Here is a 230686-nt window from a genome sequence, read left to right as displayed (position 1 = left end):
ACAGCGCGCCGTCAGCCCGTCCTTTTCGAAACGGTCGGAACAGTCGCGTGCAGCCAGGCGCAGAAAGGCGTAGGGCGTGCGTGGCTGACCGCCAAAGTCTGTCCATCCGACGGGCCGGGAATGATCGCCACGCGAGGCCGCGGGCGGCTCGTGCGGGGTTTCGGGAATGAGGACGTCATAGCTGTCCTTCACCGCCTTTTGCAGCTTGGCCGCCGCCTCGCCCTGGCGCGCGCGATAGGCGCTGGCTCGTCGCGACGTGACCAGAAAATGCTCGGTGACAACCGGGCTGACCAGGCTCAGCCGGTATGTGCCGGGCCGAAAATTTCCGTTGGCCGCTTGTGCTGCGGTCATGACATCTCCCCTCGAAATGGCGCTGCGAACCGCCATTGCACCCGATATGGGCCGCGGTTTGAACCCCTGGTAGGCGATTTGGGCCGATTTGGTGTGCCGGTGAGGACGTCAAGCTTGTCGAAGGGCACAAGCTCGGGGGCGTGTTCCCGAAGGCACGCCCCTTGTCTTCAGAGTTTTAGACCGTCCCGGCCCCGCGCCGGCGCGGATGCCGGGACCTACCGGAGTCGCAGGAAGCACCTAGCAGTTAAAGCTCTTACACGAGCGTCACCCGCGCCAAACCTGTCACCAACCGGCCGGCCCCGGAACGGGGTCCGGGGCGGATGGAAATGCCATCTGACGTGCCCCGGTCTGGCGGAGCCAGGACCGGGGTCCAGCCCCGGCAATCTGGATCCCGGACATCGGCTGACGCCGATTTCGGGAGGCGTCGAAACTGTGGTGACAGAGTGGAGAGTCCGGGTTTTTCCGGCGAAAGCAGGGATCCAGGCTGGCCGCGCTCTGAAAGTTGTCATCCCGGACGGCGAAGCCGATCCGGGACCTGAAACCGGGAGCCACATGTTCAGGGTCCCGGCTCCGGCCGCCAGGCGGCCCGGCCGGGATGACAACGTCTTCAGCCCATGAAGTCACCCGCTCCATCTTGTTACTGACTGACTGGTCAGTTAGTATGGAATCATGAGCCGCACCCCCGCCAAACGCCGCCGTCCCGAAGCCCGGCCCGAGGAAATCCTCGACGCTGCGCTCGCCGTCTTCACCGAGAACGGTTTTGCCGCCGCGCGGGTAGAGGACATCGCGGCACGCGCGGGCCTCTCCAAGGGGGCCATCTATCTCTATTTTTCATCCAAGGACGCGATGCTGAACGCGCTGGTCGAGCGCTCAGCCGGTGCGTTGGCGAGCGCCAGTGAACGCCTTGTCGCTTCCGGTGGCGCGGCTGACCCCGAAGCGGCGTACCGCGCCGTACTGACGATGATCCTCACCACCATGACGGACCAGAACGTGTCGGCGGCCCCGCGCCTCGTCCTGGCTGAAGCCCAGCGCTTCCCCGAGCTGGCCGCACACTACCGCGCCCATGTCATCGATACCGGGCGGCGCACCATGCGGGCCCTGCTCGAAGCCGGTGTGGCAAAAGGCGTATTCCGTCCTGTCGAGGCCGAGGCGGCGATGCGCGCCTTCGCCGGTCCGGTCATCGCCCACATGCTGCTGACCACGGTCTTTCAGGCCGAGGACGACCCGGACACCGATCCCGCCGACATGGCCGGAGCGATCGCCGACATTGTTTTAAACGGCCTCAAGCCCCGGGAGGGACAGGAAATATGAAACGGTTGCTGGTCTTTTTCGCCTGTCTCGCACTCGCCGCGTGCAGCGACGCCCCCGATGATACGCTCTATGGCTATGCCGAGGGCGACTACCGCCTGCTCGCGCCTGAAACGCCCGGAACGATCACCGAAGTGCTCGCCGGCGAAGGCCATACCGTCGCGGCCGGCACGCTGCTCTTCCGGGTCAATGATACAGCGGAAACACTTGCGGTCAGCGCCGCTGAGGCCCGCCTCGCTGCCGCTGAAGCGCAATTCGACGATGCCGCCGCCGGCGGGCGCGAACCGGAAATCGCCGCCGCACGCGACCAGCTCGCTCAAGCCCGCGCCACACAGACGCAGGCCGGTGAAGACCTCGCTCGCGCCCGTGAGCTCTTCGGACGCGGCATCATTCCGCGCGCCCGGCTCGACGATGCCGAGGCCGCCGCCGCCAGCGCCAATGCGCGCGTTGGCGAGCTGCGCGAACGTCTGACGCTGGCCCAGCTGCCCGCCCGCGAGAACCAGTTGCGCGCACTCGCCGCCAACATCGCCGCCGCCGAGGCCGAACTGGACCGCGCACGAGATCAGCTCGCCCGGCGTCAGGTTGCCGCTCCGTCGGACGGGCGCATCGAACGCCAGCTGCGCTATGAAGGCGAACTCGCCGGACCGTCCGCGCCGGTGCTGCGTTTCCTCGCCGAGGGCGCGGTCCACGGCCTCATCTTCCTGCCCGAGGAAGGCCTCGGGCAATTGCGGGTCGGATCGTCCCTGACCCTTTCCTGTGACGGCTGTCCGGAGTCGATGGACGGCGAGATCGTCTTCATCGCCGGTGAGCCGGAATTTACCGCGCCCATCCTCTATTCCGACAATGAGCGCCACCGACTGCTCTACCGCGCCGAAGTGCGTTTTGCCGGCGATCCGCCGCCGCCCGGAACGCCGCTGCGGGCTCGCGCCACGCCATGACAGACGCCGTTATCGATGTTCACGGCCTGACCAAGCGCTTCGGCGACAAGACCGTCGTCGACGGGTTTTCGATGCAGGTCCCGAAGGGCTCGATCTACGGCTTTCTGGGCCCGAACGGGTCAGGCAAGACCACGACGATCCGGATGATGTGCGGCCTGTTAAAAGCCGACGCGGGCGGCGGTACGGCGCTCGGATACGACATCATGCGCGAGGCTCGCGAGATCAAGGCGCGGGTCGGCTATATGACCCAGCGTTTCTCGCTCTATGAAGACCTGACCGTCCGGGAAAATCTCGACTTCATGGCCCGGCTTCACGCCCTCCCCAATCGCAAGGCCAAGGTCGATGCGGTGCTGGAGGAATACGATCTGGCCCCGCGCGCGAAACAGCTTGCTGGCCAGCTTTCCGGCGGCTGGAAACAGCGCCTCGCGCTCGCGGCGGCCTCGATCCATTCCCCGGGCCTGCTTCTGCTTGATGAACCGACCGCAGGCGTCGACCCCAAAGCCCGCCGCGATTTCTGGGACCGCATCCGCCGCCTTGCCCGCGAGGGCGTCACGGTGCTGGTCTCGACCCACTACATGGACGAGGCGGTGCAGTGCGACTTCATCGCTTTCATCGCCTATGGGCGGAAACTGATCGACGCGCCCGCCGCCGACATCCCCAAAGAGGTCGGTCTCACCACCTGGCGGATCGAGGGCAAGGGGCTGACCCCGGTCTATGACGCGCTTGCCGCTGCGCCCGGCGTCGACCAGATCGCCCGCTTCGGCTCGGCGCTCCATGTCAGTGGCCGCGACAGGCCAGCGCTGGAGCGCGCCATCGGGCCCTGGCGGGACGACCCCGATTTCGACGTCAGCGAAGCCAAGACGGGCCTGGAAGAAGCCTTCATCTGGCTGATGACCGGCGCGAAGGACAATTTCTGACATGGGCGTGTCGGCCACTTTCTCCCGCATTGGCGCGATCCTCTCGAAGGAATTCGTGCAGATGCGGCGCGACCGGCTGACCTTCGCGATGATGGTCGGCATCCCGCTCGTCCAGCTGTTGTTGTTCGGCTACGCGATCAACACCGATCCGCGTCATTTGCCGACGCTGATCGAGGCGGGCGACAGCGGGCCAGCGACCCGCGCCATCGTCCAGGCGATGGAGGCTTCGGACTATTTCGAAATTGTCGGCCAGGTCGACAGCCAGGCGGGAACCGACCGCGCGCTGACCAATAGCGAGGTGATCTTCACCGTCGTCATCCCGGCCAATTTCGAACGTGATCTGGCGCGCGGTGACCGGCCGCAGGTCCTCCTGGATGTGGATGCGTCCGACCCCGTCGCCGCCGGGGCCGGCACCGGGGCGTTCCCGCAAATCGTGCTCAGAGCGGTCGAAACCGTGACCGGCGAAGCCCGCGCGCCACCGGTCGAGACCGTCATCCACCGCCGCTACAACCCCGCAGGCCGCACGGCGATGAATATCGTTCCGGGCCTTCTGGGGGTGATCCTGACCATGACGATGGCGATGATGACCTCGATGGCCCTGACCAAGGAGGCCGAACGCGGAACGCTGGAAACCCTGCTCGCCACGCCGACCCGCCCGCTGGAGGTGATGGCCGGCAAGATCGCACCCTATGTGCTGGTCGGCTTCATCCAGGTCGTCTTGATGCTGGCCGCGGCGCGCTTCCTGTTCGGCGTGCCCTTTCTGGGCAACCCGCTCGCCTTTCTCCTGGCGGTCAGCCTCTTCATCCTCGTGAACCTGTCGCTCGGCTTCCTGTTTTCGACACTGGCGCGGACCCAGATGCAGGCGATGCAGATGACGTTTTTCGTCTTCCTGCCGTCCATCCTCCTGTCCGGTTTCATGTTCCCTTTCGACGGCATGCCGACCTGGGCCCGCACGATCGGCGAGGCGATCCCGACAACGCATTTCATCCGCGCGGTGCGTGAAATCATGCTGAAAGGCGCAGGGCTGTCCGATGTCTGGAATGATCTCTGGCCGCTGGCGGTGATCTTTGGCGTTATCGCCACGCTTGCGCTGACCCGCTATCGCCGCACGCTGGATTAAATATTCGCCCAAAGAAAAAGGGAGGCGGTTTCCCGCCTCCCTGTCTCGTTCCGCGAAGGTGCCCATTGCCTATTTGTTCGGCTGGGGCGTCGTGCGCAGATAGGGTTTGATCTTCTTGTAGCCCTTCGGGAAGAGCTTGTCGGCCTCTTCATCCGAAAGCGTCGGCACCACGATCACGTCATCGCCGTCTTCCCAGTTCACCGGGGTGGCGACCTTGTAGCCATCGGTCAGCTGCAGCGAATCGAGCAGGCGCAGGACTTCATTGAAGTTCCGGCCAGCGCTCGGCGGATAGACGATCATGGCGCGGATCTTCTTGTCCGGGTCGATCACGAAGACCGAGCGCACCGTGACCTTGGCGTTCGCATTGGGGTGGATCATCGAATAGAGGTCGGAGACCTTCTGGTCGACGTCGGCGATGATCGGGAAATTCATCGCGACGCCCTGCGTCTCCTCGATGTCCTTGATCCAGCCCTTGTGGTCCTCAACGCTGTCGACGGAGAGCGCGATGGCTTTCGCGCCCCGCTTGGCGAATTCGTCCTTCAGCTTGGCGGTGAAGCCCAGCTCGGTCGTGCACACCGGCGTGTAGTCGGCCGGGTGGGAGAAGAAGATCACCCAGTCCTTTCCAATCCAGTCGTGGAAGCTGATCGGACCTTCATTGGTCTCAGCCTGAAAGTCGGGGGCGGTATCGCCGAGAAGCAGACCCATCATTCTCTCCTTTGAAGCGGGGGGCATAAGATGCTAGCGCGGTAGACAGGTGGCGGTAAGAGGCACCGTGTTCAACCCTCCAGCGTTACGATTTTCCGCTTTTTAATCCGAGATCCGCCCATGGCCCACCTCATTCTCGTCCGCCACGCCAAGGCCATCGACCGGATGGACGCGGACGACGACTTCGAACGGGGCCTGACTCCGCGCGGGCTCGAGGATGCGCGCCAGGCTGGCGAAGCCGTTGCCACCAGCGGGATCGCCATTGGCCTGGCGCTGGTCTCTCCGTCAGCGCGGACGCTGCAAACCTTTCAGGCAATGAGCCCGCTGATCGGGGATCCGCCGCGTCACAGTCCAATGGCGCTATACCACGCCTCACCTGACTTCCTGCGCCGAGCCGCCGCCGAAGCCCTCGCTGAAACCGACTGCGTCCTGCTCGTGGGCCACAATCCGGGAATCGGCACGCTCGCCCTGGACCTGGCCTTCGATGCTGGTGCGGGCCATCGCATGCCCGATGGCTACCCCACGTCGGCCGTCACGGTATTTACCGTCGACGGTCCCGGACTGGGCCGGGCCGGCCTGGTCGCAATCCACAATCCCAAAGGCTGACCCTTCGCGCCACGGGTTCTGATTCGCTTTTTACAACCTCTGCCGGTATTGTCCCCGGCCACTGGTGAATGGGGAGGCGGCGTTCCGGCATGGACGACGGTGGACGGAGTTTTGCTGCCGGTTCGCAAGGCCTTGCGCTCCGCGCGCACTGGGCAGACGATGCGGCCAACGGACTGTTGCGGCGGCAGCCTGACGCGTCGGCAGCGACCGGCTTTCCCCTGAGGCAACGGATTGCGCTCGCGTCTCCATTGATCTGGTGTGGCCTTGTTGCGGCCGGGTCCCCGCTCGCCCTACAGGGGCTTGCCACGCTCGGCCTGGTCCTGCTGGCCTGCCTGGTCGCCCTGCGCGGAACCGCAGCAATTCTGCCACCCCAATGGGCCCCGCGCCGCGAGCTGGCCGACCGCGACTTGCCCGTCATCACGATACTCGCACCGGTCTATCGCGAGGCCCGGGTCCTGCCCCAGCTCCTGCGAAGCCTGTCACGGATCGATTACCCGGCCCTCAAGCTCGACATCAAGATCGTGGTCGAAGCCGATGACTCCGAAACGCTGGCCGCGGCGCGAAGCCTGCAGCTGCGTCACCGGTTCGAGACGGTTTGCGTGCCGCCGGGCCATCCGCGCACCAAGCCGCGCGCGCTCAACTATGCGCTGCGCTTTGCGCTCGGCCGTATCGTGACCGTCTATGATGCCGAGGACAGCCCTGCGCCCGGCCAGTTGCGCGCGGCCGCGGAAGCCTTTGCCGCCGCCGGCCCCCGTCTCGCCTGCCTGCAGGCTCCGCTGAACTGGTACAATGCGCCTCGCAACTGGCTGACCCGCCAGTTTGCCCTCGAATACGCCGCGCAATTTCACGCCATCCTGCCCTTGCTTGTGCGGCTCGGCCTGCCCTTGCCCCTGGGAGGGACCAGCAATCACTTCGACCGCGCGGCGCTGGAAACCGTCGGGGGCTGGGACCCGCACAATGTCACCGAGGACGCGGACCTGGGCTTCCGGCTCGCCGCGCACGGCTATCGCAGTGACGTCATCGCCCCGATGACGATGGAGGAGGCCCCCGAACGCCTCCGGCCCTGGCTGCAACAGCGTACGCGCTGGCTGAAAGGACACGCCCAGACCTGGGCCGTGCATATGCGCGACCCGCGCAGGCTGGCGTCTGCGGCGGGGCTGCGTGCGGTCGCGGGTCTGAACCTGACGTTGGGAGCCACCGTCCTGTCGGCCCTGCTGCACGGTCCGGCCGCCGTCTATTGCCTCGTGATGATTGCCTATGGGCTCGCCGCCGGCCACCTGCCCGTCACAGGCCTGGCCCTGCTGGCCACCGGGTATGGTGCCGCGATGGCGTGCGCCGCGAGTGGCGCGTTGCGCGCGGGCATACCGGTCCGGCTTGTCGACCTCGCGCGCATGCCGCTCTACTGGCCCCTGCAGACCATCGCCGCGTTTTGCGCCTTGCGGGAGTTACGGGTGAAGCCCTATTTCTGGGCCAAGACCGAACACGGATTTTCAGCGGCCCCGGACCTGCCATGTCCCTCGAACTCACGATTGCGCTCATGGCGGCGGGCACGTTGGTCTTCGCCTTCGCGGCCTGGCGTACGAAAGCCGCTCCCGATCCGGCAAAGGGTCCGCGCCTCATACCCTGGACGATCATCGCCCTGACCGCCGGTGTATTCGTGATTCTACTCGCGGCCCATGTCGTCAATCTCTTCGGGATCGAAACCGGGCGCGGCGTGGCGCGGTTCTAGCTGCCGGTGTCAGTGAAATTCCGGTTCGGGAGCCTGTCGCCGGGCTCCCGCCTTGAGAAAAGCGTTGATTGCAGGAAAATTGTTTTCCCCGAAGGCCTCGACGAGATGCCGGACAGGGCGGGCACTGTCGGACTCCGACCGCAGGAAAGAAAACTCGTGCTCGAGCAGGGCTTCATTGGCCGTTCCTTGCCACCAGTAAACCAGTACGGTCTCCAGTGTGTTGAGATAATCAATCATCAGCCAACGCAGCTGAATGATGTGCTTAGGATTGAGGCCGGTGATCAAGCCGTCATTTTCACCCAATCCGCCAACGGCATCGCGATCATAGAATTCGACGCAGCCGCGCACATCGTCGAGCAAGGCCACGGGTAGCTGTGGCACATGGAATTTCTCGATGTCCTGAATGATACGGCTGTTGATGTGGCAGGCATTGTTCACGAATTGCAGCATCAGATCGGTCTCTGGCCGCTTGTTGTCGATGTAGATTTTCGCGGCATCGATCGCGGCCTGCTTTTTCAGCCGCTTGTTTTCAGTGACCCAGTTTTCCCGGCTGATGCGAAGCTGAATTGCAGCAATCACGACCGACAGAGCCATGACAACGCTGGCAACCGCCGTCACGATCTCACTGAAATTCCCGATATTCATGCAGTCCCCCCAGGTCCACCATACTCACCTTAACGCGATGACCGGGAAAGCCTAATGCTTTTCGGTTCTTGCCGGCCCGGGGACGACCGGTCGCCTGTTTGACAACAATCGGTTAGGCTATCTCCCATCGCCAGAAAACAACGGACTTTCACCATGCCCACACGCCGCCACGTCCTTGCAACACTGGCAGCCCTCGGCGTTGCACCCTCTGCCTTTGCCCAGCTCGATAGCGCCTCGGGTATCCGCCAGATGCTGACTGCCGCAACACGGGCGGCGACTGACCGGCTCGGGCGGCACAACGGTTTTTTCGCAGACTCGATTGTCCGGATACCGCTGCCCGGCATCCTGGGGACGACCCAGCGCCGCCTTCAGCCGCTCGGTCTCGCCGGACCGCTTGACGACCTCGAATTGCGCATGAACCGGGCGGCGGAAAGCGTCATGCCGGCGGCTCGCGATCTGGTGACCGGCGCTATCGGCAATCTCAGCCTCTCGGACGGGATCGGCATTTTGCGCGGCGGCGATACGGCGGCAACCGATTATCTCGAGCGGGAAACGGCCGCCCCGCTGGGACGCCTGTTGCGTCCGCCCATGGAAACCACGCTGGCGCAGTCTGGGGCCTATGCGGCGCTCGACAGCGCGGCTTCGCTGGTCTCGGATAACCGGTCAGGTATTGGCCGCCTGTTCGGGCGCTCGCGCGGAAATTCGCTCGCCACCGGCCTGCGGGGCGAGGTGACCGACTTCGCCGTGACACGGGCACTCGACGGCGTCTTTCACTATGTCGGCGAAGAGGAACGCGGCTTCCGGCGCAATCCGCTCGGCCGGTCCGAAGACATCCTGCGCGGCCTGTTCGGACGGCGTCCCTGAGCACGGCGGATTGGAGCGGGTGAAGGGAATCGAACCCTCGTCTTAAGCTTGGGAAGCTCCTGCTCTACCATTGAGCTACACCCGCCTGCGCAGGCGCAGATCATACGCGAACCGCAGGCCGCGCCAAGCGCGAACGGCGGCTATTTTTACCATCCTGCCCGCTCTCAGTCCGCCGGGTTATAGGTTTCCAGCCAGCGCAGCAGGTTGGAATACATCAGCCGCTTCTGCTCGGTTGTCATCCGGTAGGAATGGTGCACCCCGCCCTCGATCGTGATCAACTCGTGGGGGATGCCGCCGGCTTCCAGCGCGGCGGCCATGGTCTCGGCCTGGGCATAATTGACGATCAGCTCGTCATTGCCGTGGATGATAAGCGTCGGGACGGTGCGTTCATCGACGTGACGGGCCGGCGAAATGGCGTAAAGCCCCTCGCGATTGGTTCGGTAGTCCGCACCCAGCACCATCGTCCAGTACGGCAGGGACGAGCCGCGGAACTGTTCTTCCTCCTCCTGCATCATCTGGTAGAGATCGCCGATCCCCGCCCCCGCGATGGCGCAACGATAGACGTCCGGCGTGAACACGGCACCGGCCAGCGTCGCATACCCGCCATAGCTCCAGCCGAAAATGCAGACCCGGTCGTCATCGACGACCCCGGTGTTCGCCAGGTGCCGGACCGCGTCGGTCAGGTCATCCTGCATCGCCCGGCCCCATTGCCCGTGCCCGGCGACAATGAAGTTGTAGCCGAACCCTTCCGAGCCGCGGAATTGCGGCTGTACGACCGCATACCCTTCTCCGGCCAGCATCTGTGCCCAGTCGTCAAACCCGTAATAGTCCCGGGCTTCCGGTCCGCCATGGGGCAGTACGACCAGCGGTAGATTCCGGTGCGGCCGGTCATGCGGCAGGGTGAGATAGGCCATGATGTCCAGGCCGTCGCGAGACCGGTAGGTGATCACCTCGACCGGATTGACCTCGGAATCGGGCAACAGCGGCCGGGTTCGGGAAATCAGGCGCAAGGTTCCCGCACCACGGTCGAGCAGATAATAGGCCCCGGACGATCCCCCCGCCTCGCGGTGAATGACGATGCGGTTGAAAGCACCGTCATAATTGACGATGTCGATCTCGCTGTCGGGGAAGGCAGACTGGACCTGATTGTAGACCTGCCCGAATTCGGGATCGATCCACTCATAGACCTCGCGGCCCTCATTCCAGGCAATGCCGACGATGGCATTCGTGCGGCGGTCCCGGACCGACGAACGGACGTCGGCGATGGGTGAGGCATAGACCGGGCCGACGACTTCGCGCGTCTCCATGTCAAAGCGCGACACTTCCCGGCGGCCGCTGGCGCCACGGTAGTGAAAATAGAGGTAGCGGCCGGTCGGATCGATCCCCATCGGCGAGGGCATCGTCCCGAGATATTCCCAGCTGTCGCGCCCCCGGAAAACCCGTTCCAGCCGCTCCTGATAGACGAAGCGCCACTGCGTCTGCCCGGTCGGGCGGTGACGGATCCGGATTTGCTGGTCTTCGCGGTCGAACCGGACCTGCACCGTCGCGCGGCTGTCCGGGCCGAGGAAATAGTCACTGACATCGGGCGTCCCGCGCTGAACGAGGTGCGTGTTTCCGGTCGCGATATCGAGCTGGAAAATGCCCATCGCTCCGCCGACCGCATTACGCCGGTTTGCGAATCCGATACCGCTCTCCACACTGTCCGAGACGTGCCAGCCGAGCATGTAAACATGCTCCGGGTCGTCGAACGCCTGGGATTCAATACCGAACATGTACTGGCTCAACTCGTATCGGTGGGCCCCGTCAAACCGCACACCCAGGAGCCGGCCGACATCAGCCCGGTCCCCGCCGGAATTCACGTGGCGGCGTTGCGCGAAGATAATCAGGAAGTAGTCGTCATTGAGCCAGTCGATCGAATAGAAGGGCTCGCCATTCAGACTGATGGCATTGGACTGGCTGCCGTCGAGCGTCGTGACGATAACAACGCCATCCTCAACACCGCCTGTGACCATCAGCAGCCGCGTACCGCTGGGAGAAATGCGGACATTGCTGACGCCGGGCGGCGTGGCGTAGGCTTCGACGACCTCCAGGTTTTGCGCCGCCGCGGATGGCAATGCCAGACCTGTCAGGACCAGTGCAGCCAGAAGTGTTGCCAGCGTTTTCATCGTCACCTCCCCAGGTCTGATGAAAAACGCCCGCCGGTCGATCCGGCGGGCGCTTCCGTTTACTCAATCGGCCGGGTTATGCCGGTCCAGGAAATCGAGGAGCCGTGTATAGAACGCCTGTTTTTGTTCCGGCGTCATCAGGACCGACACGTGGGGTCCATCCTCCACCGGCAGGTATTCATAGGTCTTGCCGGCCCGCTCAAGCGCTTCGGCCATCAGCTCGGCCTGCTCGATCGGGACAATCGTGTCCTCGGTCCCATGAACCAGGAAGATCGGAGCCCGGACATTTTCGACCTGATCGGTCGGCGAAATGGCGATCATCCGTTCGCGCTCACGCCGCCAGTCGCCAACATATTCGGTCCAGTAATCAACCGTCCCGCTGCCATTGGTGTCTTCCGCCCACTCCATCATCGCGGTCACGTCGGCCACCGGGGCCCCCGCGACCACACAGCGGTAGAGTTCCGGGGTCAGGGTTGCGCCGGCCAGGGCCGCGTAACCGCCATAACTCCAACCGAAGATACAGACACGGTCCGGATCGACGATGCCCTGCCCCGCCAGATAGCCGATGGCATCAGACAGGTCGTTCTGCATCGCCCGGCCCCATTCGCCGTGGCCGCGGAAAATGAAGTCACGGCCAAAGCCTTCCGACCCGCGGAATTGCGGCTGGATCACCACATAGCCGCGCGAAGCCAGCAGCTGCGCCCACTCGTCGAAATCGTAGTAGTCCCGCGACTGCGGCCCGCCATGCGGCATGACAACAAGCGGCAGATCCGCCAGGTCGCGGTTCGGCGGCAGGGTCACATAGGCCGGAATCGTCAGGCCGTCGCGGGCCTGATACTCGACCGGAATGACATCGCCGACCCAGTTGTCGGGAATACCCGGACGCATACGCCCGATCAGGCTGACGCTTCCGGCAGACCGATTGAACAGGTAATAGGCCCCCGACGATCCGCCCAGGCGGCGCGAGACGATGATGTTGTTTCCGGACTGGTCCCAGCTGACCATGGCCACGCGGCTGCCCGGGAAAGCCCCTTCCAGCTGTGCCTGCAGGCTGGCCCAGGGTTCGTCGAAATAATGATAGGTGCGCACGTCGGCGTCCCAGACCGCGCCAATCACCCGGCCATTGCGCCAGTCGGTCAGATAGCCGCCGAAATCGGCGCCGCCGGTATCAATCCCCAGCGGTGTCCGTTCACCGGTGACCGGATTGAATTGATAGCCAACCGTCATGTTGCGGTCCGCATCATAACCGGACGTGTAGTAGGCCGGACCCTCGCCTACGAGACCAGACGGCGTCCCGGCCGGCGTAAATATCCGGCGGTTGCGGCCGCCGCGGCCGTAGCGTTCTTCTTCATAGTCTTCGCGGTACACCGATTGCCAGCCGCCATCCTGGATGAAAATCTCGATACGGCGGGCACGGGTGTCGAGGTCATACCTGATGACCGGATCATAGTCGTCATCGACCAGGATCGATGCCGTGGTGGATTCACCAACGGCCAGCCGGTTTCGGCTGTTGCGGGCCAGGTTATGCCGGAACAGGCCCAGCGCCAGCGAGACACCATCGGCCGCACCGCGGCGGGCCATGATGGAATCACGGTCATCGCGGACCACCGGCAGCAGCATCAGCACATGCTCGGGGTCTTCGGGCATGTACCGTACCACCTGCGACGACGCCGGAATTTCATAGCTGTTTCCGCCATCCGCACGCATGATGTAGCGGCGCGGGATATTCCGGATCGGGCCACCGCCCGGGGGACGGCGGCGCTGCGCGAAATCGACTATCAGATAGTCGTCGCTCAACCAGTTCAGGCCGGTCGGCGCGATCCCGACTTCATCGGATAGCGAGAGGACCGTCGCACCCGAGCCATCGAGTCCGGTCACGATCGCACGCCGCTCGCCGCCCTCGACCGAAGCCAGCATCGCCAGGCGCTGGCCGTTCGGTGAAATGTCTACCGACGAGATGGCGGTGTTGGCCGCATAGGCGTCCACCGGCGGCGGCGATTGGGATAGCGCGGGACTGGCAAAAAGCAGGCAGGCGGCGGCTATGGCCGACAGGAAAGTCGCGATACGCATCATTGGCCCCTCATGAATAAAGCGTTACCGGCATCTTGCCGGTAGCTATCCGCCTTTATCAAGAAGGGTTCGCAGAAATATGCTCTATTTCCGCGTTAGCGGAAATGTTTTGCAAGCTTGAGCTTCTGCGCCTGATAGTGGGATCCGGCCGCTCCGTAGGGCCGTGACGGCTGGTCCGTCATGGGTTCGAAGACCAGCCGGGCGACAGGCTGGCCATGCTCGATCAGGAAGGGCACATCCCGGCCACGCACCTCGAGGACCGCTCGCCCGCCTGTCCCCCCGGCTTCCGCCAGTCCGAAACCGGGGTCGAAAAAACCGGCATAATGGGCACGGAACTCGCCAATCTCGGGGGCGATCGGCGCCATTTCCGCCGCCTCGGTCATCGGGATTTCCACCGCCTCGCGGGAGGCGAGTATGTAGAATTCGCCCGGATCCAGCACCAGCCGTCCACCCGGCGCATGGATCGGCTCCCAGTAATTGGCCGGGTCATGCGCGCCGACACCGGCAAGGTCCACGACGCCGGAAAAACGGCGCGCACGGTAGCCGACCGGGCCATCGGCCGTTTGCAGGTCGACACTGACGGTCAAGTCCCGCGTCGGAGCGCGTTCGCCAGACCGGAAACGGACCTGGACAAGGCGGTCACCGGGACGCACGAGAATAGAGAACGTCCGCGGACAGATCTCGACATACAGCGGCCCCTCATAGCCCGCCGGAGCCTGGTCGAAAGCCGCCGACCGGTCGCAGATCACACGCGTGAACACGTCGAGCCGGCCGGTTGAACTTTTCGGGTTCATCGCCGCGCTGATGTCACCGGGCAGCGCGAGCGCCTCCTGCAGGGGGACGAGATAGACGCAGCCCGTTTCCAGTACCGCACCTTCGCTGAGGTCGAGCGTGTGCATGACCAGATCGCTGCCCTCGAGACAATCCGCCACCGTCCTCTCCGGTCCCGGCAGGAAGCTCGCCCGCAAACGGTAGGCGCGAAGACCCAGCCGCAAGTCCGCACTGGCGGGCTGGATCTGGTCCCGGACCGGCACGATGGCGGCGGAGATCGCGCCCTCGTCCCACAGGGTCTGGATCTGGTGATCGGGGAGAATTCCCGTCTGGGGCATGCAGGCTCCGGGGTGAATCGGCTCGACTCGAATGGCCACCAAACTCGCCTGTTGCCACGCTCCCTGTCCAGCCATGGCCTGTTGCCCAGCCGCAAAAAGGCTTGAGCCAAAGCGCCGGGTGCCGGATGATTGCGCCAACACCCCGCGTACGGGCAGGAGCGGTGCGATGTATGAGTGCGAAACCAATGGCGTTCTGATCCGCGTCGAGCCGGACTATCTCGAAGACGAGTCCGATCCGGAAACCTCACGCTTTGTCTGGGCTTACACCGTCGAGATCGAGAATCGCGGCGAGGATACGCTGCAGCTGATTTCCCGCAGCTGGTCGATCATGGATTCCTCGGGAAAGACCGAAGTCGTGCGCGGACCCGGCGTGGTCGGCGAACAACCGATTCTCCGTCCCGGTGAGCGTTTCCGCTATACCTCGGGTGCTCCGCTCGCCACCCCGTCCGGATTCATGTCCGGCGTTTACGAGATGCGGCGCGATGGCGGAGGCTGTTTCGACGCGGCCATTCCCGCCTTCTCGCTCGACAGCCCCTATGATCGCGGATCGATCCATTAAACACGCACGCGCACGCGCCTCATGATCCGGTCGGCCCGCCCGGTTTTTCTCGTGCTCGGCATCATGATCGCGGCCCTGTCGGTCGCGATGCTCGTCCCGTTCTGGCTGGACGCGGCTGATGGCAATGTCGACAGCGCGCGCGCCTTCCTGATCTGTGCCCTGACCGGGACGGCCCTCGGTGGAGCCCTGTCGCTGGCGACGCGCGGCGAAGCCACGAACCTCTCCGCGCGGGCTGGGTTTGTCCTCACCGGCGGGTCCTGGGCCGTTCTGGCCGTGGTCGCCGCCATCCCGCTGCGCTTTGCCGGTCTCGAGCTGGACTGGACCAACGCCTTTTTCGAAGCCATGTCCGGCCTGACCACGACCGGTGCGACCGTGCTGACCGGGCTCGACGACATGCCGCGCGGCGTCCTGATGTGGCGCGCCATCCTGCAATGGATTGGGGGGATTGGCATCATCGTGACCGCGATGGCGGTCTGGCCGCTGCTCGGTGTCGGCGGGATGCAGCTTTTCCGCCTCGAATCCTCGGACAATTCGGAAAAAATCCTGCCACGGGCCGCCGAGATCGCCGCAGCCCTGTCTGTCATCTATCTCGTTCTGACGCTCGCCTGCGCCATCTGCTACGGCATTGTCGGGCTGAACACGTTTGACGCCATCGCCCACGCCATGACGACGGTTGCCACGGGCGGGTATTCGACCCGCGACGCCTCGCTCGGAGCCTTCCTGAACGAAGGGGCAGATCTGGTGGCGCTGGTCTTCATGCTGCTCTCCGCCCTGCCCTTCGTACTTTACCTGCTGGCAGCACGCGGCAAGCCGGGGCCGCTCTTTGCCGACCCGCAAGTACGCGGTTTCTTTGCCCTGGTGATCGCCGCCGTCGCGATCCTGACAATTGTCCTCATGGTCACCGGCGTGCACGGCCCGGAGGCGGCCTGGCGGTTCGCCGCATTCAACGCCGTGTCGATCATCACCGGCACGGGCTACGCCTCGACCGATTTCGCCGTCTGGGGGCCGGCGACACAGGCCGCCTTCTTCGTGCTGATGTTCGCAGGCGGCTGTGCCGGCTCGACAACCTGTTCGATCAAGATTTTCCGCTACCAGATCGCCCTGCTCGCCATACGGCGCTACATCCTGACGCTGGTTCACCCCCACGCCATCGCGCCCATGAACTATGGCGGCAAGGCCGTCCCCGATGCGACCGTCTATTCGGTGCTGGGCTTCCTGTTTGCGTTTATCGCCGTCTTTATCATCAGCGCCGCCATCCTGGGCGCGATGGGTCTCGACACCGTCACGGCGCTGTCCGGTGCGGCAGCAACGCTGGGCAATGTCGGCCCGGGTCTCGGGCACATCATCGGTCCGGCAGGCACGTTCGCGCCCCTGCCGGATGCCGCCAAATGGGTGATGACCGCCAACATGCTGATCGGGCGGCTGGAAGTGCTAACCGTCCTGGTCTTCCTCACGCCCCGCTTCTGGCGCAGCTGACCGGACCGCGTCGATGTCCGCTTTGGAAAATTCGAATGGCCGGTTGCAATATTCGCAGGTGATGACGGCCATGTCGGCGTCGTCCGGACCATCATCTTCGAAGCTGGCGAGCACGCCGAGCAATCGCTGACGCGTACACGGACACCGCCGCTCCACACCTGTCGCAGGGTGCAGCCGCACCCCTTCCTCGTGGAACAGGCGATAGAGTAGATCGGCACTGGAGATGTCGGGGTCAGCCAGTTCGATATCGGTCAGCGTGTCGAAGAGGGCACGGGCATGATCCCAGTCATCTTCGGCGGATCCGCGCGCCTCGTCGCCCGCGATCTGCTGGATCAGCGCCCCGCCGCCGCGCCAGTGATGGGGCGCGCCGGGCGTCACGATCTCGCCAACCGCAATCCGCAAGCGGGTCGGTGTCTGTTCGGACTGGGCGAAATAGCCTTCGGCACATTCGGCCAGAGTGCGGCCTTCCAGCGCGACCACGCCCTGATAGCGGTCCATGTCGCCGCCAGGATCAATGGTCATCGCAAACGCGCCCTGCCCCAGCATCGCGGCGACATCCGCATCGTCGGCGATTACGGCGTCAGGATCGAGCTGTGCAAACCCGCGTACGCCCTCGCCGGCCACCCATTCGGCGACCACAAAGCGCACCGGGCCGTCGCCATTGGCCTGAATGATCAGGCGACCGTCGAACTTCAGCGAATCCCCGACCAGTACCGCGATCATCACCGCCTCACCCAGAAGGCGGGCCACGGGTAGCGGATAGTCATGCGCGGAAAGGATCAGGTCGAGCGTGTGGCCCAGACGCGTGACCCGGCCGCGCACGGCGCGGTTTTCAAGCTGGAAGGCCGCGACGGCGTTGTCCGCACCGTCCGGCCCGCCTGTCGGCAGATCCGTCATCGGCGTCAGCCCTTGGCGGCTTCCGTCAGCGCGTCGTCCAGCTTCTCGATCGCTTCATGGGCATGTTCGCGCGTGATGATGAGCGGCGGAGCCATGCGCGCGACATTGTCGCCCGCCGCGCCGATCAGGAGGCCCCGGTCGCGGGCCAGCCCGGCGACCTGCTTGTTGACGACGCTGTCATTCAGCTTCAGCCCGAGAAGGAGGCCGCGGCCGCGGACTTCCTCGACGATGCCGGAATGCCGGTCGGCGAGGCCTTGCAACTGCTGGCCAAGATAATTCCCGGTCTCGACGACCTGGTCCATGAAGCCCGGCGCGGACAGCTCGTCAAAGACGACATTACCGACGGCCATGGCGAGCGGATTGCCGCCAAAAGTCGATCCGTGCGTACCAACGACCATGTGATTGCCAGCCTCTTCGGTCGCCAGGCACGCGCCCATGGGGAAGCCGCCGCCAATACCCTTGGCCACGGCCATGATGTCGGGCTGGGCGCTGCCAGCCCATTCGTGGGCAAAAAGCTTGCCTGTACGGCCGGCCCCGCACTGCACCTCGTCATAGATCAGCAGAAGACCGTGTTCGTCACACAGCGACCGCAGCTGGCGCAAGTCGGCGTCCGCCACGGCGCGCACGCCGCCCTCGCCCTGAACCGGTTCGATCAGGATGGCCGCGGTTTCTTCGGTGATCGCGGCCTTGACCGCGTCCATGTCCCCGAACGGCACCTGGTCGAAACCTTCCATCGCCGGGCCGAAACCTTCGAGATATTTCGGATTGCCGCCGGCATTGATCGCGCCATAAGTGCGGCCGTGGAAGGCCCCGGCAAAGGTGATAATCCGGTAGCGGTGCGGCTCGCCCTTGTTGAAGAAATAGTGGCGCGCCGTTTTCAGCGCGCATTCCACCGCCTCGGCACCGGAATTGGTGAAGAAGACCCGGTCAGCGAAAGTCGCGCCGGTCAGCTTGTCGGCCAGCACTTTCTGTCCCGGCACCTGGAACATGTTCGACAGGTGCCAGATCTTGTCCGCCTGCGCTTTCAGCGCAGCGACCGCCTTGGGATGCGCATGACCCAGCGCGTTGACCGCGATACCCGAGATGAAGTCGAGATAACGGTCGCCCGCGGCGGTGTAGAGATAGACGCCCTCCCCCTTTTCAAAAACGAGATCAGGCGGGGAATAAGTGTCCATCAGCGGGGCGGGCATGGGTCTCTCCAGTCGGGTGTGGCGGGTTGGGGCCGGTCTAGGCGCACGGGCCTAGCTCTTCAAGCGCCAACCCGATTTCAGGATCAGATAGCAGATCGTCATCAGCACGGCATTGATCGCGAGCGTCGAAACAACCCCGATCATCACATTGCCGTCGGCCTCGCCGGTGAAGCCGTAGCGGAAGCCGTCAATCATGTAGAAGAAGGGATTGAAGTGGCTCAGCGTCTCGAAAGGCTCGGGCAGAACGCTGACCGAATAGAAGGTTCCTGACAGGAAGGTCAGCGGCGTGATGAAAAAGGTCACGACCGCGATATGGTCAAACTTCTCCGCCCAGATGCCTCCAATCACGCCCAGCATTCCGAGCATCAGCGAGGCGCTGACCCCGAAATAGATGATGGCCCACAAATGGGCCGGCATCAGATCGATGAACCAGACCAGCACGGCCGCCGTCGCGATGCCGACTCCAAATCCGCGCGTTGCCGCGCCGAGGATGAAGCCGGCGGCCAGTTCGGCCGCCGACAGCGGCGGCATCAGGAAATCAACGGCATTGCCCTGCACCTTCGACACCAGGATCGATGACGAGGAATTGGCGAAGGCGTTGTTCAGAACGCCCATCAGGATCAGGCCGGGTGCCAGGAATTCAATATAGGGCACGCCCTGCACATCGCCGCGGCGCGATGCGAACACGACCGCGAACAACAGCATGTAGAGCAGCGACATCGACACCGGGACGGCGACGGTCTGGAACGTTACCTTCAGGAAGCGCCGGACTTCCTTCTTGTAAAGTGTCCAGAAGCCCAGCCAGTTGACGGAGCCGATCTGGCGCGGGGCGGGCGGTTCAGCGGAGGTCTGGAACGTCGTCATGAGCGCCGGGCTAGCACGAACCGGCACGCCGCGCGAGACCCTGTCGCGCAGTCCCTGCTGCAATCCGAATCAGCTTTCCACAGGCGAATCAGTGCGCGCATCTTGTGGTCCGGCGCTCGCTGAGTACTGTATCTAGCAACAGACACCATATATAGCGGTTGGGCCATACAGGCACACCAAGGCTGGTATGGATCAGGGGCAAACCCGGTAGGGAGAGACGACATGGCCTGGACTGACGAACGCGTCGAGGAATTGAAGAAACTCTGGGCAGAGGGCCAGTCGGCCAGCCAGATCGCCAAGCAGCTCGGCGGTGTCACCCGCAATGCGGTGATCGGCAAGGTCCACCGCCTCGGCCTCTCGGGGCGCGCCGCGCCCTCGCGCCCGGCACGCCGCCCTGCCGCGACCCCGGCCCGGACCCGTGCCCCGTCACAGCCGGCCAAGCCGCGCGTGACCGCCCGGACCGAGCCCGCACCGGCCCCGAAAACAAAGTCGCTCGAGCCGGCCCCGCTGCCCAATGGCGAATTCGCGACGGTCCTGACCCTGAAGGACTCGATGTGCAAATGGCCGATCGGTGATCCGGCAACCGGCGATTTCCGCTTCTGCGGCCGCCGCTCCGATCCCGGAGCCGCCTATTGCGAGGCCCACGCCCAGCTGGCCTATCAGCCGCAACAGAAGCGCCGCCGCCGCACCTCGGACGCCAATGCCGCGCTCGATGCCATCGCCGCGACGCGCCGGGTGAATTTCTAGGCTTTACAAGACTTTACGAGCTTGACACCTGAACGGGCGGTTCCTTCACGGAGCCGCCCGTCTTTTTGTCTGATGACAGGTGACGGTCAGGCGGACGCGGTTTCCACGTCGAGGGCATAGCCCGCCGAGCGGACGGTGCGGATCGGATCACCGGACGCACTTTCATTGAGCGCCTTGCGCAGCCGGCCGATATGCACGTCGACGGTTCGCGCCTCGACATAGACGTCCGAGCCCCAGACCGCGTCGAGCAGCTGTTCGCGCGAGAAGACGCGTCCCGGGTGCTGCATAAGATAATCGAGCAGGCGGAATTCGGTCGGGCCGAGATGAATTTCCGTATCGCCGCGCTTCACCCGGTGGGCGACACGGTCGATGACGATGTCGCCGCAGCGAACCTTGTCGTCGGCGAGGCCCGGACGGATACGCCGCATCACCGCGCGAATGCGGGCGAAGAGTTCCACCATCGAGAACGGCTTGACGATATAGTCGTCTGCGCCGGTATCGAGACCGCGCACCCGGTCACCCTCCTCGCCGCGCGCCGTCAGCATGATGATCGGCACATTGCGCGATTCATGGCGGCCGCGCAGACGGCGGCAAACCTCGATCCCGGAGACTTTCGGCAGCATCCAGTCGACCAGGACGATGTCGGGCATCGCCTCATCGACCAGCATCATGGCCTCTTCGCCATCACCGGCGACGGAGACCTTGAAGCCTTCCTTTTCAAGGTTGTACTGCAACAGGGTGGACAGGGCGTCCTCGTCTTCAACGACCAGAATATGAGGTTGCATACCGGTCTTCCTCTAGGCTGGGTCCGAAAGATCGGACTTGGGGACGGGCGGCGCACGGTGCAGCTCTTCCCCGGTGACAAGGTAGTGAACCATTTCAGCGATGTTGGTGCAGTGGTCGCCAATGCGCTCGAGATTTTTCGCCACGAACAGCATCTGCGTGCTCGACGAGATCATGCGCGGGTCTTCCATCATGTAGGTCAGAAGCTCGCGGAACAGGCTGTTGTAATGCTCGTCGACTTCCTCGTCGGCGCGCCAGGCCGTCACGGCCTCGTCTACTGCGCCCGACGAATAGGCATTGAGCGTATCGTGAAGGTGGCCCACGACCAGCTTGCCCATCCGCTCCACCCCGCGCGTCAGCACGACGGGCTCGGATTCATTGAGGACATGGGTCCGCCGGGCGATGTTCTTGGCGAGGTCACCAATGCGTTCGAGATCATGGCTGATCCGGTAAGCCGCGATGGTCGCGCGCAGATCGGTCGCCATGGGCTGGCGCAGCGCGATGATGCGGATGACCCGCTTTTCGATCTCGCGCTCCATTACGTCGACCTGCTTGTCGCGGTCGATGATCGAGGCGGCCAGGTCGCCATCACGCCGGACCACGGCTTGGATGCAATCGGCCACGAGCGCCTCGGCGAGCCCGCCCATGCGCGCGACATCACTCGACAGCTGGTTCAGCTCCTCGCCGAAAGCCTTGACGGTATGCGGTTGCACATTCATGCGATCGAGCCCTCCAGAAGGCCCCGGGTTGGTGGCCGCTAGCCGAAGCGGCCGGTGATGTAGTCTTGCGTCCGCTGGTCGTGCGGATTGGTGAAAATCTCTTCGGTGCCGCCGTATTCGACGAGATCACCGAGGTGGAAGAAGGCGGTGTGCTGTGACACCCGGGCGGCCTGGGCCATCGAGTGCGTGACGATGATGATGCAGTAATTCTCGCGCAGCTCGTCGATCAGCTCCTCGATCTTGGCCGTCGCGATCGGGTCCAGCGCCGAGCAGGGCTCGTCCATCAGGATGACTTCCGGCGAAACCGCAATGGCCCGTGCTATGACGAGGCGTTGCTGCTGACCGCCGGACAGGCCGGTGCCGGGCTGGTCGAGCCGGTCCGAGACCTCGTTCCAGAGCCCGGCCTTTTTCAGGCTGGTCTCGACAATGTCGTCGAGCTCGGACTTGGACGATGCGAGGCCGTGGATGCGCGGCCCGTAGGCAATGTTGTCATAGATGGATTTCGGAAACGGGTTCGGCTTCTGGAACACCATGCCGACCCGGGCGCGCAGGATGACCGGGTCGACATCCTTGGCGTTGACTTCTTCGCCGTCGATCTTCACCGAGCCGGTGACACGGGCGATGTCGATCGTGTCGTTCATCCGGTTGATTGTGCGAAGCACGGTCGACTTGCCACAGCCCGACGGGCCGATGAACGCCGTCACCGAACGGTCCGGAATGCCCATCGTCACGCCGAATACGGCCTGTTTCGGGCCGTAGAACACATCGACCCCGTCAAGCGCCACTTTCGGATTGGCGGGCTGGTTCGCGTGATAGACGGTCTGAATTTTCTCGGTCACGTCTTTCATCCTACCATCGTTTCTCGAAGCGCCGCCGCAGGAAGACGGCCAGCGCATTGAAGGCAATCATCAGCGCGAGCAGGACGATGATCGCCGCCGCGGTGCGGGCCTCGAAGGCGCGCTCGGCCCCATCGGACCACAGATAGATCTGGACCGGCATCACCGTCGCCGGCTCGGTCAGCCCGCCCGGCGCAAGGCTGGGCGCGTCAGCGATGAAGGCGACCATGCCGATCATCAACAGCGGCGCGGTTTCCCCCAGCGCCTGGGCGAGGCCGATGATCGACCCGGTCAGGATACCCGGCAAGGCCAGTGGCAGCACGTGGTGAAACACGGTCTGGGTCCGTGACGCACCGACACCGAGCGCCGCCTCCCGGATCGAGGGCGGAACGGCCTTCAGCGCCGCGCGTGAGGAAATGATCACCGTCGGCAGCGTCATCAGCGCCAGCACCATGCCGCCGACCAGCGGGGCCGAACGCGGCAGGCCGAAAAAGTTGATGAAGACCGCCAGGCCCAGCAGACCAAAGACAATGGAGGGTACCGCGGCGAGATTGTTTATGTTGACCTCGATCAGATCGGTCAGCTTGTTCTTCGGCGCAAACTCTTCGAGGTAAATCGCGGTGAACACCCCGATGGGAACCGCCAGCAGCATCGTCACGAACATGGTCAGGATCGACCCGATCAACGCGCCCTGCACCCCGGCAAGCTCCGGTTCGCGCGAGTCGGCATTGGTGAAGAGATAGGTGTTGAAACGCTCGGTCACGAGACCGGCGTCGGCCAATGCGTCGGTCCACACGATTTGCGCGTCAGAGAAGCGGCGTTCGGTTTCCGGCACCTCGATCGTCCGGATCGTCCAGCTGTTCGCAGCATCGGCCGAGACGAGTGGCAACAGCGCCCGGCCGGTGGCGACACGGCCGCCTTGGGAAATGGTCTCGACCTTGACCACACCGCCATTGATCTCGACCAGCCGGCTTTGCAGATCACTCGACAACGAGGTCTCTTCCAGCGCGGAAGCTGCGCTGGCGCGGAGCACTTCAGCTTGTGCCTCGGCGGTAGCGGCATCGGAGATCAGGCGTTCAGCGGCACTGCCCGCATCCATGCCTTCCGCGCGATTGCGGTAACGGCTCGCACGCCGCTCCAGCGCCTCGGCGCGCTCAGTAAGGTCATTCTGGGCGGCCGCCATCAGGCTGGCGAAGGCCGGCTCATCAGTCCGGATGGACACCTCTCCTGACACTCCGGACGGACTGGCGGCGACACTCTGTTCGGCGCGTACGGAGTCCGTGATCCGGCCTTGCAGATAAAGATCGGCATGGTCGGAAATCGGCATGTCGAAATAGATCGTCTGGCCCACCAGCCCCGGATTCTCGGCCACCTCGTTGAGCAGGCGAGCGGCATTGAGCGGCGTGTAGAGCGCGAACAGTTCCCGCAACTGGGCCCGCTCCGTGACGGAGGGGAATTGTTCGCGCAGCGCGTCCTGGAGAATCCCGTTGTAGGAGCCCGCACGCAGCGATTCCGGACTGCCATCGCCGCGCGGATCGACGCGTTCGCGCTCCAGCGTCACCGGCAGGGACAATTCGTTCACCGTGAAGGCCGAGATCGACTGGTAGCCGATCGAACCCAGCAGGAGCAGAAGCACAGCAATCGCAAAACAGATTGCCGCGATCCCGAACGACCGGAATCGGGCCTCGGCGCGATAGCGCTTGGCCAGGCGGCGTTCCACCGCTTCGCGGATACTGGTCGCGTCAGTCATACTTTTCCCGGTATTTCTGCACGACCCGGAGGGCGATGACGTTCAGCGCAAGGGTGAAAGCGAACAGCACCAGGCCCAGCGCGAACGCGGAGAGGGTCTTGGGGCTGTCGAATTCCTGGTCGCCGGTCAGCAGCATCACGATCTGCACCGTGATCGTGGTCACCGATTCGAACGGGTTGGCTGTCAGATTGGCCCCCTGCCCGGCGGCCATGACGACGATCATCGTCTCCCCGACCGCGCGGCTGACGGCCAGCAACAGCGCACCGACAATGCCGGGCAGCGCGGCGGGCAGGATGACCTGGCGCACGGTTTCCGACTTGGTCGCGCCCATCGCATAGGCCCCGTCGCGCAATGATTGCGGGACGGCGTTGATGACATCGTCGGACAGGGACGACACGAAGGGGATGATCATCACGCCCATAACCAGACCGGCCGACAGCGCGCTTTGCGTCACGGCCCCATCGACACCGATGAAAGTCGCGGCGGCCCGGATCGCCGGTCCAACCGTCAGCAGGGCGAAAAAGCCGTAAACCACGGTCGGAATACCCGCGAGGATTTCCAGGATCGGCTTGACGGTCCGGCGCGTGGCGGGTCCGGCGTATTCGGACAGGTAGATGGCCGCGAACAGGCCGACCGGCGCGGCGATCAGCATCGCGATCACGGTGATCATCGCCGTCCCGGCGAAAAGCGGCACGGCTCCGAACGCCCCGGTCTGACCGACCTGGTCCTCGCGGATGGCGATTTGCGGGCTCCATTGCAGCCCGAACAGGAAATCCTGGATCTGCCAGTTGATGGCTTCAAAGAAGCGCAGGCTTTCAAACAGGAGCGACAGGACGATGCCCACCGTGGTCAGGATCGCGATCACGGAGCTCAAGAGCAGGATCAGGCCGATAAAGCGTTCGACGTGATTGCGGGCACGGAATCGCTGCGCGATTCGTCCGCGGGCAATCTGCAGCCCCGCCAGACCGGCAATCAGGGCCGCCACCGGCGGACCCGCCAGTAGCAGGATATTCGCCGCCGGCAAGGCGGATACAGCCGACTGGATCGAACCAGAGAAAACCGCGCACAGGCCCAGGACCAGGAGAGCGGGAACAGCGGTCCAAATCGCCAGGAAATAGCCATGGTAATTCGGCAGCGAATGCAGCGAAGCCGGTTTTCCCGAAGCCGACGCAACGGCACGGGTCCGGCCCAGATAGAATCCGGCCGATACAAGAACCAGCAATGTCAGGGCCGTAATGGCACTTACCGACATGAGATGTTGCGACCCCCGGCCCGCGTGAAACTGTGCCGGAAACGACTCGCGCCCCGGTATCCGGGCCTGCGTCTACACGGCCACCTGCCGCGGCTTTATGACAGTCAAACGACAGTTTGATGACAGCGGCAGAAGCAATTCTGTGACGCGGTTGTCGCTAGCCGCGTGTGGCGCTCTCCTGAGCGGCCAGCATGGGCAGGACCAGAGTAAAGACAGTGCCTTTCCCCGGCTCGCTTTCGACCAGGAAACCACCCCGGTGACGGGTGACGATATGCTTCACGATTGCCAGCCCAAGGCCCGTGCCTTCCTTGGGTCCGCTCTTCTGCCCGTCGACACGGTAGAACCGCTCTGACAGCCGGGGCAGATGACGCCGTTCGATTCCGGTACCTTCGTCCCGCACGCGCAGCACCGAATAACGACGGCCCGTTCTTCCCGGCGGGGATGCGATGGCAAGCCGCCCGGATCGTTCGCTCGAGTCCATCACCGGTTTCTCACACGCGTCCCGGGTCAGGTCACTGCGAACCTCGATCACGATCCGTCCTTCACGCGGCGTGTACTTGATCGCGTTCTCCAGGAGATTCTGGGCGACTTCGACGATCTGGTCGCGCTCTCCGATGGCCAACGCCGGATGGGGGGCATCCACCTCCAGCCGGATGGCTTTTTCTTTCAGCAGGGGCGCGAGCGCATCTGCCGTGTCGCCGGCAATGGACGCCAGGTCGACCTGCCCGCTGGGCGCGACATGTTCATCCATTTCGACCCGGCTGAGCGACAGCAGGTCGTTAATCAGGCGGCGCATCCGCTCGGTCTGGTCACCCATGATGGCCAGAAACTTGTCGCGCGCCGCGATATCCTCCCGCGCATGACCGCGAAGCGTCTCGATAAAGCCCGCGAGCGAAGCCAGCGGCGTCCGCAATTCGTGGCTGGCATTGGCCAGGAAGTCGGCGCGCATGCGTTCGGCGCGCTTGATCGAGGTCTCGTCGGCCAGCACCAGGAGCGCCCGCCAGGGAAATGGTCCGTCCTCGTCGATTTTCAAGGCGATGACATGGGCCCGGACATGGCTCTCGATGGGGGCAAAAGTTGAGTACTCCACCGCCGGGCCGCTCTCGCCGCGTAGCGCCGCGCTGACCGATTCCAGCACTTTCGGCTGCCGCAGGGCGGCGGACAAAAGCCCCCCTTCACTGCCCAGGCCCAGGAAATCCCGTGCGGCCGGATTGGCTTCCTCTATTCGGCCACCCGGACCGATCAGCGTCACCGGGAAGGGCAGCCGGTTGAGCGTCGCCCGCGCCAGTTCACCGGCCCGGCGGACAGCTTCGGCTTCCGCCAGCGCGGCCCGGTCGACCTGGGCCTCCGAGACCGGCACGCTGACCAGGAGATAATAGATGCCGCCCAGGGCAGCGAAGGCCGCCATGCCCGCGACGGCTTCCCAGAAATGCAGGGGCCCCAGCGTCGCCAGGACCAGCAGAACGACGGCCGCGAGCGCCGAAAAAGCGATTACGTCGCGTCTGCGCAATCGGGCCATCTGGCCCTCGGGATCATGATTGTTGCTCAAAGTTCACTCGCCGGAAAGCAGCCCATAGCGTATGGCGCGCCCTTATGACACGGGGATGCGCCGGACGCGAAGCCATCCCTTCGGTGCCGGTTTGTGGAGATTGACGCCAATCCATCTCGAAAATCGCGAAGCTTTTCACGGCATTCGCTATGGATTTAGCGTTTTTCGATAAAAATTTGTTGACATTCAGAAAACCGAAAATAGGGTGCATCCGAATTGAGGGACCGCGGCATCAAGGACGAGGTATGCCGAAACATCTAGTACTCCTGGCCACTACGGCCCTGTTGACGACGTCGTGCGCAAGCGCGCCGCTGTATCAAGCCCGTGACGCTGGCCTTTCAGCCGCTCCGGTATGGGCGGCCGCACCTGCGCTGCCCGCCGACCGGCTCGACGACTGGGTCGTGACATTCAACGATCCGGTCCTTGAAAGCCTGGTCGCCGAAGCGGACGCTGCGAACTATTCGATTGCCGCTGCCGTCGCCCGTTATGAAGGAGCCCGTGCCAGTGCACGCAGCGCCAATGCGGGCCGGATGCCGTCGATCTCGGCGGATGGCGGCGTGACGCAGCGCGAAGCCAATGCGGGCAGTTCCACGACCTATTCGCTCGGAGCCAGCGTCTCCTGGGAAGCGGATGTCTGGGGGCGTCTGACCGATCGCGCGCTGGCCGGTGTCGCCGATGCCGAAGCGTCACAGGCCGACCTTGAAGGGGCGCGCCTGTCGGTCGCCGGTTCGGTCGCCAAGGCCTGGTTCTTCCTGATCGAGGCGCGGCTGCAGAGTGAACTGGCCGCCTTCGATGTCGAGACCAAGGAACAATCCCTGTCGCTCGTCGATCGCCGCTTTCAGCGCGGTGTGTCGCGATCGTCCGATGTCCGCACCGCACGCAGCGCCCTGGCGTCCAGCCGGGCCGCGCTCGCCTCGCGCCTGCGCACCGAAGCGGCGGCCGCGCGCAGCCTCGAAATCCTGCTCGGGCGTTATCCCGATGCCAGCCTGCCCCACGACAGCGACCTGCCGGAACTTCCGGCGCTGGCGGGTGTCGGCGCACCGGGGGATCTTCTCGCCCGCCGTCCGGACGTGCAGGCAGCGGAAGCCCGCCTGGCATCAGCCGGGCTCCGCGCTTCCGAGGCGCGCCGCGCCCTGCTGCCGCGCCTGACCCTGACGGGCTCGCTTGATGCGTCCGCTCCGGATCTGGGAGACCTCATCGACTCCGATGCCGTGATCGGCTCGCTAATTGGCGGGCTGACGGCTCCGATCTTTTCCGGCGGTGCCCTGCGCGCCGAACGTGACCGGGCCGAAGCCGCCGCCCGGACCCAGTTGGCCGTATACGCCAGCACGGTGCTGACCGCTTGGCGCGAGGCCGAGGACGCCATTCACGCCGATGCTGCCCTCGCCGACCGGGTCGAAGCGCTTACAGCGGCCGCTGAAGAAGCCGCCGAAGCCGAAGCCCTTGTCCTGCGCCAGTACACTTCGGGCGTGGCCACCATTTTCGAACTGCTCGACGCGCAGAGCCGGCGTATCAGCGCGGAAAGCTTCCTGATCAGCGCCCGGCGCGAACGCGCCACGAACCGCGTCGATCTGTATCTCGCCATTGCCGGCAATTACCGCACGACGCCGACCGTCGCGACGGAAGGTTAGGAGACCGTCATGAATAAATCCCTTGGACGCGGCCTGCTGTTCGGGCTTCCCCTGCTCCTCATCGCGGGGTTTGCCGCAGCGATTTTTGTGCTGGTCGCCAGCGCGCCCCAGCCGGAACGGGCCAATCCCCAGCCCCGGCCCGTGGCGGTTTTTGCCGCGCCGGTTGAACGGACCGATGTCCAACTCACCGTGGCGACGCAAGGCGAGGTCAGCCCGCGCACCCAGATCGATCTGGTGCCGCAGGTTTCCGGCCGCATCGTCTACGTCAATCCGAACTTCATCGAGGGCGGCTTCTTCGAGGCCGGTGAAACCCTCATCCAGATCGACGATGCCGACTACCGGCTGGCCGTGACCCGGGCCCAGTCCCAGGTCGCCCAGGCCCGTCAGCTTCTCGTCCGTGAAGAAGCCGAAGCCGAACTCGCCGCCGATGAATGGGCGGAGCTTGGCGAAGGGGAGGCCTCTGCCCTCACCCTTCGCGAACCGCAGCTGGCCCAGGCCCGCGCTGGTCTGGCGGCCGCCAACGCCCAGCTCCAGGAAGCCAATCTGAACCTGGCCCGGACCCGTGTATCTGCACCCTTTGACGGACGTGTCCGCACCAAGGGCGCCGATCTCGGCCAGTATGTGACGCCCGGTACGCGCCTCGGTCAGGTTTTCTCGACCGATGTTGTCCAGGTTCGCCTGCCGCTGACCGATGACCAGCTGTCCATGCTGAACATTCCGGTAGCCTACCAGGCCGCCGACCCGGCTCAGGCCCCGGAAGTGACGCTTTCGGCCGTGCTCGCTGGTCAGCTGCGCGAATGGACCGGCCACCTGGTTCGCACCGACAGCGCCATCGACCCGCAAACCCGCGTGCTCTACGGCATCGTCCAGATCAACGACCCCTATGGTGCCGCGGCCGAGGAAAACGGGTCGCCCCTGCCGGTGGGCCTGTTCGTGGATGCCGCGATCACGGGCCGTACCGTCAGCGATGCCTACGTCCTGCCGCGCTCGGCCCTACGGGGATCCGACGAGGTCTATGTGGCCCAAGAGGGCGGCACGCTGGCTGTGCGACACGTCAATGTGATCACGTCGAACCCCCAGCAACTGATAGTCTCTGGTGGTGTCGATGAGACCGACATGGTGATCACCTCGCCCATCCGGGCGGCCAGCGACGGCATGCGGATCCGCACGTTCGACCAGTCTGGTGAAGTGATCGACGCGCTCTCGGCCGTCATCGAAACCGGCGCGAACGACAACGAAGAAGATGAAGGTGAAGACGGCGAAGACGCCGACACGGCTGCGGAAGGCGACGAAGCCTCGACCGTAGCCAGCGCCGACTAGTCAGACTGACGACCATCGAAGGAGGTGGCGATGACCGATCCGAACGAAGTGCACCAGGAAAAGGAATTCAAGGGCATCGTCGCCTGGTGGGCCCAGAATTCTGTCGCCGCCAACTTGTTGATGCTCGTCGCCATCCTCGGCGGCATCATGGGCTACCTCTCGATGAACCGGGAGGTCTTCCCGACCGCCGCCTTCTCCGGCGCAACGGTTTCGGTCGCCTGGCCGGGTGCCTCGCCCCAGGAGATGGAAGAGCAGATCGTCGTCCGCATCGAGGAAGCGGTGTCCTCGATTGACGGGATCGAGACGATCACCTCGACCGCCCGCGAGGGTAACGCCTTTATCAATATCGAAGGCACGCGCAGCGTCGACATGCAGACCTTCATCAACCAGATCGAGCAGCAGGTGAACTCGGTCAATAACCTGCCGCCCTCGGCGTTCCGGCCGATCGTCAGCCAGTGGCGCAATCAGGACCAGGTCGTGGGATTTGCGGTTCACGGCAATATCCCGCGGCGCGACCTGCAACGCATTGCGCGGGAAATCCGCGACGAAGTGGCTGCCCAGGTCCCCGGGGCGTCGCTGGTCAATGTCTGGGCGACACTCGGCGAAGAAGTCTCGATCGAAATCGATGAGACGGCCCTGCGCCGCTACAATCTGACCTTCGACCAGGTCGCGCGCGCGCTGCGCAACTCCTCGCTCAACGCGTCAGCCGGCCAGGTCCGGACCGATATCGGCGATGTCTCGCTGACCGCACGTCAGCTGGCTGACAACGAGGACGACTTCAACAACATCATCGTCCGCCAGACGGCGGAAGGCGGCACGATCCGCGTCAGCGATATCGCCAATGTCGTCGACGGCTTCGTCGACGCCAATCTCGTCGGCACGTTCAACGGTGAACCGATGGCGCTCGTCGTCGTCGAGACCAGCGAGAACATGGACGTCGTCACGACCGCGAACGGTGTGCATGACTATCTCGAGCGCAAGCGCGCCGACCTGCCCCAGGGCGTCTCGCTGTCGTCCTGGTGGGACAATTCGGAAGCCTATGAGGCGCGGATGAACACGATTGCGGGCTCCGCCCTTTGGGGATCGCTCTTCGTGCTGATCGCCCTGGTCCTGTTCCTGCGCCCCATCGTGGCCTTCTGGGTCACTGTCGGGATCATCGTCGCCTTCCTCGGCTCGCTTCTCCTGCTGCCGATGTTCGGTGTGACCCTGAACATGCTGTCGCTGTTCGCCTTCCTGATCGTGATCGGGATCGTGGTCGATGACGCCATCATTGTCGGGGAGAACATACACAACAGGGTGGAGCGCGGCGAAACCGGCCTGACGGCAGCTGTTGTCGGCACGCAGATGGTCGTCAAACCCGTCGTCTTCGCGGTCATCACCACCATCCTGATGTTCGCGCCCTGGATGATGCTGTCCGGCCCGGAAGTGCAGTTCACCCGCCAGATCTCGCTCGTCGTGATCGCGGCGCTCAGCTTCTCGCTGATCGAATCCCTGCTCATCCTTCCGGCCCACCTCAACCACATGAAGCCGGAACGCATGGACGGTTTCTTCGGGCCGCTTCTGAAGCTGCAGAAGGCCATCGCGGACTCGATGATCTGGTTCGCGCGGAATGTGTACCGCCACGCCGCCGTATTCGCGGTTCAGCGGCGCTATTCCACGCTGATCTTCTTCATCGGCATCTTCGCGGTCGCAATCATGCTGCAGGCGACCAACCGGGTCGGGTCGGTCTTCATGCCCGAGATCGAAAACGAGACCATCCAGGTCAACATCCAGCTCGCCGAAGGCACGCCCTGGCAGCGCACCGAGCAGGTCCGTGTCCAGCTTGAAGAAGCCGAGCACGAGGCCCAGGAATACTATCGCGAGCAATTCCCCGGCGAAGTCGACATGATCGAAAGCCGCTCGACGCTGGCCACTGACGGCCGTGTCCGCGCCTGGATCACGCTGGCCGAGCCGGAAGACCGCCCCGGTGGTCTTGCGACCCGCGACGTGGCCCAGACCATTCGCGAATTCCTGGGACCGATCCCGGATGCCGAGGAAGTGCGCCTGGACACGACCATCAATGATGGCGGTGGCGGCATGCGCTTTGCCATCTCCGGTCCGAACCTCGACGAGCTGCGTCTGGCCGCCGACGAGCTGAAGACCCAGCTGCGCTCCTACGACACGCTCTATGACGTCGTGGACAATCTTCAGTCCTCCGCAGAAGAGCTGCAATTCTCGTTGCGTCCCGACGCACAGGCTCTGGGCATCACGCTTGCGGATGTCACCCGCCAGGTCCGTCAGGCCTTCTATGGCGAGGAAGTCATGCGCCTGCCGCGCAACGGCCAGGACGTGCGCGTCATGGTGCGCTTCCCGACCGATGACCGGCGTTCGCTCGACACGCTGCGCAATTTCCGCATCCGCACCGCGGACGGGCGGGAAGTGCCCCTCTCCGCCGTGGCCGATGTGGAATTCGCGCCGGGTCTGAACCGGATCAACCGCCGCGACCGCATGCGCACCATCTCGGTCAGTGCCGAACTGACCGATCCGGCGGCCCGCGGTGAAGTGTCGTCCAGCCTGGAAGCGGACTTCTGGCCGGACTGGGAGCAACGTCACCCCAATGTCAGCCGGGTCGAAACGGGCCAGGCCGAGGGTGAGGCCCAGTTCATGGCCGAGCTGGTCCGCCTGGTCCTGCTGGTGCTGGTCGGCATCTACATCCTGCTGGCTGTCGCCTTCAAATCCTACGCCCAGCCTTTGTTGATCATGATCGCCATCCCCTTCGCCCTTGCCGGTGCGATCTTCGGGCACCTGTTCTTCGGAATGCCTTTCGCGCTCTTCTCCTACTTCGGGGTCGGTGCGGCGGCAGGCGTCGTTATCAACGACAACCTGGTGCTTGTGGACTTCGTGAACCGGCTGCGGGCCAACGGTGTCGGGGCCTTCCAGGCGCTGATCGATGCGGGCGTGCAACGCTTCCGCCCGATCATCCTGACCTCGGTGACGACCTTCCTCGGCATCCTGCCGATGATGGCGGAAACCTCGACCCAGGCGCAATTCCTGAAACCCATGGTCGTCGCGCTCGGCTTTGCCGTCGTGTTCGCCCTGTTCCTGACACTTCTGCTGGTCCCGGCGATGTATGCCATCGGCGTGGATATCAAGCGGGGCGTGGTTGGGCTCTATACGGGCAAGCGCCAGCCGGGCATCGGCTCGACCTATCACGAGACCGACGATGGCCGTCCGGAAGTGGATGTCGGCACGATCCAGCCGGCGGAATAGGCGGAAGGCAACACGCCGGTAATTCAACACGCTGGGGGGAGGTGCGATGACCGCACCTCCCCCCAAACTTTTGTGAGATTTGAATTATTCCGCGTTGTAGCCTTCCGCAATCGCAGCCGCGAACGCCCGCTTCAGACGGACGGCGCGGCATCATGCCAAGGGAGGAATCAAGGATGAAATACTGGCTGATGGGCGGGGTGTCCGCCCTCATTCTGGCGGGCTGTTCGCCAACGGAAACCGATAACGCCGATACCGCCGTCGGTACCGACACCAACGTTGAAACCGCCGACATCGGATCTGCGGGCACCGGCCAGCAGGACATGGCCGTTGCCGCCCCGGAAATTGGCGAGTGGGGATTTGACCTGACCGGGATGGACCGCAGTGTCGATCCCGGTGACGACTTTTACCGCTACGCCAATGGCGGCTGGCTCGACCGGACCGCGATTCCCTCCGATCGGTCCAACTACGGCATGTTCCACGTCCTCATTGACCGGGGCGAGGAACAAATCCTCCAGATCATCACCGACGTGTCGGAAATGGATGCGCCCGAGGGCAGTGTCGAGCAACAGGTCGGCGATCTCTACGCCAGCTGGATGGATGCCGACGCCATCGAGGCGCGCGGCCTGGAACCGATCCAGCCCTGGCTCGCCGATCTCGCTGCCATCGAAACCCACGCCGACGTGATCGAGGCGTTCGCGACGCTGCAATACGACACGCCTATCGCGGTCTTCGTTGGTACCGACGTCAACAGCCCGCGCACGCGCATTCCCTATGTCGTGCAGAGCGGGCTGAGCCTGCCGGACCGGGACTATTATCTCGACACCGAGTCCGAGCAGATGGCAGAGGTCCGGACCGCCTTCCTCGGCTATATCGAGACACTCTTCACACTCGCCGGGATCGAGAACGGTTCCAGCCGGGCGCAGGACATTCTCGACCTCGAAACCCGTATCGCCGAAGCCCACTACACGCGTGAGCAGAACCGGGACCCGGTAGCGCTCAACAACGAGCTGACCATCGAGGAGATTGAAGCTCTCGCGCCCGATTTCGACTGGCGCGGCTTGTTCGAGGCCCGCGGCGTCGGCATCCGCGACGGCTATCAATTCCGTCAGGAAGGTGCGCTGGTTGAGCTCGCGGCCCTGGTCGGTGACGTTCCGGTCGAGACCTGGCGGGACTATCTGACTTTCCACTTCCTCAGCGACTATGCCGGGCGGCTGACGGCGGACTTCGATGCCGCCCAGTTCGATTTCTATTCGCGCACACTCAATGGAATCGAGGAACAGCGCCCGCGTCACCTGCGCGGCGTCAATGTCGTCAATGGCAATCTCGGCGAGGCGGTTGGCCAGATATATGTCGAACGCCACTTCCCGCAATCGAGCAAGGACCAGATGGACGACCTCGTCCAGAACCTGATCGACGCCTTTGCGATCCGGCTGGAAAACCTCGACTGGATGGACGACGAAACCCGCGCCCAGGCGCTGGTCAAACTCGAAGGCTTCCTGCCCCGGATCGGCTATCCGGAGGAATGGGAGGACTACTCCTCCATCGAGATCCGCGCCGACGACTATTTCGGCAACATGATGCGGATCGACCAGTGGCAGTGGGATGAAAACCTCGCCGATCTCGACCGACCGGTCGAGCGCGGCGAGTGGAGCTATCCGCCCCAGACCGTCAATGCCTCCTACCGGCCGACGGAAAACCTGATCTTCTTCCCGGCGGGGATCCTCCAGGCTCCCTTCTTCGACCCGAACGCCGATGCGGCGATCAATTACGGGGCCATTGGCGGCGTGATTGGCCACGAGATCGGTCACGGCTTCGATGACAGCGGCCGCAATTACGATGCCGTCGGGGCCCAGATGAGCTGGTGGACGGAAGACTCCGACACCCGCTTTCGGGAACTGACCGATGAACTGGTGGCCCAGTTCGACGGTTTCTCACCTCTGGAGGGCGTCAATGTGAATGGGCGCTTCACACTGGGTGAGAATATCGGCGATCTCGGCGGTCTGCAGATGGCCTATGACGCCTATCACCGCCATCTCGATGCCTGCTGCGACGGGGAAGCCCCCGTGCTCAATGGTCTGACCGGCGACCAGCGCTTCTTCCTGGCCTGGGCCCAGGTCTGGCGCCGGCACTACCGCGAGAACAATCTGCGCCAGCGCATCGTCTCCGATCCGCACAGCCCGTCCGAATATCGGACCAACGGAATCGTGCGCAATCTGGACGCCTGGTACGCGGCGTTTGACGTGACCGAGGACGACCAGCTCTACCTGCCCCCCGAAGACCGGGTGAAGGTCTGGTAGACCAGCGATCCTCCCACTGACCGCTGAAGAAGGGTCCGGCACACGCCGGGCCCTTTTTTCATGCGGGATTCCGCGCGGACTTGTCCCGGGCTGCGACTGGTCATGTGAATTGAATTTTCTCACCCTTCCGATAGGTTAATGTCAGGAAATTTTCCAGATGCGGGCGGCGGGGAGGACTGCCGTTCCGCGAAATCACAAACGGAGTTCAAGTCGATGAAAAAGTGGCTATTGGGCGGTGCCTGCCTGGCGCTTCTTGCCGGGTGCGGTGAACCCGCCGGCGACGATACGGCGATGACCGATGATGCCGTCCAGCAGGACAGCATGACCGATGATGGCAACCAGGAGGTTGCCGCTGCCGAACTCGGAGCTTGGGGTTTTGATACCGCCGGCATGGATGCGTCGGTTGACCCCGGTGACGACTTCTTCCGCTACGCCAACGGTGCCTGGCTCGACTCCACGGAAATCCCTGGCGATCTGTCGAATTACGGCATGTTCACCGAGCTTGCGCTTGAGGCCGAGCAGCATGTTCAGGACATCATCGTCGATCTCGCCTCTGCCAGCCCGGCGCAAGGCACGGTCGAGCAGAAGGTCGGCGATCTCTATGCCAGCTGGATGGATACCGACACGATCGAGGCGCGCGGCCTGGAGCCGATCCAGCCCTGGCTGGACGAGATCGCGGCGGCCGAGACCCATGACGACGTCGCGGCCCTGTTCGCCACCCTGCATCACCAGTCGCCTTTTGGCGCGGGCATCATTCCCGATCCGGCAGACACGACCCGCTACACGGTCTTTGTCGGCCAGGGCGGGCTGGGTCTTCCGGACCGTGATTTCTACCTGAACGAAGAAGAGCGCTTCGAGGAATACCGGGACGCCTACCGTGCCTATATCGCAGAGATATTTGATCTGGCCGGCATCGATGGCGGCGAGGAAAAAGCCAACGCGATCATGGACCTGGAAGTGCGCATCGCCGAAGTCCACTGGACCCAGGAACGCAGCCGCAACATCCAGGAAATCTACAATCCGATGCCGCTCGACCAGCTGTCTGCGCTGGCCCCGTCGCTGAACCTGACCGAAGGCCTGACCTCGCTGGGTCTGGGCAGCGTCGAGTCCTATCTCGTTGCGCAACCCAGCGCGATCGAGGGTGCCGGCCAGATCTTCGCCGACACGCCGGTCGATGTGTGGCAGGATTACATGACCTTCCACATCCTCAACAACAACACCAATGCCCTGCCGGCCGCCTTCGACCAGGCCAGCTTCAACCTCTATGGCCGCACGCTGAACGGCACCGAGGAGCAGCGCCCGCGTGACCGCCGCGGCGTCAATCTCGTCGGCGGATCACTCGGTGAGGCAGTCGGTCAGGTCTATGTCGAGCGTCACTTCCCGGCCTCGTCGAAAGACCAGATGGAAGACCTCGTCGCCAACCTGATCGCAGCTTTCGAGGAACGCCTGCAAAATCTCGAATGGATGGATGAGGAGACGCGCGAGCAAGCCCTCCTCAAACTCTCCACCTTCGAGCCGCGGATCGGATATCCGGACGAGTGGACGGATTATTCGGACCTCGAAATCCAGGCCGATGACCTGTTCGGCAATCTGGTGCGGATCAACGAGTTCAACTGGAACGACCAGCTTGAAGACCTGCAGGGCCCGGTCGATCGTGGCCAGTGGCCCTATCCGCCGCAAACGGTCAACGCGTCCTACAACCCGTTGATGAACCAGATCACCTTCCCGGCCGGCATCCTTCAGCCGCCCTTCTTCGATCCGAATGCCGATGCGGCCATCAATTACGGCGCGATCGGCGCGGTGATCGGTCACGAAATCGGCCATGGCTTCGATGACCAGGGCCGCCAGTTCGATGAGGCGGGCCGTATTCGCAACTGGTGGTCGGTTGAGACCAACGAGGCTTTTGAACAGCGCTCCGGCGCGCTCGGCGCACAGTACGACACCTACTCCCCGATCGAGGGCATGTTTGTGAATGGTACCTTCACCATGGGCGAGAATATTGGCGATCTCGGCGGACTGCAGATGGCCTACTCGGCCTATCACCGCCATCTCGATGCCTGCTGTGATGGTGTTGCACCCGAGCTTGACGGCATGACCGGCGACCAGCGCTTCTTCCTGGCCTGGGCACAGGTCTGGCGCCGCCTCTACCGTGAGGACAATCTGCGTCAGCGCCTGGTCACCGACCCGCACAGCCCGTCGCAATACCGGACCAATGGCGTCGTGCGGAATCTCGACCCCTGGTACGAAGCTTTCGGCGTGACCGAGGACGACCAGCTCTACCTGCCGCCGGAAGAGCGCGTCGGCATCTGGTAGGCATTGTCCCGCCAGTCAGAACAGGAGACGGCCCGGTGTGCATCGCCGGGCCGTTTTCCATTCGGCACCACCACGCCCCATTTGAATATTTCTGCCGTTTAACCCGGCGATCATCTTGCCTGAAGCCGCGCCCGGCGATCCTTGCCCCGACACCAATCCTATGGGGCTACATCATGAAACGCATTCTAAAATCCGGTGCCGCCGGGCTCGTCCTGGCAGCGGCGCTTGCGGGCTATTCCGCCGCCCAGGACGCCACGCTTGGCGCGTGGGGCATCGAGACCCAGCACATCTCGTCCACGGTCGATCCGGGCGACGATTTCTTCCGTTATGTCAATGAAGGCTGGCTGGAATCCGCCGGCATGCCCGCCGGTTTCCCGGCCAACGGGGCTTTCCTGGAACTCTACCTGCTCTCGGAATCCCGCGTGGCGGACATCATCGCGGACATGAGCAGCGTCGCAAACGCCGCACAAGGCTCGCCCGAACAACAGGTTCGCGACCTGTATGCCAGCTACATGGATACCGCGGCCATTGAAGCCGCCGGCCTCGATCCGATCCGGGCCGATGTCGATGCCTTCCTCGCGCTGGACGACCGGGATGCCATTGCGGCAGCGTTTGCGGGCTCATTCGCGCCGTCTTTTGTGAGCTTCTACATCAATCTCGATCCCAACAATCCTGACGCCTACCGGCTGAACCTGACCCAGAGCGGTCTGGGTCTGCCGGGCCGCGACTACTATTTGCGCGACGACGAGGAATTCCAGGGCTACCAGGACGCCTACCGCGCCTATATCGCGCAGATTTTCGAGCTGGCCGGATATGATGATGGCGCGGCGCGCGCGGACCGCATCTACGCGCTGGAAGCGGCAATGGCTGAAGTCCACTGGGAACCAGCAGACGCCCAGGACTCGGTCCTGACCAACAACCCAATGGATCGGGCCGGTCTGGAAGCCCTGGCTCCGGGTTTCAACTGGGATGCCTTCTTCGAAGCCTCGGGTGTGGGCCATATCGAAGACCTCAATGTCGACGAGACGACGGCGATTACGGCGATGGCCGCGCTGTTCGCCGAAACGCCGGTCGAAACCTGGACTGACTATCTCGCCTTCCACTACATCGACAACCACACGACTTATCTGCCGGCTGCGTTCGACGAGGCCAGTTTCGCCTTCTACAGCCAGACCCTGAACGGCGTGCCGGAACAGCGCGCCCGGGATTTGCGGGCCATCCAGCAGGTCAACAACAATCTCGGCGAACAGGTCGGCCGCATCTATGTCGAGCGGCACTTCCCCGAATCCGACAAGGCCCAGATGGAAGAACTGGTGAATTACCTGCGCCGGGCCCTCGCCGAGCGGATCGAGACGCTGGATTGGATGGACGCGGAAACCCGGGAACAGGCCCAGCGCAAGCTCGCGTCCTTCAACGTCAAGATCGGCTATCCGGACGTGTGGCGCGACTTCTCCGATCTCGAGGTCCGTCCCGACGATCTCATCGGCAACATGCACCGTATCCAGGACTGGTACTGGAATGACTCCCGCTCCCGGCTGGGTGGTCCGGTTCGCGACTGGGAATGGGGCATGAGCCCGCAAACGGTGAATGCCTATTATTCCTCCACCCGCAACGAGATCGTTTTCCCGGCGGCCATTCTGCAGGCCCCCTTCTTTGATCCGGAGGCTGACGCCGCGGTCAATTTTGGCGCCATCGGCGGCGTGATCGGTCACGAAATCGGCCATGGCTTCGACGATGATGGTTCGCGTTTTGATGCCGACGGCTATCTGCGCAACTGGTGGACCGACACCTCCCGTGCCGGATTTGAGGAACGCACCAGCGCACTGGTCAGCCAGTATGACGGCTTCTCGCCGCTGGAAGGCATCAATGTGAATGGCGAGCTGACACTCGGCGAGAATATCGGCGATCTGGGCGGCCTCTCGATGGCGCTCCATGCCTATCGCCTCTATGCCGCGGACAATGGCGAGACTGGCCGGGTCATCGACGGCTTCACGCCTGAACAGCGTTTCTTCCTGTCCTGGGGCCAGGTCTGGCGGACGCTGATGACCGACGGCTACATGCGCAACCTCGTCCTGACAGACGAGCACAGCCCGGCGCAGTACCGCGTCAACGGGATTGTGAGAAACATGGACGATTGGTACGAGGCCTTCGACGTCGACGAAACCGACGACCTCTACCTGCCGCCAGAAGATCGCATCGACATCTGGTAGTCCGGGTATTTGAAGACAGACGGATGACGGCCCGGCGGGAATGCCGGGCCGTTTTCATGGACGCCGGATTGCACCAATTAACATATTGTTCAGTTGTCAGTACGGGACAGACCGCTACCTTGCCTCCCAAATTGAATTAATCGACCTTCTGGGAGGGACTTCCATGAAACGCTTCTGGCTGAGTGTGGCGGCGGCCGCACTGATTGCAGGCTGCGGCCCGCAAACCGAATCTCCGGCTACGGAAGACAATACCGAGACCGGCGGCGGTGACGCCGCGATGACGGACGAAACCACGTCGCCCACCGAGACCGCTGAAGCCACACTCGGCGAGTGGGGCGTTGAGACCCAGCACGTCTCCCAGTCAGTGGATCCGGGCGACGACTTCTTCCGCTATGTCAACGAAGGCTGGATCAACACGGCGGAATATCCGCCGGGCTTTTCGAGCCTGAACGGGTTTACCGAGCTCTTCCTGCAGACCGAGGAACGCGTCGAAGGCATCATTCAGCGGGCAGCGGCAACCGATCCCGCGCCGGGCACGGCCGAATACCAGATCGGCACGCTCTATAACGATTTCCTCAATACCGACCGGATCGAGGAATTGGGCCTGACCCCGATCCAGGACCAGATAGACGGCGTCATGGCCGCCGAGACGCACGAGGACGTCGCCCGCTGGTTCGGGCGTCCGTCGCACATTTCGATGTTTGGCCTCGGCGTGTCGATCGACCCGGGTGATCCGACCCGCTACGTCATCTCGACCGGCCAGGCGGGCCTGGGGCTGCCGAACCGCGATTTCTACCTGCGCGACGACGAGCCCTTCCCGGGCCATCGCGAAGCCTATGTGGCCTATATCGCCGGTGTGTTTGACCGGGCCGGAATCGACAATGGCCGCCAACGCGCCGAGGACATCCTCGCGCTCGAAACGGCCATCGCGGAAATCCACTGGACGCGCGCCCAGGCTCGCGACCGGATCGCCAACTACAATCTGATGACGGTCGAGGAACTCACCGAGTTCGCGCCCGGCTTCAACTGGATGGCTTTCCTCGAGGAAGACGGCACCGAAGGCCAGGAAGAAATCATCGTCAACAATGACACCGCGGTGCAAAGTCTCGCCACGCTCTTCTCGGAGACGCCGGTCGAGACCTTCCGCTCCTATCTGGCCTTCCATTACATCGACAACCACACCGCGATGCTGCCGTCCGCCTATGACGATGCCAGCTTTGAATTCTATGGCCGCCGCCTGAATGGCACCGAGGAACAGCGTCCGCGCGAATTGCGGGCCGTGCAGTATGTGAACGGCCAGCTCGGCGAGCTGATCGGTCAGGTCTATGTCGACGAATACTTCCCGCCCGAATACCGCGACCAGATGACCGAACTGGTGGAGTATCTCCGCCGCGCCTTCGCTGACCGTCTGGAAACCCTGGAATGGATGGATGACGAGACCCGGGCCGAGGCCTTTGCCAAGCTCGAGGCCTTCATTCCGAAGATCGGTTATCCGACGCAATGGCGGGACTATTCGACCATTGACGTGGAGCCGGGCCAGCTGATCGCCAACTCGCACGCGGTCCGCGACTGGAACCATGCCGACTCGCGGTCTCGCCTCGGCGGTCCGATCCGCCAGTGGGAATGGTTCATGAGCCCGCAGACGGTCAACGCCTACTACTCGTCCCAGCGCAACGAGATCGTCTTCCCGGCGGCAATCCTCCAGCCGCCCTTCTTCGATCCGAATGCCGACATGGCCGTGAATTTCGGAGCCATCGGCGGCGTGATCGGTCACGAAATGGGTCACGGTTTTGACGACCAGGGCAGCCGTTCCGATGGCACCGGCCTGCAGCGAAACTGGTGGACGGAATTTGCCCGCGGACAGTTCGAGGAGCGGACATCCGTCCTGCAGGAGCAATACAGCGGCTTCTGCCCGGTCGAAGGCGACTGTGTCCGCGGTGACCAGACGATGGGCGAAAACATTGGTGACCTGGGCGGCCTGTCCATCGCCCTGCACGCCTATCGCATGTATCTGGAAGACAATGGCGGTGGCGAGGACATCAACGGCTACACGCCTGAGCAGCGCTTCTTCATGGCCTGGGCCCAAGTCTGGCGCGGCATCCGCACCGAGGACTCGATGCGCAACCGCCTGATTACCGGCGTCCACAGCCCGAACCAGTACCGCGTCAACGGCGTGGTCCGGAACATGAACGACTGGTATGAGGCCTTCAACGTCACCGAGGACGATGACCTCTACCTGCCGCCCGACCAGCGCGTGAGCATCTGGTAGGAACCGGAAAACGGCATTGAAAGTGAATGGCCCGGTTGAACAAGCCGGGCCATTTGCTTTTGCGGCTTGCAATCAGTGTCGGGCTCTGCTTGTCCCTGTCGGGACTGATATTTGTTTCGGGGGCGCAGCATGCGCGCAATGGTTACAGGCGGGGCGGGCTTTATCGGCTCGGCCCTGGTCCGGCGGCTTGTGGCCGAGGGTCACACTGTTCTCAATTTCGACCTGCTGACCTATGCAGGCGATTTGCGCGCCGTCGAGCCCGTTTCCGGTTCTGATACCTACCAGTTCCAACGTGGTGATGTCGCCGATGCCGATGCCGTGACCGCTTCGGTGTCCGCTTTCCGACCGGACGTGATTTTCCACCTTGCGGCGGAAAGCCATGTCGACCGCTCTATTGACGGCCCCGACGCCTTCATCCGGACCAATCTCAACGGCACCGGCGTGATGCTGCAGGCGGCGCGGGCCTGGCATGACCGGATGGACGCGGACGGCAGGGCCGCCTTCCGCTTCATCCATGTCTCGACCGACGAGGTCTATGGTTCGCTTGGCTTCGATGATCCGGCCTTCACAGAGGACACGCCCTACGCGCCCAACAGCCCCTATGCCGCCTCCAAGGCCGGGGCCGACCATCTCGCCCGGGCCTGGCACGAGACCTTCGGCCTGCCCGTCGTCATCACCAATTGCTCGAACAATTACGGTCCGTTCCAGCATCCCGAGAAGCTGATCCCGACCGTCATCCGCAAGGCGCTGGGCGGTGAACCCATTCCCGTTTACGGCAAGGGCGAGAATGTCCGCGACTGGTTGTTTGTGGACGATCATGTCTCCGGCCTGATCGCGGCGGCCACGACCGGCAAGCCGGGCGGAAAGTACAATTTCGGCGGCAATGCCGAGCGCCGGAACATCGACCTCGTTCACAGCCTGTGTGCCCGTCTGGACGAGGCCCGCCCCCGCGCCGACGGCCAGTCCTATGCCAGCCAGATTTCCTTCGTTACTGACCGCCCCGGGCACGATCTGCGTTACGCGGTCGATGCCTCCCGCGCCCGGTCGGCCCTCGGCTGGACACCGGCGACATCCTTTGAAGAGGGGATGGCGCGAACCGTGCATTGGTATCTGTCCCATGGAGACTGGCTGACGCGCAATCCGTCCGAGCTTGCGCGCCTCGGTCTCGGTCAAACCGCAACGGGAGAGGCATCGTGACGGCAGCACCCTGGAAAGGCCTGATCCTGGCCGGCGGCACGGGCAGCCGCCTGTATCCGCTGACCCACGCGGTCAACAAGCACCTGCTGCCGGTTTTCGACAAGCCGATGATCTACTATCCGCTCACCACGCTGATGCTGGGCGGGCTGAAGGATTTCGTCGTCGTCTCGACACCGGACTCCATCCCCCAGATCAAGGCGCTGCTGAACTCGGGCTCCAACTGGGGCATCAATTTTACCTATGTGGCGCAGGACAAGCCCGGCGGTATCGCCGAAGGATTCCGGGTCGCTGCGAACGAGCTTCAGGGCCACCGCGTCGCGCTGATCCTGGGCGACAACATCTTTTACGGCGACGGCCTGTCGAAACGTATCGAGGAAGCCACCAAGCAGACCTCCGGCGCGACGATCTTCGGCTATGAAGTTGCCGACCCCACGGCCTTCGGCGTCGTTGAACTCGGCAAGGACGGCAAGGCCGTCTCGTTGGAAGAGAAGCCGAAGCATCCCAAATCGAATTTCGCCGTGCCGGGCATCTATTTCTACGATCCTGACGTGCTCGACATTGCCTGGTCGCTCAAACCATCGGGCCGGGGCGAGCTGGAAATCACCGACGTCAACCGCGCCTATCTCGAGCGCGGCGATCTGAACGTGATCACGATCGGACGCGGCGTGGCCTGGCTCGACGGTGGCACCCATGCCGACCTGTTCGAGGCGGGACAATTCATCAAGGTAGTCGAGGAACGCACCGGTCTGAAAGTCGCCTGCCCCGAAGAAATCGCCTTCCGCAAGGGCTTCATCGACCGCGACCAGTTCGCCAAGCTGGTCGATTCCAAGCCAACGACGGAATACCAGCGCTATCTCAGCCGCATGCTCTCCGAGATCAAATAGGTTTCCAAGCCTTGCCATTCCCGTCACGAGCAGGAAGTCTGCCGCCGCCATGATCCATGGCGGCTGCGGGGAATAGAACATGGACGCTCTGGGGTTTGGGCCGATCACGAATGACGCTGTCGTCTTCGGCATACTCGCCATCCTGCTGGGACTTGTCTTCTGGACTTCCTCCTTTGAGCGCGGTTTCTTCAAAGGCTTCTACCGGATCTTCCCGCCCCTACTGCTCTGCTATTTCCTGCCATCCCTGTTCACGACTTTCGGTCTGTTCGACCCGGACCAGTCCGACCTCTATTTTGTCGCCTCGCGCTATCTCCTGCCCGCCGCTCTGGTCCTTCTGACGGCATCGGCGGACCTGCCCGCCACTTTCCGCCTGGGACCGAAGGCACTGATCATGTTCTTCACCGGCACGGTGGGTGTGATGATTGGCGGACCGCTGGCTCTCTTCGTCGCCTCGATGGTCGACCCCGGCATCGTTGCTGGTGCCGACAGTCCCGAAGCGGTTTGGCGCGGCATGGCGACCGTGGCCGGCAGCTGGATCGGCGGGGGCGCAAACCAGACCGCGATCTACGAAATTTTCAATGTGGATTCCGACGTGTTTTCCGCCTGGATCGCGGTCGACATCATCGTGGCCAATGTCTGGATGGCGATCCTGCTGTTCATCGCCGCCAATCCGGGTCCCATCGACCGCCGTCTGAAATCGGACGTCTCGGCCATCGCCACCTTGCGGGAGAAAGCCGAAGCCTATGAACGCGATCACGCCCGTGCGGCCACGTTGAGCGATTACATGTATATGGGCGCCATTGCTTTCGGCATGACAGCGCTTGGCCACATAGCCGCCGATACGATTGGTCCCTGGATCGCCGAGAACGCGCCAGGTCTGGCGCGCTACAGCCTGACCAGCGGCTTTTTCTGGCTGATCGTCGTAGCGACCGTGGCCGGGGTCATTCTATCCTTCACGCCGGTCCGCAAGATGCAGGCCGCCGGCGCGATGAAGGTCGGCCGGGTTTTCATCTACATCCTGGTCGCGACCATCGGCATGCGCATGGACATCACGGCGATCTTCTCCAACCCGGAGTACTTCCTCATTGGCCTGTTCTGGGTGCTGATCCACGCCGGCCTGCTGATTGGCATGGCGATCCTGATCCGCGCACCGATGTTCTTCATGGCGGTGGGCAGCCAGGCCAATATCGGCGGTGCGGCCTCGGCCCCGGTCGTGGCCTCGGCCTTCCACCCTTCGCTGGCCCCGGTTGGTGTCCTGCTTGCTGTGCTGGGTTATATCGTCGGGACCTACGGGGCCTACATCACCGGTCTGATCATGCAGGCCATTTCCGCAGGCAGCTAGACGCCCTCGATCGTTTCAGCACCGCGCAGGGGGATCCGCAGCCGGCGCGCCCCGTCCAGGTCTGCCGGCGGCAGATGACCCGCGCGGATATTGGTCTGGATGGAGGGCAAAAGCAGGACTGGCGCGGCCAGTGTCGCGTCACGTCCCTGGCGCATCGCCACGAAGTCCGCCTCACTGACCCCGCCCCCGACATGGATGTTGCGGGCCTTCTCCTCGGCGACGGTCGTTTCCCAGGCGTAGCTGTCGCGGCCCTCGGGCAGATAGTCGTGGCACATGAAGAGCCGTGTCTCGTCCGGCAAGGCCAGGAGTTTGTGGATCGACCGGTAGAGTGTCGCTGCATCGCCGCCGGGGAAGTCCGCGCGGGCCGTGCCGTAGTCGGGCATGAACAGCGTATCACCGACGAAGACCGCGTCACCGATATGATAGCTGACACAGGCCGGCGTGTGGCCGGGCGTGTGGATCACCTCGATCGTCAGGCCCGCCGCCTCGAATCTTTCGCCATCGGCGAACAGGCGATCGAATTCGGCACCTGTGCCGGACACATCGTCCGCGCCGAACACGGGTCGAAAAATCCCCTGCACGTCACGGATATGCTCTCCGATCCCGACCGGAGCGCCGGTGCGCGCTTTCACAACGGGCGCGCCCGACAAATGGTCGGCGTGCGCGTGAGTTTCCAGAATCTGGACGATGGTGAGGCCGCGCGCCTTCGCGGCCGCCATCACGGCGTCGACTGATTGGGTCCCCAGCCGCCCGGAGCGGTGGTCGTAGTCCAAGACCGGGTCGATCAGGATGGCGTCGCGCCCGCCCGGCGCGTGCACCAGATATGTCACCGTGTTGGTAGCGTCGTGGAAGAAGGCATGGACTTGCGGGTTGTTGATCGTCGTCATGGGTCAATCTCCGTGTCTGCCGGAAATCTGCATCCGGCCTCTTGACCAATCATTTAGTGGTTACTAATTTAGTGTCAACTAATTTACTGACGACGGACTGACGCACCATGACCACGCTGATTGATCCCGGCATCGCGAAACTCCAGGCCCAGGCCGGTGAGGCCGCACGCCTGCTCGCCATGATCGGCAATGAGAAGCGCCTGCTCATCCTCTGCCGCCTCGCCGGGGGTGAAACGCCGGTCGGAGAGCTCGCCGAGGTGACGGGCCTGTCGCAATCGGCCCTCTCCCAGCATCTCGCCCGCCTGCGCGAGGACGGCCTGGCCGCCCCCCGCAAGGACGGGCTGCGCGTCTACTACCGCCTCACCGACCCGAGGGCGGCGAAACTGCTCGAAACCCTGAAAGACATTTTCTGCCCTGAAGACCGGGGCTGACGAACGGAGACCTCCCCCATGACCACGATCCAGACCATCACCCCGCAAAAGGCCGCCGAACTGATGAAGGACGGTGGCGTCCTCATCGACATCCGCGCCGGTGACGAACACGCCCGCGAGCGCATCCCGGGCGCGTCCCACCGTCCGCTTGATGGCGGAAGCGAACCCCTGCCCGCCAACGCGCGCTATGCGATCTTCCATTGCCGGTCCGGCATGCGCACGGCGGCCAATGCCGGCAAGCTCGCCGAGGGCGCGCCCTGCGAAGCCTTTATCCTGGAAGGCGGGATCGACGCCTGGAAGAAGGCCGGCCTGCCGGTGGAAAAGGACGCGAAACAGCCGCTCGAACTGATGCGACAGGTCCAGATCACGGCCGGTGCGCTGGTCCTTATCGGCGTCGGCCTCGGCTTTGCGGTCCACCCGGGCTTCTTCGGCCTTTCAGCCTTCGTCGGCGCGGGTCTGGCCTTCGCCGGAATCAGCGGATGGTGCGGCATGGCCCACCTCCTGCGCGTCATGCCCTGGAACCGCGCGCTGACCGCTTAAAATCTGAGCTCCGGCGAGGACACGCCCATGCAGGACATACTCTCTGTCGCTTCCGGCGGCCTCGTCGGCTTTACGCTCGGCCTCGTCGGCGGTGGGGGCTCCATCCTCGCCGTCCCTCTGCTCGTCTATGTGGTCCGGGTCGGCTCGCCCCACCTCGCCATCGGCACCAGCGCCGTGGCCGTGGCGGCGAGCGCCTTTCTCAACCTCATCAACCATGCCCGCGCCGGAAACGTGAAATGGGCCTGTGCGTCCGTTTTCGCCGCCGCCGGGATCGCCGGCGCGGCGGGCGGGGCGGCACTCGGCAAGATCGTCGATGGCGAGGCTCTCATCGGCCTTTTCGGCCTCCTGATGATCGGGGTTGGCCTCTCGATGCTCCGCCGCAAGGAAGGCGGGGAAGGCGATGTCCGCCTCACACCCGTCACGGCGGCGAAACTCTCCGCGTCGGGACTCGCTGTCGGCGGACTTTCCGGCTTCTTCGGGATTGGCGGCGGCTTCCTCGTCGTGCCGGGCCTCATCGCGGCGACCGGCATGACGCTGATGAACGCCATCGGTTCCTCACTCCTGTCGATCACCGCTTTCGGCTCGACCACCGCGACCAGCTACGCCCTTTCCGGCCTCGTCGACTGGCGCATCGCCGGCTTCTTCATCCTGGGCGGTGCGATCGGCGGCCTCTTCGGCAGCTGGGCCGGCCGCAAGCTCTCGGAACGCCGCAAACTCCTCAACACGATCTTCGCTGGCCTCGTTATCGTGACGGGGTTGGCTGTGGCTGTGGAGAGCGGGATGGGGTTCTTTACCGCAGTTTAGAGGGAATGGCGCACCGGGGAAAAGAACAGCGTCATCGCCCGTTGCTTCCCACTGCCTCGAGGCGGCTGCCCCACCGGTCATTGGCGATGGTCAGCGTGTCGTGGCCCGCAGCAGTGCCGGCAGCGCTGAGCGCCGCCCGATAATCGCCCGCTTGCGCGCAGTCGCGCAGCGTGACCGAGCCGGTGCCGGTCCGCATCGAAACCTGACCGGTGAAGGCACAGCCACCATGACTACCGGACAGGCCACCACCCGTGGTCAGGACGACGTTGTCGCCGAACCGGCCCGGCTGAATCGTCCCGCCAAGACCGGTCTCGCGTATCCCCCAGAACGCGCCGGGCTGATCGGCCAACGGATCGCCAAGGCGGATATTGCCATCAGCCCTTGCCGTGCCGATTCCGTTACCGATCCGGAAGCTGACCGCTTCATTGTCGTTCGCCGCACCCGACGCTGCCAAGGTCAGCGTCCGCGGCGTACGCCCGTCATCCAGGATCGCCGTACCGTCCTCGAAGACATGAAGCGACCCGCGTCGCAGGCTCGGCCATTCGCCGCTTGGCTGGCGCACCAGCACGCTCCAGCGCCCGGTCAGGCTCGCCGCATCGGCCGGGGCGTTCGCCGGGGCCGGGGCGGAAATCGCCGCACTGGTCACTGACCGGATCGCGCCACTGGCATCGGCAAAGCGCAGGAAGACCCGCGCACTGGCCGGATTGAACGGCACGGTTTCCTCGCCATTGGCCCGGACGAAGACCGCGAAGAACTTTGCCGCATTCTGCGCAAAGACGCTTGTGACCTCGGTCTCGCCGCGCGGGGTGATGCACCCGCCCGTGGGCGCGGTCTCACACACTTCCAGCGTGACCGGCAGGCTCGCTGCCCCGGTATCGACCGAAGCCGTCACGGTTGCCTCGTTGGCTCCGGCTGAGCCGTCACCCACACCGATATTGACCGCCGCCGCCGACAGGAAGTTGATCCGGTTGCCGGTCTCCGGAATGCGAACAACGCCATCGGCCGATGGTGTTGCGCCAATCGACAGAATATCGGGAACGGGCGCGGCCCCGATCGACACCAGCACCGAGTTCACGCCTTCAATGGGCGCAAGATCGGCATTCTCGCAGGCGATCTGAGGCTGGAAGAGATAGCCCGCAGCCGGTGTCGCCTGGCTTGGTGTCAGCGCAAGGACGAAATTGATCCCGCCGCCATTGGCCAGGTCGAAGAGCGGATTGGCGTCGCCAACCGCCTCGTTCTGGGCGTTGATCTGCCGGTAGGTCAGCGTGAAGGGCGCATCATTCGGCGCGGTGACGCGGCAGGCCTGTGCGGGCGTCGTCGCCCGGCTGACGACCGACATGAAGACGGTGATGTCAGTACCGCCGACGAAGCCGGAGCGGGCCCCGGGAAGGGTCGCCGCAACGATGCGACCTTCCGGAACGGTCGTCAGCGAGAAGCGGGCGGAGACAGACCGGTTCCCGGTCATGCGCACGACGCAAAGCGGCTGGTTCGGGTCGAGGCAATCGCCGCTCCACCCATCAAATGTAGTGCCCGGTGCGACAAGGGCCGACAGTGCGACATCGGTGTTCTGTGTGAACAAGGCCGTACACCCGCCCCCGCCCCCGCAATTGATGCCGAGCGGCAGGCTGGTCACCGTCCCGGCTCCCAGGCCCGACGTGGATACGGTCAGCGCATAACCGTTGAACCCGTTGATCGTCACCGTGGCGGTGGCCGTCGCCGTCGCGCCATGCGGGTCGCTGATCGTGTAGTCGAACCGGTCGTTGGCGGACTGCCCCTGGGCGAGCGCATTGAACGCGCCATTGGGGTCATAGGTGACCACGCCATCGGCCAGGGTTACGCGGCCCAATGTCAGCGTCGTGTCGACCGCCGTGACGGCCAGCTGCGCCGTTTCGCCATTGTCGGGATCACTATCACCATCGAGCAATGTCGCCGTGACATCGCGGCCGGCCTCTTCCTCCCCGAAAGTCAGGGCATCGGCATCCGCAATCGGCGGATCATTCTCGCCCTGGACGGTGACTGTTGCGGTCGCTGACGCGGTCAGCCCGCCCGGGTCGCTGACGGTATAGCCAAAGCTGTCACTGGCCGTCTGACCCGCGGCCAGGGCCTCGAACGCGCCATTGGGCGTGTAGGTCACCACCCCGGCATTGATGGCGGCTAGGCCCTGTGTACCACCGGTATCAATGGCCGAGACGACCAGCTGCGCCGTTTCTCCCGTGTCTGGATCTGTATCGCCGTCCAGCAGGGCCGCCGTCACGTCGGTGGGCGCGTCGTCCTCGTCAGCGGTCAGGGCATCCGCATCAGCGCTCGGTGCATCATTCACGCCGGTCAGCGTCACCGTCACATTGGCCGTGTCGGTCGCGGCCCCGTCGCTGATCGTGTAAGTGAAAGTGTCGTCGCCGGTCACGCCATCGGGCAAGGCAATCGCAAAGCCCGCGGCGGTTGGATCGTAGTCGAGCACGCCGTCGCCCAGTGACACCACCGAACCGGATGGCAAGGTCACGGGACCCGTCGCCGGCGCAGCGAGCGGCACGCGCCACTCGGCCGGGAGGCTAGCCGCCGAGATCGGTGTGCCATTGACGGACGTGATCGTCAGCGGGTCGTTGTCGACGTCGGTGTCGTTGGCGAGGACGGGGAGCGGATACATCTGATTTGGCCAAAAGGGTTGGCGCTGTGTCACGGATCCAAAAACACTTCGTTGCGAATTTCCCTGCTGAAACGCATGGAAGACGCTTACCAACCGACCGTCAGACAGCGCGGAGGATTCCGCAAAATATTCTAGAACCAATGAATCACTGATTCCCGCTCGGATTAACAATGGGCTCAATGCATAGGGGCCGGTCAAGAAAGTGCCATACAAACTATTTGCACTATCGCTAAATGTTTGCAGGATTATTAGTATATTTCCACCAACTAATTCTACCTGCGCTCTTGCTGCATCTTGAGTCAGAGACCTGGCGAGTGACCCTGAATCCCCGATTTCCTGCGACTCTGTAGTCCCCTCGAAGTCTATGGGGACATCTACGTAGGTAAGAAAAATCCCGCCCGCAGGGCCGCCACGATTTAGAATAAATATTCTTTCATTGTTTATAATCTCAATATCCACCGGCCTTGAAGCGAGACTTGCTTCATAATTGATGTCATTGCCAATCACAGACCCTGTGGCGTCATATCGGCGAACAACAGATCCAAACATAGAGCCGGAGATAGTGTATGCTGCGACAAATGAGTTCGCGGGGAGCTCATGCAGCACCAATCCGCGATCGTCGACATCAGCGGCAATTTCAAAGTCCGCTGTTAGCGGATTTCCAAGCCCGTCGAAGACGCGTGCCTTCGCTCTGGAATCGTTATTCACTTGAGTGTCGTTATTAGGTTCAAGCCAACCAACGACGAATCCCCCGCCGCTCAATGCCGCGAGCGTTGGCGCGAATTGAATCCCTGAACCGACCGATGATGTCGGAAATTGGGGTCCAATCAACTCGCCTGAATCACTGACACGCTGGGCCTGAATATCGCCAACGATCTGGCCGCGCGCGCCCTCTGCTGCAGCATTGCTAAGCCAACTGACAATAAAATCTCCCGAAACGGTCGCACGAACTGCAACGCTGTTCTCTGAACGAGTTGCTCCAGAACCGATCACAATTTCATCAGAAACTGCTGCGTTGGCGGCGTTAAAAACTCTTGCCCTAACCTCTTGGCCATCGTCCAGTGTTGTTATCCAAGCGACGATGTATCTCCCAGAGGCGTTCGCAGACACATGGGGAAATTCTGAATAGGGTGAGCCTTGCGGTAGTTCGCGGGTACTTGAGACGTAGTTACTCAATCGAACAAAAACATCATCCACCGCGTCCGGCGGCGTATTGCCGGTGACGGTCACGGTCACGGTCGCGCTGGACGTCGCACCCGGGCCGTCGGCAATCGTATAGGTGAAATTGTCCTGCGCCGTCGCGCCGGGGGCGAGGGCAAAGGCCCCGTTCGGGTCGTAGGCAACGGTGCCGTTGCTATTCACCGTCAGGAGAGCGCCCGAGGCGAGCGTGATCTCGCTGCCGACATCGCCCGGCACACCATTGACGGCGGTAACGGTGAAGCTGTCGCCGTTATCGACATCGCTGTCGGCCCCGGATCCGTTATCGGCGAAGAGATTGCCGTCGAGACTGACCGTGCTGGTCGTTGCCAGGGCATCGTTGGCCGCGACCGGGGCGTCATTCGTGCCGGTCACGGTGACGCTCACCGTGGCCGCGTCGCTTGCCCCGCTGGGGTCGGAGACCGTGTAATCGAAACTGTCCGCAGCCGTCGCACCGGCGGGCAGGCTGGCAAACTGGCCATTCGGGGAATAGCTGACCGCGCCGGCATTCAGCGTCACGTTGCCGGTCGTGCCGGTGTCATCGATGGCGGAAATCGCCAGCAAAGCCGTCTCGCCGGTGTCCGGGTCGCTGTCGCCAGCCAGCAGTGTGGCCGTCACGTCTGCTGCGCCATCGTCCTGGAGCACATTCAGCGTGTCGTCGTCGGCCGTCGGCGCGTCATTCACGCCGGTTACGGTGACGGTCACGTTGGCCGTATCAGTGAGCGCACCATCGCTGATCGTGTAGGTGAAGGTGTCGTCCGCGGTCGCACCGGCGGGCAGAGCCGCCGCGAAGCCGGCCGTTGTCGGGTCATAGAGGATCCCACCCTCAGCCAGCGCCGCACCTGCTCCGGACGGCAGCGTGACCGCATTCGACGTGGTCCCGGACAGGCCGGCACCCGCCGCAGCGGTCACCGCCTCGCCATTGATCGCCGTGATCGTCAGCGGGTCGTCGTCGGCGTCGGTGTCATTGGCGAGGACGGGGAGAAGAGCGCTGCTTCCGGCGGAAATCTGTGGGGCGACAAACGACCTATGAAATGTTGATGACCTCGCTCCGTTGGGCTCCCATATCCACGTGACTGCAAACCCATTTCCAGCCAAGCCGGTAATCTCTGATTGGTAGGCTGCGTATTCACCAGAATCCGAAACTTGAAACTCATTGCCGAGTGGTTCGCCCGAATCGGAAAACCGGCGCGCGAAAATTTCCCAGTGAACGGCGGACTCCTCGGTCCAAGAAACGATAAATCCCCCATTGCTGAGCCGAGCGACGTCCGGCTCGTACTGAAAGCCAGGTATCGTTTGATTGACAACAAATTCGTCGCCTATGGGCACCAGGTTCGCTGACATGAGTTGGCAGCGAACCGACCAACGGTCATCAACGCTGACTGAACCACTCTTATCGGTCCAGACGAAAACAAGCTGACCACCCGAAAGGGCTGCCAACCGCGGCTCATATTGGTCATCGTCTGTAGTTGAGTTGATGATGACCTCGCCGGTCAGCGGCAGAAGGTCAGAATCAAAAACTCTTGCCCTTATCGCAGTACCGGACAAATCAGTTCCGGAAGCACTTCCATCAGTCCAGGTTACAGAAATCGTACCACTATCATTTACAACAACTGCGGCGTCGGTCTGGTCTCCCGAGGTTGTCGTATTGACGCTTACAGGCGAGCCAAGAGGCCCATCAGTCTGGTCGTAAATCTGAGCCCAGATATCGCCGTCATGCCAAACCACGACGACCGATTCGTCGGTCAAGGCAGCGATAGACGGCGCACTTGCCCCGCCAGCCGGTGTCACGACATGTTCGTTGCCTGGTGTAAGATCGTTGTCGAAAAACTGAACGCGAAGCTGTCCGGGTGACGAAACCCAGGCCGCTGCGACGCCACCGCCTGGCAGTGCTACGAGATCGGGATGTTTGGCGTTTTCACCGCTTAAGCGGATCGGCGACTCTAGAACGCCACCATCGCGTGAAACAATTGTAAGCGCTGCCCATTCCGTAACTCGGTCAGTATACGCAACAACATCCGCGGTGCCATCCGACAGAGTTGTTATCGCCGGATCATCTAGGAATTCACTGGCACCGGACGTTGCTATCGATGAACCCGATAGCGGCTCTACAGCTGTACGCGAGAACTCGTCATCCACCGCATCCGGGGCATCATTCACATTGTCGATGGTGACCGCGATCGTGCCGTTGTCGGTCCCGGCGTCGCTGTCCGTGATTGTGATGGAAATCGAGCCGGCACCAGATGCGTTTGGCGATGGTGAATAGGTCAGACCCGCCAGCGCAGTATTCACGGCGGCCAGCGTGCCCGAGAATGTCATCGTGGCATCGTCGGTGCCGTCGCCTTCTGTGAAGACGAGCCCTGTGGTCGTGCCGAACGAAACGGTTGAGCTCGCCGTGATGGACACCGTCAGCGTATCGCCTGTGTCAGGGTCCGCGATTGAAATGCCGGCGACAGGATTGTCCGACGTGTCTTCCTCAATCGTCATCGAAGCGGGAGCAGTCAGAACCGGCGCATCGTTCACACCGGTCACGGTAACTGTGACACTGGCCGTGTCGGTCAGCGCGCCATCGCTGATGGTGTAAGTGAATGTGTCATCGGCGGTGACCCCAGCAGGCAGGGCCGCCGCGAATCCGGCCGTAGTCGGATCATAGAGGACACCACCGTCCGCCAATGAAACACCTGCTCCGGACGGCAGCGTCACCGCATTCGACGAAATTCCGGACAGTCCGGCACCCGCCGCAGCAGTCACCGCCTCGCCATTGATCGCCGTGATCGTCAGAGGGTCGTTGTCGGCGTCAGTGTCGTTGGCGAGTATGGGAATTACCGTCGTAGAATTCGCTTGAGCCAGATCAATATCGATCAGATCGAAATGGGTTGAAAAGTCACTGGTATGCCCGAGAACAACCCCTCCGTTCCGGGCAGCCAGAGCAGGCGGGTCCGGCCATGCTTCAAGATATTGATAGGTGTCCGATGCGTCCTGATCGATCGAAATGACTGGCCCGAGCGGCACGCCTTCCAGATCAAATACTTGAAAATAAATGCCCGGTACGACGGTACAGTCCTCCACGCCATCCATTGATCGCCAGGAAACAACAAACCCCAATTCCCCGACGGCTGCGACGCGTGGATGCAATGCCGCACCACAGGCGTTGTTCACCACAGTAACAATGGGCCCGATCATTTCCTCTATGGCGTTGAAACGCTGAAAGCTGATCGACACTTCATTTAGGTCGGTCTCGGATCCAGCAGAACTTTGCCAGACGACAACCGAGCCGGAGGCGGTTTCGGAGACATCCGGGAACAATTCAACAAATGAATTTCCACTGAAAACAGAGACTTGATTGGTTACGGGGTCGTGATCAAATCCGATGAAGCGAACAATTCCCGTGCGGCTTATCAGGTCGGCACCGCTAAACAGCGACTGCTCCCAGGCCACGGCATAATTTCCTGTAGTCAGGGCTTCAAGGTGAGGATTCGTCTGCTCCGCGCTGCCTGAAGCAAAGTCGCTATTATCGAATATCGCTCCGCTCGACGGTTGACGCGGCACCTCTGTTTGGTTCCAGCCGTCCCGGTTTCGCGCCTCGATAAAGATCAGCCCGTTTTCCCGGCTGTGGGCCACGACAATATGGCCATTGGTAAGCCCCGTAATCGTAGGGGATTGGCCGGCATGGTTGAGCATGATCGGCCAGGTTCCGAAATCTTCACCGCCGAGTTTGAAGACCGTTGTATCGCCGCTACCGGCGTTCCGCCCTACGATCAGGTTTTGCGATATGCCTAGGTCTCGCCCTAACGAGAGATCGTGTGCGAGATGTTCGACGAGTGACCGGGGCCCCTCTGTGACGGCTCCTCCGCTGTCAAATTGCCCATGGAAGTAAGAATGATCGGACGGGTCATTTGAGCCAGCCCCAGTATCAGCCCAGACCGCAACGAACCCGCCCTCAACCTCCTCTGTAATGTAGAGGAAATCCTGAGTGTCACCCGTACTTTCCCGGGTAATTCGATTTTGCGAATTAATGCCGATCCTGGACGTGTCATCCACCGCATCCGGCGCAGAATTACCCTGAGCAGCGGCCGCACCGGTGAACGCAAACATGCCCCATGCCGCCGCAAGTACTGGCACAGCCATCGACCTGGCCAAACGACCACACACGCGCATCCTGAAGCCCCTCCCCACTCGCCGAATGTAAATCCAGTTAACTAAACCCTAACAGGTAGTGCGCCGGTCTTCGAGTCGGTTTTGGGAAGGGGCGGACATCCGAGAAAAACTCGCGTCGTGACACAGAGAGACGGCAAGGACGGTGGGGCCTTCGGCTTCAAGCTTCCGCCGGTGGAAATCGGCCGCGATCCCCGCGGCTGCTCGCTCTTTCGAACCGGCCCGCCGGTTGCCTGAAACCGGATTTCAGGCTTCAAGGATAGGATGGAGATACTCGACAATATCAGCTCGCTCTTTGGCGACGATCTGCAATCGGAGCTTGAAGGCAAGCAGACGGTCAAAGTCTCGGCAGCATCATTCTCCATTCACGCGTTCGCGGCGCTTGAGCAGCAATTGCAAAACCTGGAGAGCTTCGAGTTTATCTTTACGGGACCGTCGTTTGTGACGGATCGCGAAGCCAGCAAAAACCAGCATCGCGAGTTCATCATTCCGCCGGTGATGAACCGCCGGGACCTTGCCGGAACTCCCTTCGAAATAAGACTTCGCAACAAGATGACGACGCGCGCGCTGGCGCGTCAGTGTGCTGACTGGATACGGGCGAAAGGCAAGTTCAAGGCGAATCCGAAAGATCCAATTCCCTCGTTCCTATGCGCAAACGGCGCGTCTTCGAGCACGGTCTACACGAGCCTTCATGGCTTCACGACTGCCGACCTGGGATATCAGCCGGGCAATCTGACCATGATCAACAAGACCACGGACGACGCGGCTGTCGCCCGATACGGCGGTCTGTTTGATCAACTCTGGAGCGACCCAGAACGGCTTGAGGACGTGACGGACGCGCTCTGCCGGCAACTCGAACAGGTCTACGCTGAAAATTCGCCTGCCCGCATTTACCATTTGATGCTCTCGGTCATCTTCCGGACGTTTCTGGAAGACATCAATGAAGACCTGCTGCCGAATGATCGAACGGGCTTCCGTGAGACGAAAGTCTGGAACACGCTTTACAGATTTCAGCAGGATGCCGCGCTTGGCCTGATCAACAAGCTCGAGACGTTCAATGGATGCATTCTGGCGGACAGCGTCGGCCTGGGTAAGACGTTCACGGCGCTCGCGGTCATCAAATACTACGAGCTTCGCAACAAGTCGGTCCTTGTCCTCTGCCCCAAGAAACTCGCCGACAACTGGCACACCTACAACAAGAACCTGACCACCAATATCCTGGCCGAGGACCGGCTGAACTACGATGTGCTCGCGCACACCGACCTGCTGCGAACCAGCGGCTACTCGATGGGCATGCCGCTCGATCAGGTGAATTGGGGCAATTACGACCTCATCGTCATCGACGAATCCCACAACTTCCGGAACGACGACGCCACCTTGGCGCAGGGCGAGGCCGAGACGCGATACCGGGCGCTGCTGAACCGAGTCATTCGCGCGGGGGTGAAGACCAAGGTGCTGATGCTGTCGGCCACGCCCGTGAACAACCGGTTTGCCGACCTTAAAAACCAGCTTGCTCTGGCCTATGAGGGGGACAGCAAGGCGTTTGCAGAAAAACTCGGCGCGAACCAGACGATCGAGGAAATTTTCCGGCAAGCGCAGCGCGCCTTCAATGAGTGGGAAGAGCTGCCGCTTCATGAGCGAACGCCCCAGGCCATTCTCGACCGGTTGGACTTTGCCTTTTTCGACCTCCTCGACAGTGTGACGATCGCCCGGTCGCGGCGGCATATCACGACCTATTACGACACCGAGGAAATCGGCGGCTTCCCCGAACGGCTCAAACCCGTCTCGTTCCGGCCAGCACTCACCGACAGGCCAGGCGTTCCAACTTTCGACGACATCTACAACGACCTGAGCAAGCTCGAGCTCGCGGTCTATGCACCGCTGACCTACGTGCAGCCGAGCCGCAAGGACAAGTATTCGCAATACGATACCGCAACCGAAACGAACGTCCTTAAAGGCACCGACCGCGAAAGCTCGATCCGGGCGCTGATGCGGGCAAACCTGCTCAAACGGCTGGAAAGTTCGGTTCAGGCCTTCCGGCTGACCCTGTCCCGCCTGGCCGACACACACCGGGCGACGCTGAAGGCGATTGAACAATTCGAGCGCGGCGGCGGCGCGGCCTTCGCCTACGAAGTCGAACGGCCCGATGATGAAGATGACGTCCCCACCGAGCTGGAGCGCGGGCATGTCCGGGTCGCGTTCGAAGACATGGACCTCGTCTCCTACCGCCGGGACCTCGAAGGCGATCTCGCGCTGATCGACGGGCTGCTCACCGGAATGGAGCGTGTCGGCCCTGAACACGACAAGAAGCTTCAGCACCTGATCGACTTTGTCCTGCGCAAGCGCGAGCAGCCGATAAACGAAGGCAATGGCAAGCTGCTGATATTCACCGCCTTCGCCGACACCGCCGAGTATCTTTACGACCAGATCGCCGCGCTCGTGGCCGAAAAGGACGGGCGGCATTCGGCACTGGTCACCGGTTCGGGCGGGCCGAAGTCCACGCTTGGCCAGGGCCTCGATTTCAATGCCGTGCTCACCCTCTTCTCGCCGGTCGCGAAAAAGAAGGCGCAGATCGAGCGGCTGAAGACGGAAACGCGCGAGATCGACATCGTCATCGCCACCGACTGTATTTCCGAGGGCCAGAACCTTCAGGACTGCGACATGGTGGTGAATTACGACATCCACTGGAACCCGGTCCGGATCATCCAGCGTTTCGGCCGCGTCGACCGTATCGGCAGCAAGAATGCCCGCATCCAGCTCGTCAGCTACTGGCCCGATATCGAGCTCGACGACTACATCAATCTCAAGGATCGCGTCGAAGGCCGCATGATTATCGCCGACGTCACCGCGACCGGCGATGACAACCCGCTGACCGCGCGCGAGAACGATGTCATATACCGCCGCGAGCAGCTTCGCCGGATGCAGGAGGAGGTCGTCGACCTCGAAGACCTTCGCCAGGGCGTCGGCATTACCGACCTCGGCCTCAACGACTTCCGCATGGATCTGGTCAGCTGGGTGCGCGAAAACGGCAGTCTCGATGATGCGCCGCTCGGAATGCATGCTATCGTCCCGGCCGGGCCCAAACTGCCGCCCGGTGTCATCTTCTGCCTGCGCAATCTCGATGCCGAGGCCGAGCTGAAACAGCACAATAGGCTGCATCCCTTTTACCTCGTCTATGTGAAGGCAAACGGCGAGGCGGTCGTGCGCCACACCGACCCCAAGCACGCGCTCGACATGCTCCGGGCTGCCGCACGGGGCCGCACCGAGCCAGACCCCGCGCTTTATGAACCCTTCAACCGGGAGACCGAGGACGGGCGGCGGATGGAGACCTATTCCGACCTGCTGAACGCGGCGATCCGCTCAATGATCGAGGAGAAGGAAGGGCGCGACATCGACAGCCTGTTTGCAAGCGGGCCGACCACGGCGCTGATTGGCGAGGTCGCCGGGATCGACGATTTCGAACTGATCGCCTTCCTGGTCGTCCGTGACACAGAGGCATGAGCACGCTCTTCGCCTGGCCCCAAGCGGCGACGGTCGAGAGCCGCATCGCGCGCGACCGGCTGTTCCGGCAGGCCGGCGGCGGCAAAGCAATCCGCGCGCTCTATGACGCGCAGGTCCAGCGGATTGACTGGGCGTTCAAACTGTTCGTGCGCAGCGTGAACCTGCCGCCATCGGGTGGCGTCGACGAAATCGAGGTGTTCCGCCTGCACCTGCGCGGCGACCGGCTCGACGACCGTGTGCTGGCCCATATCGACAAGGCCATTCCGCACCCGATCCTGTTCGAACTGGTGCGCCATGCGCCCGATGGGGATGAGGTGATGCTGGCGGCGGCCTACAAGCGGCGCAGCGAGGCGGACAAGTCTCAGGCGGTGACGCTCGAGCATTGGCGCGGGGCATGGGTTGCGGATTTGGAACCTCGCGCGCCATTGCCGCAGGCGGCTAGCCTGAAGGGGCTCTATGCCGGGCTCCTCCGCTCGCTCTGGCCGCATGGTGCCCGCGCAGGAGAATCCTTGCGCGCGCAGGCGGAACGCTTGAGCCAGATCGCCACACAGGGCAAAGCTGTCGAGCGGCTGCAACTGATATTGCGCCGGACGGGGGACTTTGCCCGCAAGACCGAGATCAACCGCGAATTACGCGCCGCCCAGGCCGCGTTGAAAGCGCTGACCGCCAAGGACTGAAGAAGACATCATGACCATCGAGAAACTCGACGCCTCCACCCCCGACCTGACAAGGCAGAATATCGAGCGCCTGCTCGAACTGTTCCCCGAATGCCGCACGGAAGGCTCGCGCGAGGATGCGCCGATGGTCGATTTCGACCTGTTGCGTCAGGCGCTGTCGGATTATCTGGTCGAAGGCCCGGCGGAACGCTACCGGCTCGATTGGCCGGGCAAGCGCCAGGCGCTGCTCACTGCGAACACGCCGATCGACAAGACGCTGCGCCCGATGCGCGAGGAAAGCGTGGACTTCGACACCACGCGCAACCTCTTCATCGAAGGCGACAATCTCGACGCACTGAAGCTGTTGCAGGAGACCTATCTCGGCAAGGTGAAGATGATCTACATCGACCCGCCGTACAACACGGGTAGCGACTTCGTTTACGACGATGATTTTGCTGTCAGCGAAGCACAGTTTAGTGAAGGCAGCGAGCAGCGATCTAGTGAGCTGGGAAAGCTGGTCTCGAACCCTTCTTCGAATGGTCGTTTTCATTCCGATTGGATGACGATGATCTATTCCCGCCTTAGGTTGGCTAGAAACTTACTTTCCTCCGATGGGCTGATCTTTATCAGCATCGATGATAACGAACAGTCGAAGCTCCGGCAGATTGCGGATGAAATTTTTGGCGAAGAAAACTTCGTTGATCAAATGGTCTGGAAGAAGCGTTACGGCGGAGGAGCCAAAGAAAAGCACCTTATCACACTCCACGAGTATGTTCTTGTTTTTGCAAAAGATATCGAGACTCTAGATAACTTTCAAATCCCGCTTACTGAGGAAAGCATCAAACGTTACTACAAATCGAAAGATGATAACTTTTCTTCTCGTGGCCCGTACAGGACTCACCCCCTTGAGGCGACAAAGAGTATGGGGGCCCGGCCAAATCTTGTGTTCCCGATACCCGGCCCAGATGGCGAGTTGATCACGCCCAAACGACAATGGCTCTGGTCGAAAGAGCGTGTGGAAGATGCACTAAGGTATGGTGAATTGGAGTTTGTCAAAGATCGATCTGGCGGCTGGTCAGTCCATACAAAACAGTATTTACGAGATCGAGATGGCACTCAACGAACCGGCAAGCCGTTCTCGATCATTGACGACGTCTACACTCAACATGGCACCAATGAGGTCATCGATTTGTTTGGCGACGCTCGAATTTTTCCTTTCCCTAAGCCAACTGCCTTTCTAAAGAAACTGCTTGAGATTGCCTTGACAGGCGCGGATAGCGAGATCGTTGTCGACCTGTTTGCAGGGTCAGGGTCTTTGGCCCATGCAATTTCGGCTTACAATTACGAGCAAAGTACCCGACATCGATGCTTCACTATCCAGATAGATGAAATTGTATCAGACCGGCAAGAAGCGCGGGAGCATGGCTATGCAACAATTGCAGAAGTGACCCGAGAACGCATCCGCCGCGCGGGCAAGAAAATCATCAAAGAGACTCCTGAACTTGCCGGCAAACTAGACACCGGCTTCCGTGCTTTCCGGACCGATAGCGGCAATTTTGTCGACACCAGTGTCACGCCCAAGGAGGCCACGCAGGAAGCGCTCCTCGGCATGGTCAGTCATATCAAGGACGACCGCAGTGAAGAGGATTTGCTGTTCGGTGCACTGCTGCGCTGGGGCGTCGATATCACGCTGCCGATCGAGCAACGCGAGCTGGCCGGGCGCACAGTCTGGCTGGTCGATGCCCCCGAAGACGGCACCGGCAAAGGCGCGGCACTGATCGCTTGTTTTGCACAGCCCGGCGGCAGCGGACCAAATGGAAAGAGTGCCGGAATCGACACCGAACTGGCCGACGCCATGGCCGAGCTTACCCCCTTGCGCGTCCTCTTCCGCGACGATGGCTTTGCCAGCGATGCGGCCAAGGAAAATGTTCACAGCCGCCTGAAGCAGCGCGCGCCCGACACCCAGGTGCGGGTGCTCTGAGCGCATGACCCAGCAGATTTTCAAGCCGCTCGATTACCAGGCCAAGGCCACGCAGGCCGTGGTCGATTGCTTTGCCGGTCAGCCGCGTATCGAGGGCGTCCAATACCAGATCGATCCGGGCCAAATTAGTGGAATGGGCGATGCCGCGGCGCAAACGAGCCTGTTCGAGGAAGGGCTGCGCAATGCGCCGCTCAAACTTTCCGATGCAGACCTGCTCGAGAATATCCGCAAGGTGCAGATGGCGCAGCACCTGCCGCCCTCCGGCGAACTGGCGAAGAGCAAGGCCGCGCCGGTCAATCTCGATGTCGAGATGGAGACCGGTACCGGCAAGACCTATGTCTATATCGACACCATGTACCGGCTCTTCGCAGAGTATGGCTGGTCGAAATTCATCATCATCGTGCCGAGCATCGCGATCCGCGAAGGGGTGAAGAAGACGCTGGAGGATACCGAGGGCTGGTTCCATTCGCTCTACGGCCACAAGATCCGGCACTTCGTCTACAGCAGCAGCCAGCTCAACAAGCTTACCGCGTTCAGCGAGGATGGCGGGCTGCACTGCATGATCATCAACACACAGGCCTTCACCGCCGATGTGCGCGCCGCCGATACCGGGCGCGGAGCGGGGCGAATCATCTTTGACACGCCCGACAGCTTTCAGAGCCGCCGTCCAATCGATGTGATTGCTGGAAACCGCCCGATCCTGATCCTCGACGAACCTCAGCGGATGGAGGGGGCGAAGACGCAGGCCGCGATGACGCACTTCCAGTCGCCACTGGCACTGCGTTTTTCGGCGACACACAAGACGCGCTACAACCTCGTCCACCGGCTCGACGCGCTGGATGCCTATAACCGCAAGCTGGTGAAAAAAATCCAGGTCAAAGGCGTGACCACCAAGGGCTTGCCGGGGCTCGACGGTTATCTCTACCTTTCGGGCTTCCGCACCTTCACCGATGGCCGCAAGCCTGAAGCGCGGGTGATGATCGAGCATGGCCTCAAGGGCGGGCAGGTCAAACGCAAACCGGTGTGGCTGCGCGATGGTGACAGGCTGGAAGAGAAATCCGGCGGGCTGGCTGAATATGCGGGCTACACCGTTTCCAACATCGACGTGACACAGCGCACAGTCGAATTCACCAACGGCGAGCTGCTGGAAGAAGGCCGCGTCACCGGTGACACCAGCGAAAACGCCGTGCGCCGCGTGCAGATCCGCGAAACCATTCGCGCCCATTTCGATCGCGAGCGTCTGCTGCATGCGCGCGGGATCAAGGTGCTCTCGCTGTTCTTTATCGACGAGGTCGCGAAGTACCGCATCTACGGCGAGGACGGCGAGAAACAGAACGGCCTCTACGCGCAGATGTTCGAGGAAGAATATCAGCGCGCCCTCAATGAGCTGGCGGAACTCGACACGACTGATCAGGCCTGGCTCGCCTATGTGAAGCGCGACCGGCCCGAGCAGGTTCATGACGGCTATTTCTCGATCGACAAGAAGGGCCGCATGGTCGATCCGTCGGTCAACAAGACTGGCGACGAGAAAGGCGAGGCGAAGGACGAGTCCTCCTACGACCTGATCCTGAAGAACAAGGGCCGCCTGCTGTCTCTGGACGAGCCGGTGCGCTTCATCTTTTCGCACTCCGCCCTGCGCGAAGGCTGGGACAATCCGAATGTCTTCACGATCTGCACGCTCAAACAGTCCGACCATGAAATCGGCAAGCGGCAAGAGGTCGGGCGCGGACTGCGCATCAGCGTCGATGCAAACGGCCACCGGACCGATGACAAGAGCATTGTCCACCAGATCAATGTCCTGACCGTCATCGCCTCGGAAAGCTACGAAGACTTTGCCAAGGCCCTTCAGGACGAGATGGCCGACGCGCTCAAAGGCCGTCCGCGGGAAGCGACCGCCGCCTACTTCCAGACCCTGTCCATCACGACGCCAACCGGTGCGCACGACGTCACACAGGCTCAAGCGTCAGAACTCGAATACTGGTTGATCGGCGAACGCTATATCGATCCCGCCCGGCATATCACGGCAAAGTGGCACGAGGACCGCGACACCATTGCCGAGGCCATTGCCGCCGGAGCATCGGGCAAGCTCAGCGAAGCGTCGGAGGAGGCGCAGGCCATATGGGAAAACTTCCCCTATGCGCTGCAAGAGCATGCCGCCGAGTTTGTGGCCCTGGTTGATACCGTGTTCGACGAAACCGCGCTGCGCCGGATGACCGGCAATGCCCGCAAGATGGTCATGCCGGAGGTGCGCCGGAAAAATCTTGAGAAAGAAGCTTTTCTCGAGCTTTGGAACCAGATCAACAAGCAGGCGGTCTATTTCACCGATTTCGACACCGAGTCGCTGATCACGCGTGCAGTTGCCCGCCTGGACAAAGACCTTTCGGTTGATCGCCAGAGGATTATCGTGACCGGCGCGGAACTCGGCACGGGTATCGGCGTGGAAAACATTCGCAGCCGCTCCGCATTCCGCGAGGAACGGACCCGGTCCGAGACTTATGAGGATGCCGTCGACAGCACTGTTCGATTTGACCTGATCGGCCAACTGGCATCGCTGGCACGGCTGACACGGCAGACCACCGGGCGTATTCTGACGGGCATTAACGCAAACACGTTCGCGATGTTCGGGCAGAACCCGGAGATGTTCCTGCGCAAAGTCGCCGAGTTGATCCGCCGGGAGAAGGTCGCATTGGCGATTGAGTCGCTTCGATACGAAAAAACCGGGCAGACCTATGACGTCTCGATCTTCGAGACTGACCGGCAAGAGATTCCGCTTGAAGACGCTCTAGAGACCAGCAAGCACGTCTACAACTACGTCGCCGTCGACTCGAAGAATGAGCGCGATTTCTCCAGTGAACTCGAGGCCGCCGAAGAGGTCATCGTCTACGCCAAGCTTCCCAGGGGCTTCACGATCCCGACACCCGGTGGCCCCTACAACCCCGACTGGGCCATCGCCTTGGAATTCGCCGGCGAACGGCAAATCTATTTTGTCGCTGAAACCAAAGGCGACACGACCAAAGAGCAGTTAAGGCTGGCCGAGCTTCACAATACAGACAGCGCCGAACGATACTTCCGCGACATCGCGCCAGAGATTCAGTTCAAGAAGATCAAAGATTATGACGAACTTCTGAGAGCCATTGGCCAGGCGTCTTAGCGTTCCATCGCCGTCCGCCAGGGTCGCCAGCGCAGCGTTGGTTCCCCGCAGTCACGCAGGTCTCGCGCGCGCGTGGTGCCAAGCTGGTGCCAAAGCGCGATTTCGGCCCTGGGCGATTTCGTCTATCCCATTGAAAAGAATGGCGCACCGGGGAAGATTCGAACTCCCGACCCCCAGATTCGTAGTCTGGTGCTCTATCCAGCTGAGCTACCGGTGCCTGCCGTATCGGCCCGCCATTAAGGGCCAAGGCCCCGGCGGGAAGGCGCGGAACCTAGCCGCGTGATACCGGCTTGGCAAGAGCGCGTTACGCCGCCTTTTACACCTCGCTGCAGGCCGCCTCGTGGACGCCGCGCGCGATAGCGCGGGCGAGGCAGTCCGCAGCCAGTGAGCCCAGCCGAGTGAGGGTCAGCGGAGCCGGGTCGGCGAGCGGTTTCTTCCCTGTCGACATCGCGAAAACCGTGTCCCCGTCAAAGGGCGTGTGAACCGGCCGGATCGCGCGTACGAGGCCCGTCTGCGCCATGATCGCCAAGCGTTTGGCGTCTGCTGAGGTGAGGACCGCGTCGGTCGCCACCAGGGCCACGGTCGTGTTCTCGCCGGGGTTGGGATTGAGCTTGGCGTCGCCCCAGTCCTCGGCGTCGAATGCGCCGCCCTCCGGCCGGTAGCCACCGAACTCACCGCCAATTTCCAGCGCATGGGCCCAATAGGCCTCGCGGCCCGGAATACGCACCGATCCCACCGAATTGACCGCCACGATGGCCGCGACCGTATAACCGTCTGCCGTCACGATACTCGCCGACCCGATCCCGCCGGGAAGACTGCCCGCCAGCGCGCCATATCCGGCCCCGGCGCGGCCCAGCGACAGGGGTTCGCCACACGCGTCGAGCGCTTCGCGCCCCAGCCGTGCATAGGGCGGGGCCTCGCCCCAGTCCTTCGCCCCGCCATTGGTGAGATCATAGAGAATGGCCGACGGCACGACCGGCGAGACCGGCACGCCCGGCTTGTTCTGCATGGAAAACCCGCGCCCGCGCGCACCCAGCGCGGCGGCCACGGCGTCGGCCGCACCCAGCCCCCAGGACGAGCCGCCCGACAGCACGACCGCGTCGACCGCATCGACCAGCGTGTGGGGCTGGAGGGCGTCGGTCTCGCGCGTGCCCGGCCCGCCACCGCGCACATCGGCGCTACAGACGGCTCGGGTCTCGGGCAGGATCACCGTCACACCGGTGCGCACGGTCGCGTCATGGGCCTGACCGACTGCGATCCCGTCCACGTCGAGGAGTGAATTCGTCCGTCCGGGAGCCGCCATCTTCGCCCTCTTTTCCTTCGCGCGCGCCACGTTATGGTGACTGTCCCTTCCGTTACCAGCAAGCGTCAAGACATGCGGACTTTCCTTTCCCGGCTCGGCCTTCTTTTCCTTCTCGCCGGTGCCCCGGCCTGCGCGGTTCAGGAGGCCCTTGCGCCCACACCGACTGGCGCGGCGACCGAACACACAGCCATGGTCGCGGCGGCCAACCCGCACGCGGTCGAGGCCGGTCTCGATGCCCTGCGCAATGGCGGCAATGCGATGGACGCGGCCATCGCGGTCCAGACGGTCTTGAGCCTCGTCGAGCCGCAATCGAGTGGCCTCGGCGGCGGGGCCTTCATGCTCTACCGCGATGCGGCAACCGGCGAGATCACCGTCTATGACGGGCGCGAACGCGCGCCGATGGCCGCTGACGAGACGCTTTGGCTGGACGAAGAGGGCGAGCCCCTGCCCTTCCTCACTGCGTGGACCAGCGGGCGCGCGGTCGGTGTGCCGGGTGTCATCGCCATGCTCGCCATGGCCCATGAAGATCACGGCGCGCGCGACTGGGCCGAGAATTTCACCTTCGCGGAACGCTTGGCCGAGGACGGGTTCGCGATCAGCCCGCGCCTGCACTCGCTGATCCTGCGCGCGCAACAGATTGGCCCCATCGAGGACTTGCCGGCGAGCGGCGCCTATTTCTTTGACGAAAATGGCAATGCTTTCCCCGTCGGCCATGTCCTTGCCAATCCGGACTATGCAGAGAGCCTGCGCCTCATCGCGGCGGACTGGCGCAATTTCTATGAAGGCCCGCTGGCGGCCGAGATCGTGGCGGCCGTCGGGGCCGGTGATGTGCCCGGCGCGATGACGCTCGATGATCTTGCGGCCTACACGCCGGTCCGGCGCGCGGCGATCTGCCGGGACTATCGCGGCTATGACGTGTGCAGCGCCCCGCCCCCAGCCTCGGGCGGGATCGCCCTCAACCAGATCCTCGGGCTTCTCGAACCCTATGACATGGCGGCGACCGGACCGGAGACGGAAGAGGGCTGGCGGCGCTTCATCGAGGCAAGCCGCCTCGCCTATGCTGACCGCGACGCCTATGTCGCCGCACCCGAAGCGATGACCGTGACGCCCGGTGCCCTGCTCGACGAGGACTATATCGCCGCCCGCGCGGCCCTGATCGACCGCGACACGGCCATCCCCCATGTCCCGGCCGGCGAGCCGGACATACCCGGGACCAGCCATTTCGTTATCGTCGATGCGCACGGAAATGTCGTCTCAATGACGGCGACGGTCGAATTCCTCTTCGGGTCGAACCGGATGGCGGGCGGGTTTTTCCTCAATAACCAGATGACCGACTTCAACTTCGATCCGCGCGATGAGGACGGCAGGCTTCATCCCAACGCACCGGGTTCAGGCAAGGTGCCGCGCTCCTCGATGTCGCCCACGATCATTCTCGACGGCGAGGGCGAATTCTACATGGGTGTCGGCTCGCCGGGCGGATCATCCATCATCGCCTATGTTGCCAAGACGATTGTTGGCGTCATCGACTGGGGGCTGACGCCCCAGGCCGCGATCGAACTGCCGAACGTCGTCGCGCGCGGCGATGTCGTGCGGGTCGAGGAGACCTATCCGGCCGAACTACTCGAGGCGCTGGCGGACAAGGGCTTCCAGCTCGACGCCAACCGCTCCGAAAACTCCGGCCTCCATGCCATCCGCCGGCTGGACGACGGCACGCTTGACGGCGGAGCCGATCCGCGGCGCGAGGGTGTTGTTGGGCAGCTGGAGTAATTCGTGTCCCATCCTTCGAGGCCCGCTTTGCGGGCACCTAAGGATGAGGAAGATATACTCGTTATAGAAAACGCCATCCCCTCCTCTCCCTTGATGGGAGAGGTGTCCGCGAAGCGGGCGGAGAGGGTGGGATACGAAGACGTCAAGAGTGACCCACCCCTTCCGTCTGACGCTGCGCGTCAGCCACCCCCGATCCAGTCGAGGGCTGGCTTTCCCCATCAAGGGGAAGGAGGATGCTCCCATTAGCGTCATGCCCCGAATTATTCGGGGCATCTCGAAACAGGAGATCACTCGCACAAAGCGGGTGATGACGCGAAGCAATGTCTACCCCTCCAATCTGACGGCAAACACCGTCCCGCCGGGCCCGGTTGAGACCAGTTCGACATCACCGCCATGGGCGCGGGCGAGTTCGCGCGCGGTAGCAAGGCCCAGCCCTGTGCCGTCGCGCCGCGCCGAGCCGGAGAAGGGTTCAAACAGGTGTTCGCGAACCTTGTCGGGCACACCCGTGCCGGTATCGGCGACCTCGATCCGGACCGCTTCACCCTCGCGCCGGGCACCAACCGTCAGCCGGCCCGGCTCGCCCAGCCCGTCCATCGCCTGGAGCGCATTACGGAAGAGGTTGAGGAAGATGCGGTGGACCTGGTCGGGGTCAGCCTGAACCGTCAGATCAGCCTCGACCTCATTGACCCAGACCGCACTGCCTTCCGCCGCCATGGCATCGGCAGCGGCTTCCTCCAGCGAGAGGCGCAGTGACAGGGCGCGTTTCTCGGGCGGGCGTTCCTCGCTGCGTCCAAAGCGCAGCGTCTCCTCGCACAGGCGGATGCCCCGTCCGATGGCGCGGACCAGCCGTTCGCCCATCTTCCGCGTCGCGGGTTCATCGGATGCCGCCAGCCGGTCTGACACCAGCTGCGCACTGGCCAGCACATTCCGGAGGTCGTGATTGATTTTCGCCACAGCGGCCCCGAGCGAGGCCAGCCGCTCGCGCTGCTTCAGGGCCTGGCGCACATCGGTCTGAAGCTCGGCGAGCGCAATCTCGGCGGTGCCGATCTCGTCGCTCCGTCCCGAAGGACGGATGGTGCGAGCCGGGTTTTCCGGATCTTTCTGGAAGCGCGCCATCGCCCGCGTCAGCTTCCGCATCGGCCGGACGAAGAGATAGAAGAGCGTCACATAGATGAGCGCGCCGGTGACGACCGCGATGAAGGCCGACAACCAGAACAGGCCGGCAGAATAGGCCGCCAGTTCGCGCTTCAGCGGGGCTTCGGGGACGATCACGTCCATCACGTCGCCGGGTGCGCTGCGCGGCTCGGCGATGATCCGCAGATAGCGCCCGGACGGCGCGAAGAATGTCCCGGCGGTTTCGGCCACGTCCCCCGCCCAGTTCGCGCTGCGCCGGTCGAGGGTCACCAGCGGGCCGTCGACCGGCCCGCCATAGAGGACCAGCTCGTTGCGGCCCTCGGTAAACCGCGCCACGGCGACGGCATCTGCGCCGGTCAGAAGCTGGCGGACGACGGCATCACTGGGGGCCGCGCCGCCCGCCACGTCGGCCGACAGGGCGGCAATATGGGCGGCCTGTGCGCGTTCCGCGATCCAGTTGTTCCGGAAGGCCGTCGCTAGTGGCAGGAAAATGATCAGCTGGGCGATCATCGCGAACACGATGATGAACAGCAGCAACCGCCCGGGAAGGCTTTCCAGAAGCGCCCGCCGGGCCGCGCGCAGCGCCGCGGCCGCACCCGTTCCGGGACGTGGAGACGACTTTAATTCAGTCATGGTCCGTCACACCCGTCGCGCTTAGCTTGTCCGGGGTGTGGCGGCAAGGCGCATATCGGTCTTGACGCGGGGGCAGTGAAGCGCGTATGGACCGCGCCTCGCTTACGAATACGCCTGATGGAGCGCGCCCGTGAAACGTACATTCCAACCGTCCAACCTTGTCCGCGCTCGCCGGCACGGTTTCCGCGCGCGCATGGCCACCAAGGCTGGCCGTCAGGTTCTGTCCCGCCGCCGCGCCAAGGGCCGCAAGCGGCTGTCAGCCTGACACCCACGGAAAAACAGGGCATTCCCGTCGGCCGCCTAACGGTGCGCCGCGAATTCCTGCATGCCGCAAAAGGCAAAAAGGCGGTTCGTCCCGGCCTTGTTCTGCAGGCCCGTTCCGGCCTTGCGCCTGCTGACTCCTGCCGCGCGGGATTTACCGCCACGAAAAAGATCGGCGGCGCAGTCCAACGCAACCGCGCCAAGCGCCGCCTGCGCGAGGCGGCACGGCTGCTATTGCCCCTCTACGGACAGGCCGGTGTCGACTATGTATTCATCGCCCGCGCCACGACGGGCGCACGCGACTGGCCGCATCTGCTTGACGATGTGAAAAGCGCACTGTTAACCCTCGCGCGGCCCGCATCCGGCGGGCGCACCGACGAACCACAAGACACGAGGCCGGGCGCCCATGGGCGATAACAAGAATATGATCATTGCGATCGCCATCGCGATCGGCGTGATGTTCATCTATCAATTCCTGGTTCTGGAGCCGGCGGCCCGCCGCCAGCGCGCCGAACTGGAGGCCCAACAAGCCGAGATCGCCGCAACCGGTGGTGTTGACACGACAGTCAGCGAGGTCGCGGTCGATCGCGATACGGCGCTGGCCAGTGAAACCCGGATTGAAATCGATGCGCCATCCGTAGCCGGATCCTTTTCGCTGACCGGAACGCGGTTCGACGATCTGCGCCTGTTGCGCCACCGCACAACGATCGAGGACGATTCGCCCGTCGTCCTGCTCAATCCGCGTGGCAGCGAGCATGCCTATTTCGCCGATGATGGCTGGGCGGCCGGTGCCAACGGTCCGCGCGACGTTCCCGGCGCGACAACGACCTGGACGCTCGCGGAAGGCAATCGCCTGACCCCGGATACGCCGGTCGTTCTCGAATATGCCGGTTCGGACGGGCTAACCTTCCGCCGCCGCATCGAAATCGACGAGAATTACATGTTCACCGTAACCGACACGGTGACCAATACCGGTTCGGCCGCCGCGACCCTGTCGCGCTATGGCCGTGTGCGCCAGCTGGGCGAACCGCCGGACCTGTCGAATTTCTTCATCCTGCATGAAGGCCCGATCGCCATGGTCGGCGGCAGCCTGACTGACCGCAAGTACGACAATGTCGATGCCGACGATCCGGTCGAACGCGATGGCGTGGGCGGCTGGGTCGGCATTACCGGCAAATACTGGATGACCGCTGTCATCCCCGACCAGTCGGTCGAGTTCGAAGCCACCATCCAGCGCATTGAGCGCCAGGGCGATGACGTCTTCCAGACCAGCTACCAGACCCAGCCGCTCGAGCTGGCACCGGGCGAGACGACGACGTCGCAATCGCGTGTCTTTGCCGGGGCGAAACGGGCCGACGTGCTGCAGGCCTACGAGGAAGACCTCGGCATCCAGCGTTTCGACATGGCGATTGACTGGGGCATGTTCTGGTTCCTGACCCGGCCCTATTTCTGGCTTCTGCACACGCTCGCGGGCGTATTTGGCGGTGCCTACGGCTTCGGCTTCGCCATCTTGGCCGTGACAGTTCTGGTCAAGCTGCTCTTCTTCCCCATTGCCAACCGGGCCTATGTCTCGATGGCGAAGATGAAGAACCTGCAGCCGAAGATGACCGAGATCCGCGAGCGCCATGCCGACGACAAGCAGAAGCAGCAGCAGGAAATCATCGCGCTCTACCAGCGTGAAAAGGTCAATCCGCTCGCCGGTTGTCTGCCTATATTGTTGCAGATCCCGGTCTTCTACGCGCTCTACAAGACGATTTTTGTCACGCTGGAACTGCGTCACCAGCCCTTCCCGGGCTGGATCCAGGACCTGTCGGCCCCGGACCCCACGAATATGTGGAATCTCTTCGGAGCCCTGCCCTTCGACCCGTCCGGCTGGCCGGTCCTGGGCGGCTTCCTGGCCATTGGTGCCTGGCCGCTGATCATGGGCGTCACGATGTGGGCCCAGCAGGCGCTGAACCCGCCGCCGCCCGACAAGATGCAGGCGCGCATCTTCGCCTTCATGCCGATCATGTTCACCATCATCCTCGCACCGTTCGCGGCCGGCCTGGTGATCTACTGGGCGTGGAACAACTTCCTGTCGGTGCTGCAGCAATACATCATCATGCGCCGCCAGGGCGTGGAGACGCAGTTCGACAAGCTGGTCAAACGCCTGACCGGCGGGGCCAAGGAGTCCGAGAGCTGACCGGGGACGGTACCGACGCCCTTGCCGCCGGACGGCAGCTGTTTTCCCGCCCCGTCACCTTCCTGCGCGGGGCGGTGAAGCTGGATGACTTGCCGCCGACCGACCTGCCCGAAGTCGCTTTCGCGGGGCGGTCGAATGTCGGCAAGTCCAGCCTGATCAATGCACTCGCCCGCCAGAAACAGCTCGCCCGCGCCTCGGGTGAACCGGGCCGGACGCGCGAGCTCAACTTCTTTGACCTCGACGGCAAGATTCGACTCGTCGACCTTCCCGGCTATGGCTTTGCCAAGGCCCCGAAGAAGGAAGCCGAGCGCTGGACGCGGCTGACCCAGAATTTCCTCAAGGGCCGCCCGAATCTGAAGCGGGTCTATCTCCTGATTGATTCCCGGCACGGCTTCAAAGCCAATGACGATGCGGTGATGAAGGAATTCGACGTTGCCGCGGTCAGCTACCAGATAGTCCTGACCAAGACCGACAAGCTCAAGCCCGCCGAGATCGAGAAATGCCTCGCCGGTGTCGCGGCAAAGATATCCCGCCGCCCGGCGGCTTTCCCTGACATCATCGCCACCTCCTCGGCCAAGGGTGACGGGATTGCCGAGCTGCGCGGTGCAATTGCCGTGTTGACGCCTGAATTTGGCAGCTAGAATGGCAGGCATGATCCGCGTCATTGCCATCCTCGCCTTCTGGCTGCTTGCCCTGCCAGCCGCCCGTGCCGCGGAAATCTGCAACGAGACGAGCTATATCGTCGAAGCCGCGCTCGGCTGGCGCTCGAACGACGAGATCGCCGTGGAAGGCTGGACCCGCGTCCGCCCGGGAGAATGTGTCCGGGCAGGCCCGGACATCCCGGCCGAATCGGGTGAACCGCTCCTCCTCTATGCGCGCTCCAGCGCGGCCTATCTTGGCGGCGTGCGCGAATGGCGCGGCGACATCCCGCTCTGCGTCGGTCCATCGGATTTCTCTGCCGAGGGCGTCACCGATTGCGAGGCCCTGGGGCTCGAACAGCGCGGTTTTGCCATTCTCCGCGGCGAGCACCGCCAACGCACCGTCCTCGTCGAGCCGGCCGGGTTCGGCGATCGTGCCGAGGAGGCCGGTGTCCAGCGCCTGCTCCAGGCGACCGGGGCTGACATCCGTGCCATCGACGGTGTCGCGGGACGCCGGACGACGGCGGCCATTGCCGCCTTTGTGCGCAATGCCGGCCTGCCGCGTGTCCCGGAACGCCCCGAACTGATTGACGCGCTGGAGGCTGCCGCCCTGCGCCGCAACGCCACGACCGGGCTGACACTCTGCAATGAAACCGGCGAAGCCGCCGCGGCCGTCATCGCCCGCCAGCGCAATGACGCCTGGGAATCACGCGGCTGGTGGCGTCTCGAACCGGGGGCCTGCGCCCGGGTGGTTGCCGAGCGCCTGACCACGCGCGCCATCCATGTCTATGCCGAGCTGACCGAAGGCAATCGCCCCCTGTCGGGCGGTGTGGAAGTCTTTTGCGTTGCGCCCTCGCGTTTCCTCTCCGAAGGCCGGGACCAGTGCGCCGAGCGCGGATACGCCCAGGCGGCTTTCAGACAGATTCCCGAGCCGGTCGAGGGCAGCGCCACGCTGACCTTCGGACCGGAGGACTTCGACGCCGAGCCCGCCCCTATCCCCGAATTGCGCGATGGCGGGGACGAGGAATGAGCGCGCCAGAAACCGGCCCCGATCTCTCCCACGTCACGACCTGGGTGTTTGATCTCGACCACACGCTCTATCCGTCCGACGCGGCGATCATGAGCCAGGTCGATGCGCGAATGACCGACTATGTCGCGCGTACCTTACGACTGCCTCGCGACGAAGCCCGCATCGTCCAGAAGACGTATTGGCGCGAACACGGCACGACGCTCAACGGGCTGATGGCCAATAACCAGATCGGCGACGGGCGGGAGTTTCTCGATTTCGTCCACGATATCGACCTCGACGTGATCGACCCGGACCCGGTCCTCGCGGACCGCATCCGCGCCCTGCCCGGCAAGCGCTATGTCTATACCAACGGATCGATGAAACACGCCGAGAATGTCTGCGGGCGGTTGGGCCTATCCGACTGTTTTGATGATCTCTTTGACGTCGAGGCCGCTGGTTTCCAGCCCAAGCCACTGATGGCCGGGTTCGAGCGTTTCTCCAGCCGCTTCGCCATTCGCCCGGCAGAAGCCTCCTTCTTCGAAGACTCGGTGCGCAATCTGAAAACCGCGCACGAACTGGGCTGGACCACCATCCTCATCCGGGCCAAACCGGGCCCTCGCGACGAGGAAAGCGCCGGCCCCGGCGAACATCCCGACCATGTCCATTTCGCTGCCGACTGCCTGAAGACCTTTCTGGGCGAGGCGCGCACCGCTTCAGGAATCCGCCGATGACCACAGACCGTAACAGCCTGAAATCCATCATCGAAACGGCCTGGGACAATCGCGCCGAATTGTCCTCCAAGGACAGAGAAACCGCGCGTGCGGTCGATGCCGCCATTGCCCTGCTCGACAGCGGCGAGGCCCGGGTCGCCTCGCGCGGAGAGGATGGTGAGTGGACCGTCCATCAATGGCTCAAAAAAGCCGTCCTCCTCTCCTTCCGCCTCAACCCGATGGGCCTCATCCAAGGCGGACCGGGTCAGGGCGTGTGGTGGGACAAGGTGCCGTCGAAATTCGACGGCTGGACGGCAGAGAATTTCGAGGCCGCCGGTTTCCGCGCTGTCCCGCCCTGCGCTGTGCGCCGGGGTGCGCACATCTCGAAGGGCGCTGTGCTGATGCCCTCCTACGTCAATATCGGGGCCCATGTCGGCGAGGGCGCGATGATCGACACCTGGGCTTCCATCGGGTCGTGCGCGCAGATCGGCAAGGACGTCCATGTCTCGGCCGGGGCGGGGATTGGCGGCGTGCTCGAACCCTTGCAAGCCAACCCGACCATTATCGAGGACAACGCCTTCATCGGTGCGCGTTCCGAAGTCGTTGAGGGCGTGATCGTCCGCGAAGGCGCGGTGCTCGCCATGGGCGTCTTCATCTCGGCCTCGACCAAGATCGTCGACCGCGCCAGCGGCGAGATCCTCTATGGCGAAGTCCCGGCCTATGCGGTCGTCGTCCCCGGTTCGCTGCCCGATCCGAAGGGCGGCCCGTCGCTCGCCTGCGCCGTGATCGTCAAGCGGGTCGATGAAAAGACCCGCGCCAAGACCGCGATCAACGAGCTCCTGCGGACCTAGAACTCACTCCCGTCCTTGCGGGTCCAGCGCGCCGGAGCGGAATAGCGTCCCGGCCAGAATTTCATGTCGATGTCCGGGTATTCGCCGTGGTCGCGGTCATCACGGCTACCGACGACCAGCATCACCGCGTCGGCATCGGACCGGTTCTGCAGGCAGTGCCCGTCCTTCACGCCGGCCTTGAAGCCCGCGACATCGCCGGGGAGCATGACCTCCTCGCCCGCATCCGTGACCAGCACCGCCTCGCCTTCGAGCATGTAGATCAGCTCGTCCTCATGGCTGTGCCAGTGGCGCTGCGACGACCAGACACCGGGCTTCAGGCGCAACAGATTGACCCCGAACTGCGTGAGGCCAAACGGCGCGCCGAGCGCCTGCCACACCCGTGCCTGACACGGTTCGTCATGGGGCGACGGGTATCGCGACCCGGTCTGTTCGGGCAGGTCGGATGCAACCGCTTTCACCATCGCGTCATTCTCCTTGTCGCAAGGCCTCGCCAATGCCTTATGTATAGTCTGAAATCTGATCCCGTTTCAGCAAACTGATGAGCGACTCCACAGGAATGACAAACGCCGTCGACCTTGCCCGCGACCTCATTCGCGCCCCGTCCGTCACGCCCGATGACGGCACCGCGATGGATGTGCTCGCCGCGGCGCTGGAGAAGCTGGGCTTCGCCTGTACACGTTACCCGTTCGGCGAGGTCGACAATCTCTATGCAAGGCTGGGCACTGAAGGCCCGGTCCTCGCCTTTGCCGGGCACACCGATGTCGTCCCGACAGGCGACGAGGCCAGCTGGACGCGCGCGCCCTTTTCCGGCGACCTGAAGGACGGCATTCTGTGGGGGCGCGGCGCGGCGGACATGAAGGGCGCGATCGCAGCCTTTGCCGCGGCGGTCGGTCAGTACAAGGCCGAGCAGGGCGATCCGCCGGGCTCCATCGCCTTCCTCATCACCGGCGACGAGGAAGGCCCGGCGCTCGACGGCACGGTCAGGCTGATGGAGGCGGTTCACGCCGCCGGTGAGCGCTTCGACCAGGTCCTCGTCGGTGAACCGACCAATCCCAATCATCTGGGGGAAACCATCAAGATCGGGCGGCGCGGCAGCCTGAATGGTGTCATCACCGTGACCGGCCGCCAGGGCCATGTCGCCTATCCGGAGCTCGCTGCCAATCCGGTGCCCGTCCTCCTGCAGCTGCTAGACCGGTTGCTGACGCGCGAACTCGACACCGGCGCGCCGCATTTCCAGCCGAGCAATCTGGAAGTGACCTCCGTCGATGTCGGCAATACCGCCCACAATGTCATCCCGGGCAAGGCCACCGCGCAATTCAACATCCGGTTCAACACCGCCCACAAGGGCGACGATCTCAAACGCTGGATCGAGGACGAGGCCAAGGCCGTCGGGCTGGGCTATGCCGGAAAAATTGATCTCAACCTGGCCGTGACGGGCGAGGCTTTCCTGTCGAAACCGGGCGGCTTCGTCACCCTCTTACAAGATGCCGCTGAGGCCGAGACCGGCCGCCGTCCGGCGCTGACGACCGGGGGCGGCACGTCTGATGCGCGCTTTATCCGCAACTATGCCCCGGTCTGTGAATTCGGCTTGGTTGGCGCGACCATGCACCAGATCGACGAGCGCGTGCCGGCGGCCGATATCGACACGCTGACGCGCATCTATGCCCGTGTCATTGCCGGCTTTTTCGCCGGGACGGGGAAATGAACACGTTCATCCGCGACGCCGTTTATGCCTTTGCAGGTCTGAAACGGCTCTTTCTGTTTCAGGACGGATGGCGCGGCTGTTTCGATGTCAGTTATGAGGGCGTCGCGCGCAGCTTCCGGGCGGTGATCCCGACCCTGCCGCTCTATGCGCTCATCCAGATCGGTATCGTCTACATGATCCAGGATGCCGGTCAGGCGCACCCCGGCTTCCCGCCTGCCTATCTTGCGGCTGATTTCGCGCGTATCTGGCTGCTCTTTCCGGTCTCGGCAGCGCTCGCCGCAACCCTGTTTTCACGCAAGGGACCGTATGGCCTGTGGCTCGTCGTCCATAACTGGACGGTGTTCGCGCTCATCGCCTTCCAGGCCGCGCTGGTCATCATCTATCTCGCGGGGCTGATGCCGCCCGAGGCGCTGTGGTTCTTCCTCGCCATCCCGATGCGCTTCATCCTGCTGATCGTGCATTGGCGGGTGGCGACGGCCACGCTCGGCCTAAGCTGGGGCGCGGGTGCCGGGGCTGCGGCGCTCCACATCGTCATCGATCTGATCGCCGCAACGGCGATTGCCTACGCGCTCGCCGGATAGTCGACCCGGGTCAGGTAGAGCCCGTCGGGCGGTGCCACCGGGCCGCAGCGCGAACGGTCGGCGGCTTCGAGCACATCGCGGAAGTCCCGGGCCGACCACTTGCCCCATCCGACCTCGACCAGCGAACCGGTAAAAGACCGCACCTGCCGGTGCAGGAAGGACCGCGCCGAACAGGTCAGGTGAATCTCCTCCCCCACGCGCTCAACGGCAATCGCGTCGAGCGTCTTGACCGGCGAGTCCGACTGGCATTGCGCGTCGCGGAAGGTGGAAAAATCGTGCAGGCCGACAAGGCATTGCGCCGCGTCGTGCATGGCGGCGACATCGAGCGGTACTGGAATGCGCCAGACCTGGCCTTTCAGGAGCGTCAGCGGAGGACGCCGGTCGATCAGCCGGTAGAGATAATGCCGGGCCGTCGCCGAATAGCGGGCATGGAAATCCTCGCCGACACGCTCGGCATCCAGCACGGCCACCGGGTCGGCACGCAGATGATGGTTCAGCGCATCACGGACCGTGTCGGTCGGCAAATCCTTGACCAGATCAAGATGGGCGACCTGGCCCAGCGCGTGAACTCCGGCATCGGTGCGCCCCGCGCCCTGGACCGTCACCGGGGCTTCGTCGAGTCGTTCCGCCGCCGCCTCAATCGCGCCCTGCACCGAGGGCGCATCGGCCTGGCGTTGCCAGCCCGCGAAGGGCGATCCATCATATTCCAGCGTAAGCTTGTAGCGGGGCATGTCTACACCCTCCCCCACCGAGGGAGGGTTGGGGTGGGGGCAATCCAGCCTGTCTCACCCCACCCTGACCCTCCCCTCAAGGGGAGGGAAAGCGGCGAGCTGGATGTCATAACACGACGCCCTTGCTGACCGCATTTCCTCTGAGGAAATCGTCCGCGTCCATCGCCGCCTTGCCCTCGCGCTGCAGGCGGGTGAGGCGCACCGCGCCGCGCCCGCAGGCGACGAGGAGCCCGTCATCGAGGACTTCACCCGGCTCGCCGTCGCCGCGTTCCGGTTCAGCGAAAAGGACTTTGACGCGGACCTTGCCCTTCTCGGTGGCGAGCTCGAACCAGGCCCCCGGAAACGGTGACAGTCCGCGGATATGGTCGCTGACTTCGCCGGCCGGTTTCGACCAGTCGATGCGGGCTTCTTCCGATGTGATTTTCTTCGCGTAGGTCGCGCCGTCGTCAGACTGGGCCACCGCTTCCAGCGATCCGCGTTCGAGCGCGGCGAGCGCGCGCGGCCACATCTGCGCCCCGACCGCCATCAGCCGGTCGTGCAGCTTGCCGGCGGTGTCGTTCGGGTGGATCGCGACGGTTTCGGACAGCAGGATTGGCCCGGTATCGAGCCCCGCCTCCATCTGCATGATCTGCACGCCGGTGCGTTCATCACCCGCCATGATGGCGCGCTGGATCGGGGCCGCACCGCGCCAGCGCGGCAGGAGCGAGGCGTGGAGGTTGAGACACCCCAGGCGCGGTGCGTCAAGCGCTTCCTGTGTCAGAATCTGGCCATAGGCGACGACAATCGCCGCATCGAGATCAAGCGCCTGGAAATTCGCGATGACATCCGCGTCCCGGAAGCGCTCGGGCGTCTCGACGGGGATACCGAACTGTTCAGCCAGCACATGGACCGGTGTCTTTTGCTCGGCCTGTCCGCGTCCACGCCGGCGGGGCGGCTGGGTATAGACGCGCGCGACGTCATGGCCGGCGGCCGCGATCTCGGCGAGAGAGGCGGCGGCGAATTCGGGCGTACCCATGAAGGCAAGGCGCAAGGTCATGGCCGGGTTTGAGCGCGCGGCGCGTCAAAGATCAAGGGCGCAAATGACAGGCGTCATGCCCCGCTTCATGCGGGGCATCTCTGGAACCACTAGGATTCCCCGGACTAGCCGGGGAATGACGCGGCGTTTCGTAGTAACCGCTACCCCTCAGCGCCCCAGGGCGGCGGCGGGGTATCGACGGTCTCGGTCAGGTTGAAGACCGCCTCGAAATGCCGGTCGGGGCGGTCGAGCGCATAGGTCAGTGTTTCCTCGGTCAGGGTCAGAGACCAGACATTGTCCATGCTGACCGGAATGCCTTCACGCTCGAAGAGATCGCGGCTGAAGTCGTCGGCGGGAAACTCGGCACGCAGTCCCGTGACCGGACCTTCGGTGTCGCCGCCATACTGGGTCAGTACATCCTCGCTGCCGTCCTCGTGGCGATGGTCGTGTTTCAGGCGGAGGCCGTTTTCGGTCCGCGAGACGACCCAGGTGCGCGAATGATCCTCGCCGACATGAAGCGGGATGCGGATCGTGTCGTCCGAGCATTCGCGGAATTCAATGACAAGGCGCTGCGAGACCCAATCGGCGTCGCGCGGGTCATCACTCTCGACACGGCCTTCATAGGAGTTGCCGCAATGGGCCGAGAGCGCCTCGAAGAGGCCGGTTTCGGCGGTGTCGCCGGACGAGCAGGCCGGGAGCGCCAGAGCGCCGACGGCCAGAAGCGGAAGCCAGAGTTTCATGGCTGTCAGCTAAGCGATACGCGCGCCTGCCGGTCAAGCCGGAACTAGCCAAAATCGGCCCGGTCGAATTTCAGGACCAGGCAGTCGTCCTCGTCAAAGCGACGCGGGCCGACATCGCGAAAGCCGAGCCGCCGGTAGAAGCGGATCGCATCGGTATTACTCTCCAGTGGATCAATCAGAACCGCCTCGACCTCCGGCACGGCAAAGCAGCGCGCCAGGGCCTGGCGCATCATCGCCGTGCCGTGGCCCTGCCCCAGGAGGTCCGCTTCCCCGATCCAGATATCGATGGCCCGGTAGCCGGGGGCCATCTCGCCCCAGTATTGCGACGGATCGCGATTGGGATCGATGATCTGGAGTACGCCGATGGACCGGTCATCAAGCTCCGCGATCAGTACCTCACCGCACTGGGCATAAAAGGCAAGTTCGGCGTGCCAGTCGGCGGGGCCTTCCTCGGCTTCCTTGCCCATGCAGGCGAGGACGTGCGGCTCGCGGTCCCAGCGTTCAAGGTCGGGAATATCGGTCTCGGTTGCAGGCCGCAGGCGGACGCGTGACGGCGCGCTCATGCGGACGAGGTCGGTGAGGCCTCGCGGATCGTCTCGCAGCCCTGGAAGGTGGCGTTCCAGCGCCCGCCTTCACGTTCGCAGACGGCGGCGGGACGGTTGTGGAGCCAGAGAAAAATGACGAGGGCCTGGACCAGAAGGAGCGCCACAAGCGCGCCTCCGATCAGAAACCCTTTGCGGCCCACTACTCGGCCAGCTCTTTCTGCTTTTCGAGCTTCTTGACCTTCTGCACCGCGCGCTGGCGTTTCAGGCGCGAGAGATGGTCGATGAAAAGCACGCCTTCGAGATGGTCCATCTCGTGCTGGATGCAGACCGCATACATGCCTTCAGCGGTCTCCTCGACCTGTTTCCCGTTGTAATCGAGATAGCGCAGCTTCACGAAGGTCGGGCGTTCAACTTCGTCATAGACGGTCGGCACCGAGAGGCAGCCCTCCTCGTAGGGCGCGAGGTCGCCCGACGCGTCGAGGATTTCCGGATTGACGAAATAGCGCGGATTGCGCTCGCCCTTGCCCCAGTCGAGATCCATGACGATGACGCGCTTGGGTACGCCGATCTGGATCGCGGCGAGCCCGATCCCGTCGGCGGCGTACATGCTGTCGAGCATGTCATCCATCAGGTTCCGCAAATCCTCGTCCACCCGGTCGACGGGTTTGGAGACCTCTTTCAGGCGCGGGTCCGGGACAGTGATGATCTCGCGTACAGCCATGGTCTCTAAGTATGCCGGGCGCGGCGGAGGTTCAAGACGGGCTGTCTTCGTCCGGTCCCTCAATCAGCGGCGCGTCATCGTCATCATCGGCGGCATCGCGATAGCCATCGGGCAGCGCCTTCTTGGTTTTCGCGCCAAGCGCTTTAAGCATTTCGGTCTGGCGAATGACATTGCCGCGCCCGGTCACCAGGCGTTCCTTCGCGGTCGCCCAGGCCCCGTGCGCCTGATCGATGCGCTGGCCGACCTTGTCGAGTTCCTCCACGAATCCGACCAGCTTGTCGTAGAGCAGGCCGGCCCGTTCGGCGATCGCCTGGGCGTTCTGGTTCTGGCGCTCGATCGTCCAGAGATTCTGCACCGTGCGCATGGCCATGGTGAGGTTGGTCGGTGAGGCGATCATCACACCCCGGTCCAGCGCATAGGCGACAAGCTCGTGGTCATTTTGCAGGGCCAACACCGCCGCGCCTTCCAGCGGGATGAACATCAGGGTGAAGTCGACCCCGTCATAGAGCGCGGCATAGTCCTTCTCGCCCAGCGACTTTACATGCGTCCGCACCGAGGCGATGTGCTGCTTGAGGAAGGCCGCCCGCTGCTCTTCGGTCTCGGCATTTACGCACGCTTCGAAGGCGTTGAGGCTGACCTTGGAGTCGATCACCAGCCGGTGCCCGCCCGGCATGTTGACGACGATATCGGGCCGCAGCCGCCGCCCCTCCGCATCGGTCTCGTGGGACTGGGTCTCGAACTCCTCGCCTTCACGCAGCCCCGCCCGCGACAGGATGCGCTCCAGCACCAGTTCGCCCCAGTCGCCGCGCACCTTGGACGAGGACTTGAGCGCATTGGTGAGATTGGTCGCGTCCTGGGAGATCTGGACGGCATTCTTGTGCAGCGTATCGACGAGCTGGTGCAGCGCACTGGTCTGCCCCGTTCGTTCCTTGGCATCGTCGATGACGCGCTTCTGAAATTCGCCCAATTGTTCGCGCAACGGGTTGAGCAGGGTCTGCAGGTTTTTCGCGCTTTGCTCGTTCAGTTCCGCACCGCTGGCCTTGAGGACCTCGTTCGCCGTCAGCTTGAAACTCTCGGTGAGATCCTTGCGGGCCTTTTCCAGCTCAGCCAGCTTCTCGGCGTGGTGGCGCTCGGCCGCGTCCGAAGACGCTTTCAGCGCGGCGTGGTTCCGCTCGGCGCTTTCACGAGCCGTGTTGGCGGCTTTCAGCTCATCGCGCAGGCTGGCGATATCGCGTTCCGCCTGCTCGGCCAACGCACTCCGGCGTTCGGCCTCGCCCAGGCGGCGATGCAGGCGCGCGACATAGACCATCAGGCCGGCCAGGACCACGACCAGAACGACCGTCCCGGCCCCCATCAGCAGCATTTCCTGGCCCATGATTTCCCTGTCCCGTCCCGACTCGCGAAGGCACTAGATTACCGGAACGAAACCGAAACGCACACCCGCAACCGCACCGGAATTAACCCGCCGCTAACCCTGTTAACCAAACGGCCCGCGGCTTGCTGCGACAGGGCTGAATTTCGGGAGTTGCCTGACCATGCCTGTCACGAATGTTCCGATTCGGGAATTGACCGAGGCCGATGTCCAGCGCTGGAACGCCTGGGCTGCGCCGCAGGGTGAACTTGTCAGCCCCTATCTGCTGCACGACTTTGCAGCCGCAGTCGACGAGGTTCGCAATGACGTCAGCGTCGCGGTTATTCGCGACGGTGCCTCCATCGCCGGATATTTCGCGCATCATGCCCCGAAGGGCGGTGCGATCCGTCCCGTCGGTGCACCCATGTCGGATTATCAGGGGATTGTGTCTGCGCCGGGCGTGAAGCTCGACCCGGCCGAAATTCTCTACGACAGTGGCGCTTGCGCCCTCGTCTATGACAACTGGTACCGGCCGAGCGCCGGGCTGTCCGGCCTGTTCCGGGAACGCAATGGCTCAGCGATCTGTGATCTGTCGCTAGGAGCGGACGCCTACTTCGATGCCCAGCGCGCCCTCCACCGCGATCACTTCCGCAAGCTCGACCGCCGCCGCCGCAAGGCTGAACAGGCATTTGGTGCCATGCGCGTCGTCCTGGGCGATCCGGGCGGTCATCACTTCCACACGCTCGCAGCCTGGAAGAGCGCGCAATACCGCGCCACCGGAAAGCTCGACGTCCTGTCCGTGCCCTGGGCGCGGCAATTGCTGCGCAATCTCGGCCGCCGCGAGGGTTCGCCCTTTGGCACACTGACGGCCGCGCTCTATTTCGGTGATCACCTGGCCGCCGTGGAAACCGGCCTGAAGGCCGGAGATGTCTACCATTCCTGGTTCCCGGCCTACGATCCGGCCTTTGCCAAGTTTTCACCCGGCCTCCTCCTGATACATGCGATTGCCGAACACGCTGGCGAGCTGGGCATTGCGCGCATGGATCTCGGTCGCGATGGCGGGCATTACAAGAAATATTACGCGTCTTACGAAGTGCCCCTCGAGGCCGGGCGCGCGCTGGCACCGGGCCTCGCCGCCTTCGCGATCCGGGGCTGGGAAACCGCCGAGCAGTGCGCCCGTGTCCTGCCGCAGCCGATGGCAGACCTGCCCGCACGGTTGCGCCGGCGCTGGGCCCAGGTCAGCGCGTTCGAGCCGGAATTCGGTCCGCGCCTCGCTACGCTCGCGCGCTCATTGCGCACTGAACCCCACGCGGCCTGATCCGTCGAACTTTCCGTTGGCTTGGCCTAAAGTGGGTTACCGCCTGAGGAGACCCGCGCGTGCTGTCCCGACTGATCCCCATCTTCGCCTTCGCCCTGACCGCCTGCACGGCCCAGGCCGAAGACGGTGTCGACGCCGTCCCGGTAGCGACGGGCCTCGAACACCCGTGGAGCCTCGCCTTTCTGCCCGAGGGCGGCATGCTGGTGACCGAGCGCGCCGGGCGACTGCGCCTCGTTGATCCCGAAGGAGAACTGGCCGACACCCCGGTCGCGAATGTTCCAGAAGTCTTCGCCGGCGATCAGGCCGGCCTGTTTGACGTGGTCCTGCATCCGGACTTCGCCGATAACCGCCTTGTCTATCTCGGCCATGCCGCCGGGTCGCGCGGAGCCAACGCGACCGCGATCACGCGCGCCCGGCTGAGCGCAGACAATACGACGCTCGAAGACGTCGAGCGCATTTTCACTGTCGATCCGCTGAAGTCGGGGCGTCATCATTTTGGCGGGCGCATGGCGTTCACGCCGGATGGTTTCCTTTTGCTGACCGTCGGCGAGGGCTTTTCCCGCCGCGACGAGGCCCAGGACCCGGCCAGCCAGCTGGGGTCTGTCCTGCGTCTCGACGATGAGGGCAATCCGGCCCCCGGAAATCCCTTTGCCGAAACTGGCGATGCGGCCATCTGGACAATCGGCCACCGAAATCCACAGGGCCTCACCGTCCATCCTGAAACCGGCGAGATCTGGCTCAATGAACACGGCCCGGCGGGGGGCGACGAAGTCAACCGGCTGTCGCCAGGAGGCAACTATGGCTGGCCGGAACGGTCAAACGGCAATCGCTATTCGGGCGGGCAGATTCCTGACCATGAGGACGGCGACGGCTTTACCGGGCCGGACTGGTTCTGGACGCCCTCCATCGCGCCCTCCGGCATGGCGTTTCATTCCGGGCAGACCTTTCCGGACTGGGCCGGTGACCTGTTTGTTGGCGGACTGGCCAGTCAGGACTTGCGCCGGCTGGATCTGGAAGACGGACGCCTCGTCGGCGAAACCGTCCTCCTTGAAGACCTCGGCGCGCGCATCCGCGACGTGCGCGAAGGTCCGGATGGATATCTTTACATCCTCACAGACGAGGCCGAAGGCGGGCTCTATCGTCTTGAACCGGAAGCGGCGAACTAGCCGGTAAAGTCGAGCAATTTCCGGCGCGTCGCGATATTGCGCAGGAGATAGACGAGCGGCGTATCGAGGATGGCCGTCGCCGCCTTGAACAACACCTGCCCGATGATCAGGCTGGCAAGGCTGGCCAACGCCACCGCACCGCCGAACGCGACCAGGATGAAAACCATCGAGTTCACGATCTGCGCGATGATGGTGGAGACATTGTTACGGACCCAGAGCCGGTTCTTCCCCAAATCCCGCGTCTTGAAAAAGTGGTAGATCAACACGTCGGTGACCGCTGACACACCGAACGCCGCCATGCCGGCGATATTGGCACGGTTCACGCCTGACAGGACGAATTCAAAGGCGCGATCATTCTCATCGCTCCAGATCGACGCCTGGTTGACCCAGGGCACCCGGTCATCAACGGCCATGCCCATCACGAAGAGCAGCAAAACCAGAAAGCGAATGGCGAGACCAACAAAGACCAGGGTCAGTGCCGAACGCCGTCCCCAGACTTCACTGACCACGTCCGTGGCGGTGAAGGTCAGGGCAAAGGCAAACGTGCCGACCGGCACCAGCACGCTGGCTCCGAAGACCGAGACATCGATGGGTTTGACCGCCAGAACCGCACCGGCGATGAGGCAGGCGATGAACAGGCTGACCGAGAAGATAAACACGACACTGTGGTCCGGAGGGCGATAGACGCTCTCCGCCAGTTTTCCGTCGTTTTCCGGTCCCGAATTCAACGGCGCCATTTGCGGCAACGCATTGCCGCACCTTTCACAATTGCAATCCTAACATGAGATACTGGCCAGCCCAAGATGGTGATTGGCGCGCTAGGTCGGCCGGCGGCTTCGAAAGGCCGCCGCCAATGTGCCATCATCGAGATAGTCAAGCTCGCCTCCCACGGGAACGCCTCGTGCCAGTGAGGTAATCTGAACATCAATTCCGGCAAGGCGATCGGCCAGATAATGCGCTGTCGTCTGACCATCGACCGTGGCGTTCAGCGCCAGAACGATCTCGGTCACCTCCGGCGCTGAGGCGCGCTCGAACAGCCCGGCCATGTTGAGGTCTTCCGGACGAACACCGTCGAGTGCCGACAGCGTTCCGCCCAGAACGTGATACCGGCCGCGAAACGCATTCGCCCGTTCCAGCGCCCAGAGATCGCCGACGGTCTCGACCACACAGATCGAGGCCGGGTCGCGGCGCGGTGCGGCGCAGATCGCGCACGGATCGGTGACGTCGACATTGCCACAGGTCGAACAGGTGGAAATCTTCTCTGCTGCATCGGCGAGCGCCTCAGCCAGCGGGCCCATCAGCGCCTCGCGTTTCTTCAGGAGGTGCAGGACGGCCCGGCGCGCCGAGCGCGGCCCGAGGCCGGGCAGTTTCGACAGGAGCTGGATCAGCCGTTCGATTTCGGGGCCGGCAATGGACGCGTTCATTCTTCCGGCCCTCCCCGGCAGGCGAATCAGACCGGACCAGACTCCCGCATCAGCCGCCGAAAGGCGAGGGCATGCCCGGCGGCAATTGCAGGCCGCCCGCGGCCTCGGCCATGATTTTCTTCTGCACGTCTTCGGCGCGGCGGCGCGCATCATTGTGCGCGGCGATGATCAGGTCTTCCACGACCGTCACCTCGCTCGGCACCAGAATGCTGGGGTCGATCGACAGGCGGCGCATTTCGCCCTTGGCCGTCATCGTCACCGTGACGAGGCCAGCCCCGGATTCGCCGGTCACTTCCTCGGACTCCAGGCGGGCCTGCGCCTCGCCCATTTTTGACTGGAGTTCCTTGGCCTGCTTCATGATCTTCATGAAATCGGTCATCGGCGTTGCTCCGCTGTCTGGTCGGGGTTGGTCATGTCATCCTCGTCCGCCGCATTGCGTACTTCGACGACTTCCGCGCCGGGGAAAAGCGAGAGCGCTTCGGCCACACCGGGTTCGCGGGCGGCAGCTTCCAGCGTCTCGCGATGTTCACGGCGGCGTTTTTCGGCGATCGTCTCCCCGCCGCGTGAATCCGTTGTCGCCAGCGCGCCCCAGGTTGCGCCCGTCCATTCCAGCAGGCGTTTCGTCAGGCGCGGCGCGATGTCGCCGGGTGCGCCCTTGGCCGGTTCGAACACGATCCGCCCGGGCTTGAACGAGACCAGACGCACATAGCGCTCGACATCGGATTTGAGCGCAATATCCCGGCGTTCGGCGATCAGCGCGACCAGCGCCTCGAATGTCTCCGGACCCGGTGAAGGTTCGGCCTGGGACGGGCCTTCAGACGCGATATCCTCATCCGCGAAAGGGCGGCCATCCTCCTCCGCCTCCCGCATCTCGTTCGAAGATTGCGCCGACGGCGTTGGTTCCGGTGCGGGCTCGGGGGCCGGTTTCGCCGGTGCTGGGGGCGCGGAACTGCCCTGCCCGGCCAGCATCCGCGCGGCATCTTCCGGCGAAGGCAGATTGGCCGCCGAACCGAGGCGCAACAGCGTCATTTCCGCACCCGTCAGCGGGTCGGGCGACAGGCGGATGTCGTCGAGGCCCGTCAGCAGGATTTTCCACAGCCGGGTCAGCTGGGCGAGCGTGTAGCGTTCCGAGATCGCCTGCAGGCGTTCGACCACGTCCTTCGGTTCACCGAGATCGGCTTTGGGACCGGCGGCCTTCAGGCGCGTCGCGGCGTGGATGTAATCCAGGCAATCGCGGGCGATCACCGACGGGTCCGCCCCTGCATCGTAAAGCCCATCGAGTTCCTTGAGCGCAGTCTCATAATCTGCCCCCAGCGCGGCTTCGAGCAGGTCGAGCACGCGCGCCCGGTCGGCAAGGCCCAGCATGTCGCGGACCTGCAGCGCAGTGACCGCGCCGCCATCCTCGCCACCCTGGACGATGGCCTGATCGAGCAGGGAGAGGCCGTCGCGCACCGAGCCTTCGGCCGCGCGCGCAATAAGGGCGAGCCCTTCGGCCTCGACCTCGGCCTTTTCCTTTTTGGCAATCCGCCCGAGATGGGCAGCCAGCACGTCGCGGTCGATACGTTTCAGGTCAAACCGCTGGCAGCGCGAGAGCACCGTCACCGGCACTTTCCGGATTTCGGTCGTCGCGAAGATGAATTTCACATGCGCCGGCGGCTCTTCGAGCGTCTTCAACAGCGCATTGAACGCCGCCGTGGACAGCATGTGGACTTCGTCGATGATGTAGACCTTGAAGCGGGCCGACACAGGCGCATAGCGCACGCCTTCGAGGATTTCGCGGATATCGCCGACACCGGTGCGCGAGGCGGCGTCCATTTCCATCACGTCGACATGGGCCGAGCGGGCGATGGCATCGCAATGCACGCCGGACGGGTCGAGCGTGATCGACGGCGCGTCAGCGCTGTCCGTCTCGTAATTGAGGGCGCGGGCGATGAGGCGCGCGGTCGTCGTCTTGCCGATCCCGCGCACGCCGGTGAGCATGTAGGCATGGGCGATGCGCCCGGACTCGAACGCATTGGTCAGCGTGCGGACCATGGCCTCCTGACCGATCAGGTCCTCGAAACGGGCGGGGCGGTATTTGCGTGCCAGAACCTGATAGCCGGCATCGTCTTCAGGCAGATCCAGCCCCAGTCCGGGGCCATCCGCATCAACCGGCATATCGTTGGGAGAATCGTCCATGACCTCGCCAGTGTATCGCAGCGCCGGGAGCGTGAAAGTGGAAGACTGGACAGCGACCCGGAGCGAAACTCGTTACGGCTGCTTCCTTCCGGACCTGACCGGGTTGGCGAGGGCTCCGTCCGCGCCAGCCTTCCGGGGCTGAATATCGCGGCTCCGGCCCCGATGTGCAAGGCGGCGGAGTCAGTCGGTGCCAGATTCACTCCGCCGTGACGAACCGGTCCAGCTTGCCCAGCGTCTGGTGGCCAAGTTCGATCGCGCCGAAGCCCTTCGCCTCTTCGAATTCGGAAACGGTGGCGAACACCATGCCCAGCGTCACGCGCGTTGCGCCGTCGTCTTCCTCGAAACTGGCCCAGGCATCGGCATGTTTGGGTCCGTTCTCGCCTGCGTAGAGCGTGTAGCCGAGCCGGCTTTCCGGCCTGATGTCATGATAGCGGTGATGGTTCGGGAAGACCGTGCCATCGGGCCCGATCATGTCGAACAGCCACTCCCCGCCACTCTTCAGGTCGATCCGCGACGTCCGGCAGGAAAACCCGTCGGGGCCCCACCATTGCGGCAGGGTTTCCGGATTGACCCATGCGCCCCATACTGCCGAGCGCGGAGCGCGGATTGTCCGCTGCAGGATCATTGTCCGCTCGGCCACGCCGGCAAGATTGTCGAGCCCAGCATTGAAGCCCTCGCGGTAGCCGGCCTCCATGTCCGCCGCGAGCGACGAGAGCTGGACGGTCACGCTGAGGCGGCTGCGCGCGTCGTCGCCGGTGACGGTCGCCGTGACAAGGGACACTGACTGGGTTTTGCCTTCGCAGGAGATGACTTCGGCATTCACGCTGAGCTTTTGCGCCTCCAGCACCAGCCAGCTGATTTCACAGCGAATGTCGGGCTGACCTTCAACTTTGCAGAGTGAGATTTCCCGACCGCCAACCCGCGTGTCGGCTTCCAGAAACTCCACCGTCACGGACGGTGCGGGTGACGCCCAGATCGCCCGCGCGGCGGGAGCCGTCCACGCCGCCCAGACAGCGTCTGGCGGCGCGGCGATGTCCCGTTCAAAGGTCAGCGTGGCAATACGGTCGCTCATTTCTTCAGGCCCTTCGCATAGGCCTCCAGCTGGGTTGCGACCGTGCCCCAGCCATCATGGAAGCCCATGTCTTCATGTGACTTGCGGGTATCGGGGTTCCGGTGGCGCGCAATCGCCGTGTAGGTCGTCCCGCCCCCTGCCGCGTCCGCGAGCAACAGGATCGCCGTCATGAACGGCTCGGGCGCGGGCTTCCACCCTTCCGTATAGGCGTCGGTAAAGACCAGCTTTTCTTCTGCCACGACGTCCAGATAGACGCCCTTGTTGTCCATCTCGTTGCCGTCGACATTGAAAACGGTATTGAACCGTCCGCCGACGCGCAGATCGATGTCGACCGCCGTCACCGTGTGCGGCGCGGGGACGAAGAAGTGCGGGATGTGTTCGGGCCGGGTCCAGCACTCCCAGACCAGTGACCGCGGAACGGCCAGGGTGCGGGTGAAACTCAGATCGGTGTTCGGGTCGAGGTCAGGCATCATTTTTGACGGTCCTTCATCATTTTCATCACGTAGTCGTCCAGCCGGTCGAGCCGGCCTTCCCAGATCTCACGCTGATCATCGAGCCAGGTCCGGGCCGGCTCGAAGGCTTCGGGGACAATCGCGCAAATGCGGATTCGCCCCTGCTTGGTGGTCGCGATCAGACCGCTCTCCTCGAGGACAGCCAGATGGCGCATCACCGTCGGCAGCTTCAGCCCCGTCGGTTCGGCAAGGTCTGACACCGGGGCCGGCGTCTCGGCGAGCCGCGTCAGGATCGACCGCCGCGTCGGGTCAGCCAGCGCATGGAAGAGGCGCGAGAGGTCAGGATCATACTTAGCCATATTGCTAAGTTTCTACAGATCGACCGGCGGCGCAAGCAAAAACTTCGTCGATTGGCTAAGTTTTATCAGGAACCCTTGGTCCGGCTTGGCGTTTTGGCTTGGCCCGCCTAGCCTTGCGCCACGTCAGCCCCAGTTTCGACAGGACCCCGAACGCCCGTGACCGCTGTGATGCGCCTTCTCTTTCTCGCCGCCCTGCTGATCCTTGGCACGCCCGTCTTCGCTCAGGACACCGACCCCGAAGGGCTCGAGACGCGGGAGATCGAGGCCGAGCGCGATCCCGCCGCCGATGCCGGTATCGCGGAACGCATACGCGGCATTTTCTCCGAAATACCGGCCCTCTCCGGCGTCACGGTCGAGGTCCGCGAGGGCGTCGTCACGCTGTCCGGTGAGGTCGCCAATGATGCCGCCGCGGAGCGCGCCGTTCGGCTCGCGTCGCGCCTGACCGGTGTTGTCACGGTGGAGGAGTCCATCGAACGCGTCGTCACCGTGGAAAACAATGTCGGCCAGATTTTCGATGACCTCGAAGCCGGAACTGACCGCATCCTGCGCGCCTGGCCCGTCTATCTTGTGGCGCTCGGAACCTTCCTGTTTATCGCTGTTGGCGGCTGGCTGCTGGCCGGATGGTCGGGACTGTGGAACCGGCTCACACCCAACCCCTTCATCGCCGAACTGATATCCCAGATTGTTCGCGTCGCCGCCCTCTTCCTGGCCGTCATCATGGCGCTGAGTATCCTTGGGGCCACCGCGCTGCTGGGCACTTTCGCCGGCGGGGCGGGCCTTCTCGGACTTGCAATCGGTTTTGCGGTCCGCGACACGATCGAAAATTACATCGCCTCGATCATGCTCTCCCTGCGTCAGCCCTTCCGGGCCAATGAGCGGGTGAAAATCAACGATCATGAGGGTGTGGTGATCCGTCTGACCTCGCGCGCCACCGTCCTGATGACGCTCGACGGCAATCATCTCCGCATCCCGAATTCGGACGTCTTCAAAGGCGTGATCCTGAATTACACCCGCAATCCCGAACGGCGCTTCGAATTCAAGCTGGGCGTCGACGCCGAGGATGATCCGGTCGAGGCGATGAAAGTCGGGCTGGATGCCATCCGCGCCCTCGATTTCGTGCTTGCCGACCCCGAACCCGTCGCGATCATCGAGGAAGTCGGCGATTCCAACATCGTCCTGTGTTTCATGGCCTGGGTGAACCAGCGCGACACCGATTTCGCCAAGGCACGAAGCCTCGCCATCCGCGCTGCCAAAACGGTGATCGAAGAGCATGGCTTCACCCTGCCCGAGCCGATCTACCGCCTGCGCTTTGATCAGGCCCCGATTGCCGTGGGACAGGACGCCTCTCTTGAAGTCACCTCGTCCGGCTCGTCCAGCATGAAGACCGGGTCAGGACCTGTCAGACCGCTGAAAACCGATAGCGAGCCAGCCGGGCTCGACGCGGCCAATCTGGATGTCAGCCCGGACAATCACATCGAGAAGAAAGTCGCCGAGGAACGCGCCGAAACCGGCGAGCAGGACCTGCTCGATCCCGAACGCCCGGTCGAGTGATCAGCCGCCTTCGCTCGGACCTTCGCCGGGTCCCGCCAGGCTTTGACAGGGCGCATTTTCGCCCACACCCAGATCGGCAAAGGGAATCGCCCCGAGGGGCCCCGCCACGCCCGACAGAAGGGCGGCGACCCCGCCCTGCAACAGGCTCGCCGTCGCGTTGATATTGACCGCCGGGTCGCGCAGCGTCCCCCCGATCTGGACCCCGCCCAGGAGATTGCCCCAGGACACATCCTTGGCATCGGTTTCCACGCCGAGATCGATAATCTCGTCATGCAGCGAGATCGTCCCGTTCATCCGGATGAGACTGTCCGGCGTGTCGAGGAGGATCGGGTCTGCGCGGGCAATCCCCTCCTCCACGCTGATCCGCGCAACCGCGCAGTTGATCGGAATGAAATCGGGATCGTCCGCTTCTTCGGTGAAGATGAGCAACAGGACTTCGCCGAGATCGAGCGCGGACCCTTCCACCGCGAGATGGCGCAACTGGCTGTCCGCAGACGTCGTCAGGATGATCTCGCCATTCGACAGGCGGAAGGCGGCCCGCAGCGAGGAACTGCGGAGCCGGAGGTCAAAGCGGCTCGCCAGCCGCCCGCGCGCCAGCGCGCCGCCGGCAATGTCGCGCATGTCGAAATTCTCCAGCATGCCTTCGAGATGGCTTTCTACCGGGTCGCGTGTCGCATCGATCTGCAGGGTCGCGCGCAGCCGCCCGCCGAGTGGCGTCCGGAAAATGACCGGGTCGAGCGTGAGAACCGACCGGTCCAGTGTCAGGCTGAACGCGAGCTCATCCAGCGGCAACGGCCCGGCCTGCACGCTCTCGGCACGGAAGCGGACTTCCGCATCGGCAGCCCGAATCCGGTCAAAGTCGAGCTTGGCGTCCGGTATCAGGCGCGCACTGGCCGCATAGGCGGCATTGGCGTCTGCCTGACGGTCATTTTCCGTACCCGAGGCGACATCAGACGGCGCGCCGATGATGACGCCGAGATCATCGAAATCGAGGCTTTGCGAGACCAGGTCCGCGCGCAGCATCGGGCGCTCGGCGGAAAAATCGGCTTCCATCCAGCCGGCCAGGTCGGAGTCGCCGACCGTGCCGTCGAAGGGATCGAGCCGCCAGACCTCCCCGTCCCGCAAAAGCCGTCCGGTCAGCGCGTAGGGCGGCGTATCGGCCGCCGCCAACCCCATCAGATCGGCAAAATCAGCGAAGTTTTCACCTGCTAGTTCCAGCTCTCCGTCGAACCCGGCGAGCGACAAACCGTCTGCCTGGCCGGTCACGGTTATCCGCGCCTGGCCGCCGGTGGCCCAGAGCGTGAAGTCGCCGGACCGCAAATCACCCTCGGCCTGTTCGATCACCACGACCGAGGCGGGCCGGCTGGGGTGGATGACGTCGAGCCGGACCTGTGTGAGGTCCGCGCGGGCAACATGGGTGAGGATGGAGGGCACACCCCGGCCACCGGTGCCGCGCCGTATGGTCCAGGCGGCATTGGTGATGTGAACGGCTGGAACAATGCGCGACCCGAACATCCATCCAACCGGGTTGAGTTGCGCATCGAGCACCTCGGCCCGGCCGCGCTCCTCGAGTTCCAGATTGCGTAAATGCAGGACCGGCCGCCATCCCGGACTGATCCAGCCGGCCTCGAGCGTGACAGCACTTTCGGTTCGCTGGTCGATCTGAGCGCGAATAAACGGTGTCGCGCGCTCCGGATCGGACAGGTAAATCGCCACTGCGAACAGCGTGATCAGCGTCAGCACCGACACCCCGGCCAAAATGGCGGCCGCGATCAACAGGGGTTTGGCGGCGCGGCGCGTCATGGTGGCAGCGGTCTCCGGTTTGGCGGGTTCTGCCTGACAAACGTGACCCCGACCGGCGAAGTTCCGTTTCTGCAGCGACGGAATCGGGCAGGCCCGGCCGTTCAAGTCTGCAACGCGCCGCGACGGAGATGGTCATGCGCCTCATGTCTGCCCTGCTGCTTGTCCTCTTCGCAGGTGCCACAGCGCTGGCCCAGACCGGAGCTTCCAGCCGGGACGCGCCCGGGCCATTCGACATTGCGATTGAACAGGACATCTGGACCGACGCGGCTCGTGGTCGGGACGTGCCGGTCACGATCTACCGCCCGGCGGGCGACGGTCCCTTCCCGGTGATTGTCTTTTCCCACGGTCTGGGCGGTAGCCGCGATGCCGCGCCCTATCTGGGCCGTCATTGGGCAAGTTGGGGTTTTGTCGGCGTTTTCGTCCAGCACCCCGGAACCGATCAGTCCGTCTGGCAGGGTCTCCCCCGGACCGAAGTCATGACGGCGCTGAGGCGGGCCGCGCGAAGCCCCCGCGCGGCCCGCAACCGGTTCGAGGATATCCCCTTCGTACTCGACCGGATAGAGGCACTGGCGGAGTCCGGTGACCTGCCTGCGGACCCGGCCCGGATGGGCATCGCCGGTCATTCCTATGGAGCCCACACGGTGATGGCCGCTCTCGGGCGCGACTATGGCGCGATCGCGCGCCTCGAGCTCGATGATCCGCGTCTCATCGCCGGAGCGGCCCTCTCGCCTCCGCCCGGCAACCGGCGCACACGCGGCGGTGCCGTCTATGAGGGAATCGCCGAACCGGTCCTGCACCTGACCGGCACGGAGGATTCCAGTCCCATGGACGGTGACGCCACACCCGAAGACCGGCTGGAAGCCTTCGAATCGATGGGGCCGGCTCCGCAATACCTGCTGATCTTCGACGGCGGCGATCACTCGGTATTTGGCGGCCGGACTCGGCCCGGCCAGCCCACACCGGAAATTTATCCAGCCATCCAAGCCGACGTCGCAGCGGCGACCACGCTCTTCTTCGAAGCCTGGCTGAATGGAAATGCCGGGGCCCGCACGGCCCTGGACGGACCGGACTTCATCACGCGTTTTTCACCACGGGCCGAGGCGCGCCGGCGCAACCTGCCCTAGCTGTCGCTCCCGTCGAGCGGGCAGATCAGGACGTGGCCATCGAACACCGCGCCCACGATCAGCGTGTTGCCCGTCACGGCCGCGACGCTGGAGGCATTGATCCGGCCTTCCGTGTCCATCAGCACCGTCTCCACCTCACCGGTATCCGGGTCGACCCGGATCACGTGGGACGGCGCGGTTTGAGCAACGTCGTCGGCATGCGCGACAAAGTCGAACACGCGCGGATGACCGCCAATCCACAACGCACCGTCCTCGGCAATCTCGATATTGTCCGGCGCGGTCGGGACGGAGATATCGCGCAGCCGCTCGAGATCGCCCGTCGCCGGATCGCGCCGGTAAACCCGTACGCCCCGTCCCAGGATTTCCGCGACATAGACGGTCCGCCCGTCCGCCGACATATTGATGCCGTTGGCGTAGGCCAGCCGCTCTGCGGCGATACGCCCGGTCTCGCCGTCGTAATAGGAGACGCTAGCCAGCGGCAGGGCGAAATAGGCCTCCAGCGAGCCCATCAGCCCGTCCGTGTAGCGCCGGTCATTGGTTGCGTAGAACTGACGCGGGCCAACGGCCAGCACGTCATTGGGAGAGATCAGCGCCGAATGCCGTACAGTCTCGGCATGCGTGAGCCTGCCCTCATCGCCGACATCGAAAATCTCGATCGCGTGACGGCCATCCCCGGTATGATTCACAACGAACAGGCGTTGCGCGCCGGTCCGGCCCGTCCACAGGCTGATACCATGGGGATGAAATTCGTCCGGCATCGCGCCCGAAACTTCGCGCAGGATGGCCGGGTCTTCAGGATCGAAGGAGTAGATTGCTCCGCGCTCCCCCGTGCGCCGGTCGTCGGTGGAGACAAAGGCGAGACCGGATACCGGATCGATGGTCACATCCTCGGTTCCAGGGGCGATGTCGAGACGCTCGCATTGGTCTGTGAGGCGCGGTTCGAGATCCGCCATCATGCCCGATGCCGGAATGACCACCGCGCCGAACCGCCCTAGCACGAGAAGTACGAGGACCAGCAGTCCAATCAGCATGGCGCGCATCGTCCCCTCCCCCGGTCGATCCGGCATTGAAGAGGCAGTCTAGCGCTTCCGCGCCTGTCTGTCGCGCAACCTCAGACCCGGCCCATGACAGCGGCCTGCAGGAAGGCCGCATGTTCGTCGAGCGCGGCGATCAGCGAACCGTCCCCGCCACTCTCCACCAGCAGGTCGCGCCAGTATCCGACCACGCGCACTTGCGTTTCCAGCCAGTCCCGCGCGGCCAGATCAGCCGGACCTGTCTGGACGGACCGATCCTCGCAGCCTGTCATTGCCATGGACGCCAACATGTCTCGCTTGCTCCTCTCCCGAATGAGTCGGACACAATATGCGATTCATTCTCAATCGCAATGATCAGATGCGGGACAGATCGCCACACCGAACAGCGCCCGTCAGGGCAGGGCCGGGCAACCGATGCTTGTTTCGGGCTCGACAATCGCCGGTATGACACGGTCGTTCGCGGCATCCAGTGCAGCCAGGACGGCCGCATCACGCCCATAGAGATCCGGTACGAAGACGGCGCGGCCACCCTCTCCGGCAAATGCCGTGAGATAGAGAAAATGGACCCGGACCGGCGTTGCGATATCGATCCGGGTTTCCCGCCCGCTATCGATGGCGGCCCGCACGCCCGCCGCGTCCAGACCTCCTCCGACCTCGCTCGCCCATTGCGCCAGGGCAACGGGATCGCGGACCCGGACGCATCCCGACGAGAAGGCGCGTTCGGGCCGCTCGAACAGGGCGCGCGACGGCGTGTCGTGCAGATAGGTGTTGTGCGGATTGGGGAAGATCAGCTTGACCTGCCCCAGCGCATTCAAAGGGCCCGGAGCCTGACGCAGCCGGTAGGGAAAGTCGGATGCGCTGACCGCTGCCCAGTCGATGCCGCTCGCATCGACCACATCGCCAGTGGCCCGGTCGATGACCTGAAAGCCGAGGCGTTGAACCGCACCCGGATCGCGCCGGAACAGAGGGAGTTCGTCCCTCACCGCCAGCGAATGGGGCGTCTCCCACCACGGGTTGGCGATAATGTGGGTGAGCGTTGCAGTCAGGACCGGCGAGGCCCGCGAACGCCGCCCGACTATCACGTCATGGCTGCGCACCGCGACCCCGCCCTCGAACACCTGCAACCGGAAATCCGGCAGATTGACCCGGATATGACGCGCGCCGAGATCGTCCGGCAGCCAGCGCAGACGCTCGAGATTGACCCTTAACTGCGCAACGCGGACCGCGTCGGGCGTATCGAGCCACTCAATCGTGTCCTCGCCGGCGATTCCGTCGGCTTCCAGATGGGCGTCGCGCTGAACCGCCTGCACCGCTTCGGTCATGGCGTCGTCGAAGACGACCGCCGAGTGCGTGGCGTCAGCCGGCTCACCGAACTCCCGCGGTGCGAGATAGCCGAGAGTTTCCAGACGCCCGCGCAACGCATCCACGCGCTCCCCGGACATGCCGGCTTCCAGCGCCTCGCCCGGCCCGATCAGGACGGGAGTGCCCCCGGCACCATCGTGTACCAGGTTCAGCAGGGCGGTCTGCAAGACCCGGTAGTCCGGCATTTGCGGGGCCAGTGCGTCGAGACTGTCTGCGACCGTCCCGGTCTCCAGCGCCTCGATCAGCCAGGCATCCAGATCGCGTTGGCGCGGGGCAAACGGCCAGCGCACCGGATCATCCACGGCAACGCGGCCCTGCAGGAGATCGCGCGCAAGGGAGAGATAGGTATCGGTCGCCAGCCGGTCGGCATCGGGGTCGGAGTACCTTGGATCCAGCGCAATCAGGTCAAGCAGGGCATAGTCGAACGGGTTGAGCCCGTGGGCACCCGCGTCAGCCACGGCGCTGGTCAATTGATAGAGGGCGTCGCCCGCCTGCGGACCGGTCCAGGCCGGGGCTTCCGCTGTGCCCGTCTGGGCAAGGCCGGAGGTCGTCCCTCCGGTCAGGCACAGAAAAATCAGAGCCATCAGGCGCTTCATTGGTCTGCTCACCCCTGTTCCGCACCCGAGTGTGCGAAGTCGCGAGCCAGTCCGCAACCGCGCTTGGCAAGACCCCGTCGCGGGCCTATCCCCTGAACAGCCGTCATCGTCACGACGAGGAGCCCGGCCATGACACGGCAATTTCCCCCGCTCGCCTTCTCCGGATCCCCCCTCGACCGCGCCGAAGCCCTGCGCCGTGACGACGCCGAGATCGTCCGGCTGATGCAATCACCGGAGGCCCGGCGCATCGTCCTGAAGAATGGCGAGCCGCTGATTTCCCCGGACGGCCGCCTGGTCCGTCTGGACATGGCCGACCCTGCCTTCGAAATGCAGGGCGAGCCCGTATTTCTGGGCCTGCAGGATGAATTGCCCCTGTTCGCAGCCGATTGCGCGGCCGAGGGCGAGCCCTTTGACGACAACCGCTTTTCCGATCCGCGCGCAGCGGCAATGCGGCTGGAACTGGCGGAAACGGCGATCTTCGCGCAGGCGCGATCGCTCCTGCTGTGGCGGGCGCGGCATCGCTATTGTTCCGCGTGCGGGGAGGCAACCCGGCAGGCCGCAGGCGGGCAGAAGCGGATCTGCGACCCGTGCAATTCCGAGCATTTTCCCCGCACCGACCCGGTCGTGATCATGCTGGCCACTGATGGCGATCGCTGCCTGCTCGGACGGCAGGCGGCCTGGCCGCCGCGCATGTGGTCGGCGCTGGCCGGGTTCATGGAGATCGGTGAAACGATCGAGGAAGCGTGCGCCCGCGAACTGCACGAGGAAGCTGGTGTCCGCATCGATACCGGTGCCGTGCGCTATGTCGCGTCCCAGCCCTGGCCGTTTCCATCCTCGTTGATGATCGGGCTGATCGCACCGGCTATCCAGACCGAACTGACCATCGACGAGGCCGAGCTGGAAACCGCGCGCTGGTTCACCCGGGACGAAGCCCGCGCCATGCTGGCCGGTGAGCATCCGGACGTGGATGTGCCGCCGAAGATCGCGATCGCCCGGCGGCTCCTGGAAGTCTGGAGCCAGTCCGCATCCTGACGTCGCAAAAAGAAAAGACCCCGCCATGATGACGGGGCCTGATCCTTTGTGTGGCCGCCCCGGAAGGGCGGTCACATCCGTCCGGTGCGCTTAGCGCGCGCCGAAACGGTAGACGTAGGAGATGCCGAACGTGTCAGCAGCGTCCGCATTGTCGAAGTCGATGCGGGTGTAGTCGACGCGCACGCCATTGCGGCCGTCGAAGAACCACTCGCCGCCAACGCCATAGGCGAAGCCGTCGTCATCGTCCGAGAAGGTCACGCCGGCTGCCGACGCGTCGGCTTGCGCCGTCACGTAGCCAATGCGGCCGAACAGGTTGGCGTTCTCGGCAATCGGAGCACGGCCCACGACATAACCGCCGAAGGCGTAGTCGAGGCTGACGTCGACATTCGTCGCGCCAACGCGGACCGTTTCTTCGCCCAAGCCGATGTCGAGCTGACCTTCGACACCGATGAAGTCGGTGAAGTCATAGCCGCCGCGCAGCGAAACCGCGTCGAATTCGAGATCTTCGATATCGACATAGGTGTAGCCGCCGGAGAAGCGGAAATCGCCCGCGTCAGCGGCAGCGATACCCGTGAAAGCCGCCGCAGCGACCGAAGCAGTGAGGAGAGTACGAAGCATGACAATGCCCCTTTCCGTGTACAAGTTAATCAACCAGGCGAAGGGTTCTTCTGCCCTTCGTCGCGGGACAAGCTGGGCGTGTCCTGGGTCCGCAACAAGGGGGAACATTCACAGGTTCCTGCTTTTTCTGCCGGACGACTGTTGTTGATGCAGCCGCGCAACGCGTTTTGACCGCAACCGGGCGCAAATGAGGCCACGATGTGGCAAGCAGGGGCGCGACGGTTCGCCGCTGGACGCGCGCGCGCGATGCAGGCTATGTGAACCGTCAAACGGGCAGGCGCGCTACGCGGTTGCCTGCATGCTGTGTGCGTGCCAAATACACGCGCAATCGACTGACATCACCTGGGGACGGTAATGGGCGAACTCTTCTGGAATAAAGTTGCGGGTGCCGTGATCGGGCTGGTCCTGGCTGTATTGTTGATCGGCTGGGTGACCGAGATCCTGTTCCATACCGAAACCGATACGGAGAGCTTCTCCTATCCGGTCGACCTGGCCGCGATCCAGGGCGGCGAGAATGGCGGCGATATTGTTGAAGAGGTCTATGACCTGGGCCTTCTGCTCGCCAGCGCCGACGCGTCTGCCGGTGAGCGCGTTGCGCGCCGCTGCACGTCCTGCCACACGTTTGAAGCCGGGGGCGGCACCATGCAGGGCCCCAACCTTCACGGAATTGTCGGCCGCATGGCCGCTGCTGTTGCCGGGTTCAACTATTCGTCCGCCATGGCCGATTACGGTCAGGCCTGGACCTATGAAAACCTCGACCATTTCATCGCCAATCCGCGCGCCGAAGTGCCGGGAACCGCGATGTCCTTTGCCGGTATCCGCAATGACGAGGACCGCGCCAACCTCCTGGCCTATCTCGCCCAAATCACGCCCGGTGCGCCGGCCTTCCCCGAACCGCTTCCGGCTGAAGAGGACGCTGTGACCGAAGAGGGCGACGCGACGGAAGACACCGGCATGGACGACGCGACCGGCGAAGCCACGGCGACCGATGATGCCGTCCTTGACGCCGGCGATACGCCGGTCATCGAGAACAGCGAGGACGAACCGACCGCGGTCGACCCGACCGAAACGGAAACCACCGCCGCCCCCGAAGGCGACGGCGAGGAATAAGCGAAATCGAGACGGCTAGGGCAAGGTCCGGCGAACCAGGGTTCGCACCGGACCTTCGCCCGGCATGATGCGGGCCACCGCATCGTCGATCGGTTCGACCATCGTCTCCATGTATCCGGCATTGGCATGAAGCAGGCCCGTCTCATCAACCATGATGCCGACATGGCCCGGCCAGAAGACGAGATCACCGCGCTGTTTGCGTGACGCCGGATCGACCCTGTCCCAGCGTTCCGCGAAAAACGTTTCCTGGTCACCGGAATCGCGGGGCACCGGCATGCCGGCCGCAGCGAAGGCGGTTTGTACCAGCCCTGAGCAATCCAGCCCCCGGCTGTCCCGGCCGCCCCACAGATAGGGCGTGCCGGCAAAGCGCTCGGCCACGGCCACGAAATCCGGTTCGAAGGCATTCAGCGCCGCGAGATGGCGCTGATGCACCCAACCCCCGCCCTGGACCTGCAGATAGTTTCCGTCGCGTTCGCCGGCTTCGACGCGGGCATTCATCGAGATCAGGTGGACCGGTTCCGATTTCAGGTCGGGTCTGGAATAGACATAGGTGCGCAAGGCCCGGACGCGATGACTGGCGGGACTGACGTCCGGGGTCAGGTCGGTGTCTGCGACCCAGCCCTCATACCCGTCCATTTCGGCGCGGCCATGCAGCCACCCGCGGCGCGCCTCATCGACGACAAACGTCTCGCCGAACAGAAGCTGGGTATCGAGCGGGCCATCGGCACGCGGTTCGCGCCGCAGCGCCGCCACGCCGGTGATGACCTGATGCACACCCATGGCCTCAACCCTTGCCATAGAGGGATTTGAGGGCCGACCAGGCAGCGCGGGATCCCAGCATTTCGCCGCCCATCGGACGACCGGGCTTGTCCTTGGGATTCCAGGCGAAAATATCGAAATGCGCCCAGCGCTTGCCCTTCACGAAACGGCGCAGGAAGAGCGCGGCCGTCACCGACCCGGCGAAGGGACCGTCGCCCGTATTCTTCAGATCCGAGATCGTCCCGTCGAGCTGGGCGTCATACCCGTCCCACAGCGGCATGCGCCAGACCGGGTCGTGCGCCGCGACTGCCCCTTGGTTGATAGCCTCGGCCAGGGATTCGTCGTCGGTATAGAAGGGTGCGAGCTCCGGTCCCAGCGCGATCCGCGCCGCGCCGGTCAGTGTCGCAAAGTCGAGCACGAGATCGACGTCTTCCTCCGTGGCACGCGCGAGCGCATCACCCAGAACGAGGCGGCCTTCAGCGTCGGTATTGTCGATCTCCACCGTCAGGCCGGCGCGTGAATCGAGGATGTCGCCGGGGCGGAAGGCGTTGCCGGAAATCGCGTTCTCGACCGCCGAGATCAGCAGGTGCAGGCGCACGGGCAGTTTCGCGTCCATGATCAGCCGGGCCAGCGCCAGCGCATTGGCCGCACCGCCCATGTCCTTCTTCATCAGGCGCATCCCTGCGGCCGGCTTGATGTCGAGCCCGCCGCTGTCGAATGCCACGCCCTTGCCGATCAGCGCGACGCGCGGATGGGCCTCGTCGCCCCATTCCATCTCGATCAGGCGGGGCTCCTGTTCCGCGGCCCGCCCGACCGCGTGGATCATCGGGTAATTGTCCTTCAGAAGCTGGTCGCCCTTGGTCACGCGAACGGTCGCACCGAACTCGTCGGCCACGGCTTCGACGGTCGTCTGTATGCCGTCCGGCCCCATGTCCTCGGCCGGCGTGTTGACCATGTCGCGGGCCAGCCGGATCGATCGGGCGAGGCGTGCAGCCTCGGCAATGTCCGCACCTTCCGGTGCGGCCAGGCGTGCCGGTGCCCGCGGGGCCGCCTTGTAACGATCGAACTTGTACGCCCCCATTGCCCACGCGACCATGACCTGGGTCGGATCGAGCGTGGCGGGCAGGCCGGTAATCTGCCAGTCGCAGGCCTCGAGATAGTAGGGCGCAGAACCAAAGGCGAGCGGGTCTTCGCCCTTGCCCAAACCAATGATCGCGTCCACGCCACTTCCCTCGGGCAGGACCAGCATCTCCCCAGCCCCGCCCTTGAATCCGGTGCGCGAGACGAACGCCCGGGCCGCTTCGGTCAGAGACGACAGATCCGCATCGCGACTGTCTGCACGGACGGTGAGCAATGTGCGAGCGGATTGGGCGGACTCGGCAAAAGTCTGGGCCACGCGGCAACTCCCTGTTCATCGAGATGACTGGTTTGAACCAGTTGTTAAGGCATTCTTGACGGCCCGGCGAGAGGATCAAGCCGTGCGATGCGAATCGCGGAGGACTTTGTCATGCGCCGCAGCTATTCCAGAACCCTGCTTCTCGCCGCCCCGGCCCTGGCCCTGTTGGTGACCGGTTGTGCCACCTCGCGCACGGCGGCCGAGGAGGAAATGGCCGCCGACCTGACCGCGCGGGCCACCATCGTCCCGGCAACCCAGGCCGAACGCCAGGCCATCCGGACCCAGGACCTTCTGACCCAGGCCGCATTCTGGGCCGAGGCCCATGAACTCAACCCCGCCGACCGCGAGGCCGCGCTGGAACTGTCCACGGTGCTGCGCCGCCTCGGCAGTGCGCGCCAGGCTGCTGAAACCGCACGCCAGTCCATGGCGCTGTTCCCCGCCGATCCGGATATTCTCTACGCCTATGGTGCAGCGTTGACGGCCGATGGCCGCGGCACGGCCGCCATTGAGCCGCTGGTGCGCGCCGATGCGCTGCGCCCCAATGACTGGCGCATCCAGAACGCGCTCGGCGTCGCCTACGAGTCCGCGAACATGCGCGACCAGGCCCGCGCCCGCTTCCGCACCGCGATGACGCTGGCCCCGGGTGAAGCGTCCATCCTGTCCAACCTTGCCCTGTCACACGCCATGGCCGGCGAGCCGGAAGAGGCCGAACGCCTGTTGCGTGAAGCCATCGCCCGGCCCGGTGCTGACGCCACCGTGCGGCAAAACCTGGCACTGGTGATTGCCCTGCAGGGCCGGTTTGAGGAAGCCGAATCCATGGCGCGGGTCGACGTGTCGCCACGGGTTGCCGAAGCCAATCTCGCCTATGTCCGCTCGATGCTGACCAGCCAGCGGCGCTGGGACGCGATCCGAGGCGATGACGGCGCGCGCTAGTCGCTCACACTTGCCCTAGAGATCAATCGCATCGCCCGCGCCTTTCGGCTTGGGCGGTGCCGCGACCGGCTTGTCCTCGATCTTCTTGAGCGGAAACCGCTGCATCAGCGACGGCGTGATCATCGTACGGTCAAAGCGGAAATCCTCGACCTGGGCGCGCAGGGAGGCCGGCGCCTTGCCATCCTTTGTCGCCTCGCTTGCCCGGTAGAGACAGAACAAGCGCAGATAGCCCTTGTCGTCCCTGGAAAGGTCAGTCTGGTCGAGACGCTCGCATATCCGCTCCAGCCCCTGCACGCCGGCCTTGGTCTTGCCAGCCTTGAGATCAATCAGCGCCTGGGCAAGGGCCACTTTCCAGCCGACCTCGGCGAAATCGAGTTTCTTGGGTGCTGCCGTCAGCTCGTTCCGGGCCGCGTCGATATCGTCGCGCGCAAGAGCGGCCACCGCCTCATCGGCGGCACGGCCAGCCATTTCGGCTTGCTCGCGGCGGCGCTCATCGCGCTTGCGTCCCAACATCATCGCTTACCCGGTTTCTGCAGGTTTGACGGATATAATCCGTATCACATGCTTTGGTAACGCATGATCGCCGGACCGAGAATGACAACGAACAGTACCGGCAGGAAAAACACGATCATCGGCACGGTCAGTTTCGCCGGCAGGGCCGCAGCCTTCTTTTCAGCGTTGGCGAGGCGCATGTCGCGGTTTTCCTTTGCCATGACGCGCAAGGCCTGCCCCAGGGGGGTACCGTAGCGCTCGGCCTGGATCAGCGCAGTCGCGACAGCCTTCACACCGGGATGATTGGTCCGGCGCGCCAGATTCTCATAAGCCGTACGCCGGTCCTGGAGATAGGAGAGCTCGGCGGTCGTCAGGGACAATTCCTCGGCCAGCTCGATCGACTGCGACCCGATTTCAGTGGAGACTTTCTGGAAGGCCGCCTCTATCGACATCCCCGCTTCCACGCAGATCAGCATCAGGTCGAGCGCATCTGGAAAAGCCGTCATGATGGATTGCTGGCGCTTGGCCGCAGCGTTTTTCAGATACAGGTTCGGCGCGTAATAGCCGAGCATGCCCAGCCCCAGGGCCGCACAGGCCCGGGTGATTGTCGGCAGGCCGAAATCATTGACGTAGAACAGGTAGGCGCTCGCCCCGGCCAGCAGCAGGATCGGCGCAGCCAACCGGAAGAAGTAGAAGGTCGTCACCGGCCCGTTTCCCCGGAAACCGGCCTGGGTCAGCTTGTCCTTCAGCTCGGGATCTTCAAAGAGTTTCTGAAGGTTCAGGCTTTCGACCACCCCCTTCATTACGCCCTTCTTTTCCTTGGCGCGCAGTTTCGAGCCGTGCGCCTGCTCCATCGCTTCCCGCGATTTCCGGCGCAATTCCTCGCGCCGGTTGCGGACGGACTGGATACGCTTGTCGAGCTTGTTCGCCCCCATGGACGGTGCGGTCAGCGTCACGATGGTCGCGAACACGGCCAGCGCCGCGACGGCGGCCCACAGGAATTGCGGGTTGATGATCAGTTCGGCGATGCTGTCCATGGTGCGCGCACCGCCTCCCTAGTGTTTGAAGTTGATCATGCCGCGCATCATCAGGATGCCGATGCCCATCCACATGGCACCGCCGAGCAGCATCAGCTGACCCTTGGGCTCGACGAACATCGCGGTCATGTAGGACGGGGTCGTGAAATAGACGATGGCCAGAACGCCCGGTGGCAGCGCGCCAATGATCATGGCCGACGCCTTGGCTTCGGACGACAGCGCGCTGATTTTCTCGCGCATCATCTTGCGGGCCCGCAGGACGGCGGAGAGATTGGCCAGCGCTTCGGCGAGGTTGCCACCGGTCTTCTGCTGGATGGTCAAGACGGTAGCGAAGAAGTTGAGTTCGGGCAGCGGCATGCGCTCGCACATCTTCTTGATGCCGTCTTCCAGCGACACGCCGACCGATTGGGCTTCCACCAGCTTGGCAAATTCTGACCCCACAGGGTCGGGAGTCTCGCGCGCGATGACTTTCAGGCATTCATTCAGCGGCAGGCCGGACTTTACGCCGCGCACGATGATGTCGAGCGCATTGGCAAATTCGGCGGTGAATTTCTTCTGCCGGCCGCTGACCTTCATGCCCAGGAACCAGCGCGGCACGCCCAGACCGGCCGCAATCGTGATCCCGGCCGAAACCAGCAGGCTTTGACCCGTGATCATCGCGACGGCAAAGGCGACAACCGCGAGGACGCCCGACCCGATCCAGAACGCGGTCGGCTTGAAACTGAAGCCGGCCTGCTCGATCCGGCTTTTCAGTGTGACCGCCTTCTTGCGCGCATTGCGCTGGCGTTCCTCGATGTCCTTGAGCGATTCCTGGACCTGGCGGCGGCGCTGCGCACTTTGGTCAAGCGCCGAAGCCTGGCGCTTGCCGCGCGCCAGCGGATCGCCGACCGCGATGGCCTTGCGCCGGTTCGCCTTGCGGCCGTCGCCCATGGCACCGGCTGCGACCCAGCCGACACCAGCAACCGCAATAAAGGCGGCGAGTGCAGCGGCAATGAGGCTGATATTCCCGTCCATGGCGGTCAGCCCTCCGCAGCGTCGAGGGCATTGGCCAGCTCGCGTTCAAGGCCGTAATAGCGCGCACGATCCCAGAATTTCGGACGGGCAATGCCGGTTGAGACGTGCTTGCCGGTGATCTTGCCTTGAGCGTCCTCGCCGTCGATTTCGTAGAGCATCAGGTCCTGGGTGACGATGACGTCACCCTCCATACCGACCACTTCGCTGATATGCGTAATCTTGCGGGTACCGTCGCGCATGCGCGCGGCCTGCACCACGACATCGATCGAGCCCGCGATCATCTCGCGGATCGTCTTTGAGGGCAGGTTGTAGCCACCCATCGTGATCATGGATTCAATCCGCGAGAGCGCTTCGCGCGGGCTGTTGGCGTGCAGCGTGCCCATCGAACCGTCATGGCCGGTATTCATCGCCTGAAGCAGGTCGAAGGCCTCGGGTCCACGCACCTCGCCGACGATGATGCGTTCGGGACGCATCCGAAGGCAGTTCTTCACGAGATCGCGCATGGTGATCTCGCCCGTGCCTTCCAGGTTCGGCGGGCGTGTTTCCAGACGGACGACGTGCGGCTGCTGCAGCTGGAGTTCCGCCGCGTCCTCGCAAGTGATGATCCGTTCGTCTTCCTCGATGAAGCCGGTCATGCAGTTCAGGAGCGTCGTTTTACCCGAACCGGTACCGCCGGAGATGAGGACGTTACACCGCGACGCACCGATGACGGCGAGCACGCGCCCGCCCTCTGGCGTGATCGAGCCGAAGTTGACGAGATCGTTCATCGTCAACTTATCTTTCTTGAACTTCCGGATGGTCAGGGTCGGCCCATCGAGTGCCAGCGGCGGCGCGATGACGTTGACCCGGGACCCGTCCGCCAGACGGGCGTCGCAGATCGGGCTGGCCTCGTCGACCCGGCGGCCAACCTGGCTGACAATGCGCTGACAGATATTCATCAGCTGGCCGTTGTCGCGGAAACGGATATTGGTCTTCTCGACCTTGCCGCCGACTTCGATGAAGACGTCGCCTGCACCATTGACCATGATGTCGGCGATGTCGTCGCGGGCCAGCAAAGGTTCCAGCGGGCCATAGCCGAGAACGTCGTTGCAGATGTCCTGGAGCAGCTGTTCCTGCTCGGCGATGGACATGGCGACATTCTTGATCGAGATGATCTCGGTGACGATGTCGCGGATTTCTTCGGCCGCGGTTTCGGTGTCCAGACGCGACAGCGCCCCCAGATCGATCGTGTCGATCAGCGCGTTGAAGATCGTCGTCTTGATCGCGTAGTACTGTTCGCTGCGCCCGCTCGCCGCAGGCGTGGCTGCGGGTTTTACCGGGGCTTTCTCACGCAGTTTCGGAGCCTTGGGTGCGCTTTGCGGCGCAGCCGGAGCAGCTGATTTCGCCTCGGGCTTCGCCGCTGGCTTCTGCGCAGACGGCGCAGCCGGACGCGGTTGGGCCGGTTCTGCGCGCTGAACCGGTTCGGTCAGCGTTGCCGGCTTGGGAACCGTGACTCCATCGCGTTTACCGAACATGCCCGGCTCCTACCTCCCGAACAGTTTGGAAACGAGGGACTTCTTGCGCACCGGGGCGACCCGGCCCGACAGAAGTGAGGCGAGATAGCCAAACCCTTCCGCCGCCTTCGATTTCGGGTCGACCTCGGCGATCATCTGACCGTTATTGGCTGCCTTGCCAAAGAGTTGCGGCTCGAACGGCAGGACCAGCGCGGGCGGCGTTCCCAATGCCTCGGCAAAATCCTTCACCGGGATTTCGGGGCGTTTCGGGACACCGGCCATGTTGACCACGACCTTCGGTGGTTCGTCATTGGGACGGGCAGACGCCACCAGGTCGAACAGATTCTTGGCATTGCGCAGAGAGGCAAGATCGGGCGCGACCGTGACCACGACCTGGTCCGCCGACAGAAGCGTCGAGCGTACCCAGGGAGACCAGGTATGCGGCAGGTCGAGCGCAATGAACGGTGCCTGGCGGCGCACCTTGTCGAGCACCATCTCGTAGGCGTCGGGGGAGAAATCCCAGTCCTTGTCGAGCGTCGCGGGCGCGGAGAACAGCGTCAGCCGCTCGGTGCAGCGCACCAGAAGGCGGTCCAAAAGTGCATCGTCCAGACGGTCGGGCTCGGACAGCGCATCGCCCAGCGTCTGGGCAGGGTCCTGGTTGAAATCAAGACCTGCTGTTCCGAACGACAGGTCGAGATCGACAAGAACACAATCGGATTGCGCGCTTTCCGACACCGACCAGGCGGTATTGTGCGCCACGGTGGAGGCACCTACTCCGCCCTTGGCCCCGACGAAGGCAACCGTCTTGCCCGCAAAGGGTTGTTCAGGATCGAGATAGAGGTTCGATATCGTCCGGATGAGGTGCAGCGGCGTCATCGGCGGCACCAGATACTCGCTCACGCCCCGCTTCATCAGCTCGCGATAGAGCGAGATGTCGTTGGCCGCGCCAACGATGATGACCTTGGTCTCGGCGTCGCAGACCCCGGCCAGCTCTTCGAGCTGATCGAACAGGCCCTGCCCGCGCATGCCGGTCTCGACAATCAGGAGATTGGGTGTGGAGGCATCGTGATATCGCTCGATGGCCGCAGGCAATCCGCCCAGCTCCACCTCGACATGGGCCTTCGCCAGTCGGCGGTCACCGGCTGCGTTGTGGATCAGCGCACCGGTCTCGGGCCGCTCGCAGAACGCAGCGATCGTGATCCGGGGAATGGGTTGTTCGGGCGCTTCGCCATCGACCTCGCCCAGATAGGCGTCCACCGGAGCAGGCGCGGCCGGCTCGTCAAATTCGTAATCACTCGGATCAAACCGGCGCTGGGACTGGCCAGCCGGAGCCGGAGTCTCGGCCCAGGCGTCGGCCTCGGCAGTGCCCGAAAACGCGTCGGCGAATTCATCCGCCTCGACCGGGTCGGCCTCACGGCCGCCCGAACTGGCTCCGAACGGCTTGCGCGCGGGCGGTTCGAACGCGGTTTCACCATAGCCGTCGTCCTCGGCAATTGCCGGTTCCTGCGGCGTACCCAACATGCGGCGTTCGACTTCACTGGGATCGAGGAATTCGTCATCCCCGTCCAGGAAGTCATCTTCATATGCGTGCGATTCGGCCATTGTTGTTTTCGTTTCCGCTTAGTCCACCGCCGTCGAAACTGTTCCGCTTTCGTCATCACCGCGTGTCGCACCGGTGCGCTCGCCAGCGCGCCAGGCGTCCATCTGCACACCGATCCGGCCGGCATCGCGCGGCGCGGTCTCGGTCGGGCCGACAAGGTCGTAGGGATCGCCGATCATCGCGGCCATGTTCGCCGCCATGAAGCAGCCGAAACGCGGCTGGGCGCGGTTGTCGACTTCCATGGCCACGTTTTCCCACTCCATCAGCGCGCATTCCTCGGGAACGCCGGCGGCGTAGTGCATGAAGCTGACGATCAGCGGCGCATTGGGCTGGCCCTGCGCATCGTACTCGCCTTCGGCGATGCGTTGCGGCGCGATACCCTGGCTGTCGAGGAAGGCGCGCGCTTCCTGAAGCGCGGCGGCCGTTACCCGGGAATTGGTCGACCGGTCCGGATAGCTCAGCACGAACGGACCATGGCCATTGGATTTGTAGAAATTGACGAATTGGGAAAACGTCCCCATCTGCGCCCAGGCGATCCCGCCCTCTTCGGCGCTGACCTGGAGATCCATGCGCGCCGTCTCCTGGCGGACCTCGGCACGCGGCCAGGCACCGGCGCGGTCCTCGGGCATGGTGTAGCAGCCCGCAAGGGCGATGGCGGCCGCAGCAAGAACAAGTGACTGTTTCAGCATTGGATCTTGCTCCTCTAATCGAACAGGAAGCCGATGGGGCCCGACCAGGACTGCCCGTTCGTATGGGCACCGGGGACCGCATAGACACGGTTGATGTGGCCGAAGAAGAAAGTTTCGATCTCGCTCGCCGTGGCAAAACCGTCAGCCGGCGTCTGCAGGTTTCCGGCATTGGTCGGATCGACGAGATACGGCGTCACGATGACGACCAGCTCGGTCTCCTGGTTTTCGAAATCGCGCGACCGGAACAGTGCGCCCAGGACCGGTACGTTCTGAACGCCCGGCACACCGTCGAGATTCTGGCGCGTCTCTTCCTGGATCAGGCCGGCGAGAACGAGACTGCCGCCGGACGGCAATTCCACTGTCGTTTCGGCGCGCGTCACGTTGAGCGCAGGGATAGTCACGCCCGGCACGGTTCCGATCACATTGCCCTGGTCGTCGGTGACCTGTGAGGCCCCCAGCTCCAGCGCGCCCTGGCTGGAGAGGTTCGACACCTCGGTCGAGATCCGCAGCGAAATCCGGCCTTCGGACAACACCATGGGGGTGAAGCCGAGGCCGACACCGAACTGCTTGTATTCAATGATGATATTGCCGTCGCGGTCTCGGCCCGTCGGCACCGGGAACTCTCCGCCACCGGCGAGGAAATTCGCGGACTCACCAGAGATCGCGGTCAGATTGGGTTCGGCAAGCGTGCGCACCAGTCCGACGCGCTCCAGGGCCTGGACCAGCCCGCTGACCGAGGAAATGTCACCGCCTCCGGTATTGGTATAGGTCAGGTTCGAGCTCAGCCCCGACAGCGCCCGGCCAACCAGCGAGAATTGCTGTTCGGTCGCCACCGACACCGCGAGGTCGTCGAGTTGGGCCGCAGCAGACAGATTGATCCCCAGCTGGCGCACGATGGTGCGCTGCATTTCCACGATGCGGACCTGCAGCATCACCTGCTGGCGGCCTTCGACCGCGATCATGGACAGGACGTTCTCCGGGTTGTCGACCCAGCGCCGCGCCAGTTGCAGCGCGCCGTCCGCAGCCGATGCGCTCGGCGCGCTCCCGGACAGGACGATGTGATTGTTCATCGCCTCGACCTGAATTCGTGAATCCGGGAAAAAGCGGTCGATCGAGGTTTGCAGGGCGCGCATGTCGCGCTCGACACGGATATCGAGATCGACGATGAGTTCGCCATTCGCACCAAAGATGAACACATTGGTCTGGCCGATGCCCTGACCCAGGATATAGGCCCGGCGCGATGTACGAATCACGGCGTCGGCGATTTCCGGATTGGTCACGAGAACATCCGCGGCATCGACCGGCAGGTGGATGACCGCCGCCTTGCTGAAGGGCAGGTTCAGAGTCTGCGCGGCCGGACCATTGCCCGGCGCGGTGATGTGAACCTGCATGGTCGAGCTCTGCTCGCCCTGCGCCATGGCGGGTGCGCCCGTCACGCAGAGCGCCAGAAGCGCGGCTATTCCGGTCCTGAATTTCATTGCGCCCCCCATCAATCGCCCTGCAGGGCGACCTGACGTCCCTGGCCGTAGCGATAGACCTGGATGGTATCGTCCTCGAAATCGCGCACCTCGCGCTCCGACGGCTCATCGCGCCGCTGCGGCAAGGCCGCCAGACGTGGCCCGCCGGCCCCATCAGACAGGCTGCGCAACATCAGTGAAATGTCACCGCGCGCCACGGCCAGCGCGACGGCACGGGCCTGGTCCGGCGCGAGTTCCAGTGTCGCGGTCGAGCCGACCACCGCATCCTCGTCCTCGCCGCCAATGGCCTGGTCGATGGCCAGGACGCGGGCATTTTCCACGACCGTTTCGGCGACAAAGAAGCGGCGGCGCGAATTTCCCTCGGCTTCGGCTTCGAATGTCACGATCACATCGACGCGGTCATTGGGCAGGATGAATCCCCCCGCCCCTGTCTCGGCTGAAATCGGTACGGCGACCGCGCGCATGCCCGGGCCGAGCATGGCGGACATGAAGCTGGCATCGCCCGTCGCGATCAGACGATTGGGCGAAATCGGCTCGCCCTGGGCGATATCGGCACGCACGATCGCGCCAGCATAGGTTTCCGCCGCATCGGCATTGCGTGATTCGACGATGTGCGCGGGGCTCACCGCTTCCTCCGGCCAGGCCTGCCAGTAGAGATCGCTGGCCGCCACCCGGGACCCGGTGACCAGGTCATTCCGGGCCGACAGAACCCGGACGGTAGGCGCGACTTCCCTTTGTTCGACAACAGCTTGCGGCTGACTGCCCGACGATGACCGATAGACGAAATAGGCCGCGGCAATGGCCGCGACACCGGCGGCGACGAGTATTAAAATTCGGGCGGCGTTCATTGGCGCGAATCCCCTTGGCACGCACGTGTTCAAGCGGCAGGAGACGCGGAATTTCTCAAGGGCGCGTTAACACTGCGACCCGAATGCCGGGGAAGTCCTGTGAAATCCCAGACAGATAGCCTTCAGAGGCCAACAGTGGTTAACAACGCGCTGCCCGGCAGGGTCCAAAGTGCACCGGCTGCGAGCGCAATTCCGTAGGGAGCCGGTGCGCCTTCGGCGAGGGGCGTCCGTGCCACCCATCCCGCCGACAAACGCGTCGCGGGCACGATCCGGCGCAGCATCAGGAGCGTCACAGCGAGGGCACCGCCCATCAGTGCAGACTTTCCCAGGAAGATGACAGCGTCCGGCCAGCCAAACCACAGCGCGGCCGCGGCGATCAGCTTGGCATCGCCGCCACCGATCCAGCCTGGTGCATAAAGCGCCATCCCGAGAACCAGCGCGCCGACACCCACCGCGAGGTGAAGACCGAACTCGGCCCAGCCAATTCCCATGAGGGCCGCGGCCAGAGGAAAGACTAGCGCGACCGCGCCCGAGAGCCAGTTCGGGATGGTGAAGCTCATCGCATCCTTCAGGGCGGCGAGCGTCATCAGGAAGGCAAAGGCAAGAACCGGGATCATCGTGGCGGTCATGGATCACTCCAGCAAGGCATCGAACCGACTGTCTAGCCAAACAGGCTTAACGTCTGGTTGGCGCGCGCGGGAAAAGCGCACCGGAAACGGAAAAGGGCCGCCCGTTTCCGGGCGGCCCTTGTCGCGTAGACGAAAGTCTTGTCGTCGCGATTAGATCGCGTCGGCAACCGTCTGCATGTTGTCGCGAACGCCGGTACCCAGCGCCGTCACGGCACCGATGATGACAACGGCGATCAGGGCGGCAATCAGACCGTATTCGATCGCGGTCGCGCCAGACTCGTCTTTGAAGAAGCGTGAAACGAATTTCATGGGTTTACTCCCCGTGTTAGCTAGCCACACATCCACTCTTGGGAGTTCAAGTCAGTCCCGACCTCTCCCGAGCAACGTGAATAAAACACGGTGAGCGTTTCGATCCGGTAAAAAGCCATGCTTAATTATTGGTTTACAGGAAATGCCCGGTTTCCGGCCTGAGAATGGACCTATCTACACTATAGAGTCCGGTCCAGCGCATCCCACTCTCTTCGTTTAGAAAGTCTTCACGCGCAGGGCGTTTGCTGTGGCTCGTATTCTTGTACCGGAGACACGCCCATGCGCGCCCTCTTGCTCGCAGCTCTCATCGCCACCGCGGCCCCGGCTTGGGCTGACGACCGCTATGTCGATGTGGAGCATGCCGACGTGGTCCGGCTCCCGGCTCCCGCCGCGACCATCATTATCGGTAATCCGGCCATCGCCGACGCGGTCATCCATGACCGCTCGACCCTGATCGTCACCGGGAAGATGGCGGGCCGCACGAATATCATTGCGCTCGACCGGCGCGGCCGCGTGATCTTCGCAGACGATATTGTTGTCGGCTCGGCCCGGCGCGGCCAGGTCGTCGTCCAGCGCGGAATGAACCGCACGACCTATGCCTGCGGCCAGGGTTGTGACGCCGTGGCCGCCGTCGGCGACGACGCGGATACATTTGATCGGGTGACCAGCCAGCAGCAGACCCGTATCCAGCTTGCCCAGGACGCGGTGGCGGCGTCGGAAGGCAGCGATGCCCTGGCTGGCGGAAGCGACGAGTAACACCGCGTTCACCACGCCCTTTTACGCAGGTTTAAGTGCGATGCGTGCAATCTGTCCCGGACGGCAGAAGGGGCAGATCATGCGCAAGCATGGCTTCATCAAGAATTTCAGGCGAAACCGCCGCGGCTCGACCGCGGTGGAATTTGCGCTGATTGCCGGTCCCTTCTTCTTTTTCCTGATGGCGCTGATCGAAGTAGCGGCGGTCTTCTTCGCGTCGACCGTGATCGAGAATGCTGTTCTGGAATCGGCGCGCCTCATCCGCACCGGACAGCTTCAGAATGGCGGTGGCAACGCGGCCACTTTCCAGACCGAAGTCTGCAACCGGATTGCCGTTGTCGCCGATTGTGACCGCATGGCATTCGAAGTCGCCGTATTCGAGGATTTCGACGCAATCACGCCGACCGCGCCTCTCGATAGCGAGGGCAATATGAATGCCGGCAACATGGGTTTCGATCCTGGCGACGCCGGCGACATTGTCCTGGTTCGCGTCTATTACAGCTGGCCGCTCTTCCTGCCGAATTTCGCCGGCCAGCTCTCCAACATGTCGGACAACCGCCGCCTGATTACGGCTGCGACCGTGTTCCGCAACGAGCCTTTCAACGAATGATACCCGCGCTTCGATCCTTCCTGCGCCGGGCGTCCGGTGACCAGAGTGGCGTTTCGGCGGTCGAATTCGCCCTCATCGCGCCTGTCATGGTTCTGTTCTATCTCGGCATGATGGAAGTCAGCCTCGCGCTGTCCGTTGACCGCAAGGTGACCGCCGCAGCCAGCGCGCTGGCCGACCTGGTGGCCCAGGACGACGTCGTCACCGATGACGAGATGGAAAACATCCTCAATGCGGGTGCGGCCATCATCGCGCCCAACGACCCGGCGCGTTTCTCGGTCCGGATTACCAGCGTGTCGATGAATTTGACCGGGGATGTCGAAGTCGACTGGAGCGATGCGTCAGGCATGACACCCCTGGCTCCCGGCTCCGCCGTTGCCACGCCGGGCGGTATCCTGTTTCCGGGGCGGTCGGTGATCATGGTCGAGGTCAATTATCTTTACGACGCTCCCTTCGCCGAAATCGGCCTCGGGCAATATGATATCGACGAGACCTTCTACCTGCGTCCGCGCCAGTCGCTGGTGGTCAGCCGCGGTTAGCCGGCTTCCGCCTGTTGCAAGGCCGCCAAGCCGGCCTGCCCTGTATCGAAATGCCGGCTGCCACACTGTGAGACGGCAACGATTCCCATCGCCGCATTGGTGACGAAGAGCGCATCGGCATCGAGAAAGTCGTCCGGCGCATAATCGCCCTCTTCGACAGCCAGACCCGCCTCCCGCGCCAGGCCGAGGACCACCTCCCGCGTGACACCAGGCCGGATTGCGCAAGCCGTGGACGGCGTTCGCAACACGCCGCCACGCAGGGCGAAGACATTGGCGCAATCTGCGCCGGAAACCGCCCCTGAGCTCGTCAGCAGGAGTGCCATGCCGGCTCCGGCAGCGTCCGCTTCCCGTCGCGCCGCGGCGTTGTCGGCATAGCTGATTGTCTTGTGCCGCGCAGACAGGCTGTCTGGCGATCGACGCAGGGAGGAGAGATGCAGGACCAGGCTCTTCCGAGACGGGCTCCACGGGCTGCCGGTCAGCATGACCAGGCCGCTCGCGTCCGGTATGGGCGCCAGGCCGCGCGGTCCGGATCCGCGGGTGAGCGTCACCCGCATGATGTGGGACCCTGCAGCGGCCAGACGCCGTGATTCGGAAACGATATCCGACCAGTCCGGCATGGGCAGGTCCAGCGCTTCACAGGCCGCCGCCAGGCGGTCTGCATGCGCGTCGGATCGCCTGATCCCGCCCGCGCTCGCCCTGAAGGTTTCGAACACGCCGTCACCCAGCGCCAGCCCCCTGTCGTCAGGCGGGAGGTCGCCGGGACGGAAGTCCCGCCAGCGTCCGCGATCAAGGACGCGGACAGTCATGGCGCGAACGCCTGTCGCAGCGCCGAGGCCTTGGCCAGTGTCTCGTCATACTCGTCGGCGGGGTCCGAGCCGATCGTGATCGCCCCCCCGGACCGGATACCGGCTGTCCAGCTTTGCCCGTCCCGGTGCAGTGCAGCGGTTCGGATCATCACATTGAGGTCCATCGCCGCACCGCCCGCGCCGATCCACCCCAGGGTGCCGCAATAGGGTCCGCGCGCCTCGCCCTCCTCGGCAGCGATGATCTCCATGGCGCGGATTTTCGGCGCGCCGGTAATCGACCCCGGTGGAAAAGCGGCCGCGATGGCATCCAGGGCGTCGAGGCCGGGTCTGAGTTGCCCCGCGACGGTCGAGACAAGGTGATGGACATTGGCATACGGAACCGGTTCACACAGGACCGGGACGCGCACACTGCCGGCCTCGCAGACCCGTGCGAGATCATGGCGGACAAGATCGACAATCATCAGGTTTTCCGCCCGGTCCTTTGCGCTGCGGGACAGCGCCCCGGCTGCGGCGCGGTCGGCCTCAGGCGTGGACCCGCGCGGGCGCGTTCCCTTGATCGGACGTGAGACGAGCTGTCCATCGCGGAGCGTCAGGAAAGTCTCGGGCGAGTTCGTCATCACCACCCGATCCGCATCGAGCCGGAAATAGGCGCTGCGGGGCGCGGGACTGGCGGCGATGAGCCGGCGGAACGCCGCCCAAGGCGTATCGCCGGTGCCCAGGTCGACATCAAAGCCCTGCGAAAGGTTGGCCTGGTAGATGTCGCCCGCGCGGACATGGCCGATGATGCGATCACAGGAATCCAGGTATCGTTCGCGGCTCCAGCGGGCCGACCATGTCGCCGGACCGGGTGTCACGACAGGAGATGCGATACCTCCGGACAGCGCACCGGCCAGCGTACTGGCCGCATCGGGCCGCCCATAGACCGTGACCGTGCGGGCCGCCGGATCGAACTCGGCCCAGGCCGGATAAAGACCGAAGGCGGCATCCGGCCAACGGCTTCCCCCCGCGCGCGGCACCGCCTCGAACGCGCCGCCGCACTCATAGGCAAACAGACCGGCGGCCTCGCAGCCGGTAGCCAGGCTAGAGCGTATCTCTTGTGCAAACCGGTCAAAACCGCCGCGCGGGATGTCGGTCTCGATCCGCGCCTGCGGGAAGGCATAGATGCGGGACGGCTCGGCTCCGCCATGCAGCAGCAGTGAGAAGGGTTCGGATTCCAGGGCCGCAAATGCGGTCGCAGGGTCGATCCAGTCCAGGGTCAGCGCGCCTGAACGCGCCAGCTTGGTGGCCGCGTTCACGGGACCAGCAACCGCCTTTCGATCGCGTCGAGTTCGTCCTCGCTCAGGCCCAGCTCGTCGCGCATATAGGTGCGCGGGTCGCCGATCACGCCAAACGCCTGGTCGAGATAGTCCGCGTCCACACCGAGAAAGAGCCGCATTTCCGTATCCGGGATGCGGCGGCCGTAATTGGCCTCGATACCGGCGGCGACCTCGGGAACCACGCGGTCATAGTCCACCGCGATATTGGTCATCAGGTAATCGTCATTGATCGCGTCACGTCCGACGCCCACCAGGCTCTGCGCCAGCGCACAGAAAATCCCGGTCCGGTCCTTGCCCGCCGCACAATGGACGACAAAGCCTTGCGTCCCCACCTCGCCGAGCGCTCTCAGACCGGCGGCAAACACTTTCTTGTTGCCCGGATCGGTCGGCAGCCGGCGATAGGTCGACAGCATGAAGTCGCGGATTCCCGACAGGCTCAGATCGCCCTCGCGCAGAAAGGCGAGATGGGGCGGCTCCCTGTGCCCGGCGATATCGGACTCCAGCACATAAACGCCCGATTCCTCGGCCCAGTTCGACGGTTCGCGCTCGCGCTCCTGGGGGCGGCGCAAATCGGTGACATGGGTGATATTGAGGTCGGCCAACGCCTTGCGGTCCGCCTCGGTCGCCCGGCTGAAATGCCCCGAACGATACAGGCCCTCACGCAATTTCCGTCCGTCACGGCCCGAATAACCCCCGAAATGGCGGAAGTTGCGGATGCCTTCAAAGGGGATCACACGGCTCATGCTTGGCTTGCTACGATGACCGCCCCGCAAGGGCAAGCCAGTAAGGCGCATTGCGGCTATTCGCGGTTCTCCGAAGGCACGGGGTGACCTTTGCTGCGAAAACTGACGGTTCCTACCGGAAAGGCGGTTCGTCGAAGCTGCGCAGCTTGCGTGAATGCAGGGCCGAGGCGTCGTCGCGCTTGAGGATCTCGATTGTCTCGATCCCCGCCATCAGGTGTTCGCTGACCGAGCGCTGGTAGAACAAATTGGCCGCACCCGGCAGTTTCAGCTCGCCATGCAGCGGCTTGTCGGACACGCACAGCAGCGTCCCATAGGGCACGCGCAGGCGGAAACCATTCGCTGCGATAGTCGCAGATTCCATGTCGACCGCGATGGCGCGGGATTGATTGATCCGGCGCGCCTCGCCGGCATATCGCAGCTCCCAGTTCCGGTCGGCATAGGTCGCGACCGTTCCGGTCCTCAGGCGGCGTTTGAGCTCGTCTTTCTTCTCGCCCGTGACGGTGCGGACCGCGTCGGCGAGCGCGATCTGGATTTCGGCAATGGCCGGCACCGGAATTTCCAGTGGTAGGTCGCGGTCCAGGACACGGTCATAACGCAGGTAGGCGTGGGCGAGCACATAATCGCCCAGGCGCTGGGAATGCCGCAATCCGCCGCAATGACCGATCATCAGCCAGCATTGCGGGCGCAGTACCGCGAGGTGGTCGGTGATCGTCTTCGCGTTCGATGGACCAACGCCGATATTCACCAGCGTGATGCCGCGCCCGCCGGGAGCCTTGAGGTGATAGGCCGGCATCTGGAAGCGCCGCCAGGGCGCACCCTCGACCGCCGCACGCGGATTGGGGGTGTTGGCATCGACCGTCACGAACCCGGCCGCGGACAGCGATTCGTATTCGTTGTCTTCCTTCAGCTGGCGGATCGCCCAGGCCACGAAGGCGTCGACATAGCGGTGATAATTGGTGAAGAGGATGAATTGCTGCACGTCCTCGTACGGAGCGCCGGTATAGTGCCGCAGGCGCTGCAGCGAGTAGTCCACGCGCGGCGCATCAAAGAGCCCGAGCGGGCGTGGCTCGCCGGGGACCGGGCTGCGCTCGCCATTCGGGACCGCGTCATCGACACCGGCGAGATCGGCGTAAGGGAAATGCCGGACGAGATCGGCCGGAACAGCCGCGTCGAGGTCAATGTCCTCCGAGCCGTCGAGCACGTAGGAGAAGGCGATCTCCTCACGCGACGGGCCGGTCTCGATCGTGATCGGATACTGGCTGTCGAGAAGGGTCAGCTGCTCGAGCAGATAGTCACGGTAGAGCGCGGGCTGGGTGATCGCAGCGGTGTAGGTGCCGGGTTCGGAAAACTTGCCGAAGGCGCGGCTGACCGGCGGCGGTGACCCGTCTGTCTGGTAGTGAACCCGCAGTTCAGGATAGGCAAAGGCCCCGGCGGCGCGCGCCTTGGGGTCGGGCGAAACGCCGTCCTCGATATAGGCTTTCAGGGCATCGCGAAGGCGCTGGGCCGCCGCTTCGTAGAGCCGTTCCAGCCGGTCGACGGCATCGGATGGCGAGGCGGCAGTTTCAAATCTCACGTCCATCGCCTGCTTATTGCGACGGATTCGTTCCCGCGTCCAGAGAAGCTTTTGCGTCCCTGCCTATTCCGCCGGAAGCGAATTGGCCGCTTTCGACCGTGCCTTGTCGAAGCTCGCCCAGACACCGTCCGCCCCGTGCCAGTCGCCCTTCGTCGCACCCTTGGAGTATTCCGTCGCACGGGTTTCGAAGAAATTGGCATGCTCGACTCCGTTCAGGATCTCGGTCAGCCACGGCAGGGGGTGTTTCTTGGCCCCGTAAAGGGCAGGCAGCTCGAGCTGTTTCAGCCGCCAGTCCGCGATGTAGCGGATGTAGGACTTGATGTCCTCCGGCGTCATGCCTTCGACATCACCCATCTCGAAGGCAAGGTCGATGAACTTGTCTTCCAGGCTCACGACCGTGCGGCAATTTTCGACGATGTCGTCCTTGACCGATTGCGTCAGCGCACCGGTCTCGCGCGAGAATTCGTGGAACAGCTTGATCATGCCTTCGCAGTGCAGGCTCTCGTCGCGCACCGACCAGGAGACGATCTGGCCCATCCCCTTCATCTTGTTGAAGCGCGGGAAATTCATCAGCATCGCGAACGACGCGAACAGCTGCAGGCCCTCGGTGAAGGCCCCGAACATCGCCACCGTGCGCAGGATGTCGCCTTCCGTCTCGACGCCGAAACGCTGCATGTAGTCGTGCTTGTCGCGCATCGCCTCGTATTCCATGAAGGCCGAGAATTCATGGTCGGGCATGCCGATGGTTTCGAGCAGCAGCGCATAGGCGGCGATGTGGATGGTTTCCATGTTCGAAAACGCCGAGAGCATCATCTTGATCTCGGTCGGTTTGAACACGCGCGCATAGCGCTCCATGTAATTGTCATTCACTTCCACGTCGGACTGCGTGAAGAAGCGGAAAATCTGGGTCAGCAGGTTGCGTTCCTGGTCATTGAGCTTGGTCGCCCAGTCCTTGCAGTCCTCACCGAGCGGAACTTCTTCCGGCATCCAGTGGACCTGCTGCTGCTTCTTCCAGAACTCGTAAGCCCACGGATAGCGGAAGGGTTTGTAGGCGTGACTGGCGGTCAGAAGGCCGGTCTTTCCGGTATCGGACATGGGTGATTCCCCTGAAAGTTCGCTGTCTGTGGGCGGTGCGGGCTGGCCAACCGCCATTTACCACATATTGGGGTTAAACCCGGCTTAAGGTCCAGACCTTGTGTGTATCCGTGCCGGGTTTTCCCACAAGCTCGCGCAGCAATTTTGCCCTCGACAACATATAAAGACATGTTTATATCGTGATGTGCGCCGATTTGAGCTTCAGCTTGCGGGCGCGGAACAAGTGCGGCTAAAGCGAAGCGATGACGGGTGCCTGACTGGAGCCCGCCCCACTCTCCCCGGGGCGGACTCGACCGCCCGTCATGCGCGATGCCCGTCCCCGCAGGCCTTCGGCGCGTCTTGGTCCGTCCCGCTTTTTTCTGCCCGACGGAGACACCACCGCTATGTCTGCCAGCTCCACACTCCTTGATCCTGTCCGCCCGGCCCGGGCCGTTCCGTTGCGCGCCGTTCTGCTGGGCTGCGGCACGGTTGGTGGCGGTGTCGCCGCCGCCCTGCCCCAAGGCCTCTCCTTGAGCGGTGTTCTGACCCGGACCCGTCGCGACGGTGTCGGACCGAACACGCCGGTCTTTTCGCGCCTGCAAGACATCCAGGCCCTTCACCCCCACATCGTGATCGAGACTCTGCCCGGCGGCCCGCTCGCCGAGGCTGCACTGGACTGGGCGGTCGGAATTAGCGCCCATGTCGTCACCGCCAACAAGGCCGCCGTCGCGCGTCGTCCCGACCTCGTCCGCCGCGCACGCGCCCAGAATACCGCCTTTGCCTGTTCGGCGGCGGTGGGGGGCGGTGTCCCGGTTCTTGAATCCATCGAACGCCTGCAAGTCTCCGGTCACCCCCCGGCTTCGGTACGGGCCGTCCTTAATGGCACGTCGAATTTCGTCCTCGACCGGCTGGCAGACGGCGGATCGCTGGACGAGGCGGTACCCGCCGCGCAGCAGGCGGGGTTTGCCGAGGCGGACCCGTCTGCCGATCTCGACGGGCTCGATGCGGCGGCGAAGCTGGTCCTGATCGCCCGCACAGCCTGGGATGTGGACCTCGATCCGGATGCCATTCCGGTCCAGTCAATCCGTGACCTTCCCGCCGGTGCGGCCCTGCGCGCCGCCCAGGCGGGGGTACGCCTGCGCCAGGTCGCGCGGCTTGACCGGACCGATACCGGTCTCCATGCCAGCGTAACGCTCGAAGCGGTCCGTCTTGACGATCCGCTGGCCCGCGCCCGCAGGGAGGAGAATGTCGTGATCCTGACCAGCCCCTCGCGTCCGCCGCTCATCCTCTCGGGAAAAGGGGCCGGACGGGGACCGACATCCGCCAGCGTGCTTGGCGACGTCCGCCGCGTCCTGTCCGGGCACTGGCGATGACTGTACGGATTGAAGACCACGCTGTCAGTGTGGAGTTGACGGGCGGCACGCACGTCCAGGCGCTCGGACGCCTGCATGGCGAGACGACCCGGCCCGGCGTGGTCGTGCTGGGCGGCGTTTCGGCGGGCAAACATCTACTCGGTGATGCGGACAGACAAGGCTGGTGGCCCGGTGTCGCCGACCATGACGGTGCCTTGACCCCGAACCGCTTCGCCTTGCTCGGAGCCGATTTTCTCGGCGAGGAGGTCTCGCCCTTCCCGACGCTCGCCGACCAGGCCCGCGCCATCGTGGCCCTGGCGAATGCGGCCGGGCTCGATCGCTTTGCCGTGGTCGGCGCGTCCTATGGAGGAGCCATTGCGCTGGAACTCGCCAGCGCTTTTCCAGACCGGGTGACCAAGCTCGTCCTCATCGCGGCAGCAGGGCGGGTCCATCCGATGGCGCAGGCCTGGCGCTCGGTTCAGCGCGGCATCGTCCGAGCCGGTGTTGCGGCCGGTGACGAAGCCCGCGGCGTCGATCTCGCAAGACGTCTCGCCATGACCACCTATCGCACACCCGAGGAATTCGCCGAGCGCTTCCGGGACCCTGACCCGGCGAGCCGTGAAGCCCGGGGCATCGGGGCCTGGCTTGCCCATCACGGCGAGACCTATGCTGCGCGGACGAGCGCAAAACGCTTCCTCGCCCTCTCTCATTCCATGGACCAGGTGGAGATCGACTTCACGTGCATTACCGCCCCGGCCTGGCTCCTGGGCTTCGACAGTGACCAGCTCGTTCCGCCCTGTGATGTCGAATGGACCGCAAGCCAGCTTCCGGGCGCGGCACTCGAATTTCGTCCGAGTCTCTATGGCCATGATGGCTTCCTGAAGGAGGTCGATGCCGTGAATGCCTTCCTTGCCAGGGCTTTCGCATGAGCTGGTCGTCCGCGACACACCTCGCCCGGACCGGCATTAATTGCGACCCCGGCGGGGCGGTCACCGCGCCGGTTCACCTTACCTCGGCCTGGCGCAGGGAAGAGGCCGGTACCGCCGGTGCGTTCGACTATGCCCGCACCGCCAATCCCGGGCGGGCGCTTCTGGAAGAGGCAATCGCAAAGCTCGAAGGCGCTGCCGGAGCCTGCGTCACGGCCTCGGGCATGGCCGCGATCGACCTGCTCCTCAACGATCTGCCGGCCGGGTCGCGCATCGTCTGCGGACATGACGTCTATGGCGGCACACGGCGTTTGTTGGATGCCCGCGCGGAGGGCCGACGTTTCACCATCAATTATGTCGATCTGACAAACGTGGCAGCGGCGCAAGAAGCGCTCTCCCGGCCCGCCGCACTCGTCTTCATCGAGACACCGTCAAACCCGCGCCTGCGAATCACCGATATCGCCGCCGTCTGCGCGCTCACCCGCGAGGCCGGTGCCGTCAGCGTGGTCGACAATACCGTCCTCACAGGCGCGCAACAGAGACCGCTCGATCTCGGCGCTGATATCGTCGTGGGGTCAGCAACCAAACTCCTTAATGGTCATTCTGACATGGTGGGCGGCTTTGTCGCCGCGCGCGATGCAACACGGATGGAGCGTTTTGCCTGGTGGGTGAATGCGGCCGGAGTCGGTGGCGGCGCATTTGATGCCTTTCTGGCAACGCGGGGCCTGCGCACGCTGGCGCTGCGGGCAAAGGCACAAAGCGCATCAGCACTGGACCTCGCCATACGGCTCGACGCACATCCGTCGGTCACGCGCGTGGATTATCCCGGCCTAACCGCACACAAGGGTCATGCCCTCGCGGCTGAGCAGCAGTCGGGCTTCGGTCCTTTGATCAGTATGGAGTTGGTGGGTGGCTTGTGCCCGAACGCTTTCGTCCAGGATCTGGACCTCTTCACGCTCGCCCAGTCTCTGGGTGGCACGGAGAGCCTTGTCTCAATCCCGTCGCTGATGACCCACGCCGCGATGAGCCCTGCGGACCGCGCGCAGGCGGGTATCGCTGACGGGCTGGTCCGCCTGTCGGTCGGGCTGGAGGATGTCGAGGATCTGTGGCGCGACCTGTCAGACGCGCTGGAGAGAAGCTCTACCAGGTCCGCGTGAGCGAAACCGCCGCGAAGTCCTCGTGCTCATTAAAGCCCGAGGCACCAGCGGTGTATTTGGTTTCGCGGCGAACATAGGCGAGCGAGAGATCGACATCGCCCAAGCGCATGGCCACGCCGGCCTGAACATCACCAACGACGGTGTAGTTTTCGTAGGTCATCGCGTCAGTCAGGTCGAACCCTTGCGCCGGATCATAGAGCACCGCGCGGCGCTCGGCTCCGGCAAAGGCATACCAGGACGGACGGCCGTCACCGGCCTCGTCGAAATACTGACCGATGCGAACCTGCGCACCCGCACCAGCCGCCGAACCGTCGGGACCGAAGCTGACGCCGGCCCGCGGAATGAAGGCCAGGTCCAGCTCATCTCCAGCGCCCGGTGAGTCAAACCGCGCGACATAATCGACGGCAACGCTGGAGCGGCCTTCCTGTTCGGGTTGAATCACGACCGGGTCGCTGTCCGACCGTATCCGATAGAGCCTCCCGGCCAGCTGGTCGGAGCCTGGATTATAGACCCGCACCTCGATCGCCGAGGTATCATTGACCATGGCCCGGGAGACGCGCTCACCGGCAAAGGCGGAAATGGCCCCGGTTTCATGCCGCCGGCCGTCCATCGCGCTGATTGCCAGTTGTTCGGCCTCAGGCTGCGCGGTCGGCTGGGCCGGTGCGGAGTATTCGGACATCAGGGGAGCGAGAATGGCCTGGGACGGACTCCAGTTGGCGTCCATCGTCCAGCCCGGCGAGACCATTCCACCCAGCACACCGGCCATGGCGACCGTGCCCGCATAAACGTGGCGTCTCAACTTAAAACGGCGCATCCGCTAACTCCCCTGCAGCGTTGCGAATATAACCCTAGCACAGGTCATTCGGTTCCACACGCCGAAAAGAATTGCGTTCGCATTGCAGGGTTAGAAAAGCCTGAATCTGTCGCTTTTGAGTCACGGACAACCGCTAACTCATTGACAGGCAAGGCATTCTTCATAGTCGGTCGGGGCCGCCGCCGCCATCGACGCCTCGACGCCGGACTTTTCCGTCGCATTGGCAAAGCCCGCACGCTGAATGGACTTGGACCGGCAGTAATAGAGCGACTTCACGCCCTTCTCCCAAGCTGTCCAGTGCAGCATGTGGAGGTCCCACTTATCGACATCGCCCGGCAGGAAGATGTTGAGCGACTGCGACTGGCACACAAAGGGCGTGCGGTCTGCAGCATGTTCGATCACCCACCGCTGATCGATCTCGAACGCGGTCTTGAACAGCGCCTTCTCGTATTCATCGAGGCAGTCGAGGTGCTGGACCGAGCCTTCATGCTCGAGAATGGACGCCCAGGTTTCCGGCGTATCCTCGCCCTTGTCCGCCAGCAGCGCCTTCAACTGCGCATTCTTGACCGGGAAGGAGCCCGACAGCGTCTTGTGGACATAGTAATTGGCCGGGATCGGCTCGATGCCCGCCGAGGTTCCACCGCAGATGATCGAGATCGACGCCGTCGGCGCAATCGCCAGCTTGTGCGAGAAGCGGGCCTTCACGCCCGCCGCTTCCGCGTCCGGGCAAGCCCCGCGCTCTTCGGCTAGCCGGACTGATGCCGCATCGGCCTGGGTCCGGATATGCTTGAACATCTTCAGATTCCAGGACTTGGCCATCGCCGATTCAAACGGCGCGTTCTGGGCCTGCAGGAAGCTGTGGAAGCCCATCAGTCCGAGACCCACCGAGCGCTCACGCAGGGCGGAATAGACGGCGCGGTCCATTTCAGCCGGCGCGCGATCGATGAAGTCCTGAAGCACATTGTCGAGGAAACGGAAGATGTCCTCGATGAAAACCGGATCGTCCTTCCACTCGAGGAATTTCTCTGCGTTGAGCGAGGACAGGCAGCATACCGCCGTGCGGTCGCGGCCATTCGAATCGAGGCCCGTCGGCAGCATGATTTCCGAGCACAGGTTGGACTGGCGCACTTTCAGACCCAGCTTGCGCTGGTGCGCCGGGAGCGCATTGTTCACCGTGTCGGAGAAGATGACATAGGGCTCGCCGGTCTGCAGGCGCAGCTCCAGGATTTTCTGCCACAGCTTGCGCGCATTGATCGAGCGGACCGCCTCGCCCGATTTCGGTGATATCAGGTCGAATTCGGCATCATCGCGCACCGCTTCCATGAAGGCGTCGGTGATGTTGATGCCGTGGTGGAGATTGAGGCTCTTGCGGTTGAAGTCGCCCGACGCTTTCCGGATTTCGAGGAATTCCTCGATTTCCGGGTGGTGAATATCGAGATAGACTGCCGCCGATCCGCGCCGAAGCGAGCCCTGGGAAATCGCCAGCGTCAGCGAGTCCATCACCCGGATGAAGGGAATGATGCCGCTGGTCTGGCCGTTCTCGCCGATCTTCTCGCCGATGGACCGTACGCCGCCCCAATATGTGCCAATGCCGCCGCCATTGGACGCCAGCCAGACATTCTCGTTCCACGAACCGACGATGTCGTCGAGCGAATCACCGACAGAGTTGAGGAAGCAGGAAATCGGCAGGCCGCGCGATGCGCCACCATTCGACAGGACGGGCGTCGCCGGCATGAACCAGAGGTTCGACATGTAGTCATACAGGCGCTGCGCGTGTTCGGGATTGTCGGAATAGGCCGTGGACACGCGCGCGAACATGTCCTGGTAGGATTCACCAGGAAGCAGGTAGCGGTCGACGAGCGTCTTCTTGCCGAAATCGGTCAGGAGGTCGTCGCGGGACGGATCGGTCCGGACCTTCTCCACCAGTTTGAGATGACGGCCGGCAGGCGCTTTCGGCTTGCCACGGCGGGACCGTTCCGGAGCCGCACCAGACATGGATTCGACGGCGCTCGCAGCTGAATCGATAGGCGTCATGAACTCGTATCTCCCCCCGCGTCGCGGCACAGCATTCCTGTCGCGCGGGAAACGCACCCTCGCGCCGCGAACTCGGAAATCCCTTTATGATGTGTCTGCTGCCTCCAGCCGACCCAACATATAGTGCTTAAGGTCGCCGCGGGGGTCAACGCCCCTCAAGCGCAAAAACCGGATTTTTTGGTTAATGAATCCCTAATCGCCTGTCTGGCTTGATGATAAAAATTAAGCTCCGTGAACGGCGCGGAATCGGGACCGAGTCCAACAGCTACAGGTTCAGCAATTCTGGGTCGCCACCCTGGGCCGCGATATTCACTGTCACCACGCGCTCCGCCGCGAAACGGGCGAGGTAGTGGGGACCGCCGGCCTTGGGTCCGGTGCCGGACAGTCCCTCGCCGCCGAAGGGTTGCACCCCGACGACCGCACCGGTCATGTTCCGGTTCACATAGACATTGCCGGCCGGCACACAGCCCATCACCGCGCTCTGGAAGGCCGCGACCCGGGTGTGAATGCCGAGCGTCAGCCCATACCCCTTGTCGGCGAGTTGCTGCGCCATTTTCGCCATGTCTTTCCGCTTGTAGCGGATCACGTGGAGAATCGGCCCGAACTTCTCGCCGTCGAGCAGGTCCAGTGACGGCAGTTCGATCAGTGCCGGGCCGAAGAACGACCCCTGTTCGCGGTATTCGCCGGGGTCGACCTGCTTGATGACTTTCGCATGCTCGCGCATGCGCGCCATGTGCTGGTCGAGCGTCTCGCGCGCGGCAACATCGATGATCGGGCCAACATCGGTAAAGGCATCCGCCGGGTCGCCGAGCGCCAGCTCGTCCATCGCGCCGGATATGCCCTCGATAAAGTCATCGGCCGTATCCTCGGGCAGAAACAGGACCCGCAGCGCCGAACAGCGCTGCCCGGCCGAGCCGAAGGCCGACAGAATTGCATCGTCGATCACCTGCTCCTTGAGTGCGGAGGTATCAACGAACATCCCGTTCATGCCGCCGGTTTCGGCGATCAGGACCGGGATCGCGCCATTGGTTGCCGCAAGCGAGCGGTTGATCCGCCGCGCGGTTTCGGTCGAGCCGGTAAAGGCGGCCCCGGCCACCCGGTCATCCGAGGTCAGCATCGACCCCACGCTCGAACCTGGTCCGGTCAGGAGATGCAGCACATCGACCGGCAGCCCGGCCTTGAAGAAGAGCTGGACGGTTTCAAAGGCGATGAGCGAGGTCTGTTCTGCCGGCTTGGCAAGGACGGTATTGCCCGCGGCCAAAGCGGCTGCGACTTGGCCGGTAAAGATCGCCAGCGGGAAATTCCACGGGCTGACGCAGACGAAGACGCCGCGGCCGTGCATGCCGAGATGGTTGGTCTCGCCCGCCGGTCCGGGCAACCGGTCCATGGTGGCGAATTTCGCCTCCGCTTCGGCGGCATAGTAACGGCAGAAATCGACCGCCTCGCGCACCTCGGCGACGCCGTCATTGAGCGTCTTGCCCGCCTCGCGCGCCATCAGCGCGATCAGCCGGTCGGTGTTGTCCTCGAGGATGTCGGCCATGGCGCGCAGGATTTCGGCGCGCGCCGGGCCGCCGCGCCGGTCCCAGTCCTTCTGGGCGGCTTTCGCTGCGGCATAGGCCTCGTCGATCATGGCGGCGTCCGCTTCGACCACCGTGCCGATGACGCGGTCATGGCGGGCCGGGTCGAGCACGTCGGTCAAGGGGCCGGAGCGCGCTTTGCCGGAGATGATCGGACCGGCGGCGATTCGTGTGCCGGTGTCGAATGCGGCGACGGCCTGTTTCAACCGTTCCCGCACACTGGTCTGGGACAAATCCACACCGGCGGCATTGCGGCGGCGGTCACCATAGAGTTTCGGCGGCGGCGCGATGAACGGATGCCGGTCAATCGTGTCCGCCCCGTCAAACGGCCCGCGCGCCACGTCCTGGGGCGGCACGTCGTCATCAAGAAACGAGTGAACAAACGACGTATTCGCCCCGTTCTCCAGGAGGCGGCGCACCAGGTAGGGCAGAAGGTCCTCATGGCTGCCGACAGGCGCATAGACGCGGACCGGACCCGCCTCGAAAGCCTCGTCCGCTGCCGCATACAGCGGCTCGCCCATGCCGTGCAGGCGCTGGAACTCGTAAGTCGTCACACCCGCCTCGGCCGCGATATGGCGCACGGCGGCGAGCGAGTGGGCGTTGTGGGTCGCAAACTGGGAATAGATGGTATCCGGGGCCGACAGCATCAGCCGGGCACAGGCGAGATAATTGAGATCGGTCGCGGGCTTGGTCGACCAGACCGGGAAGTCCGGCCAGCCCTGTTGCTGGGCGAACTTGATCTCGGTGTCCCAGTACGCGCCCTTCACCAGGCGCACGAAGAAACGCCGCCCGGTCGCCTGCCCCAGATCGATAAGGCCGCGCAGAACCGCCGAACACCGTTTCTGATAGGCCTGCACGGCCAGACCCAGCCCGTTCCAGCCTTCCAGCTCGGGTTCGCGGGCCAGCCGGTCGAGCAGTTTCAGCGAAAGGATGAGCCGGTCCGATTCCTCGGCGTCGAGGCACAGGCCGATATCGGCGGCCTTTGCGGCTTTGGCCTGTTCGAGAACCTTTGGATAAAGCTCGGCGAAAATCCGCGATTCCTTGACCGCATGATAGCGCGGGTGAAGGGCTGACAGCTTCACCGAGACCGAATCAACGGCCTCGATCGGACCGTCGCCGCGCTGGCGGCCCACTTCCGCGATCGCATCCATATAACGCTTGTGATAGCGCGCCGCGTCCGCGGCGGTACGGGCCCCCTCGCCGAGCATATCAAAGGAGAAGAGCGCGCCTTTCGTCTTGCGGCCGCGCTTGATGGCTTCCTTGATCGTCCGCCCGAGGACGAATTGTTCACCCAGTATCCGCATCGCCTGCATGACGGCGGCGCGGATGACCGGCTCGCCGAGACGATGGGCCAGCTTGCGGAAATATTCGCCAGGGTCCTTCCGTGCCGCGCCTTCGACATCGACCAGCGAGCCCGTCAGCATCAGGCCGAGCGTCGAGGCATTGACCAGCCAGCTTTCCGACCGGCCCATATGGTCATTCCAGTCGCCGGAGGAGATTTTCTCGGCGATCAGCTGGTCGGCGGTGTCGGCATCCGGTACGCGAAGCAGGGCTTCAGCCAGGCACATCAGCGCCAGGCCTTCCTTGTTCGACAGGCCGAATTCCTGGAGGAAGGATTCCATCAAGCCGCGCTTGCGCTTGGACTGGCGCGCCCGGACCACGAGATCGACGGCGGCGTCACGGATCGTGTCGCGGGCCGCACTGTCCAGCCCCGTCAGGTCGGCAAGTGCCCGGGCCGCTTCGGTCTCATTCGCGAACTTGCCCGAATCGAGCGCATCCCAGTTCACCACTGACCCTGCCGTCTCGGACATGCCCAACGCTCCTTCGTGAAATGGGGGGCGGCTCGATGTAAAACGCGGCGGAGAATGGTGTGCGAAATCACCGCGCGCAAGGCCTCCTGCACCGGGATGCTTCGCGCCGCAAGCCAAATGGTCTATTCAGGCGGCATGACAGAGAACACGACCCCCGAATCCGCCGCGCCGGAAAGCGATTCCGCCGAGGCCGAGGACCGCCCCCAGCGCATCATGCTGGTCACCGACGCCTGGGAACCCCAGGTCAATGGCGTGGTGCGCACGCTGTCGCGAACGGTCGAGGAATGCCGGGCGATGGGCCATGATGTCGAGGTCATCCATCCCGGTCTCGGCTACAAGACCTGGCCATTGCCGACCTATCCCGAAATCCAGCTCGCCATGGGGGCCAAGAAGGATATCGAGGAGCGCTTCAAGGCCTTTGAACCCGAAGCCATTCATATCTCGACCGAGGGCACTCTGGGTCTCGCGGCCCGCAAGGTGTGCCTCGACTGGAAGCTACCCTTCTCGACCAGCTACCACACCAAGTTTCCCGAATACGTGAACGCACGCTTCCCCTTCATTCCGCTCGCGGCGGGCTATGCCTTCATGCGCTGGTTCCACAATGCGGGCGGGCGCTTGATGGTGGCGACGCCCTCCATGCGCGACGACCTCGCCAAACGCGGCTTTAAAAACATCACCGCCTGGGCTCGCGGGGTGGATACCGAGCTTTTCCATCCGTCCCGGCGCAGCATTGATGGCGGCCTGTTCAAGGATCTGCCCGGTCCGGTCTTCCTCTATGTCGGCCGGGTCGCGGTGGAAAAGAATATCGAGGCTTTCCTCGAACTGGACCTGCCCGGCTCGAAAGTCGTGGTCGGGCCCGGACCGCAGCTCGAAGAGCTGAAGAAGAAATATCCGGACGTGCACTTCCTCGGCTCGAAATCGGGCGAAGACCTCGCCCGCCACTTTGCCGATGCCGATGTCTTCGTCTTCCCCAGCCTTACCGACACGTTCGGCCTGGTGATCCTCGAAGCCATGGCCTGCGGTACACCGGTCGCGGGCTTCCTGGCACCGGGACCGAAAGACCTCATTCCGGGAACCGGAGCCGGCTGGGCCAGCGACGATCTGAAGGAAGCCTGCCTGAAATCGCTGGAGATGGACCGCGAGCGTTGCCGCGAATATGCCGAAGGCTTCTCCTGGCGGTCCTGCGCAGAAGAGTTCGTGCGCAATCTCAAACCCCAGCCCAAGCCGGAACGCCGGCGCATCTGGCGGCGCATTCGCCGCCTCGGCCGCCCGGAAAAGAAGCCGCTGTTTTAGGGGTTGAGGGGGCCAGGATGCCCCCACCCCTACGCTCCCCCAGAGGGGGAGGGAGTTTAGCGCTTTTACCTCCCTCCCCTTGAGGGGAGGGCCGGGGTGGGGTGGAAATAAAGGCGCGAGTACTTTGTCTTAGTGCTCCGGTGCACCATCCATCGGGGTCAGGCTGCGGGCACGTTCGGCGATTTCCATGCGCCGGGCTTCCGGGGCCGGGATGAGGCCGCGATCGGCCAGATAGCCGAATTCGCCCCAGGCATCTTCGGACGTCAGCTCGGTGACATAGGCCTCGATACCGGGCGTCACGCCGACATTCTGGTTCTTCACATAGACGAAGAGCGAGCGCGAAATCGGGTAATTGCCCGACGCAATCTCGTCGAACTCAGGCATCACGCCATCAACGCGGCCGCCCTGGATGCGGTCGGAATTCTGCGCCAGGAAGGAATAGCCGAACACGCCAAAAGCGGTCGGCGTATTGACCAGCGTCTGGACGATGGCGTTGTCGTTCTCGCCGGCATCGATCCAGGCCCCGTCCTCGCGGATGCGTGCGGCATGCTCGTCGCTGATTTCGCAACCGGTGGCTTCGGCAACCAGTTCGGCACCGGCTTCCATGCCCAGCTCGACAAAGGCATCGCGTGTGCCCGAGGTCGGCGGCGGGCCGAACACCTCGATGCGTTCGGACGGGAGTGTCGGATCAATGTCCGACCAGCTCTCATACGGGTTCTCGACCATGGCGCAGTCCTCGCCCGGCACGTGCGCAGCAAGCGCGAGCCAGATCTGGTCGCGGGAGATGTCGAGTTCCGGGCCGGTCATCGTGTTGGCAAAGACAATGCCGTCGAACCCGATCGGGATTTCGGTGATCTCGGTCACGCCATTGGCCTGGCACTGATTGTACTCGCTAGCCCGCATGCGGCGCGAGGCCCCCGTGATGTCGGGGTGCGCGGTACCCGCGCCATTGCAGAACAGGCGCATGCCGCCGCCCGTGCCGGTCGATTCGACGACCGGCGTCGCGAAACTGGTGCGCGCGCCGAAGCTTTCCGCCGTTGCCGTCGTGAAGGGGAAAACGGTCGAGGATCCGACGATGCGGATCGGACGGTCGACCAGATTGGCATTGGCATCGGCCGGAGCATCGGACGACAGGTCCGCGCCGGTGTCGTTGCCGGTGTCGGTGTTCGTCGCAACCTCGGCCGTGTCAGAGCAGGCCGCGAGGGCGAGCGCGAAAAGCGAAAGTCCCAGATACTGTTTCATGATCATGGCGTCCCTTGGTTGATCCGTGTGCGTTGATAGATCCGCTGGCCCACCGCATACGCCCGGCGGGCCCTCTCTGCGTGTGAATTTTTTATTACCAGTCGAATTGCAGGCGGGCCTGGATGCCGTCGAAATCACCCGCACCGAAACGGGCCCCCGCGCCATCAGCCTCGGCATGGACGAGGTTGAGCATGACCCGGGCATGATCGGTGGCATACCAGTTCAGCCCCAGCGTGGTGGTGGTCTGCTCGCCGCCCGGCCCGGCATCCAGCTGATCGAAGCGCGCCGCGATCTCGAATGCGCCCTGGCCGCCTTCGGTCACCGGATCAAGCACATCGGTCCGGCCAAAGGCACCGCTTGAGACGCTGTAATTTCGCTGTTCGCCCGTGATGAACCAGCCTGCACTCGCCGACCAGGACGTGAAGTCACCGCCTTCATCGGCATCTTCCCGGCCGACTTCGAGCAAGGCATGGAAACGCCGGTCGATATAGGCGGCTTCCAGACCGGCGAGCGTCGAGTTGTTCGCCGCCGGGCGGGCGTCGACATAGCGGTCCGCCAGGTGAACGCCAGGGCGCGCCCGGACCCGCAGCGTCTCGTTGCCGTCACCGCCCTCGTTGAAGGCGCGGACATGCGCACCAAGATGCAGGATACGCGTTTCAGTCCGGATCGGTACGAAGGTCGCGCGCGCCGCGAGGACCGTTCCATCCGACATGTCAAACCCGGTCGCGCCCGAACCGACGCTGCCCGCGAACGCCCCTGCGGCGAGCGAATAGTTGGAGCCGCTGCGTGACACCTGCACCCCCAGGCGGCGGCCATAGCGGAAGGCGTCATTGGCCTGCTGGCGTTCCATGAAGGTGGTGAACCGGCCGGACGTCAGGTGTTCGATCGAGTTGGGCGTCTTGAAATGCCCGGCGCGGATCGTGAAACCGTCGCCCGACCAGCTGACATTGACATCCTTCAGCGTCAGGCGGTTCCCTGCGAAATCAACTTCCGCCACATAGCGGAATTCATCCCAGCCGCCCTGCACGCCAAGCCGGGCTGTCCGCACTTCCATGTCCGATGTGTCACGGTTCCGGCCCGGGAAGCTCTCGTCGACCTGGGCGAAGTCGAGAAAGATCCGGCCGCGCGGCTCCATGGTGAAATCATCCGCAGCCGCCGGGGCAGCCATCACAAGAGCAGTGAAAATCGGAGCGGAAAGCGTAGGCAGGCGAAACATGGCAAGCGTCCGTATGGCGGTCGCCCCCGGCCCCGTGTGACAGTCACACGACGGAATGACGACGGTTCGGACGCGCCGATATGACGCTTCGGCGGCACCCCTGTGACGCTTTCGCAAAGCTTTTGTGAATGTGACAGATCGCCGAAGCTTTTGTGACGGCGCTTTCCCGTTCCCTGTACCTAGATCAGGCGCTTTCTCAGCACCTGGCTCAACGCATCGACCAGCGTCACCGCAATGATGATGATGCCGATGATCACCGCCGTCTTGCCGTACTGGAAGGAGCGGATGTTCTCGATCAGCACCTGGCCGATACCGCCCGCGCCGATAAGGCCGAGAATCGTCGCCGAACGCGTGTTCGACTCGAAGCGGTAAAGCGCAAACGACGCCCACAGCGGAATCACCTGCGGGATGACAGCCCAAGTCACTTCGTTGAGCGGACCGGCCCCGGTGGCGCGTACGCCCTCGACCGGGCCCTCTTCAATGGATTCCACCGCTTCGGAGAACAGCTTGCCCAGCACACCTGCCGTATGGAAGGCCAGCGCGAGCACACCGGCGAACGGCCCGAGACCCACCGCCGCGACGAAGACCGCCGCAACGACGAGTTCGTTGATCGCTCTGAGCCCGTCCATCACCCAGCGAACCGGAACCCGGATCCAGTTCGGCGCGATGTTCGATGCACCGAGCAGTCCCAGCGGGATCGCCAGAATGACGGCGAAGAATGTCCCCCACAGGGCGATCTGGATCGTCACCACGATCTGATGGAGATAGAGCTGCCAGTCGGTGAAATCAGGCCGCGCGAAACCGGCGAGGTATTCGCCCATCCGGCCGGCATTTTCCGCCAGCAGCGGGATCTTGAACACTTCTGCGGGCCAGAAACTCCAGACCAGCAGACCGAAGAAACCGCCCCAGATCGCCGCATCGATGATGCGGTCGGACATCAGGCGCGCGGGCGAATGTTTCGGCGGCATCGAGCCGAAGAACATCACCGCAAACAGGAGCAGGCCGGCACCGAGACCGATGAAGCCGCGCGTCCACTGGCCGGTCTCCGCGCGCCGGTCGATGCGGGCAGCCTGCACATTGCGGGGCTGATCCTGCAGGAAAGTATCGACGAGTTCGGAGACCTGGGCCTGATCGCCCTCGGGGTCCGCGACCATGCGGGCGCGCGCCTGTTCGATATCGGTCGAGAGCTGCGCCATCGCGACGACGCGTTCCCGCGTCTCGAGTTCGTCGAGCTCGGCATTGACCTCCCCGACCCGGAGCGCGCGCTCCTCCTCGGTCAGGTCGGGGTCGGACTGGGCCGCCGCGAGGTCGCGGATCAGCTCCAGCCGCGTGATCGGCAGGAAATGGTCATTGGTCGCCGGCAGGAAACCGCCCATTTCCAGTTCGCGCAGGACGGATTGTTCATGGGCACGCTGTTCGGCGTCGCCGCGCCAGCCATAGGTCAGGAAGAATTCCATGATGGCGCGCTTGGATTCCGGTGACAGGTCCAGACGCCACATGATCGGGTCGGTCTGGATCAGCGGCGAACGCCAGACCGTGCGGACGCGTTCGAGAACGTCCGGCCGCGTGCGCTGAAGGCGTTCAATATTCGTGGTGTTATTCGTCGCCGCGTCGAGCTGGCGGTTGGCGACGGCCAGAAGGTTCTGCTCGTGACTGGCGTTGGTGACCTGGTTGAAACAGGTCTGCGGATCAATGCCGCGCGCCGCGAAGATGTAGGCTTGGGGGACCAGCGTCCCCGATGTCGAGAGCGGATCGCCGAGACCGAAATTGACGCTCTGGTCGCAGGCGAGCAGGTCCTCGAGCGACTGGATCGGCGAATCGTCCGGCACGATGATGATCGATCGGTAGCCAAGTTGGCCGTCCGGATAGATGAATTTCGCGAACACTTCGGCATTGGCGCGGCGTGAGGCTTCCAGCCCCGAGGCATTGGTCAGCCAGGCAATCTGCACCTGGTCGGCGCGCATGGCCTCGATGACACCGGCATAATCGCTCGCCGAACGCAGCTGGATGTCATAGCCGGTGTCCCGGCGCATGTCCTCGACGAAGGGCTCCCACAGGGCGAGCACGTTTTCCGATTGCTCGGTGGCGACCACGCCGAACACGATCTCGTCGCCGGGCTGCTGGGCCGGCGCGGCGGTGGCAAAGGTCAGGGCGGCCGCGATCGCGGCAAACAGGCGCGCGATCATGATGTGGCTCCTTCCTCGTCCAGAACGCCGATATATTCGTCGCCATAAATCTCGATGAGACGGGTTCGGGTCAGTCCGCTGGTCGGTCCGTCATAGATGACATGCCCGTCTTTCAACGCGACGGCCCGCTCGCAGTATTTAAGCGCATAGTCGACCTGGTGGAGCGTCACCACGACCGTGATGCCGTCCTGGCTGTTGAGCTCGGACAGAAGCTGCATGACGTTGCGCGCCGAGACCGGGTCGAGCGATGCAATCGGCTCGTCGGCGAAAATGGCCTGAGCACCCTGGACCATGGCCCGGGCAATCGCGCCGCGCTGCTGCTGGCCGCCGGACAGATCAGACGCCCGCTTGCCGGCATGTTCGATCACGCCGACACGCTCGAGCGCCTCCATCGCCTTCTTGCGATCCTCGGTCGAGAATCGCCCCAGCGCGCCTTTCCAGCCGGGCATGCGCCCGAGCGCGCCGAGGAGCACATTGGCGTAAAGCGAGATACGTTTGACCAGGTTGAACTGCTGGAAGATGAAACCGACCTGCGAGCGCGCCCGGCGCACGCCGCGCGACAGCTTGCCCGCTTCCTGAACCCGGTCACCGAAAATCCGGATCGGCCCAGACGAGGTATCGGCAACGACCAGCCCGCTGGCCGCGCGGAGCAAGGTCGATTTACCGGAGCCGGATGGCCCGATAAGGGCAACCATTTCGCCCCGCTCCACCGAGAGCGACACGTTGGAAATCGCGCGCATCGGTCCGTAAGTCTTCGTCGCGTCGTGTATTTCGAGCGCCGGAATGGCTTCGGTCATCTTCAGTCAGGCCCTGCTGATCGTCCCCGCTGTGTTCTGGCCTAGCCGTGCAACGGTTTTGTGACAAGCGTCCGCTACGGTGCAGACGGGATCCGGCAGGCGGCCAGTCCCACGAGCGGCGTCACGGGTTCAGATCCGTCAGCCAGGGTCTGGCGCAGGAAGGCGCGCGACAGCACGAATTCATCGCCACGCTGTTCGGTGATCTCGCCTTCCAGCCGCGCACCCGCAGCAGGAATCGTATAGGCAATCTGTTCGCCGACCCGCCCCTCCGGCGTTGCAGAAACCGGCACGGTGAAATCGACGATGGCCCCGTCAAGCCAGATCCGCGCATCGCCACGCGTGCGATTGGCAAAGGCGATGAAGGCGTTCGGCTCGGCCCGCGTCCAGAAGAAAACACCACAATCGCCCGGATATATGGATTGCGGCGGCAGCCCCGCGTTTGCCTCCTGTGCATCCGCACCGCCCGCGAGGCATACGGCGACCAGACTCAGGACTGCCATCACCCGGCCCGTCATGGCTGCACGATCCCGTTTCCGCTCAACATCCAGCCGCCATCCTCGGCGTTAAATCCGGCCGTGCGCAAGACACCTTCCACGTTCGGGTCGCCGGTCCGAACCCCGGCACGCCAGCCATAGACCCGGCCATCCAGCGTGACGGCAATCCGCACCTCACCGTCTGACGCGGCCCCGGCAAGCGCGGCGGTCAGCACCCCGTCTTCGCAGGACAGGGTCCCGTCGAGCGGTGGCAGGTCGGCGTCCAGGCGTTGGCCAAGAGTGTAAAGCGCATCACTGCGAACCGATCCGTCGGCGGACAGGCATTGCCCGTCCTGCCACCTGGCCTGGTCAATCTGGATAACCACGATGTCGTCCGGTGCCAGAATGCCGGACAGGCCCGGCGCAAGAAATCCGGGCGAGAGGATCAGCCGCGTGCCGCTCAGTTCGCTCCGGCCCGACAGCGTCTGCACATAGCGACCGCCCCCCTGAATACCGGGATCAATAGCCTGCCAGTCGAGGCTGACACGTCCGGTCAGCAGCGCCGCAGGCGACAGACCGGCCTCGACACTGTCCACCGACCAGGTATCGATTCGCGTGTTGTAGAGTCGCGCATTCCAGACCGGTCCATAGACCGCGCCGCCGGTATCCACCCCGGCCATGGCGAGAGCCGCGCGCATGGGCAGAAAGGCGATCAGACCGGCCAGAAGCGCGACCACGAGCGCGGCGATTCGCAGTCCTGTACCCATCACCGGACCTCCCGCCGCAGCACGATCTGGGCGTTGACCAGCCGGTCGGCCCGGCGGTCCAGCGTCAGGCGTTCGACCCGGACCGCGTGATTGCGGTCGAGATCGGAAAGCCAGTCGGTCAGTGACCCGGCGGGCGCGGCCTCGATCCAGAGATTGAGCTGGCCATCACCATCGGGCAGCACACGGCTGATCGCCAAACCGTGCGCGGCTGCCCGTTCACCCGCGACCGTACGCAAGGGCCGGTCATAGGTCTGGACGGCGTGCGCCTCCGCGCTGCCCTCGATCCGCGCCAGTTCTGCCGTGACGTGGAGATAACGCTCCGCCGAGACTTCGTAGCGGGCGCGGGATGTGTCGCGCCAACCAACGACCGGCGCGATAATGCCGTACCAGAGGACGAGCACGCCCAGCACGAGAGCTAGTCCCGCCAGCAAGCCCTGCTCGCGGCCCGTGCGGCCCTGCCACCAGGACGTCATGTCGATCCGCCGCGCGCTCATCTCTGCCTCACTATGAAGTCACCGGTCAGTACGCCACCGGCCTGGCGCGCGCCGCCATCCTCGATGACGAGACCATTGGCCTCGGCCCGGCGGCTCAAGGCCTCGAAACTGGCAAAGTCCGGATAGGTCGCGGTCACACCAAGCTCACCGCGCGTACCATCAAAGCGCAGCGCCTCGACCTGTATGTCACCGCCGTCGGCCAGCGTCGTACTCAGCGCGCCGGCCAGTTGCAGGAACACGGATGCCTCGGAACCCGACGCCGCACCGGCCCGCTGACGCAGCTGGGCATCAAGATTGACCACCCTCTCGACATCCGGGAAGGCCGCACGGAAGGCGTCTTCAGCGCGTACATCGATCACATCGCTCTGCGCCCGCAGATACGCGCCTTCGCCTACAGACACGGCCACGAACAGTGCAAGCGCCGCCGCCGCCAGCGCCGCAACACGGCGCAACGGCCGGATCATCCCGCTCCAGTCCGTGGCTGCCGCATGCTGACGTCCCAGCAGCGCGGGAAGCATGCGCAGAACCGACGGGTCCAGCGAAGCGATGCGGGCCCCGGCATCGATCGGCTCCAGCCCGGATAGCTGCGGTGCGCTATCCCCAAAGGACGGCAGATCAACGCCCGGCGTAATCGCCAGCCGCTCGGGGCGGGTCTGACCGAGCAGGGCCGGCAGGACGGTCGCGGCAAAACCGGCCTCGATCCGCCCGCAGACCGGACCGGTACCGGTATTGTTGAAGAAAAGAAGGTCGCGGCCCGATTCCGCGACGACCAGCTCGCCTGCGTCCGCTGACAACGCCCAGGCATCGGGAACCAGCACCGCAGGCCGCACACCAACGCGTGCGGCGATGGTCTGCCAACGCTCGACCAACGATCCAGCGGCGGCAAAGGCCAGACGTGACCCGTCGGGCTGACGCGGGCCAACGGCGATACGCGTCTCCTCAAGTCCGGAGGCCAGTTCCTCCTCCAGTGCGAAAGGCGCAGCCCGTCTTGCTTCGGACTCGTGGCGCACGGGCAAGTCCAGACGCCGGACCAGAATCTCGGTTGAGGGCGCAATCAGAATGGCCCGCGCCGCCAGCTCGCGAGGCGGTTCGGCCTCGCCCAGATCACCGCGCGACAGGACCTCCCCGCTCGCCCGGTCGCGGAACGTCCATTTCACCTGCGTCTGACCGGCCCGTGGAAGCATGACAATGAGATCGGCCGCACTCATGACAGGGCTCCGAAGCGTTGACCGTGGTGGTTGAGCGTACCGGCCTGGTCGGCCTCGACCCGGGCTTCCAGCGTGTAACGGGCCGACCCCAGCGCCACCACGATCTCGGTTTCGAACCAGCGCGAAACGAGGGTGACGCGAGCGAGGTCCCCGGCCTCCGGTTCCAGCGCCGCGAGCACCGGATCGGCCCAGAAATCCTCCACGCGCGCATAACCGCCCGACGGCCGCCGCAGGAGGACCGCCTCCGCATCAAGTCGCGACAACCGCCCCGGAAAGAGTGCGGCCAGCTGCATGGCTTGCTGCAGTTGCAGCGTATTGACGTTGAGCGGCATGTCATCCGCCTGCGGCAGCGCACAGACAAGGTTCGAAATCGCCGCGAAAATTTCCGGCGTCATCGCCGGTAGCGCCCGCAATTCCTCGGTCTCGACGATCAGCGTGTTGGCGGCAAGATAGGGCGTGTCGGCCCGCGCGAGCAAATTGTCTTCCACCCCGCCCGCGCCAGGCCGGGAATCGCTGTCGATCCAGTCCGCTGCCTGTGCTGCAATCCGTGAGGCGTCGCCCGGCGGGATACCCGCCATGACCAGCAGTGCGTCAAACCGTTCAACCACTTCGGGGCGTGTTTCAAAGTTTCCGGGTTCGGTTTCCGCAACGAGGCTGTTGAGATTGAAACAGGTCTGCGCGTCGCGCAGCCGCGCCGTGATCATCCCCCCCTCGATCGGGAAATGCGCCGGACCGGAAAGCCAGGGCGCATCGGGGCGCATGGCAGTCTCGGGGTCGTCCATTGCCCGGGCGAGCAGGCTGTCGGCATAGTCACGCGCGCCCATCGCATACCAGTAGGCCCGGTCGCGGTCGCCGACATTGCCGCTGCGTTCGATCCCGGCGCGCATGTCGCCCAACATCTCGACGGCCACGGCCGACATAACCGTGACGACGAGGAGCGCACTGATCAGCGCCGTTCCGCGTTTGCGCGTCTCGTCCCTCATGCCGTCTCTCCGATCAGGACGACATGTTCGATCTCACCAAGCCCGGGCATCTCATAACGCAGCCGCATGGCGCGCGGAACGGGTCCGGCACCCGGCGCAAGCGAGACCGCACCCTGCGCCAGCCAGTGCGTGCCGACGAGGAATTCGAGCTCGACCGATTGCGTCCCGGAAAGGAGCAAACGTTCACTTTGCGGCGTGCCCGCGACGGCATCGGGGAAACCGGTCGCACGGCGCACGAGGCCCTCTCCGGTCAGGACGTACTCCACACGCTGCAGCGAACTGCGCGCGCGAATGCCGCCCGGATTGGCCCAGCCCCGCCGGGTCAGGGCGAGCAGGACCTGGCCGTCGCGAGCGGCTTCGCCCCAGACATCTACACCCGCCTCTGATCCGGCCAGCACAATCGGTGTTGCCCGCCCGTCGAACGTGCGGGTTGGGCGCAGGGCCAGCTGGCCGAGATCATCGCGCAACAGGAGGCGTAGCGTGTCCACATCGGCCAGCTGGGCCTGGCGCTCGGTCAGGGCCTCACGGCTCGATAGCGTCCCGGCCAGCATGCCCACGCCGAGGAGACCCGCGATGGCGAGGGTGGCCGTCGCGACCAGCACTTCGATAAGGGAAAACCCTGCGCGCATACCGGTCAGCCCCTGCGCCGGAAAGTCGTGAGTTCAGCCGCCGTGCGGCCTGACTCCGGTTCGCTCAACAGGAGATCAAGCCGCACGAGATCGGCGTCATCGGTCGCGGTAACGGTGATGCGCCAGTCCCATTCTCGCCCGCCGAGCGCGTAATCGCCGCTCGTGGCCAGAACCGCACCGCCGCTGACCCGCGCGAGTTCGGCATTGAGGATATTCTCCGCCGCCAGCGCCGACAGGCTGCGGTCTTCCAGGATCTGACCGGTGCGCAGGGACTCGCGCGTCGTGTTCATCAGCGCCAGCCCGGCGATGGAGAGGACTCCCAAAGCCACCAGCATCTCGATGAGGGAAAAGCCGCCACGCATCATCAGCCCTCCGCCTCGACCCGGGCACGGCCAGCATCAAATTCAATCCGGTAGCGCTGCTCACCAGCGTCCAGTAGCAACGTCGCGGGATCGCTCGCCCCGGTCGGGTCGAGCCACAAATCGGGACCTTCCGCTTCCGTTGCAGCCGCGCCGGCGAGACGCAGAAACAGTCCCTCATCCAGCCTCAGCCCGCCCCCGGCGATGGACGGATCGGCCTGCCATTCCCCGTCGCGAAAGCGCAGGAAATGCGTCGAACCGGGCTCAATATCCAGCCCGACAAACTCGCCCGACAGGATGGCTTCCTGCTCGGCACGCATCAGGGCAACAGCCAGCCGGCCCGCTTCGGCTTCGCCGGGGCGCTTGTCCGGACCGAAAGCGATCCAGACCCCGCCGCTGACGAGCGCGATTAGCGTCATCACGACCAGCACTTCAACGAGCGAATAGCCCGCGGTTCCGGAGGCCGGCGGCCGCGTCACTCGTCCCAGTTTCCAATGTCGGCGTCCTGGCCCTCGCCACCCGGACGGCCATCCCGGCCCAGCGAATAGATGTCGACCGTTCCGTGTTCGCCTGGCTGGAGGTAGAGATAGGCATTGCCCCACGGATCGTTCGGCAGGCGGCGGATATAACCGCCCTCGCGGAAACGGGCCGACAGGCGCGGATCGGCGGGTGCCGTCACCAGCGCTTCCAGCCCCTGTTCGGTAGACGGATAGCTCAGCAATTCCAGCCGGTAGAGCTCGACCGCCTGTTCCAGTGTCGCGATATCGGCACGGGCCTTCTCGACCATGGCGCGGTCCTGGCTGGGCAGGACGTTGATCACGACGATGGTCGCGAGCAGGCCGATGATCACCAGCACGACCATGAGTTCGAGCAGCGAGAAACCGGCGCGTTTGTCTTCGGGCCTGGAGGTGTCTTTGGCGGTCATGATCTATCCCAGCGCAAGCGAATTGAGTTGAAGGATGGGCAGGAGGATCGACAGGACGATGCCCGTCACGATCACGCCCATGACGATGATGATGGCCGGTTCGACGAGGCTGAGCGCCACGACGATCCCGCCCTCGATATCCTGTTCGAGCTGATCAGCGGCGCGGGCGAACATGTCACCCAGCGTGCCCGAGCGTTCACCCGCCGCGACCATGTAGAGCATGAGCGGCGGGAACCAGCGGCGCGCCTTCATGGCATCGGCAAGGCCCCGCCCGCTCTCGACATCGGCGAGGATGGCCGCAACCCGGGACCGGAAATCGTGATTTCCGGCGGCTTCGCGTGCGGCCTTTAGCGCATCAGGCAGGATCGCGCCGGAGCCAAGGAGGACATCCATCGTCCGGGCAAAGCGCGCCGACTCGGTCTTGCGGACCGCTCCGCCGACAACCGGCATCCGCGCCAACAGCGCGTCGAGCCGGACGCGGATCGCCCGGCGACGCAGGAGAAGCAGGACAGCAGCGACGAGGACACCCGCTCCGATCAGCAGGAAGGGCCAGGCCATCTGCAGGAAACCCGATACACCGATCAGCGTCCGGGTCAGCAGGGGCAGCGTCACGCCGGTTCCGTCGAACTGTTCGGCGATACGCGGCACGATGAAGACCATCAGCACGCCCACGACAACAAGCGCGGTCACGCTCAACGCTGCCGGATAGACGAGCGCGGTCTGCAGCTTGCGTTTCAGCGCCTGGGATTTTTCCAGGTAATCAGCGAGCCGTTCGAGCACCTGTGCCAGTCCGCCAGACATCTCGCCCGCCGCGACCATCGCCCGGTAGACATCGGGGAAACTCGCGCGGTGAGATGTCATCGCTTCGGACAGGCGCTCGCCCTCGACGATCCGGGCGCGCACATCGGTCAGGACGCGGCGGGTGGCCTGCCCGCCGCCCTGCCCGGCGATCATACCAACGGCTTCCTCAACCGGCATGCCGGCACCGATCAGGCTCGCCAGCTGGCGCGTGACCAGCATCAGCTCGCGCGACGGCAGGGCTTTCGGGGCGAACGCCGTGACAGCCGCCCTGGCTTTGCCTGCACTCCGGGCGGCACCAAGGCTGAGCAGGCTCAAACGGCGGCGGCGCAATTCGCGGCGCGCGGCGATCTCGGAGTCCGCACTCAGATAGCCGCGGCTCTTCTTCCCTGCCGCATCGATGGCTTCGTACTCAAAGGCCGGCATGGCCCTCTCCATCCTCGCGGCTGACGCGCAGCAATTCGGCAAGGCTTGTCGTTCCGGCGCGAACGAGGTCAGCACCGTGCTGGAACAGGGTCTGGCTGTTGGCGAAGGCGTGGCGGGCCATGTCGGCCTCGCTGGCATCGCCATGGATCATCCCGCGCAAGGTCGAATCCACCGTGACGATCTCATAAAGTCCGACCCGGCCCTGATAACCGAGCCCCTTGCAAGACGCGCAGCCCGGCGCACGGAACAGGGTCAGCGGATCACTCTCGGCCACACCCAGCGCGGCCTTTTCCGCTGCATCGGCGGCATAGGGCGCGCGGCAATGCGGGCACAGCCGGCGCACGAGCCGCTGCGCCACGATGGCTGTGACAGTCGAGCCGAGCAGGAAGCTCTCCACGCCCATGTCGCGCAGGCGCGTGATCGCCGCGACGGCCGAATTGGTGTGCACGGTCGAAAGCACGAGGTGACCGGTGAGGCTCGCCTGCACGGCGATACCCGCCGTTTCGCCGTCGCGGATTTCCCCGACCATGACCACGTCCGGGTCCTGGCGCAGGATGGCGCGCAGCCCGGTCGCGAACGTCATCCCGACCTTCGGATTGACCTGCGTCTGGCCAACACCGGCCAGCGCATACTCAACCGGGTCCTCCACGGTCAGGATGTTGCGCGTTGCTTCATTCAGCAGGTTGAGACCGGCATAGAGCGTCGTCGTCTTGCCCGCCCCGGTCGGACCGGTAACGAGGATGATGCCGTTGGGCTGGGACAGCGCCTTGCGGAAGCTCGCCAGCGTCGCGGGCGACATTCCAAGCTGGTCGAGCGTCAGGCGCGCCTTTTCATTGTCGAGGAGGCGCAGGACGACCCGCTCGCCAAAACGAGACGGCAGGGTCGAGACACGCACGTCGACGCCCTTTCCGCCCAGCGTCAAAGTCAGGCGGCCGTCCTGCGGCACGCGTTTCTCGGCAATGTCGAGCCGCGCCATCACCTTGATGCGCGAGATCAGCAGCGGCGCGAGGCGCGGGGCCAGCGTCACGGTCTCTGACAACACGCCGTCAATGCGATATCGGACCGAGACCTTGTCCTCGAAGGGCTCAACATGGATGTCGGACGCCTGGGTGCGGATCGCCTCGGCGATCAGCCCGTTGATCAGACGGATGATCGGCGCGTCGGACGCCGCATCGAGCAGGTCGGCACTGCGCGGAATTTCATCGATGATGCGCGACAGGCTCTCCGTATCGTCGTCCGCATCCCCGCCATCGCGGTCCAGACCGTCATAGGCATAGATATCGGTCAGCGCGCTGTCATAGGCGTCCCGGCCCAGCACCTCGACCGTGAAAGGAAAACCCGCCGCACGCCGCGCCTCGAGCAGGGCGAGCGGATCGGCCCCTTCACGCATCAGGAAGACCGGCGTGTCGCCGCCTTTCAGCGCGATACCCTTGTCGCGGGCAAAGCCATAGGCGATCCGTCCGGCGTCCGGGGTCTGGGTCGGACTGGCATTCATGGGGTCGGAGACTCACTCGGCGGCATCATCATCCGGGCGATGGCGTCGAGATCATTGAGTCCTGGCGGCGGCGCACCCGCCGCGCTCTGGCGGACCTGGCCATAGCTGCGGCCCGTGGCCCCGCGCATATCCTCGGCGCTGCGGATGATGGTCGGGCGGATAAACACCATCAGATTGGTGCGCACGGTCGATGTGCCTTCCGACCGGAACAGGCGGCCGATGCCGGGAACGCGACCGAGACCGGGCACCGCGCTGACCGAGTCCTGCTGGTCCTGCTGGATGAGGCCGCCGAGCACGATGATCTCGCCATTGTCGGCCAGCACCGTGGTCTGGATTTCCCGGTTGTTGGTGATGAGGTCGGTTGAGTTGGCGCTGACCGGGCCGAAAATGCTCGACACTTCCTGGCGGATGAAGAGGCGTATCGTGTCGCCTTCGCTGATCTGCGGACGCACTTCCAGCTGCACGCCGACATCCTGGCGCTCGATCGTACGGAAGGGATTGGTGTTGTTCGCGCCCAGCGTTTCACCGGTCGTGATCGGGATCTGCTGGCCGACGAGGATGGAGGCCTCTTCGTTGTCGAGCGTCAGGATCGAGGGCGTCGACAGGATGTTGGAATCCTGGTCGTCGCGCACTGCATTGAGGATGACGCCGAAGAGATTGCCGTTGCTGTCCTGGCCGCCAAACCCGGCGGTAATCCCGCTCGCGGCCAGCAGTGAGTTGATCGCCGCGGTGCGCAGCGAAGGCGAGGCGGCGCTGTCCTCGTCATTTTCGGCGAAGGTCAGCGCACCGGTCAGGGCCAGAAGGTTCGGACGGGCGTTGTTGTAACGGCTCATCACGAAGGGCGCGTCGCCGTCATCGTCGCCGGACAGCAGGAATTGCAGGCCGAGATCGCGCGAGGCGCTGTCGGAAATCTCCACGATGATCGCCTCGACCAGCACTTGCGGCCTCCGGATATCGAGCTGGCGGATGACCTGTTCGATCTGGCGCTGCGCGTCGGGCGGCGCATTGATGATCAGCGCGTTGGTCGCCGGGTGGAAGGCCACCGAGACCTGTTCACCGGACGATCCGCTTTCACCGGCGATCTCGGCGGAAATGTTTTCCAGGATCGGCAGCAACGACGCCCCGTCGGCATGACTGAGATAGACGACGCGATAGTCCTGGCTCGACCGGCTGACCGCATCGACGCGCGCGGCCAGGTCGCGCATCTGGTCGACGGCGGCGCGCTCGCCGCGCAGCAGGATCGAGTTCGACGATGGCACCGGCACGACCGTGACGCCGAACATGCCGTCCTCGCTATTCGAGCTGGTCCGGGCGCGCATGCCCTCGATAATCCCGGCCATGTCGGTCGCGGAGACATTGGTCATCTCGACCATTTCGAAGACCGACGTGTCACGGTCGAGACCGGCCAGAACGCTGCGGGCGCGCTCGATATTGGCGGCGTAATCCACCATGACGAGGACGTTGGAGCCTTCGACCGGGTTGATCACCGATTGCGGGCTCATCATCGGGCGGATGGCCGTCACCGCGCCGCGCGCGCTGGCGTGGTCGAGACGGACCACGGCGGTGACATAGCTCGCATCCGAGCCCGCCCCGCCGGCCCGGGGACCTTCGATGTCGGGCAGGATCTGGTAGACGCCGGGCCGCGTACGCACGGCCGCATAGCCATTGACCCGCAGCGTGGCGAGAAAGACCTCGAACACGCCCGCCTCGTCGAGTGGAACCTGCGAAGTGATCGTCACCTGGCCGCGCACTTCCGGATCGACGATGAAGGTGTAGCCGGTGACCAGCGACACATCGTCGATGAACGCCCGAATGTCGGCATTCTGGAAATTCAGGACATTGTTCTGGGCAAAGACCGGCGCGCCCACGCCCGCCGGTCCGGTCAGGCCCAGAAGGGCCGCGCAACCGGCCATGGCCAGCAAGCGGGGGAAACGGGCAAACGTCATCGCAGTTCGGCCTCCAGGGTCAGTGTGCGTCCGCCGCGCTCGACCTCGAGCCGGACGGTGTCTGCTGAACGGAGCCGGGCGGCGAGGCCCGGCAGATCGGTTGTGGGCGTGATCGCCTGACCATCGACGGCGGTGACGAGGTCACCGGTCTGAAGACCGGAACGGGCCAGCAGGTCCGGATCGGCACCGGCGGTGATCTCGAAGCCGGCGAGGCGTCCATTGCGGATGGCGGGCACAAGACCCGGATTGCCGGTCCGGCCCCCTTCACTGCGGATCAAAGTCGGCTCACGCCGCGCGTCCTCGCGCAGGAAGACCGATTCTGAAACGCCATTGCGGCGGATGGTGACGCGATCAGCGTGAATGGCCGTCAGGGTGACGCCATCGGCGATCTCGTCACCGACGCGATAACTGGAATGAGTTAGCCTGCCGGGGCGGAGGATGGCGGTCGCGGTAGCAGGTTCACTGCTCAGCCGTACGCCATGCAGGGAAATGTCGAGCTGGGTTTCCGGCGCGGCCTCGGCCTCAACGACCGGACCGGCATTACGGGCCGCGAACAGGATGTCTCCGTCCGGGCGCTGGAAAGGAGCCCCGGTCCGCTCGGTTGAAGCACTGACAGCCGGCGGGTCGATCGTGACGTCCGCGGCTCCGGCCCCGAAAGCGACAAGCCAAATCCCGCGTGCCAGCATAAGACCGATTGCGGCGATCAGAACCAGCTCGGCCGCTAGTACCAACGCACCGGTCAGCCGTCCGGCGCGCATGCGCCCGGCAAACCCCGATGATTTCAAGCTGGTCATGGTCATTCCGGCTGTTCCGTCCCACTTGCCGGGCCGGAAATTATGACGGTGCAAAGTCGTTTCGATGACGCCGCGGTTTCAGCTCTGTGAAGACTGCGCGTCACTTCTGTGACAGCGCCCGGGCGAGCCGCGCACCCGGAAAGACGGGTCCGGAGCCGGAGGCTGAAAAGCCCCCGGCCCCGGTCAACGCCCGGTCTTCTAGAAGTGCGTCGTCAGGCTGATCGAGGCGGTTGTGCCCCGGTCATAGGTATTGAAGTCCGTGATCCCGATCGTGGGATTGCGCTGAAATTCGCTGTGCGCTTCCTGGAGCAGGTTCCGGCCGCTGATCGCGACAGTGAAATCCTGACCCTCAAAAGTGAAATCACGGCGGTAGTTGACGTCCAGCTGGATGCCCGGATCCTCGATCACGTCCGGCAGGGCCGCGCCCGGCTGGCTGAGACCCCGTTGCAGGATGCGCTCGTCGACCCAGTTGAGCAGGAGCGTCAGCTGGTCATCATCGCTTTCCCAGCCGAACTGGGCGTTGACGATGTTTTCCGGCGAGCCCTGAAGCTCGGACCCATCAAGGTTGAAGAAGGCCGCGCTGCGCAGGGATCGCGTGACCGGATCGTAGATCATGTCGGTCGGCGAGGCCTGCACCTCGGTTGCCGTGTAGGTGTAGTTGATCGAGAAGCGCCAGTCGCGGTCCCGGAAGAAGGCCGCCTCGAACGGCATCTGGAAATAGGTCCGGTATTCGATCTCGGCACCGGACACGACGGCTTCCGGCGAGTTGATGAAGGTGGACTCGAACACGAAGGTCGAGGTCGAGAACTGGACCTCTTCAATCGGGTTTTCCAGCTCCTTGTAGAAACCGGCGACGGTCACGAACTGGTCGCGGCCCATATAGTATTCGAGACGGGCGTCGAAATTGCGCATCGTGGTGTCGACGAGACCGTTATTGCCCCGGTAGATGCGTTCCGATTCCGGATCGAAGAAGGCCGACAGGGCCAGCTCGCGGAACTGCGGACGGGCAATCGTTTCCGAATACCCGAGGCGCAGCTGAAGATCGTCCGCGAAATTCCAGGTGAAGGTCAGCGCGGGCAGAACATAGTCATTGTTCAGGCCCACGGCACCGGCACCGAGATTGCCGAACCGGTCAAAGGTCTGGACCGTCTGGGTCGCATCCTCGTAGCGCAAACCGGCGGTGGCGCGGATGAAGGAGGTGATGTCGAAGTCCGCCTGAACGAAGAAGGCGTCGACATCAAGGCTCGCCGTATAGCTGTCGTTCGGGGTGGTGATCTCCTGCAGCACGAAGCGGTTCGGATCGATATTGTCCGGCCCGAACAGGAAGTCCGGACGAGCGACCCGCACGTCCTGCGGCAGCGAGTTCCCGCCTGCGAAGCGGAAGGCGAGGAAGTTGTACTCACGCTCGGTGCGCGACGCGTCGGCACCGGCCATCAGCACGACTTCCCGGCCATCGGCAAAATCGAATGTGTATTGCAGCTCCGCACCGGCATTCGTCAGATCGTCGGTGAGATCGGAGAAGCGCACATTGTAGCTGTTCGCGACCTCGTATGAAATCTGGCCCGTCGCATCGACATAGCGGCGCAGTGACCGCTCGTACGGCGCATCGCGGGTCGCCCGGGCGGCGGAACCGCGCCAGGTGAACTCGAGATTGCCGAACGTGTGCTCACCGGCCAGCTGGAGCATGCCGAGCTCGCGCTCGTACCAGCCCGTCGATTCGTCGTAGATTTCACCGGTCGCGCCCTGGGCGTTGAAGTCGCGCCCGGTGTCGATCTGGCTCTCTTTCGACGTGTTGTGGACGTAGAAACCGGTCAGCTGGAAGAGGTGGTCGCCATTGTCGGCCGAGATCGATCCCAGCGCATTGGTGGTGATGTTCAGGGACGTTTCCGTGGTACGGAAATCGTTACCGATCACGTCACCCAGGACGAACTGACGGGTCGCGCGCTGCGTTTCCCAGCCCTGACTGTAACCGGCAGCACCGATGATTCCGATCTCGAAATCGCCGGCATTGAGCGCCATGCCACCATCGATCCCGAAGGACCCGTTCGGACGCAGCTCTCCGGTCTGGATGACCGACAGCGGCGAATTGACGAGCGCCTCACCGGCCGCCTCGATCTGGGCGTCGGTCTGGCTGCTCAGCGTCGTGCGGCTGTTGACCAGCGCCTGAAGCGGCGCCGGCAGATCACGGAGCCCATCGTCATAACCGGTCCAGTCCTGGTCGGACCCGTAGTGGAAGAGGCCGTCTTCACCCGTGGTCTCGGTGTTGAAACCGGTGCTGACCGACAGGTTGAGGAAGTCTTCCAGCGGGCGGCGTAGCGTACGCAGGTCGATCAGACCGCCACCGAATTCGGCTGAGTAATTCGCCGAATAGGTCTTCTGGACCGAGATACGGTCCAGCGTGTCGGACGGGAAGAGATCGAGCGGCACGGTCCGGCGCAGCGGCTCCGGGCTGGGCAGCGGCGATCCGTTGAGGAGCGCAGCAGAGTAGCGATCGCCCAGACCGCGGACATAGGCAAACCGCCCGTCCACGATGGACAGGCCGCTGAGGCGTGTCAGGGCGATCGCCGCGTTGTCGTCGCCGGACCGCAAGAGGTCTTCGGGGGTGACGAAGCTGGCGACCTGCGCGGTCTGGCGTTGCGGTTCGGGAATAAAGCGGCCGCGGACGACGATCGTGTCGCCGGTCTCTTCGGCCGCGACTTCCGCGTCCTGCGCGAACGCGGGGGCTGTCGAGAACAGCATGGTCGTCGCGAGCAGCACTCCGCTTAGGGAAGTGACGGGTTTCATGGCTTTCAACCTTTGATCTGGAATTCGGTGAGACGGGACGGGAAGGCCGGACCCCGGTTAGGGGGGCCGGCCCGCCATCGCGTTAGCAGGGGCTCGAGGCTTCCAGGCCGCAGCTCCATCCAGCCCACCAGCGGTCGGCGTTGTTCTGGACCGCACCGGCGTAAGTGGTCGCCTGGAACCAGGGGTCGAGCGTCGTCACGTCGAACGCCGTGACCGCCGTCTCGTTGGCACCGTTGATGAAGGTCCCGGACAGCGAGTTCGCACCGGTGACATTGTTCGTGCCACCTGCAACGGCAGCCTCTGCCGTGCCCGCTTCAGAGTTCGCGGTCGCCAGACCGGCGGTGCAGTCGAACAGCACCGAGTCAAAGCTCGGGTCCTGACCGACGCCCTGGTAGCCGGCCGTGCCGTTACCCGCGGAGTCCTGGTAACGGAAGCATTCATCACCCTGCTCGAACAGCACGCCGTTGACGTAGCGGCCGACCGTACCGGTGTTCAGGCGGAAGCCGTTACCGCCGCCCGAGCGGGCCACGAAGGTGAAGTTGGCGACGTTTGCGTTCGACAGCGGGGTCACACCCGGAGCGGCCGACGAGGCTTCGACGATGTTGTCGCCGCCGGCATCACGCTGGACCACGATGGCGAACTGGATGTTCCCCTGGTAGCCATTATCGGTGTCGATGGAGTCGTCGTCGTTGCCGGTCAGGACCAGGTTGCGGACATTGACGTTGCCGCCGAAGAATTCGACGCCATCGTCAGAGTTGTTGTGCACCTGGATATTCTCGGCCGTGGTGCCGTTGCCGACGCCCCCGAAGGTGATGCCGTTGAGCTCATTGCCCTGCGTGTTGATCGCGAAACCGGCGAACTGCACGCGGGTGAAGGTCATCGAGCCGCTGGAGTCGCCCGTGATGCCACCGCCATAGAGCGCGTCCGGATTGGTCACGCCTTCGACGATGTTCTCGCAGGCCGCCGTACCCGGCGTCGCCGCATCGCGGCACCGGTTGATCGGCGCACGGCCGAGGATGACCAGGCCACCCCACTCGCTGATCGCATTGGTGCGGTCACCGGCTGCGTTGGTCACGTCATTCTCCGAGGTGAAGATCACCGGATTGGCGCTCGTACCGTTGGAGAAGATCTGCGAGCCGCGGTTCACGACCAGATAGTCCTGACCGCTGTCACCGAAGATCGTCACACCCGATTCGATCGTGATCGAAGCCGGATCCCCGCCCTGGGCATTGCCGTCGGCACCCACGTCGACGCCGATATCCACCCGGCCGTCGAGCTCGTAGAAATTGCCGCGCGTCAGACGGATGTCCGAGGTCACGATGCCGGACAGGCGGCAGACCGTGACATCGTTGATCTCGAAGCCGGAGTCGGTCGTCCCTGTCGGGCAAACCGGATCGGCGAAGAGGGCAAACGTCCAGCCCGCGGCCCAGTTCTGGGTCTCGGTCTCGTTCGGGCCGAAGGCACCGATATAGGAGGTCTGCTGGAAGAAGGGGTTGAGCGTGGTCGGGTCGAACGCCGTCACACCGGCTTCAACCGGGCCCGGGAAGAACCGGGCCGCCAGAGAGTTGCTGGCTTGCAGATTGTTCGTACCACCCGCAACGGCAGCCTCTGCCGTGCCCGCTTCGGAGTTCGCGGTCGCCAGACCGGCGGCGCAGTCAAACAGCACCGAGTCAAAGCTCGGGTCCTGACCGATGCCCTGGTAGCCCGGCGTGCCGTTACCAGCGGAGTCCTGGTAGCGGAAGCATTCATCGCCCTGTTCGAAGAGCACGCCGTTGACGTAGCGGCCGACCGTACCTGTGTTCAGGCGGAAACCGTTACCGCCACCCGAGCGGGCAATGAAGGTGAAGTTGGAGATTTGCGCGTTCGACAGCGGGGTCACGCCCGGAGCCGCCGAAGAGGCTTCAACGATGTTGTCGCCGCCGGCATTGCGCTGGACCACGATGGCGTACTGGATATTGCCCTGGTAGCCATTGTCGGTGTCGATCGAGTCGTCGTCGTTGCCGGTCAGGACCAGGTTCCGGACATTGACGTTGCCGCCGAAGAATTCGACGCCGTCGTCGGAATTGTTGTGGACTTGGACGTTTTCGACCGTCGTACCGTTGCCAACACCGGCGAAGGTGATGCCGTTGAGCTCATTGCCCTGCGTGTTGATCGCGAAGCCGGCGAACCGGACCTGGACGTAGCGCAGTATACCCGAATTGTCGGCGGTGTCGTTGCCACCATAAAGCGCGTCCGGATTGGTCACACCTTCGACGATGTTCTCGCAATCGACCGTGCCCGGCGTCGCCGCGTCGCGGCAACGGTTGATCGGGGCCTGGCCAAGGATGACGAGGCCGCCCCACTCGGAGATATTGTCACCGCCATCGTCATTGGTCGGGTCGTTGTCGGCCCGGCGCGCGATGTCGTCGGCGCTGGTGAAGATGATCGGCGAGGCCTGGGTGCCGTCGGCTTCCAGCTGCGAGCCGCGGTTCACGACGATGTAGTCGGCACCGCTTTCCCCGTAGAGGGTAACGCCCGGTGCGATGGTCAGGCGCGCGGCGGTTCCGCCGGCGGCATTGCCGTCTGCGCCGATATCCGAACCGATATCGACCCGGCCCTGGATGCGGTAGGCGATACCGTCAACTTGCGGCAGGTTCAGATTGGTGAGGATCGCGCCGGAGATCAGGCAGGTCGTCGTGTTGCCGACCGCCGTGCCCGTGGTGAAACCGGTCGGGCAGGTGGCGGTGCCACCATTCCCGCCGCCGCCACCACCGCCGCCGCCCGGAGGCGTGCCCGGATTGGTCGTGCCCGGCGAGGCGATATCGGAACCCTGGGTACAGGCCCCCAGAGCCGCGCAGGCCGCGCCCGCCAGAAAGAGGTTTCGGAAAAGCGTATTGAACGACATCAGGGATCCCCCGCTCGAGTCCACATCAAGGAAGACCGGAAAATCCCGCAGACGGGTCCGGCCAATCGGCGCGGAAAAGAACGGAGATTTGCAACAGGCCTGTGACGCCCGGAGCGCGGTAACTGCTTTCGACAATCGGGCTCGCGGAATTTCCCGTTTCAGGCGAATTGTATTCCGCATATCATATTGTATTTATTAGCTTATATTTAGATGTGCTTGTTGCGGCACGGGCCGGTTAAGAGTTGTGAATTTTTTGAATCCAACAGGCGACGGGGCCGTGAAGGAACCGCGAAAATCCTGTCACAAATGGCCTAGTGTCTTGAATTCGTTCGGGCCGAAATTCCGTCTCCGGACATTTGCCGCATCGCAGCACGTTTTCAGCCCCGGAGCGGCAGGGCGCGAATCCCGCCGATCATTCCCGCCGGACAGCGCCGCGACGCGGGACGTCCCCCGGTGGCTTTCACAATCGGCATGTGTTTCGCTAGAAAAGGCATGGACAGGGCCAGCGGACGGCCCTGTCCTGACCGGCGGCTGGAAAGCCTTGGGGAACCCCGTTCGGACCCTTGCGTTTTTTCACTTTACAGCCGCGCCCGCCGGCCCTAAATCCGCTTTTCCCGGCGGAGGTGACGAAGCCGGATTGGGTTAATTGCCTTAACAGGGGGTCTCGTGCGTTGGACACGTACCACACGCCCCTGGACCTGGTCCGCCGTCGGCCTTCAGAGGGTCCTGTCGCCTGTGCGCGGCCTGACCGTCTTGCCGTAGCGGCCCGCTGGTTCCAGGAACATTTCTCCGGCGAAACGCTCTACGCCGTCAAAGCCAATCCGTCGCCCTGGGTGATTGACGGGCTGTATGCGGCCGGCATTCGCTTTTTCGATGTCGCCTCGCTGCCCGAGATCGCGCTCGTCTCCGAACGCTGTCCCGGTGCGACGCTGGCCTTCCTGCATCCGGTCAAGAGCCGTGAAGCCATCCGCCGCGCCTATTTCGATTATGGCGTGCGGATTTTCGCGCTCGACTGCGAGGACGAGCTCGCCAAGATCGTCGCCGAGACGCAAGGCGCGCGCGACCTGACGCTCATCATCCGCCTGGCGGTGTCGAATGCCGGGGCTGTCATGGCGCTGGCCGGCAAGTTCGGCGCGAGCGCATTTGATGCGCCCGAACTGATCCGCAAGGCCCGCGCCAATGCCGAGGAGCTGGGTGTCAGCTTCCATGTCGGCAGCCAGTGCATGGACCCGATGGCCTATCGCGCCGCGATGATGGAGGCGAGCCGCCTCATCGTGCGCGCGGGCGTCACCGTCGATATCGTCGATGTCGGTGGCGGCTTCCCGTCCATCTATCCGGGCCTGACCCCGCCGCCCATGATCTCCTACGTCAATGCCATTGAAGAGGCGTTCGAGGAGATGATGGTTCTGGAAAACGCCGACCTCTGGTGCGAGCCGGGCCGGGCGCTGGTCGCCGAGGCCTGTTCGGTCCTCACCCGGGTCGAGCTGCGCAAGGGTGACGCCCTTTATCTCAATGACGGGGCCTATGGCTGCCTCTTTGACGCGGCCCATGCCAAATGGCCCTTCCCGATGCGCGTCTGGCGCGAGGATGGCGAGGTCAGGATCGATGGTCCGGAAGGCTCGCCCTTTCGTCTCTTCGGCCCGACCTGTGATTCCATCGATTCCATGCCTGGCCCGTATGACCTTCCCTCGGACGTGCGCGAAGGCGACTGGATCGAGATCGGCATGCTCGGCGCGTACGGTACAGCCATGGTCACCCCGTTCAACGGGTTCGGGGCGGTCGAGACCGCCGCCGTCCGTGACTTCCCGTGGCCGAGCCTTTATGACGCGAAGCCCGAACACGAACCGGCGGCTGCCAGCTCCGTGGTGGCTTTCCCCCGCGCCAAGCGGCGCAAGACTCGTATGCGGAGACGCTAGAAATTGACCCAGCGTTCTAATGAAAAGGCCAAGCTGCTCGCCAATCCGGTCGAGCATATCGACATCGCGTCCTTTGACGGGCGGGTGATCATCGATGCGTGGGAGAAGATGTCCTTCACCTCGCGCGATGCCGCCCGGGCCGCGCGCATCCTGCAACAGGCCGTGGCCGATCCCGACTGTTCGGTGATCCTCACCCTCGCCGGGTCCACCTCGGCCGGCGGCTGCATGCATGTCTGGCGCGACATGGTCCGCAACAACATGGTCGACGCCATCGTCTCGACCGGCGCGTCCATCGTCGACATGGACTTTTTCGAAGCCCTCGGCTTCAAGCACTACCAGGCGGGCGAAATCCCCGACGACCGGGTGCTGCGCGATCTCTATATCGACCGCATCTACGACACCTATATCGACGAGGAAGAGCTTCAGGCCTGCGACCACACGATCGGCGACATCACCGATTCGCTCGAACCTGGTCCGCGCTCCTCACGCTCTTTCATCAAGGCGATGGGCAAGTGGCTCTCCGAAGGCGGCGCGAAAAAGGAAGGCTCTCTCGTGCAGGAATGCTACGAGCAGGGCGTACCGATCTTCTGCCCGGCCTTTTCAGACTCCTCGGCCGGTTTCGGCCTCGTGCGTCACCAGGTCGAGCGCATGAAGGCGGGCAAGCCCTATGTCTCCATCGACTCCGTGGCCGACTTCCGCGAACTGACCGACATCAAGATCAAGGCCGGCACGACGGGCCTGTTCATGGTCGGTGGCGGCGTGCCGAAGAATTTTGCCCAGGACACGGTCGTCTGCGCGGAAATCCTCGGCCATGACGTGCCGATGCACGCCTATGCGGTCCAGATCACCGTTGCCGACGTGCGCGACGGCGCCTGCTCGTCCTCGACGCTGAAAGAGGCCTGCTCGTGGGGCAAGGTCGATGTCGCGCTCGAACAGATGGTCTTCGCGGAAGCCTCCTCGGTCGCGCCGATCATCGTTTCCGACGTCTACCATCGCGGCGCATGGAAAAAACGCCCCCGCCACCGCTACGCGGACATGTTCGAGGACTAAGCGCTCTCACGGCCCCGGACACTGTTCCGGGGCCGATTGCTTTCCGGGAATACGATCCAACTATGTCCTTCCCCTTGATGGGGAAGGTGGCCCGAAGGGCCGGAAGGGGTGGGTAGCGGCCAACCTTTGCGTTTCCCACCCTCTTCGCCTCGCATTCGCTCGGCACCTCTCCCTCCAGGGAGAGGAGGAAATTTACGCGTCATCACCCGCCTTGTGCGGGTGATCTCATCGGCGAAGGATGCCCCGAATAAATCGGGGCATGACGCAGGGATTGGAATTTCGGCTCTTGGACTTGGATCCACGGGCCCATTTTGAGCCTTTTCCTCATCTTGTTTTCCCGGCGGAAGCCGGGACCCAGGAGGGTTAGAACTGGACCCCGACTTTCGTCGGGGAAACGGCATTTTTAATCAGGGCTGGGCTGATCTGCGTGCTTCGAGGCTGCTTCGCAGCGCCTCAGCACGAGGAAGGTTCGTACAATTCATAACCCTCATCCTGAGGTGCCCGCGATAGCGGGCCTCGAAGGATGGGAGGCCAGCCCTACCTTTTTCGTCCTTCCATCGCCGCGAGTTGTTCCGGCGTCGCGGGGGTCTGGAATTGCGCTTTCCAGTCGGCGTAAGGCATGCCGTAGACGCGTTCCCGCGCGTCATCGTCGCTAACATCCAGCCCGCGCTCTTCGGCGGCCGCGCGATACCATTTCGACAGGCAGTTGCGGCAGAAGTCCGCAAGGATCATCAGATCGATATTCTGCACATCGGTCCGCCGCCCGAGATGGGCCAGCAATTGGCGAAAAGCGGCGGCATCGAGCGCGTCCTGTTCGGCGGGGCTCAGCTCATCGTGTTTCATTCGGTTTCGCTCCTGACGCACAGCCAGCGGCTCGGATTGATCGAGAACGGATTGGTGACCCAGCCCTCGACCCGTTCGCCAACCAGCTGCTTGGTGCTTTCGACAAAGATGGGCGCGGTCGGCGCGTTGTCGAGGAAAATCTGTTCGGCCTCGGCCAGCATCTGCGCGCGCACCGCGACGTCGGCGGTGCCCAGCGCCTCGGCGACGATCCGGTCGTATTCCGGATGGCTCCAGCGGCTGTAATTCACCTCCCCAGCCCGGCTCTCATACTGCAGCAGATAGGCGTAGGGGTCGTCAAAATCGGGTACCCAGGCCGAGGTCGCCGCTTCGAAATCACCCGCGCGCATCGCGTCATAGTGGATCTGGGAATCCCGGACTTCGACGATCGCGCTGACCCAGGGCGCGATCATGGCCCAATCCTGCTGGACCACGGGCGCAATGCGGGGCCAGCCCGCCGCGGGCTGGTAGGCGAGCACGACTTCGAACGGATTGTCCGGCCCGAACCCGGCGTCGGTCAAAAGCCGCGCGGCTTCCTCCCGGCGCGCGGTCATGTCCTGATCGGCGAAATTCAGGCGCGGCCCGTCGAGACGTCCATTGATACCCTCGGGCACGAGGCGGAAGAGCGGGTCATCGGCCCCGGCCAGCACTTCATCGGCGATAAAGCGGCGGTCGATCGCCATCGACAGCGCCCGGCGCACGCGCGCATCGTCAAAAGGCGCACGGGCCGTGTTGAAGGTGATGTCGCGGATATAAAGGCCCGGTCCGATCTCGACGGTCCCGGCATGGCGCTCGCGCAGGAAGCCCATATTGGTGCCCGAGAATTCGACATTGAGGTCGAGCTCGCCATTGCGCACCCGCCGCTCTGCCGCCGACGTGTCCACCGTCGGGTAGAAATAGACATTCTCCAGACAGACATTCGCCGCGTCGAAGAATTCGGGATTGGCGGTCAGGTGGATGAAATCGCTCGACCGCCATTCGACGAGGCGGAAGGCACCGCTGACGACGATATTCTCGGCCCGGATCCAGGCGTCGCCATACTCCTCGACCACATGGCGCGGCACCGGCTGGCCCCAATACATCAGCACCGAGGGCAGATAGGGGGCGGGATAGTTCAGCCGGACTTCGACCGTGCGGTCGTCGATCGCGGCCGCGCCGACTTCGCTGACGGCAACCTCGCCAGCCGCGGCGGCCTCGGCATTGGCGATCATGAAGAGCGGGGACGGATACTGGTTGCGGGTCAACGGATCCAGTGCGCGTTGAAGCCCGAACACTACATCGTCCGCCGTGATCGGGCGTCCGTCCGACCAGTTCGCGTCGCGCAGGTGGAAGGTCCAGACGAGACCGTCATCGGACACATCCGCGCTTTCGGCCAGCGCCAGCCGCGGGCGCGCGTCCGGTCCCGGCTCGTAAAGCCCGGCAAACATGTCAGCCACGATGGTGCGCTCGTCCATGATGATGGCGACATGCGGGTCAAGCGTCAGCGGCTCGAGCCGGTTGCCCCGGTGCAAAGTCCCGGCGTCGTCTTCGCTGGACGGCCCGCCACTGCAGGCGGTCAGCGTCAGCGCCGCAATCGTGATGACCGCGTGAAATTTGATGGACATGGCACCCTCCCCGGTCCCGATTGACCGATTGGTAAAGCGCGAGGTCTGAATTTTTTCCTTCGCTCAGCAATCGAACTTCAGACACCGCGCCTGAGTCGCGGAATAGACCCCATACCCCCCGATCACAAAGGCTCCACCCGCATAGAGCCAGAACCCGAAGGGCTGGTCGCGCAGCCAGCCCAGCGATGCCGAAAGTCCGCGCACATCATCGGGATCCTGGGTCCATGCACCGAGAAGCAGAAACAGGCCGACCAGCCCGAACAACAGGCCGCGCCCGCCGATCGCCAGATTGATGACCGGCACCAGACGGGTTCGCCAGCCGTTCAGTTCCAGCGCGCGCCGCCAGCGCTCGGTGATGGCGCGCCAGAGCTGGGCACCGCCAATCCCCAGAAGTGACAGCCCCAGCAGCGCCACGGCAAACCGGCCGAACGGCTGGCCCAGGAGGAAGTGGGCGATGGTTTCGGTTGCCCCGGCGCCGCCGTCCCGGTTCCGGCCGAAGGTCACGGCGATGGCGGCCACACCCACACCGGCATAGCTCAGACCGGACATGACCATGCCGATCCGGGCCAGTATCCCTGTCGCGTCATCGCCTTTTTCACGGACGTCGAACCCGGCCTGCAGGAAGCGCCAGACCGCATAGACCAGGAGCCCGGCTCCGATGGCAAGCAGTACGGCTTGTCCGGCAGGTTGGGTCTCCAGGCTCCGGAACACGTCCCCGGGCGAATATCCTTCTTCGTCCGCGCCAGGACGCCAGGCCGCGCGCACCATCAGCCCGGCCACGAGCCAGTAGACGACAGCACGCGCCGACAGGCCGGTCCGGGCGGCCGTGGCAAACAGGGTCGAGGAGCGAAACGGATGACTCACCCGCTCTAAACGCCGCGCGGGCGGGCCAGTTCCCGCGCGAAGCCTCTGCGAATTCGCTTGCCATTTGCCGCTGAACATGGAAGGGAGCGCTCGTCTTCAAGCGCCGCGCGTAGAAGGTGAGGTTTCCTCACCAGCGGCCGGTACGACCGAGCATCGGCTCATTTCCGACCTTTGCCGTAAGCCATAGCGACCGCATCTCAGCGGGCGCGCCCATCAGGCGGCTGGTCTACGCAAGCTCCCTATTTTGAAAAACCGCAGCGCGCGGGGGTCCGGCATGACGCCGTCCCTGCCCTGCGCGCGCATATGAAAGTGTTTGACTTGAAACAGTTTTCCCAGCTCGGCCTCGCCGAGCCCATCCTCCGCGCCGTCACCGAAGAAGGCTATACGACGCCGACGCCGATCCAGTCCGCCGTGATCCCGGCCATGCTGTCGGGCCGCGACATCCTGGGGACCGCCCAGACCGGAACCGGCAAGACGGCGGCCTTTACCCTGCCGCTCCTGCACAAGGTACACACCGACGGCAAGCAGGCTCCGGGCAAGTGCTGCACGGCGCTCATCCTCGCCCCGACGCGCGAACTCGCCTTGCAGATCGCCGAAAGCATTGAAACCTATGGCCGCCTGGTCCTGCCGCGTGTTGCCGTCGTCATGGGCGGTGTGAAGCCCGGACCGCAGGTCCGCGCCATGGCGCGCGGCGCCGACTTCCTCGTCGCCACGCCCGGCCGCCTGCTCGACCTGATGGGCAGCGGATCGATCCGGCTCGATTTCACCAAAACCGTCGTCCTCGACGAAGCCGACCAGATGATGGACCTCGGCTTCCTGCCGGCCATCCGCCGCATCCTGCAGGCCCTGCCGAAACAGCGCCAGACGGCGCTCCTCTCGGCGACCATGCCGAAACAGATCCGCGCCCTGGCGCAGGACTTCCTGACCAACCCGGAAGAGATTTCCGTCGCGCCGGTGTCCCGCCCGATCGAGGCCATCGACCAGTCAGTCGTCATGGTCGACCGCGCACAGAAACTGCCCGCCCTCGCCGCCGCGCTCAGCGTGCCGGACATGGACCGCGCCATCGTCTTCTCGCGCACCAAGCACGGCGCGGACAAGATCGTGAAGAAGCTCGGCCAGGCCGGCATCAGCGCCGCGGCCATTCACGGCAACAAGAGCCAGAACCAGCGCGAACGCACGCTGGAGAATTTCAAGACCGGCAAGGTGACGACGCTGATCGCTACCGACATTGCCGCGCGCGGCATCGATATCGAGGGCGTCAGCCACGTCATCAATTTCGACCTGCCGAACGTGCCTGAATCCTATGTCCACCGGATCGGCCGGACGGCGCGTGCCGGTGAAACCGGTGTGGCGATCGCATTTTGTGATGGCGAAGAGCGCCCGCTCCTGCGCGATATCGAGAAGCTGATCGGATACCGCCTGCCGGTCCGCCAATATGAGGGCGAGGCGCTGTCGGCGCCCAAAGAGGCCGCCGACACGCCCGACTACGCCCTGAAACCGGCGAAGAAGAAAAAACGCCCCTCCGGCCGGGGCGGCCAAAATCGGAATGCCCAGAACCAGAACGCCCAGAACCGCAATGGCCAGGCCCGCAACGGTCAAAACCGCCGTCCGGCCCGTCCGCAAGGCGGTCAGGGCGGGCAAGGTGGAAGCGAGAGCGCCGAGGCTGGGCTCGCCCGCATGCTCGCCGATGGCGGATCGCGCGGCGGAGCCTCCAAGCGCCGCCGCAACCGCCGCCGCAAGGCATCCGGCGGTGCCGGCGCAAGCGCGTCCTAGTCCAGAAGTCTTGCTCAAGGCCCCGGGCGCGCCTAGCGTCCGGGCATGGACGACCGTACGCCCCCCTTACCGCCCGACCTGCGTAACGCGAGCGCCCTGCCCGCAGACTATTATCTGGGGGCCGACCGGCTCGCCTTTGATCTCGAACACATTCTTGCACCCGGCTGGCAGGTGATCGCACCCGCCAGCGCGGTGCGCGATCCGGGCGACCACATCGTGCGCGACATTGCCGGCAAGCCGGTCCTGATCGTGCGCAATGACGAAGGCCGCCTCAACGGGTTTTTCAATGTCTGCCGCCACCGCGCCGGGCCGCTGGCGACGTGCGATGGCAAGGGCGCGAAACGGCTGCGCTGCGCCTATCACGGCTGGATCTATAATCTCGACGGCGAGCTTCGCGTCGCGCCGGAGATGCAGGAGGCCGAAGGCTTCACCCGCGACGGCATTGCGCTTTACCCGGTCGAGGTGCGCGAATGGCGCGGCCTCGTCTTCGCGCGCGCCGGAACCGGCGGACCGGATTTTGACACTGTCATCGGCCCGCTCGATGCCCGCATCGTCAATTGCGGGCTGGAGGCGATGGCCCATCACCACGCCCATGTTTACGAGGTCGCCTGCAACTGGAAAGTCTATGTCGACAATTATCTGGAGAGCTATCACGTGCCGTCGGTTCACCCGGCACTGGACAGCCTTCTCGACTGCACGACCTATGAGGTGACGCTCGACGACTGGACCTCGATCCAGCGCTCGCCGGTGGGCGACGATACCGGCCCCTATTCTGCGGGCGACGCGCTCTATGTCTTCGTCTGGCCGAACACGATGCTGAACATCCTGCCCGGACGGTTGCAGACCAACCGCGTCGTTCCCGACGGGCCGGACCGCTGCAAGGTCGAGTTCGATTTCTACTACGCGCCGGGTGTCGAGGCCCGCGCCGAAGCCGACGATACCTTTTCCGCCGAAGTGCAGGAGGAGGACTGCACCATTTGCGAACAGGTCCAGCGCGCTCTGGCGTCGGGCGTCTACACGCCCGGCCGCCTGTCGCCAACGCAGGAAGCCGCGCTGTGGCATTGGCAGAATCTTTTGAGAGAATGCCATTCTGCCAGCAAAATTATACGTGAGATATGTACGTGATTTTCAATACGCAAAAAAAGAAATTCGAGAACCTGTTATCTCTTTATAAGAAATTCGGGCCATTGCCGTTCTTGAAAGAATCTGAAAATTTTGAGTTTGATTTTAAATATAATACCTTACTAAGCGTCGCCCGTTTTCACGCAAACTTGGAACTTGAAAGGTGGAAAGACGCTCAACAATTCTTGAACCTTCATTATAGCGATATAACTAAATTGAATTACAATATGGAAACTATCTCTTATTTATACTTATTTATATACATATCTGCAAGAAAAAATAAGGAGTTTCGAAAACAATTAGATCAAAAAAACACCAAAATCATAATCGATTACAAAAAAACAAATCGCTTAATAATGAAATACTTTGAGATATCAGATTTTCAGAGCTGGTCGAAAATCATTAATACAAACAATGAAACGAACGACTGAGATAACTTCAAACAGAAAACATCCAAACATTTAGCCGCTGACGCACTTTCGCCGTGCCCCTACACGCTCAACATTGATGAAACCAGCCGGTTCAGGCTGATGCCCTGTTCTGCCGCCTTGATCGCCAGGCTGCGATGCTGCTCCGGCGGCACCCTCACCTGGAATTTCCCGCTATAGCGTTTCCCGGTCAGGGGGGCTGGAACGGTTTCGCCATTCGCGGCCATGTCGGCCACCACATCACGGACGAGGTCAACGAGCCCTTCGAGCGCCGCTGATTGTTCCGGGGCCAGGAAGGACAGGCTGGGGAACTCCGCGCAGAGAGCGACGAATTCTCCGTCGTCTTCGGACCAGATCACCCGGTAGGTATATTGCTTATGGTCAACCATCGTCCGTCTCCTTGCGCTGTTCCCTTAGCTTCTTGATCGCGGCGAGCACCTGTTTCACCTGATAGGGTTTCGCCTTGCCGTTCTTGCCATTCTGAATGTTGACCCGCGGGTCGCCAGGCCACGGCGTTTTGTAAACGTGATGACTTGTTCCTTGCTGGCGAGGTTCGCCAAAGTGGTGTTTGCAGACGGCGACGAGGTCGGAAAAGCGCACATTCTGGGGTGCCGCCATCATCTGCTTCAGGATTTTGTCCATCGCCGCCACATCGTCAATCTAGTGCTATTATTGATACTGATCAAGTGCCCGCGAGAATAATCTGTGGGCTCGGCGCAATCTGTGCGACACCGGTAGCGACATCATCGGTCACGCTAAAGGGGGAATCATGGCCGGCATCGACACCGGGACCGGGCCAGTGCTTGGCCCGCAAAAGCGCGTGCTGGGTTTCTGGACCTGCTGGTCACTGACCGTCGGGGTCATGATCGGCTCCGGCGTCTTCCTCCTGCCCGCCGTCCTCGCCCCTTATGGCCTGATGAGTTTCGCCGGATGGATGCTGACGGGGGCGGGTTCGATCCTGCTGGCGCTGGTGCTGGGCCGTCTCGCCTCGCGCACGCGGCGCACCGGCGGCCCCTATATCTTTGCCCATGACGCGTTCGGTGATTTGCCGGGCTTCCTGGTGGCCTGGGGCTATTGGGCCTCACTCTGGATCGCCGTCCCGGCCATCGCGATTGCCTTTGTCGGCTATCTGACGGTCTTCATCCCGCCGCTGGCCAACTCACCCATGGGTCAGGCCGGAGTCGCGCTGGCGCTGATCTGGACACTGACGCTGGTGAATATTGCGGGGCTGAAAGAGGCCGGCCTGGTCCAGATCGCCATGACCGTCCTCAAACTCATCCCGCTCTTCGTGATCATAGGCCTCGGCACAGTGGCGGGATCGCCGGACAATCTCCCCGCGCCCAACCCGACCGGAGAGCCCTTCATCCACGTACTGGCCGCAACGGCCCTTCTGACCATGTGGGCCTTTGCCGGCCTCGAAGCGGGAACCCTGCCTGCCGGCAGTGTGAAAAACCCGGAGAAAACCATTCCGCGCGCCGTCATCATCGGCACCATCACCGTGACGCTCATCTATCTCGCCGCGACCGCCGCCGTGATGATGCTGGTTCCCGCCGAAATCCTCGTTGAGTCGACCTCGCCCTTCGCCGAGGCGGCCCGGGGCCTTGGCAGCTGGGGTCCGCACCTGATCGCCATCGGTGCCCTCGTGTCGACCGCCGGCAGCCTCAACGGCAATGTCTTTGCCAGCGGGCAGATCCCGATGGCGGTCGCGCTCGACAGGCTGGCCCCGAAAGTCCTCGCCCGCGTGACGCCCGGCGGCGGACCCTATGTCGCGCTGATCGCGGCGTCGACGCTCGGCTCCATCGTGCTGGTCCTCAACTATTCGCGTGGCCTCGTCGGGGCCTTCACTTTCCTGTTGATGATGAGCACGCTCGCCGTCCTCGCCCCGCTCTTCATCTCGGTCGCGGCCGAAATCCGCCATTCCTGGAAATCCGCCAAGGGCTGGGCCGCGCTCGCCGCGCTGGCCGGCCTCTATGCAGCATTCGCCATCTTCGGCTCGGGGCTGGAAGTCCTCGCCTGGGGTCTCGTCCTCGTCGCGCTGGGCGTGCCGGTGTTTTACTGGGGAAGCCGATCAGGCACCCCCGCCGGCGCATAGCCACCCTGCCTTAACGCGGTGTCGCCATGGGCCAGTGCCCGTGGTATCGGCGAGGCCTACTCAAACCGGAATGACTGCCATGCCCGCCATCGACATCGCCCTCCTGACTGCCAGCTTCGTGACTTTCTTCGTCGTCATCGATCCGATCGGCGTTGCGCCGATCTTTGCCGGTCTGACCGAAGGCTCCACCGCCGCGCACCGGCGCAAGATGGCGATCAAGTCGATCCTGATCGCCACGGTCGTCCTGCTCGCCTTTGCCTATGGCGGGGAATGGCTGCTGGGCGCGCTGCATATCAGCCTCGACGCCTTCCGCGCGGCGGGCGGGGTTCTGCTTTTCCTTCTCGCGCTCGACATGATTTTTGAAAAGCGCACCGAGCGCCGCGAGGAGCGCGCCGAAAAGCTTGCCGAGGAAGAAGTGGCCGATCCCGGCTCGCACGAGGACATCTCGGTCTTCCCCATGGCGATTCCGATGCTCGCCGGTCCGGGCGCAATCGCCTCGATCATGCTGTTCATGTCCGGCGATGGCGGCACGCTGATCGGTCAGGCGACCATTCTTGCCGGCCTTGCCGTCAACCTGATCGTCTGCCTCATTCTGTTCCTCGCCGTCGGTCCGCTGATGCGCATCATGGGCGACACGCTGGCCGCGATGATCACCCGGATTCTCGGCGTGATCCTCGCCGCGCTCGCCGCGCAGTTCATCTTCGACGGGATTTCCGGCGCGCTGCTCTAGCCGGCCGGAACAAAGTGCGTGCCCATGAAATAGGGCCAGACCAGGAGACCGAGCAGCCCCTGCCAGAAGCCCAGCTCAAGATAGCCGATCGAGAACAGCCAGCCGCCAATCCAGGCGAGGCCAATGCCGCTGTGTTGCTCGATGGAGATTTTGCGTTCGCTCATGGAATTTCTCCTGTTTCGTGGAGAAGTCCATACCATGCCGGCGCGGACCTGAGCGCGGGGAATTCTGCCGCACTCGATCCCGCGGGAATGCGTCACCGCCGTCCCGCATAAGAAAGGGGCGGCACCGGTCGCCCGGCACCGCCCCTCCATTCGGTTTCGTCCTGTCTAGGCTGAGCGGGCTTGCGCGGCATGTTTGCCTTCGCAGATTTCCTCGACCAGCTTGGCGCAGAATTGCGGAAGATCGTCCGGGTTGCGGCTCGTCACCAGGCCGTCATCGACCACGACCGCCTCGTCCACGACATTCGCCCCGGCATTTTCTAGATCGCCGCGGATGTTCTCGATGGCCGTCATTGTCCGGCCGGAGACCACACCTGCATCGATCAGCACCTGCGGGCCGTGACAAATCGAGGCGACCGGCTTTTTCTGCTCGAAGAAGCTCTGGACAAATCCCGTCGCCTCGGACTTCACCCGCAGCGCGTCCGGCGAAAACAGACCGCCGGGAACCACCAGCGCATCGAAATCCGAGGCGTGGGCATCCTCCAGCGTCCGGTCGACGCGGATCGCCTTGCCTTTCTCGCGGTGCCGGTTGGCCTCGATCTCGCCTTCCTGGAACGACACGATGATGGCTTCGCCGCCAGCGGCCTCGATTGCCTCTTTCGGCGAAAAGAGTTCGCTTTCCTCAAAGCCGTCGGCGGCCAGAATGGCAACGGTTTTGCCGGTAATCTCGCGGGACATGGGGGAGTTCCTTGTGTCTGTGTTATCGGGATAGTTCGACAACGCTCCCCCCGCCCGTCCGTTCCGGCCGGTCGCAGTTCAGGGCGCGGCGGTCCGCTCCAGTGTCATCTCGAGGAAGACCGTCCAGTCGGTCTCGCCGGGCATGCGGCGTTCGCCCACCTCGTGCCAGACCCCGTCCGTGACCGTGCTGGTATAGCGCGTCTCGCCCATAGGCCCGGCCTCGAACCCCCAGACGATCCGGTTTTCAGAGATTTCCGGAACGACTTCCAGCGTATGGCCCTGCATCACCACGGTGCGCATGCCGTATCCGCCGTCCGGCTCGGCCCAGATCAGCGCAAAGGCGTCATGGACTGTGCGGGTCTCGCCATTGGGGCCAATTGCCGCCGTCCCGCGGCCTTCGAAAGTCACGCCATGACCGCCGGCGCGGGACCGGATGGACTCGGAAACGGCAAATTCGCCCCTCCGGCCATTCGGCCCCAACGCCCAGCCCGTTCCTTCCCATTCGCCTACCAGGAAGTCGAGCGCATCGGCGGGCCGGTCAATGCCAGGCGGTGCCGTTCCCTCGGCCTGGGCCGAGGCCGCATGGCTACCGGCAACAAGCGCGGCCAGAGCCACGGCAGCTCCGGCAGCGCGAATGATGAAATGAATGCGATCGCCCGCTCGGCTCATGTGAGATTCTCCTGGTTCAGCTTCGACTAAAATTACTTTGATTTATAAAGTTTGGTGAGTCAACGAGCAGGAATATGCATGCCGAATGTCGGTGGAACGCACGGAGGCCGGAGATAGTAAAACCCCTGTTCCGCCTGCCCCCGGCCCCAATCACGCCACACGGCAAATGAATCTTAGGGATTATCGGTTAGGGTTGCCCGGTCGATTTACGGACAGGCCAGATGTTTCGGATTGTCTTCACGCTTACGGGTTTCGCGCTGATGGCCCTTGGCTTCGGTGCCAGCGCCTACGCCTTCTCGCAAGGCGCGATTGACCAGGCCATCGCCTTCACCTGGCCCACCGCCGGTCTCGCGGTTGCCTTCGCGCTACTGATAGCGCTGGCCCGCAATCCGGGCTCTGACGATGCCTCCGAGACCGCCTAGCTGCGGTCTGACCACGTCACCTTGTAGAGATCAAACCGCCGGTCGTTGAGATTGCGGACCGTGCCCGAATGGCGCGCTGACGCGATATCGTCCATGCGCAGATCAGCGACGGCGATGGTCTCGACATTCTCGGTCGCCACTGCCGCCAGTCCATCCCGCGCGAACGGGAAATCGCACGGCGTGATGACCGCGCTTTCGGCGTAGTTGACGTCCATGTTTTCGACGCCCGGCAGGTTGCCGACATTCCCGGCGGTGACGACATAGACCTGGTTCTCGATGGCCCGGGCATGGGCGCAATAACGCACCCGGAGGTGCCCGGTCCGGTCGTCTGTGGCGTAGGGCGCAAAAAGGATGCGTGCACCCTCGTCGGTCAGGCGGCGGGCGAGTTCGGGGAATTCCGCGTCATAGCAGATGAGAATGCCGATCGGCCCGCAATCGGTCGGGATCGCCCGGACCGCATCGCCGCCCTTGATATTCCACCAGAAACGCTCGTTGGGCGTCGGGTGGATCTTTTCCTGGGCATGGACCGAGCCGTCGCGCAGGAAGACATAGGCGACATTCTGGATCTCGCCATCATCGGTCCGGGTCGGATGAGAGCCGCCGATGATGTTGATATTGTAGCCAACGGCCAGCGCGCTCATGAATTTCAGGAACCAGGGCGTATGGCGCGACAGCGCGGCGATGGATTCCGCCGGCGTCAGCTTCTTCTTTTCCAGCGCCAGCAGGGCGACAGTGAACATTTCCGGGAAGACGCAGAAATCGGCCCGGTAATCCGAGCAGACTTCGACGAAGTATTCCACATTGTGCTCGAACTCTTCGAGTGTCGCGACCGCGCGCATCTGGAACTGGACCGCCGCGACCCGCACCGAATTCGGCTCGGGCCGCCATTTCGAGGCCCGCTCCTCGGCCGGATAGGCCGGATTGAGCCATTTCATCAGGATGGCGTGACCGAGTGAATCGCGGTCCTCGGGATAATAATCCCGCAGAATGCGGACCGGCTCGAACCCCATGCGCATCTGGAATGAGGCAACCGGGTCGCGCACCTTCTTCTCGCGAATGGCGTCGAGATAGTCTTCGGGTGTGCCGTACTGCCGGACGCGGCGCTTCAGCGACGGCAGACGCCCGCCAAAGACGATGCCTTTGAGTTCCAGCTCCTCGCACAGACGGCGGCGCGCATCGTACAGACGCTGACCGATGCGGATCCGGCGAACATTGGGATCAACGGCCACCTCGGCACCATAGAGCCAGTCCCCATTGGGGTCGTGCCGCGCGCCATAGCCATGCCCGGTGATCCGATCCAGCGTCTGGTCTTCGGCAAAAGCGGACGCTTCGTCGACCATGAAGCTCGAACACCAGCCGGCTATCTCGCCATCCATTTCAATGACAATCTGACCTTCCGGGAACCGGGCGAGACGCCCGCGGATCATCGCCGGGGAGTCCGGTTCCAGTCCGGGATAGGCGCGCTTCTGGAGCGCGATGATGTTGTCGATATCATCCTGCGTCGCATCGCGGATGGTCAGGCTCGGCGGGGAGTTTTTCGCGGTCATGAGAAATACGGACCATAGAGGTCGGGCCGCCGGTCACGGAAAAACCCCCAGGCGGCGCGGTGGCGATCCAGGAATCCCCGGTCAAACTCGGCGACGATCACGCCCTCGTCCTCGCGCCCCAGCTCACCCTTGATGTCGCCGGCGTGGTCGCAGATGAAGGATGTGCCGTAAAAGCGCTGCCCGTCTTCGTCACCGTACCGGTTGGCCGCGACCACGGGCATCACATTGGACACCGCGTGGCCCTGCATGGCCCGGCGCCAGCGCGCCGCCGTGTCGAGACTGGAGTCGTGGGGTTCAGACCCGATCGCGGTCGGATACATCAGGATTTCCGCGCCCTGCAGCGCCATGGCGCGCGCGGTTTCCGGGAACCACTGGTCCCAGCAGATGCCGACACCAACCCGCCCGAAACGGGTCGTCCAGACCTTGAAGCCGGTGTCACCGGGGCGGAAATAGTATTTCTCCTGATAGCCCGGACCGTCGGGAATGTGGCTCTTGCGGTAGACGCCCAGCGCCTTCCCGTCCGCATCGAGCATGACGAGTGAGTTGTAGTAACGCGGGCCGTCACGCTCGAAAATGGATACCGGGATGGCGACCCCGAGTTCCGCAGCAAGCGGTTGAAGCGCGGTCACGCACGGATGCTCCATCGCCGGATAGGCTTGGGCGAACCAGTCTTCTTCCTGTGTCTTGCAGAAATACGGGCCCTGGAAGAGTTCGGGCGGAAGGATGACTTGTGCGCCCTGCGCCGCCGCATCGCGCACCAATCGCTTCACGGTCGCGATATTGGCATCCATATCGGCACCGAACGCGGCCTGGAGAGCCGCGGCGGTAATCGTTCCCGTCGCCATGTTGATGCGTCAGTCCTCGTCCAGCAGGTCCAGCCAGTCCGCCGGCCCGTCCCCGGTGCGCAAGTCCATAAGCGTGGGGAAGAGCCACCAGGGCGCGTCACCGTCGTGGTTCCATAACGCCACATACGCAAATCCGGTTGCCGGTTCCATGTAAATTTGCGCACCGTAGCCGGACAGATAGCCTGAATGCGTGATCAGGCGATGCCCGCTCCAGTCATACACGCGCCAGCCCAGCCCATAGCCGGTATTCTCGATCCGGTCCTCGAGGCGGTAAAGCCGCCGCGTCTGTGACGGCGAGTCCCCATAGGAAGTCTGGACCCGTTCGAGCACCGGTGCCGGAAGGTGCCCGGACGTTCCAAGCTGGGCCCGGGCCCAGGCGATCATGTCGTTGAGCGAGACATTGACCGAAGCCGCGGCCGGCGTGGCGTCATAAGCCGTATCCGGATCCCCCGCCCGGGGGGTGCCGTGCGCATCACGATCGCGCCGCCGGTGCGGGCGCGCCCAGCTGGCGCTCTGGCGCAGGGCGTCGACACCGACGCTGGCCGTATTCATCCCGACCCGCTGGAACACATAGGTATCCATCGCGGTCCCGAAATCGAGCCCGGCAGCCTGGGAAGCAATCACTTCGACGCTGCCAAATGCGATATTCTGATAGGTGTAGCACTCGCCGGGCCGACAGGAGGGCCGCTGGCTGCCCAGGCGGCTGCGCAACTGGCTGACATTCCCGCCGCGCTCCATGGCCCGGTCACCGGTATGGGGCGGCAGGCCGGTCCGCTGCGCCAGCACCTGTTCGACGGTCGCCTGGCGTCCGCGCGGAAGCGGCAGGAGTTCGCTGGGTACGGGGTCGTTGAGATTGACCCGGCCCTGCGTTTCCAGCAGCGCGAGTAGGGTCCCGGTCATCCCCTTGGAAACGGATGCCGCCCGGAAAACCGTATCTGTCGTGATCGGGCGGCCCGTTCCGGCCTCTTCTTCACCGGCGGCATAGACCAGGACCGGTTCACCCTGGACCAGCACGGCGACAGCCAGGCCCACCGTCTCCTCGCGGGTCATGACCTCGTCGAGACGCGCGCGGAATGTTTCGAGATAGGCGCGGTCGGCCTCGTCGGGCACATCGAGCATGTTGGCCGGAATCGGCAGGGTCGCCGCATTGATATAGCCCGACACCTGCGGTCCGGCGGTCGTGATGGCAGCCGTGTTCTGCCCTTCCGCTGCCGGAGCCGCAGCCAAGGCCAGACCCAACACCACAAGAGCTTGAACGCGCATGTCTAATCCCCGCTTGGCACATGGCATGTCACACAGTGAAATGCCCCCCCGCCCGACAGGATATGCGAAGACGGGCTTCCAATCACCTGCCGCGTTGGAAAAATTCCCTGCAAGATCGTGACCGCCTCATCGCCCTCGGGCGTGCCATAGGTTGGCACGACAAGGTTCCGCGGTCCAATGACCCAGTTCATGTGCGACGCGGGCCGGGGATTGCCGTCCTCGTCCTCGATGCGCCCCGGAGAGGGAATGCGCAGCACTTCCAGCTTGCGGCCCCGCGCATCGGTCATCGCTTCGAGCTCGCCCGCGCACTGGTCGAGAATGTCAGCCTGCGGGTCGTCCGGCCCCGCCGGTGCCTGACAGACGACACGGCCCGGACCGGCAAACCGCGCCACATTGTCGATATGCCCGTCCGTGTGGTCGAATTTCAGCCCCTCATCCAGCCAGAGCACTTTTTCCACGCCGAGCGCGGCTTTCAGGATCGCCTCGACCTCGGCTTCGGATTTGCCGGGGTTGCGATTGGGATTGAGCAGACACTGACGCGTGGTCAGCACCGTGCCGTCACCATCGAATTCCAGCGCCCCGCCCTCGGCAACCAGATCGAAGGGCCGGATCAACGCCCCGGCCGCGTCCGCGATGGCGGCAGCCACCCTGTCATCGCCGGGCAATTCGTACTTTCCGCCCCAGCCATTGAAGCGGAATGTCACAGCCACACGGGTGGTGCCATCCAGGGCGAAGACAGGCCCGGTATCACGCGCCCAGACATCGCCGTAGGGCGCCGGCAGGATTTCGACGCCATCACCCATGGCGGCGCGGATCGAGACTTCGGTCTCTCCATTGGCTGCCAGCACAGTGATGGCCAGACGCTCGCCATGCTCTCCCGGTGCCATGAGCAGTTTCAGGAAAGCGGCGAATTCGGCGCGCGCCGGCTCGAGATTCTCGAGCCAGAGTTCGCCGTCTGCCGGCCAGCAGGTGAAGACGCGGTCCTGCCGCGCGAACTCGTTGGGAATCCGGTAGGTCATGCCGCGATTCCTAGCACTTCATTGCGGCAGGCGGGAGTGGTCAAAGCCGTTGCGGACCGGGCCGTCCGGCCTCGACAACCCAGCGAGCCTGATCTCTCGCCGCACCCTGGCTGCGGCGGGCCACGCCATCGACCACGCGTTGCGACACCTCGGTCCGGTCGGGATGGAAATCGGCCAGGCCGTAGCCCCGCTGGCGGTCATCCATGTGCAGGATGTGCGGGTTGTTCGGCAGCATGCCATTGAAAATATTGTAGAGATAGGAGTGCGATGTGATCGACGTGGTCACGAATTCCGAGCCGATGACCGCCGAGTCCGGGTCGAAATAGTCGGCCTTCACATTGGACGCCCAGTGGCAATGCATGTCGCCGCCAAGGATAATCGTGTTCGGATTCCGTCCGCCGATGATGTCGGTCATCCGTCGGCGGGCGATCGGGAAGCCGTCCCAGCCATCGGTATAGGCCGCCGGCGTGCCGTCCGGCAGGGACTGGTTGAGCCGTGAGAACAGGGTCGCCTGTACCAGCACGTCCCAGCGCGCCGTGCCACGGCCGAAATTGCGCCGCAGCCAGTCTTCCTGGGTCGCGCCGAAATAGGTCTGGCTTTCATCCTGGATGCCCGGGCAGGACTGCGGCTCGAGATGGCCGCCCCGGTCCTCGGGCGACGGGCAGGGGTCTGGCGACCGGTATTGCCGCCCGTCCGTCAGCCAGAACTCGACAAGGTTGCCCCATACCGACGATCCCCAGGTCCGCATGTGCCCGGCCGCGCTGAGCACCGAACGGCCGCGCAAGGGCAGGTGTTCGAAATAGGCGCGATAGGCCGCGATCCGGCGCAGACGGAATTCATCCTCGGGGACGCCCGGCTCTTCGGAAATATCGCCCGCATAATCATTGTCGACTTCATGATCGTCCCAGACGAACAGCCAGGGCGCGGCCGCGTGGGCGGCCTGCAAGTCCCGGTCGAGCTTGTAGGCGGCATGATGAAGACGGTAGCCGGCCAGGTTGGTCGGTTCCGGAGCCGGGTGACGGCGGACCTGCGGCCCCCAGCTGGACTCATAGATGTAGTCGCCGGTGTGGATCAGGATATCCGGGTTCTGCGCCACCATGTCCTGATAGGGCGTGAAAAACCCCTGCTCGTAATGCTGGCACGACATCCACGCTGCCCGGAGGCGGTCCAGTGGCGCGCCAAATTCCGGTGCCGTCCGGGTACGGCCGGTCGGGCTGTCCGCGCCGCCAGCCCCAAACCGGTAGAAGTATTCGCGGCCTGCCGGCAGACCGTAGATCTCGGCATGGACAGCATGGGCGCGGTCAGGCCGGCTCATCAGGCGCTGGGTGCGCACAATGCGGCGGAAATTCTCGTCCTCGGCGATTTCCAGGACGACTTCCACGGGTTGGTCGCCCAGACCGCCCATCGGCTCCAGCGGCAGGGGGGCCAGCCGCGTCCACAGGACAAACCCGTCCGGGGTCGGGTCGCCAGAAGCCACGCCCAGGCTGAAGGGATCGCCGGGCATCGGACCTGTCTGGGCCAGGGCTGTCCCCCGCCACGGTTGAACAAATCCCGCGGCGGCCGCCGCAAAGGCGGTTTTCAAAGCGAGGCGGCGGCTGATCGGCAACATCTGGACTCTCCCCGGAAATGACTGGGCTTGATACCAGTCCTGACAGGTTTGCGCGACAGGACTGCGACACATGACAGCGCAAAGAAAAGGGGCGGCTCTTGCGAGCCGCCCCGATTCATTTGGTCCGGTTGTCCGGAAGACTGCGACTAGAACTCGTAGCGCAGGCCCAGGCGGACGTTCCAGAAGGACACGCCACCCACCGCACGCTCCGGCGAGCGGGAGAAGAAGCGGCGGTACTCGTACTGGCCGGCACCGTTGATGGTGGCGTCGACAACGCCCACACGCTGCGGGAAGCTGGCCTGGTTGAGCACACCCCAGTCGTCGTTGAGCAGGTTGCCGACATTCTCGACCGTGATGAAGGCCGAGGCAATGTGGCCCGGAGCGAAGCCCCGGAATTCCTGGTCAAGACGGACGTCGAAGCGGTTGCTCCACTGACCTTCCTGCTCGTTACGCCCGGTGATCTGACCGCGGGTCAGGCCGTATTGCGCGATGAAGGCATTGAAGGCCGCCTGGTCGAAGCCCGGCGCGTAGACCACGTTCGGGTCGTTCTCGAGCGGGACATAGAGCAGGTGCACATAGTCCTGACCGTCGCCGAACATGTCCGTCGAGCTGCCGTCGAAGGCGAAGGAGTACGGACGGCCCTGGAAGGCCTGACCGAACAGCGTCGCGCGGGTCATGTATTCCCCGAAGAACGCGTGTTCCCAGCTCGCCCGCATCGTGAAGCGGTGCGGGATTTCGTAGTTGGACGTGGCCTCCGGGTTGTTGTTGATGTCGGAGGTCGCGATGCTGGTCCAGTTCGAGAAGGCGACCGAAGAGGTCATCGAGCTGGTGTCGGTGGCATCGACATAGGCGTAGCCGAGGCTCCACGAGATGTTGTTCGTGAACTCGTGCTGGATCGCCGCGGAGAAGACGAACTGGTGACCGCCATCGGTGTTGGTCAGGATCAGGTCGTTGTTAAAGCCCCGCGAAGAGCAGGCCGCACCAGCCGGGTTGATCGCGCAATCCGGGTCCGAACGGTCGATCCGGCGGTAGATCGGGCGGCCGTCCGGCGCGGTACCGATCTGCTCGAGCGTGGCGTCGACCACGGCGGCCGCGTCACGCGATTGCGAGTAGAGAACGTCGACCATGATGGTGGCGTCGTTCTCGAACCAGGGCGTGGTCAGGTCGTAGGTACCGCCAATCGCGAATTTCCATTCCGAGGGAACTTCGAAATTCGGATCGATGGCGTTGACCGTCGAGTTGGCCGCACCGTTGGCAACCGCGTTGTACATGACGGTCGGCACGCCCCAGATCGGACGGCCCTGGCCGCCTTCGTCCTGGGTGAAGGGCTCGAGGAACAGGTTGCCAAGCTCGCCACGCGACGGACGGTATTGCAGCTGCACATTGGTCAGGCCGTCATTCGAGTAGCTGTTCGACAGCCACACATTCGGATTGCCGCCCGAGTAGAGGCCAATGCCGCCGCGGATGTCGAGGCGATCATTGACGTCCCAGGAGAAGCCGAAGCGCGGTTGAAGTAGGTCGCGTCCGTCAAACGTCTCGGTGTTCGAGTAGCCGTTCCGCGCCAGGAAGTTGGCGTTGGCGTTCGGACGGTCATCGCTGGTGTACCACTCGTAGCGGATACCCGCGGTGAGCGTGACATCGGGATGCACCTGGAACTCGTCCTGGAAGAACAGCGTGTTGATGTCGTACTCGAAGGTCGCGCCGGCATCGGCCGGATTGTTGGTGCCCCGGGCATTGCCGTAATAGACGCGGTCCACATCGCCGGAAATGAAGTTGGCGATGCTCGAGAAGCGGTACTCACCTTCGCTGTGCTGAACGAACAGGTTGAACACGTCATAGGTCTGGCGCTCGTAACCAGCGGTGAAGAAGTGCTCACCCCAGCTGTACGAACCGGCCGCACGCAGGTTCAGGACCGTGTAGTCGAGATCGTTCGAGTGACGGGAGTCGTCGGCACCGAGATAGATCGTGTTGCCGTTGTGCGCGATTTGCACTTCACCGAAATCAGTGCCGCCCGAGGAGGCCTGCGTGAAGTCGACATCGTTGTAGGACAGGCGGAAGTCGGTCGACAGATTGTCGGTCCAGTCCGAAACGATCTGCAGCGAGTAGGCCTGCAGCTCGGCACCCCGGTTGTAGAGGTGGTTCGAGAATTCGAACTCGTTGTTGTCGCCATCCGATTCCGTCAGGTTCAGCGCGTCATTGTAGTTGTATGTGAACGCGGCGCGGTGGTTGTCGGTGATGTTCCAGTCGACGCGGACGAGATATTTCTCGTCGATCGACGGCGACGAGGACGGCGTACCACCCGGGTTGTAGCCATAGAGGTTCTGGGCCGCCGTCAGGATCTGCTGATAGTCGGCTTGCGTGAAGCCGGTAATCTCGACCGTGGCACCGGAGCCTTGCGGGCCGCGGAAAAACTGGTTCACGCCTTCGAAACGCTCATAGGTCGCGAAAACGAAGAGACGGTCTTCGATGATCGGCGCGCCCAGCGAGAAGCCGTAGCGGATTTCATCGAACGGAGCCGGGTCGTTACCTTGCAGGCGCTCGTCGGTGTAGTCGACGAAGACCGAGCCGGTGATCTCGTTGGTACCCGAACGGGTCACGGCGTTGATGTTACACGCGGTGAAGCCGCCATATTGAACGTCGAACGGAGCCAGCTCGACCGACACCTGCTGAATGGCATCGAACGGGAAGGGCATGCGCTCGGTCGGGTAACCGTTGGCGTTGAGGCCGAAGCCGTCATTCAGGCCGATGCCGTCGACGGTCAGGCTGTTGAAGCGCGGGTGTGCGCCGGCGCACTGGATGGAGTCGTTGAACGACTCGTCGAGATAGATGCGCGGGTCGAGACGGACGATGTCCTTCAGGTCCCGGTTCACGGCCGGAGAGTTTTGCAGCTCGGAGAAGTCGAAGACGGCCGACGGACCGACGGCGACGTCGGCAACGACCATGCGGTCACCAAGCACGACGATCGTGTCGGACGCGCCCGACTGCAGGACCATGTCAACGGAAACCGGCGTGCCCAGCGAGGTGTAGACGTCCTCGATGACGGCACCCTGGAAACCGCTCGCCGTGGCGGACACACGGTAGGGGCCACCCGCGCGCAGGCCGCGCGTGTTGAACGATCCGCCCGGTCCGGTCGTGGTGGAGGTCACCGTCGCGGTCGGGACGTGAACGACCGTGATGGTCGCACCGGCCACCGGCGCGCCGGATGGATCCGTCACGCTGCCGCGAATGTCGGTCGTGGTGACCTGGGCGTGGACCGCAGCGGGAGCCGCGGCGAGAAGGGCGACCGTGGCCGCGCCGTAAGAGAATTTTTTGAAGAGTGACATGGTCTGGTTTGAACCCCCACTATCGACCGCTACGCACGGGACAAAAGGCCCCGCATTCAAGAACTCGGGCGGCATCTAGTCCCGCGCGAAAACGGTTCTGTGACGAGTCTGTGAAGGTTTTACGACAGCGCCAGACCGGCGGGCGAAGCCACAATTGCGTGTACGGAGGGGCAAGGGTGGCCCATATCGCGCCAGTCCACTGCATAACTTGGAGGAATCGGGGGACAGGCGCGCCATTCACGGTTAGAAAGCCCCCCGGTAGCTGACCGGCGAGCAGGGGTTTGACCTGCTGAATCGCTGCTGGCTGCGACTTTATTGCGACACCTGCCAGAGGGAGGTGAACCCGCCCATGAGCGACTCGACCCGCACCGCCCTGCACGGCCCGATAGGCCCGGTCAGCTGGACCCAGGCAACCGCCCTGCTCATCCTTGCTGCGACGGCCGTCAGGATCGTTGCGCTCGCGATCAGCCCGGTCGAACTCTACCCCGATGAATCCCAGTACTGGGTGTGGTCGCACCAGTTTGACTGGGGCTATTTCTCCAAGCCGCCGATGATCGCCTGGCTGATCGGCAGCTCCACCGCGATTTTTGGCGTGTCCGATTTCGCGATACGCCTGCCGGCCTCCCTCCTCCATGCCCTGACGGCGACTTTCCTGGCGCTCACCACGCGCCGTATCGCCGGGAACCGCGCCGGATTCTGGGCGGCGCTCGTCTATCTGACGACGCCGGCGGTCTTCCTGTCGTCGGGTGTGATCTCGACCGACGCCGTCCTCATGATGTTCTGGTCGTGTGCGCTGTATGCCCTGATCCGGCTGCGCGGCGGTGCGGGGCTGGGCACGGCCGCAGCGCTCGGCCTCAGCATCGGTCTCGGCTTCCTGTCGAAATACGCCATGATCTATTTCGTGGTCGGCACAGGGCTGGCCGTTCTGCTGGACCCGCCTGCGCGCCGCGCGCTGATTTCGCTCAAGGGGCTCTTGGCGACCGCCCTGGCCATCGCGCTGGTCACGCCCAACCTGTTGTGGAACGCCGCCAATGATTTCGCCACGCTCCAGCATACCGCTGACAATGCGAACTGGGGCGCGGACCTGTTCCATTTCGCGGAGATGGCAGACTTCGTGCTCGCCCAGCTCGGCGTTTTCGGTCCGGCCCTGTTCCCGATCTTGATGGTTGCCGCGTTCGGCGCGCTGCGCGGTCTACTGAGAGCCGACGGCGACCCGCTGCGTCTGCTCGCCCTTTATGTCCTGCCCGCCCTTCTGGTGGTGACAGCCCAGGCCTTCATCAGCCGCGCCCATGCCAACTGGGCCGCGGCCTCCTATGTCGCGGGTACAGTTCTGGTCACGTTCTTTCTCCTCTCCGGTCCGGCCTGGCGGCGCTATGTCCTTTATGGGTCGGTCGCGGTCTCGACCGCTGCCGGACTGATCTTCATGGCCATGGCACTTCAGCCCCGCCTGGCGGACGATCTGGGTTGGGCCAATGCCTTCAAACGCGTTCGCGGGTGGGAGACCTCTGCCACTGCCATCGCCGACGCGGCCAACGGGGCCGGGTATGACGCCCTGCTCTTCGACGACCGGAATGTCTTCCACCAGATGCAGCGCTATGGCGGCGCGATCGAGCCGCCTCTCTACATGTGGCAGCGCTATGGCGGGGCCCACAACCACGCCGACATGACCTGGCCGCTGCCCGACGGATATGAGGGTCGCGTGCTGGTCGTCTCCGAACGCCCGCTCGACACACCGCGAATCCGCGATGACTTCCAGTCGTTTGAAACCGCAGGGGAGATCACGATTCCGCTCGGCGGCGGGCGGGAACGCCACTTCACGCTGTGGCGCGCGCGCGGCTATGACCGGGTCGCGCGTACCCAGGCCTATGAAGCGCGCTGGTCCGAGATCGACGCGGAAACCCTTCGCGGCGAACGATGATTTTTCCATTCCCCTCTGCATGGCCGCTTGGGGCTTGGCAGGGTTTCTGCTTTAGTGCGGCCAAGAGGGAAATTCGCGGAGTGCGTGCGATGACAGTACTGAACGCGTTCGCGCGGCGAGCGCTCGTGTTCCTTGCGGCAGCGCTGGTCGCGGCCTGTGCGTCGCCCGGACCGCGCAACGTCTCGATCAATCCGCTGTCACGGATTCCGACCAATCAGCAAATCCAGGCCTCCGAGCGTCAGCAGGGCCGGGAATCCCAGACCATCGCTGAAAGCGGCAACGGCCCGGCCATGCGCGAACAGGTCGAATACGGCCAGACTCCGCGTATCGCCGTGCCGGTCAATCAGGCGAGCCAGCTCGAAAGCGGAGCCTATACCGTCAGCTTCGCCGACGCCCGCGTGGATGAAGCCGCGCAGACCATTCTCGGCGACCTGCTTGATCAGCCCTATCTGATCGACCCGCGCGTTCAGGGACGGATCACCGCCTCGACCCCGCGCCCGCTCTCCCGCGACGGGCTCCTGGCCCTGTTCGAGGCAGCGCTCGCGGTCAATAACGCCGCCATCGTCCAGGCCGACGGCGTCTACCGGATCATGCCGGCGGGCGAAGCCATGACGTCCGGCCTTGCCGGCCTGTCCGAGATTGCCCGCCCCGGCTGGGGTGTCTCGGTCATTCCGCTGCGCTATGTGTCTGCCAACAATATGCGCCAGCTGATGGAATCGGTCGTGACCCGGCCCGGCGCGCTGCGCGCCGATCCGGCCCGCAACCTCCTCATTATTCTCGGCACCGCGCCGGAACGCCGTAATGCCGCGTCGGCGGCGGCGGCGTTCGACGTCGACTGGATGTCCGGCATGTCGGTCGCGATGATCCCGCTCGCCAATGCCTCCGCTGAAGATGTCGTCGGCGAAGTCGAGACCCTGTTCCAGTCGTCCGGTGAGGGGGCCAGCGCCGGGGCGTTGCGCCTGCAATCCATTGACCGGCTCAATACCATTCTCGCCGTCGCGGCCAGCCCCGCCTTGCTTGACCGGGTGCGCGGCTGGGTGGCCCGGCTCGACACCGGCGGTCCGGGCGGCACGACGCTGCGCACCTATTTCCTGGAAAATGGCGAAGCCGAAGCCACGGCCGATCTCTTGAACCAATTGTTCAATGACCGCTCCTCGGGCAGCGGCGGCGTTTCGCCCGATCTTGCGGCCGCCACCACCGAAAGTGCCGGCGCTTCGTCCTCGGCCGGACCGAACGGTGCGGTGCGAGTCATTGCTGACCCGATCAACAACGCGCTCCTCGTTCTGGCCGATCCGGCCGGGCAGGCCCTTATTCAACGCGCGCTGGAATCCATCGACCGGGCCCCGACCCAGGTGCTGATCGACGCCCTGATCGCCGAAGTCTCGCTCAATGACACGCTGCGCTATGGCGTTCAGTTCTTCTTCGAAACCAACGGTATCGACGGCGTTGCCGACAGCGGACGCGGCGGCTTCGGCACGGGCGGTTTCGATGCCAATGGCATTTTCCCCGGCTTCAACTTCCTTCTGGAAAGCGGCGAGAATGCGCGCCTCGCCATCGATGCGCTGTCCAACGTCACCGACCTGACGGTCGTGTCCTCGCCTTCCGTCATGGTGCTAGACAACCAAACGGCTGAATTCCAGGTCGGCGACGAGGTTCCGATCGTCACGCGAACGTCCAACTCGGTCGTCAATCCGGACTCGCCCGTCGTCAATAATATCGAATTCCGCGACACGGGCGTGATCCTGACCGTGACGCCGCGCGTCAGCTCGACCGGTCTCGTCACGCTGGAAATCGACCAGGAAGTCTCGAATGTGTCGACAACCGCTTCGACCGGTGACCTGACCCCGACGATTTCGACCCGGCGGATATCCTCGACCGTGTCGGTGCGCTCCGGCCAGACCATCATTCTGGGCGGCCTGATCGACGAGAGCCGCCATTTGGGCCGGCGCGGTATTCCCGGCGTCTCGCGCATCCCGCTGATAGGCGACGCACTCAGCTCCACCGAGATCACGACCGACCGGACCGAATTGCTGATATTCCTCACCCCGCGCGTGGTCTCGACCGATGAAGACGCCGCCGCGATCACCGAGGAAATCCGCAACCGGATGGAGCTGCTGCGGCCCGAGGGCGAGTGAGCAGTTTCATCGACCTGTTCCTGGTCGCCGCCGGGCTTTTCGTCGGCAGTTTTATCACCGCGGCAGCCCGGGCCTGGCCTGACTGGTCGGTCCTGCTTCGCCCCCGTTCAGGATGCGAAGGCTGCGGCCGGGTGCTCGGACTGACCGAACTGGTCCCGGTGGCGAGCTACTTCATTCAGCGTGGCAAGTGCCGCTCCTGCGGGACTGCGATCTGGCCTGGCCATCCCATCGGTGAAGCCGGAGCGCTGGCTGTCGCGCTGGCGGCGGTGGTCCTGACCGACGGCTGGGCGACACCGGTCACGGCCCTGTTGGGCTGGACGCTCCTGTTCGGGGCGCTGGTCGATGCCCGGACCCAGCTCCTCCCCGATGTGGTGACACTGGGTCTCATCCCGGCAGGGCTGGCCGCCGCGTGGCTGATGCCCGGACCGCCAGCCATTCTCGATGCCAGCCTGGGCGCGATCTTCGGCTTTGGCGTCTTGTGGGGGATCGGTGCGCTTTATCGCCTGATCCGCAAGCGGGAAGGCCTCGGCCTGGGCGACGCGAAACTGCTCGCAGCCGGCGGAGCCTGGTGCGGCCTCTATGCCCTGCCCTGGATTGTCGCCATCGGCGCGGGCGCGACGCTCATTGTCATCGCCATCAAGGCGATTCTGGGTGAAAAACTGGGCCCGGACACCGCAATCGCCTTCGGTCCGGGACTGTGCGCGGGGATATTCGCGGCGCATCTGATCGTCCAGCATGCGTTTCCCTTTGGATACTGAAGGGTTAGAACCCGTTTCCGAAAGCCATGGCCGTCTCGTCACTCACCATCCGCCCCCGGCGTACCGCCGCGGTGAAGCAGGGCAAGAAGCTCTGGGTCGAACCCTGGGTGGTCTGGCGCCATGACGCCTTTCGCGAGCTGACCTGCCCGGCCTGCGGCGAGACGTCGGTCATGGAAAAGCATCTCGACGCTTCCCCGCCGTTCGAACCGCGCAAGCGTTATGCGCTCTATGCCTGTGGCCCATGCGGGACGCTGCATTACCCCGACGCACCGCCCTTCGAATACGAAAGCCGCAAGGACGCGGACATCGCCCGCAAATTCTATGTCGAGATCGGGGCCGGTCTGGACGCCATGATCGCCCCGCTCGCCTGGGCGGAACCGGAACGGGTGAAATCCTATCTCGAGGTCGGCGGCGGCTATGGCTTCTCCGTCGATTTCGCCGCGCGGGGTCTGGGTTGGCGGGCGGCCAATATTGACCCGTCTTTCATTGCCCGCACCGGCGCGGCCGACCTCGGACACAAGCACCTCCCCGAATATCTCAGCGCAGACAACCCGCTGCCCGACGGCCCCTTCGACCGGGTGCTGAGTTCGGAAGTGATCGAGCACGTGTCCAATCCCGATCCCTTCCTCGCCGCGCTGGTGTCCGCGCTGGACAAGGACGGAGCGCTGATCGTCACCACGCCGGATGCCGGCGCGGTTCACCCCGCTGCGTCCCTCGATGCGCTGCGGCCGATCATCGTTGCCGGCCATCACCTGGTGATCTTCTCGGCAAAGGGGCTGGAGATTGCCCTGCGCCGCGCCGGCATGGAGCATGTCTCGGTCATCGCCCGTGACCAGACGCTCTACGCGGTTGCGGCCCGCAAGCCTGTCGAGGTCGACTTCACCGCCCGGCCCGATCGCCAGATCTACCGGCAATACCTGAAAGCCCGGCGTGACGCGCTGAGCGAGGACCCGCCCCTGCATGCCGGCTTTGCCGTGCGCCTGCTAAAGGAATGCGTCCATGCCGGGGCCTGGGACGAGGCGCGCGAAGCGCTGGAAAACCTGACCACGCGCTGGCGGCGCGATTACGGGCTCGATCTCGGCGCACCGCAATCGGTCCGTCCGAAATTTGTCCTGCCGGAGAAAAATCGCGGCAGGGCCATAAGGAAGTTCGCCGCCAATCACTGTTTCAACCTGGCCGTCGCCCTGTTCTACGCGGCGCGCCTGCGCGAACAGGACGGTGATCTCGACAAGGCCGAGGCGCTTTACCGGGCCTGTACCCGGTCGGCAAAGACGTTGCGCAAGGTGTTCGAGGCGATGTTTGCCGCCTGCCGGGAAACCGAGGATGCCGGTCACCGCGCCGCGCTGCATGCCGCCATGCTGGCGGTCCGGACAGATCCCGACCGTGCCGTGCGCGAAATCCTCGCCCTGACACCGGATGCGGCCAGCCTGCCTCAGGATCTCTGGCTGGAAGCCCAGCGGCGTGTCTTCGCTGATGGGGTTCTGACCGGTCGGCGCGAGGCGGTCGAACCGCTCGCCCTGATGGTGCAGGCCCAGCTTTTGGCCAGCGCACAGTCAGAGCCACCGCTGACGCCATCACAAGGCTATGCCGCCGCTGCGCTCGGCATGCGCGCTGAACAGGCCGGGCACCGCGAGGAGGCCGCGCACTGGTACGACCAGGCCGCGCACGCAATGAGTGACGCGGCCGAACGCAAGGTTTTCGAAGGCTATCGCGACCGCATGACGGTCACGCCGCAGTCGGGCGACGCTGCCATCGAGGCCGCCTTTGCCGAGATTTCAGCGCTGGAGGCCGAGGGCCGCAGCTGGAAGGCCCGCGGCAAGGCGCTGGCCCTCATTGACCCGGACCGGCCGGACCATGACGCGGTCGTGGCTACGCTGGGCTCGCGTCTTGCAAGCCTTGAACATTACAGGACATCCTGACCGTGGATGGGGAGGACTAGGCAAGTGGCACTGCGCCGGTATCTCAGGCCGATCAAATGGCCGTACCGCTGGGTCTTCGACCAGCGGGAACGCAAGGACTATCTGGCCCAGTGGACGTCACTGGCCATCGCCACGGTCATGGGCGCGAAATCCATGGTCAAGGCGAGCTGGCCCGGCGAGCACGACCTCGCCGGAGCGAAGGATGTCGCGGTCCTGGTCACCTGGGACACCAAGGGCCGCATCCACGACTTCCTGATCGAGCACATGAAGGCACTCAGGGCCGCAGGCCGCGCGGTCATCCTTGTCTCCAACAGCCCGGAATTTCCCGACGACCAGATTGCGCTCGCCCGCAAGCATTGCGCGCTCGTCGCCTGGCGGCGCAATCGCGGCTACGATTTCGGAGCCTATCGCGACGGGGTCATGCTGGTCCCCGACTATGAGGCGCTCGACAGCCTTGTCCTCGTCAATGACAGCATTTACGGGCCCTTCCAGCCGCTCAAACCCCTCCTGAAACGCATGACGCCTGCCAAGGCCGATGTCTGGGGCATGACCGACAGCTGGGACACAAAATGGCATTTGCAGAGCTATTTCATGCTCTTCCACAAGGCCGCCCTGCAACACGACACCGTGCGCGAGCTCTGGAAGAACTGGAAACATGTCCAGTCGAAATCCTGGGTCATCCGCAAGCTGGAAATCGGCCTGACCGGACGGTTCGAACGCGCGGGCCTGACCTGTGCCTCGGCCTGGCGCTACCGAAAGCTCGTTGAGAATTTCGCCCGGACAGTCCGCGAGGGAGAAATCCTGGCCGATGAATCCCTGCCTGAAAGCACGCGCAATCTCTTGCAGCACATGCTCCACCTTGCCGACGCGGGTGCGCCAATGAACCCGTGCCACTTCTTCTGGGACGAGTTGATCGTCGACGGCTTCCCCTTCCTGAAACGTGAGGTGCTGACCTCAAACCCGATCGGCATGCCGCGGCTCTATGAGTGGCATTCGGTGATCGAGGGCGTCAGCGGTTATGATACCGACCAGATCGTGCGCCATCTGCGCGCGATCCTGAAGAACCGCGTGGTGTAACGCATGGATGATCGCGCCGCTCCGGACTGGCTGGACCGCGTCGCCGGGCTCTCGCCCGCTGATGCCGGACGCGCGCGCAAGCTCGCCGCCCAGACAGGAGAACGGCTGGCGCGGGCGCTGCGGCGTCTGGGCACGGCGTCGGATCAGGCCATCGCCGAAGCGCTTGCTGCGCAAACCGGTTTCGATATCGTCCCGGTCACCGATTTTCCTGCCGAACCGGTTGAGGCGGGCGGTGTCGCACCGGACTTTCTGACCAACACGGTCGCCCTGCCCATCGCGGAAACGGACAGCGAAGTCGTCCTCGCCGTCGCCGACCCGACCGATCCGGCCCCGGCAGACGGTGTCAGGCTGGCCTCGGGCAAACCGGTCCGGCTCGTCATCGCCGGTTTCACGGACATCGAAACCGCCCAGACCCGGCTTTACGGCAAGACCCAGCGCGGCCTCGACGCAGCGGCGGATGCCGATGACGACACCGATTCTGACAGTCTGAAGGATCTCGCCAGCGAGGCCCCGGTCGTGCGGCTGGTCAGCGATATTCTTGCCGATGCACTCGCGCGGCGCGCCTCGGACGTCCATGTCGAGCCCTTCCGCGACCATATGCGCCTGCGCTTCCGCATCGACGGCGTGCTGCAGGAACGCCCGGCTCCGCCTCAACACCTCGCGCGTCTCGTCGCCAGCCGGATCAAGATCATGGCGGGTCTCGACATCGCCGAGCGCCGCCGCCCGCAGGACGGACGCGCCCGCATCGCCGTGACCGGCCGGGCTCTTGACCTGCGGATCGCAACCGCGCCGACCGCCCACGGCGAAAGCGTCACCATCCGCCTCCTGGAAGACCGCGACGCGGAAGTGAAGCTTGACGATGTCGGCCTGTCACCGACCCATCGCGACGCCCTGCAACACCACCTTGAAGCGCCTTTCGGCCTGATCCTCGTGTCCGGGCCGACCGGGTCGGGCAAGACCACCACGCTCGCCGGCGCGCTCGACTGGCTCAATGCCCCCGGGCGCAAGCTGGTCTCCATCGAGGACCCGATCGAATACCAGATCGACGGGGTCAACCAGATCGCCGTCAATCCGGGTATCGGCTTAACCTTCGCCCACGTGCTGCGCTCGGTCCTGCGCCATGACCCGGATGTGATCGTGGTCGGCGAGTTGCGCGACGGCGAAACCGCCGAGATTGCGGTCAATGCCGCCCTGACGGGTCACCTCGTGCTCGCCACCGTCCACGCCAACACGGCGGCGGGTGCCGCTCCGCGCCTGATTGACATGGGGGTCGACCCGGCGCTCCTGCGCTCGACCCTGCGCCTGATGATTGCCCAGCGCCTGTTGCGCATTCTCTGTCCCGATTGCCGCAAGCCCTGCGACCCGCCTGAAGGCCTCACCAAAGCCTGGGAGGCCGTCGGCTGCGCATCCTGCGACGGCACCGGCTACAAGGGCCGGACGGGTGTCTTCGAGTTCGTTGAAACCGACGGGCCGATTGGCAGCTCCTTGCGTGAAGGCGTCTCCTCCGGCGAGATCGAGAAACTGGCGCGCAAGCAACGCATGCCGTCCATCCGCGACGACGCGCGCGCCAAGATCGAGGCCGGCATCACCAGCGCCGAAGAAGCGATCCGCGTCCTGGGAGGGCTCTAGGGCCATGCCGGTCTTTGCCGTGCGCGCGATCAAGCCCGATGGCGGCGAGGAAATCCTGCGCCTCGAGGCCGCCGACAGTCAGGCCGCTGCTGCCTCGGCGAGCGCACGCGGCCTCACCCCCATCGCCGTCCGCCCGGCCCGCGAAGCCGCTGCGCCGCGCGCGCCTCGGGGCTCGGCCAAACTGGCAACGCGCGTCGCGCGTGAACTCTCCATCCTGACGGCGGCCGGTCTCAGCGTCGAACCGGCACTGGCGGCGCTGACCCGGCATGCCGCCGACAAGAGGTTGAAATCCGTCGCAGAGGGTCTGCTTGACGATGTGCGCGGCGGCAAGGCGCTTTCGGAAGCTTTCGCCGCGCGGCCGGAAATCTTTCCCGCGCCCTTCCCCGAAATCGCCCAGGCCGGCGAGACCGGCGGCGCTCTGGGTCAGGCACTGAGCGATCTGGCTGACGCCCGCGAACGCCGCGAGGCGGTGGAAGCGTCCATCAAGGGCGCGCTCTATTATCCGGCCTTTCTGCTGACAGGATCGCTCCTCGCCATCGTCGTGATCATGGTCTTCGTGATCCCGCGCTTTGAAAGCCTGCTCGACCAGATCGGTGCCGAGACGCCGGGCCCGGCTGCGATGGTGTTCGCCGCCTCTGACGCAGTCGTGACCTACGGGCCCTTCGTGCTCCTTGCCCTTCTGCTGGCGGTCCTCGGACTGCGCGCAACGCTCGCCCGGCCCGCCATGCGCGAGCGGGTTGACCGCTGGATGCTGAACCTGCCAGCCGTCGGCAACGCCATGCGCACCGTCATCGCCGCGCGCTTTTGCCGGGTGCTGGCCCTGCTCTTGCGCAACGGCATTTCCGCAGCCCCGGCGCTGCAGCTCTCGGCACGTGCCGCAGGCAATCTCTGGGCGGTGCGCCGCCTTTCTGACGCGCTGGCCGAAGTGCGCGCAGGCAGCGGGTTTTCCGACCGGATCGAGGCGAGTGATGTCCTGCCTGCCCTCGCCGCCGAACTGCTCTCGGTGGGTGAGGAGACCGGCGATCTCGGCGCGGCGGCAGAACGGCTCGCCACCTTCTACGAAACGCGGTTTGAGAACGGGGCCAAGGCCGTCAGCCGCCTCATCGAACCGGCCGTGATTGTGCTGACTGCCCTTGTCATCGGCGTCATGGTCCTGTCGATTCTCTCTGCACTGGTCAGTGTCAACGAAATCGGGATGTAAGGAATGACCCAGAACTCGACGCGAAACCTGCCCCGGAGTGAGCCGCACAAGGCCGGTTACACGCTGACCGAGCTGATCATCGTCATGGTCATTCTTGGCCTTCTGGCCGCGATTGTCGGGCCGATGCTGTTCAGCCAGCTGGGCCGGGCCAATTCGCGCACCGCGGAGACCCAGATGGCCAGCTTCGCCACATCGCTCGGCTTCTACCGGCTCGATGTGGGCAGCTATCCCGATTCCGGTATCGGACTGGACGCGCTGGTACAGGCCCCGTCCGGCGCAACGGGCTGGTCCGGACCCTATCTGAACGCCGAGAACGGCGTCCCGCTCGACCCCTGGGGTGAGCCCTATATCTACGAACTCGTATCGCCGGGACACGCCGTCATCCGCACGCTCGGACGCGACAAGCGTGAGGGCGGGGAAGGCGAGGATGCGGATATCAGCCGCGACATCCGTTAGCCCGCGCGCCGGATACACGCTCGCCGAGCTGATCGTCGTCCTCGTCATCATCGGCCTGGCGCTGGCCGTCGTCGCCCCGCGCCTGTTTTCCACCTCCGACGCCGGCACGATGCGCAGCGCAGTCGCTATGCTCGACAATGCCGCCCGGACCGCCCGAACCTCGGCCAGGCTCGCGGGACGGGAAACCGTCCTCGTCGTCGATGTCGATGCCCGCATCGCCCGGATCGAACCGGGTGGCGAGACCATCGACTTGCCTGACACACTCGCCATCGAAGCCACCGTCGCTGAGTCTGAGCTCGACGGCGCGCTCGCCGGGGTGCGTTTCTTTCCCGAAGGCGGCTCGACCGGCGGCACTTATCGCCTGACGGCCGGAGACGCGGCCCTCAACTTGCGCATCGACTGGATCACCGGGCTCGCCGCCCGTGAGCTGCCCGACGATGAAACGTAGGGGCTTCACCCTGATCGAGGCGATCATCGCCCTGACCATCGCGGCGGTCGGCTTCGCGGGTATTTACGAGCTCTATGCCGGGGCCGCGCGCGGCGAACGCCTGTCGGCAGAGATCAGCCATGCGAGCGCGCTGGCCGATGCCTTCATCGTGTCCGGTGCGGCGGCGGAAACCGGGGAAGAGAACGGCTATGCGTGGACGATCACGCGTGCCGCATCCGTCTTTCCGGGCACCGAGACCATCGACGTCGAGATCACCACCCCGTCCGGCCGTACCGTCCGCGTCATCAGCGAAACTCCTGCCGAAGGCAGAGAAACGCGATGAACCGGCGCGGATTCACCCTCGCCGAGTTGCTGATCGCGCTCGTGCTGACCGCGCTCGCCATGGGCGTGGTCGCCGAAGGCGTGCGCCGCTCGCTGGACTTTCAGGCCCGCATCGAGACCGCCCAGATCGACCGCGTCAGCCGCAATGCCGCGCTGGGCGCGCTGCGAACCCGGCTGGAGCGACTGGTTCCACTAACAGAGGAAGCCGGCGCGGACGCGGACAGCGTAACGACCGAGAATGAAGAGACCATCCTGTTTTCCGGCACGGCGAGCGGTGTCCGCTTTGCCGCAACCGATCCGGCCTACCCGTCAACACCCGGCCTCTATGCCTATGACATCTTCGTCGAGGCGGGCGGCGAAGACGACGCCCCGGTGTTCACCGTGCTGCTGCATCGGCGAGCGCTCTACGACCTCGCTGAATTTAACCAGACACCCGAGGGCAGTGAACCACTGACCCTGTTTCAGAGCGCTGACGAACCCCGGTTTTCCTACGCGTCCGGTGACGGGGTCTGGCTCTCGGCCTGGAGCCGGGAGGATGTCTTTCCCAGCCATGTCCGGCTCGAATTCGCCGAGGGCGGTGCAGCCCCGCTGGTTGTCGCCCTTCCGCGCGCTGCCGAACCGCTGGAAGAGGACGAGGACACAAGCGCCCCGGCGGCCCCACCAAACGGCTCGGTGACGCAATGAACCGGCGCGGCTATGCCCTCCTCGTTGTCGTTGCCGTTCTGGGCGTCCTGTCGGTCGCGGCAGGCCTGACAGCCCTCTCGGCACGGACCTCGACCGCCGGGGCCCGGGCTGATCTCGATCAGGTGCGCTATCGCGCCGCTATTGAAGCCGGAGCCGCGCGCGCCGCCGCCGGATTGCTGCGTGAGGATGAGGCGGATCGCTGGAGTCCCGATGGTCGGGCTTATGAGTTTGAACTTGATGGCCTCACGGTGACCGTCAGGCCCGTGGCCGAAACTGGCCGGTTCGACCTCAATCGTGGCAATCCGGAAACCCTGGCCGCCCTTCTTGAAGCCGTCGGTGTGGACCGGCGCGCGGCCCTGACCGTCGCCGGTGCCGTGCCCGATTGGCGCGACGAGGATGATGATCGCGGGCAGAACGGAGCCGAAGCGCCATCCTACCGGGCGGAAAACCTGCCCCCGCCCGGCAACCGGCCTTTTGTGGCGGTCGAAGAATTCCGCCGCGTTCTGGGAGTCGACGCCGAGATCTACCGGCTGGTAGCGCCCTATCTGACCATCCATGGCGGTGAACAGGTTGCCGCCCTCTATGCCCCGCCCACCCTCCTTGAGGCTCTTGATCTGCCGCGCGGCGATGCCAGCCGGATTCTGGCCGCCCGGCGGACGGGCGCACCGCCCCCCGAAATCGCGGAAACAGGTGCGTTTGACCCCGGATCGGGTGCGCGATATGCGCTATTCATCGAGGTCACGGCCTCCTCTGGTGCGGGACTGGCGCGGATCGTCACGGTCCAGCTGCCCGGCGAGGATGCCGCGATGGATGTTCTTGGCCGTACGCCCCTGCCCCTGGGGGCAGCGGTCCGCTTGCTGGAGCCGGAGTCCGACGCATGACCTCGCTGCTGACACGCGCGCGCAACGGGCTATCCGCCTGGCGCGAGGACATTGACGAGGCCGCGGCTGGCATCCCGGTCGCGGGGCGGGTCTTTGCCCGGCGGTGGCGCATTCTGCACGTCGAGTCCGGCGGCATGCGGTATGAGGACTCCACGGGACAAACCGTCAGCCTGCCTGAAGGCCTCTCCGCCGAAGATGCACGTGAACAGATTGCGGGACTGTCCAATTCCGGCCCGCTCGTACTCCGGTTCGCCGAGGCGCTCGGATTTCGCCGGACCACCCAGTTTCCGGCCGCCGCCTCCGCCCATTTGCGCGATGCGGCCCAACTGGCCCTGCCGCGCCTGTCGCCGCTTCCGGCCGACAACACGGCCTTTGCCATCGAGTCCCGTACGGCATCGGGTACGGAATCCCGCATCGAGGTCACATTGGCCATTATCCGGCGCAGCGCGCTGGAAGCCGCGCTCGACCGGGCGACCCTGATCGGCCTGCAGCCGAACGCCGTTGATCTCGCAGGCACCGACCCGGCTGCGCCGCCGACCTATGACTTGCGGCCCGGACACCGCGCCCCTGGCACCGGACGCTCGGCCTTCCGTCTCGGCACAATCCTGGTCCTGGTCTGCCTCATCGCCGCGGCGGCGCTTGCCGCCGACACGCGCCTGCGATTGCAGCCGCGCCTGGCGTCACTGGAAACACCGGCCGCGCTGGAAGCTTCGTTACAGGCCGCCGTCGTTCAGGCTCGCGCCAAGTCGACTGCCGGTTCGGTCACAATTGCGCTCGCCGACCTCAGCCGCCGCCTGCCCGACGGAGCCTATGTCACCAGCTTCAGTTATGAGGCGGGCAGCGTCCGTGTGACCGGCCTTGCCTGGGATGCTGCCGCAGCCTTGCGCGCCCTGGACGCCGCACCGGAATTTGCCGGCGCGACCTTCAGCGACGCCACCGTCCGCGACGAGGACACGGGGCGCGAACGCTTCCAGATCGTTGCCCGTCACCGCATTGTCGAGGGAGGCGCGCCATGAGCCCCGACGCGCGCCGCGCCTTTTCCATTCTGGCCGGACTGGTCCTCTTCATCAGTAGCATTGTCCTGCTGACCGCCGTGACGCTCGACTGGCGTGCGACAGGACAGGACATCGTCACCGCCGAAAGCCGCGAGAACCTGCCGCCCGCCGCTGACCCCGCCCGCTATCTCATCGCCGGTGCCAGCCGGGCCGAAGCGACCGCCGACCTGCAAGGCCGCCTCAGCGAAGCGGCCCGTGATGCGGGGATCGGCTTGCCCGGCAGTGTGCGGTTTGGCCAGGAAGACCCCGACAACCCGCTGCAGATCACCATCGACGTCACCGCCGAAGGGGATATCGAGGGCCTTGCCCGCTTTCTGCACGCGCTGGAGTCCCGTCTGCCGGCCCTGATCGTCACGCGGGCCCGCCTGATCGCCGGTGACACCGACAGCCAGCTGCGCCTGGAAGTCCGCATCGAGGCGCGCCGCGCACCGGGAGGTGCAGCATGAACCGGCGCACGCTCATCCTTCTTGGCGTGGCGGGCGTCCTGGCCGTGGTTTTCGTTCTTGATCAGGTGCGGCGAGCAGGCGGGAATGACATCGCCCAGCCCGTGCGGCGCACTGCCGAGGTCGAGATCGCTCAGGAAACCGGGCCATTCCTGCCCGATTTTTCCAGCTTTGCCGCGATTGCCCAGCGACCGCTTTTCCGCCCGGACCGGCGCCCGGAGCCCGAACCCGTCGTCACAATCCCGGATGGTCCGGTCACGCCGATACAAAGCAGCGACAACCCGCCCGATTTCATCGTGGTCGGTGTCGTGACCGGACCCGAAGGGCGCGGTGCCGCCACCGTGCGTGACGGTACCGAGACGCGGCGCGTCTATGCCGGCGACACAGTCCAGGGCTGGCGTGTCGATACCATCAACAGGGATGGCATCGTCGTTACCCGTGACGGACAGCGCTGGAGCCTGCCAATTGGCGAGCCTGAAGACTGATCTTTCGGCCTAGGGCCCGGTCTGGACCGCCACACTCGTTGCCCCAACCGAGACACCTGACAGGTTGGTGAAACTGACCACGACCCGGTTGGCGACCGGCGACAGCGCCACCGGCGTTCCCGTCCCCCGGACGAAGACCGAGAAGGTCCGCGTCTCGTTGGTCGCGAAGCTGACACTGACCGACGGCGCGCGCGCCGCGAGGCATTGTCCCGTTGCCGGATTGGTCTCGCAGATATCGAGCGTCAGCGGCAGATTGGCACTGCCAAAGCCCGGTTCGACCGTGACCGTTTCCGCTGCACCGATATTCAGGGCCGCGACCGAAAAGGCCGTCGCCGCGTTGAGCGGCGCCGTTGCGACGCCATTGCCCGATGTCGTCGCGGCGAGTGTGATCACGTCCGCCGTGGCCGCCGGAGCGGCCGTCAGCGTCAGCGTGTTCACACCCGGAACCGGGCTGGCGGACAGCACGTTGTCGCAGCGGAAGACCGGCGCGAGGCTGACCCCGTTCAGCGGCGTTCCCGGCGTCATCGAGAAGACGAAGCTCTGTGATCCGCCTGCCGGAATCCCCACCGGCGTATCGGCCGTGCCGGTCGGCTGATTGGAGGCCGGGTCCGTCGTGCGATAGGAGAAGCCGCCATTGAACCCTGCCGGGGGTTCGATCCGGCAGTTGCTGCCGGCGGTCGCAAAGCCTGCCGGGTTGATCAGCGTTGCGAAGGCTGTTGCGGTCTGGCCGACCTGGACCGAACGCGCATTCGGCAGAACGGCAGCACGCAGGCGATGGGTTTCCGCCGTCCCCAGCGTCCAGCCCAGCCTGACTTGTCCGGTCGCGCCCGCAAGACCATCAACCGCGATCAGATAGGTCGTGCCCTGCACGGCCGTGAAGGCCGCCGGAGCGCCATTGGCCTGAACGACCGAGTTGAGCGACGTTCCGCCGTCCGGGCTGGTGTAAACGCCGACCAGGGCGGTGAAGGAAGATGCCGCGGCGTCGAAGACGGCCTGGCCTGCCGACGGTGCGGTCCAAGAATACCAGACCGACGCACCCCCGGCATCACCGCCATGGGCCGGTTCGCCCCCGGCCTTGGTCGCATTGACGTTCGAGCCCGATACCGAGCCGGTCGCGCCACTGATGACGGTAGCCGACGCCACGGCGTCATTCGACGGCGTGTTGATGTAGCGGATGGACAATTCGGCATTGCCTGCCGCGCCGCCATAGCCATCGACCGCGATGCGGTAGGTCGTCCCGGCGGTCACCGCGATCTCGACCTGGCTTTGCGTGTCGGACGGATAGTTGATGTCGTCATTGGACGCGATCGAGGAGAGCGATCCGAGTGAATTGCCACTATAGACCGCGATCATCGTGTCGAAGTCGGCACCCTGGGTGCGGATCCGGGCCGTACCAGACACCGGCGCGGTCCAGGACCACCACACCGAGGCGCCGCCACCATTGCCGGCATGGCTGGGTTCACCGCTCTCCTTGGTCGCACCGGTCGAGTTGAATGCGGCCGTGGTGGATACCGCCGACAACGCAAACGCATCGGCGAAATTGTCATTACCTGGCGGCGGGCTGGTCACCGATATCGATGCCGCAATTTCCACCGACCCCTGCGTACCTGTCACGGTGAAGGCGAAACGGGACTGGAAGTATCCCCCTGCAAGACCGGCCGCGTTGACGCTGACCCGAACGGTCGTGCTGGCTCCGGCCGCAAGCGTGCCGCCCGCTGTCGCAAAGGCCGCGTCCGGACCGTCCGACCCCGCCTGGACTTCTGAGAAAGCCAGATAGGTGGCATTGGAAGACACCGACCAGTCGAGCGGCGCACCGCCATTATTGGTCAGCGTATAGTCTGCGGTTTCAAAACTGCTGGCATCGCCAGGCGACCCCGTGGAGTTGAAGGCGCGCAGCGGCGTCACGGTGAGATTGCCCAGCACACCGCCATTGTTGGCGGTCAGTTGCGCACTCGCGAGATCGACCCGGATACGCGGCGTCTGGACATTGTTCGATGACAGCAGAATCGGAAGGCCTGTCGCTTCCAGCGCCGACTCGATGGCATCGACACTGGCATTGGGATGGGCCGCCCGCAGCAGTGCCAGCGCGCCCGCAACATGGGGGGTCGCCATCGAAGTCCCGGACGCGGTCGTCGCGCCGCCAACCCCGGAATCATTGGAACTCGACAGTGCAGACCGGATCGAGGACCCCGGTGCCAGGACATCCACCAACCCGTTGGAATTGGAGAAGGATGACACAGCGTCGGCCTTCGTCGTCGAGCCAACCGTGATCGCGTCGGGCACACAGCCCGGCGAATTCACCGAATCGCGGAACCCGTTATTCCCCGAAGCAATGGCCGTCGAGACGCCTGCGGACCGCAATTGTCCGATGACCGTCACATGCGCGTGTCCTGTGCAGGGACCGGTATGCTGCCCGCCCCCCAGGCTGAGATTGATCGCCGCGAGATTGAGCGATTGCCGGTTGTCATAGAGCCATTCCAGTGCAGCCGTCTGGTCGCTGGTAAAGCTGCGTACGCACGGGACCGGATCGGTGCCGCAATCAGTCGAATTGGAAAATTGGGAAAAGACCTGCACGGCAACGAGGCCCGCACCCGGCGCGACGCCCCGCAGCGTCCGCGATGCGTTTGACGGATCAACGAAATCGCCGCCAACCGCAATCCCGGCGACGTGCGTGCCATGGAAGCAGCCCGTTCCGCCATTGACCGCATCGACCGATCGCTCCTCGCAATTGTCGCCCGCCTGGGGATCGGTCGTATTGCTCGGCCCGCCGCCGGGGCAGAAACTGTTCGCCCGCCCCGGCGAGGATGACGAGAAGCAGGCCGATCCGGCGATCCGTCCGGCAAACATGGGGTGCTGGAGATCCACACCGGTATCAAGGATGGCAACCGAGACGCCCTGCCCGGTCTGCCCGGCATTGTGCATGTTGGTTGCGCCGATCAGCGGGACGCTCTGATCAAGGGACGGTGCCGTGATCTCGTCAATCTGGATACGGCGCACCGCGGGATCACTGGCCAGAGCCGCGATTTCCTCGGCTGACAGCACCATGGCGGCGGCCGGTGAATAGCGGAATTCGCGGGCGATCCGCGGTCCCGGTTCCAGCATGGGCGAAGCGGCCAGAATGTCGGCAGGGATACCCAGCGCCCGGTAGATGGCGGCGTCGCGAACGTCGTTGATCGCCTCGACGCGGTCTTCCGGACGGCCACCCTCGGGCTGTGATTCCGCGATGTCGGGTCCGGCAAACCAGACGATCACGCGGATCCGCTCACCGGCATCAAGCCGGGCCTGTTCGTCGGCGGGAAGAACGACCGGGGCAGCGCTCGCCGTTTGAGCCAGCACGACAAATGCGGCCAGCACCACCAAAAACCTGAAACCCATGACCCGCCCTTTTGTAAACTTCCGAAACGTTCTGCCCGGCCAGATTAGCAGGCATTTCGGGCAGGGACAGGCAGAAGCGGCGTCAGACACATCGCGTCACGATGACGTGACTCTGGCCTTCCGGCCCTTGGTCGTCTCGGACCGCCGCCGCACACTTCTCCCGAGCTGAGGGAGATCATCATGGCAGTCATGCGACTGGCCCTGGCCGGGCTATTGACAAGCGCATTCTCGGCGACCGCAATTGCGCAACAGCCGATATTCGAGACCGACAGCGCCTTCGGTCACCTCGCCGTCAGCCCTGCCCTTTACGCGATGGAGCCCGGCGACCGGGCCATTCTGCCACCGCTGGACGGGACGGTTCACGAGGCGGTCCTGACCCGGATCGAGACCGGCCAGGCCGGCGGACAGACCTGGTTTGGCCAAATCGCCGGTCATGGAGCGGGCTACTCGGTCGTATTCACACAAGGCAGCAGCGCCACCTTCGGTACGGTCATCACGCCGGATGGCAGCTGGTCGCTCGCGCCGGATCCCGTCACGGGCGCGCTGGCATTTTCACCCATGGGGGCACCGCCCGAAGAACCCGATACCGATCTCCTGACCCTGTCCGCCGAGCTGTCAAATGCCGCTCGCGAGTCCCTGCCGCCAGGGCCTGCTGACGCGGCGGATCAGCCGCCCGTCCCGGTTGGCTCGAACGGTACGATCGACATTGCGGTCGTTTATACAGCGGGGATGGAGGCCTGGTACGGGACCGGCGTGATCACGCGGGTCCAGCACCTCGTCAACGTGCTCGACCAGGCCCTCGTCGACAGCGATACCGGCCTGCGCGCCCGGCTGGTCCTGGCGCTGCCCATGCCGGTGCCGTGGGTGGAAACTACCTCCACGCTGGAATCCATCGACGATCTCGTCGCCGGAGCCAGCTTCGGCAATGCCGGAACATCGGCGGATGTCTTTGGAAGCTGTGACGGCAGTTTCGGCCTCCAGTGCAATAATGACGGCGACCTCTCCAGCCTGCTCGCGGTCCGCGACGGCGTGGCGGCCGACATCGTGGTCATGGTGCGGCGTTACTGGCGCGCCCAGCAGACCTATTGCGGCGTCGCCTATCTGCCCGGCGGAGGCGAGGGCGTGATTGACCCGTCCGAAGACCACATTCTCGGCGTCGGCGTCGTGGGAGACGGACCAGACGCAAACGGCACGGGAGCCAATTGCGGCGACCTGACCTTTGCCCACGAGGTCGGCCACAATCTCGGCTCGACCCACAATATCGAGAATGCCGGCGGAACAGGCGTCTACGACTTCTCCTACGGGCATCGCTATGACTGCTCGCTACGCACGATCATGGCCTACGACTCGCTGCGGTCGAACCTGACCTGTCCGGCGAACTCGCCGCCGACCCGGTCGAACGAGACGTGGGTAGCGGCCTTCTCCAACCCGTCCTTGAACAACTGCCTTGGCCTGCCGTGCGGATCCGGCCCGGGCGGCTGGAACATTCCGGGCAGCAACAGCGACAACACGACCGCGCTGACCGACAATGCGCGCTCGATGCGCGACCAGGGCTATCAGGTGCAATTCTACCGGCACCCCGAGGCCGCCCCTGTCAGATCGGCCATCCTGCCCTACAGCCGAACCGTCCCGGCCGGTCAGCCAGCCACCGCCTTCGTCACCATCGCCAACCCCGCCGCATCGGGGAGCACGGCGACCGGGTGCGGGCTGATCCTGCATGGTGCCGGCACCGGCAGCTTCACATTCCAGACGACCGACCCGGCAACCAACGCCGTCACCGGTACCGCAAACACCCCGGTCGACATTCCGGCCGGCGGCACACAAAGCTATGTGATTTCGGTCAATCTCGCCGCGACGACCTTTCCGTCCGATCTGCGGATCGATGCGCGCTGCGCCAACCGCCGGACCGCACCGGTCATCACCGGGGTGAACACCTTCCGCTATCTCGCCACCAGCCAGGCCCTGCCCGACATGGTCGCACTGGCCGCGACCACAGCCGGGAACGGCATTGTCGAATTGCCCTCGGCAACGGGCGCGGCTGCGTTTTCGGTGGCCAGCGTCAATCTCGCCACGTCAGCCGAGGTCACGGTCACACCCGAGCTGGGCACCGGGGCGACAGCCGTCGGCGCACTGGAAATCTGCCGGACCGATCCGGCCACCGGTATTTGCCTGACCGCTCGCGCGGCTTCGGTGACGCTGACCGCCGGAGCCGGAGCGAATCTGACCTTTGCCATCTTCGTGCGCGGTGCGGGAAACATCGCCGGTGACCCGGCCGCAAACCGGGTCTTCGTCAACTTCCGGACGACGGCAAATATACCGGTCGGAGGGACCAGCGTGGCGATCCGGACCGCGCAATAGCGGCGCTCAACCGGTAGCCCACAGACTCTGGCGGGCGGCTCTGCAACCCGCCGGGTCCGTTTTCGGTCGCCTAATCACGGCATTAGCGATAAGGTCTACTGCATTCAGCCGCAGTGTTGCGGCGGGGGGAGGACTATCATGAAGCGTTTTCTGTTTGGCGCGGCCGTTCTGGCTGCCGCCTTGTCGCCTGCGGCACTGGCCGACGACATGCTCACCAGTGTTCGGACCATTGCCGCCGATGACGGCGGACCGGACTCTTTCGAATTCGGGCGCCTCGCCACGGGTGTGATGCGTATGCAGCCCGGCGAACGGATCGACCTCAATTTCGGTCCCGGCTACGAGCTCGAACTCGACCGCATCGACGTGCAACCGCTCGGATCCCAGACCTGGGTTGGACGCATCGCAGGTGAAACAATCCGCAGCCGCGCCATCATCACCGAGATGAACGGTATCGTGTTCGGTCGTGTCCAGACCGAAGATGGACTCTGGTACATGATCCCGGAGGGCAATGGTCACCGGATCATGCAGATCCCGGCCGACATCAACCGGCCTTACCGGGCGAATGACACGGTCTACATCACGCCGGACATCCTGGCCGCGCTGCCGGAGGAAGCCCGGCAGGCCCCTGAAACCGGCGAAGCTGTCGCGGTCGGTTCCAACGGCAATCTCGATCTGGCGATCTATTATTCGCAGAGTTTTTCGGCCCTCTGGGGCATGACGGCCAGCGCGCGGGTCAACCACCTCGTTGCGGTATTGGACACGGCACTGGTCGACAGCGATACCGGCATGCGCGCCCGTCTGGTTTTCAACGGCCCCGTGACGTTGACCGATGACAATGCCGACCAGGCCCAGACGCTGACCAATATCTCCGGCATCACGGGCAATGAGGCCCCGACCATCACCCAGGACCTCAGCGCCCTGCGCAATGTGCGCACGTCACACGGGGCAGACCTCGTCGGCGTCATTCAGCGGACCGGGCCGGGCCATGGGGGATGCGGGATTGCCAATATCCTTGGCGCACCCTCGACCAATGGCGACATCAATGCCAGCTGGGCACCGCAAGGCTTTTCAGTGACCGGCGACTGGATTAGCGGCGACGGCAATACATTCTGCTCGGACATCACCTATGCCCACGAGGTCGGCCACAATCTGGGCATGGCCCATAACGTGGAAGATTCCGGCATTGGCACCGGTGTGCGGACCTTTGCAAATGGTCACCGTGAAGACTGCAACTTCATCACCATCATGTCCTACCCGACCAGCGGCGGTACTTGTCCGCCGGGCGCACCGCGCACCATCGGCAATGAGCAGGAAGCGCCGCACTTCTCCAATCCGTCGATCACTCTGTGTCCGAACAACGCGGCCTGCGGCATCGCCGCACCGGCCCGGATCGATGGTATCCTGACGAACGATCCGGCGGACAATGCCCGCGCCGCGCGTGAAGAAAGCAAGGACGTGACCTTGTTCTTCGCCGAAGTATCGCGTGTCGTGTCCTCGGTCCTGCCGACGACCCGTTCTGTGCAGAACGGGACGACCGCGACGGCATTCGCGACCATCATCAACCCGGTCAATTCCGGCGGTCAGGCCACGGGCTGCGGCCTGCGGCTGGGCGGTGCCACGCCGGCCCAGTTCTCGTATCAAACAACGGATCCCAACACGAATGCGGTTACGGGAACGGCGAACACCCCGGTCGATCTCAATGCCGGGGCGAGCCAAACCTTTGTCTTTTCGGTCACCAGCGCAGCGACGTTCGACGACAATACCGGTCTGCCCCAACCCTCGGCCAATGACGAACGCAACCTGTTTGTCGAAGCCTTCTGTACCAATCGCCGCTCGGCCGATTTCACACTCGGGCTGAACACGCTGACCTTTACGTCCAGCGCCGCAGCGCCGGCCGATGTCATCGCGCTGGCGGCCACGGTCGGCAATACCGGACGGGTCAGCGTACCCCAGTCCGGTACCATGGTCGGGGCCTTCTCGGTGGCGGTCTCCAATATCGGAACCAGCGCCTCCATCACCGCGACGCCGGACCTGGGCGGGCGGACGATCGCCGGCGTGCAGTCGCTGGAGATTTGCCGCACCGACCCCGGAACCGGGGCCTGCACCACGGGTCGTGCGGCGTCACAGACGCTGACGTTGAACCAGAACGACACGGCGACCTTCGGCATTTTCGTCCGCGGGAATGGCCAGGCGATAGCCTTCAATCCGGCCGTCGACCGGGTTTTTGTCCGGTTTAACGAAGGTGCCACCTCGCGCGGTGCCACCAGCGTCGCGGTCCAGACAACGCCGTAGCGTTCATTACAGTCCTTCGTGCCAGTGGTACCGGCTTGATGAGCGGGACCGCTGGCACATACGGAGGCGTTATGACCGAACAGTGTCTCGGCCAGCATCAATGGCCCTGGTATTTGTTATATAATATCGTTATTGAGTGACGCTCTGATCACGATAGATACCCGAAATGACTGGCCGATTTTTCTCGCCTAAACGTCGTTAACTCTTTAACATGGGCGATGATTTCAAAGCCGGTCTGCCCGTTGGCTGCCGGTCAGTCTTCGGGGGAGTAGATGAAAAAGAGTATCCTGACCGCGCTCGGCCTGTCGCTGAGCCTCGGAACCGCGGCGTTTGCGGACGACATGTTCGCTGGCGTCCGGACTGTTGCCAGCGACAATGGTGACGAGCGCATCCTGTTCGACCGGCTTGACCCCGGCGTCATGCTGATGGAGCCCGGCGAACAGATCGATCTGAACTTCGGCACCGGCTACGTCGCCGAACTACGGCGAATCGACGTCCAGGAACTGGGCGGCCGCGTATGGGTCGGCGATGTCATCGACTCCGATATGGCCCGCCAGGTCCTGATTACCGAATTCAATGGCACGGTCTTCGGACGCATCCTGACCGATGACGGCACCTGGCACATCATTACCGACCGCCAGGGTCAGCCCCAGATCATGCAATTCCCGGCCAACGCCTACATGATCGAGAACGAGCATGATGCGGTTATCCCGAATGGCGTCAGCATCTTGCAGGCCATTGCCGAGGCGCGAGCCGCATCCGGGCCCGAAACGGCCGAGGCCGTCGCGGTCGGTTCAAACGGCACGATCGACATCGCCCTGTTCTATTCGGAAAGCATGGCCAATACTTGGGGCCTGTCGACGGGCGGCCGCATCCAATACCTGTTCGCCCTTCTCGATCAGGCACTGGTCGATTCCGACACCGGCCTGCGCGCTCGCCTGGTCCAGCTCCAGCCGGTCAGCCTGACAACGGATAGTGCCGACCAGTCTGTCACGCTTGGCAACCTGTCCGGATTTGGCCCGAATGGCGACGGGCAAGGGGTCACACAAGACCTCTCCGCGCTGCGCAACACAGGCGCGACCTATGGTGCCGACCTGGTCGGTATCATCCAGCGCTGCCGCGGCAGCCTCAGCTCGGCCGGTCTGGCCTATCTGCTGGGCGGAAATGACGACAGCATTGACCCTGCCGACGCCGCCGTGGGCTACTCGGTCTCTGCAGACTGGATTGATGAAGAGGATGCGAACCTGAATGACGGTTTCGGTGTGTGCGGGGACGTGACCTTCGCCCACGAGATCGGCCACAATCTCGGCTTCGCCCATGACCGCAACAATTCCGGTGCCGGCAGCGGCGTCCGCGATTACGCGCATGGCTTCATTGTCCCGGGCAGCTATCGCACGATCATGTCCTATGCCAGCGGTCAGGCGGACGAGCAGCAGATGAGCTATTTCTCCAACCCGGAGATCATGGTTTGCCGGAACAATGCGACCTGCGGATCGGCGACCGAGAACACGGCGCGTGCGGCTCGCGAGGAAAGCCTCAACATTGTCAATTTCCGTGCGGAGATCCCGCGCGTCGTTTCGGCGGTTCTCCCGGTCACCCGATCGGTTCAGAACGGAACGGCGGCGACGGCTTTTGCCACTGTGATCAACCCGGCAGCCGGTGGAAACACAGCCACGGGCTGCGGCCTTCGCCTCGCCGGCTCGACAGGCGCACAATTCAGCTATCAGACGACGACGCCGCTGAATGTGTTGAGTGGCACGGCGAATACGCCGGTCGATATTCCGTCCGGCGGATCGCAGAATTTCGTGTTCTCGGTCACCAGCGCCGCCGATTTCGCGGACAATACCGGGGCCATCCCGGGATATCCGAGCACGAACGACGAGCGGGTTCTCTACATTGAAGCGTTCTGCACCAACCGCCGCTCGGCTGAGTACACCGTGGGTCTGAATTCGCTGACCTTCTCGTCGTCTGCGGCAGCGCCAGCGGATATTGTTGCCCTGGCGGCGACGGTCGGAAACACGGGCCGGGTGGAAGTCCCGACGGCAGGAACCCAGGTTGGTGTCTTCTCGGTAGCGGTTTCCAATGTCGGAACCAGTGCTTCCATCACGGTGACCGCCGACACGGGTGGGCGTACGATCAACGGCATCAACTCGTTCGAAATCTGCCAGACCAATCCGACAACGGGGGCCTGCACCACCGGACGTGCGGCGACGCAGACCCTGACCATCAACCAGAACGATACGGCGACTTTCGGCGTCTTCGTGCGGGGCAACGGAACGGAAATTGCCAACAATCCGGCGCAGAACCGGGTCTTCGTGCGCTTCCGCGAAGGCGGAGCTGCCGGAACGGAACGCGGCGCGACCAGCGTGGCGGTACGCACCACGCCCTGATCCGTTCTGCAGGAGAAGAACACGGCACCGTCTGCTCGACGCAGGCGGTGCCGTTTTCATTTCTGACGCCAGATTTCTCGCCCAAGGGCGGCATCGCGGCTTGGACCCTCTTGCCCAACGCGCTATGCTTGCTGATGCGAGGTCACGAAATCAGCGCTTGAGGCGCGCACCTGCATTCTTCGGGAGATACAGCATGCGTCAGTTCCTTACCACGGCGGCACTTGGTGCCCTTCTGTTCTGCGGCACCAGTCATGCGGACGACATGTTCCGCGGGGCCGTGACCATCGCCAACGACCAGGGCGGGCCGGAAACGACCCAGTTCGAACGCCTGGACCGCTCGGTCATGGACATGGAGGCCGGTGACCGCATCGATCTCAATTTCGGACCGGGCTATGTCGCCGAGATGGACCGCCTGGCGACCATGGAAATGGGCGCGCGGACCTGGGTCGGCCGGATTGCCGGCGAGGACATCCACAGCCGGGTTCTGATTACCGAGTTCAATGGCTATGTCTTCGGCCAGATCAACACGTCTGACGGGGTCTGGAACATTGTTCCCTCGCGCAATGGCGGCCATGAAATCTTCCAGCATCCCGAAGGCTCCACGGTTCCTGAATGGGGCGATGACGGCATTGTTCCCGATGTCACCTTCCCGGCCGACCCCATTGCCGACAACGACGGTGATGCGCCCGAAACCGGTGAAGCCGTGGCTATCGGGTCCAATGGCACGATCGATATCGCCATTTTCTACACGCAGAGCATGGTCGATCTCTGGGGGATGGCCCTGGGTGGCCGCATTCAATTCCTCGTCGCCCTGCTTGACCAGGCCCATATCGATAGTGACACCGGCATGCGCGCCCGCCTCGTCCACCTCGGACCGACGCCGGTCGTGATCAGCGAAACGATCCCGAACAGCGGCAGCGGCGTAGGAGCCGGCATTCTCGACGACCTCCAGGATGGCGCGGGCGATGGCATCGCCGGCAATGATTATGACCTGTCCGGCCTGCGCACCATCCGCGATGCCAAGGGTGCCGATATCGTCACCATCATTCGCCAATACCGCCGTCCCGAACATGGCAGCTGTGGCGTGGCTTACGTCCTTGGCGGAAGTTCCGATTCGATCACCACTGGCAGCGCGCCCTTTGGCGTCGGCATCATCAGCGACTGGATCGATTCACAATGGAGCGGTTCTGGCGGTTACAGCTACTGCACCGACCAGACCTTCGCCCACGAAGTCGGCCACAACACCGGCTTTGCCCACAACCGCGAGAATTCCAGCGCCGGCAGCGGCGTTCGCGATTTCGCACACGGTCACCGCGTGGATGGCTCGTTCCGGACCATCATGTCCTACGGCAGTACCACTGGCGAACCGCGGGTGAACTATTTCTCGAACCCGGACATCACGCTTTGCCCGTCGGGTGCTTCCTGCGGCATTTCCCATGACACCACGCCAGGCGACAGCGCGGACAACGCCCGTGCCGCCCGCGAACAGGGCAACAACATTACCGATTTCCGTGATGTTGCCCCGCGGGTTGTTTCCTCGGTTCTGCCGATCACGCGTTCGGTTCAGAACGGTACGGCGGCGACCGCTTTTGCGACCATCATCAATCCGGCCGCGAACGGGACCACGGCAACCGGCTGCGGCCTGCGGCTTGGCGGTGCCAGCGGATCCCAGTTCTCGTACCAGACAACCACCTCGGCAAACGCCCTGACGGGCACGGCCAACACGCCGGTCGATATCGCTTCTGGCGGTGCCCAGAACTTCATCTTCACGGTGACCAGCGCGGCGACCTTTGCAGACAACAGCCAGCATGCGATCGCGTCGGATTTCGATGAAACGGATCTCTTCATCGAAGCCTTCTGCACCAATCGCCGATCCGCAGAGTACGTGCTCGGCCTGAATTCGCTGACCTTCTCGTCCTCGGCAACCGCCGTTCCGGACGTGATCGCCCTGGCCGCGACGGTCGGCAATACGGGACGGGTCGAAGTACCCACGACCGGCAACATGGTGGGGGCATTCTCGGTCGCCGTGACCAATCTGGGTGCGGCAGGCGCGATCATCGTGTCGCCGGATACCGGCGGCCGGACACTGGCCATCGACAAAATCGAAGTCTGCCAAACCAATCCCACCACCGGGGCCTGCTCGGGTGCGCGCGGACTGACGGCCTCCGTCAACCTGGAACAGGATGATACGGCGACCTTTGCGGTTTTCGTGCGCGGAACGGGCGCAGCCATTGACAATGACCCGGCCCGCAATCGCGTCTTTGTTCGCTTCCTGGAAGGCGGCGTAACCGAACGTGGCGCAACCACGGTGGCGGTCCGCACCGCACCGTAGAAGCGAAAGGCCAGAGCCATGTTGCGATACGCAGCACTCCTCCTGACGGGTTCGGCGCTTCTGGGTGCCGCGCCCGCCTGGGCCGACATCGAAGCCCGCCAGACTGAAGGCGTCTGGCAGGTCAGCGCGGACGGGGAACGCCTCAGCGAAGTGCTGACTGCGATCCAGTCCGAAGCCGGTTTCCGGCTTGTCGGTGCCGACCGGCTGATCGATGACAATGCTGTCACGGTGGACCTGACCGGTCCGCTCGACGACATCATCGCGCGCCTGCTCCAGGGCTTTGACTACGCCCTCGTCTATGGCGAAACACCGGAAACCGAAGGCCAGATCCAGCGCCTGGTCCTGCTGTCGGGACGGGCCGGAACGGCTCCGGATGAATCCCAGCGTGCCGGCCCGACACGGCTCAGCGACGAGACCATGACCGAGGAAGACGGGGAGCGTGTCAGCGCCCTGCTCCAGCGGCAGGTCCAGCCGCTGGTCGACGCCGACAATGGCGTGGACACATCGGCAGCGACCCAGGTTGCGGCCATGCCGTCCGGATCGGATTCGGGTAATGGCAACGGCAATGAGGGCGGCGGCTCCGGCGACGATCTCGACGCCGAGACCCAGGCCCAGCTGGCCGAAGCGACCCAGCGCGCCCAGCGCGATCTGGAAGCCCTCGTCCGGGCCCTGCGCGAGCAGGAAAACAATCAGAACGACGGCAACTGACGACGGTCCGTCCTGAACGACAAAGCCCCGCTGCCGAATCCGGCGGCGGGGTTTTTCCTGTCAGGCCTTCACGTATTCGGGCAGGCCGGACGCAATGGCGAGATTCTGGACCGCCTGAACCGCGGCTCCTTTGAGCAGATTGTCGAGCGTCGCGACCACGACGCCGCGATAGCCGTCCTCGCTGACCCCGAACCCGCCGACCAAAACCTTGTCCTGAAATGCACCGTCCCGAGCCTCGGGTGTGCGGTCCATGATTTCGATCAGGGCTTCGCCTTCATAGAAGCCGCGGAAAGCGTCGCGAACGCCTTCGGACGACACGGGCTGTGCGAACTCCAGGTGCGATGTCACGATCAGCCCGCGGAAAAATTCCGCGACATGCGGCGTGAAAACGACCTCATGGCAAAGGTGCCGCGTCATTTCCGCCTCGTGGATGTGCCCGGTCAGGGCATAAGGCATGAGGTTGTCTTTCAGCGCTTCGGTGTCGTTCTTGCGCGAGGGCGTCGTCCCCGCCCCCGAATACCCCGACACGCCAAACACATGCGCCGGCGCGGCCAGCAGTCCGCGCACCGGCGCAATCGAGACCTGGCCGCACGTGGCATAGCAGCCCGGATTGGCGATGCGCCGGGCTTCACTGAGCGACGCCCGGCCATTCAGCTCGGGCAGACCATAGCGCCAGTCATCATTGAAGCGGTAATCGGCCGAGAGATCGACGATCAACGTGTCAGGTGCGGACCGGTCGATGGCCTCGACAAACGGGGCGGCCGCACCATTGGGCAGGGCCAGTACAACGGCATCCGCCCCGCGCGCTGCGACCGCTTCGTCGTCGAGGGCTTCGAAGGAAAGCCCCTCGCCGAATTCCGGGGCCACTGACGATACCGGCTGACCGTCCAGCTCCCGTGAACTGGCGAAGGCAAGGCTCATGTCATCCCGCGCCGCAATCAGGCGCAGCAGCTCATGTCCGGTATGGCCGCGCGCACCGACAAGTCCGACCGACAGCGTCATGACTGCAACGTGGCCGGCAGGGCGGCGATGGTGTCGATCAGGGGGGCGCTGTCGGACAAGGCGTCGTCTCCGGTCCAGAATACGATCCAGTCGCCGCGCTTCACAGCACCGGCACAGGCATCGAAATAGAAGCTGTTGATGGGATTGTTCCAGCGCGAGCGCCAGTAAAGGCGCGGAAAGCGGTCTTCCAGCCGGCCCCAGACCGCGCGGGCGAGGCCCTCCCCGCGCGCATCGTCCAGCACGGCAAACTTGTCGAGATAGGGCGCGCCACTGACTTCGGTGACCAGTGCCGCGGCACGATATCGTTCCGTGATAAAGGCCGACGCAAGGTCGAGATTGTCCCAATACCCGGAAACTGGCGCACGACCGAATGCCTTGGCGATCAAATCGGTGACCTTGTCAGCGTCAATGTCCGCCTTGTCGGCGGTTTCGAAGATTTTTTCGCCCCGGCGCACCAGCGTTCCCGCGCCCGCGTGGGTGAAGAGCTCCTTGGCCAGGTCTTCAGGCCGGGTGATCGAGACCGAACTCGACAGCGGCAAGTCTTCGAGCAGGCGCTTGATCTCGGCGATCTTGACCCGCATTCCGCCGGTGACCCAGTCGGCCTCCATCAGCATGTCGTATTCCGAGGCGAGGTTGACTGTCGACAACATGTCTCCATCAGCATCCAGCAAGCCGCCCGTCTCGGTCAGGAAAATGACCTTGTAGGGCTGGAGGTCTTTCACCAAAGCCCGCACGGCGGAGTCCGCATTGATATTGACCGGCCGCCCGTCAGGCGTCTCGCCAATGCAGGCCAGGACCGGGGCTTCACCGCCATGCATGGCCGCCTCGATCAGACGGCGGCGCACCCCCGTCGGCTCGCCGACCCGGCCAAAGACCGCCTCGTCCATCAGATCGGCCTGAAACACGCCAAAGGGAATGGAGGCCGCCCGGCCACCGGCGGCGCGAACGGCATCAACGAGCGCCAGATTGACGTCGGTGAGTGCGTCCCGGATCACCGGCATGGCCGCGTCGGGCGTCACGCGCAGCCCGTTGACCTTATCGCTGGCAATACCGGCGGCGCTCAGCGCTTCGTCAAGCTGCGGGCCGCCGCCATGAACGACGACCGGCGCGAGGCCGACCGTCTGCAGGAAGGACAAGGCCGCCGCCAGACCTTCCAGATCATCGCGGATGACTGCACCGCCGACTTTCACGACGGCAAAGCGTGTCTGGTCCACCTGGGAAAAGCGGTGAAGATACTCGCGGATCTCCTTGCCGTCGCGCATGTGCGAGAGCAGCTGGACAATGGTCTGGCGGACGGCGGATTTCCCGGACATCGGCGCGTCTAGCTCCGCGACTGGTGGGAGAGCGCTTCCATCACCGCCTTTTGCACATGCAGCCGGTTTTCCGCTTCCTCGATCCCGAGGAAGTTCGGCGAATCCACGACCGCATCGGCGATTTTCACATTGCGGCGCATGGGCAGGCAGTGGCTGACGACGGCATTGTTGGTCATCGCCATTTTCGCTTCGTCGATCATGAAGCCCGCGCCCTTGGCCCGGTATTGTGCCTCGCCGCCCCAGTTGCCGTAAAAGGGCAGCGCGCCCCAGCTCTTGGCATAGACTGCATCGGCCCCTGAATAGGCCGCCTCGACGTCGGTGGTCATCTCGAACGAACCGCCCTCTTCGCCGGCAAAGCGCTGGGCGGCATCCATGTAGCGGTCATCGAGCCTGTAGACCGGATCGGGCACAAGCATGCGGACATTCATGCCGAATTTCGAGGCAATCAGGATCGCCGAGTTCGCCACCGCGGTATTGAGCGGTTTCGGGTGCGGCACCCAGGTCAGAAGGAAGGTCTTGCCCTTTACACTGCCGAGCCGTTCCTGCAGCGCCAGCATCAGCGCGAGTTCCTGACAGGGGTGGACGATTGTTTCCATGTTGATCACCGGCACCGTCGCGTGACGGGCAAACGCGGTGATCATCGGGTCCTCGCGTTCGGTCTGCCAGTTCTCGAATTTCGGAAAGCAGCGAATGGCGATGAGATCGACATAGCGCGACAACACGCGAGCCGCCTCGCGGACATGCTCTTCCGCATCGCCATCCATGATCGTGCCGTCGGAGAATTCCATCGGCCAGGTCGCGCCTTTTGCGTCGAGCACAATGGCATGACCGCCGAGCTGCCGTGCTCCGATATCGAAAGACGTCCGGGTTCGCAGCGACGGGTTGAAGAATAGCAGCGCGATTGATTGGCCCTGCAAAGAGGCGCAGGAAGCCCCGGCCTTGAGTGCACGGGCACGGTCAAGCAGCGCCTGAAGCTCTGTGCGGCTCCAATCGGCGGTCGATAGGAAATGGCGCATCTCGGTACCGGACTCTGGCCAAAGCGGGAAAGCGAACACCCGGCCATAAGACCGGGTGCCATTCATGTCCACTCATGTATACAAGCCTGCCGGGTTCACGCCAATCAGCGGGACCGGTATCCGCACGACCGGGAACGCCGCCAGGGATGTTTCCTGCACCGTCACCGCCAGGCCCGGATCCGGGCGCTGATACGGGTTCCGCTAGTGGTCCCCGCGCGGGCGCAATGTGCGCTTTTGGTGACCTATTCTTCCGGCGCTGTATAGGCTTGGCCCCGGACACCGCGCTCCAAAGCCCGCTCTGCGGCAACTTCGGCCCGTTCCGATACGTTCCGCGTCATGCACACACGCCGGCGAACGTGGCTGCCGGTTCGGCGACGGTTGTAGCAAACAATCTCTTCGCCATCCCCCGGACTGGCTTCGGGATCAGTTTCGGTCGCCGCGTCGCCGGTTTCGCGCTGGGCCATCACCGCCGCATCCGAATCTGGGGAGTAGGACGCGCAGGACGCGCATGTGAATAAAGCCAGGGTGAATATCGCAAGATTAAGTTTTTTCATCGTCTCCTCTTACCTCGGCGGCATCTTTGATCATAGCAACTACGCGTCAGCGAAACCTGCAACGTGCTCAACTACGCGTCGCAGAGAATGACCACCGGAAACGACCAAGTCAATATTACCATTATATTACTGATTACTGTTTGCCGCATTTGAATTTTACCAGTGCAGGCGCGCTCAAGGGCAGCCGACTCAGCGCAGGCCCGAGGGCAGGGCTGGAAATCGGCCAGAGCTTATGGAACAAGCAGGACAAAAGGTTGCCCATGTCCATCCTCGCCGTCATCCCCGCCCGTTACGGTTCCACGCGCTTCCCCGGAAAGCCGCTGATCGAGATTGCGGGCCGCACCATGATCGAGCGCGTCTGGCGGCTCGCCAGCGCCGCGCCCGGCGTCGACCGGGTCGTCGTCGCAACCGAGGACCAGCGCATCATGGATGCCGTCGCCGGGTTTGGCGGTGAGTGCGTGCTGACGCCCGACACCTGCCGCAATGGCACCGAACGGGCGCTCGCCGCTGCCGATGTGCTGGGTGCAGACGCCGAGATCGTCATCAACGTGCAGGGAGATGCGGTCCTGACCCCGCCCTGGGTCATAGGCAGCGTTGCCGAAGCCATGCGCGCGGACGCCGCGCTGCAGATGGCGACACCGGCTGTTCGCATGAGCAAAGAGACCGAGGCCAATTTCCGCGCCACCAAGGCGAAGGGCGATGTCGGCGGCACGACCGTTGTTTTCGACCGGGCGATGAATGCGCTCTATTTCTCCAAGTCCGTCTTGCCCTTCCAGCGCCACCCGGAAGCCGGTACGCCGGTCTGGCAGCATATCGGGCTTTACGGCTACCGGATCGAGACGTTGCGCCGGATCGTTTCGCTGGAACCGTCGCCGCTCGAACGCGCCGAAAGCCTTGAACAGCTTCGCGCACTGGAAAACGGCATTCCGATCCGCGTCGTCGAAACCGACTATCGCGGCCGCTCGGCCTGGTCGGTCGACGCGCCGGATGACGCGAACATGGTGGAAGCCATCATTGCCCGTGAAGGCGAGCTGGTCCCGTGACGCTGCTCATCCTCGCCCGCCACGGCAACACGTTCGAGCCCGGCGAAACGGCCGTCTGGGTCGGTGCGCAAGAAGACCTGCCGCTGGCGAAAAAGGGCCTGAAACAGGCTGAAGACCTCGGCCACGCTCTCGTCGCTTCGGGCCAGAAACCGGCGACGATCATCTCCGGTCCGCTGCAGCGCACCCGCAAGGCTGCCGAGATCGCAGCAAACCTCACCGGCTTTTCTGGTGACATAGAGATCGATGATCGCCTGAAGGAGATCGATTACGGCTCCTGGGGCGGCCGTAGCGACGCCGACATCATCGCCAAATGGGGTGAGGACGCACTCGCCGCCTGGCGCGACCGCAATGAACGGCCCGAAGGGGCTGACTGGTCGCCGGATGCGGCGACACTGAAGGGCAATGCGCTCGCCGTCATTCACGACCTCCAGCACGTTGACAGCCCGGTTCTGGTCGTGACGTCGAACGGCATATTGCGCTATTTCCACGCCGCGCTCGGCTTTGACGGCGACGCCAAGGTCAAGACCGGATATGTCTGCGCCGCCCGGCTGGAAGTCCGGACCGTCGCGCCGCTGTTCTGGAATTTCGACCCTGCGAACGGCCTGGAGTTCCCGGCAGGATGAGCGGTCCGCTCCACGGCATAAACGTTATCGAACTCGCCGGTATTGGCCCTGCGCCCATGGCCGGACAGCTTCTCGCCGATCTCGGTGCTGACGTGATCAGTATCGACCGGCACGCGGAAGCCCGCCTGCCTGAACGCCCCAAGGACGCCAACCGGCGCGGCAAGCGCTCCATCGTGCTGGACCTGAAAAACTCCGACGCCGTTGACGTTGTCCGCAAGCTCGCCGCCGGTGCCGACCTGTTCTTTGAAGGCTTCCGCCCCGGCGTCGCCGAACGGCTCGGCCTCGGTCCGGACGTCCTGCTCAAGGCCAATCCGAAACTTGTCTATGGACGGCTGACAGGCTGGGGCCAGACCGGGCCTTTGAGCCAGCGGGCCGGCCATGACATCAACTATATCGCCCTGTCCGGTGCGCTCGGAACGATGGGCGGCAAGGATCAGCCCGTCCCGCCGCTCAATCTCGTGGGCGACTATGCTGGCGGTTCGCTATTCCTGATCGTCGGCATGCTCGCCGCGCTGGTCCGTGCCCGCGAAACTGGTGAAGGCCAGGTCGTTGACGCCGCCATGACCGATGGCTCGGCGGCGATCATGAGCCTCATCCACTCACTCCTCGCCTCGGGACTGTGGAGCGACGGGCGCGAAACCAACCTGCTCGACGGGTCTGCCCCTTTCTACCGGACCTATGTGACCGCCGATGGCGGCCACATGGCAGTCGGAGCGATCGAGCCGCAATTCTTTGCCGCCCTGCTCGACGGTCTGGGCGTCGACTCCAGCGAAGCCGCGCATCAGTATGACCGCGAACATTGGCCGCGCCTGACCGAAGTTTTTGCTGCACGGTTTGCTGCGCGAAAACGCGACGACTGGACGCAGCATTTTAGCGCAACAGACGCCTGCGTCACGCCAGTCCTGAGCCTGAAGGAAGCCCCTCTTCACGCCCATAACACCGCGCGCAGAACGTTCGAAACCCGTGACGGTTTTGTACAGCCCGCGCCCGCACCGCGCTTCTCCCAAACGCCTGCCGAAACGGGGCGCGGTCCCTTCTTTGCCGGTGAAGACACGCGCGAAATCCTCGCCCAGGCGGGCTTTGACGACGCCGGCATTACCTCCCTGATCAACAGCGGCGCAGCGGCGGAATCCTCATGAGCGACACGATTGTTATCCTCGGGGCCGGACAGGCCGGAGCCCAGCTCGCCGACTCGCTACGCCGCGAAGGCCATGAGGGCCCGATTGTCCTCGTCGGGGAGGAAGCCGATCCGCCTTATCAGCGCCCGCCCCTGTCGAAGACCTTCCTGATGGACACGTTCGACGAAGCGCGCCTGCCGCTGCGCCCGGACGCCTTCTATACCGACCGCAAGATCGATTTGCGCACGGGAGTAACAGCCTTATCCATCAACCGGACCGGCAAGACCGTGGCCTTGAGCGACGGCAGCACTTTGCCTTACGACAAGCTGGTCATCGCCACCGGAACGCGGGTTCGCACCCCGCCTATCCCCGGCATTGACGGCGACCGGGTCTACCCGCTGCGCACGCTGTCGGACTCGCGCGCTATAAAATCGGCTCTCACCGGTGCCAGCCATGTCGTCGTCATCGGTGGTGGCTTCATCGGTCTCGAAACCGCCAGCGCTGCAAGGACAATGGGCAAGTCAGTCACGGTGCTGGAAGCCATGGACCGGTTGATGCAACGCGCGGTCAGCGCGCCGGTCTCGGCCTTCTTCGACGCGCTGCACAGGGACAAGGGCGTCGACCTGGTCTATGGCGTGCGCGTGGCAAACCTCAACCGTGAGGGCCGCTCGGTCGAGGTCGAACTCGACGATGGCCGTGTCTTCATCGCTGACATGGTCATCCTCGGTGCCGGCGTTATTCCCAACCAGGAGATCGCTGAGGCGGCCGGAATCACCTGTTCGAACGGGATTGATGCCGATGACTATGCCACGACCAGCGACCCGGACATCTATGCCATCGGCGACGTCTCCTTCCATCCCAACGCCTTGCGTGGACGGCGCTTGCGGCTTGAGTCGGTGCAGAACGCCACCGATCAGGCGCGGGCGTTGGCGAAGACGCTGACCGGCACGCCGACGCCCTACACCGCCGTGCCCTGGTTCTGGTCCGACCAGTATGATGTGAAGCTGCAAATGGCCGGCCTGTCCGACGGCTTCGACACCCATGTCGAGCGCCGCCAGCCGGGCAGCGACGCCTTCTCGATCTTCTATTTCCTCGATGGAAAACTGATCGGCGCGGACTCGGTCAATGCCCCGGCCGACCACATGGCCGCGCGGCGCATCCTCGCGCAGGCCGAACCGGCCCTGACGCCGGAAGAAGCCGCTGATCCGGCCTTCGATCTGAAAACGCGAATGTAGGCGTCAAACCTTTCCCGTCACCGGCACCAGCGCGCCAGTCATCGCGCGCGAGGCTTCCGACGCGAGGAAGAGCACGACTTCGGCGAGATCGTCTGGCGCGACCCAGGTCTTCGGATCGGTATCGGGCATGTCGGCCCGGTTCTGCGGCGTGTCGATGATCGAGGGCAGGACCGCATTGACCGTAACAGGGCCGGACTTGGTTTCCTCGGCCAGCGCTTCGGTCAGGCGCATCACCCCGGCTTTGGAGGCGGCATAAGCTCCCATGCCCATGCCGGCTTTGACCGCGCCTGCCGCGCCGACATTGACGATACGCCCCGCCTTGCTGTTTTCCAGCAGCTTCAGGGCAGCTTTCGACGCTGTCACCGCCGTCTTCACATTGATCTGATAGAGAAAATCCCAGCTGTCGAGCTCACCGTCAGCCAGCGTCTCCCAGCGGAACCCGCCCGCGATATTGCAGAGCGCGTCAAGCCCGCCGAAATGGTCCGCGACGGCCTTCATCGCGCCTTGCGCGCTGGCGTAATCGGTCAGGTCCACGCTGCCGAGCCCCAGAACATCGTCCGGCAGACCACGCGGGGCTTCGGCCCGGTCGATCAGCGCGACCTTCGCACCGCGCGCGGCGGCCATGGTGCCAATGGCACGGCCCAGAACTCCAAACCCACCGGTTATCGCGACGACCCTGCCTTGCATCGAGGACGCTCCTTTTTTTCTGTTGTTGGAACCTAGGGCCGCCCTCCCTGCCTTCGCAAGGCCTTGGATTTTTCAAAATACCACCGTGAAATTTCCTTGCGGACGTGGGATGATGAGCCACTGACCGGGGAGAAATCGATATGCGCCGTTTCCACATCTTCGCGGGGGCCATGGCCCTGTTCGCGTCCGTCATCCTTGCTGGCTGCGACAATTCGGGGGGTGGCGGAGAACAGGCTGCAGGAGGCGACGGCGGCATCGCGCTCTCGTCGCGCAGTGCCGATGCGGCCCGCGCAGAACCGGAAGTCCCCGACCGTTTCGAATATGTGCGTTACCGCATCGATGTCACCGCCGCCGCGCCCAGCGTCTGCCTGGTCTTCTCCCAGGCCCTCGACCCGGACACCGATTACGATCCGTACGTCCGCATCGAGCCGGACATGCCGGTCTCGATGTCGGTCTCGGGCCAGTCGCTCTGCATCGGCGGGTTTGATTTTGGCGACGCCCCCGCGATCACCCTTCTGGAAGGCTTCCCGGCCGCCGACGGACGCACGCTTCCGGCCAATGTCGACGCGCCCTTCGAATTCGGCGACCGTCCCGCCTATGTCGGCTTTTCCGGCACCGGTGTGATCCTGCCGCGCGTCGAAGCCGACGGCATCCCCATCGAGACGGTCAATGTCGACACGGTCGATATCCGCATACGCCGCATCACCGACCGCGCGCTCGCTTTCCGCTCGATCAGCCAGGGCTTCACCGCCGGTGAGGGCGAATATGACTGGCTTTATGGCGAGGAAGACCCCGACGGGGTCGCCGTCACGGTCTGGGAAGGCGAGATGGACACGCCCGGCCCGGCCAACGCCCCCTCCGTCACCGTTTTCCCGCTCGCCGAGACCATCGGCACGCTGCGCGCCGGGGCCTATTTCGTCGAAGTGTCCGACCATGCTGTCGACGAGGATTCCGGCCGCCAGCCCGCTCGCGCCCAGCGCTGGTTCGTGATCACCGATCTCGCCCTGACCAGCTATGTCGGCGCGACCGGCATCGACGTCACGGCCCGCTCGATCCAGACCGCACAGGCCGAGTCTGATGTCCGCATCAACCTGATCGCGCGCAGCAATGAAGTCCTGGCCAGCGAAGTCACCGACGGCGATGGCCATGCCGGCTTTCACGGGCCGATCACGCAAGGCGAGGAGGCGGCACGCCCGCGCCTCCTGCTCGCCTATGGCGAGGATGGCGACTTCGCCGTGCTCGACCTTGACCGCTCGCCACTCGACCTGACCGACCATGATATTGCCGGGCGCGACGCGCCGCGTTTTGCCGACGCCTATGTATACCTTGACCGGGGCATCTACCGTCCCGGCGAGACCGTTCACGCGAACACGCTGATCCGCGACGGCGCGGCGAACGCGATCACGGATCGCTCCGGCACGCTGGTCCTTTATGGCCCCAACGGGATTGAGGCCCAGCGCGCGCGTTTCGACAACGCGCCGCAGGCCGGGTCCGTCGCCCATGACTTCGCGATCTCAACCGCCGCGGCGCGCGGCATCTGGCGGATTGAAGTCGAGCTTGATGGTGTTGGCGTCATCGGCCGCGAGCGTTTCTCGGTCGAGGATTTCGTGCCCCAGCGCATCGCGCTGGATCTCGAGGCTGACGACGAGACCGCCATTCGCGGCGGCGAGACCCGCAATGTCGAAGCCTCGGTGCGCTTCCTCTATGGCGCACCCGGTGCCGGTCTGCCGGTCACTGGCGAAGCGCGTGTCCAGGTCGATCCCTCGCCCTTCGACGGCTATGAAGGCTACAGCTTCGGCCGCCACGACGAGAGCTTCACCGACATCGCCTTCGACCTGCCCGACACGGTGGCTGACGGTGCAGGCAATGCCGTCGTCGTCATCGACCCGGAAAACCGGGGCAGCGATGCCAGCGAACCCTTACGCATCCGCGCGGTGATCAGCGCGCTGGAACCGGGTGGCCGCCCGGTCAGCGACGATGTCCGCATCCCCTACCGCCCGAACCCGCTTTATCTCGGCATAAGGTCCCAGACCGAAGGCCGGGCCGAGCGCGACGAGACGGCCAGCTTTGACATTGCCGCCGTGGACGCCTCCGGTGACGCGGCGAGTGCCGCCGTGTCCTGGCGTTTGTTGCGGATCGACTACCGCTATGACTGGTATCGCGATGGCGACGGTCCGTGGCGCTGGCGCCGGTCGCGCCAGGTGGTGACCATCGAGGACGGCATTCTGCGCGTTCCTGAAGAGGGCGCGGTTCTGGAAACCCCGCGGCTCGACTGGGGTGATTATCAGCTGGTCCTCGAGGACCAGAACGGCAATGCCTCGGCCAGTCATGGTTTCTGGGTCGGCTGGGGCTCGCAGCCTGAAGACGGCGTGGAAGCGCCCGACCGGGTCCGCATCACCACGCCGGACACCGCTCCGGCGGCCGGCGACACGGCGCAGATCACAATCCTCGCTCCTTACGCGGGTCAGGCCGAACTCGTGGTCGCAACCGACCGCGTACTGGAAACCCGCACGCTCTCGATTCCCGAAGGCGGCGCGCGCGTCAGCCTGCCCGTCACCGAGGACTGGGGTCCCGGGGCCTATGTCATGGTCAGCGTTTACACGCCACGTGACCCGGTCGCCCAGCCGCGCCCGCGCCGCGCCGTGGGGGTCAGCTATATCAGTGTCGACATGGACGCCCGCACGCTGGGCCTGACGCTCGGCGCGCCCGAGATCGCCCGGCCCAGAGGCCCTGTCGACATCACCGTGACCAGCGACGGTCCGGCCCGCGACGCGTATCTGACGCTGGCGGCGGTCGATGAGGGCATCTTGCTGCTGACGAATTTCCAGTCGCCTGATCCGGCAGACTATTTCTTTGGTCAGAAGCGGCTCGACGTCGACCTTTATGACGATTACGGACGCCTGCTCGACCCTAACCAGGGTGCTGCCGCGCCGGTTCGTTCCGGCGGTGACTCCATTGGCGGTGCCGGCCTGTCGGTCGTACCGACGCGCACCGTCGCGCTCTGGTCCGGCCCGGTCCGGTTTGACGCCAATGGACGCGCGGTCATCCCCCTCGACATTCCCGACTTCAATGGCGAATTGCGCTTGATGGCAGTCGCCTGGTCGGAAACGGCACTGGGCGCTGCGGCTGAACCGATGACGGTCCGCGACGAGGTCCCGGCAGAGCTCATCCTGCCGCGCTTTCTCGCACCGGGCGACACGGCCTTCGCGACCGCGACGCTCGACAATGTAGAGGGCGGGGGCGGCAGCTATTCCGTTGATGTCACAACCGAAGGCACGCTGAACGCGCCTGAAGGCGCATTCTCGGTCGATCTCGCCTCCGGTGAACGGGCCGATCGCGCGGTTCGCCTGACGGCCAGCGCGGAAAGCATTTCCGGAATTGAAATCGATGTGGAAGGCCCGGACGGGTTTGCGGTCTCGCACAGCTATCCGATCCAGGTGCGCTCACCCTACCTGCCGGTCAGCCGGATCGAGCGCCGGACACTCGAACCCGGTGCGGCCTTTACGCCGGACCCGAACCTGCTCGACGGGTTCATTGACGGGTCCGGGGCGGTCCAGCTGACCTTCTCGGCCATTCCGATGGATGCCGCGGCGCTCTATGAATCGCTCTCGCGCTACCCCTATGGGTGCACCGAACAGCAGACCAGCCGGGCCATGCCGCTGCTCTATGCCGACCAGATGGCGGCTCTCGCGGGTCTGGAAAGCGATGCGGAAACCCGCGCACGGATTGCCATGGCGGTGGAAACTCTGCTGAACCGGCAAAGCCTCGACGGGTCCTTCGGACAGTGGCGGATGGGCGACCGGCGGGCCGATCCCTGGCTCGGCGTCTATGCCACCGACTTCCTCGCACGGGCCGCCGAGCAGGGCTATGCCGTGCCGGAAGCCGCGCTGGAACGCGCTTATGAGGTGCTGGTTCATGTTGCCCGGCAGGAGATGTGGCGGGCGGGTGGCTATGACACCAATATCCGCCGTGCGCCGTGGCAACGCGATACGCAGGAGCGTCTGAACGAACGCAGCTCGGCCTATGCGATGTATGTGCTGGCTCGCGCCGGGCGGGTCGACGCGTCCCAGCTGCGCTACATGCATGACCAGCAGATGGCCGGTTTTGAAAGCCCGCTTGCGCGCGCCCATGTTGGCGCGGCCCTGGCCCTCATCGGCGACCGGGCCCGGGCCAGCAGTGCGTTCGAGCAGGCCGAGGCGGTGCTGGGCTACAACAATCGCGGCGACTATTATCAGACAGCCCGCCGTGACATGGCGGGTGTCCTCGCCCTTGCCGCGGAAGCCGGAGAGGATGCGCTGGTCGAACGCCTTGCCGAACGCGTGGCTGAGGAACTGCCTGAACCCGACCGCCTGACGACGCAAGAGAAGGCCTTCCTTCTCCTCGCCGCCCGGGCGCTCGCCGGGGAGACCGACACGGTCGAGGTCACGCTCGATGGCGCAGCCTCGCCTTTGGTCGCCGGTCGCAGTTTCGAGATGGATGGCGGGGATCTGGCCGAAGGAGCCAGCTTTACCAATGCCTCCGATACAAGGCTCTGGCTGACCCGGGTCGCACGCGGTTCGCCGGTCAATGCGCCGCCGCCGGCAGCGGACGGAGCCAGCGTCACCAAGTCCTTCTTCCGCACCGATGGCCGGCCAGCCGACCTGACCGCCGTGACGCAGGGCGACCGGGTCGTCGTCGCGATCACGCTGACGGGCCGTGAAGTCCGCCGGGCACCGATGATTATCGCCGACCTTCTGCCCGCCGGCTTCGAGATCGAAGCCGTGCTGGGACCGGAGGAAGGCGGGCCGGATGGCATCTATGCCTGGCTCGGCGAACTCGACGTCCCGAACGTGGCCGAAGCCCGGGACGACCGTTTCGTCGCCGCCATTGACATCTATAACCAGGAACCGGTGCGGCTCGCCTATGTCGTGCGGGCCGTCACGCCCGGGACTTTCGCTCTGCCAGGCGCGGTCGCCGAGGACATGTACCGGCCTGACGTCAGCGCGCGCAGCGCCGCCGGATCGGTCACCATCCGTCCCCGGTCCTGACCGGAGACCATGATGCGCCTGCCGGTCTGGGTCCGCCTGACGCTCGCCGCCCTAGTGGCGGCGGGAGCCGGGCTGATCGTGCTCGACCGGCTGTTCCCGCCGCCCATCGAGATTGCCCGCTCGGTCATCGTCACCGATTCCGGCGGGCAGGCGCTCAGGGCCTTTCCGGTGGAGGACGGACGGTGGCGCTTGCCGGTCGAGACCTCCCGTGTCGATCCAGCCTTCATCGAGACGCTGATCGCGATGGAGGACCAGCGCTTTTACGCCCATACCGGGGTGGATCCGCTCGCCGTGATCCGCGCCGCTACGACGTCGCTGGCCTCCGGGCGAATTGTTTCCGGGGCGTCGACCCTGACCATGCAGACCGCCCGGCTTCTGGAACCGCGTCCGCGTAATCTCGGCTCGAAAATCATCGAGGCCTGGCGTGCACTTCAACTCGAAGCCCGGCTGTCGAAAGACGAGATTCTCGAACTCTACCTCACGCTCGCGCCTTATGGCGGCAATATCGAAGGCGTCCGGGCCGCGTCCTGGGCCTGGTTCGGGCGCGAACCCGACCGGCTGACGCCGGACCAGATCGCACTTCTTGTCGCCCTGCCCCAATCGCCCGAAGTCCGCCGGCCGGACCTGCGCCCCGATCATGCCCATCTCTCGCGCCGCCGTGTGCTGGACCGGATGGCGAGCGCCGGATTGATCGCTCCGGACCGGGCGGTGGAAGCCGCAGACGCCCCCATCCCGGAGCGGTCTGCCTTCCCCGCACTCGCCTGGCATGCCGCAGACGAAGCTGTGCGCCGGGCGGACGGTGAAGCCGAAATCCGCACGACGCTTGACTACAGCCTGCAGACCGAACTGGAAGCCTATGTCCGCGAACGCGCCGCCGAGGCCGGTGAGGACGTCCAGATTGCCGTCCTCGTCGTGGAAACCGATACCAGAGCGGTGCGGGCCGCCATCGGTTCGGCCTCGCGCCAGCGCGGGGGGGGCTGGATCGACCTGACCGACCGGCCCCGTTCGCCCGGCTCGACCCTCAAACCTTTCATCTACGGCCTTGCCTTCGACGACGGCGTCGCCACGCCGGACACCGTAATCGCCGATGCCCCACGCCGGTTCGCGTCCTATCGCCCGGAAAATTTCGACCGCGCCTTCAATGGTGATGTCACCATAGCCGCAGCCTTGCAGCACTCGCTGAATGTCCCGGCCGTCTATGCCCTCGATTCAGTTGGCGCGCGCCGCTTCGCCTCGGCGTTGCGGTTTGCCGGTGCCGAAGCGCGCGTCCCGGTAGGCGGGGAGGACGAGGCCGGTCTTGCCATCGCCTTGGGCGGTGTTGGCCTCACGGTGCGCGAAGTCGCGACACTCTACGCCGCGCTCGGCGATGGCGGCGAGGCGCGGCCTCTTCGCTGGCTGGAAAGCGCCCCTCTTGCAGAGGCACCGGACGGACGGATCATGAGCGCCCAGTCGGCTGGCGATATTCTCCAGGTCCTGCGTGATGCGCCCCATCCGGGCGGGCGCATGCCGGCCAGTCTGACGCGCGGAGCCCCGCAGATCGCCTTCAAGACCGGAACGTCCTACGGATTCCGCGATGCCTGGGCGGCGGGCGTGTCCGGTGGCCTGACCGTTGTTGTCTGGGTCGGGCGCGCCGACGGTCAACCGAGACCGGGCGAGACCGGGCGAAGCGCCGCCCTGCCCCTGCTCTTCGACATTTTCGACCGCGCCGCGCCGATAGACCCGCGACGCCGGCGGGCCTGGGGAACCGATGACACGCCGCGCACAGGTGCCGCTCCGGCTCCGCTGGTCCGCTTCAATCCGGGTGCGCAACCGCCCGACATTCTTTTCCCGCCCGATGCGGGTGAGATCTGGTCAGAGGGGCCGGACCGGGATTTCGTCCTGTCCGCCCGCGCCGAGACCTCCGTGCGCTGGTTCGCTGACGGTGTGGCGCTGTCGCGCAATGGGGCCGGCGATACCGTCTGGGCCCCCCGGGCACCCGGCTTCTACACGCTGACGGCCGTCGACCGAGAGGGCCGCACGTCGCACGCGACGGTCCGCGTGAGAATGCCGCCGGCCTGACCTCCGGTCATCGCTCCGGTCCAACCACGAAAAAGCCGCCCGGTGATCGATCCCGGGCGGCTTTCTCGCCGTCAGGCCGAATGCAGCAGCATCCGGCGATTAGGAAATGTCAGCCGCGCGCTAGTTGCGGTAGGCGACATTCGAGGCGCGGATCTCCGCCGGAGCGGTGATACGGCTCGTGGCGACCGAAGACACCGGCGTTCCACCCGTCCAGTCCGGGGTGGTGTACTCGGTATCGTTCTGGCGCTCATAGGTCATCGGCGCATTGCCCTGGCGGACCGCCGGCGCGTCATAGGACGGCAGTTCGATCTCGTCGCAGTCCATCACGCGCCACTCGTAGCGCTCGGACGCGACCAGGCGGTAGCGCGTGATCGTCTCGGTGCGGCCCTCGACGACGTGGCTTTCCACGCGCGACGGCTGGGTCAGGACGACCTGGGTGTAGGAATCGTACTCGGCGGGGATCGGAATTTCCTCGACCCGCGCTTCCTGCACGAGAACTTCGCGCGAAATTTGCGCGTACTCGGCCGGGACTTCGATTTCCGAAATCCGCGCCGGGCTGACCACGACGTTGCGCGTGATCGTGCGGTATTCACCCGGCTCTTCGATCAGACACCACACTTCGCCCGTTTCCGGGTCATAGCGGGTCATCTGGGCACCCGGCACGCGGCCGCGTTGCCAGACGAGGCGGGGCTCACGGACCATGACCTGCTCGGTCACCTGGTCGTGCACCGCAGGCTCGACGACATATTCGACATAGGCCGGACGGACCTGGATCTGCTCGACAACCGTCTCATAGACCGGCTCGTGCACGATGTAGCGCATGCCCGCTTCGCGGCTCATGTATTCGCGGACCGTCTGGTCGAGGACCGGCGGACGGACATCGTAGCTTTCATAGCTGTCACCGGTGACGACGGTCTCGGTGAACGGTTCGTACTGCGGCTCGACGCGGACGCGCGCATAGCACTCACCCGGAGCGGCATGCCCCGGCGGTTCCGACGGGAACCAGGTCTCCTGATCAGCGGCAGCGGTCGCAGCCGGCAGAACCAGAAGCGCAGCAACCCCCATGAGATATTGACGGCGTAGCATGGTGATAACTCCCCCCATGAATTAATCGATCATCTGAGTGAGTGTAGCGCGGGATTATCGGGGAGTTAAGGTAAAATTAACGAATTCGCCCGGCAGGCGAGTTGATTTTTTCCGGCACGCTCAAGGCGCGAACAGTTATTCGGGACGGTGCCGGATTCGACTTTGCTAACGGGCAGACTCGAGAAACGCGGCCAGTGCGCCCCAGGCCTCGGTTTCGGTCATGAAGGGTGCATGGCCGACCTGACTCACCTCGCAAACCGTCATATCCGGATTGTGACGGAGCATTTCTGCAACAGTCTGTTTGGACAGCAAGTCACTGATTCCGCCACGAATCAGGAGCGTCGGCACCGGTTTCAGCGCATCGAAGAAGGGCCAGAGGTCCGGCATGGCCGCGCTCGCGTCGCGGGTGACCTCGCCGACGGCCGGATCACACAGGGCGACGATCTCGCCATTCGGACCTTCCGCATGGGTCCGCCGGGCAAAGTCAAGCCAGAAGCTTTCAGACGTTTCCAGCGGGAAGGCGTGTTCATTGACGGTCCGGACATAGACGGTAGCGTCGGCCCAGCTGTCATGATGCCCAGACCGGCCGGCATACTGCTTGATGCGGTCGAGGCCCTCATTGTCCAGTTCAGGACCAATGTCGTTGAGCACCGCCGCGGCCACACGGCCCGGAGCCATCGCCGCGGCGATCATCGTCATCAGCCCGCCCATTGATGTGCCGATAAACACCGCCTCGGGGATCTGAAGCGCATCAAGCAGGCCGAACATGTCGCCGACATAATGCGCCGGCGTGTAGTGCGACGGGTCGGGATCGTGATCAGACCGGCCGCGGCCGCGTTGCGAGACTGTGATCACGCGCCGACCGGTTCCGGCGATCATAGGCGCGAGATCATCGAAATCGCGCAAATTCCGGGTCAACCCGTGCAGGCACAGGACCGGCAGTTTTCCGGAGGCCGCTGCAGGAACATAGTCACGGTATTCGAGGCGCAGGCCATCGGCGGCCTGATGAAAGGCGTCACGATATGACATGAATGGCGGCGTCCTACGCGGTGGCTTCCCAGTCATGGCGGATCGACCGCGCGCCCATCAGGAAGAGCGCCGCTGCCGGAACGATCAGTGCGGCAATCGCCAATATGGCGATTCGCAATGCACCGCCGCCGTACTCGGCGGTGAAATAGTCACTGAGCGCGCCGACCGCGAACGGGCCGATCCCCAGCCCGATAATGTTTATGATGAAGAGCAGAATGGCCGGGGCCATGGCGCGCATGCCTGGCGGCACCAGGTTCTGGGTTACGGCCCAGACCGGTCCGTACCACATCGCACCGAGCGCACTCGCAATTCCCAGGAGAACAAAGGCCATCGTCCCGGGAGAAATGCTCATCGACACGAAATAGATGGGTAGCGAGATCAGCAGCGCCGTTCCGGGTATCACCAGGTAGGCGCTGAGCCTTTGCCCTGAGAACCTGTCGGTCAGCCAGCCACCCGCCAGCGTACCGATAAAGCCGCCTCCGCCGATGACAAAGGAATAAGGAATGGCCGCGGCCGCCACAGCGTCCTGCAAGGGCATCTCGCCAGCATAGAGGCGGACAAAATAGCTGAGGATCCAGGGGAAGAGGCCGTAACCGACCAGCGAGGCGATCGCTGCCCCGAACGCCACGAGCCAGAAGGTGGGCTTCTTCAGGAGCGTCCCGAAGACTTTGCCGACGGACGGCATCGCCTGCTTTTCAGCTCCGTCGAACGGACCGCGTGGCGGTTCCTTGATGGTCAGTTTGACAATGACCGCCAGAATGATCCCGGGAATGCCGACGAGCAGGAAGGGCACGCGCCAGGCTTCGTCCGCTCCGATTGCGGCGAGCCAGCCCGGTGCCCCGAACTCGGCATAGTAATTCGCTACCCAGCGATATCCGACAGCGCCGCCGAGAATACCCAGCACCGACCCCACCGGAATGCCGAGTGAATAGACAGACAGCGCCCCGGCCCGTTTTCGCGGCGGCACATAATCGGAAATCAGTGAGTGCGCGGGCGGCGAACACCCGGCCTCGCCAATCCCGACGCCAACCCGCATCAGGAACAGTGCCAGATAGGAATTGGCCAGGCCGAAGAGTGCCGTGAACCCGCTCCAAACCGCCAGCGAGATCGAGATGATCGTGACGCGATTGGACCGGTCCGCCAGATAGGCGATCGGCAAGCCCAGAATGGCGTAAAGGAAAGCAAAGGCCCAGCCGGACAGAAGACCGAGCTGCCAGTCGGCAAGGCCGAACTCGGCCTTGATCGGTTCCTGCATGACCGCAACGATCTGACGGTCAATGAAATTGAACGTGTAGATGACGAAGAGACCGCCGACGACGTAATTGCGATAGAAATTGCTGACCGGCTTTGGCGCGGCATCTTCCATGGACGGACCCTCCCCGGTCTCTCCGGCCAGGCAATCTGTCGCCGCCCTTGCCGTTTCCAATTGCCACCCTCACGGGCAGCCGGAGGCCGGTCAAGCAGATTGTGGTCAACTACGAGAGCGTCAGTCGAGTCCGGCGCGGCCTAACAAATCGACCGTCAAGCTGACATCCCACGGCAAATGCGGCAGATTGGCAGGATCGGAGGAGTACATCAGAAGGGGGTTAGCCAATGTCGATTGGAAATCTGGCCAAGACGGCCAAGGTCGCCGCTCTACTCGCATTCCTTTTGCCGTGGGTCACTTTTTCCTGTTCGGGAGAGACCTTTGCCCGTGCTTCCGGGCTCGATCTCGCCATTGGTCAGATCACAGTCGCCGACATCAATACCGGCGAGCCGGAACGCGAGACCATGTCACCCGTTCTGCCAGTCCTCGCGGCAGCCATCCTGCTGGCCGCAGGCCTTGTCGCGGGATTTGTCATGACCTCGCGGCGGAAGAATGCCGTCATGGCCGCTGCAGCAGGGCTGGCATTGGCATCCAGCTTTTACGGAATCAGCACGCTTGAAGACGAAATGGTCCGTCAGGCCCGCGAAAGCGACACGGCGGATTCCTACGGCATGTCGGAGGGGATTGCCCGCCAGATCCGGGTTCAGGAACAGGCCGGTTACTGGTTTGCACTCGCGGCGATGCTGTCAGCAACTGTTCTGGCTGGGGCGGCCGCAAGCGGCATGCGACTGAGCCGGGAAGACTGAAGCAGAATTGGAAGGGCAGGATTAGCATGAATGCCCGTCCTGCCCTTCCCGCTCCCGGTCCGTCGCTGGAGCGAACTAGTCGAATTCTGTCAGACGCATCGAGACCTGCAGGCCTTCGGTCATCGCGTCATATCCCGGCAGGGTCAGGAATTCGGCGAAGTCATCGGCGAGCACCAGGTCACGCACCAGGCTGGCAGCGCGTTTGACCTCTGCCGGACCCGACAGGCGATAGCCATCATCGGAGAGGATGGCCTGCTCGGCCTCGTCGATCGCCGTGCCGATCCATTCCGCGTCGAGAGCGATGCCGGTATCGGTTTTTGCGCCATGCTTGCGCCATTGCCAGAGTTGCGCCCGCGCAATCTCGGCCGTCGCGGCATCCTCCATCAAATTGTTGATCGGAGCCGCACCGCGCCCGGCGAGCCAACCCGCTACATAGCGGATCGCGACATCGGCATTGGCGCGCGCGCCAGCCTCGGTGATCGTGCCCTCCGGCACCGCGATCAGCTGTTCCGCCGATCCGGTAACGGCCAGCCGCTTGTCGATCTGGTTCGGGCCGGGCATGTGCTCGTCGAAGACTTCGCGGGCGAGCGCCACCATTCCGGGGTGGGCCACCCAGGTGCCATCATGACCATCCGTGGCTTCGCGCGTCTTGTCAGCGCGGACCTGGTCGAAGGCCGCTTGGTTGGCGGCCTCGTCACCGGAGACCGGAATGAAGGCCGACATGCCGCCCATCGCATGCGCGCCGCGCCGGTGGCACACACCGATCACGCGCTTTGAATAGGCGCGCATGAACGGCACGGTCATCGTCACCTGCGACCGGTCGGGCAGGATGCGGTCGGAATGGGCCTGCAGCCGCTTGATATAGCTGAAGATATAGTCCCAGCGCCCGCAATTGAGGCCGACGCAATAGTCGCGCAGTTCGTAGAGAATCTCGTCGAGCTCGAAGACGGCCGGCAGCGTCTCGATCAGGACCGTCGCCCGGATGGTTCCGCGTTCGAGGCCCAGCGTCTCCTCGGCGTGCTGGAAGACCAGCGCCCAGAGGCGGGCTTCGAACCGGGATTCCAGCTTCGGCAGGTAGAAATAGGGTCCCGTCCCGCGCGTCCGGAGCGCATCATAATTGTGATAGAGATAGAGGCCGAAATCGAACAGCGAGGCCGAGATGGCCGTACCGTTAACCCGCATGTGCTTCTCGTCGAGATGCCAGCCGCGCGGCCGCACGATCAGCGTCGCGGCGTCCGACGACACGCGATAGCGCTTGCCGGATTTCTCGTCGGTAAAATCAATGAGGCGGCGGATCGCGTCGCGCAGATTGATCTGGCCGTCGATGACATTGGTCCAGCTCGGCGAGGTCGCATCCTCGAAATCGGCCATGAAACAGCGCGCGCCGGAATTGAGGGCATTGACCACCATTTTCCGGTCGACCGGTCCTGTGATCTCCACGCGCCGGTCTTTCAGATCAGCCGGCGCTGAACGCACCGTCCATTCAGACGCGCGAATGTCGGCGGTGTCCTTCGGGAAGTCCGGCATTTCACCAGCATCAAGACGCTCTTGCCGTTCCGCGCGGGCCTTTAGAAGGTCCTGGCGGCGCGGCTCAAAGCGGCGATGCAGGCCGGTGAGAAAAGCCAGGGCGTGCGGGGCAAGGATCGCCCGGTAGCCCGGCTCGAGCGCGCCGCACAACTCGACGCCATTGGGAGAAATATGGGTCATGACTATTCCGCCGCCACGGTGAACTGCGCGCTCTCGGTCGATTCACCCATCGCCGTCGTCGAGGCGAGACCGCCTGAAAGCGTCTGGTTGACCCGGTCGAAATAGCCGGTGCCGACCTCGCGCTGGTGACGGGTGGCCGTGTAGCCGTCTTTCTCTGAACCGAACTCGGCCTGTTGAAGCTCGGAATACGCCCCCATGCCGCGGTCGCGATAACCCGAGGCCAGCTGGAACATGCCGTGATTGAGCTGGTGGAAACCGGCAAGTGTGACGAACTGGAATTTGTAGCCCATCGCGCCCAACTCCTGCTGGAAGGTCTCGATGGTTTCCTTGTCGAGATTGGCTTCCCAGTTGAAGGACGGCGAGCAGTTATAGGCCATCATCTTGCCCGGGAATTCGCGCTGGATCGCCTCGGCGAAGCGGCGCGCCTCGTCGAGATTGGGCTTCGACGTCTCCCACCACAGAAGGTCGGCATATTTCGCATAGGCGAGACCGCGCTTGATACAGTGATCGACGCCCATGCCGGGTTTCAGGCGATAGAAGCCTTCCGGCGTACGCCCGGCCTCGAAATCGATGAACTCGTGGTCACGCTCGTCGATGTCGGAATTGATCAGCGTGGCCGATTCCGCATCAGTCCGTGCCAGGATCAGCGTCGGCACACCCGCCACATCCGCCGCCAGGCGCGCCGCGTTGAGATTGCGCTCGTGGGCGCTGGTGGAGACCAGAACCTTGCCGCCTAGATGGCCGCACTTCTTCTCAGCCGCGACCTGGTCCTCGAAATGGACCCCGGCCACGCCGGCCTCGATGAAGGCGCGCATGATTTCATAGCAATTAAGCGGTCCGCCGAAGCCGGCCTC

At 64.2% G+C, this 230686-nt stretch carries 188 protein-coding genes, 2 tRNA genes and 1 other RNA gene (2 of these 191 running past the window's edge); 85 read left to right on the top strand and 106 right to left on the bottom strand.

Translation table 11 applies throughout. The features are described from left to right. On the bottom strand, positions 1–351 hold the 5' end (the start) of the coding sequence (locus V0U35_RS04260; RefSeq protein WP_330195414.1) for a hypothetical protein. It extends 1026 nt beyond the left edge of the window; only the first 351 of its 1377 coding nucleotides appear in the window; the start codon lies at positions 349–351; its stop codon lies beyond the left edge, outside the window. Positions 352–1020: 669 nt separating this feature from the next. Between V0U35_RS04260 and V0U35_RS04255 the strand changes: the two genes are divergently transcribed. From V0U35_RS04255 to V0U35_RS04240, 4 genes are read left to right on the top strand one after another with little or no spacing between them, the layout of a single operon-like run. Next, the gene (locus V0U35_RS04255) at positions 1021–1662 is read left to right on the top strand and encodes a TetR/AcrR family transcriptional regulator (protein WP_330195413.1); all 642 of its coding nucleotides are present in this window, start codon (positions 1021–1023) and stop codon (positions 1660–1662) included. Then, positions 1659–2597, top strand: coding sequence for an HlyD family secretion protein (locus tag V0U35_RS04250; protein ID WP_330195412.1), 939 nt, complete (start codon positions 1659–1661; stop codon positions 2595–2597). Before V0U35_RS04255 ends, V0U35_RS04250 begins: the two co-directional genes overlap by 4 nt. Continuing rightward, positions 2594–3514 (top strand): ABC transporter ATP-binding protein, encoded by a 921-nt coding sequence (locus V0U35_RS04245; RefSeq protein WP_330195411.1) that lies wholly within the window; start codon positions 2594–2596, stop codon positions 3512–3514. The genes V0U35_RS04250 and V0U35_RS04245 overlap by 4 nt, the downstream gene beginning before the upstream one ends. Before the next feature lies 1 nt (position 3515). Then, positions 3516–4634 (top strand): ABC transporter permease, encoded by a 1119-nt coding sequence (locus V0U35_RS04240; RefSeq protein ID WP_330195410.1) that lies wholly within the window; start codon positions 3516–3518, stop codon positions 4632–4634. 69 nt (positions 4635–4703) lie between these two features. Here V0U35_RS04240 and V0U35_RS04235 read toward each other — a convergent pair whose 3' ends face one another. Next, positions 4704–5339, bottom strand: a complete 636-nt coding sequence (locus V0U35_RS04235; protein ID WP_330195409.1) for a peroxiredoxin — start codon at positions 5337–5339, stop codon at positions 4704–4706. 120 nt (positions 5340–5459) lie between these two features. Here V0U35_RS04235 and V0U35_RS04230 point away from each other — a divergent pair, with 120 nt between their 5' ends. Next, the gene (locus V0U35_RS04230; protein ID WP_330195408.1) at positions 5460–5945 is read left to right on the top strand and encodes a SixA phosphatase family protein; all 486 of its coding nucleotides are present in this window, start codon (positions 5460–5462) and stop codon (positions 5943–5945) included. Positions 5946–6034: 89 nt separating this feature from the next. Then, the gene (locus V0U35_RS04225; RefSeq protein WP_330195407.1) at positions 6035–7588 is read left to right on the top strand and encodes a glycosyltransferase family 2 protein; all 1554 of its coding nucleotides are present in this window, start codon (positions 6035–6037) and stop codon (positions 7586–7588) included. 95 nt (positions 7589–7683) lie between these two features. On the opposite strand, the gene V0U35_RS04220 is transcribed toward V0U35_RS04225, so the two are convergent. Further along, positions 7684–8319 (bottom strand): hypothetical protein, encoded by a 636-nt coding sequence (locus tag V0U35_RS04220; protein WP_330195406.1) that lies wholly within the window; start codon positions 8317–8319, stop codon positions 7684–7686. A 153-nt stretch (positions 8320–8472) separates the two neighbouring features. Here V0U35_RS04220 and V0U35_RS04215 point away from each other — a divergent pair, with 153 nt between their 5' ends. Beyond that, on the top strand, positions 8473–9183 hold the full coding sequence (locus V0U35_RS04215) for a DUF4197 domain-containing protein (protein ID WP_330195405.1): 711 nt from the start codon (positions 8473–8475) through the stop codon (positions 9181–9183). 11 nt (positions 9184–9194) lie between these two features. Here V0U35_RS04215 and V0U35_RS04210 read toward each other — a convergent pair. From V0U35_RS04210 to V0U35_RS04195, 4 genes are all read right to left on the bottom strand, one after another. Next, positions 9195–9268, bottom strand: a tRNA-Gly gene (locus V0U35_RS04210). Between the two features lie 79 nt (positions 9269–9347). Next, positions 9348–11348, bottom strand: a complete 2001-nt coding sequence (locus V0U35_RS04205) for an alpha/beta hydrolase family protein (RefSeq protein ID WP_330195404.1) — start codon at positions 11346–11348, stop codon at positions 9348–9350. A 63-nt stretch (positions 11349–11411) separates the two neighbouring features. Next, the gene (locus tag V0U35_RS04200; protein WP_330195403.1) at positions 11412–13421 is read right to left on the bottom strand and encodes an alpha/beta hydrolase family protein; all 2010 of its coding nucleotides are present in this window, start codon (positions 13419–13421) and stop codon (positions 11412–11414) included. 92 nt (positions 13422–13513) lie between these two features. Then, positions 13514–14527, bottom strand: coding sequence for a 2'-deoxycytidine 5'-triphosphate deaminase (locus tag V0U35_RS04195; protein ID WP_330195402.1), 1014 nt, complete (start codon positions 14525–14527; stop codon positions 13514–13516). Between the two features lie 166 nt (positions 14528–14693). On the opposite strand from V0U35_RS04195, the gene apaG reads away from it, so the two are divergent. Then, positions 14694–15086 carry a Co2+/Mg2+ efflux facilitator ApaG/CorD gene (apaG, locus tag V0U35_RS04190; protein WP_330195401.1) on the top strand — a complete coding sequence of 131 codons (393 nt, stop codon included), beginning with the start codon at positions 14694–14696 and terminating at the stop codon, positions 15084–15086. A 21-nt stretch (positions 15087–15107) separates the two neighbouring features. After that, positions 15108–16562: a TrkH family potassium uptake protein gene (locus V0U35_RS04185; protein ID WP_330195400.1), complete on the top strand. Its 1455-nt coding sequence runs from the start codon at positions 15108–15110 to the stop codon at positions 16560–16562. On the opposite strand, the gene V0U35_RS04180 is transcribed toward V0U35_RS04185, so the two are convergent. Genes V0U35_RS04180 through V0U35_RS04170 form a run of 3 tightly spaced genes read right to left on the bottom strand, consistent with a single transcriptional unit; the run spans position 16518 to position 19576 of the window. After that, entirely contained in the window at positions 16518–17459 is a 942-nt protein-coding gene (locus tag V0U35_RS04180) for an Hsp33 family molecular chaperone HslO (protein WP_330195399.1), read from the bottom strand. The genes V0U35_RS04185 and V0U35_RS04180 overlap by 45 nt on opposite strands. Before the next feature lie 5 nt (positions 17460–17464). Further along, positions 17465–18649 (bottom strand): aspartate aminotransferase family protein, encoded by a 1185-nt coding sequence (locus V0U35_RS04175; protein ID WP_330195398.1) that lies wholly within the window; start codon positions 18647–18649, stop codon positions 17465–17467. Between the two features lie 51 nt (positions 18650–18700). Then, complete coding sequence (locus tag V0U35_RS04170; RefSeq protein ID WP_330195397.1) at positions 18701–19576, bottom strand: ABC transporter permease; 876 nt, start codon at positions 19574–19576, stop codon at positions 18701–18703. Positions 19577–19735: 159 nt separating this feature from the next. Between V0U35_RS04170 and V0U35_RS04165 the strand changes: the two genes are divergently transcribed. Beyond that, positions 19736–20260 (top strand): GcrA family cell cycle regulator, encoded by a 525-nt coding sequence (locus V0U35_RS04165; RefSeq protein WP_330195396.1) that lies wholly within the window; start codon positions 19736–19738, stop codon positions 20258–20260. Between the two features lie 86 nt (positions 20261–20346). On the opposite strand, the gene phoB is transcribed toward V0U35_RS04165, so the two are convergent. From phoB to V0U35_RS04135, 6 genes are all read right to left on the bottom strand, one after another. Then, positions 20347–21045 (bottom strand): phosphate regulon transcriptional regulator PhoB, encoded by a 699-nt coding sequence (phoB, locus tag V0U35_RS04160; RefSeq protein WP_330195395.1) that lies wholly within the window; start codon positions 21043–21045, stop codon positions 20347–20349. Between the two features lie 12 nt (positions 21046–21057). After that, complete coding sequence (phoU, locus tag V0U35_RS04155; protein WP_373696370.1) at positions 21058–21756, bottom strand: phosphate signaling complex protein PhoU; 699 nt, start codon at positions 21754–21756, stop codon at positions 21058–21060. A 44-nt stretch (positions 21757–21800) separates the two neighbouring features. After that, positions 21801–22610 (bottom strand): phosphate ABC transporter ATP-binding protein PstB, encoded by an 810-nt coding sequence (gene pstB / locus V0U35_RS04150; protein ID WP_373696349.1) that lies wholly within the window; start codon positions 22608–22610, stop codon positions 21801–21803. A gap of 1 nt (position 22611) precedes the next feature. Beyond that, positions 22612–24348, bottom strand: a complete 1737-nt coding sequence (gene pstA / locus V0U35_RS04145; protein ID WP_330195392.1) for a phosphate ABC transporter permease PstA — start codon at positions 24346–24348, stop codon at positions 22612–22614. Beyond that, positions 24341–25600, bottom strand: coding sequence for a phosphate ABC transporter permease subunit PstC (gene pstC / locus V0U35_RS04140; protein WP_330195391.1), 1260 nt, complete (start codon positions 25598–25600; stop codon positions 24341–24343). The genes pstA and pstC overlap by 8 nt, the downstream gene beginning before the upstream one ends. Before the next feature lie 157 nt (positions 25601–25757). Then, the gene (locus tag V0U35_RS04135) at positions 25758–27119 is read right to left on the bottom strand and encodes a sensor histidine kinase (RefSeq protein WP_330195390.1); all 1362 of its coding nucleotides are present in this window, start codon (positions 27117–27119) and stop codon (positions 25758–25760) included. Positions 27120–27394: 275 nt separating this feature from the next. On the opposite strand from V0U35_RS04135, the gene V0U35_RS04130 reads away from it, so the two are divergent. The 10 genes from V0U35_RS04130 to V0U35_RS04085 all read left to right on the top strand — a co-directional run bounded on the left by V0U35_RS04130 (position 27395) and on the right by V0U35_RS04085 (position 45861). Further along, positions 27395–28780, top strand: a complete 1386-nt coding sequence (locus V0U35_RS04130; protein WP_330195389.1) for an efflux transporter outer membrane subunit — start codon at positions 27395–27397, stop codon at positions 28778–28780. Between the two features lie 9 nt (positions 28781–28789). After that, entirely contained in the window at positions 28790–30100 is a 1311-nt protein-coding gene (locus V0U35_RS04125; RefSeq protein ID WP_330195388.1) for an efflux RND transporter periplasmic adaptor subunit, read from the top strand. 30 nt (positions 30101–30130) lie between these two features. Further along, on the top strand, positions 30131–33349 hold the full coding sequence (locus tag V0U35_RS04120; protein WP_330195387.1) for an efflux RND transporter permease subunit: 3219 nt from the start codon (positions 30131–30133) through the stop codon (positions 33347–33349). Between the two features lie 173 nt (positions 33350–33522). Continuing rightward, entirely contained in the window at positions 33523–35646 is a 2124-nt protein-coding gene (locus V0U35_RS04115; RefSeq protein ID WP_330195386.1) for a M13 family metallopeptidase, read from the top strand. Between the two features lie 213 nt (positions 35647–35859). Beyond that, positions 35860–37959, top strand: a complete 2100-nt coding sequence (locus V0U35_RS04110) for a M13 family metallopeptidase (protein WP_330195385.1) — start codon at positions 35860–35862, stop codon at positions 37957–37959. A 173-nt stretch (positions 37960–38132) separates the two neighbouring features. Next, positions 38133–40169 (top strand): M13 family metallopeptidase, encoded by a 2037-nt coding sequence (locus tag V0U35_RS04105; RefSeq protein WP_330195384.1) that lies wholly within the window; start codon positions 38133–38135, stop codon positions 40167–40169. A gap of 163 nt (positions 40170–40332) precedes the next feature. Next, a complete protein-coding gene (locus tag V0U35_RS04100; protein WP_330195383.1) occupies positions 40333–42438 on the top strand; it encodes a M13 family metallopeptidase in 2106 nt (701 codons plus the stop codon). A gap of 129 nt (positions 42439–42567) precedes the next feature. After that, on the top strand, positions 42568–43635 hold the full coding sequence (gene rfbB / locus V0U35_RS04095; protein WP_330195382.1) for a dTDP-glucose 4,6-dehydratase: 1068 nt from the start codon (positions 42568–42570) through the stop codon (positions 43633–43635). Next, positions 43632–44519, top strand: coding sequence for a glucose-1-phosphate thymidylyltransferase RfbA (gene rfbA, locus V0U35_RS04090; protein ID WP_330195381.1), 888 nt, complete (start codon positions 43632–43634; stop codon positions 44517–44519). Before rfbB ends, rfbA begins: the two co-directional genes overlap by 4 nt. Positions 44520–44598: 79 nt before the next feature. After that, positions 44599–45861: a DUF819 family protein gene (locus tag V0U35_RS04085; protein WP_330195380.1), complete on the top strand. Its 1263-nt coding sequence runs from the start codon at positions 44599–44601 to the stop codon at positions 45859–45861. On the opposite strand, the gene V0U35_RS04080 is transcribed toward V0U35_RS04085, so the two are convergent. Beyond that, entirely contained in the window at positions 45858–46748 is an 891-nt protein-coding gene (locus tag V0U35_RS04080) for an MBL fold metallo-hydrolase (protein WP_330195379.1), read from the bottom strand. The two genes, V0U35_RS04085 and V0U35_RS04080, sit on opposite strands and share 4 nt — an antisense overlap. A 107-nt stretch (positions 46749–46855) precedes the next feature. Here V0U35_RS04080 and V0U35_RS04075 point away from each other — a divergent pair, with 107 nt between their 5' ends. From V0U35_RS04075 to V0U35_RS04065, 3 genes are read left to right on the top strand one after another with little or no spacing between them, the layout of a single operon-like run. After that, the gene (locus tag V0U35_RS04075) at positions 46856–47179 is read left to right on the top strand and encodes an ArsR/SmtB family transcription factor (RefSeq protein ID WP_330195378.1); all 324 of its coding nucleotides are present in this window, start codon (positions 46856–46858) and stop codon (positions 47177–47179) included. Positions 47180–47197: 18 nt separating this feature from the next. Further along, entirely contained in the window at positions 47198–47719 is a 522-nt protein-coding gene (locus V0U35_RS04070) for a rhodanese family protein (RefSeq protein WP_330195377.1), read from the top strand. A gap of 27 nt (positions 47720–47746) precedes the next feature. Next, the gene (locus tag V0U35_RS04065; RefSeq protein WP_330195376.1) at positions 47747–48523 is read left to right on the top strand and encodes a sulfite exporter TauE/SafE family protein; all 777 of its coding nucleotides are present in this window, start codon (positions 47747–47749) and stop codon (positions 48521–48523) included. A gap of 31 nt (positions 48524–48554) precedes the next feature. Here the strand turns inward: V0U35_RS04065 and V0U35_RS04060 are convergent, their stop codons facing one another. Then, positions 48555–56540, bottom strand: coding sequence for a beta strand repeat-containing protein (locus V0U35_RS04060; protein ID WP_330195375.1), 7986 nt, complete (start codon positions 56538–56540; stop codon positions 48555–48557). Between the two features lie 243 nt (positions 56541–56783). On the opposite strand from V0U35_RS04060, the gene V0U35_RS04055 reads away from it, so the two are divergent. From V0U35_RS04055 to V0U35_RS04040, 4 genes are read left to right on the top strand one after another with little or no spacing between them, the layout of a single operon-like run. After that, complete coding sequence (locus V0U35_RS04055; protein WP_330195374.1) at positions 56784–60020, top strand: helicase-related protein; 3237 nt, start codon at positions 56784–56786, stop codon at positions 60018–60020. Beyond that, the gene (locus V0U35_RS04050; protein ID WP_330195373.1) at positions 60017–60697 is read left to right on the top strand and encodes a DUF4391 domain-containing protein; all 681 of its coding nucleotides are present in this window, start codon (positions 60017–60019) and stop codon (positions 60695–60697) included. Before V0U35_RS04055 ends, V0U35_RS04050 begins: the two co-directional genes overlap by 4 nt. Before the next feature lie 10 nt (positions 60698–60707). Next, positions 60708–62657: a site-specific DNA-methyltransferase gene (locus V0U35_RS04045; protein WP_330195372.1), complete on the top strand. Its 1950-nt coding sequence runs from the start codon at positions 60708–60710 to the stop codon at positions 62655–62657. A gap of 4 nt (positions 62658–62661) precedes the next feature. Continuing rightward, positions 62662–65808 carry a restriction endonuclease gene (locus V0U35_RS04040; RefSeq protein WP_330195371.1) on the top strand — a complete coding sequence of 1049 codons (3147 nt, stop codon included), beginning with the start codon at positions 62662–62664 and terminating at the stop codon, positions 65806–65808. A gap of 140 nt (positions 65809–65948) precedes the next feature. On the opposite strand, the gene V0U35_RS04035 is transcribed toward V0U35_RS04040, so the two are convergent. After that, a tRNA-Arg gene (locus V0U35_RS04035) sits at positions 65949–66025 on the bottom strand. 99 nt (positions 66026–66124) lie between these two features. Continuing rightward, complete coding sequence (locus V0U35_RS04030) at positions 66125–67111, bottom strand: P1 family peptidase (RefSeq protein WP_330195370.1); 987 nt, start codon at positions 67109–67111, stop codon at positions 66125–66127. Positions 67112–67183: 72 nt separating this feature from the next. Here V0U35_RS04030 and ggt point away from each other — a divergent pair, with 72 nt between their 5' ends. Then, positions 67184–68878 (top strand): gamma-glutamyltransferase, encoded by a 1695-nt coding sequence (gene ggt / locus V0U35_RS04025; RefSeq protein WP_330195369.1) that lies wholly within the window; start codon positions 67184–67186, stop codon positions 68876–68878. Between the two features lie 324 nt (positions 68879–69202). On the opposite strand, the gene V0U35_RS04020 is transcribed toward ggt, so the two are convergent. Next, positions 69203–70645 (bottom strand): ATP-binding protein, encoded by a 1443-nt coding sequence (locus V0U35_RS04020; RefSeq protein WP_330195368.1) that lies wholly within the window; start codon positions 70643–70645, stop codon positions 69203–69205. A gap of 130 nt (positions 70646–70775) precedes the next feature. Between V0U35_RS04020 and rpmH the strand changes: the two genes are divergently transcribed. From rpmH to dapD, 7 genes are read left to right on the top strand one after another with little or no spacing between them, the layout of a single operon-like run. Beyond that, positions 70776–70910 (top strand): 50S ribosomal protein L34, encoded by a 135-nt coding sequence (gene rpmH, locus V0U35_RS04015; RefSeq protein ID WP_330195367.1) that lies wholly within the window; start codon positions 70776–70778, stop codon positions 70908–70910. Positions 70911–70930: 20 nt separating this feature from the next. Then, a complete protein-coding gene (rnpA, locus tag V0U35_RS04010; RefSeq protein WP_373696369.1) occupies positions 70931–71323 on the top strand; it encodes a ribonuclease P protein component in 393 nt (130 codons plus the stop codon). After that, positions 71313–73088, top strand: a complete 1776-nt coding sequence (yidC, locus tag V0U35_RS04005; RefSeq protein WP_330195365.1) for a membrane protein insertase YidC — start codon at positions 71313–71315, stop codon at positions 73086–73088. Before rnpA ends, yidC begins: the two co-directional genes overlap by 11 nt. A 38-nt stretch (positions 73089–73126) precedes the next feature. Further along, positions 73127–73729: a ribosome biogenesis GTP-binding protein YihA/YsxC gene (yihA, locus tag V0U35_RS04000; protein WP_373696368.1), complete on the top strand. Its 603-nt coding sequence runs from the start codon at positions 73127–73129 to the stop codon at positions 73727–73729. Positions 73730–73739: 10 nt separating this feature from the next. Next, positions 73740–74756 (top strand): DUF1036 domain-containing protein, encoded by a 1017-nt coding sequence (locus V0U35_RS03995; protein ID WP_330195364.1) that lies wholly within the window; start codon positions 73740–73742, stop codon positions 74754–74756. After that, positions 74753–75466: a pyrimidine 5'-nucleotidase gene (locus V0U35_RS03990; protein WP_330195363.1), complete on the top strand. Its 714-nt coding sequence runs from the start codon at positions 74753–74755 to the stop codon at positions 75464–75466. Before V0U35_RS03995 ends, V0U35_RS03990 begins: the two co-directional genes overlap by 4 nt. Continuing rightward, the gene (gene dapD / locus V0U35_RS03985) at positions 75463–76296 is read left to right on the top strand and encodes a 2,3,4,5-tetrahydropyridine-2,6-dicarboxylate N-succinyltransferase (protein ID WP_330195362.1); all 834 of its coding nucleotides are present in this window, start codon (positions 75463–75465) and stop codon (positions 76294–76296) included. Before V0U35_RS03990 ends, dapD begins: the two co-directional genes overlap by 4 nt. On the opposite strand, the gene V0U35_RS03980 is transcribed toward dapD, so the two are convergent. After that, the gene (locus V0U35_RS03980; protein ID WP_330195361.1) at positions 76293–76757 is read right to left on the bottom strand and encodes a cupin domain-containing protein; all 465 of its coding nucleotides are present in this window, start codon (positions 76755–76757) and stop codon (positions 76293–76295) included. The genes dapD and V0U35_RS03980 overlap by 4 nt on opposite strands. Positions 76758–76852: 95 nt before the next feature. Between V0U35_RS03980 and dapE the strand changes: the two genes are divergently transcribed. Continuing rightward, on the top strand, positions 76853–78001 hold the full coding sequence (gene dapE, locus V0U35_RS03975; RefSeq protein WP_330195360.1) for a succinyl-diaminopimelate desuccinylase: 1149 nt from the start codon (positions 76853–76855) through the stop codon (positions 77999–78001). Beyond that, entirely contained in the window at positions 77998–78582 is a 585-nt protein-coding gene (locus V0U35_RS03970; protein WP_330195359.1) for a hypothetical protein, read from the top strand. Before dapE ends, V0U35_RS03970 begins: the two co-directional genes overlap by 4 nt. Here the strand turns inward: V0U35_RS03970 and truA are convergent. The 7 genes from truA to V0U35_RS03935 form a co-directional block, all read right to left on the bottom strand. Then, the gene (gene truA, locus V0U35_RS03965; protein ID WP_330195358.1) at positions 78564–79313 is read right to left on the bottom strand and encodes a tRNA pseudouridine(38-40) synthase TruA; all 750 of its coding nucleotides are present in this window, start codon (positions 79311–79313) and stop codon (positions 78564–78566) included. The genes V0U35_RS03970 and truA overlap by 19 nt on opposite strands. A gap of 106 nt (positions 79314–79419) precedes the next feature. Further along, positions 79420–80349 carry a methionyl-tRNA formyltransferase gene (gene fmt, locus V0U35_RS03960; protein ID WP_330195357.1) on the bottom strand — a complete coding sequence of 310 codons (930 nt, stop codon included), beginning with the start codon at positions 80347–80349 and terminating at the stop codon, positions 79420–79422. Between the two features lie 140 nt (positions 80350–80489). Continuing rightward, entirely contained in the window at positions 80490–81068 is a 579-nt protein-coding gene (locus tag V0U35_RS03955; protein ID WP_330195356.1) for a hypothetical protein, read from the bottom strand. A gap of 44 nt (positions 81069–81112) precedes the next feature. Beyond that, complete coding sequence (locus tag V0U35_RS03950; RefSeq protein ID WP_330195355.1) at positions 81113–81631, bottom strand: GNAT family N-acetyltransferase; 519 nt, start codon at positions 81629–81631, stop codon at positions 81113–81115. Continuing rightward, a complete protein-coding gene (locus V0U35_RS03945; protein WP_330195354.1) occupies positions 81628–81777 on the bottom strand; it encodes a hypothetical protein in 150 nt (49 codons plus the stop codon). The genes V0U35_RS03950 and V0U35_RS03945 overlap by 4 nt, the downstream gene beginning before the upstream one ends. 35 nt (positions 81778–81812) lie before the next feature. Next, positions 81813–82334, bottom strand: coding sequence for a peptide deformylase (def, locus tag V0U35_RS03940; protein WP_330195353.1), 522 nt, complete (start codon positions 82332–82334; stop codon positions 81813–81815). 31 nt (positions 82335–82365) lie between these two features. Beyond that, positions 82366–83709 carry a DNA recombination protein RmuC gene (locus tag V0U35_RS03935; protein ID WP_330195352.1) on the bottom strand — a complete coding sequence of 448 codons (1344 nt, stop codon included), beginning with the start codon at positions 83707–83709 and terminating at the stop codon, positions 82366–82368. Positions 83710–83869: 160 nt separating this feature from the next. Here V0U35_RS03935 and V0U35_RS03930 point away from each other — a divergent pair, with 160 nt between their 5' ends. Both V0U35_RS03930 and V0U35_RS03925 read left to right on the top strand, forming a co-directional pair. Next, positions 83870–85003 carry a GNAT family N-acetyltransferase gene (locus V0U35_RS03930; protein ID WP_330195351.1) on the top strand — a complete coding sequence of 378 codons (1134 nt, stop codon included), beginning with the start codon at positions 83870–83872 and terminating at the stop codon, positions 85001–85003. A gap of 59 nt (positions 85004–85062) precedes the next feature. Continuing rightward, a complete protein-coding gene (locus tag V0U35_RS03925) occupies positions 85063–86169 on the top strand; it encodes a PQQ-dependent sugar dehydrogenase (protein WP_330195350.1) in 1107 nt (368 codons plus the stop codon). Here V0U35_RS03925 and V0U35_RS03920 read toward each other — a convergent pair. The 8 genes from V0U35_RS03920 to V0U35_RS03885 form a co-directional block, all read right to left on the bottom strand. Further along, positions 86166–86906, bottom strand: coding sequence for a queuosine precursor transporter (locus V0U35_RS03920; protein ID WP_330195349.1), 741 nt, complete (start codon positions 86904–86906; stop codon positions 86166–86168). The genes V0U35_RS03925 and V0U35_RS03920 overlap by 4 nt on opposite strands. 81 nt (positions 86907–86987) lie before the next feature. Continuing rightward, positions 86988–87593, bottom strand: a complete 606-nt coding sequence (gene recR, locus V0U35_RS03915) for a recombination mediator RecR (protein WP_330195348.1) — start codon at positions 87591–87593, stop codon at positions 86988–86990. Positions 87594–87642: 49 nt separating this feature from the next. Continuing rightward, on the bottom strand, positions 87643–87972 hold the full coding sequence (locus tag V0U35_RS03910; protein WP_330195347.1) for a YbaB/EbfC family nucleoid-associated protein: 330 nt from the start codon (positions 87970–87972) through the stop codon (positions 87643–87645). After that, entirely contained in the window at positions 87969–89771 is a 1803-nt protein-coding gene (locus V0U35_RS03905; RefSeq protein WP_330195346.1) for a DNA polymerase III subunit gamma/tau, read from the bottom strand. The genes V0U35_RS03910 and V0U35_RS03905 overlap by 4 nt, the downstream gene beginning before the upstream one ends. Before the next feature lie 36 nt (positions 89772–89807). Further along, an RNA gene (gene ffs / locus V0U35_RS03900) (signal recognition particle sRNA small type) lies at positions 89808–89905 on the bottom strand. A 62-nt stretch (positions 89906–89967) separates the two neighbouring features. Further along, positions 89968–90843, bottom strand: a complete 876-nt coding sequence (locus V0U35_RS03895; protein WP_330195345.1) for an SRPBCC domain-containing protein — start codon at positions 90841–90843, stop codon at positions 89968–89970. Next, positions 90840–91316 (bottom strand): SRPBCC family protein, encoded by a 477-nt coding sequence (locus V0U35_RS03890; protein WP_330195344.1) that lies wholly within the window; start codon positions 91314–91316, stop codon positions 90840–90842. The genes V0U35_RS03895 and V0U35_RS03890 overlap by 4 nt, the downstream gene beginning before the upstream one ends. Continuing rightward, positions 91313–91654: an ArsR/SmtB family transcription factor gene (locus tag V0U35_RS03885; RefSeq protein WP_330195343.1), complete on the bottom strand. Its 342-nt coding sequence runs from the start codon at positions 91652–91654 to the stop codon at positions 91313–91315. The genes V0U35_RS03890 and V0U35_RS03885 overlap by 4 nt, the downstream gene beginning before the upstream one ends. 156 nt (positions 91655–91810) lie before the next feature. Here V0U35_RS03885 and V0U35_RS03880 point away from each other — a divergent pair, with 156 nt between their 5' ends. Continuing rightward, positions 91811–93205 (top strand): mechanosensitive ion channel domain-containing protein, encoded by a 1395-nt coding sequence (locus tag V0U35_RS03880; RefSeq protein ID WP_330195342.1) that lies wholly within the window; start codon positions 91811–91813, stop codon positions 93203–93205. On the opposite strand, the gene V0U35_RS03875 is transcribed toward V0U35_RS03880, so the two are convergent. Continuing rightward, positions 93206–95008, bottom strand: a complete 1803-nt coding sequence (locus V0U35_RS03875; RefSeq protein ID WP_330195341.1) for an AsmA family protein — start codon at positions 95006–95008, stop codon at positions 93206–93208. It lies immediately after the preceding gene. Between the two features lie 134 nt (positions 95009–95142). Here V0U35_RS03875 and V0U35_RS03870 point away from each other — a divergent pair, with 134 nt between their 5' ends. Continuing rightward, a complete protein-coding gene (locus V0U35_RS03870) occupies positions 95143–96132 on the top strand; it encodes an alpha/beta hydrolase family protein (protein WP_330195340.1) in 990 nt (329 codons plus the stop codon). On the opposite strand, the gene V0U35_RS03865 is transcribed toward V0U35_RS03870, so the two are convergent. The 3 genes from V0U35_RS03865 to V0U35_RS03855 all read right to left on the bottom strand — a co-directional run bounded on the left by V0U35_RS03865 (position 96129) and on the right by V0U35_RS03855 (position 99112). Then, the gene (locus V0U35_RS03865) at positions 96129–97172 is read right to left on the bottom strand and encodes a strictosidine synthase family protein (RefSeq protein ID WP_330195339.1); all 1044 of its coding nucleotides are present in this window, start codon (positions 97170–97172) and stop codon (positions 96129–96131) included. The genes V0U35_RS03870 and V0U35_RS03865 overlap by 4 nt on opposite strands. A gap of 71 nt (positions 97173–97243) precedes the next feature. Then, positions 97244–97456: a hypothetical protein gene (locus V0U35_RS03860; RefSeq protein WP_330195338.1), complete on the bottom strand. Its 213-nt coding sequence runs from the start codon at positions 97454–97456 to the stop codon at positions 97244–97246. A gap of 102 nt (positions 97457–97558) precedes the next feature. Continuing rightward, on the bottom strand, positions 97559–99112 hold the full coding sequence (locus tag V0U35_RS03855) for a L,D-transpeptidase family protein (protein ID WP_330195337.1): 1554 nt from the start codon (positions 99110–99112) through the stop codon (positions 97559–97561). A 141-nt stretch (positions 99113–99253) separates the two neighbouring features. Between V0U35_RS03855 and nudC the strand changes: the two genes are divergently transcribed. Beyond that, a complete protein-coding gene (nudC, locus tag V0U35_RS03850) occupies positions 99254–100156 on the top strand; it encodes an NAD(+) diphosphatase (protein WP_330195336.1) in 903 nt (300 codons plus the stop codon). 90 nt (positions 100157–100246) lie between these two features. Here nudC and V0U35_RS03845 read toward each other — a convergent pair whose 3' ends face one another. Beyond that, positions 100247–100774, bottom strand: a complete 528-nt coding sequence (locus V0U35_RS03845; protein WP_330195335.1) for a porin family protein — start codon at positions 100772–100774, stop codon at positions 100247–100249. A gap of 354 nt (positions 100775–101128) precedes the next feature. Between V0U35_RS03845 and V0U35_RS03840 the strand changes: the two genes are divergently transcribed. Next, positions 101129–101884 (top strand): c-type cytochrome, encoded by a 756-nt coding sequence (locus V0U35_RS03840; protein ID WP_330195334.1) that lies wholly within the window; start codon positions 101129–101131, stop codon positions 101882–101884. Positions 101885–101899: 15 nt separating this feature from the next. Here V0U35_RS03840 and V0U35_RS03835 read toward each other — a convergent pair whose 3' ends face one another. Beyond that, positions 101900–102664, bottom strand: a complete 765-nt coding sequence (locus V0U35_RS03835) for a C40 family peptidase (protein WP_330195333.1) — start codon at positions 102662–102664, stop codon at positions 101900–101902. Positions 102665–102668: 4 nt separating this feature from the next. After that, on the bottom strand, positions 102669–104039 hold the full coding sequence (locus tag V0U35_RS03830; RefSeq protein WP_330195332.1) for a leucyl aminopeptidase family protein: 1371 nt from the start codon (positions 104037–104039) through the stop codon (positions 102669–102671). A gap of 111 nt (positions 104040–104150) precedes the next feature. On the opposite strand from V0U35_RS03830, the gene V0U35_RS03825 reads away from it, so the two are divergent. Beyond that, complete coding sequence (locus tag V0U35_RS03825; RefSeq protein WP_330195331.1) at positions 104151–104972, top strand: tetratricopeptide repeat protein; 822 nt, start codon at positions 104151–104153, stop codon at positions 104970–104972. Between the two features lie 15 nt (positions 104973–104987). Here V0U35_RS03825 and V0U35_RS03820 read toward each other — a convergent pair whose 3' ends face one another. The 10 genes from V0U35_RS03820 to V0U35_RS03775 all read right to left on the bottom strand — a co-directional run bounded on the left by V0U35_RS03820 (position 104988) and on the right by V0U35_RS03775 (position 114561). Further along, positions 104988–105488, bottom strand: coding sequence for a hypothetical protein (locus V0U35_RS03820; protein WP_330195330.1), 501 nt, complete (start codon positions 105486–105488; stop codon positions 104988–104990). A gap of 41 nt (positions 105489–105529) precedes the next feature. Next, positions 105530–106501 carry a type II secretion system F family protein gene (locus V0U35_RS03815; RefSeq protein WP_330195329.1) on the bottom strand — a complete coding sequence of 324 codons (972 nt, stop codon included), beginning with the start codon at positions 106499–106501 and terminating at the stop codon, positions 105530–105532. A gap of 18 nt (positions 106502–106519) precedes the next feature. After that, positions 106520–107515: a type II secretion system F family protein gene (locus V0U35_RS03810; protein WP_330195328.1), complete on the bottom strand. Its 996-nt coding sequence runs from the start codon at positions 107513–107515 to the stop codon at positions 106520–106522. Positions 107516–107520: 5 nt separating this feature from the next. Beyond that, positions 107521–109029 (bottom strand): TadA family conjugal transfer-associated ATPase, encoded by a 1509-nt coding sequence (locus V0U35_RS03805; protein ID WP_330195327.1) that lies wholly within the window; start codon positions 109027–109029, stop codon positions 107521–107523. A gap of 9 nt (positions 109030–109038) precedes the next feature. Further along, on the bottom strand, positions 109039–110610 hold the full coding sequence (locus tag V0U35_RS03800) for a CpaE/TadZ family protein (protein ID WP_330195326.1): 1572 nt from the start codon (positions 110608–110610) through the stop codon (positions 109039–109041). 18 nt (positions 110611–110628) lie between these two features. Next, positions 110629–111297 (bottom strand): CpaD family pilus assembly lipoprotein, encoded by a 669-nt coding sequence (locus V0U35_RS03795; RefSeq protein ID WP_330195325.1) that lies wholly within the window; start codon positions 111295–111297, stop codon positions 110629–110631. 14 nt (positions 111298–111311) lie between these two features. Then, the gene (locus V0U35_RS03790) at positions 111312–112775 is read right to left on the bottom strand and encodes a type II and III secretion system protein family protein (protein ID WP_330195324.1); all 1464 of its coding nucleotides are present in this window, start codon (positions 112773–112775) and stop codon (positions 111312–111314) included. Positions 112776–112786: 11 nt separating this feature from the next. Beyond that, a complete protein-coding gene (gene cpaB, locus V0U35_RS03785) occupies positions 112787–113623 on the bottom strand; it encodes a Flp pilus assembly protein CpaB (RefSeq protein ID WP_330195323.1) in 837 nt (278 codons plus the stop codon). A gap of 122 nt (positions 113624–113745) precedes the next feature. Beyond that, complete coding sequence (locus V0U35_RS03780) at positions 113746–114252, bottom strand: A24 family peptidase (RefSeq protein ID WP_330195322.1); 507 nt, start codon at positions 114250–114252, stop codon at positions 113746–113748. Positions 114253–114402: 150 nt separating this feature from the next. After that, the gene (locus tag V0U35_RS03775; RefSeq protein WP_330195321.1) at positions 114403–114561 is read right to left on the bottom strand and encodes a Flp family type IVb pilin; all 159 of its coding nucleotides are present in this window, start codon (positions 114559–114561) and stop codon (positions 114403–114405) included. Between the two features lie 279 nt (positions 114562–114840). Here V0U35_RS03775 and V0U35_RS03770 point away from each other — a divergent pair, with 279 nt between their 5' ends. From V0U35_RS03770 to V0U35_RS03760, 3 genes are all read left to right on the top strand, one after another. Then, complete coding sequence (locus V0U35_RS03770; RefSeq protein WP_330195320.1) at positions 114841–115317, top strand: pilus assembly protein N-terminal domain-containing protein; 477 nt, start codon at positions 114841–114843, stop codon at positions 115315–115317. Between the two features lie 79 nt (positions 115318–115396). Further along, positions 115397–115924 carry a TadE/TadG family type IV pilus assembly protein gene (locus V0U35_RS03765; RefSeq protein ID WP_330195319.1) on the top strand — a complete coding sequence of 176 codons (528 nt, stop codon included), beginning with the start codon at positions 115397–115399 and terminating at the stop codon, positions 115922–115924. Then, complete coding sequence (locus V0U35_RS03760) at positions 115921–116460, top strand: TadE/TadG family type IV pilus assembly protein (protein WP_330195318.1); 540 nt, start codon at positions 115921–115923, stop codon at positions 116458–116460. Before V0U35_RS03765 ends, V0U35_RS03760 begins: the two co-directional genes overlap by 4 nt. Here V0U35_RS03760 and V0U35_RS03755 read toward each other — a convergent pair. The 5 genes from V0U35_RS03755 to V0U35_RS03735 all read right to left on the bottom strand — a co-directional run bounded on the left by V0U35_RS03755 (position 116457) and on the right by V0U35_RS03735 (position 121993). Next, on the bottom strand, positions 116457–117266 hold the full coding sequence (locus tag V0U35_RS03755) for an aminotransferase class IV (protein WP_330195317.1): 810 nt from the start codon (positions 117264–117266) through the stop codon (positions 116457–116459). The two genes, V0U35_RS03760 and V0U35_RS03755, sit on opposite strands and share 4 nt — an antisense overlap. After that, a complete protein-coding gene (locus V0U35_RS03750; RefSeq protein WP_330195316.1) occupies positions 117263–118561 on the bottom strand; it encodes an anthranilate synthase component I family protein in 1299 nt (432 codons plus the stop codon). Before V0U35_RS03750 ends, V0U35_RS03755 begins: the two co-directional genes overlap by 4 nt. Further along, positions 118558–119325, bottom strand: coding sequence for a tyrosine-protein phosphatase (locus tag V0U35_RS03745; protein WP_330195315.1), 768 nt, complete (start codon positions 119323–119325; stop codon positions 118558–118560). The genes V0U35_RS03750 and V0U35_RS03745 overlap by 4 nt, the downstream gene beginning before the upstream one ends. Positions 119326–119437: 112 nt before the next feature. Next, positions 119438–120898 (bottom strand): AMP nucleosidase, encoded by a 1461-nt coding sequence (locus tag V0U35_RS03740; RefSeq protein ID WP_373696348.1) that lies wholly within the window; start codon positions 120896–120898, stop codon positions 119438–119440. A 63-nt stretch (positions 120899–120961) separates the two neighbouring features. Then, positions 120962–121993, bottom strand: a complete 1032-nt coding sequence (locus V0U35_RS03735) for a ribonucleotide-diphosphate reductase subunit beta (protein ID WP_330195313.1) — start codon at positions 121991–121993, stop codon at positions 120962–120964. A gap of 383 nt (positions 121994–122376) precedes the next feature. Between V0U35_RS03735 and V0U35_RS03730 the strand changes: the two genes are divergently transcribed. Genes V0U35_RS03730 through V0U35_RS03720 form a run of 3 tightly spaced genes read left to right on the top strand, consistent with a single transcriptional unit; the run spans position 122377 to position 125407 of the window. Continuing rightward, on the top strand, positions 122377–123345 hold the full coding sequence (locus tag V0U35_RS03730; RefSeq protein WP_330195312.1) for a homoserine dehydrogenase: 969 nt from the start codon (positions 122377–122379) through the stop codon (positions 123343–123345). Then, positions 123342–124253: an alpha/beta fold hydrolase gene (locus V0U35_RS03725; protein ID WP_330195311.1), complete on the top strand. Its 912-nt coding sequence runs from the start codon at positions 123342–123344 to the stop codon at positions 124251–124253. The genes V0U35_RS03730 and V0U35_RS03725 overlap by 4 nt, the downstream gene beginning before the upstream one ends. Beyond that, positions 124250–125407, top strand: coding sequence for a trans-sulfuration enzyme family protein (locus V0U35_RS03720; protein WP_330195310.1), 1158 nt, complete (start codon positions 124250–124252; stop codon positions 125405–125407). The genes V0U35_RS03725 and V0U35_RS03720 overlap by 4 nt, the downstream gene beginning before the upstream one ends. Here the strand turns inward: V0U35_RS03720 and V0U35_RS03715 are convergent. The 3 genes from V0U35_RS03715 to putA form a co-directional block, all read right to left on the bottom strand. Further along, on the bottom strand, positions 125391–126221 hold the full coding sequence (locus tag V0U35_RS03715) for a lipid A-modifier LpxR family protein (RefSeq protein WP_330195309.1): 831 nt from the start codon (positions 126219–126221) through the stop codon (positions 125391–125393). The two genes, V0U35_RS03720 and V0U35_RS03715, sit on opposite strands and share 17 nt — an antisense overlap. A gap of 138 nt (positions 126222–126359) precedes the next feature. After that, a complete protein-coding gene (locus tag V0U35_RS03710; protein WP_330195308.1) occupies positions 126360–128255 on the bottom strand; it encodes a ribonucleoside-diphosphate reductase subunit alpha in 1896 nt (631 codons plus the stop codon). A gap of 265 nt (positions 128256–128520) precedes the next feature. Further along, positions 128521–131643 carry a bifunctional proline dehydrogenase/L-glutamate gamma-semialdehyde dehydrogenase PutA gene (gene putA, locus V0U35_RS03705; protein WP_330195307.1) on the bottom strand — a complete coding sequence of 1041 codons (3123 nt, stop codon included), beginning with the start codon at positions 131641–131643 and terminating at the stop codon, positions 128521–128523. Between the two features lie 213 nt (positions 131644–131856). On the opposite strand from putA, the gene V0U35_RS03700 reads away from it, so the two are divergent. Beyond that, positions 131857–132936, top strand: a complete 1080-nt coding sequence (locus V0U35_RS03700; protein ID WP_373696367.1) for a glycosyltransferase family 4 protein — start codon at positions 131857–131859, stop codon at positions 132934–132936. A gap of 129 nt (positions 132937–133065) precedes the next feature. Here V0U35_RS03700 and V0U35_RS03695 read toward each other — a convergent pair whose 3' ends face one another. The 19 genes from V0U35_RS03695 to V0U35_RS03605 all read right to left on the bottom strand — a co-directional run bounded on the left by V0U35_RS03695 (position 133066) and on the right by V0U35_RS03605 (position 155342). Beyond that, the gene (locus V0U35_RS03695; protein ID WP_330195305.1) at positions 133066–134178 is read right to left on the bottom strand and encodes a substrate-binding domain-containing protein; all 1113 of its coding nucleotides are present in this window, start codon (positions 134176–134178) and stop codon (positions 133066–133068) included. A gap of 94 nt (positions 134179–134272) precedes the next feature. Continuing rightward, positions 134273–135394, bottom strand: coding sequence for an OprO/OprP family phosphate-selective porin (locus V0U35_RS03690; protein WP_330195304.1), 1122 nt, complete (start codon positions 135392–135394; stop codon positions 134273–134275). A 179-nt stretch (positions 135395–135573) separates the two neighbouring features. Further along, complete coding sequence (gene phnE / locus V0U35_RS03685) at positions 135574–137580, bottom strand: phosphonate ABC transporter, permease protein PhnE (protein WP_330195303.1); 2007 nt, start codon at positions 137578–137580, stop codon at positions 135574–135576. Continuing rightward, a complete protein-coding gene (gene phnC / locus V0U35_RS03680; RefSeq protein WP_330195302.1) occupies positions 137577–138377 on the bottom strand; it encodes a phosphonate ABC transporter ATP-binding protein in 801 nt (266 codons plus the stop codon). Before phnC ends, phnE begins: the two co-directional genes overlap by 4 nt. A 74-nt stretch (positions 138378–138451) precedes the next feature. After that, on the bottom strand, positions 138452–138877 hold the full coding sequence (locus V0U35_RS03675) for a hypothetical protein (RefSeq protein WP_330195301.1): 426 nt from the start codon (positions 138875–138877) through the stop codon (positions 138452–138454). Positions 138878–138888: 11 nt separating this feature from the next. Then, positions 138889–139617 carry a type II secretion system protein N gene (gene gspN / locus V0U35_RS03670; protein ID WP_330195300.1) on the bottom strand — a complete coding sequence of 243 codons (729 nt, stop codon included), beginning with the start codon at positions 139615–139617 and terminating at the stop codon, positions 138889–138891. Continuing rightward, entirely contained in the window at positions 139617–140111 is a 495-nt protein-coding gene (gene gspM, locus V0U35_RS03665; protein ID WP_330195299.1) for a type II secretion system protein GspM, read from the bottom strand. The genes gspN and gspM (V0U35_RS03665) overlap by 1 nt, the downstream gene beginning before the upstream one ends. Then, positions 140108–141319, bottom strand: coding sequence for a type II secretion system protein GspL (gspL, locus tag V0U35_RS03660; protein WP_330195298.1), 1212 nt, complete (start codon positions 141317–141319; stop codon positions 140108–140110). Before gspL ends, gspM (V0U35_RS03665) begins: the two co-directional genes overlap by 4 nt. After that, positions 141316–142302, bottom strand: a complete 987-nt coding sequence (gene gspK / locus V0U35_RS03655) for a type II secretion system minor pseudopilin GspK (protein WP_330195297.1) — start codon at positions 142300–142302, stop codon at positions 141316–141318. The genes gspL and gspK overlap by 4 nt, the downstream gene beginning before the upstream one ends. Continuing rightward, positions 142299–142931, bottom strand: a complete 633-nt coding sequence (gene gspJ / locus V0U35_RS03650) for a type II secretion system minor pseudopilin GspJ (protein WP_330195296.1) — start codon at positions 142929–142931, stop codon at positions 142299–142301. Before gspJ ends, gspK begins: the two co-directional genes overlap by 4 nt. 5 nt (positions 142932–142936) lie before the next feature. Next, the gene (gene gspI / locus V0U35_RS03645; RefSeq protein WP_330195295.1) at positions 142937–143296 is read right to left on the bottom strand and encodes a type II secretion system minor pseudopilin GspI; all 360 of its coding nucleotides are present in this window, start codon (positions 143294–143296) and stop codon (positions 142937–142939) included. Then, positions 143296–143769 carry a GspH/FimT family pseudopilin gene (locus tag V0U35_RS03640; RefSeq protein ID WP_330195294.1) on the bottom strand — a complete coding sequence of 158 codons (474 nt, stop codon included), beginning with the start codon at positions 143767–143769 and terminating at the stop codon, positions 143296–143298. Before V0U35_RS03640 ends, gspI begins: the two co-directional genes overlap by 1 nt. After that, positions 143766–144215 carry a type II secretion system major pseudopilin GspG gene (gene gspG / locus V0U35_RS03635; RefSeq protein WP_330195293.1) on the bottom strand — a complete coding sequence of 150 codons (450 nt, stop codon included), beginning with the start codon at positions 144213–144215 and terminating at the stop codon, positions 143766–143768. Before gspG (V0U35_RS03635) ends, V0U35_RS03640 begins: the two co-directional genes overlap by 4 nt. Before the next feature lie 3 nt (positions 144216–144218). Beyond that, positions 144219–145439 (bottom strand): type II secretion system inner membrane protein GspF, encoded by a 1221-nt coding sequence (gene gspF, locus V0U35_RS03630; protein ID WP_330195292.1) that lies wholly within the window; start codon positions 145437–145439, stop codon positions 144219–144221. Continuing rightward, on the bottom strand, positions 145426–146934 hold the full coding sequence (gene gspE / locus V0U35_RS03625) for a type II secretion system ATPase GspE (protein WP_330195291.1): 1509 nt from the start codon (positions 146932–146934) through the stop codon (positions 145426–145428). The genes gspF and gspE overlap by 14 nt, the downstream gene beginning before the upstream one ends. Then, on the bottom strand, positions 146931–148880 hold the full coding sequence (gspD, locus tag V0U35_RS03620) for a type II secretion system secretin GspD (protein ID WP_330195290.1): 1950 nt from the start codon (positions 148878–148880) through the stop codon (positions 146931–146933). The genes gspE and gspD (V0U35_RS03620) overlap by 4 nt, the downstream gene beginning before the upstream one ends. Further along, a complete protein-coding gene (locus V0U35_RS03615) occupies positions 148877–149680 on the bottom strand; it encodes a type II secretion system protein N (RefSeq protein WP_330195289.1) in 804 nt (267 codons plus the stop codon). The genes gspD (V0U35_RS03620) and V0U35_RS03615 overlap by 4 nt, the downstream gene beginning before the upstream one ends. A 192-nt stretch (positions 149681–149872) precedes the next feature. Then, entirely contained in the window at positions 149873–152458 is a 2586-nt protein-coding gene (locus tag V0U35_RS03610) for a TonB-dependent receptor domain-containing protein (RefSeq protein WP_330195288.1), read from the bottom strand. Positions 152459–152540: 82 nt separating this feature from the next. Continuing rightward, complete coding sequence (locus V0U35_RS03605) at positions 152541–155342, bottom strand: beta-helix domain-containing protein (protein WP_330195287.1); 2802 nt, start codon at positions 155340–155342, stop codon at positions 152541–152543. Positions 155343–156013: 671 nt separating this feature from the next. On the opposite strand from V0U35_RS03605, the gene V0U35_RS03600 reads away from it, so the two are divergent. Together V0U35_RS03600 and V0U35_RS03595 are read left to right on the top strand one after the other, a co-directional pair. Continuing rightward, complete coding sequence (locus V0U35_RS03600) at positions 156014–157258, top strand: type III PLP-dependent enzyme (RefSeq protein WP_330195286.1); 1245 nt, start codon at positions 156014–156016, stop codon at positions 157256–157258. Positions 157259–157261: 3 nt separating this feature from the next. Next, positions 157262–158308: a 1,9-bis(guanidino)-5-aza-nonane synthase gene (locus V0U35_RS03595; RefSeq protein WP_330195285.1), complete on the top strand. Its 1047-nt coding sequence runs from the start codon at positions 157262–157264 to the stop codon at positions 158306–158308. 537 nt (positions 158309–158845) lie between these two features. Here V0U35_RS03595 and V0U35_RS03590 read toward each other — a convergent pair. From V0U35_RS03590 to V0U35_RS03580, 3 genes are all read right to left on the bottom strand, one after another. Next, positions 158846–159151 carry a DUF1244 domain-containing protein gene (locus V0U35_RS03590; protein ID WP_330195284.1) on the bottom strand — a complete coding sequence of 102 codons (306 nt, stop codon included), beginning with the start codon at positions 159149–159151 and terminating at the stop codon, positions 158846–158848. Beyond that, a complete protein-coding gene (locus V0U35_RS03585; protein ID WP_330195283.1) occupies positions 159148–160752 on the bottom strand; it encodes a peptide ABC transporter substrate-binding protein in 1605 nt (534 codons plus the stop codon). Before V0U35_RS03585 ends, V0U35_RS03590 begins: the two co-directional genes overlap by 4 nt. A gap of 63 nt (positions 160753–160815) precedes the next feature. Then, positions 160816–161616 (bottom strand): DUF1206 domain-containing protein, encoded by an 801-nt coding sequence (locus V0U35_RS03580; RefSeq protein ID WP_330195282.1) that lies wholly within the window; start codon positions 161614–161616, stop codon positions 160816–160818. Positions 161617–161934: 318 nt separating this feature from the next. Here V0U35_RS03580 and V0U35_RS03575 point away from each other — a divergent pair, with 318 nt between their 5' ends. Further along, entirely contained in the window at positions 161935–163389 is a 1455-nt protein-coding gene (locus V0U35_RS03575) for a DEAD/DEAH box helicase (RefSeq protein WP_330195281.1), read from the top strand. A 45-nt stretch (positions 163390–163434) separates the two neighbouring features. Then, on the top strand, positions 163435–164514 hold the full coding sequence (locus V0U35_RS03570) for an aromatic ring-hydroxylating oxygenase subunit alpha (protein WP_330195280.1): 1080 nt from the start codon (positions 163435–163437) through the stop codon (positions 164512–164514). Positions 164515–165001: 487 nt separating this feature from the next. Here V0U35_RS03570 and V0U35_RS03565 read toward each other — a convergent pair whose 3' ends face one another. Together V0U35_RS03565 and V0U35_RS03560 are read right to left on the bottom strand one after the other, a co-directional pair. Beyond that, complete coding sequence (locus V0U35_RS03565; protein ID WP_330195279.1) at positions 165002–165328, bottom strand: type II toxin-antitoxin system HicB family antitoxin; 327 nt, start codon at positions 165326–165328, stop codon at positions 165002–165004. Then, positions 165321–165590 (bottom strand): toxin HicA, encoded by a 270-nt coding sequence (locus V0U35_RS03560; protein ID WP_373696347.1) that lies wholly within the window; start codon positions 165588–165590, stop codon positions 165321–165323. Before V0U35_RS03560 ends, V0U35_RS03565 begins: the two co-directional genes overlap by 8 nt. Positions 165591–165708: 118 nt before the next feature. On the opposite strand from V0U35_RS03560, the gene V0U35_RS03555 reads away from it, so the two are divergent. Together V0U35_RS03555 and V0U35_RS03550 are read left to right on the top strand one after the other, a co-directional pair. Then, the gene (locus V0U35_RS03555; protein ID WP_330195277.1) at positions 165709–167031 is read left to right on the top strand and encodes an APC family permease; all 1323 of its coding nucleotides are present in this window, start codon (positions 165709–165711) and stop codon (positions 167029–167031) included. 79 nt (positions 167032–167110) lie between these two features. After that, positions 167111–167761, top strand: a complete 651-nt coding sequence (locus tag V0U35_RS03550; RefSeq protein ID WP_330195276.1) for a MarC family protein — start codon at positions 167111–167113, stop codon at positions 167759–167761. On the opposite strand, the gene V0U35_RS03545 is transcribed toward V0U35_RS03550, so the two are convergent. From V0U35_RS03545 to V0U35_RS03535, 3 genes are all read right to left on the bottom strand, one after another. Beyond that, positions 167758–167925, bottom strand: coding sequence for a hypothetical protein (locus tag V0U35_RS03545; RefSeq protein ID WP_330195275.1), 168 nt, complete (start codon positions 167923–167925; stop codon positions 167758–167760). The genes V0U35_RS03550 and V0U35_RS03545 overlap by 4 nt on opposite strands. Before the next feature lie 165 nt (positions 167926–168090). Beyond that, positions 168091–168660: a type 1 glutamine amidotransferase domain-containing protein gene (locus V0U35_RS03540; RefSeq protein ID WP_330195274.1), complete on the bottom strand. Its 570-nt coding sequence runs from the start codon at positions 168658–168660 to the stop codon at positions 168091–168093. 78 nt (positions 168661–168738) lie between these two features. Further along, positions 168739–169329 (bottom strand): hypothetical protein, encoded by a 591-nt coding sequence (locus tag V0U35_RS03535; RefSeq protein ID WP_330195273.1) that lies wholly within the window; start codon positions 169327–169329, stop codon positions 168739–168741. A 221-nt stretch (positions 169330–169550) separates the two neighbouring features. On the opposite strand from V0U35_RS03535, the gene V0U35_RS03530 reads away from it, so the two are divergent. Then, positions 169551–169751, top strand: coding sequence for a hypothetical protein (locus tag V0U35_RS03530; protein ID WP_330195272.1), 201 nt, complete (start codon positions 169551–169553; stop codon positions 169749–169751). On the opposite strand, the gene V0U35_RS03525 is transcribed toward V0U35_RS03530, so the two are convergent. From V0U35_RS03525 to V0U35_RS03500, 6 genes are all read right to left on the bottom strand, one after another. Continuing rightward, positions 169748–171298 (bottom strand): GNAT family N-acetyltransferase, encoded by a 1551-nt coding sequence (locus tag V0U35_RS03525; RefSeq protein WP_330195271.1) that lies wholly within the window; start codon positions 171296–171298, stop codon positions 169748–169750. The two genes, V0U35_RS03530 and V0U35_RS03525, sit on opposite strands and share 4 nt — an antisense overlap. Further along, positions 171295–172143 (bottom strand): N-carbamoylputrescine amidase, encoded by an 849-nt coding sequence (gene aguB / locus V0U35_RS03520; protein WP_330195270.1) that lies wholly within the window; start codon positions 172141–172143, stop codon positions 171295–171297. Before aguB ends, V0U35_RS03525 begins: the two co-directional genes overlap by 4 nt. Positions 172144–172152: 9 nt before the next feature. Beyond that, positions 172153–173406, bottom strand: coding sequence for a serine hydrolase domain-containing protein (locus V0U35_RS03515; RefSeq protein ID WP_330195269.1), 1254 nt, complete (start codon positions 173404–173406; stop codon positions 172153–172155). 2 nt (positions 173407–173408) lie between these two features. After that, positions 173409–174425: an agmatine deiminase family protein gene (locus V0U35_RS03510; protein WP_330195268.1), complete on the bottom strand. Its 1017-nt coding sequence runs from the start codon at positions 174423–174425 to the stop codon at positions 173409–173411. Positions 174426–174465: 40 nt separating this feature from the next. Beyond that, positions 174466–176034: an alkaline phosphatase D family protein gene (locus V0U35_RS03505; protein WP_330195267.1), complete on the bottom strand. Its 1569-nt coding sequence runs from the start codon at positions 176032–176034 to the stop codon at positions 174466–174468. 146 nt (positions 176035–176180) lie between these two features. Further along, positions 176181–179357 (bottom strand): TonB-dependent receptor, encoded by a 3177-nt coding sequence (locus V0U35_RS03500; protein ID WP_330195266.1) that lies wholly within the window; start codon positions 179355–179357, stop codon positions 176181–176183. A 349-nt stretch (positions 179358–179706) separates the two neighbouring features. On the opposite strand from V0U35_RS03500, the gene V0U35_RS03495 reads away from it, so the two are divergent. From V0U35_RS03495 to V0U35_RS03425, 15 genes are all read left to right on the top strand, one after another. Continuing rightward, positions 179707–181275, top strand: a complete 1569-nt coding sequence (locus V0U35_RS03495; protein ID WP_330195265.1) for an ArnT family glycosyltransferase — start codon at positions 179707–179709, stop codon at positions 181273–181275. 89 nt (positions 181276–181364) lie between these two features. Continuing rightward, on the top strand, positions 181365–183410 hold the full coding sequence (gene gspD / locus V0U35_RS03490) for a type II secretion system secretin GspD (RefSeq protein WP_330195264.1): 2046 nt from the start codon (positions 181365–181367) through the stop codon (positions 183408–183410). Further along, on the top strand, positions 183407–184168 hold the full coding sequence (locus tag V0U35_RS03485) for a prepilin peptidase (protein WP_330195263.1): 762 nt from the start codon (positions 183407–183409) through the stop codon (positions 184166–184168). Before gspD (V0U35_RS03490) ends, V0U35_RS03485 begins: the two co-directional genes overlap by 4 nt. Before the next feature lie 26 nt (positions 184169–184194). Next, entirely contained in the window at positions 184195–186087 is a 1893-nt protein-coding gene (locus V0U35_RS03480; RefSeq protein ID WP_330195262.1) for a methyltransferase domain-containing protein, read from the top strand. A gap of 24 nt (positions 186088–186111) precedes the next feature. Next, complete coding sequence (locus V0U35_RS03475; protein ID WP_330195261.1) at positions 186112–187164, top strand: rhamnan synthesis F family protein; 1053 nt, start codon at positions 186112–186114, stop codon at positions 187162–187164. A 3-nt stretch (positions 187165–187167) separates the two neighbouring features. Next, positions 187168–188793: a GspE/PulE family protein gene (locus V0U35_RS03470; protein WP_330195260.1), complete on the top strand. Its 1626-nt coding sequence runs from the start codon at positions 187168–187170 to the stop codon at positions 188791–188793. A gap of 4 nt (positions 188794–188797) precedes the next feature. Next, positions 188798–189994, top strand: coding sequence for a type II secretion system F family protein (locus V0U35_RS03465; protein WP_330195259.1), 1197 nt, complete (start codon positions 188798–188800; stop codon positions 189992–189994). Between the two features lie 3 nt (positions 189995–189997). Further along, the gene (gene gspG, locus V0U35_RS03460; protein WP_330195258.1) at positions 189998–190450 is read left to right on the top strand and encodes a type II secretion system major pseudopilin GspG; all 453 of its coding nucleotides are present in this window, start codon (positions 189998–190000) and stop codon (positions 190448–190450) included. Next, positions 190422–190898, top strand: coding sequence for a prepilin-type N-terminal cleavage/methylation domain-containing protein (locus V0U35_RS03455; RefSeq protein WP_330195257.1), 477 nt, complete (start codon positions 190422–190424; stop codon positions 190896–190898). Before gspG (V0U35_RS03460) ends, V0U35_RS03455 begins: the two co-directional genes overlap by 29 nt. Then, positions 190888–191220 carry a type IV pilus modification PilV family protein gene (locus tag V0U35_RS03450; RefSeq protein WP_330195256.1) on the top strand — a complete coding sequence of 111 codons (333 nt, stop codon included), beginning with the start codon at positions 190888–190890 and terminating at the stop codon, positions 191218–191220. The genes V0U35_RS03455 and V0U35_RS03450 overlap by 11 nt, the downstream gene beginning before the upstream one ends. Further along, a complete protein-coding gene (locus V0U35_RS03445) occupies positions 191217–191903 on the top strand; it encodes a prepilin-type N-terminal cleavage/methylation domain-containing protein (RefSeq protein WP_330195255.1) in 687 nt (228 codons plus the stop codon). Before V0U35_RS03450 ends, V0U35_RS03445 begins: the two co-directional genes overlap by 4 nt. Continuing rightward, positions 191900–192784, top strand: coding sequence for a type II secretion system minor pseudopilin (locus V0U35_RS03440; protein ID WP_330195254.1), 885 nt, complete (start codon positions 191900–191902; stop codon positions 192782–192784). The genes V0U35_RS03445 and V0U35_RS03440 overlap by 4 nt, the downstream gene beginning before the upstream one ends. Continuing rightward, the gene (locus V0U35_RS03435) at positions 192781–193800 is read left to right on the top strand and encodes a PilN domain-containing protein (protein ID WP_330195253.1); all 1020 of its coding nucleotides are present in this window, start codon (positions 192781–192783) and stop codon (positions 193798–193800) included. The genes V0U35_RS03440 and V0U35_RS03435 overlap by 4 nt, the downstream gene beginning before the upstream one ends. Continuing rightward, positions 193797–194285, top strand: coding sequence for a type II secretion system protein GspM (gene gspM, locus V0U35_RS03430; protein WP_330195252.1), 489 nt, complete (start codon positions 193797–193799; stop codon positions 194283–194285). Before V0U35_RS03435 ends, gspM (V0U35_RS03430) begins: the two co-directional genes overlap by 4 nt. Further along, entirely contained in the window at positions 194282–194767 is a 486-nt protein-coding gene (locus tag V0U35_RS03425; protein ID WP_330195251.1) for a hypothetical protein, read from the top strand. Before gspM (V0U35_RS03430) ends, V0U35_RS03425 begins: the two co-directional genes overlap by 4 nt. Positions 194768–194776: 9 nt before the next feature. Here V0U35_RS03425 and V0U35_RS03420 read toward each other — a convergent pair whose 3' ends face one another. After that, entirely contained in the window at positions 194777–198142 is a 3366-nt protein-coding gene (locus tag V0U35_RS03420) for a S8 family serine peptidase (protein WP_330195250.1), read from the bottom strand. A 180-nt stretch (positions 198143–198322) separates the two neighbouring features. Here V0U35_RS03420 and V0U35_RS03415 point away from each other — a divergent pair, with 180 nt between their 5' ends. The 5 genes from V0U35_RS03415 to V0U35_RS03395 all read left to right on the top strand — a co-directional run bounded on the left by V0U35_RS03415 (position 198323) and on the right by V0U35_RS03395 (position 208222). Further along, positions 198323–200500: a reprolysin-like metallopeptidase gene (locus tag V0U35_RS03415; RefSeq protein WP_330195249.1), complete on the top strand. Its 2178-nt coding sequence runs from the start codon at positions 198323–198325 to the stop codon at positions 200498–200500. Positions 200501–200638: 138 nt separating this feature from the next. Beyond that, a complete protein-coding gene (locus V0U35_RS03410; RefSeq protein ID WP_330195248.1) occupies positions 200639–202792 on the top strand; it encodes a reprolysin-like metallopeptidase in 2154 nt (717 codons plus the stop codon). A gap of 272 nt (positions 202793–203064) precedes the next feature. Continuing rightward, positions 203065–205182, top strand: a complete 2118-nt coding sequence (locus V0U35_RS03405; protein ID WP_330195247.1) for a reprolysin-like metallopeptidase — start codon at positions 203065–203067, stop codon at positions 205180–205182. 193 nt (positions 205183–205375) lie between these two features. Continuing rightward, positions 205376–207514, top strand: a complete 2139-nt coding sequence (locus V0U35_RS03400) for a reprolysin-like metallopeptidase (RefSeq protein WP_330195246.1) — start codon at positions 205376–205378, stop codon at positions 207512–207514. An 18-nt stretch (positions 207515–207532) separates the two neighbouring features. After that, the gene (locus tag V0U35_RS03395) at positions 207533–208222 is read left to right on the top strand and encodes a hypothetical protein (protein WP_330195245.1); all 690 of its coding nucleotides are present in this window, start codon (positions 207533–207535) and stop codon (positions 208220–208222) included. 60 nt (positions 208223–208282) lie between these two features. Here V0U35_RS03395 and argC read toward each other — a convergent pair whose 3' ends face one another. From argC to V0U35_RS03375, 4 genes are all read right to left on the bottom strand, one after another. Further along, entirely contained in the window at positions 208283–209224 is a 942-nt protein-coding gene (gene argC / locus V0U35_RS03390; RefSeq protein WP_330195244.1) for an N-acetyl-gamma-glutamyl-phosphate reductase, read from the bottom strand. Beyond that, entirely contained in the window at positions 209221–210537 is a 1317-nt protein-coding gene (locus tag V0U35_RS03385) for an acetylglutamate kinase (protein ID WP_330195243.1), read from the bottom strand. Before V0U35_RS03385 ends, argC begins: the two co-directional genes overlap by 4 nt. A gap of 8 nt (positions 210538–210545) precedes the next feature. After that, positions 210546–211553 carry an N-acetylornithine carbamoyltransferase gene (locus V0U35_RS03380; protein WP_373696366.1) on the bottom strand — a complete coding sequence of 336 codons (1008 nt, stop codon included), beginning with the start codon at positions 211551–211553 and terminating at the stop codon, positions 210546–210548. Positions 211554–211795: 242 nt separating this feature from the next. Continuing rightward, the gene (locus tag V0U35_RS03375; protein ID WP_330195241.1) at positions 211796–212017 is read right to left on the bottom strand and encodes a hypothetical protein; all 222 of its coding nucleotides are present in this window, start codon (positions 212015–212017) and stop codon (positions 211796–211798) included. Positions 212018–212367: 350 nt separating this feature from the next. Here V0U35_RS03375 and kdsB point away from each other — a divergent pair, with 350 nt between their 5' ends. From kdsB to V0U35_RS03355, 4 genes are read left to right on the top strand one after another with little or no spacing between them, the layout of a single operon-like run. Then, the gene (gene kdsB / locus V0U35_RS03370) at positions 212368–213150 is read left to right on the top strand and encodes a 3-deoxy-manno-octulosonate cytidylyltransferase (protein ID WP_330195240.1); all 783 of its coding nucleotides are present in this window, start codon (positions 212368–212370) and stop codon (positions 213148–213150) included. Next, positions 213147–213773 (top strand): histidine phosphatase family protein, encoded by a 627-nt coding sequence (locus V0U35_RS03365; RefSeq protein ID WP_330195239.1) that lies wholly within the window; start codon positions 213147–213149, stop codon positions 213771–213773. The genes kdsB and V0U35_RS03365 overlap by 4 nt, the downstream gene beginning before the upstream one ends. Beyond that, on the top strand, positions 213770–214912 hold the full coding sequence (locus V0U35_RS03360; protein WP_330195238.1) for a CaiB/BaiF CoA transferase family protein: 1143 nt from the start codon (positions 213770–213772) through the stop codon (positions 214910–214912). The genes V0U35_RS03365 and V0U35_RS03360 overlap by 4 nt, the downstream gene beginning before the upstream one ends. After that, positions 214909–216126: an NAD(P)/FAD-dependent oxidoreductase gene (locus tag V0U35_RS03355; protein WP_330195237.1), complete on the top strand. Its 1218-nt coding sequence runs from the start codon at positions 214909–214911 to the stop codon at positions 216124–216126. The genes V0U35_RS03360 and V0U35_RS03355 overlap by 4 nt, the downstream gene beginning before the upstream one ends. A gap of 3 nt (positions 216127–216129) precedes the next feature. Here V0U35_RS03355 and V0U35_RS03350 read toward each other — a convergent pair whose 3' ends face one another. Next, positions 216130–216813, bottom strand: coding sequence for an SDR family NAD(P)-dependent oxidoreductase (locus V0U35_RS03350; protein WP_330195236.1), 684 nt, complete (start codon positions 216811–216813; stop codon positions 216130–216132). Positions 216814–216953: 140 nt separating this feature from the next. On the opposite strand from V0U35_RS03350, the gene V0U35_RS03345 reads away from it, so the two are divergent. Both V0U35_RS03345 and pbpC read left to right on the top strand, forming a co-directional pair. Then, entirely contained in the window at positions 216954–221840 is a 4887-nt protein-coding gene (locus tag V0U35_RS03345) for an alpha-2-macroglobulin family protein (RefSeq protein WP_330195235.1), read from the top strand. Positions 221841–221849: 9 nt separating this feature from the next. After that, positions 221850–223898: a penicillin-binding protein 1C gene (pbpC, locus tag V0U35_RS03340; protein ID WP_330195234.1), complete on the top strand. Its 2049-nt coding sequence runs from the start codon at positions 221850–221852 to the stop codon at positions 223896–223898. Positions 223899–224018: 120 nt separating this feature from the next. On the opposite strand, the gene V0U35_RS03335 is transcribed toward pbpC, so the two are convergent. From V0U35_RS03335 to V0U35_RS03325, 3 genes are all read right to left on the bottom strand, one after another. Then, the gene (locus tag V0U35_RS03335; RefSeq protein WP_330195233.1) at positions 224019–224984 is read right to left on the bottom strand and encodes a hypothetical protein; all 966 of its coding nucleotides are present in this window, start codon (positions 224982–224984) and stop codon (positions 224019–224021) included. A 165-nt stretch (positions 224985–225149) separates the two neighbouring features. Next, the gene (locus V0U35_RS03330) at positions 225150–226013 is read right to left on the bottom strand and encodes an alpha/beta fold hydrolase (protein WP_330195232.1); all 864 of its coding nucleotides are present in this window, start codon (positions 226011–226013) and stop codon (positions 225150–225152) included. Between the two features lie 13 nt (positions 226014–226026). Then, positions 226027–227379, bottom strand: a complete 1353-nt coding sequence (locus tag V0U35_RS03325) for a spinster family MFS transporter (protein WP_330195231.1) — start codon at positions 227377–227379, stop codon at positions 226027–226029. Positions 227380–227606: 227 nt separating this feature from the next. Here V0U35_RS03325 and V0U35_RS03320 point away from each other — a divergent pair, with 227 nt between their 5' ends. Further along, positions 227607–228125, top strand: a complete 519-nt coding sequence (locus V0U35_RS03320; protein ID WP_330195230.1) for a hypothetical protein — start codon at positions 227607–227609, stop codon at positions 228123–228125. 75 nt (positions 228126–228200) lie between these two features. On the opposite strand, the gene aceB is transcribed toward V0U35_RS03320, so the two are convergent. Together aceB and aceA are read right to left on the bottom strand one after the other, a co-directional pair. Further along, complete coding sequence (gene aceB / locus V0U35_RS03315) at positions 228201–229832, bottom strand: malate synthase A (protein WP_330195229.1); 1632 nt, start codon at positions 229830–229832, stop codon at positions 228201–228203. Between the two features lie 2 nt (positions 229833–229834). Then, positions 229835–230686 carry the 3' portion of an isocitrate lyase gene (gene aceA / locus V0U35_RS03310; protein WP_330195228.1) on the bottom strand. The gene runs 441 nt beyond the window's last position, so the window shows 852 of its 1293 coding nt (coding positions 442–1293); the start codon falls outside the window, past its right edge; it ends in the stop codon at positions 229835–229837.

This window comes from Hyphobacterium marinum, from assembly GCF_036330325.1.
In the GTDB taxonomy this organism is placed as follows: domain Bacteria; phylum Pseudomonadota; class Alphaproteobacteria; order Caulobacterales; family Maricaulaceae; genus Hyphobacterium; species Hyphobacterium marinum.
Note: the sequence above shows the minus strand (reverse complement) of the source record. Positions and strands in the feature narration are given on the sequence as shown.

Excerpts from the sequence above, each read along its gene's own strand:
- V0U35_RS03800 (WP_330195326.1), bottom strand. The coding sequence starts at position 110,610 with ATGGCCGAATCGCACGCATATGAAGATGACTTCCTGGACGGGGATGAC.
- V0U35_RS03585 (WP_330195283.1), bottom strand. The coding sequence starts at position 160,752 with ATGTCCATCAAATTTCACGCGGTCATCACGATTGCGGCGCTGACGCTG.
- V0U35_RS04235 (WP_330195409.1), bottom strand. The coding sequence starts at position 5,339 with ATGGGTCTGCTTCTCGGCGATACCGCCCCCGACTTTCAGGCTGAGACC.
- pstB (WP_373696349.1), bottom strand. The coding sequence starts at position 22,610 with ATGAAAGACGTGACCGAGAAAATTCAGACCGTCTATCACGCGAACCAG.
- V0U35_RS03410 (WP_330195248.1), top strand. The coding sequence starts at position 200,639 with ATGAAGCGTTTTCTGTTTGGCGCGGCCGTTCTGGCTGCCGCCTTGTCG.
- V0U35_RS04115 (WP_330195386.1), top strand. The coding sequence starts at position 33,523 with ATGAAATACTGGCTGATGGGCGGGGTGTCCGCCCTCATTCTGGCGGGC.
- gspN (WP_330195300.1), bottom strand. The coding sequence starts at position 139,617 with ATGGGTACAGGACTGCGAATCGCCGCGCTCGTGGTCGCGCTTCTGGCC.
- aceB (WP_330195229.1), bottom strand. The coding sequence starts at position 229,832 with ATGACCCATATTTCTCCCAATGGCGTCGAGTTGTGCGGCGCGCTCGAG.
- V0U35_RS03840 (WP_330195334.1), top strand. The coding sequence starts at position 101,129 with ATGGGCGAACTCTTCTGGAATAAAGTTGCGGGTGCCGTGATCGGGCTG.
- V0U35_RS04045 (WP_330195372.1), top strand. The coding sequence starts at position 60,708 with ATGACCATCGAGAAACTCGACGCCTCCACCCCCGACCTGACAAGGCAG.
- aguB (WP_330195270.1), bottom strand. The coding sequence starts at position 172,143 with ATGGCGACGGGAACGATTACCGCCGCGGCTCTCCAGGCCGCGTTCGGT.
- V0U35_RS03425 (WP_330195251.1), top strand. The coding sequence starts at position 194,282 with ATGAACCGGCGCACGCTCATCCTTCTTGGCGTGGCGGGCGTCCTGGCC.
- V0U35_RS03675 (WP_330195301.1), bottom strand. The coding sequence starts at position 138,877 with ATGGCAGTCCTGAGTCTGGTCGCCGTATGCCTCGCGGGCGGTGCGGAT.
- V0U35_RS04105 (WP_330195384.1), top strand. The coding sequence starts at position 38,133 with ATGAAACGCATTCTAAAATCCGGTGCCGCCGGGCTCGTCCTGGCAGCG.
- V0U35_RS03350 (WP_330195236.1), bottom strand. The coding sequence starts at position 216,813 with ATGCAAGGCAGGGTCGTCGCGATAACCGGTGGGTTTGGAGTTCTGGGC.
- V0U35_RS03480 (WP_330195262.1), top strand. The coding sequence starts at position 184,195 with ATGGCCGTCTCGTCACTCACCATCCGCCCCCGGCGTACCGCCGCGGTG.
- dapD (WP_330195362.1), top strand. The coding sequence starts at position 75,463 with ATGACCACAGACCGTAACAGCCTGAAATCCATCATCGAAACGGCCTGG.
- yidC (WP_330195365.1), top strand. The coding sequence starts at position 71,313 with ATGGGCGATAACAAGAATATGATCATTGCGATCGCCATCGCGATCGGC.
- V0U35_RS03770 (WP_330195320.1), top strand. The coding sequence starts at position 114,841 with ATGCGCGCCCTCTTGCTCGCAGCTCTCATCGCCACCGCGGCCCCGGCT.
- V0U35_RS03890 (WP_330195344.1), bottom strand. The coding sequence starts at position 91,316 with ATGATGCCTGACCTCGACCCGAACACCGATCTGAGTTTCACCCGCACC.
- kdsB (WP_330195240.1), top strand. The coding sequence starts at position 212,368 with ATGTCCATCCTCGCCGTCATCCCCGCCCGTTACGGTTCCACGCGCTTC.
- V0U35_RS03445 (WP_330195255.1), top strand. The coding sequence starts at position 191,217 with ATGAACCGGCGCGGATTCACCCTCGCCGAGTTGCTGATCGCGCTCGTG.
- V0U35_RS03810 (WP_330195328.1), bottom strand. The coding sequence starts at position 107,515 with ATGGACGGGAATATCAGCCTCATTGCCGCTGCACTCGCCGCCTTTATT.
- gspF (WP_330195292.1), bottom strand. The coding sequence starts at position 145,439 with ATGCCGGCCTTTGAGTACGAAGCCATCGATGCGGCAGGGAAGAAGAGC.
- V0U35_RS04080 (WP_330195379.1), bottom strand. The coding sequence starts at position 46,748 with ATGACGACGATCAACAACCCGCAAGTCCATGCCTTCTTCCACGACGCT.
- V0U35_RS03510 (WP_330195268.1), bottom strand. The coding sequence starts at position 174,425 with ATGACCTACCGGATTCCCAACGAGTTCGCGCGGCAGGACCGCGTCTTC.
- V0U35_RS03360 (WP_330195238.1), top strand. The coding sequence starts at position 213,770 with ATGAGCGGTCCGCTCCACGGCATAAACGTTATCGAACTCGCCGGTATT.
- gspK (WP_330195297.1), bottom strand. The coding sequence starts at position 142,302 with ATGAGGGACGAGACGCGCAAACGCGGAACGGCGCTGATCAGTGCGCTC.
- V0U35_RS03440 (WP_330195254.1), top strand. The coding sequence starts at position 191,900 with ATGAACCGGCGCGGCTATGCCCTCCTCGTTGTCGTTGCCGTTCTGGGC.
- V0U35_RS03895 (WP_330195345.1), bottom strand. The coding sequence starts at position 90,843 with ATGAGCGACCGTATTGCCACGCTGACCTTTGAACGGGACATCGCCGCG.
- V0U35_RS03500 (WP_330195266.1), bottom strand. The coding sequence starts at position 179,357 with ATGTCACTCTTCAAAAAATTCTCTTACGGCGCGGCCACGGTCGCCCTT.
- V0U35_RS04065 (WP_330195376.1), top strand. The coding sequence starts at position 47,747 with ATGCAGGACATACTCTCTGTCGCTTCCGGCGGCCTCGTCGGCTTTACG.
- V0U35_RS03565 (WP_330195279.1), bottom strand. The coding sequence starts at position 165,328 with ATGGTTGACCATAAGCAATATACCTACCGGGTGATCTGGTCCGAAGAC.
- V0U35_RS03555 (WP_330195277.1), top strand. The coding sequence starts at position 165,709 with ATGGCCGGCATCGACACCGGGACCGGGCCAGTGCTTGGCCCGCAAAAG.
- V0U35_RS03535 (WP_330195273.1), bottom strand. The coding sequence starts at position 169,329 with ATGAGCCGAGCGGGCGATCGCATTCATTTCATCATTCGCGCTGCCGGA.
- V0U35_RS04030 (WP_330195370.1), bottom strand. The coding sequence starts at position 67,111 with ATGGCGGCTCCCGGACGGACGAATTCACTCCTCGACGTGGACGGGATC.
- V0U35_RS04040 (WP_330195371.1), top strand. The coding sequence starts at position 62,662 with ATGACCCAGCAGATTTTCAAGCCGCTCGATTACCAGGCCAAGGCCACG.
- V0U35_RS03415 (WP_330195249.1), top strand. The coding sequence starts at position 198,323 with ATGGCAGTCATGCGACTGGCCCTGGCCGGGCTATTGACAAGCGCATTC.
- V0U35_RS04205 (WP_330195404.1), bottom strand. The coding sequence starts at position 11,348 with ATGAAAACGCTGGCAACACTTCTGGCTGCACTGGTCCTGACAGGTCTG.
- gspG (WP_330195293.1), bottom strand. The coding sequence starts at position 144,215 with ATGACCGCCAAAGACACCTCCAGGCCCGAAGACAAACGCGCCGGTTTC.
- V0U35_RS03330 (WP_330195232.1), bottom strand. The coding sequence starts at position 226,013 with ATGTCATATCGTGACGCCTTTCATCAGGCCGCCGATGGCCTGCGCCTC.
- V0U35_RS03470 (WP_330195260.1), top strand. The coding sequence starts at position 187,168 with ATGGATGATCGCGCCGCTCCGGACTGGCTGGACCGCGTCGCCGGGCTC.
- V0U35_RS03465 (WP_330195259.1), top strand. The coding sequence starts at position 188,798 with ATGCCGGTCTTTGCCGTGCGCGCGATCAAGCCCGATGGCGGCGAGGAA.
- gspJ (WP_330195296.1), bottom strand. The coding sequence starts at position 142,931 with ATGCGCGCAGGGTTTTCCCTTATCGAAGTGCTGGTCGCGACGGCCACC.
- V0U35_RS03780 (WP_330195322.1), bottom strand. The coding sequence starts at position 114,252 with ATGACCGCCACGATGATCCCGGTTCTTGCCTTTGCCTTCCTGATGACG.
- V0U35_RS03730 (WP_330195312.1), top strand. The coding sequence starts at position 122,377 with ATGTCTGCCAGCTCCACACTCCTTGATCCTGTCCGCCCGGCCCGGGCC.
- V0U35_RS03355 (WP_330195237.1), top strand. The coding sequence starts at position 214,909 with ATGAGCGACACGATTGTTATCCTCGGGGCCGGACAGGCCGGAGCCCAG.
- dapE (WP_330195360.1), top strand. The coding sequence starts at position 76,853 with ATGACAAACGCCGTCGACCTTGCCCGCGACCTCATTCGCGCCCCGTCC.
- V0U35_RS03610 (WP_330195288.1), bottom strand. The coding sequence starts at position 152,458 with ATGAAACCCGTCACTTCCCTAAGCGGAGTGCTGCTCGCGACGACCATG.
- V0U35_RS03775 (WP_330195321.1), bottom strand. The coding sequence starts at position 114,561 with ATGAAATTCGTTTCACGCTTCTTCAAAGACGAGTCTGGCGCGACCGCG.
- V0U35_RS03385 (WP_330195243.1), bottom strand. The coding sequence starts at position 210,537 with ATGTCCGGGAAATCCGCCGTCCGCCAGACCATTGTCCAGCTGCTCTCG.
- V0U35_RS03495 (WP_330195265.1), top strand. The coding sequence starts at position 179,707 with ATGAGCGACTCGACCCGCACCGCCCTGCACGGCCCGATAGGCCCGGTC.
- pbpC (WP_330195234.1), top strand. The coding sequence starts at position 221,850 with ATGATGCGCCTGCCGGTCTGGGTCCGCCTGACGCTCGCCGCCCTAGTG.
- V0U35_RS04085 (WP_330195380.1), top strand. The coding sequence starts at position 44,599 with ATGGACGCTCTGGGGTTTGGGCCGATCACGAATGACGCTGTCGTCTTC.
- V0U35_RS03605 (WP_330195287.1), bottom strand. The coding sequence starts at position 155,342 with ATGTCGTTCAATACGCTTTTCCGAAACCTCTTTCTGGCGGGCGCGGCC.
- V0U35_RS03550 (WP_330195276.1), top strand. The coding sequence starts at position 167,111 with ATGCCCGCCATCGACATCGCCCTCCTGACTGCCAGCTTCGTGACTTTC.
- V0U35_RS04255 (WP_330195413.1), top strand. The coding sequence starts at position 1,021 with ATGAGCCGCACCCCCGCCAAACGCCGCCGTCCCGAAGCCCGGCCCGAG.
- V0U35_RS03805 (WP_330195327.1), bottom strand. The coding sequence starts at position 109,029 with ATGTTCGGTAAACGCGATGGAGTCACGGTTCCCAAGCCGGCAACGCTG.
- V0U35_RS04100 (WP_330195383.1), top strand. The coding sequence starts at position 40,333 with ATGAAACGCTTCTGGCTGAGTGTGGCGGCGGCCGCACTGATTGCAGGC.
- V0U35_RS03970 (WP_330195359.1), top strand. The coding sequence starts at position 77,998 with ATGAACACGTTCATCCGCGACGCCGTTTATGCCTTTGCAGGTCTGAAA.
- recR (WP_330195348.1), bottom strand. The coding sequence starts at position 87,593 with ATGAACGCGTCCATTGCCGGCCCCGAAATCGAACGGCTGATCCAGCTC.
- gspD (WP_330195290.1), bottom strand. The coding sequence starts at position 148,880 with ATGACGTTTGCCCGTTTCCCCCGCTTGCTGGCCATGGCCGGTTGCGCG.
- V0U35_RS03530 (WP_330195272.1), top strand. The coding sequence starts at position 169,551 with ATGTTTCGGATTGTCTTCACGCTTACGGGTTTCGCGCTGATGGCCCTT.
- V0U35_RS03980 (WP_330195361.1), bottom strand. The coding sequence starts at position 76,757 with ATGGTGAAAGCGGTTGCATCCGACCTGCCCGAACAGACCGGGTCGCGA.
- V0U35_RS04215 (WP_330195405.1), top strand. The coding sequence starts at position 8,473 with ATGCCCACACGCCGCCACGTCCTTGCAACACTGGCAGCCCTCGGCGTT.
- V0U35_RS04075 (WP_330195378.1), top strand. The coding sequence starts at position 46,856 with ATGACCACGCTGATTGATCCCGGCATCGCGAAACTCCAGGCCCAGGCC.
- V0U35_RS03755 (WP_330195317.1), bottom strand. The coding sequence starts at position 117,266 with ATGACTGTCCGCGTCCTTGATCGCGGACGCTGGCGGGACTTCCGTCCC.
- V0U35_RS03870 (WP_330195340.1), top strand. The coding sequence starts at position 95,143 with ATGCGCCTCATGTCTGCCCTGCTGCTTGTCCTCTTCGCAGGTGCCACA.
- V0U35_RS03380 (WP_373696366.1), bottom strand. The coding sequence starts at position 211,553 with ATGCGCCATTTCCTATCGACCGCCGATTGGAGCCGCACAGAGCTTCAG.
- V0U35_RS04135 (WP_330195390.1), bottom strand. The coding sequence starts at position 27,119 with ATGGCCCGATTGCGCAGACGCGACGTAATCGCTTTTTCGGCGCTCGCG.
- V0U35_RS03450 (WP_330195256.1), top strand. The coding sequence starts at position 190,888 with ATGAAACGTAGGGGCTTCACCCTGATCGAGGCGATCATCGCCCTGACC.
- V0U35_RS04225 (WP_330195407.1), top strand. The coding sequence starts at position 6,035 with ATGGACGACGGTGGACGGAGTTTTGCTGCCGGTTCGCAAGGCCTTGCG.
- truA (WP_330195358.1), bottom strand. The coding sequence starts at position 79,313 with ATGCCCCGCTACAAGCTTACGCTGGAATATGATGGATCGCCCTTCGCG.
- V0U35_RS04200 (WP_330195403.1), bottom strand. The coding sequence starts at position 13,421 with ATGATGCGTATCGCGACTTTCCTGTCGGCCATAGCCGCCGCCTGCCTG.
- V0U35_RS03990 (WP_330195363.1), top strand. The coding sequence starts at position 74,753 with ATGAGCGCGCCAGAAACCGGCCCCGATCTCTCCCACGTCACGACCTGG.
- V0U35_RS04240 (WP_330195410.1), top strand. The coding sequence starts at position 3,516 with ATGGGCGTGTCGGCCACTTTCTCCCGCATTGGCGCGATCCTCTCGAAG.
- putA (WP_330195307.1), bottom strand. The coding sequence starts at position 131,643 with ATGTCCGAGACGGCAGGGTCAGTGGTGAACTGGGATGCGCTCGATTCG.
- V0U35_RS03995 (WP_330195364.1), top strand. The coding sequence starts at position 73,740 with ATGATCCGCGTCATTGCCATCCTCGCCTTCTGGCTGCTTGCCCTGCCA.
- ggt (WP_330195369.1), top strand. The coding sequence starts at position 67,184 with ATGCGGACTTTCCTTTCCCGGCTCGGCCTTCTTTTCCTTCTCGCCGGT.
- V0U35_RS03710 (WP_330195308.1), bottom strand. The coding sequence starts at position 128,255 with ATGACGCCTATCGATTCAGCTGCGAGCGCCGTCGAATCCATGTCTGGT.
- V0U35_RS03435 (WP_330195253.1), top strand. The coding sequence starts at position 192,781 with ATGACCTCGCTGCTGACACGCGCGCGCAACGGGCTATCCGCCTGGCGC.
- V0U35_RS03815 (WP_330195329.1), bottom strand. The coding sequence starts at position 106,501 with ATGGACAGCATCGCCGAACTGATCATCAACCCGCAATTCCTGTGGGCC.
- V0U35_RS03930 (WP_330195351.1), top strand. The coding sequence starts at position 83,870 with ATGCCTGTCACGAATGTTCCGATTCGGGAATTGACCGAGGCCGATGTC.
- V0U35_RS03790 (WP_330195324.1), bottom strand. The coding sequence starts at position 112,775 with ATGAAATTCAGGACCGGAATAGCCGCGCTTCTGGCGCTCTGCGTGACG.
- V0U35_RS03525 (WP_330195271.1), bottom strand. The coding sequence starts at position 171,298 with ATGACCGCGAAAAACTCCCCGCCGAGCCTGACCATCCGCGATGCGACG.
- pstC (WP_330195391.1), bottom strand. The coding sequence starts at position 25,600 with ATGTCGGTAAGTGCCATTACGGCCCTGACATTGCTGGTTCTTGTATCG.
- V0U35_RS03845 (WP_330195335.1), bottom strand. The coding sequence starts at position 100,774 with ATGCTTCGTACTCTCCTCACTGCTTCGGTCGCTGCGGCGGCTTTCACG.
- V0U35_RS03910 (WP_330195347.1), bottom strand. The coding sequence starts at position 87,972 with ATGACCGATTTCATGAAGATCATGAAGCAGGCCAAGGAACTCCAGTCA.
- V0U35_RS03885 (WP_330195343.1), bottom strand. The coding sequence starts at position 91,654 with ATGGCTAAGTATGATCCTGACCTCTCGCGCCTCTTCCATGCGCTGGCT.
- V0U35_RS03515 (WP_330195269.1), bottom strand. The coding sequence starts at position 173,406 with ATGCGCGTTCAAGCTCTTGTGGTGTTGGGTCTGGCCTTGGCTGCGGCT.
- V0U35_RS04175 (WP_330195398.1), bottom strand. The coding sequence starts at position 18,649 with ATGCCCGCCCCGCTGATGGACACTTATTCCCCGCCTGATCTCGTTTTT.
- V0U35_RS03400 (WP_330195246.1), top strand. The coding sequence starts at position 205,376 with ATGCGTCAGTTCCTTACCACGGCGGCACTTGGTGCCCTTCTGTTCTGC.
- V0U35_RS04180 (WP_330195399.1), bottom strand. The coding sequence starts at position 17,459 with ATGACGGATCTGCCGACAGGCGGGCCGGACGGTGCGGACAACGCCGTC.
- V0U35_RS03615 (WP_330195289.1), bottom strand. The coding sequence starts at position 149,680 with ATGACCATGACCAGCTTGAAATCATCGGGGTTTGCCGGGCGCATGCGC.
- V0U35_RS04055 (WP_330195374.1), top strand. The coding sequence starts at position 56,784 with ATGGAGATACTCGACAATATCAGCTCGCTCTTTGGCGACGATCTGCAA.
- V0U35_RS03860 (WP_330195338.1), bottom strand. The coding sequence starts at position 97,456 with ATGTTGGCGTCCATGGCAATGACAGGCTGCGAGGATCGGTCCGTCCAG.
- V0U35_RS03405 (WP_330195247.1), top strand. The coding sequence starts at position 203,065 with ATGAAAAAGAGTATCCTGACCGCGCTCGGCCTGTCGCTGAGCCTCGGA.
- V0U35_RS04070 (WP_330195377.1), top strand. The coding sequence starts at position 47,198 with ATGACCACGATCCAGACCATCACCCCGCAAAAGGCCGCCGAACTGATG.
- V0U35_RS04050 (WP_330195373.1), top strand. The coding sequence starts at position 60,017 with ATGAGCACGCTCTTCGCCTGGCCCCAAGCGGCGACGGTCGAGAGCCGC.
- V0U35_RS03765 (WP_330195319.1), top strand. The coding sequence starts at position 115,397 with ATGCGCAAGCATGGCTTCATCAAGAATTTCAGGCGAAACCGCCGCGGC.
- V0U35_RS03345 (WP_330195235.1), top strand. The coding sequence starts at position 216,954 with ATGCGCCGTTTCCACATCTTCGCGGGGGCCATGGCCCTGTTCGCGTCC.
- V0U35_RS03545 (WP_330195275.1), bottom strand. The coding sequence starts at position 167,925 with ATGAGCGAACGCAAAATCTCCATCGAGCAACACAGCGGCATTGGCCTC.
- V0U35_RS03335 (WP_330195233.1), bottom strand. The coding sequence starts at position 224,984 with ATGCTACGCCGTCAATATCTCATGGGGGTTGCTGCGCTTCTGGTTCTG.
- gspE (WP_330195291.1), bottom strand. The coding sequence starts at position 146,934 with ATGAATGCCAGTCCGACCCAGACCCCGGACGCCGGACGGATCGCCTAT.
- gspG (WP_330195258.1), top strand. The coding sequence starts at position 189,998 with ATGACCCAGAACTCGACGCGAAACCTGCCCCGGAGTGAGCCGCACAAG.
- V0U35_RS03745 (WP_330195315.1), bottom strand. The coding sequence starts at position 119,325 with ATGAGCCGTGTGATCCCCTTTGAAGGCATCCGCAACTTCCGCCATTTC.
- V0U35_RS03725 (WP_330195311.1), top strand. The coding sequence starts at position 123,342 with ATGACTGTACGGATTGAAGACCACGCTGTCAGTGTGGAGTTGACGGGC.
- V0U35_RS03320 (WP_330195230.1), top strand. The coding sequence starts at position 227,607 with ATGTCGATTGGAAATCTGGCCAAGACGGCCAAGGTCGCCGCTCTACTC.
- V0U35_RS04125 (WP_330195388.1), top strand. The coding sequence starts at position 28,790 with ATGAATAAATCCCTTGGACGCGGCCTGCTGTTCGGGCTTCCCCTGCTC.
- pstA (WP_330195392.1), bottom strand. The coding sequence starts at position 24,348 with ATGACTGACGCGACCAGTATCCGCGAAGCGGTGGAACGCCGCCTGGCC.
- argC (WP_330195244.1), bottom strand. The coding sequence starts at position 209,224 with ATGACGCTGTCGGTCGGACTTGTCGGTGCGCGCGGCCATACCGGACAT.
- V0U35_RS04165 (WP_330195396.1), top strand. The coding sequence starts at position 19,736 with ATGGCCTGGACTGACGAACGCGTCGAGGAATTGAAGAAACTCTGGGCA.
- V0U35_RS03935 (WP_330195352.1), bottom strand. The coding sequence starts at position 83,709 with ATGGGCCAGGAAATGCTGCTGATGGGGGCCGGGACGGTCGTTCTGGTC.
- V0U35_RS03835 (WP_330195333.1), bottom strand. The coding sequence starts at position 102,664 with ATGGGTGTGCATCAGGTCATCACCGGCGTGGCGGCGCTGCGGCGCGAA.
- apaG (WP_330195401.1), top strand. The coding sequence starts at position 14,694 with ATGTATGAGTGCGAAACCAATGGCGTTCTGATCCGCGTCGAGCCGGAC.
- V0U35_RS03820 (WP_330195330.1), bottom strand. The coding sequence starts at position 105,488 with ATGATGTTGGGACGCAAGCGCGATGAGCGCCGCCGCGAGCAAGCCGAA.
- V0U35_RS03395 (WP_330195245.1), top strand. The coding sequence starts at position 207,533 with ATGTTGCGATACGCAGCACTCCTCCTGACGGGTTCGGCGCTTCTGGGT.
- V0U35_RS04195 (WP_330195402.1), bottom strand. The coding sequence starts at position 14,527 with ATGCCCCAGACGGGAATTCTCCCCGATCACCAGATCCAGACCCTGTGG.
- cpaB (WP_330195323.1), bottom strand. The coding sequence starts at position 113,623 with ATGAACGCCGCCCGAATTTTAATACTCGTCGCCGCCGGTGTCGCGGCC.
- V0U35_RS03950 (WP_330195355.1), bottom strand. The coding sequence starts at position 81,631 with ATGAGCGCGCCGTCACGCGTCCGCCTGCGGCCTGCAACCGAGACCGAT.
- V0U35_RS04110 (WP_330195385.1), top strand. The coding sequence starts at position 35,860 with ATGAAAAAGTGGCTATTGGGCGGTGCCTGCCTGGCGCTTCTTGCCGGG.
- fmt (WP_330195357.1), bottom strand. The coding sequence starts at position 80,349 with ATGACCTTGCGCCTTGCCTTCATGGGTACGCCCGAATTCGCCGCCGCC.
- V0U35_RS04185 (WP_330195400.1), top strand. The coding sequence starts at position 15,108 with ATGATCCGGTCGGCCCGCCCGGTTTTTCTCGTGCTCGGCATCATGATC.
- V0U35_RS03455 (WP_330195257.1), top strand. The coding sequence starts at position 190,422 with ATGCGGATATCAGCCGCGACATCCGTTAGCCCGCGCGCCGGATACACG.
- V0U35_RS03795 (WP_330195325.1), bottom strand. The coding sequence starts at position 111,297 with ATGCTGAAACAGTCACTTGTTCTTGCTGCGGCCGCCATCGCCCTTGCG.
- def (WP_330195353.1), bottom strand. The coding sequence starts at position 82,334 with ATGGCTGTACGCGAGATCATCACTGTCCCGGACCCGCGCCTGAAAGAG.
- gspL (WP_330195298.1), bottom strand. The coding sequence starts at position 141,319 with ATGAGTGCGGCCGATCTCATTGTCATGCTTCCACGGGCCGGTCAGACG.
- V0U35_RS04120 (WP_330195387.1), top strand. The coding sequence starts at position 30,131 with ATGACCGATCCGAACGAAGTGCACCAGGAAAAGGAATTCAAGGGCATC.
- phnC (WP_330195302.1), bottom strand. The coding sequence starts at position 138,377 with ATGACCGAAGCCATTCCGGCGCTCGAAATACACGACGCGACGAAGACT.
- V0U35_RS03920 (WP_330195349.1), bottom strand. The coding sequence starts at position 86,906 with ATGGCGCCGTTGAATTCGGGACCGGAAAACGACGGAAAACTGGCGGAG.
- phnE (WP_330195303.1), bottom strand. The coding sequence starts at position 137,580 with ATGATCGCGCGCCTGTTTGCCGCGATCGCGGCCGCCCTGACCTTTGCC.
- V0U35_RS03955 (WP_330195356.1), bottom strand. The coding sequence starts at position 81,068 with ATGAAACTCTGGCTTCCGCTTCTGGCCGTCGGCGCTCTGGCGCTCCCG.
- phoB (WP_330195395.1), bottom strand. The coding sequence starts at position 21,045 with ATGCAACCTCATATTCTGGTCGTTGAAGACGAGGACGCCCTGTCCACC.
- V0U35_RS04250 (WP_330195412.1), top strand. The coding sequence starts at position 1,659 with ATGAAACGGTTGCTGGTCTTTTTCGCCTGTCTCGCACTCGCCGCGTGC.
- gspM (WP_330195299.1), bottom strand. The coding sequence starts at position 140,111 with ATGAGCGCGCGGCGGATCGACATGACGTCCTGGTGGCAGGGCCGCACG.
- V0U35_RS03695 (WP_330195305.1), bottom strand. The coding sequence starts at position 134,178 with ATGAAACAGTATCTGGGACTTTCGCTTTTCGCGCTCGCCCTCGCGGCC.
- V0U35_RS04130 (WP_330195389.1), top strand. The coding sequence starts at position 27,395 with ATGCCGAAACATCTAGTACTCCTGGCCACTACGGCCCTGTTGACGACG.
- V0U35_RS04020 (WP_330195368.1), bottom strand. The coding sequence starts at position 70,645 with ATGACTGAATTAAAGTCGTCTCCACGTCCCGGAACGGGTGCGGCCGCG.
- gspM (WP_330195252.1), top strand. The coding sequence starts at position 193,797 with ATGAGCCCCGACGCGCGCCGCGCCTTTTCCATTCTGGCCGGACTGGTC.
- V0U35_RS03570 (WP_330195280.1), top strand. The coding sequence starts at position 163,435 with ATGGACGACCGTACGCCCCCCTTACCGCCCGACCTGCGTAACGCGAGC.
- V0U35_RS03720 (WP_330195310.1), top strand. The coding sequence starts at position 124,250 with ATGAGCTGGTCGTCCGCGACACACCTCGCCCGGACCGGCATTAATTGC.
- V0U35_RS03865 (WP_330195339.1), bottom strand. The coding sequence starts at position 97,172 with ATGCGCGCCATGCTGATTGGACTGCTGGTCCTCGTACTTCTCGTGCTA.
- V0U35_RS03590 (WP_330195284.1), bottom strand. The coding sequence starts at position 159,151 with ATGAAACACGATGAGCTGAGCCCCGCCGAACAGGACGCGCTCGATGCC.
- V0U35_RS04245 (WP_330195411.1), top strand. The coding sequence starts at position 2,594 with ATGACAGACGCCGTTATCGATGTTCACGGCCTGACCAAGCGCTTCGGC.
- V0U35_RS03325 (WP_330195231.1), bottom strand. The coding sequence starts at position 227,379 with ATGGAAGATGCCGCGCCAAAGCCGGTCAGCAATTTCTATCGCAATTAC.
- V0U35_RS04220 (WP_330195406.1), bottom strand. The coding sequence starts at position 8,319 with ATGAATATCGGGAATTTCAGTGAGATCGTGACGGCGGTTGCCAGCGTT.
- V0U35_RS03690 (WP_330195304.1), bottom strand. The coding sequence starts at position 135,394 with ATGTTTCGCCTGCCTACGCTTTCCGCTCCGATTTTCACTGCTCTTGTG.
- V0U35_RS03540 (WP_330195274.1), bottom strand. The coding sequence starts at position 168,660 with ATGTCCCGCGAGATTACCGGCAAAACCGTTGCCATTCTGGCCGCCGAC.
- nudC (WP_330195336.1), top strand. The coding sequence starts at position 99,254 with ATGACACGGCAATTTCCCCCGCTCGCCTTCTCCGGATCCCCCCTCGAC.
- V0U35_RS03700 (WP_373696367.1), top strand. The coding sequence starts at position 131,857 with ATGCTGGTCACCGACGCCTGGGAACCCCAGGTCAATGGCGTGGTGCGC.
- V0U35_RS03735 (WP_330195313.1), bottom strand. The coding sequence starts at position 121,993 with ATGTCCGATACCGGAAAGACCGGCCTTCTGACCGCCAGTCACGCCTAC.
- V0U35_RS03375 (WP_330195241.1), bottom strand. The coding sequence starts at position 212,017 with ATGGCCCAGCGCGAAACCGGCGACGCGGCGACCGAAACTGATCCCGAA.
- gspI (WP_330195295.1), bottom strand. The coding sequence starts at position 143,296 with ATGATGCGTGGCGGCTTTTCCCTCATCGAGATGCTGGTGGCTTTGGGA.
- gspD (WP_330195264.1), top strand. The coding sequence starts at position 181,365 with ATGACAGTACTGAACGCGTTCGCGCGGCGAGCGCTCGTGTTCCTTGCG.
- V0U35_RS03905 (WP_330195346.1), bottom strand. The coding sequence starts at position 89,771 with ATGGACGATTCTCCCAACGATATGCCGGTTGATGCGGATGGCCCCGGA.
- V0U35_RS03505 (WP_330195267.1), bottom strand. The coding sequence starts at position 176,034 with ATGTTGCCGATCAGCCGCCGCCTCGCTTTGAAAACCGCCTTTGCGGCG.
- V0U35_RS03825 (WP_330195331.1), top strand. The coding sequence starts at position 104,151 with ATGCGCCGCAGCTATTCCAGAACCCTGCTTCTCGCCGCCCCGGCCCTG.
- V0U35_RS03715 (WP_330195309.1), bottom strand. The coding sequence starts at position 126,221 with ATGCGCCGTTTTAAGTTGAGACGCCACGTTTATGCGGGCACGGTCGCC.
- rfbB (WP_330195382.1), top strand. The coding sequence starts at position 42,568 with ATGCGCGCAATGGTTACAGGCGGGGCGGGCTTTATCGGCTCGGCCCTG.
- V0U35_RS03855 (WP_330195337.1), bottom strand. The coding sequence starts at position 99,112 with ATGGCTCTGATTTTTCTGTGCCTGACCGGAGGGACGACCTCCGGCCTT.
- V0U35_RS04230 (WP_330195408.1), top strand. The coding sequence starts at position 5,460 with ATGGCCCACCTCATTCTCGTCCGCCACGCCAAGGCCATCGACCGGATG.
- V0U35_RS03760 (WP_330195318.1), top strand. The coding sequence starts at position 115,921 with ATGATACCCGCGCTTCGATCCTTCCTGCGCCGGGCGTCCGGTGACCAG.
- V0U35_RS03420 (WP_330195250.1), bottom strand. The coding sequence starts at position 198,142 with ATGGGTTTCAGGTTTTTGGTGGTGCTGGCCGCATTTGTCGTGCTGGCT.
- V0U35_RS03875 (WP_330195341.1), bottom strand. The coding sequence starts at position 95,008 with ATGACGCGCCGCGCCGCCAAACCCCTGTTGATCGCGGCCGCCATTTTG.